Raw genomic sequence first — 227,417 nt, 5'->3', positions numbered from 1 at the left:
CACCAGCATGAGCCCGCCCACATTAAACAGGTGAAATACCAGCTGAAAATTACTTTGGTAGTTATTCGCCAGTAACTGCACAGGTTGCCTTAAATTCCACACAATCAAAAACAGCAGGGCCACTGCAATCAGGCCCCCACCCAGTCCGTAGGCTCCACCCATATATAAAAACGGACGGCGGATAAAGCTGTGCGTGGCGCCTATCAGTCGGCTGACCTCAATTTCGGCCTCGTGCGTGAGCACCTGCATGCGTACGGTATTGCTGATTACCGTAATCATGGCAATGCCTAGCAGGCTGGCAAAGATGATGGCAATGCGTTTGCCGAGTACCAGCATGGAATGCAGGCGCTCTATCCAGACGCTGTCGATGACCAGTTCTTCGACCTCGCCACGTTTTTGCAGTAACGCCTGCACCGGTTTGACTGAGGCTGGCTGGGTATCGGTCAATGTAATGAACAAGGCATCCGGCAGCGGGTTTTGCGGCAAGTCTGCCAGCAGGTCTTTTTGTACGAACTGTGCGCTCAGCTGTTTAATGGCTTCCTCTTTCGGTACGTAACGTACTTCTTTAACCTGTGGCAAGGCTTCGACGTCATTAATCAGGCGCTGGATCAGGTTGGCGTTCACGGACGGCTTGAGGAAAGCGCTGATTTGCGCACCCTGTTTAATTGAACGGGACATATCCTGCAAGTTATCTAGCGCGACAAAGAGCAGACCGGGCAGAGTGACAGTGATGCCAATCACCATACAGATGGTGAGCGTATTCAGCCAGTGCGACTTCAGGCGTTGCAAGACCAGGTCTATGGCCAGTGCGTGTTGGTTGAGCCAGTTTTTCATGCAGCTATTCTCCTCAATCTGGCTGTCATAACATGGCCGTTTGTGCCGGCATGGCGCTGATGGTTTGCTGGTCGATATGCAAAGTGCGATAGGCAATGGTGCTGACCTGGGCGACATCATGCATGGCAATGACGACTGTCACGCCGACATCATTAAACGCTTTGAGTAGCTGCATGATTTCCAGTGACGCAGCCTGGTCCAGGCCAGCCGTCGGTTCGTCAGCAATCACAATCGAAGGACGGCTGACCACGGCACGTGCAATCGCCAATCTCTGTTGTTCGCCACCAGATAAAGTGATCGGCATGGCTTTTTCTTTATTGAGTAGACCTACTTTATCCAATGCAGCACGCACGCGGCGCGCGGCCTCTTCACCAGTAATGCCCTGTATGCTCAGCGGTAACGCCACATTTTCAAAGCTGTTACGGTCATACAGCAGTTTGTGGTCCTGGAATACCAAGCCAAAACGGCGGCGTAGATAGGGCACAGCATTAGGGTGTAGCTGGCTGATGTCTTGTTCGTTGATCAGGATATGACCACTGGATGGCGGCTCTATGCCGGCCATGAGTTTGAGCAGGGTACTTTTACCTGCCCCCGAATGGCCGGTGACCAGTACAAAATCGCCTTTGTCTATATGAAAGCTGACCTGGCGGAATAAATGCGCGCTATTGGGATAGCGCATGCTGACATTTTTAAAAGTGATCATCGTTTAGCGAGAGCCATGCTAGTCGTCAATTAAAGCATCAACAAAATCATTGGCGTTAAATGGACGTAAATCGTCTATGGTTTCACCTACCCCAACAAAACGTACCGGCGTTTTGCTTGCAGATTGTTGGCTCAGGTGGGCAATCGCGGCGATGACGCCACCTTTGGCCGTGCCATCCAGTTTGGTAAGTGCCAATCCGGTGACGCCCAGGGCTTCATGAAAGGCCTTGAGCTGGTTGACGGCGTTCTGGCCCGTGTTGGCATCCAGTACAAGCAGGATTTCATGCGGTGCTCCTGGCAAGGCCTTGTCAATCACGCGTTGTACTTTCTTGATTTCATCCATCAAGTGTAACTGCGTAGGCAGGCGGCCAGCGGTATCTGCAATCACCACATCAATTTTCCTGGCAATGGCTGAGTTCACGGCATCGTAAATCACGGCGGCAGGATCACCGCTTTCAGAGGCAATCACATGCACATCGTTACGCTCGCCCCAGACTTGTAACTGTTCACGGGCGGCCGCACGGAAAGTATCACCTGCGGCAATCAGCACACTATGGCCTTGTGCCTGCAGGTATTTTGCCAGTTTGCCTATGGTGGTGGTTTTGCCTGCACCATTCACGCCCACCATCATCATCACATATGGATGATGTGGGCTGACATCCAACGGTGATTCGAGTGGGCTCAGCAGTTCCAGCAAGGTGTCTTTGAGGGCCTGTTTGAGCGCGATGGTGTCTTGCAAATCCTGCTTTTTGACACGGTTACGCAATTGTTCGAGTAGATACTGGGTGGCATTTACACCAACATCTGAAGTAAGCAAGATGGTTTCCAGCTCTTCATAAATCTCTTCATTAATTTTCCCGCCCCCAAACAAGGCGCTCAGTTGCCCGCCCAATTGTTGGCGGGTTTTGGACAAGCCATTTTTAAGGCGTTGCGTCCAGCTCAGGCTGGCAGACTCTGCGGGGGCTGGTGTGACGGGATCTGACTTTTTAGCAAAAGGATTAAACATGGCGGCTGAAAACTCGGTAATATGGTTATTTTAAGCCGAATCGACGATTCCCGCCACGGCAAGCTTTTGCTTACAGTGCGCGGACGCCGTCCATTCAAGCAATCGCGAACTTAGTCATTGATGCATCAGTCACATACAAGGTTTCAAATCCCAACTCTTTAATTGATCTCAGAGAGATAATGTATCCCATGAAAAAAACGGTTTCCCTGGCTGGATTGCTCACGCTTTACATGAGCACGCATGCGGTGCTGGCGCAGGCTGACATTGAACAAAAAACGTTAAAAAATGGCCTGAAGGTCATTGTGCAGGAAGATCACCGTGCACCTGTGGTCGTTTCCCAGGTCTGGTATCGTGCCGGTTCGCTGGATGAAGTGAATGGTAAAACAGGCGTTGCACACGTCCTTGAACATATGATGTTCAAAGGCACCAAGAAGGTCCCCGCTGGCATGTTCTCACGGCAGATTGCTGCTGCAGGTGGCAAGGAAAATGCCTTCACAAGCAAAGACTACACATGCTATTTCCAGCAACTGGAAAAATCCAGGTTGCCGTTGTCTTTTAAACTGGAGGCTGACCGCATGGCCAACTTACAGATTACAGATGCCGAGTTTGCCAAGGAAATTGAGGTGGTCAAAGAAGAGCGGCGCTGGCGCACGGAAGACAAACCGCAATCGCGCGTCAATGAACAGTTTGAATCCTCGGTATATCGTGCACACCCCTATGGCCGCCCTGTAGTGGGATTTATGAATGACCTCGAAAACATGACCGCAGAGGATGCGCGTGAATGGTACCGAACCTGGTACGCCCCCAACAATGCCACCGTGGTTGTGGTAGGTGACGTCAAAGCACAAGACGTCTTTGCCCTGGCCGAAAAAACCTTTGGTCAGTTGAAAGCCAAGCCCTTGCCCGCGCGTAAACCGCAAGTTGAGCCAGCACAAATTGGTGAACGCCGCGCCATCGTCAAGGCGCCTGCCAAGTTGCCTTATTTTGTCATGGGCTTTCATACGCCAGCATTGAAAAATGGAGAGGCTTATAGTGAGCAGGACTGGGAGCCTTATGCGCTGGAAGTCTTATCGAGCATCCTCAGTGGCAATGATGCTTCTCGCCTGAACCAGAAACTAGTGCGTGAGCAGGCGATTGCCCTCGAAATTGATACAGGCTATGACAGCACCAACCGTGGACAGGCTTCCACCTTTGAAGTGGCGGCCTCTCCGAGTGAAGGTGTTTCGCAAGAGGATCTGGTCAAAGCGATCTGGACCCAGATTGAAGACGTTAAAAACAAAGGCGTGACTGCTGCCGAATTACATAGAGTGAAAGCAGCGGTGATTGCGGCCGATGTGTATAAACGTGATTCGATGTTTTATCAGGGCATGCAGATCGGTCAATTGGAAACCATGCGTTACCCGTTGTCCCTGTTGCAGAATAACGCCGCCAGGGTGCAGGCTGTGACCTCTGAGCAAGTGCAGGCCGTGGCGAAGAAGTACTTGGTGCCGGACCAGATGACCTTGGTCAGCCTGGATCCGCAACCGATAGACCCCAACCAGAAACCGGCTGGCCGTCCGCATCAACACTGATATTGTTTTTGCAGTTATCACTATTTGCTGTCATCTGACAGGCAGGTGAATCAAGGAATCACATGAACGTATTTGTATTAGTTAGAACAGTTTTGCTGACACTGGCCTTGCAAGTGTATGCCATCAGCGTGTTTGCTGCGCTCAATATCCAGCATTGGACCACAGCAGAAGGCAGTGAAGTCTATTTCGTAGAAAACCATTCACTGCCCATGATGGATGTCAGTATCAACTTCCGCGCCGGTAGCGCTTATGACACGCTGGCAACCAGTGGTACTGCGGCGGTGACGCATCACTTGATGACGATGGGCGCAGGTGGCCTGGACGAGGAAACCCTCACCAACCGATTTGCCGATATTGGTGCTGTGCTGGGAGGCAGTTTTGATGCTGACCGGGCCAGCTTTAAATTACGCACATTAACCAGTGAACAACAGGCCGCCCTGGATAGTTTTATGCTGGTATTGCACAAGCCTGATTTTCCACAAAGTGTGCTGGCACGCGAACAGGCACGTATTATTGCTGCTCTGCAAGAGGCTGAAACCGAACCGGACAGCATTGCCCAAAAGGCCTTTATGCAGTCTGTGTATGGCATGCATCCGTATAGCATGGACCAGAATGGTGAAATCTCCACCGTGCAATCACTCACCGTGGGCCAGTTGCAACAGTTTTACCAGACGCATTACACGGCAAAGTCAGCCGTGATTGCCTTAATGGGGGATTTGACCACAGACCAGGCCAAACAGATTGCCGAGCGATTGAGCGCAGGCTTGCCGCAAGGGCCTGCAGTCGCGGCTATTCCACCGGTCACAGAACTAAAGGCGTCCAGTGTCAAGAAATTTCCCCATCCTGCCATGCAAGCACATATTTTGCTGGGTCAGCCAGGCAATATGCGCGGTGATCCCGATTTCTTCCCCTTGTATGTAGGCAATTATATTCTGGGCGGTGGTGGTTTTGTGTCGCGCCTGACTGAAGAGGTTCGCGAGAAACGCGGCCTGGCTTATAGCGTATACAGTTACTTTATGCCGATGAGCCAGTTAGGCCCGTTTCAGATTGGCTTGCAAACCAAGAAAGAACAGGCGGATGAGGCACTGAAGCTGGTCATGGAAACAGTGCAGTCATTTGTCGAAAAAGGCGTCACCGAGAAAGAGCTGGCGGCTGCCAAGGATAACCTGATAGGTGGTTTCCCGCTGCGTATAGACAGCAACAGCAAAATTCTTGAGTACCTGAATATGATTGGCTTTTACAAGCTGCCTTTGGACTACCTGGATAATTTTAACCAGCATGTAGGACAGGTGACTGTCTCACAGATCAATGATGCATTTAAGCGGCGCATACACCCTGACCGTTTTGCCACCGTGATTGTGGGTGCAGAGTAATAGCAATGAAATAAAAGCCGACAAAATGTCGGCTTTTATTTGGCAGTTGTGTTAATTTTAAGCCAAGGGTGAGATGCGTTTTTTGCGTGCCAGCAGGTAGTATAAAAACGCACCCAACAGGTTAAGGAAGAAAATCACCAGGAACCAGACCAGTTTGTCTTCGCTTTGGTTAGCCAGGCAATCAACCAGCATCCAAACCCAAAATAATCCTAGTGCCAGTGCAATCAGGCTACCCAGTATGCCAAACCCAAATAAAAATTCCATGCTGTTTTCCTTTCTTAAATCGCCCTGAATCATAGCACGATACGATGGGACATATTGTCATGCCGCTATGGCTCTCGCGTCTAAGCCATTTATAATCATGCTTTGTCATCGCAATTGGATTGAACGCCATTCATGAATCAAGTTCGCCTCAATGCCGGCATTTGGCGTAGCCGGGTACTCAAGTTTCCAGATGCAGAAGGCTTGCGTCCGACGGCTGACCGGGTCCGCCAGACGCTGTTCAACTGGCTAGGGCAGGATATGACCGGCAAGATATGCCTGGATTTGTTTGCCGGTACTGGGGCGCTGGGGTTTGAGGCCTTGTCACGCAATGCCAGGCAAGTGACTATGCTGGAACTGGCCAAAGCGCCTTTCCAGGCATTATTGCAAAATCAGCGTCTGCTGGGGGCAGCGCAAGCTGATATCCGCCAGGCTGATGCCTTGCAGTTCCTGGCACAAAACAGGCAGCGTTATGATGTGATTTTCTGCGACCCGCCTTACCATAAACAATGGCTGGATAAATTGCTGCCACTGCTGTCGGCTCACTTGGCAGAAGATGGTGTGCTGTATGTGGAAGCGGAATATGCGTTAAAATCTGATCCGGACTGGCAAGTGGTCAAGTCCGGCAAGGCAGGGCAGGTGTTCTATCATCTGTTGCGGCCAGAGCAAGCAAACATAACAGCGCAAGCAATGATAGACACACCTTAAAAAATATCGGGGTAAAGGTGCATGAGTAAAGTCAGAATCGCAGTGTATCCGGGCACGTTTGACCCGATCACCATGGGGCATGAGGATATTGTGCGCAGGGCCGCCAACCTCTTTGACGAGGTGATTGTGGCGGTCGCCGGAAGTACCAGTAAGCAAACCTTGTTCAGCCTGCAAGAGCGCGTGGCATTGGCGGAGTCGGTATTTGATGGCGATAATATCCGTGTCGTTGGTTTTGACGGACTGCTCATGCAGTTTGTGCAGGCACAAGGCGCGCAGATGGTGATTCGTGGCCTGCGAGCAGCGAGCGATTTTGAGTATGAGTTCCAGCTGGCAGGCATGAATCGCAAACTGTATCCCAAGCTGGAAACCCTGTTTATGACACCGGCTGAGGAGTTTATGTTTATTTCTTCCAGCCTGGTGCGTGAAGTCGCACGCCTGGGTGGTGATGTGAACCAGTTTGTCTCGCCAGGCGTCGAAGCTGCGATCAAGCAAAAACTGGCAGCGGCTTAGGCGGTTGCAATCCTGTAGAATATCCACATTTAAGAGTCATGGCTTTATTTATTACCGACGAATGTATTAACTGCGACGTGTGCGAACCCGTTTGCCCTAATGAGGCGATTTCGCAAGGCGCAGAAATTTATGAAATCAATCCGGAGTTGTGTACGGAGTGCGTCGGCCATTACGATAAACCACAGTGCCAGCAGGTGTGCCCGATCAGCTGCATTCCGCTCGACCCGGAGCGGCGCGAAACACAAGCGGAACTCATGGAAAAATATCAGCGGATCACTGCAAACAAGTAATTAAAACAATCATTAAAAAATAATTCAGATCATCAAGGAGTGAATAATGCGAGTGTTACATACCATGTTGCGCGTAGGAGATTTGCAACGATCGATTGACTTTTATACCGGTGTGCTTGGCATGAAACTCATCCGTACCCAGGATTACCCGGATGGCGAATTTACGCTGGCCTTCGTTGGTTATGGCAATGAGTATGACAATACCGTGTTGGAACTGACTTATAACTACGGCAAAACCGCTTATGACATGGGCACGGCCTATGGCCACATGGCGATAGAGGTGGATGATGCCTATAAGGCTTGTGAACTGGTGAAAGCCAAAGGAGGTAAAGTGGTGCGCGAAGCGGGACCGATGAAGCATGGCACCATTGTCATCGCATTTATTGAAGACCCTGATGGTTATAAAATCGAGTTTATCCAGAAGGGGACTATCGAGTACCCGGTGAATGTCTAACGCCAGCCATTTGTTGCAAGCGGTCACACTGGCGCAAGCTGGTGATTGGGATGCTGCCCACAACATCGCCCAGGATTATAGTGATACCACGGCGAACTGGATTCATGCCGTGCTGCACAAAATTGAAGGCGATACCTGGAACAGTCAGTACTGGTATGCCCGGACAGGTGGTCACCAGTATGAAGATTATGGTGCGGACGTCACTGTTGAACTGGCGGCCATTCAGCAGCAGCTGATCGCGGCAGATGCCAGATAACACGAAGCAACGACTATTTCTGCTCCTCGTCAGAATGACGGCTAGAGATAAAAATCCCCCATAGCGATTGAATAAAGAGTCCGATCACGGTACCGGTAAAAAACAGCAGCAGGCAGGCAATGCTGCATATCAGCAGCAGGAAAGCATCCTGCTGCCACACATGCGCTGACAACGACTGCCAGACTGTGAGGACTTGCTGTAGCCAATGATCAAGGTTAATGAGAATCATCCGCTTATTATGCCTGAGTAAAGGCATTCTGAGTCAGACTGTGCCATTCACGATTTCTACTGTCAGAAGTCATGTCGAATTTCCAAAATAATCATTTGAATTAAGTCACCCTAAATGCGTCTAGCATGAGAGGAATGCAGTTTTCTTCACGCACACGCCAGTATGTTGCAAGCTGGGCCAAATCAGTGCAGTGAGTGCACCGCTATCGATATGAGTGACCGATTGCTTTTCTCAACATCATGATTTTAAAGTAAAAAAATCCTGCTTAAAGATGGCCTGCTTGTTGCTAGAGTAAGGCTGAGCTTGAGGAGAGGCATCATGATAAAAAAACTGGCTGCCAGCGCGATGGTTTCAGCAGAGGCGCAACTGGCCGAAAATATACAGTTATTGGGTGCACTGCTGGATAAAGCAGTCTTGGATGTGGAAGGCGAAGAGGTCGCACAAAAAATTGCCGCTATCCGCCAGGCGGCGTTGCGTTTTCACCAGACGCATGATCAGCAGGCTTCTTTGGATCTCGAACAATTACTGGCCAATCTGAGTCTGGAGCATACGGTGCGTGTCGTGCGGGCACTGGCTTATTTCAAGCATCTGGCCAACTTGGCCGAAGATTTATATGGTCAGCAATTGGGGCATTGCCAGCAGAATACCCCGGCGCCCGGCATGCTGTCGTATACCCTGGCGAAAATCAAGACGGCTTTTATCCCAGCCGAAACGATTAAAGCGTTGTTAGAAAGTGCACTGATCTCGCCCGTGCTGACAGCACATCCTACCGAGGTGCAACGCAAAAGTGTGCTGGATATTGAGCGCCAGATTGCCGAACTGCTGGCCGAAAGGTCACATCTGGTGTCCGAGCGTCAATTGGCGCGCAACACCTTGTTACTGCAAGGGGCAGTCTCGGCACTATGGCAAACACGCATGATGCGTTATTCCAAGCTCAGTGTGCAAAACGAGATTGAAAATTCGCTGACTTATTATGAATCGACTTTCCTCAATGTCATCCCAGAGATATTGCAGGACATCGAGCGCGACCTGTCTGACCTGTTGCCGGATGTGACGCTACCGGGCTTTTTGCGCATGGGTAGCTGGATAGGTGGCGACCGCGATGGTAACCCGTTTGTGAACGGCACGACATTGCGGGACAGCGTGCGTTTGCAGGCCACTACTTTGTTCAGGTTTTATTTGCAGGAACTGGCAGCCCTTAAACGCGAACTGGCGGTGTCTACCCGTGTGGTCGGCGTCAGCGAGGCTGTATTGCAGATGGCCAGGACCTCGCGTGACCAATCGCAACATCGGCTAGACGAACCTTATCGCCTGGCGCTCAATGGCATCTATGACCGTGTGCTGGTCACGGCAGATCAGTTGTTGCCGGGAGAGGGCTGGGTGGTGGATGAAAGTATCGCTGCCGACCCTTATGAAAGCGCACATGACCTGCTGGAGCCATTGGAAATTATCGCTGCGTCTTTACGCGAACATCAGGGCGAATCCCTGATTTACCCGCGGCTGGGCAAGCTGATCAAGGCCATCCATAGCTTTGGTTTCCATCTGGCAACAGTGGATATCCGCCAATCATCGGATGTGCATGAAGCGGTCATCACTGAGTTATTGCATAAAGCTGGCCATGATTTTGATTATGCCGGGTTTAATGAGGACGAAAAAATCGGCGTCTTGCTCGAGGAACTCAAACAGCCGCGCCTGCTGTTTTCGCCATTCCAGCAATACTCTGAGCTGGTGCATAAGGAAATCGGCGTGCTGGTTGCAGTACGTGAAATGCGTGAGCGCTTTGGTGAGCATGCCGTGCGGCAATATATTATTTCGCATACCGAAACGCTGTCTGACCTGCTTGAAGTCGCCTTGTTACAACGCGAGGCCGGGCTGCTGCGCGGCGTGTGGGGTTCAGCCAATGTACAGGTAGATTTGCATATCGTGCCGTTGTTTGAAACCATTGCTGACTTACGTTACGCGCCCATGATTATGGGTAAATGGCTGAGCCTGCTGGGCATCCGTCATATCATCCGTTACCAGGGCAGTGAGCAGGAAATCATGCTGGGCTATTCCGACAGCAACAAGGATGGCGGATTCCTGACCTCGAACTGGGAGTTGTATAAGGCAGAAATTTCGCTTGTCGAATTATTCAATCAGGCCAACGTGAAGTTGCGCCTGTTTCATGGCCGCGGCGGCACGGTGGGTCGGGGAGGGGGGCCTACTTACCAGGCTGTGATGGCGCAACCCAAGGGAACAGTCGATGGGCAGATACGCCTGACCGAACAAGGTGAGATCATTTCTACAAGGTATGCTGACCCCGTGGTGGGCCGCCAGCATCTGGAAACACTGATTGCAGCGACGCTGGACGCCACCCTGTTTCCGTCTGACCAGTTGGAATCCTCCAAACGGCGAGCCTTCGAAAGTGTGATGGAAACATTATCAACCACGGCAATGACCAGCTACCGCAGCCTGGTATATGAAACGCCAGGGTTTGCCGAATACTTTTTTAATACTACCCCGATAGACGAAATTGCTGGCTTGAACCTGGGCAGCCGCCCGGCTGCGCGTAAATCCACGCGGCGCATTGAGGACTTGCGAGCGATTCCCTGGGGATTTTCCTGGGGACAATGCCGCTTGTTATTGCCGGGCTGGTATGGGCTGGGTAGTGCAATACAGCATTTTTTGCAGCAGGATCCTGCTTTGAAAGACGTGCGCCTGGCGATGCTGCATGACATGCAGGCACACTGGCCGCTGTTCAATACGCTGATCAATAATGTGGACATGGTGCTGGCCAAGACTGACCTGATCGTGGCGCGACACTATGCACATTTGCTGGAAGACCGCGAGCTGCGTGAAGAGATTTTCAGCCGCATAGAACATGAGCACAAATTGACCACGGATGCCATTAACCTGTTATTGGGCACCACGCAGCGTTTGGCCACCCAACCCGTGATTGCAAAATCCATCCGCGACCGGCTGCCTTACCTCGATCCTTTAAATCATTTGCAAGTAGAAATGATTCAACGATATCGCAAGGGCGAAACGGATGAAAAACTGAAATGGGCTATCCCGTTAACCATTAATGGCATTGCGACCAGTTTGCGTAACACCGGTTAATGCGTATGCCTTTCTATTAAGGCTCATTAAAAAAGGACAAGCCGCGCTTGTCCTTTTTTTATTCACAGAGCAAAATTAGTGTCTGTGTTTGCTTTCCCAGGCGTCGATTTGTTTTTCGGCTTCATCTTTAGTGATGCCATAGCGCTCCTGGATTTTACCGGCAACCTGGTCTCGTTTGCCTTCGATCACATCCAGATCATCGTTGGTTAACTTGCCCCATTGCTCCTGGACTTTTCCTTTGAGTTGTTTCCAGTTACCTTCGAAGATGTCTTTATTCATGTCGAGTTCTCCTCAATTGATTTAAGTAATCAGGTCACTGACCTTGTGTTGCATCATAAAGAGAAATGGCGGGGGATTCAGTCGGCCATTGGACTAACTTTGGGTCAGATTAGGCTGACAACCAGGAATTGTTGAAGTGATTTACCCAGGTCCGGTTCCGCATTCATATTAAAAGCTGTTAAGATTCCGGCATGAAAAATACTCTTTCTGCGTTGGCTAAATCGCTGGTGCAACGTTTACCGTATGAATGCTGGATAGGCTGGCGCTATACACGCGCTAAGCGCAACAACCATTTTATTTCGTTTATTTCACTGACCAGCATGGTAGGCATTGCGCTGGGTGTGATGGCATTGATTGTCGTCCTCTCGGTCATGAATGGTTTTCAGGATGAGTTGCGTAAACGTATTCTGGGCGTGGCCTCACATATCGAAGTGCGCAGTTTTGATATGGGGCTTGCTGACTGGCAAGGCTTGCAACAGCAGATTGAGTCGATTCCATCCAAGGCAGTTTCCAGCCCGATTGAAGGAGTGGCACCATACATCATGGCGCAAGGCATGTTGACGCATGACCAAGCTGTACAAGGCGTGCTGATCCGGGGGGTATTACCTGGTGAGGAGGGCAAGGTCTCTGAGCTTTCCAGCCAGATGAAACTGGGCCAGCTGAAGGATTTGCAGTCCGGGCAGTTCAATATCGTGCTGGGATCAGACCTGGCTATGGCACTCGGCGTGCACCTTGGCGAGAAAGTCGTACTCATGGCTCCGCAAGGGCAAGTGACCCCCGCCGGACTGGTGCCGCGCATCAAGCAATTTACCGTGGCGGGTATTTTCCAGGTTGGCATGTATGAATACGATGCCGGGCTGGCACTGATCCATCTCGATGATGCCGCCAAACTCTATCGCCTGGGTAACCAGGTGTCCGGTCTACGGCTGAAACTGGCAGACCTGTTTATGGCGGACCGCGTGAGCCGTGAGTTGATAGAGGCATTAGGGCCTAACTATTACATTACCGACTGGACCCAGCAACATGCCAATTTCTTTAAGGCAATTCAGCTTGAAAAACGCGTGATGTTTATTATCCTGGCGCTGATTGTAGCCGTGGCGGCTTTCAATATTGTGTCTACGCTGGTGATGGCGGTGACGGACAAGCGTGCGGATATTGCCATTTTACGCACCATGGGCGCGACGCCGCAGGCGATCCGCAAAATGTTTGTGGTACAGGGCGCCATGATAGGCATCATAGGCACCGTTTCCGGCGCGGTGTTAGGTGTGATCCTGGCTTTGAACATAGAAACCGTGGTGCCGTGGATAGAGCGCACCTTTAATGTACAGTTTTTATCCAAAGATGTTTATTACATCAGCGATTTACCTTCCAAACTCATGTGGTCAGATGTGACGGCGATTGTGGGTTTGTCTATTTTATTAAGCTTGGTGGCTACTTTGTACCCAAGTGCACGCGCAGCCAGCATGAATCCCGCGGAGGCCTTGCGTTATGAGTGATTGGATATTGCAATGCCAGGGCCTGGCAAAAACCTATGAGGGTTTGGATACCTCGGTGTTAACAGCTGTAGATTTGCAGTTGGCGGCGGGCGAGCATGTGGCGATTGTCGGGGCTTCTGGCAGTGGGAAAAGTACTTTACTCCACTTGCTGGGGGGGCTGGATGCGCCTACCCGAGGCGAAGTGCAGTGGCTGGGTAAACCACTGGCTAGCATGTCTGAGCGGGACAAGAGTGCGATGCGCAACCAGTATTTGGGTTTTGTTTACCAGTTTCACCATTTGCTGCCCGAGTTTAGCGCACTGGAAAATGTGGCCATGCCTTTATTGATACGCCGTATGCCTCGTAGTGAAGCGCTGGCGCAAGCTGAACATTATTTGTCGCAAGTAGGCCTGTCGCATCGACTGGAGCATACGCCGGGTGAACTCTCTGGCGGCGAACGGCAACGCGCAGCCTTGGCACGAGCTTTGGTGACCCAGCCACGCTGTGTGCTGGCAGACGAGCCTACCGGTAACTTGGACCGGCAAACGGCAGAGCAGGTGTTTGAGCTGTTGTTGAATATTCAGTCCCAGCATGCCACGGCATTGGTGGTGGTCACGCATGACTTGTCACTGGCTGCTCGCATGCATAGACAGTATCACTTAAAAGATGGCAGCTTGCAGGCCATAGAGTCCACCACAACGCAGGGGCAACTCGCCGGTTAAATAATCTATGCTGCCGGGCGCCACAGTCGGATTACTGTTTGGGGTTTGGCTGTTTCAGCAACAACCACGTCTATGGTCACTGACAATTTGGGCAGCCTGGTTTGCTGCCCTGGCGCTGCTTGGCTTGTTGAGACACATCGGCACCATAGCTGGTTTTTCTTTATCTCACCGCTACCACGCCCTGTTACGCAAGGCTTGGATAATCGTGTTGATTGCGGCCTTGGGGTTTGCCTGGGCGCAGGCCAGAGCCTGGTGGCGGTTGCAAGAAGCTTTGCCCGCCGCTTGTGAGCAGCAGGTGATTTCTGTACAAGGCGTGATCGTCAGTGTGCCTGAGCGCGATGCGCGCGGACAGCATGTGGATTTCGCGATTGAGCGCAGTTTTAATCCAGTGTGTCCGATCCCTGCGAGAGTGCGGCTTCATCTTTATGAGCAGGCTTATCATGGAAAACACTCTCAAGATAAAGCAGTTCAAGGTGAGTCTGAAGCAAAGTCTTCAGCGCAGCCACGATTGCAGGCTGGAGAGCGCTGGCAATTTAGTGTCAAACTTAAGCGACCGCACGCGACACGTAATCCACACGGGTTCGATTATGCGGCCTGGTGCCTGGCGAATAAGATCGGGGCAAGTGGCTCTATTGTCAGCAAAGCCCCCATGCAAAGAATAAGCTCACTGGCCTGGCAGCCGGCCGCACTCATTGCACACTGGCGATCTCAGGTGGGTGAGCGTATTCAACATGTATTGGGCACCACGCCATCCAGCGCAGTACTGCGCGCATTAGTTATCGGTGATGACAGCCAGATTGCGCCTCCAGACTGGCAGTTGTTTGTAGATACCGGCATCAACCACCTGGTCTCGATATCTGGCTTGCACATCACTATGCTGGCTTCATTGGGCTATTTATGTACAGGCTGGCTATGGCGTCTGCGACCACGTCTGGCTTTATATTTGCCCTCCACCCTGGCTGCCAGTGCAGGTGGGGCAATGGTTGCAATTGCCTACTCTGCATTGGCTGGTTTTTCCATTCCCACCCAGCGTACGCTTTATATGTTGCTGACGGTCTTGGCGATGTTGAGTCTCAAGCAGCGTTTCCCATTTTCATGGATACTGAGTGTTGCCATGTGGATAGTCTTACTGCTTGATCCCTGGGCGGTACTGGCCCCAGGCTTCTGGTTGTCATTTGGGGCCGTGGCGATCCTGGCATTTGCCATGGGTGGCCGTTTGCAGGCAGCCCCTGGATGGCAAAATGCCATGCATACCCAATGGGCAGTGACCCTGGCTTTTGTGCCAGTGGTCATCATGTTTTTCAATCAATTGTCATTGGTTTCACCGTTGGCAAATGCATTGGCGATTCCCATGGTCAGCCTGGCAGTGGTGCCCTTGGCCATTGCGGGTGCCTTGTTGCCTGTTGACTTACTGTTACAGCTGGCGGCGGGAATATGGGAAGCCTGTGCACATGCCTTGCAGTGGTTGCGTCAATGGCCATGGGCTGTCAGCTATTTGGCAACGCCACCTCTATGGGCATGGTTGATTGCCTTGCTGGGAACACTGGTATGGCTGATGCCCCGCGGCTGGCCGTTGCGTTGGGCTGGTTTGCTGTTGTGGCTGCCATTGTGTGTATCCAGGTTGCCCGACTTGCAACCGGGGCAGATGCGGGTGACCGTCATTGATGTTGGGCAGGGTTTAAGTGTACTGGTGCAAACAGCGCAACATGCCATGTTGTATGATGCTGGGCCTGTATACCATGAACAAAGCGATGCCGGCCAGCGTATTGTCTTGCCTTATTTGCGGCATTTGGGGTTAAAGAAGCTGGATATTGTCGTGATCTCCCATGATGATAATGATCATGTCGGGGGTATGGCCTCAGTGCTGGCTGGCGTGACTACCGGCAAGATACTGAGTTCATTAACAGCGGAGGCTAAATTTTTTGGGCAATTACAGTCTTTACCGAATGCAGCTGCCGTTCGGCGCCAGGCCTGTCAGGCTGGCCAAGTGTGGGGATGGGACGGCGTGACTTTTCGCGTCATTTACCCAGGCCAGTCATTACCGGCAGGCATCAAGGATAATGACAAAAGCTGTGTGATTCAGATCGTATCGGCTCATGGCAGCCTGTTGCTGACTGGCGATATCGAGCAGCTTGCTGAGCAGGCCTTGCTGGCATCTTCAGTTGCCGGCCTGGCCTCGGATGTGATGACTATGCCGCATCACGGCAGTAAAACCTCATCCAGTCTGGCATTTGTCCAAGCCGTGCAACCTGACATCGCGATTGCAACGGTGGGTTACCTGAACCGATTTGGCCATCCCAAGCCAGCAGTGATGGCGCGTTACGAAGCGCTGGGCAGCGAGGTGTTGCGTTCGGACAAGGATGGTGCCGTCCTGCTGGATTATACGCAGGGCCAGCGACCACATGTTGCTCGCTGGCGGGCGATTGAGCCACATTATTGGGAGCAGTAAACAATGGCAATTGTAACCTGACGGATACCGCGCAAAACTTGCCCTAAGGGCTGGTTAACGCTAAAGTAGCGGAAGTTTAAAAAACAACTGGAGTATTTGCTGTGTGGGAAATTATTTTAGCGGCCGGCTGGCCTATCTGGCCTCTGATTATTGCCTCCGTGATTTCTTTGGCGATTATTGTTGAACGGTTCTGGGCATTGAGAGCCTCAGTGGTGACGCCTGAGCAACTGCTGCCAGAAGTGCAAAACTGGTTAAAGCAAGGCGGTGTGACCCGTGAAACCTTGAGTCGTCTTGAGGCGCATTCTTTACTGGGTAAGGTATTTGCCAGTGCCCTGACTAACATGAACAACTCTCGTGAGGTGACCAAGGAGGCGATTGAAGAAACCGGCCGTGCCGTGGCACACAAACTGGAGCAATATCTGCCTACATTGGGTACGATTGCAACTGTTTCACCGTTGTTGGGTTTGCTGGGTACCGTGATCGGTATGGTGGAACTGTTTGGTTCTTTCACCAACAGTGGCCATGATGTTGCGCAATTTGCCCGCGGCATCTCGGTGGCCCTCTACAACACGGCGGCTGGTATTGTGGTTGCAGTGCCCTCAATGATTGCCTACCGTTATTTCAAAAGTAAGGTGGACGGTTTTCTGGTAGACATGGAGCAACAAGCCATCAAGCTGGTAGAAATCATTCACGGCGACCGCGGATAAGTAATCATTATTTGCGACAGGATATAAAGGCAGTCTCATGAATTTTAAACGTGGTAGCCACGACGAGGAACTGGAAATCAACTTTATCCCGTTGATTGACGTGTTGCTGGTGATTATTATTTTTCTTATCGTCAGTGCGACTTTTTCACGGACCAGCGAGTTGCAGATCAATCTGCCGACTGCAGATGCCAATGCGCCACAAGAAAAACCGCTGACGATTACAGTAGAGGTGGACGCCAGTGGCCGTTACCTTGTTAACGGTAAAGAGGCGAATGGGGCGGTGGTTGCTGATTTGTCAGCGGCACTGACACAAGCCGGTGCAGAAGGCCCAACTGGCAAGGAGCCAACCATTATTATCAATGCCGATGCCAAAGCCACACACCAATCGGTCGTCAATATCATGGAAGCTGCACGCATGGCGAATTACACACATATCACTTTTGCAACGCAGGTGAATTCCCGCTAATGCATTGTTTAAAATCAGGCTGCATTGAGCCTTACCAAGCCCGCCACATTTGGCGGGCTGTTTGTTTCAGTTGGGCCGAGGAAGCCAATGGCGCGAAAAAACAATTCTGACACTCTCATTACCACCGCTCCCAAGCTGTTGTATAAGCGGCTATTTGCTTATGCTTGGCAGTATAAGTTGCACTTTGCACTTTCCATTTTTGCAACAGCTGTCCTTTCATTCAGTAATACGGCTTTTCTCGCACTCATCAAGAAGGTCACTGATGAAGGGTTTGTACAACAGTCCGCTCAACAGGTTTATATCCTGCCCTTGATGTTATTTGGGCTGATGACTCTGCGTGCAATGGCTGGTTTTTTCTCAAGTTACAGTCTTCGCATTGTGGCTCGACGGGTGGTTGAAACCATGCGCAAGCAGGTGTTTGCAAAGCTGATGATGTTACCTGTTAGCTTTTTTGATGCTAACTCCAATGGCTATTTAGTTTCAAAAATGACTTATGATATTGAGCGCTTATCGAATGTTGTCACTCGCTCTGCCCTCAATGTATTGCGTGATGTGTTGACGGTGATTGGCTTGATAGCCTACATGCTTTATCTTGATTGGCGATTGACGCTGGTGTTTGCTGCCGTCACACCATTAATGGGCATGTATTTGGGGCGAACAACCCCCAAGTTGCGTGCAAATGCCAAAAAAGTACAGCAAGCCGTTGGTGAGATTACCAAAACGGCAGAAGAGGCGATTGCCGCGCAGCGTATCGTCAAGATTTTCGGTGCGCAAAACTTTGAGAATCAACGCTTTGGTGAGGTTGTCTCCCGCAATAGGCAGCTTGAGTTAAGAACTGCCAGAATCTCCGGCTTGAACAGTTTTGTGATTGAAGTGTTATCTGCGATTGCATTGGGTCTGGTGGTTTTCTATGCACTGGGCCAGTTCACGGTGGGGGAGTTTGCAGCATTTGTGGGCGCCTTGATGATGCTGATCGCGCCTGTGAAACATATCACTGCGGCCAATGAAGACCTGCAGACAGGGTTAGCGGCCGCCCAAAGTGTATTTGATGTGCTGGATATGCAAAACGAAGATAACCGTGGCAGTTATCGTAGCGACAGGGTTCAGGGAAATCTTCGTTTCGAAAATGTCACTGTTCGTTATCCTCAAGCAAAAAAAGATGCATTGTCTTCACTGAGCTTCGAAATTAAAGCGGGTGAGAAAGTGGCATTGGTCGGCCGTTCAGGCAGCGGTAAAACGACGCTGGTAAATCTGCTACCACGCTTTTATGAGTCGCAACACGGTGCAGTCATATTAGATGGTATTGATGTTAAAAATTACGATCTCGAGAACTTGAGGTCACAATTTGCGTTGGTCAGCCAGGATATCGTGTTGTTCAACGATACCATTTTCAACAATATTGCCTATGGTGCCTTGCGGGAGGCCAGTGAGTTGGAGGTCATTGAGGCTGCCAAGGCGGCGAATGCCTGGGAGTTTATCCAGCAAATGCCACAAGGATTGCAAAGTGAGATTGGTGACCGCGGTGTGCGCTTGTCTGGCGGTCAGCGCCAGCGTATTGCCATTGCACGCGCCATTTTGAAAAATGCACCTGTGTTGTTACTCGATGAGGCCACCTCTGCGCTGGATAGTGAATCAGAATTGCATGTACAAATGGCACTGGACCGCCTCATGCGGGATCGCACAACCATTGTGATTGCACACCGGTTGAGTACGGTTGAAAACGCCGATAGGATTTTTGTCATGGACCACGGCAAGATCATAGAAACTGGCTCGCACCAGGCACTGCTGGCTGAGAATGGTTATTACAGCCGGCTGTATCATAAACAGTTTCAAGATGACTGATGTTGCGGCGATGGTTTGAACGACAGTGGCAAACAACAGGCTGGGCACAAAGCCTATTATTCCCTTTGTCCTGGTTGTTTGCCTTGCTGGCAGCAGTGAGACGCTGGAGCTACAAGGCTGGCCTGCTTTCGAGCCAGGCCTTGCCAGTGTCCGTGATTGTTGTGGGTAACCTTTCCGTAGGTGGTGTTGGTAAAACCCCACTGGTCATTTACCTGGCTCAGCAATTAAAAGCAGTAGGCTACACTCCTGGTATTTTAAGTAGAGGCTACGGAGGAAAATATACCGGAGAAGTCATGCCAGATAGTCGGCCAGAATTGTTTGGCGACGAACCGGTATTAATCGCCAGGCGCAGTGGCTGCCCTGTTTGGGTAGATGCTTCAAGGGTGGCAGGCGGGTCAGCGTTAATAAAGGTGTATCCTGAGGTCAATGTATTGATTTGCGACGATGGTCTGCAACATTATGCTTTGCAGCGTGATATCGAAATCGCTGTCGTACAACGACCATTAGGGCTGGGTAATGGCAGGTTGTTACCTGCCGGACCATTACGTGAGCCAATTGGCCGCTTACAGCAGGTGGATATCGTGGTGGAAAGCGGTCAGTTACCGGTAGCGCCATCGCATACTGTGAGTTACCAGCTCAATTTGCGCCCGGATACCTGGACCTCTGTGACTGACTTTAAGAGTGAAACATCTACTGAAGTATTGCGTGGTCAACCTTTGGTGGCCATGGCAGGCATAGGGCATCCACAGCGGTTTTTCGACGTATTGGAGGGCATGGGCTTGCAGGTAGAGCAACGGCCACAGGCCGACCATTATGCTTACACGCAGGCTGATTTTGCTTCACTGCATGGAAAAACCATACTGATGACTGAGAAAGATGCCGTAAAATGTCAGCATCTTCGATTAGACAACGCCTGGTTTTTGCGTGTGAGCGCTGAGCTTCAGTCCGTGGGCCATGATACGCCCCTGATAGCACATGTCACAGGCTTGTTGCAACAACGCAAAGGAAGTTAACATGAATCCTAAATTACTGGAAATTCTGGTGTGTCCGGTGACCAAAGGGCCGCTGGTATACGATAAGCAAAAGCAGGAACTGGTATCAAAAGCCGCACGCCTGGCTTATCCGGTACGGGACGGTATCCCTGTCATGCTGGAAGATGAAGCACGCCGACTTGAAGAACATGAATACAGTGAGTAATGATGTTTAAAGTGGTTGTCCCCGCCCGTTTTGCCAGTACCCGTTTGCCGGGTAAACCGTTACTGGATATTGCCGGCAAACCCATGGTGATCCGCGTGGCTGAACAGGCTGCAAAAAGTCAGGCGAATGAAGTGGTGATTGCAACTGATCATGAAGGTATCATGCAGGCAGCTCAGTCTTATGGTGTTGCTAGTGTCAGGACGCGGACGGACCATGTCTCTGGTACCGATCGTATTGCTGAAGTGGTTGAGAAAATGGCTTGGCCAGATGACATGATCGTGGTGAATGTGCAAGGAGATGAACCGTTAATTGATCCGGTATTGATTAATGACGTTGCACAGACCCTCGCACATGATGCACAAGCGGTCATGTCTACTGCCTGTCATCCCTTGCATGAAAGCGAAACATTCGATAATCCCAATGTGGTCAAGGTAGTTCTGAATGCCAAACACCAGGCAATGTATTTCAGTCGTGCACCCATTCCTTTTCCCCGTGATGCAGAGCATCGCCACGCTATCGCTGCCTACCGTCATATTGGGATTTATGCTTATCGTGTCGGTTTTCTCAAGCAATATGCCAGTTTGCCGGTCACTGAATTAGAAAAGATTGAAAGCCTGGAACAATTAAGGGTGCTATATCACGGTTATCAAATTGCGGTGACAATGACGGCACATGCACCAGCCAGCGGTGTAGATACTGCTGAGGATTTAGACTTGGTGCGGAAAGTGTTTGCCGGATAGAGTTCTCAACAGAAATAAAAAGCCTCGCAAATAGCGAGGCTTTTTATTGCATCTAAACAGATGACTGGTTAGCTGTTTTTCTGGCGACGGAAAGCAATCACGCCCATCAAAGCCAAGCCTGCGAACATCATGCCGTAAGTTTCTGGTTCTGGTACAGGTACAGTAATTGGGCTGATAGTGTAGCTGCCTGTGTAATGACCACCTTCGTTAAGACCCAAAATTCCAGTCAAATTGAATTGCAATGTGTAACTGCCAGCTTCTAAATTAAACACGCTAAATGTATAGCGAGTCAGGTCAAATTGGCTCAGTGGCAGAATAATTGGCGCATATTCAAATGTCGCGTTTGAGTTGCTGATGATAGTAAGGCCTTGGTACAAACCTGAGTTAGTGTCTGCTAGAAATTTAGCGTTTGGGTCAAGTATCCCTGTTAAATCAAAATCAACAGCAGACGTAATTGTGATTTTAGCCGTTCTTGCGGGTGATGTACCAGGTAAGTCGTTGCCGCTAAATGTCGTAGTTGTGGAGGTAGCAAAAGCAGAGCTGCTGGCAAGTAATGAAGCTGCAATCAAAAGTTTTTTCAGCATAATTTTCCCCAATTGGTATTTATTAAAGTGTTAACTCGGGTGCAATTATGGCTATTGTGAGGCATCCGGGAAATGGCCCATTAGGGCTAGTCATTAGGCCCTGAAGATAAAGTAAACAGCTCCCATCATGCACAGGCCTGCCCATAGATAGTCCCATTTCAAGGGTTGGTGCATGTACATCAGGGCGAATGGCACAAACATCACTAAGGTAATAACTTCTTGCAAAATCTTGAGTTGGGCCAGATTGAGCTGTGTAAAACCAATGCGGTTAGCGGGGACCTGCAGGCAATATTCAATCAGGGCAATACCCCAGCTGGCAATAATGGCAATCCATAAGGGTCTGTGATGCAGATCGCGCAGATGACCATACCAGGCAAACAGCATAAACAGGTTGGCTGCGGCTAATAACAGGACGGTTTTAATCAGTGTAAGGGACATGCTGAGGTCATCAAAAAGAAAAACGGGTGGCGCGTCTTCAGCAGCCACCCGGATATATCAAACATTATATTTAAATGGCTGCTTCGCCGGTTTCGCCAGTTCTGATACGAATGACTTGTTCGACAGAGGTCACAAAAATCTTGCCATCACCAATTTTGCCAGTATGTGCTGCTTTAATAATCGCTTCGATTGCACTATCTACCATGTCAGAAGCCAGAATGACTTCAATTTTGATTTTTGGCAGGAAGTCCACCACATATTCTGCTCCACGATATAGCTCGGTGTGGCCTTTTTGACGACCAAACCCTTTGACCTCAGTCACGGTCAGCCCATTCACGCCGATGGCGGACAGCGCTTCACGGACTTCATCCAGTTTAAAGGGTTTAATGACGGCTTCTACTTTTTTCATATACGCTCCGTGGATAAGACTTTGTCTACATTTTACGCAAGCAAGGCTTTTTATTCAAATGTCGCTTTTAAAATGTTAGGTTGCAGGTAATCGGGTAGCGGCGGTCTTTGCCAAACCCGCGCTCAGTGATGCGCACGCCTACTGCTGCCTGCCTGCGCTTGTATTCGTTGCGGTCTATCAGGCGCGTAACGCGCTGGACGTCAGCACGGGAATAGCCAAGTTGGATAATCGCGTCAATGCTGAGATCTTTTTCAACATACGCTTCCATGATTGCGTCCAGGATTTCATAGGCTGGCAGGCTGTCCTGGTCAGTCTGGTTGGCACGTAATTCGGCGCTGGGTGCGCGGGTGATGATTCTTTCCGGGATCACAGGGCTGATTTGGTTACGATAGGCAGCCAGGCGGTAAACCAGTGTTTTAGGGACATCTTTAATCAGCGCAAAACCACCGGCCATATCACCATACAGGGTACTGTAGCCGACAGCAGTTTCTGATTTGTTACCGGTCGTGATGACCAGACTGCCAAACTTGTTACTAATCGCCATCAACAGCATGCCGCGGATGCGTGCCTGCAAGTTTTCTTCGGTGGTATCAAACGATTTGCCAGCAAACTCGCCAGCCAGCGTGTCACAAAAGCCATCAAATAATGGCTTGATCGGCAGGACGCTGTATTCGACATCGATAACGCGAGCCATTTCAGCTGCATCATCGATACTGATGCCGGCTGTAAATTCCGAAGGCATCATGACGGCCTTGACACGCTCTTTGCCCAATGCGTCCACTGCGATTGCCAGTGTCAGTGCTGAATCTATGCCACCAGAAAGGCCTAACACCACGCCGGGAAACTTGTTCTTGTTGACATAGTCCTGCAAGCCCAGTCGCAGGGCTTTATATACGGCAGCCTCGATGGGCAGCGGCGCCGCAATGTCAGCTGGCAGGGGTTGCGTACCTGCTATGTCAAAATAACCCAGCTGCTCTTCAAACATGGGCAGTTCGTGCATCAACTCACCCTGGCTATTCATACTGAATGAAGCACCATCAAATACCAGTTCGTCCTGGCCGCCCACCATATTGGCATACACCATCGCTAACCCGGTTTCCTTGATGCGATCACGCAGCACCTGATAACGCGTCTGCTGTTTATGCATATGGTATGGCGAAGCATTGATGGTTAGCAGTACTTGAGCGTTCGCTTGCAGCGCTTGCAAGGCTGGCCCCGGTTCCCAACTGTCGGCACAAATCAGTATGCCATAACGCACCCCCTGCCATTCAAACATTACAGGTAGGTCACCAGCCTCAAAATAACGCTCTTCATCAAACACACTATAGTTAGGCAGGTGATGTTTGTGGTAGGTTGCTTGGATTCTGCCAGAATGAATCACAGAAGCCGCGTTGTACAGTTTGTTTCCGGCTTTGTGTGGGTGACCTATGATCACAGCCATCGCGGGGGGTAAGTATTGCTCCAGCCATTGCAATGCACGCTGGTTCGCGTCATGAAAGTCCTGCCTGAACAACAGGTCTTCAGGCGGGTAGCCGCACAAGGAGAGCTCAGGAGTGAGCAGCAACTGTGCACCAGACTGATAGGCCTGATTGGCCAGTGATAGGATATGTTCTGCATTTTTCTGCATGGCACCGACCATGCAGTTCATTTGCGCAATTGCAAGTTTCATGGTGTTCTAATATGGTGCCCTAATTAAATGCTGATGAGGCTTAGTACTTTCCGCCAGCCGCCTTGATCAACTCTACCATGGCAGGATTTTGGCCTTTGAGTGCGTATACATACGCGGTTAAGCCATATTGATCACGGGTTTTGACATTGGCCCCATGTTCCAACAGCAGGCCCGCCATTTCCGGGGCGTTGTTGCTGACAGCCATGTGTAGCAACGGCGTGCCCTCACTGTCTTTATGATTGACATCGGCCTTGTGTTCCAACAGAGCTTTGGCGACTTCGACCTGGTTTTTCTCAACCGCCCAGGTGAGCGCCGTCCATTCATGCTCGTCTTCTTCATCCACTTTGGCGCCGTGTTCCACCAGATAGACCGCAGCCGGAGTATGGCCTTCTCTGGCGGCAATCATCAGTGCCGTGGTGCCCAGTTTGTCTTTCAGGTTGGCATCTGCACCATGTGTGAGTATCGTGGTGATGGTAGGCACATCCCCACTTTTTGCGGCGTACATCAGTACCGTTTTACCATCGGAAGAGCGTACATTAGCATCAAACCCACGCGCAATGACCAGACCGACCACTTCGCTGTATCCTGAAGTGGCGGCAAGTCCCAGTGCGCTCCAGCCCGCAGGGTCTCGCACTTTTACGTCTGCGCCTTTTTCGAGCAAGACTTTCACGGCATCAAGATTGTTTTTCTTGGCCGCAAACATCAGTGCAGTCCAGCCGCCCTGATCCTTGGCGTTGATATCAGCTCCGTGTGTCAGTAACTCACGGATGACCTCGGCCTGATTTTTGCGAGCCGCATACATAATCGGGGTGATTTTTTCGGTATCGGTCACGTTAGGGTTGGCACCACTTTTAAGCAATGCGCGGACAGTGGCAATATCGCCTTTGGAAGCGGCAATCAGCAGATAAGAAACGTCGGCACTGGTGTCAAGCGGGGGCACCTCCATCGCTGATTTGTCTATGATCGGACTGTCAGGCGCTGGTTTGCTTTTGTTTTTGCTGGCAGCATGAGCACTCAGGCAAAACCCCATTAACAGCATGCTACCGCACAGCAACAGGCTGAGCCGGTATGTCATCGTCTGGGGAATATGCTTCATGCTATCTCCTGTAAAGGGTTATTTGCCGGCACGTTGAATCGCTGCCAGAACTGCCTTGCCCAGACCTGCTGGGGAGTCAGCGACAACACAACCTGCAGATTCCAGGGCGGCAATTTTGTCTTCTGCTTTCCCCGAGCCACCTGAAATAATTGCGCCTGCATGACCCATGCGTTTGCCTTTCGGTGCGGTCAGGCCTGCAATATAGGCTGCTACAGGTTTGGTCACATGATGCTTGATAAAGTCTGCAGCCGCCTCTTCATCGCTACCACCGATTTCACCCACCATAATAATTGCTTCTGTTTCGGGGTCTTTTTGAAAGAGTTCCAGGCATTCAATAAAGTTCAAGCCTTTGATTGGGTCGCCACCAATCCCCACACAAGTGGTTTGACCTAAACCGAGCGCAGTGGTTTGGTGTACGGCTTCGTAGGTGAGGGTGCCTGAGCGGGATACCACACCCACTTTGCCGCGTTTGTGGATAAAGCCAGGCATGATGCCAATCTTGCATTCATCCGGTGTAATCACGCCTGGGCAATTAGGGCCAATGAGTTTGGTGCCATTGGCGCGCAGGGCCGCTTTCACATTCAGCATATCCAGGGCGGGGATACCCTCGGTAATGCACACGATTAATTCAATGCCTGCGTCAGCAGCTTCCAAAATGGAATCGGCCGCAAACGGTGGTGGGACATAAATCACGCTGGCATTGGCTTGTGTTTCTTTCACCGCTTCACGCATGGTATTAAACACAGGCAGGTTCAGATGCTGTTGCCCGCCTTTGCCAGGGGTCACGCCACCCACCATTTTAGTGCCGTAGGCCAGCGCCTGTTCGGAGTGGAACGTGCCCTGTTTACCGGTAAAGCCCTGGCACAACACTTTGGTATTCTTATCAACTAAAATGGCCATGACTACACACCTTTGCTCACTGCTTTAACCGCTTGCTGGGCAGCGTCAGTCAACCCTTCGGCAGAGATAATATTCAAACCGCTGTCGCGCAACATTTGCTTGCCCAGCTCCACGTTAGTGCCTTCGAGGCGGACCACGACAGGAATCGTCATGCCGACTTCCTTCACTGCAGTAATAATCCCTGTTGCAATGATGTCGCAACGCATGATGCCGCCAAAAATATTGACCAGGATGGCTTTTACATTCTGGTCGGACAGAATAATCTTGAAAGCCTTGGTCACGGTTTCTGCCGTGGCACCGCCACCGACATCCAGAAAGTTGGCCGGCATGCCGCCATGCAGCTTGATCAGGTCCATGGTGGCCATGGCCAAGCCAGCGCCGTTGACCATACAGCCGATATTGCCGTTCAAGGCAATATAATTGAGCCCGCTATGATGCGCCTCGGCTTCCTTGGCATCATCTTGTGACCAGTCACGGATTTCAGCAAACGGTTTCTGGCGGTAGAGCGCGTTATCGTCGACGATCATCTTGCAATCCAGCGCCACCAGTTTACCGTCAGTCGTCACAATCAGCGGGTTGATTTCCAGCAATGACAGGTCATTGTCTTTGAATAATTTGTACAAACCTTTGGCCAGTTTGGTAAACGCAACAATCTGGTCGCCACTTAAGCCCAAGCCAAAAGCCAGATTGCGTGCCTGGTAATCCACCAGGCCATTGAGTGGGTCGCAGATTTCTTGCAGAATCTTTTCCGGTTGTGTTGCCGCAATTTCTTCAATATCCATGCCACCGGCGCTGGAGGCGACCATGACCACACGTTCAAGTGTGCGGTCCACCAGCATGGAGAGATACAGTTCACGTGCAATCGGTAAAGTCTGTTCAACCAATACCTGATGTACCGGCTGACCGTCAGGGGCATTCTGGTAAGTCACCAAATGTTTGCCTAATAAACTGCCAGCGACGGTTTGTGCTTCCAGTGATGACTTGACGACTTTGACGCCACCAGCCTTGCCCCGGCCACCCGCGTGGACCTGTGCCTTGACAACCCAGGCTTCGCCGCCTAATTCCTTGGTGGCAGCGGCCGCAGCTTCTTCAGATTGGACGACCAGACCGGTCGGGGTTGCCAAACCATACTTTTGCAGTAAATGTTTGGCCTGGTATTCGTGCAGATTCATGAAAGTTTTGTGGTTTTAATAGTTAAGCCTCTATTTTCGCGCAAATACCCTGTCAAGGCTAGACGGCAAACAAAAAAACCGCATGTGGATGCGGTTCTTTAAATCATTTAACGCAAGCGCTGATATTTAAATATCTTGCGCCCAGGCATTACCATATACCTTGCCACTGCGTGACAACACCAGCATTTGATACATGCTGACTACCCACATATAGCTGGAGGCCAGGCTATATCCAATCCCACCGATAATCGTGAGCCAGGCAAAATGTGGTGAAAGTTTGGTTAGCCACCATGACATGACGTCGACAATCAGGAAGGCAAACGGGAAGGCGATGGCAATGATCTTGGCAGACTTAGGCACATTGACCGCAAAGCTGAAAATCAGGCCAATGAAGAAAAAGATAAAACTGATGCCAAACAAGTGGATATGAGAAACACGAGTCAGGCCGCTGATGGTGGCGCCTTCATTGACTTCGGCGCGGGATTTCACTTCTTCGTATTTGGTAAAGTTGGGGATACCCGGAATATTGCTATGGCACATCACACAGTGCTGGGCAAATACCTGTTTGTAATGTGATTCCCACTGGTCTTGCGGTGCGCCTAATTGCGCCCATTTGATAATGTCCTGGCGTACTTCCAGTGGCGCTTTGTCGGACATGGAACCATTGAGCTTGCTCGCCAGTTTGGTACCACTGCGGTCGCCATAATAGCTGTAAACGATATCATTGACTGAGAGGCCGAATTTACCGTCTGCCATGCCGTGTGTGAGCATGATTTGCAAACCAGCCATACATAGCCCGACACCGATGACCAGCAGGTAGCCGATAAACAGTGCTTTGAGTGGTAAGGGCAAGTTTGGCAGGTTAAGCCATGGCAGTGTTTGTGAGTCTTGTTTCATACATTCCCCGGGTTTTTTAATTTGCCTGCAAGCATACCATCGCTTAGTGCAATCCAAAAATGGAAATACTCCTTAAAAACAGCCTGTACTCAGCGTTTGGGTGGGCAACTGGTATAATCGCGCTTTTGTTTAATGAACGATTTTTATCATGCGTTTAGTGGTTCAAGGCCCTGCCATCAGCATGGCGCATTTGTCTCATATCCATGGATTGGTTGGCGGACACACCCAATTCATGCAAGTGGCTCAGCATGCCTACTACCTGCCTGTGGCGGAAGGCGACTACATTGATGTAAAAACCTTTTGTGCCAGTCAGCAGATCGATTGCGCCCTGGTGCAAGATGCCCACCGGTTGCAGAAAATGGGCTTGTGTGTGATGGATATGGACTCGACCTTGATTGCCATTGAATGCATAGACGAAATTGCCGACATGATGGGCCTTAAACCACAGGTGGCTGAAATTACCGAAGCTGCCATGCGCGGGGAACTGGATTTTTCGGCCAGCCTGCGCAAACGGGTGGCTTTGCTCCAAGGTTTGCCCGAGACTGCGCTGCAACGCGTGATAGATGAACGTTTGCGCTTTAACCCAGGTGCACAAGCGTGGATAGATGCTTGCAAGCAGCATGGCATCAAAACCATGGTCGTCTCGGGAGGGTTTACCTTTTTTGCCAACCACGTCAAAGACAAGCTGGGGTTGGATTATGCCGTTTCCAATACTCTCGAAATCGTGGATGGCAAACTCACCGGCCAGATAGTGGGTGATATTGTCGATGCCCAGCGTAAAGCCGATGAGCTGATCAAATTGCGTGACCAGTTAGGTCTGGCTGCTGCGCAGACCGTTGCGATTGGGGATGGCGCCAATGACCTCAAAATGATGGCGGTGGCTGCGGTAGGGGTGGCTTATCACGCCAAACCGGTGGTGCAGGAGCAGGCGATGTATGCCCTGAATGTGGTGGGCCTGGATGGGGTGGCGAATCTGCTGACAGTGTAAAGAGACATATCATTGCCTGTGTAGCCATTGCCAAATATTGATGAGGAATTAATAAATATTTGATTTATTTTGGATTTTTTGAAAATAACATTTGCTATTGTGGTGCATAAGGCGCATAGTGCCTACACGCGACGTTCAAGCATTGTTGTTTTCTCTGGTGGTATCTTCTGGTTCTCTCGTTAATCCTGCTTACTTGTTCCTCGCCTTTCAAGGGTTTTTCCCTTTCATTTAAAAAGGATTTAAATATGGCTACAGGTATTGTCAAATGGTTTAACGATGCAAAAGGGTTTGGTTTTATTACCCCGGATCAAGGTGGTGAAGACTTGTTTGCACATTTTTCTGCGATTCAATCCATCGGGTTTAAAAGCCTGGCAGATAATCAGCGCGTTTCTTATGAAGAAACCACAGGACCTAAAGGCAAGCAAGCTTCTGCGATTCAAGTAATTGCTTAGTCAAGCCTGGGCTTCACGCTCAGCCTATAAAGCCCGTTTGCGGGCTTTTTTTATTCATTGATAAGGAATTACATGGCTAAAGAAGAATTGATTGAAATGCAGGGTGCAGTGACTGAAGTGTTGCCAGATGCACGTTACCGTGTGACGCTGGACAATGGGCATCAGTTGACTGCCTACACCGGTGGCAAAATGCGCAAGCATAAAATACGCATTTTGGCGGGCGATAAAATCACCATTGAAATGTCTCCTTACGACATGGGCAAGGGCCGGATTACATTCAGGCATCTGCCGCCAAGAAGACCTGCCTGATGATGTATGGCGCTTTTCTAAGCGTCTCATTTACATTATCCAGATAGAAAAAAAGCCCCTTACGGGGCTTTAAACGTTTATGGCGTTGAGTAATAAGTATTAGTACTCCATTTCTGGCATGGCTGGCGCCTTTTTCTCCTCTTTGGGTAGTTCAGCCACGGTGGCGTCGGTGGTTAAAATCAGACCGGCAATCGAGGCTGCATTTTGCAGGGCAGTGCGGGTCACCTTGGTTGGGTCCACCACACCGGTTTCCACCATATCCACATATTCACCGGTGGCTGCGTTGTAGCCGGTATTACCTGTTGCCTCAAGCACCTTGGCGATGACGACAGAAGGCTCTTCACCTGCATTTTTCACAATCGCGCGTAAGGGCTCTTCTATTGCACGCAACACAATGCGGATACCGGCTTCCTGGTCATCATTATCGCCCTTGAGAGTGCTCATGCGGCTGCGGGCACGCAGCAGAGCCACACCGCCACCTGGAACGATGCCTTCTTCCACCGCAGCCCGTGTGGCGTGTAGAGCATCATCGACACGGTCTTTTTTCTCTTTCATTTCGACTTCGGTCGCGGCGCCGATTTTAATCACCGCCACGCCACCACCCAGTTTGGCCACGCGCTCCTGCAGTTTTTCCTTGTCATAATCAGAGGTGGCTTCCTCTATTTGAGTCCGGATGGACTGCACGCGGGCCTTAATCTTGGCTGCATCACCTGCGCCATCAATAATGATGGTATTCTCTTTTTGCACTTCAACGCGCTTGGCGTGGCCCAAGTGTTCAAGAGTCACTTTTTCCAGTTGCATGCCGGTTTCTTCGGAAACCACAGTGGCCCCGGTCAGGACGGCAATGTCTTCCAGCATGGCTTTGCGGCGGTCACCAAAGCCAGGTGCTTTCACAGCAACCACTTTGAGGATACCGCGCATGCTATTGACCACCAGGGTGGCCAGGGCTTCGCCCTCCACGTCTTCGGCAATGATCAGCAAGGGTTTGTTGGCCTTGGCGACGTTTTCCAGGGTTGGCAACAAGTCACGGATATTGCTGATTTTTTTGTCGTAAAGCAGAATCATGGGCTCATCGAGAGCTGCTACCTGCTTGTCAGGGTTGTTAATAAAGTAGGGGCTGATATAGCCGCGGTCAAACTGCATGCCCTCGACCACTTCGAGTTCATTTTGCAGTGACTTACCTTCTTCCACCGTAATCACGCCTTCTTTACCGACTTTTTCCATGGCATCGGCGATGATCTGGCCAATGGCATGGTCAGAGTTGGCAGAAATCGCACCGACTTGGGCAATTTCTTTATGGGTGGTGATAGCTTTGGACATGGATTTAAGCTCATCCACCAGGGCTGTCACGGCTTTATCAATCCCACGTTTTAGGTCGGTGGGATTCATGCCGGAGGCGACTGACTTCATCCCTTCTTGTACAATCGCCTGAGCCAGCACGGTAGCGGTAGTCGTACCGTCACCGGCCACGTCAGCTGTTTTAGAAGCGACTTGCTTCACCATTTGTGCGCCCATATTCTCCAGCTTGTCCTGCAACTCGATTTCCTTGGCAACGGAGACACCATCTTTGGTAATCACCGGGGCGCCAAAGCTGCGCTCCAGCACGACATTACGGCCTTTGGGCCCCAAGGTAACCTTGACCGCATCGGCCAGGATATTCACGCCTTTTACAATTTTAGTGCGCGCATGATCATGAAATTTCACATCTTTTGCTGCCATCGTTCAATTCTCCTTTCTGTATCAGCAGTGAAGTGATTAAGCGACTTTTTTGAGGTCGGCAGGACTGGGTTCAATCACGCCGAGAATGTCTTCCTCACGCATGACCAGCAGTTCCTCGCCGTTAAGCTTGACCGTTTGACCAGAATACTTGCCAAACAGGATATGGTTGCCCACCTTGACTTCCAGTGGTCGCAGGCTACCGTCCTGCAGCTGTTTGCCACTGCCCACGGCAATGACCTCTCCTTGCTCTGGCTTTTCTGCTGCAGTGTCAGGGATCACAATGCCGGAAGCGGTCGTCCGTTGTTGCTCGACTCGCTTGACAATGACGCGGTCATACAGGGGACGAATATTCATGTTCAATTCTCCTTAGCGATAAGTTCAACAAAACACACCACTGGAGACGTTTGCAGACGCAACTGGCAATCATGCCTCCAGTGGCGAAATAAGTATCAGCAGAACTGCTGATATGGCGAAAGTATGGGCTGTAAAAATAATTTCAAGAGGGAGACGAAATTTTTTTCATCAGGAACTGATTCACTAACTGATTGATTTCAAAGTTGCGGAAATGTTTTTTAACCGTCACCGCATAAAAGTTCTCAAAAATACCCTCTAATTGCGTGAACGATTTGAGTACGCCGTTCTTGAGTTCATCTTTCACCACGACTTCAGGCATCACAGTCAGTGCCATGCTATCTCTGGCTAACAATCGCAGCATCGCCATGTCGTTCGCCTCAGCGACGATATTCGGCTCTAAATGATGCAGGGCGCACAACCCATCAAACGCGGCGCGGATAGGGCTGTCCTGGTTAGGCAGAATCCAGTGGTAATCCGCGTATTTGGCTGAAAAACCGGATTTAATGTCCAGACTGGAGGGACCGATGACACTGATCGGTTGGCGGTCCAGCAAAATGCATTCCCATAACTGGTCGTGGTTGCCTCGCACTTCAATATTGGTGAGGGCCAGATCCAGCTGGTGGTTTGAAAGCGCTTTGAGCAAATTGGTCTGGCCACTGGCGGCAATTTCCAGCTTGATATTGGCATGGTTCAACAGTGGCTCGACAAAACTCTCAATAAAGTTCCTCGACATGGTGGAAAGTACGCCAATGCGTAATGTCTGATGCTCAGCGGCAATGCCCTTTCTGAGCAAGTTCTCCAGTTCTATCCCTTTGGTAAAGATAGAGTCAGCATACGAAAACGCTAAGTTTCCAAACTCGGTCAATATCAATTTGCGTCCCTGCCGCAAAAACAGGCTGCACTCAAGACTCTCCTCCAACTGGCGGATTTGCGAGGAGAGGGCGGACTGAGAAATGTGCAATTTCTCTGCCGCTTTGGTCAAGCTGCCTACCTTGACGATATGCCAAAAATATTTCAGATGGTGATAATTCAGTCTTTCCATATATTAAATAGAACTTAAAGTTAATATTTATATATTTTACCTAATTAATTATCTGCGTCAAAATCCGTGCTACCTGACATTTTAAAGTCATTATTCAGGAAAAAAATCATGATCAAAACCCTTGAAATTGATGGCCGCATCGTGACGGTCTATCCCAAAAAAATTGAGATTAATGGTAATGAGGTGATTGCACCAGGTAAGGTGGTGGTTGAGTTGTTGCCAGCGAATGAAATTTACACGCCATCTCAGGAGTTGAATCGGCAGATAGCCTCTAGCTTGAATGAAAAGGTCGAAGTCTCAGGATGATTATCTCTATTATCTATTTAAATTAAAAATATGTTCTATTTTTTGAAAGTATTATTTATTCAAGAAAGGCTGATTGCATGAATCTTCAGATAGTCATGGCTCTCACTCCCTGTCTGGTGATGCTGGCAACAGCTATGCTCACCATTGCTAGCCCTTGGCAAGATGCACGCGGCTGGCACCGGTTTAACAGAGCCGCCATGATCTCATTGATATTGGTTATATTGGCAATGACCAATGTACTGACCCAGGCTGGGAATATTCCTGCGCAAATTGATACAAACTGGGCGCTCACGGTAACACCTTTGCAGTCAGTATTGGCTATCTTGGTACAGTTCCTCGGCTGGGTCATTGGTGTATTTTCCACCAGATACCTTGAAGGCGAATCTCATCAACGCAGATTTGTAGCGGCACTGAGCCTGGTGCTGGTGAGCGTGCATCTGTTATTGATTGCTGATCATTGGTTGCTATTTGCGGCGGCATGGTCTTCCATTGGCTTATGTATGCGGCATTTACTGTGTTTTTATGAGCAAAGACCATTCGCACTACTGGCATCGCACAAGAAAACCGTGGCCGATATGCTGGCTGATGCAGCATTACTGCTGATGGCCTTATTCGCCTATGTTGAAACTGGCAGCATGCGCATCTCGGTGTTCTTGGAACATGTGTCCAGCCATGGTGACAGTCAACTTGTTGCCTGGTGCGCGTGCTTGTTGGTACTGGTGGTGGTGTTAAAAACAGCACTGTTGCCAGTGCACGGCTGGCTGATCCAAGTCATGGAAGCACCTACTCCTGTCTCTGCCTTGTTGCATGCAGGCGTGGTGAACCTGTCAGGATTTGTGCTGATCCGGTTAGCCCCCTTGATGGAGCATTATGCGCCAGCCAGACATTGCCTCATGAGTATTGGGCTGATCACCTGTATGGTGGCCTCCCTGGTCATGTTAACGCGTGTCAGCATCAAAGTCCGCCTTGCCTGGTCAACCGTGGCGCAAATGGGATTCATGGTGGTTGAATGCGCATTGGGGTTGTACACCTTTGCCGCCCTGCATCTGATCGGGCATTCGATTTATAAAGCTTATGCTTTCCTTTCTGCCGCAGATGTGGTGACCCAGACCCGGTTAAAACATCTGACCGGCAAGCCTAGGTATTACCCCTGGAGTTTTTGGCTGGCACCATGCATTACCTTGGGGATTGTCTTTGCAGCACAGGCCGGATTAGCACATGCCATGTGGCCTGCCTGGTGGAATGTGGTACTGGCGTTGGCCTGGGCGCCCTTGCTCTGGCTACATCAACAGTCCGCTTCATCCGTCTGGACGCAGTGGCAGTCCATCGCATTTGGCAGCCTGGTGACCTTGATGCTGACAGTCGTCAGCCTGCTGTTCCATACCTTGCCCCTGGGGATTCAAGACCATCCGCATGCGACTGATACCCCATGGATGATGGTGGCGATGATTGGCTTGTATAGTGCAACTGCCCTGATTGTGCTGATGCCAGCGAGACTGGGGCGCCTGCACCGCTGGATCTATGCCGGACTTTACCTGGATGAGTTCTATACACGCAATGTGCTGAAATTATGGCCCATCAGTTGGGGCAAAGAGTCACATGCTAACCGTTAACCAGGCAGTTCAATTCCACTCATGATGGAGAAGAAAATGTTTTTTATTGAGGATCAGTTATTCCCACCACGTCGCAAATCGCCTCACCAGCCATTGTCGGAGGCAGTCATCAGTCGCGCCTGCCAGCAGGCTTGCGATAGTATTGCACCTGCGTGGCCGCTGGATCAGTCGATTGCAGTGAATCCGCACTGGCATCGTATACAGATGCCCTTGAGAACAGTGGCTGCTCGTATGGCAGTATTAGGAAAAGTGCAAGTATTCCCCGAGCGGACTTACTTCTTGCAAGCCTGGCAGGCGGGTAGGGTGACGGCCACTGACCTGACGCAGGCCATGACACAACTCAAGCACAACCGATTGACGATTGAAGACTGTGTGGCACATCTGTCTGATCCATTCAATTTACCAGCATTGCCATTGCTGATTGATGTGCTCGACGATGATGCGCAACGTTTTCAGCGCCTGACCTGGCGTGACGCGATCACGCACCAGGTGAGCCAAGCCTGTGCTGCCTATTTTGATCAGGATCAGTCGGACTGGCAACCGCAACGTGAAGGTGGCTTATATCATTTTTGGCGAGAAATGATTGTGCATGATCATGGCATCGCCGTATTGATGGGTTTACCGAATATCCATCAATACCTGGATTATTTACCGTTGACGCGTCAACAGGCAGAACGCTGGGTAGTGGAAGCTTTGGGCCTCAGTGAGGAAGTGCTGGCAGACTATTTCGAGGCAGTCCTGCTCACCGTGAATGGGTGGGCTTCCTGGTGTGCCTATCTGGCATGGCAAGCCAGTCTGCAAGGAAAGTCAGATGAATCATTGCGGGATTTGCTGGCGATCCGCCTGGCCTGGGGGGTGATCTTAATGCAATGCAAGGGGCTGAATGCAACAAACACTGCCATCAAGGTGATCCAGCAGAAATGGCAGCATGCTTCCAACGATATTCAGGAGGCCGAACAGTCGCTTGTGATTGATGAAATCTGGCAGCTTGCCCTGGAGCAGGGATATCAGCGCGTGTTAGCACAACAACTGCAACTGCCTATCCCTGCAACAGAGCCAGCACCTGCGCCGCAGATTCAGGCGGCATTTTGTATTGATGTTCGTAGTGAACCTTTGCGTCGCGCGATCGAATCGTTCTCACCGCATGTGCAGACTTTGGGCGTGGCCGGTTTCTTTGGCTTGCCCATCGCCTACCAGCCTTTGGGCTCGGAGCAACAGCGGCCACAATTGCCGGGATTGTTGGCGCCTCAGCTGCAGGTCAGTGATCAGGTGAAGCCAGCGCCAGCCAAACGAGACTGCGCAGAGCAAACACAGGTAGCGCAATCATTACTGGATGCAGAAGTGAAGGGAAAACGGATCAGAAACTTTACTTTTGGCAATCAGCTCGCCCGCTTAAATCAGTATCCAGGCGCTGCGTTTTCGTTAGTGGAGAGTGCAGGCCCGATGTTCCTCAAGTCGCTCTGGTCACTGGTTCGTCCCAAGCGGCTAGCCAGGGTTTCCATGGATCAGTATGGTTTGCCGCAAAAATATCGCTCGCTGACGCGGCCATTGCTGCAAGCCGTCAGCGTGGCAGAAAAAGCGGAAATCGCAGCACGCGTTCTGGGGAGTTTGGGCCTGATTAATGGCCTCGCACCCATGGTGCTGCTGGTCGGTCACGCGAGCCAAAGCCAAAATAACGCGCATGCCTCCAGCCTTGATTGTGGTGCCTGTTGCGGACAATCCGGTGAGGTCAATACGCGTGCGCTGGCTGCGCTGCTGAATGATAGGGAGGTCAGGGCCCAGCTTGCCAGTATCGGTGTCGATATTCCCGAAGAGACAGCATTTGTGGCTGCCCTGCACAATACCACCACGCAGGAGGTGGAGGCCTTTGACTTGGATATGCTAACCCCCGCCAAACAAAAGCAATGGCAGTTGGCTGCCACTTTGTTCAAGGCCGCTGGTAACCAACTCAGGGCTCAACCTGCACTGCCCACGCAGCCACTGAACTCAGCGATGAATGCAACGGCTTTGTTCCGGGCTTTCCGCCAACGGGCCAATGATGGTGCACAGACGCGTCCAGAGTGGGGCTTGGCGAATAACGCCGCATTCATCATGGCACCGCGGGCGCGCACCAAACATCTCAATCTCATGGGCCGTGCATTTTTACATGAGTATGACGAGCAGCTAGACCAGGATGGGCAACTACTGGAGCAGCTGATGACGGCACCCATGCTGGTCACACACTGGATTAACTGGCAATACCATGCCTCTACATGCGCTCCGGACAAATTTGGAAGTGGCAATAAACTGCTGCACAACGTGGTGGGTGGCCGCATCGGCGTGTTTGAAGGGAACGGTGGTGATCTCAGAATCGGGTTGTCAAAACAGTCTCTCCATGACGGCGAGGACTGGATGCATGAACCGCTGAGGCTCACTGTGGTGGTGGTTGCCAGCCGGTCAAGGATACAGCGCATCATTAAAAAGCATGCGGCTGTCAGTCATCTAGTTAACCACGGCTGGTTGCATTTGTGGTGCGAAGAACACGGACAGTGCTGGCGATATGACCCACAAGGCTGGCAGGCACTTGAGATGGGTTGACCGCAGCAGGCACACTCAATCCAGTCAGCGCATCAGTCACTCGCTACTGAATAGCGGCTCCCTCGTGGCGCAACTCAAGATTGTCGCCATGAGGGAGCATGTTAGTTAGTCAGTTGAAAACAGCTATCAGGTACGGCAGGCAAGCCCTCAAACAATGGTTTCGCAAAGTAATAGCCCTGAAACAGATCAACACCGAAATCTACCAGTACGCCTAACTCGGCACGGGTTTCTACGCCTTCTGAAATCACTTGGATACCCAGTCCCTGACAGACATCCAGAATGCTTTTCACAATCAGTTGCTTGGTTTTGTTCTGGTCGATATCACGAATCAGGTTCATATCCAGCTTGATAATGTCCGGCTGCCATTCTGCGAGTAAATTCAATCCTGAGTAACCTGAGCCAAAATCATCAATGGCGGTGAGAAACTGATGCTTTTTGTATTCGGCAAAAATATTCTTTAAATGGGCATGGTCAGTGATTTTTTCAGCTTCGGTCACTTCAAACATAATTCGTTTTTTATCGAACCCCAGCTCATCACAGACTGCCAGCGTAGACTGGATACAGTTTTCCGGGTTGTAAACCGCATTGGGTAAAAAGTTAATAGAAAGAATTTGCTCAAATTGCAAATTATTGGCCAACCTGATGGCTTTTGAGCGGATGACCTGATCAAAACTGTGAATTCTGGACGAATCAATCTTGTCAAGAATAAACGAAGCTGGTTCATTATTGATGCCTCGCACCAATGTTTCATAGCCCCAGACTGCTTTTTGTGCAAATGCCACAATAGGCTGAAAAGCCATTGAAAAGTCTAAACCTAAATTCTGAGGATTGCACTTTCCACAATTCATAAACTTTCGCTCCAAATATTGTTTTAATAAGTACAACCATACGTCCTGCCATTATAAGGTTTCTTGTATTGCGATAAATCTTTAATAAGCGTTTTATTTAAAGGCTAGTTTAAACAAACAAACATTATTGGTGATTGCTGACTTCAAAATATGTAAATAAGTTCATTAAATATTATCGCAATAATATATTAGTTTGTTATTGAATTGGGGTTGAAAAATATGGTAACGCTCACGCTTACTGGAATAAGCAGATAGTCATGAATGTTAAAACCTTGTGAAATCTATTGATATATCGCTAATGGTGACGGAACAGGGCGATCTCTTTTTTTCATTTAAAGTTGACCATAGCTGCAGTTATCAGCCAGCTAGCGCTAAAGCCTAATATAAATAAAATAATTCACATAAGCAGGGAGCATAAAGCATCTACAATTAGTGACCATGATTACCATGGCGTTAAAGTACATCGCTTAGCCGTTTAAACCAGGTGTTTTTAACCCAAATCGTTGCAGCAATGGATGCCAGAAAAATTGGTCGTTTGAGTTCGAAACACTCGCTACGGTGAAACGGTTCCGGTGGCGCTGACGTCACCCTCCAAGTAGAGGAGCTCGGCTTCGCTGAAGCCAGCCAGTTTGCGTGCCGCCAGATTAAATGGTGGCCTTAATTGGGGTGCGCGATATTGCTGACGTAAACGATCAAAGGTGCTCATAGCCTCCAGTTGGTGACTGTCGCATAGGAATTTGAACCAGCGGTTGCCAATGGCAACGTGACCAATTTCATCGCGCAGGATGATATCCAGGATAGCGGCAGCCTGATGGTCGCCCGCTTGTAACAGTTTTTGCTTGAGGGGCGGGGTGGCGTCCAGGCCTCGGGCCTCCAGTGTGCGTGGCACTAATGCCATGCGCGCCAGCACATCAGATTGAGTTTTTTCAACCATCTCCCACAGACTGTTGTGACCATCGAAATCACCATACTGAAAACCCAGCGTCTGCAAGTGATCATTCAACAATGAAAAATGGTAAGCCTCTTCTTTGGCAACTTGTAGCCAGTCATGGTAGTAGTCTTGCGGCATACCGGCAAAACGCCATACAGCGTCTAATGCCAGGTTGATGGCGTTGAATTCGATATGGGCCAGTGCGTGAATGAGCGCCGCTCGTCCTTCAGGGGTGTGCATGGCCCTGCGTTGCACCAGCCTGGGCGCTACCAGTTTAGGTTTAGCCGGGCGGCCGGGGATGCCCTGCGGCGAGGCTTCCAGCGTGAGCTTGGTATCAACTTCAAGTGTACCTGCCAGGTAGTCATCCCACAATGACGCTACTAGGCTGCATTTTTGCTCCGGGTCACAAATTGTCAGTGCTTTTAGGGCGAGGTTTCTCAGGCAACGTGTCATAGCGCTCGAATTTTACCGTGAATTGGCTCCCTATGTGGTTTCTGGTTGGGTGCTCCAGTCCCGGCTTGACGGTAATTGTCGCATTGTGGTGCTCTGCAATTTCGGCCACAATCGCCAGGCCCAGTCCGCAGCCATTGCCCTGGTTAGGATCCAACCGATAAAAGCGTTCAAAAACATGTTCTTTTTGCTCATTTGGGATGCCCACCCCACTGTCGGTGACTTGTAATAAAAGTTGCTTGCCGTCTTGCCAGAGGCGTATTTGCAACAGCCCGTGCTCGGGTGTGTACTGGATTGCGTTTTCCAGCAGGTTGTTCAGCATTTCAGACAGCATTAAGGCATCACCCAGCACTTGGTCTTGCTGGGTTTCAATCAAGACTTCCAGTTCCAGCTGTTTGTCCGAAGCGGGACCCACCCAGCGTGCGCATTCATCATAAATCAGGCTGGTCAGCGAGACAGGCTTGAATACCAGCTGGCTGCTGGCCGCATCCGTTCTCGCCAGGCTTAACAGGCGTTGAATCAAATGTGATAACCGCGTGGTGCTGCGCAGGATGTAATTCAAAGGTTCTTTCACCGCTTCGGGCGAAGGGCTTCTCAGCGCGAGTTCGGCTTGTGTTTGCAAGCCAGCGATGGGTGTACGTAACTGGTGAGACGCATCTGCGATAAATTGCTGTTGTTGCTGTATCCCTGCTTTCACCCGTGATAGCAGGGCATTCATGGCATGTAGCAATGGTTGTAACTCAAGGGGCGAGACAGTGGTGTCCAGGGGGCTTAGGTCGCGGTGAGAACGTTGGAGCAAAGACTCCCGCAGATCCTGCATAGGTTTGAGAGCGAAATGGATTCCCAATTCAATCACGATGGCCGCCAGGATCATCATCAGTACTTGCGGCAATAGCATTTCTTCTATTATTTCTGCCACCAGGGCATCGCGCTTGCCTGTGGTTTCTGCCATGGTAATCAATATATTCTTTGCATTGACAGCGTTGCTTTCAGGCAGACCGAAGGTGACAGCCCGAATCGTCTCGTTTTTGTAGAAGCTATTGTAATAGACCTGCTGGTTACCGCCAGGTGGCCTGGTGGGTGGAGGCAAATTGGCTTCACCAAAGACCAGCTTGCCGTCGGGGGCGCTGATACGTATGTAAATACGGTCACCCTCGTTATAGCTGAGCAAGTGGCTCGTGACTTCCGGAATCTCGATTTTGACCTCATTGTTGGCATCAATGATGACTTCATCTGCCAGGGCGAGTACGGTGCGTAACAAGGCCTGGTCGTAAGCCTGTGTGGCGTAGAGCAGCGCGCGCGAATAGGACAGGGCAGCAGAGACACCTAGGACCAGCAACATGGTGAGCAACAACCACAGCCTGAGCTGGTTTTTAAGCGAGCGGGGTCCGATGTTGATCATTTACACGCCGTTATGTGCTGCTTCCAGCATGTAACCGAGCCCGCGGACGGTACGGATATGCGCGCCACTGGGTTCAATTTTTTTTCGTAAACGGTGTACATACACTTCAATCGCATTGTCGCCCAGGGTTTCATCCCAATTGCACAGGGATTCCATGATCTGCTCTTTGGCGATGATTTTTCCCATACGCATCATCAAGGTCTCCAGCAGGTTAATTTCACGTGCCGAGAGAGTGATAGGCTGGTCGTTGATGCTGGCCAGTTTATTGGCCACATCCAGTTTCAGGTTGCCGCATTGCAAGGGTAGATTGTTGCCCAGCTTGCTGCGACGGATCAGTGCACGTACACGTGCTTCAAGTTCTTCAAGGTGAAAGGGCTTGGTCAAAAAGTCATCGGCCCCCAGGTCGAGTGCCTGTACCCGGGTCGCGACATCTTCGCGTGCCGTTAATATCAAGACGGCAATCGGGTTGGCCTGTTGCCGCAAGTGTGACAACAGTTGCATGCCATCCATGGTCGGTAGCCCCAGATCCAGGATCACCAGGTCATAGACGTCATCCTGGATGGCCCGCAAAGCCTGTTTGCCATCAGTCACATGATCCACTGCATACTGAGACTGCCCTAAAGCCCGGACCAGTCCATTTGCAATGACCAAATCATCTTCCACTATTAATAGGCGCATCGCTGTTACCTGCTCATTTCAATGCAGCCAGTTTACCTCAATGTCACCCGGTTTTTCGTGTTGTAAGTTTGCTGCAAGAAAGGCGTAAGTTAGCTGTAAGGGTAGGGGTGTATTGTGCAATCGTGGGCAGTGGGCGCACTGTCACATGACAGATGAGCAACAGAGATTGAATGCGCAATCTTTAAGGAGCGATGATGAACAAACAGATCTTGTTATTCATATCGGTATTGATTACTTCAGCCTTGGCAGTTGCGGGGACCAATCCTTCTCCCCACGACCAGTCTGAAATGCAAAAGCATATGAAATTCGCCAGACACGCTGTCGCGCAGCCAGCGGTCAACACCCAAAAGGAGGTTGACAAAAAAACTGCGCAAACCAAGTAACTGTGAAGTTGCCTTAGCATGCTGAATTCCCTGCAGTGTGTTGAGGCAATCAGCGGTTTCGTGTGTATCCTCTCACTTAACCACGCGCAAGCGTGGTTTTTTTTACCTGTCGTTTGAGATGCAATTAACGCAAGTCGATAATATCGAGCTTGCCCGCTTTCATATCTGGTACCAGCAAATGATGGTCATCTTGTGTCAGGGCAATATCGGCTGCAGACTGATAGCCCTCTTTTATCAAGGTGACTTTGTGCTGCGTATCGACACGGAATACTTTGCCATTCTTCCAGTCACTGATATAGATATTGCCATTGGCCTGTTTGACAATGCCGTCTGCACCACCAAACCCACTCGCTATTTCGTCCAGCTGTTCGGTCAACTGGTTGTAGTTGTAAAGCACGCCCGAGGTGAAGTCGACCAATAACAGCTGCTCACCCTTCGCATCCGCCAGCAGGCCATTGGGGGCCAGGATGCGCGCGTCAATATTGCCATCCAGTAACAGGCTTAATGCACGTTGAGGCGTCACTTTGTAAATTGCACCGCCTTTGCCTGTGCCCAAAATATCGCCACTGTCACTGATATAAAGATTGCCATTGGCATCTGCGCTCAAATCATTTAAAAATTGCGGGATTTTGGGAAAGTCAGTGGCTGCCAGAAACACTTCGGCACTAGCAGCTGGCTGATTCAAGGCGATGCGCAATACGCGTGATTTATCGGCAATATACAAATCACTGCCGATGATCACCAAGCCTTTGGGGTCATCGAGGCCCTTGACCAGTACCGCCGTTTTTCCTTGGTCTATCACTCGAATCTGGCCGTCTCCATCCTGGCCAAAACCATTGATTTCGGAGACATAGATTTTGCCATCAGCAGCTTGTACCACAGACTCTGGCGTCAATAAGCCGCTGACTGCGTCCAGTCCATGTGCATGGCTGTAGCCAGCAAAAGTGAGTGACAAGGTCGCCAGAACGCTGGAAAAGAAACGATGGTGCGGATGGCATTTAAACAGCATACACACTCCTAGAAAAAGGCTTTGGGTTGGGAGAGGGTGTCGATGCTATTGCATAAAGCCTGGTAGGTTTGTAGAGGCCCCTGTTCGACAGACTGCTGGAAAACCGGGTTCTTCTGCAATTGCTCGATGACCTGATCAAACGCCTGCTGGTACGATTGATGTGTTGAATGTTCTACATTGAAGGAAAGCCAGCCACGTGATTGCCCATGGCCTTTGACCGTCATCAGGGGTTTACTTAAAGCGCTATCAGCCGCAGGCTGATTGTATACTTTGGCAGTAATTTCGCTGTAATAAATGCCCGTTTGCGGGTTATAAAATATATTCGGTTCAATCACCACCAATGCCTGGCCTTTCGCCTCGGCTTCACAGCTGGAGGTCGCGTAGTTTTTTGACTGGAAGCTACTGATACCTGTTGTTTCAGCCGCTTCTGCACGGTTGTGCCAATAGTTGATATAAGGATGCAGGAATCTTACCGGATGCTGGTAAAAAGCTTCTGGCACCTGTATCACCAGTGAAGGTTGCGCACCTGCCTGGCTCATGCTCATCCAGCCCAGGCAAAGCACGCTGCTGATAGATAATAAAATACGTTTCATTATTTGCTTGCTCCTGAAAAAAATCTCAGTCATTTAAGGTTTTTATTGCGTACTACGTATCCGGTAAATCCAGCCTGTCAGGTCGTCAGAAATGTAAAGCCAGCCATCTGCACCGACAATCACGTCTACTGGACGTCCCCAGGCTTGTTTTCCTTCTAGCCAGCCACTGATCAATGGGACGGCTGCAACAGGCTGTTGGTTCCTGAATTGTACACGCAGCAAGGCGTAACCGCTGGGTTGTTTGCGGTTCCAGGAGCCATGCAGGGCGATGACGGCATCCTGTTGCATGTCTGATGGCAAGCGGCTTGAAGCCAGAAAGGTGATGCCGATAGGCGTACTATGCGCAGGCAAAGTCAGCGCAGGCGCCTGCGCTTGCTGGCAAATATCCGGTTCACCGGTAAAGTTCGGGTCCTGGAAAAGTTGTCCGGGCTGGTCTGGGTGCCCCCAGCAATAGGGCCAGCCATAGTGTTTTCCAGCCTCGATTTTATTTAGGTGTTCCGGCGGCAGGTCATCATGAATGCTGCCATTTTTAACAGCGCTACGGTTATCTGCGCCATTATTAGTGGCAAACATCTCCCCTGTGTCTGGATGCCAGGTAAAGCCTTGACTGTTACGTAATCCGATGGCCCAAATAGCGCTTTGTGCATGGCGGCCAACAGTCAGCAAAGCACCTGCGGGGCGACCGTCTGCACTATAACGCAATAAGGTGCCGCGCACAGGATTATCCTCTACACAGACATTACAGCTAGAACCAACATTGATGAAAATATAACCATCCGGCGAGACTTTGACTGTTTTCAGGCTATGCCCACCACTGGGCAGGTTGCGGATAAACGGTTGTGGCGCTGCCCAGCCCTCTCCCTGCCAGGCCAGTTTAACCACACCGGTTTGTTCGGCCACCAGCAGGTCATCTCCAAGTAATGCCATTCCGTGGGGCGCGTTCAGGCCTTGTGCAATGATCTCTGCCTTGCCTTCCTCGTCAAGGCGCAAAACGCGGCCGGTATCCGACAGGCTCACGAGTAGCCTGCCTTGTCTATCAAGCGCCAGCATGCGAGGAGCGCCCCAGCGGCTGACATCGCTGAAACGCTCAATTCTGAGTCCGGCAGGCACTTCCAGCTTTGCCAGGGCTGTATTGACTTCCTGCGTTTGCGCCATTGCATAATGCAAGCCAATCGCCATAGATAAGCCTGCCAGCCCGATGAATAAAAACCGGGAAACCTTGCTGACGGCAGAGATATGGATGCGCGCCGCGGTCATGTCAATGTGTCCGCCCAGATATTATGTGCCCAAGCCTGTGCATATTCACCTTCCTGCAGCGAGGCTTTAGCAGACACACCGCCGCCTTCAGCCGAGACCATGGATTTTTTGGCCGGATCATAGCGGTATACATTAGCGACATGCATGGCTTGTTGGTCATCGACAAAGCTGTAACAAGTATTGGCAAACACGGGCAACGGGTTAGGGGCGTGACCGGATTGGAGCTCAATGATGGCTGCTGCGCATACTTTCGCATGCGAGGTTGCCATATGGGCAGACTTCGGTAACCCTGCCGAAATGCTGTCCCCGATAATATGCACATCTGATTGCAGGGTGGATGCATAGCTCACAAAATCCACTTCACACCAGCGCTGGTCTACATTATTCAGTCCGGCCACTTGCGCTACTTTGCCCGCCAGCTGTGGTGGGATCACATTGAGAACATCGGCCTTGACTGTTTCAAAGTCGGTTTTGATGGTTTTGCTGCCGGTGTCGAGTTGTAAAATCTCGCTGTTGTTATGGTATTCAATCATGCCCTGATAAGCCCCATTAAAGCTTTGCAGGAATAGTCCTTTTTTCGAGACAATATCGGCGTTCGCATCCAGGATAATCACTTTGCTGCGCGGTTTGTGCTGTTTGAAGTAATGTGCCACTTGGCAGGCACGTTCATAAGGGCCAGGCGGGCAGCGGTAAGCGCCACTGGGGATGGTCATGACAAACACGCCACCATCCGGCATGCTTTCCAGTTGCTGCCGCAATTGCAAGGTTTGCTTACCTGCTTTCCAGGCATGCGGGATATTCTCTACAGGGGAAGGCATCCCGGGAATCTTGCTGTAATTGAAATCAACACCAGGCGCCAGCACCAGCCGGTCATAGCTGAGGCTGCCGCGCGTGAGTTTGACCTGCTTGTTCGCCATGTCGACGGACATCACGCTATCCCGTATCCAATGCAGATCATGCTGCTTGCGCGCGATGTCATAGCTGAAGCTCAACTGGTCCAAGGTGCGGCTGCCACCCAGCACCAGATTGCTTTGCGGGCAGGAGATAAATTGCGGATTCGGTTCAATAAGGGTGACTTTGAGGTTGCCCATACTCCATTCGCGCAGGTATTTAGCTGCGGTGAGGCCGGCAAAGCCTGCACCGACCACCACCACGTGGCCCAAAGGCGGTTTGCCGGCACGTGCAAAAGCTGGCAAACCATAAAAAGCGAGTCCGCCATAAATGACTGAACGTACGAACTGCCTGCGCGTGGGAACAGGCAGTCTGGTAATTTTCTCCATCGCCATTATTGTGCTCCCAGAAATGATTGGTGCGGCAGGGGTTGCGGCGTCTGCCTGGGTTGCTGCGCAAAATAGGCCGCCATTGCAGTGACTTCCTCTGTGGTCAGGCCTTTGGCATGATGATGCATCACGGTAGAGCTGACTGAGCCATCTTTAAAGCCCTGCATGCGCTGGATAAAATATTGCTGATTGAGTGCAGCCAGTGTTGGGGTGCTGCCCAGGCTATTACCATTGGGGCCATGGCACGCAGCGCAAGAGGCTGCCAGGGTGCGGGTGCTGGTCAAGGCAAGCTCTTCTGCCTGTGCCGGGAACGTGGCCAAGGTAAAACAAACCCATACAAGTGTGACAGTGAAACGTTGCATGCTTCCCCCAGATGATTGTTTGAGATGTCACATTATTCTAAACAGATGATGCTGGCGTGCGTGACTATGGTTACATTGATCAGGGTAAATTAAAACAAAAACGGCCATGAATCTCATGACCGTTTTGCATTAACATCCTATTACTCACAAGCGGTTAAAAGCATTTTTCTTCCTGGCAACCATCATTCTTGGTGCCCAGTTGTGTCAGCAAGTCCACCATCTTCTGATTTCCTTCTTCTTTGAAAAAACGCACCAATGACACATCGCCTTTCAGTTTAACGTTCACATCTGCACCTGCAGAAGCCAGGTATTTCATAGTGTCAGTGTCACCAATAAAGGCTGCCATATGGAAAGCGGTATTGTGACTGGCTGGGTGTACGTAGTTCAGGTCAGCGCCTTTGGAAACCAGGTATTTAACCACGTCAATCTTTCCTTTTGAGGCTGCCATTTGCAGCGGCTCCCAGGCAAAGAATTTCTGTTTGACCAGGCTCGGATCGGCCTCGACAAATTTTTTAACCACTTTCACGTTGCCACCGGTAAGGGCCTCGGTAAACTCCATATATTCCTCATCGGACAATGCAAATGCCTGCAAGGCAAATGACAGTGAGAACAAGGCCACTAAAAACTTAACTGATTTCATAATCTCTCCAAACACCTGATTTCATTTTTAAAAATAACAACTTTGTTTTAATGGCGAAACCATAAAATCTATGGTTCCGCTTAACCCACAAACTTGCGTGCGTTACGGAACATGCGCATCCATGGGCCATCTTCTTGCCACCCGTCAGGATGCCAGGAGTGTTGCACCGTCCTGAATACACGTTCCGGATGCGGCATCATGATGCTGAAACGACCGTCTTGCGTCGTAAAACCAGTCAAGCCTTGAGGTGAGCCATTAGGGTTGAACGGATAGACTTCGGTCGCTTGCGCGGCATGATCCACATAACGCACAGTTGCCAGTTGCTGTTGTAGCACACTTGTGACCATGCTGGCATCAGTAAATTCCGTAAAACCTTCACCATGTGCCACCGCAATCGGCATACGGCTACCGGCCATGCCATCAAAGAAGATGGAAGGTGAAGATAAAATCTCAACCAACGCGACACGCGCCTCAAATTGCTCAGACTTGTTGCGCACAAAATGTGGCCAGTGGTCGGCGCCCGGAATAATACTGTGCAGGTTACTCATCATCTGGCAACCATTGCACACCCCCAGGGCGAATGTGTCACTGCGGTTAAAGAAGGCGCTGAATTCATCACGCGCCCGGCTGTTGAACAGGATAGACTTGGCCCAGCCTTCGCCCGCGCCGAGTACGTCACCGTAAGAGAACCCACCGCAGGCGACCAGGCCAGCAAAGTCCTTCAGTGATACGCGGCCGCTGATCACGTCGCTCATATGTACATCTACGCTGTTAAAGCCGGCGCGGTCAAACGCGGCCGCCATTTCGGTCTGGCCGTTGACGCCTTGCTCACGCAAAATCGCCATGTTGGGGCGTTTGCCACTATTGATATACGGCGCAGCAATGTTGTCGTTAAGGTCAAATGTCAGCTTGGCATGTAAACCAGCATCGTCTGCATTGAGCAGTCGGTCGTATTCCTGCTGCGCACAAATCGGGTTGTCACGCAGGCTTTGCATGCGGTAAGTCGTTTCAGACCACATACGGTGCAACTCAATGCGGGAAGCGTTGTACTGCATGTTGCCGTGTGTGATGGCAATATCATGGCCGGCATTGACCTGGCCAATGCGATGGACGCAGGCACCGAGCGCCTGTTCAAGTTGGGCGGTCACTGTGCTTGCATCACCAGTGCGTACTTGTATCACAGCACCCAGTTCTTCGTTAAACAGGATGCTAATCGTGTCGCCTTTCAGGCTCGATAAGTCAGCATTGAAACCGCAATGACCGGCAAAAGCCATCTCTGCCAAGGTCACATACAGGCCGCCATCAGAGCGGTCATGGTAGGCCAGCAGTTTGCCATCGTTGTTAAGTTGCTGGATGGCAGCAAAAAATGCTTTTAGCTGTGCAGGCTGGTCAACGTCAGGCACGACATTGCCCAGCTGTTTATAGACTTGGGCCAGTGCCGACCCGCCCATGCGGTTACGGCCGTTGCCGAGGTCGATCAGGATCAGCTCGGACTCACCCAGATCGGTACGCAGTTGAGGGGTCAATGTTTTGCGCACATCAGGCGTATTGGCAAACGCGGAAATCACCAGTGAGATTGGTGCGGTCACGACTTTGTTTTCACCGTTGTCTTGCCACACCGTTTTCATACTCATGGAGTCCTTGCCGACCGGGATGCTGATGCCCAGGGCCGGGCACAGCTCCATCCCTACCGTTTTCACGGTGGCGTATAAGGCGGCATCTTCACCGGCATGCCCGGCGGGTGCCATCCAGTTGGCGGACAGTTTGAGGTTGACGATGTCGCTAATGGCTGCAGCGGCAATATTGGTGATGGCTTCACCAATCGCCATGCGGCCGGAGGCCGGTGCATCAATCAGCGCCAACGGGGCTTTTTCACCGATAGCGAAGGCTTCACCGATATTGGTTTCAAATCCGGCACAGGTCACGGCCACGTTGCTGACCGGTACCTGCCAGGGGCCGACCATCTGGTCGCGCGCAATCAGGCCTGTCACGCTACGGTCACCAATGGTGATCAGGAAGGTTTTGTCCGCCACGCCAGGCAGGCGCAGGACACGTGCCACGGCCTCGTTCAGGTCGATGTTACTGGTATCAAAGGCTGGCAATACTTTTTGTACTGATTTAACATCACGCAGCATTTTTGGCGGTTTGCCCAGCAGCACTGAGAGTTCCATATCCACCGGTTTGTTGCCAAAGTGCGTGTCTTCCACAGTTAAATGGCGCTCTTCCGTGGTCACGCCAACCACGGCAAATGGACAGCGCTCACGTTCACAAATCGCCTCAAACAATGGCAGCTGGTCTTGCGTGACGGCCAGCACATAACGCTCCTGGGCTTCGTTACTCCATAACTCGCGCGGGCTCATGCCAGGCTCTTCGTTATGCACATCACGCAGCTGGAACACGGCACCGACTTTGGCGTCGTTCACCAGTTCAGGAAAAGCGTTGGAAATACCCCCGGCACCGACGTCATGGATACTCAGGATAGGGTTCTTGTCACCCATTTGCCAGCAGCGGTCGATGACTTCTTGCGCACGGCGTTGCAGCTCCGGGTTGCCACGCTGCACGGAGTCAAAATCCAGGTTTTCAGTGTTGGCACCGGTATCCATACTTGAGGCCGCGCCGCCGCCCAGGCCAATCAGCATGGCAGGGCCGCCAAGCTGAATCAATGCAGAACCTGGAGGAATACTGTTTTTATGACTATGGCTATCGGAAATGTTACCGACACCACCTGCCAGCATGATCGGCTTGTGGTAGCCACGCACTTCTGTTTTACCATCGGCACTGGTGGTTTCCAGTTCAAAGGTGCGGAAATAACCGGCAATATTAGGGCGGCCAAATTCGTTGTTGTAAGCGGCGCCACCCAGTGGGCCGTCTATCATGATCTGCAGCGGGCTGGCGATACGGCCGGGTTTGCCGTAATTGGATTCCCACGGTTGCTTGAAGCCTGGCAGATTAAGGTTGGAAACTGAAAAGCCAGTTAAACCTGCTTTGGGCTTGGAGCCTATACCGGTCGCGCCTTCGTCGCGGATTTCGCCACCGGCGCCCGTCGCGGCACCGGCAAATGGGGAGATCGCCGTCGGGTGGTTATGCGTTTCTACCTTCATCAGGTAGTGCATATTGTCTTCCACAAACTGGTAACTCTGGTTGGCAGTGGGGTAGAAGCGTTTGGTTTTCTGCCCTTGCACAATCGATGAGTTGTCCGAATAGGCCACCACGGTATTGCCTGGGTTGAGTTTGTGCGTGTTGCGGATCATGTTGAACAGTGACAGCTCTTGCTGCACACCATCAATCACCCAGTCGGCATTGAAAATCTTGTGGCGGCAATGCTCAGAGTTGGCCTGGGCAAACATCATCAGCTCGACATCCGTCGGGTTGCGGCCCATTTTGCGGTAGTTTTCCAGCAGGTAATCTACTTCGTCCGGCGACAAGGCCAGGCCCATCTCATTGTTGGCGGTTTCGAGAGCGGCTTTGCCACCGGCCAGGATGTCAATGCTGGATAAAGGTTTTGGGTCAGCATGGTGATACAACTTTTCGGCATCTGCCTGGCTGTAGGTCACAGTCTCAGTCATGCGGTCCTGGATGGCGGCACGCAAAGCCTGTTTTTCGCTGTCTGTCAGTGGCGCGCCATTTTTGGTGGTCACGTAGTAGGCAATGCCGCGCTCAAGGCGTAACAGGCTACCCAGGCCACAATTATGGGCAATGTCAGTCGCGCGTGAGGCCCAGGGGGAAATGGTGCCTATGCGTGGTATGACCAGCAGCAGTTCACCGCTCGGGGATTCAATGTCAGTTTTCGGGCCGTAAGTCAGAATCTGGCGCAGCGTGTCTTGTTCGGCTGGGCTTAGTGCATTTTCGCTAAAGGCAAAATGCACAAATTCGGTATAAATGTGGTCGATATTCGGAGCGCTGGTGGTGAGGACGCTATACAGTTTATCGAGACGGAATTGCGAGAGGGCGGCGCTGCCGCGCAGGCTAAAGAAATGCGCTTGACTGGACATGTGACGGTTGGATTTTTCGATGAAAATTCAAACCGTTATTTTAACAGAAAGCGCGTTTTCTCGCAGGTCTAATCAACAAAAACGGCCACACGCAAGTGGCTATTAAAACTGTCGCCGATAGGACTAGTAACCCAGTGCGCGAACGCTTTGATAGAACAGGAAGCTGACGATCCAGGCCAGGCCCAGTGACCAGCCAAGCGAGAGCCACATAAACCCGCTGCTTTTGCTTTCGGATTTAAGTGTGGCAATGGTGGATAGGCAGGGCGTGTAAATCAGCGTAAACAGCATAAAGCTCATGCCTTGCACCCAATCAATATTGGCTGCAATCTGATGACTCAGAGCATCTCCCTGCAAGCCGTAGATCACCGCCAGTGAGCCGACTACAATTTCTTTGGCCACAAAGCCAAAAATCAGGGCAATCGCTAGCTCGGTATCAATGCCTATCGGGTCCAGCACGGGTGCAAAGAATCTACCTATACTGCCTGCCCATGTGTCCGGGCTTGCCGGGACCGCTGTGGTGGGTAAATGTGTGAGCATCCAGACCATGATCACACCAATGACAATAAATTTGGTGGCACGCGCCAGGAAGTGTTTCACTTCCTGCCAACCACGCATCCAGATTTGTTGCGGCGTCGGAAAGCGGTAGGGCGGGAGTTCCAGCACAAACGGTTCGCGGCTGGAAAATTTGCTTTTAAACAGGATGGCTGTGATAAAAATAGTCGCAAAGCTCACCATGTAGAGTGAGAATAGTACCAGCGCTGCTTGTGAGGGCGGGAATAGGATGGCAATGATAAACAAGAACACCTGCAACCTGGCTGAACACAGCGAAAGTGGAATGGTCAGCATGGTCAGTAGTCGCATGGGACGGCTACGCATGACGCGGGTGCCCATCAGGGCAGGCACGTTGCAGCCGAAGCCCATGAGCATCATGACAAAACCGCGGCCATCCAGCCCCATTTTTGCCATCAGCGTATCCATCAGGAAGGCCGCGCGTGACAGGTAGCCACTGTCTTCCACCATACTCATGACCAGGAAAAACAGCACGATAATCGGTACAAATGCTGCCACGGTACTAAACCCGGTATACAAGCCATCCAGCAACAGGCCGTTTAACCAGGAGGGTAAGCTGGTCAGTACTGGTTCCAGCAATTCGCTGCGCAGGCTATCAAACAGCCAGCCCATGCCTTCTTGTAACGGGGCGCCAACAGTAAAAATAAACTGGAACAACAGGAAAACCGATAACAGGAAGAGCGGCAGGCCCAGCCACGGGTGTAGCAGCACTTTATCCAGGCGGTCGGTCAGGCTGTGATTGAGCTGCAACGGGAAATGCACGGTACGGTCAATAATCTGGTGCATTTCCTGCTCAATGGCATTTTCCATTTCCAGTTTGTGGGCGATGGTTTGCGGCGTCACTAAATTGGGTTGCTGCAATATCGTTTGTGCTGCCAGCTGTAGTGCTTCAGGGCAACCTTGTCCATATTTGGCGCTGATGGTACGCACAGGTATGCCTAATTGCTTGCTCATGGCCTGCGCGTCAATCGTGATGCCGGCGCGCTTGGCTTCATCCTCCATATTCAGCAACAGTAGGGCGGGTAAGCCTAGTGAGCGAATCTGCAATGCCAGTGATAATTGGCGGTCAATCTGCGCGCTGTTAAGGATAATCAGCACCAGGTCGACAGCATGATGGCTCAGGAAATGGCGAACCACGTGCTCGTCATCCGAAAAGCCATGTAGGTCATACAGGCCTGGTAAATCAACCAGCTCGGCAATATGGCCGCCAAGTAATATCTTTGCACTCATCAAGTCGACGGTGATCCCAGGCCAGTTACCGACCCGCGCAGAAGCGCCACTTAAGCGATTGAACAGGGTTGATTTGCCCGTGTTGGGCATACCGAGCAGGGCAACACGTTTCATACAGTGGTGGATTCTTTTTGATGCGGGAGTGGGTGCAAGTGTATGGTTTTAGCATCCTGCAGACGGATGATCACATCTGTTGAGCCTATGCGCACATGCAGTGGGCCATTAAAAGCCGCCTGGCGGATGACTTCCAGTTGCTTGCCGGACCTGAACCCCAGTGCACTCAAGCGTTGTGACAGTGCTTGTTCGGCATGGATGCGATCAATGATGGCCGTCTGGCCAGGTTTGAGTGCGTCTAGATGCATGTAGGCGTTACAAATGAGAATAATTCTTGATTTTATCTTAGATTGATCGGCAAAGAAATATTTCTGTCAGCGATAGATGTGCTTAAACTCGCTCATTGCTTTGGAAGTCAGTGGGTATGAAATAAAAAAGCCAGTTGGAACTGGCTTTTTTATTGCGTTTGAGTAGTGCTTGGATTATTTCTTCTCGAGGCCAGAGACATCGATTTTGGCTTTGTCTTTCAGGCTCAACATGTATTTTTCAAGTTTGCGCTGTTGCAATGTGCGCTCAATGCCTTCTTGTACTTTTTCGTAAGGAGGTGCTTGCAGTGCGCGGGTATCAACCAGTTTGATCACGTGCCAGCCGAATTGAGATTGCACAGGCTCAGGCGTTGTTTCGCCTTTTTTCAGGCCTACCAAAGCTTCAGCAAATGGTTTGACCATGCCAGCCGGAGAGAACCAGCCCAGATCGCCGCCTTTGTCTTTAGAACCTGGGTCCTGAGATTTTTCTTTGGCAATTTTGGCAAAGTCTGTGCCTTTTTTCAGGTCAGCAATAATCGCCTTGGCTTCAGCCTCTGTTTTTACCAGGATATGGCGAGCGTTATATTCTTTGTCGCCCAGTTCTTTTTTATATTGCTCGTAGCCTTCTTTTTTCTCGGCATCGGTCACCGGATTTTTTCTGATAAAGTCGGCCAGGAACGCGTTTACCAGCAACTTGCGGCGGGCCAGTTCTTCGCTGGCGATAAAATCCGGTTGTTTGTCGATGCCGGCTTTTTGCGCTTCCTGGTAAGCCAGTTCAGAACCTACCAGTTCGTTGACCACGGCAGCTTTCATGCCATCGTTGGCTTTCTGGCCGGTGCGTGCTTCGGCATCTTTCAAAATGAAATCTACCCAGGATTTTTTAATCGGCTTGCCGTTCACTGTGGCAACCGCATCGGCATCGGCCGCATACACATGTGGCAATGCGCTAAAGCAAGCAATCGCCAACATTACTTTCAAAAATTTCATGCAATATCCTTATATAACGATTTGAATTGGTGCGATATTAAAAAACAGGATTGTTTCAAATAAATGACTCATCAGTCGATAGGGCCTGAATACTGAGCGCGTGTATGCGATGAGGCATTAAATCTTGCAAACATTGATATACCATGCGATGGCGCATTATCTGTGATTTTCCTGAAAATAGCGAGCTTTTTACCTTGATGGTGAAATGCCCGCCGCCTGTGTTTCCTGCATGCCCACGGTGAAGTTCACTGTCATCCTGAATCTCCAGTTGTTCAGGCGCTAGCGCTTGCAAACGCTGTTCAATTTCTGTGTGAAGCATTTATGGCAAGGTTTTTCTGAACGGTTTGACCAGCACCTGGCCGTATACGCCTGCATGTACAAAAGGATCGTCGTTGGCCCAGTCGGTGGCGGCTTGCAATGAATCAAATTCTGCCACAATCAGACTGCCGCTAAAACCGGCTTCGCCGGGATCTACGCTGTCTATCGCTGGCAAAGGACCGGCTAGCACCAGGCGGCCTTCGCTTTGCAATTGCTGCAAGCGTGCCAAATGTGGCGGACGATGCTCCAAGCGTAGTGACAAGCTGTTGGGCGTGTCCTGTGCGTAAATCATGTAAAGCATAGCGTTTTCTCTTAGTCAGGCAGAAGGGGTATTTTGTTCAATCCAGTGATCTTTTAACATAAACACCTGCGCAATAATAAATAAAAACATCAGGCTGGTGGCGCCAAACAATTTGAAGTTGACCCAGTTTTCTTCACTGAAGTGGAATGCGATATACAGGTTTAAAATGCCCATGCCTACCAGGAAAGTAATCCAGCACAGGTTTAGCCTGTCCCAGATGGCTGATGGCGGCGCCATCAATTTGCCTAACATGCTTTCAATCAGGTTGCGTTTGAAAATATACCGACTGAATAGTAATGCCAGTGCGCCTATCCAGTAAATAGCGGTCGGTTTCCACATGATGTAGGTTTTGTCATGCAGCAATAGCGTAATCCCGCCTAGTACGGTGATGACTGCGCCATTGATCATCAGCATTTTGTCTATTTTGCCGCGTTTGATCCATAGTATCAGCATGAGCACCAATGTACTGATCATGGCGACCGCTGTGGCAGTAAAAATCCCGGCTTTTTTGTAGGCGATAAAAAAGAGGATGACGGGCAATAAATCGGTAATGACTTGCATGACTGGCTTCAGGCGACTGAATTCCTGCTATCTGTAAGGGCACTATTTTGCTATGATTTCTGTCGAAATGTAAAGGTTGCCTATTTTATGGCACCTCCCCTCTAACCAGCGATGTCATCATTATCGATCATGTCAGTCCCCATCGATTTACATTGTCATTCCACCATGTCGGATGGCTTGCTGAGCCCTGAAGACCTTGTCGCGCATGCCGCCAGCAAAGGCGTGCGTGTGCTGGCGCTGACTGACCATGATGAAGTGAGTGGGCTGGCGAGGGCCCATGCAGCCGCCGAGCAGCATGGTATTGCTTTAATCAATGGGGTCGAAATTTCGGTGACCTGGAAAAAACGTACATTGCATGTGGTGGGCTTGCGTGTGGATGTGGAAAACTCGGCGTTACTGATGGCTTTTCAACAGGTGAGGGAAGCGCGTGAGGCGCGTGCCCGTGAAATTGCCGATGGATTGGCAAAAGCTGGCATCTCAGGTGCATACGAAGGCGCAAAAGAAATTGCAGGTAACAGCGTCATGACGCGCAGTCATTTTGCCCAATTCATGGTGAAGCATGGGTATGCCAAAAATATCAAGACCGTGTTCAAGAAATACATGGTGAAAGGTAGGCCTGGCTACGTCAATCACGAGTGGATGAGCCTGGAACATGCACTGACACTAATCCGAGACAGTGGCGGGGTGGCCGTGCTTGCACATCCTGGCCGTTATGACCTGGGATTTGTGAATATGCATTTGTTATTACATGAATTCAGGAACCTGGGCGGTGCGGCAATTGAAGTGGTGACTGGCAGTCACCAGCCGCCGCAATATGAGCAGTTTGCCAAGCTGGCACATCGGTTTGATTTAAAGGCTTCACAAGGGTCTGATTACCACGGGCCAGGACTATCATTTATGGAGATGGGACGTTTGCCAGCTTTGCCTTCAGGTTGCGTGCCTGTTTGGCAGGATTGGCCAGAAGCCAGTCAGTTACAATAGTCGTTATGGCACAGTATTTTATTATTCATGCGGAGAATCCGCAGTTCAGGCTTATCCAGCAAGCAGTACAATTATTGAAGCAGGGAGGCGTGCTGGCCTGTCCCACGGATTCCAGCTATGCACTCGTCTGTCTTATGGAGTTCAAGGACGCGCAAACGCGTATCCGCCGCTTACGCGGGGTAGATGACGAACATCCTTTTACGCTGATTTGCCGTGACCTGGCTGAGATTGGCACTTACGCTAAAGTCAATAATAGTCAGTTCCGCCTACTGAAAGCGTTGACCCCCGGCGCTTATACCTTTTTGCTTGAAGCCAGCCGCGAAGTGCCGCGCCGCTTGCAGCATCCCAAACGCAGCACCATTGGCCTGCGTGTACCCAAGCATATCGTGACGCAAGCTTTGCTGGAGGCGTTAGACTCGTCCATGCTCAGCATGACCTTGCAGTTGCCAGGGGATGAGACACCAATGTCTGTAGGCTGGGAAATCCGCGAAACCCTGGAGCATCAGATTGACGCCGTGATAGACAGTGATATTGTGCATGTCGGGGCAACGACTGTATTGGATTTGACGCAAGACCCTCCTGAGCTTGTGCGTGCAGGTGTCGCACCCTGGCCTTAATGTTTTTTGGAAGTATGCATGGAAGAACTGACTGTTGTACAAAAAATTGCCGCGTATGCCTTGCCTATCCTGTTTGCGATTACAGTGCATGAGGCTGCCCACGGCTATGCTGCCAAATATTTTGGTGACCTGACCGCAGAGCGCATGGGCAGGATTACCCTCAATCCTTTCAAACATATTGATCCGATTGGAACCATTTTGCTCCCCGCCTTGAGCATTATGCTCGGGGGTGTTTTGTTTGGCTGGGCCAAGCCCGTGCCGGTCAATTTTGGCCAGTTACGGCGTCCTAAACAGGATATGTTGTGGGTGGCGCTTGCAGGGCCTGCTTCCAATTTTGTCATGGCCATAGGCTGGGGGTTATTGTTGGCCAGGGTGGGGTTGTTTCCTGAGTCTGCACAAGCGTATCTGTCACAAATGAGCGTGGCTGGTATACAGATTAATTTGGTATTGTTAGTGCTGAATCTGTTTCCATTGCCACCGCTGGATGGTGGACGCATTGCGGTAAGTTTGTTGCCGATGAAAGCCGCGATCAAATTTGCCCAGATCGAACGCTATGGCATGTTTATCCTGATCGCTTTGTTGTTTACCGGCATTCTTGGTATTTTGCTGTCGCCAGTGCTGCGTTTTTTCCAGCAGTTATTGGCGGTCATCATCATGTAATGACCGCTTGAGCAGCAAGTAGCTGCTCATATTTTTAATGCTTGATGACCTCCAGGGTGAGTTTGGTTGGAACATGATCACTATCTGCTTTCACTGTCGCTGGATTCGTGATAGCAACGCGCTCCTGGCTAACACCTGATTCGATAAGCGCTTTTTGAATCGCTGCTGCCCGGTTGTGAGCCAGCGTCTGCAAATCTGCTTCCGATACCTGTATGCTTTTGGTTAGCGTTTCTTGTGCTTGCTCATAAAAACCGGCAGGCGTCTTTTCTAATTTCGAAGCCAGACGCTTCAGCAACCCCTTGTTGGTTAAACGGTCATGCAATGTCTTTATCGCAGACTGCACCTTGGGATTGTTGAGATCAATCGGCCCAGCGGCCTGACCTGCTTCCAGTTTGACGCCAACTTCTTCTGCAACCTGTTTGCGCAAGGTAGTTTCCTGAATGGCGCGGGTGTCTGCTGCCACGTCATAGCCGGGCACAATGCCCAGCTTGAGTTGCTGGCGTTTGCCAAGCGCGTTACTCACAGAGTGTAGTTTTTCCAGCTCGGGTGGCGAAACCGTTGAACTGCCCGGGTCAAAGGTAATCGCTTCGAGTTTTTCACCGCCGCCAAAGAGCTTGCCCAGCGCACTAAAAGGCGCCGTCACAATTTTGGTCACTACATTGGTAAATGCTTTCCATAGGATGCCACCCAGACTGAACTTGGGGTCATCCAAGCTGCCGCTGACGGGTAAATCCAGGTCAATCACACCATCACCGTCTTCGAGGATGGCGATCGCCAAATCGAGAGGCAGGTTGGCGGCATCTTTGCTGTCAACGCGCTCCCCCAAGGTCAGTTTGTTGATAACAAATTTATTTTCACCAGCCAGTTTGCGTTGTTTGATTTTGTATTCCAGATCGACCGATAGCTTGCCGGACTCAATCTTGCGCCCGGCAAATTTGCCAGAGTAGGGCGTTAAGCGGTTCATTTCGAGGTTGGTGAATGCGAGCTTGATGTCTGTGAATTCGGTAGTTTTAAATGGCTGTAGTGAGCCACGGATACGCGCAGCACCGTAGTCATCCACCTTACCATCCATTTCCACCTGAGCAGTCGATGTCGGATTGCTGGAAATGCCGTTGATGACGCCACCCAGGCTGTGAATATTTGTGCCAAATGGTTGCGGCAATGACAAGTCGGCAAATTCCAGTTCGGCATTCTGAATGCGCACACTATCAATCCCGACAGGAAAACTGCCTTCCTGAGTATCGCTGGCAGTGTTTGCCACTGCCGGATGTTTGCCTGCTGCTGGAGGTGTGGCAGTCGTGTTTTGATCTGCAGGTAAGCTGGTGGCTGGCGCTGGACTGCGCATCAGCTTGGTAATGTTTAGGCTGCGGTCCGGGTAAATAATAAATTTGGTTTGGGGTTTGCTCAATGTCAGTGTGCTGATTTGCAATTTATTCGGTGTCAACGAAAGCGCCAGCCCGTCGCCTTGTAGTTTCTCCCAGCGCAAGAAGGGTTGCTGGCTGTCTTCTTCAATAATGGATAATTGGTTGATGCTAAAGCCGCCGTCAAAGTTGGTGGCACCATTAGTGGTTTGCTGTAGTTTGCCCTGTACACTGGCGGCGCCGTTTTCCAGCCGCAGTAAGGCGACTTGCTGGAGATAAGGCGCAAACGGTTTCAGTGATAAATCTGTCAGTGAACATAGCATATCGGTTTTAAATGGGGCCGCAGCCAGCTTGCCTTGCAGATTAAATTGACCGCCTTGCTTAACCTTGAAACCGGCCTTGATCGGCTGCCAGCGAGTCAGGTTCTGACTGAGGTCTGAGAGCTCAATCTTGCCATCCACCACATCCAGTACGACAGGTGTAGGCGTAGACTGATCCTCAATATGCACATCTGCCTGTTGTAAAGCCAAGCGTTTCAGAGCAAATCCCCAGGGTTTTGATGCTGGTGCAGTCGTTTGTGATGACGAAGAGCGTGCCACTGATGTTGTCGCGACATGGCTTGCAGAGCTTAATATGATTTGCCAATTTAATTGTTGGTTAGCTTGTCGGATGACAGCCGTTTTGAGTCCACTGAGCTGAATACTGCCAATCTCTATTTTTTGCTGGTCCAGGGCAAGCTGTCCATGAGCAACTGTCAGTTTTCCCAGTTGTGCGACAGGCTTTTTGTCTGACTGCAGAGTGAATTGTGAAGCATCAAGCTGCATATTTTTCAGTGCCAGCCCTGACTGGTTGTCAACGGCCAGGTTCAGGTTAAGGTCTCCCACGGTGGCCTGCAGGGGGCTGGCGAACTGCTGGTCAGTGTAAGAGAGCTGCCAGTGTGCAAGGCTGATATCGCCAATAGCAAAATGGAAAGGGGTATTGTTATTTTCTGCTTTGGCTACAGGACTTTGGCTACTGGTAGGCGCTTTTGCCTCTGACTCAGCAAATACCTGCTGCCAGTCCAAAGTCCCCCCAGGGTTTTGTGTGGCAGATAACTGCCCATTGTTCAACGCGATATTGGCGATATTGGCCTGGCGTTCTGCCAGGTTGAGGCTGGCATGGCTGATGGCCAGCTCTGGTAACAGGAACAAGGTTTTCTGCGCATGTTGAATCTGCAGCTGACGAAGATTCAAGTCCAGCTTGTCAAAATTAAGTTGCGTTTCTTTGTCTTGTTTAAAAGCAAGTTTAGGCAACTCAAGGTTGCCGCTAGCCATCGACACATCACCCTGTGGCTTTTGCAGTTTAAAATCATCCAGTTGAATACGGATGTTTTCAGTATCGATGGCTAACTGTGTTTGCTGATTCAAAGCTAGGCGTTTGGCGGTGACTTCCAACTGTTTGAGGGCAAGTTTATCGTCTGGCTCCAATGTCCCTTCCAGCGCTTTTACATGCAGGCGGATGTCAGCCAGCAATAGTTTGGGTTGCCGGTTAGGCATGGAGAAATCGTAATTGAATTCACTGGAAAACGTCCCTGCCTGTGCCTGGAATGGCAGGGTGCCGGGATTCACCCATTGCATGATTTTGGCAATTTGCAATGCTTCAATGGCTAATGTGCCTTGTGAGGCGAGAGGGTTGACGCCAACATTCCCTTTCCATTTCAAGGTGCCGCCCTGGTAAGGCAGTTTTGCCGCAATCAGGTAATCGCCGCGGTCTTTGGGTAAGGTCGAGAAACCTTCCAGTGTGAAGTCCAGCGGCTTGAGCGAAGCTTGCAGTGGCTCGCCATGGTGTGCATCCAGGTATTCAATATCGCCCTGGCTGATGGTGATGTTTTCAATGATGACACGCGGCAGGTCCTGGTTTGGCGGTGACGGGTCTTCATTGAGTTTTGCAATCAGGTCGGCCCAGTTGAGTTTTCCTTGCTGGGAGATATGCACATTGACGCGTGGCGCTGTCAGGGCAATATGTTTGAGTTTCCAGGCCCAGCTAAACAGGCCGCTGGCTTCCAGGTCAACAACCAGTTTGTCAAACGCCGCTAGTGGGGCGCCGTTTTTTTCTGTCAAAGACAGCTTTTCGATGGTCGCTGTCAGGCTAAAAGGGTCGAATGTGACCTTTTCCACACTGGCCTGGCTGGCCAGTTGGCTTTGTGCCAACTTAGGCACTAGCCATTTTGCCAATGGGTTGACCGCCAGCCAGGCAAATAAAAAATAAAAGACAATGAGTCCGGCGGTAATCTTGAATGCAACAGATTGGCCTAGGTAAGATAGCGTGCGACGTAGACGATTCAACATAGGCATTAATTTAGCAGAATTTAAATGTTTATACCGTTATTGACGCGACCGATAATACAAATCTTGCTGCAAATGAGGCGTCTACTGGCTTGAAGGTGACATTGCCATCCATTTTCATGTATGCTTAGATTAACACGTTATACAGGATGCTGGTTTCAGCAGTACATATGGCTTCAGAGCCGGATAAGTTGTCTCATAAACCCTCTCTTTTAGAACGATTAAGCCACTTTCTTTTGCGCGAGCCAGAAGATAGGGAGCAACTGGTTGAGTTGCTGCACGGGGCTTACGAAAATCACCTGATGGACGGCGATTCGCTGGCCATGATTGAAGGTGTCCTGCAGGTCAGTGAAATGCAGGTGCGGGATATCATGATTCCGCGCTCACAAATGGATGTCATTGACATTGCTCAGCCGCCCGAAAGTTTTTTGCCGTTTGTGATTGAAACTGCGCATTCGCGTTTTCCTGTCATTGAAGATAATAAAAACGATGTGATCGGCATCTTGCTGGCCAAGGATTTATTGCGTTATTACGCGCATGAAACATTCGAACTGCGTGACATGTTGCGCCCGGCCGTCTTTATCCCCGAGTCCAAACGCCTGAATGTGTTGCTCAAGGAATTCCGCAGCAACCGTAACCATATCGCCATTGTGGTAGATGAATACGGCGGTGTGGCCGGTATGGTCACGATTGAAGATGTGCTTGAGCAAATTGTTGGCGACATCGAAGATGAATACGATGATGACGAAGACGAAAGTAATATTATCCAGCAGGAACCTGGTAAGTACCGCGTCAAGGCATTAACCGAGATTCCAGAGTTTAATGAAGCAATCGGTACTGAATTCAGTGATGAAGAGTTTTCTACCGTAGGCGGTCTGGTCGTTAATCATTTCGGCCATTTACCCAAACGCGGTGAGCATATTCGTATTGATAACCTGAGTGTGACTGTCGTGCATGCAGACAGCCGACGCGTACATGTATTGCTGGTCGAACAGTTGCCGGAAGAGGCGTATCCCATTGAGTCTGTCTAGGCCTGTTAATGCTATTTCAGTTGCCGCTGCTGGGGAGCATTTATTTGTTACGCAAGGCGGAAAGAGTCGCAGGAATAGATTTGGTGTAGCTGGCTACATCACGTAGCGCAGCGAATAAATGACTCCAGCCCGCAGGGTTACCTCTGTCATCAGCGCTCTCCGCGTTGTTCGGCATTTGTTGGGAATAACCAATCTGCGCTTCTCACGCCTTGATAGCACTGAGGACAGAGGCAACATCGACAATTGAAATAGCGTTAACAGGCCCGAGAGATTTCAGGAACCTATCGTCGTTTTAATTGCCACAGTATCAATATAAAAGGAGAGTGATGATGAAAGCACAAACTTGGTTGAACGGGTGGTTGGCAGTCGCGTTATTGTCTGTGAGTGCGATGGCGTTAGCAGATGGCAGTGGTGGAAAGTTTCCTGAGGACGAGCAGGGATTCGTTGATGCGGTTGGCAAGCTTAATCGCTCGCAACTAGTCGCTTTATTAGGAGAGCCTGCACGTGCAGAGGATGTGAAGTTAAAAGACAGTGGACGTGTGGTGGCTTCGATCTGGCATTATCACAATATTAACAAAGACGCGCAGGGCGCTTATTACCAGACAACTGAGCTTGATCTGATTGATGACCAGGTGAGTGTGGTGGTATTCCTGAATAACGATGGGTCTGATAACAGTTCAGGTCAGAGCTATGAGGTGCAACCTAATCCTGCCGATCTTTAATTTCGGTCCAGTGAATTCCGCACTCCTGAATTCTGGACTCATGATATGACAAAGGGCGCCACGGCGCCCTTTATCTTTGAATGGCTTCAAAATTATTTTTTCAGGCTGTCACGGATTTCACGTAACAACACAATATCTTCCGGTGTTGCAGCAGGCGGTGGAGGTGGTTCTGCCTGCTTAAGGGTGTTCATGAACTTGACCATCTGGAAGATAATGAATGCCAGGATGACGAAGTTCAGCACGATGGTGATAAAGTTACCGTAGGCTAGGACTGCTCCCAGTTTTTTGGCTTCAGCTAGGGCCAGGTCAGCTGATTGTCCGTTGAGTGGGACGTATAAGTTGCTGAAATCAAACCCACCAAAAATTTTGCCGACCACCGGCATGATGATGTCGTCGACCATGGAGCCCACAATCTTGCCAAAAGCGCCGCCGATAATGACACCGACTGCCAGGTCCATGACATTGCCTTTTAGCGCAAACTGTTTAAATTCAGACATGACACTCATTACTCGTTCCCTCAATTGTTATCGTTAGCAACATTGCAAAAGTGACTATAGACGTGGATTCACTTACTTGTCAATTATCGGGTCGACGATATGGCAAGTACCGGCTTTAAAAAATGTCTCTGTGATATATTGCTAGCATCATGGTTTTGATGGATCAAACAGTTAATTCATGCAGTTGTTTCATACCTTGCGCGAATTGCGCGCCTTCCTTGACAGCCGCTCAGATCAGCGGGTTGGATTTGTCCCCACCATGGGCAATTTGCACGCCGGGCACTGCCAGTTGGTCACGCTGGCCAAAAGTCATGCCGACTTGGTGGTAGTCAGTATTTTTGTGAACCCGTTGCAATTTGGAGCCAATGAGGATTTTGGCAGTTATCCACGTACATTGTCGTCTGATTGCGAAAAGCTGCAGTCCGTAGGCGCAGAGGTCGTGTTTGCACCAGCCGTAGAGGAAATGTACCCGGATTTTGATGGCAGGGATTTACATCAGCAAATCGTCATCCAGCCGCCACCCCTAGCGGATGACCTATGCGGTGCTAGCCGCCCCGGGCATTTTGCTGGCGTGGCGACGGTGGTGGCCAAGTTATTCAATATGGTCAAGCCACAGGTGGCAGTATTTGGTAAAAAAGATTACCAGCAACTGATGGTGATCCGGGCCTTGGTGCGCCAGCTCAACTTTGACATTGAAATTATCGCCGGAGATACCGTGCGTGAGCCTTCCGGGTTGGCCATGAGTTCCAGGAACGGTTATCTGACGGCTGCAGAAAAAAAACAGGCGTCGCAGTTGCAGCAGCAATTGTTGAGTATGAAAAATGCATTGCTCGCCGGGCGCCGTGATTATGTTGAGCTGTGTGAGCAAGCCAGTTTGCAGTTGAAACAGCAGGGCTGGCAGGTGGATTATGTAGAAATTCGGCGTCAACATGCATTGACCCTGCCGGATGCACAGACACGGGACTGGGTCATCCTGGCGGCGGCCAGGCTGGGTAAGACGCGCCTGATCGACAATTATGAAGTCAGCGTGTGATAAAAAGAGTGCGTGTTTTTTATAAATTTATTTTGCGCTAAGCCATTGATAACTTTATAATTACGACCTTTTCCGCGCGAGCGGGAGTTCGACTGAAGGGACGCAATGCAAAGAACCATGTTGAAATCAAAGCTGCATCGGGTGCGTGTGACGCATAGCGAGCTGCACTATGAAGGCAGCTGTGCGATTGATGAGGCCTTGCTGGAAGCTGCCAATATCCACGAATATGAGCAAATCCAGATTTACAACATCAACAATGGTGAGCGTTTTACGACTTACGCCATCCGTGCCGAGCGTCATTCTGGTGTGATTTCAGTCAATGGTGCGGCTGCACATAAAGCCGATCCGGATGATTTGATTATTATTGCCAGTTATTCGCAATATACCGAAGCCGAACTGTCCAATTACCATCCGCAACTGGTCTACGTGGATGCGCAAAACCGCATTGTTGAACAGAAAAACCATATTCCCGCGCAAGCCGCCTGATTTTGAGTACGCCTATGCAACCTAACATTGATGTGTTGTCTCTCGAGGACATGAAGCTGGCCGTTGTTGACGCGCTGGAAGATATTAAGGCTTTTGATATTACTGTCATGGATGTGCGTCATATGACGGCAGTGACCAGCTACATGGTTGTCGCCAGCGGTAACTCCACTCGCCAATGCAAGGCGATTGCCGATAACGTGCGCGAAAAGCTCAAGCAAAAAGGCGTAGATACACGCGGTGTCGAGGGCGAGAAAGAAGGTGAGTGGGTGCTGGTGGATTTGGGCGACATTGTCGTTCATGTCATGGTGCCAACCACACGCGCCTACTACAATATCGAACAACTGTGGAGCGAGTCTCAGTCTCGCCGTGCGGCCTCTGCTGCTTAAACGACTTTTATCTTTGATGGTAGTGTGCGTGCTGAACGTGCGCACATGTCGCGTAGTCCCCCGGTCTACACTTAGCAGTGTCAATGCTTTCCTCCGCTTTTCTCATGCAATCATTACGCCATGAAACTCAATATTATCTCTGTCGGCCACAAAATGCCGGATTGGGTAGAGTCAGCATGCGCTGAGTATCTGAAGCGCATGCCGCGTGAGCTCGAAACACGCATCATCGAAATCAAACCTGATAAACGTGCCTCCGGCAAGAACAGCGAAGTGGTGCAAGAGGCAGAAGCCAAGCGCATCCTGGAAGTGGCCGGTAAAGATTACCTGGTTGCGCTGGACGAACGCGGTCAGGCCGTGACCACCTTGCAACTGGCGGAAAAGCTCAAAAGCTGGCAAGAGATGGGTTGCGACGTATCATTGGTAATAGGCGGGGCGGATGGCTTGCATGCCCAGCTCAAAGCTCAGGCGCAATGGCTATTCAGCTTGTCTAAATTGACCATGCCGCATGGCATGGTACGCGTCATGCTGGCCGAGCAACTTTACCGCGCCCACACTGTTCTAAGCGGTCATCCTTATCACCGAGAATAAACATGTCCACTGCTTTAGTCTGGTTGCGTCGCGATTTGCGCGATGATGATCATGCTGCGCTTTACCATGCATTGAAACGCCATACGCAAGTCTATGTCGCTTTCGTGTTTGATACCGATATTCTGGATCATCTCGCAGACAAACAGGACCGCAGGGTAGAGTTTATCTGGGAGAGTGTTCGTGAACTCAAACAGTCCCTGCAAGCGCACGGTGCTGACTTGATTGTGCTGCACGGTCGGGCAAAAGTTGAGATCCCGGCGCTGGCGCAAACACTGCAAGTTACCGCAGTGTTTGCCAACAAGGATTACGAGCCAGTCGCTATCGCACGTGATGAAGAGGTTGCCAATACTTTATTGGCAACAAATCGGACGCTACACTTGTTTAAAGACCAGGTCTTGTTTGAGCAGGACGAGGTCATGACGCAAGCGGGAAAACCTTATGGAGTGTTTACCCCTTATAAAAATGCGCACCTGGCCAAGTTAAATGCCTTCTATCTCAAGGCTTATCCAGTTAAAAGATATTTGAATCATCTTGCGCAGATTAATCCAGAGCCTATGCCGACATTGGAGTCACTAGGTTTTCAGCGCACAAACCTTGTAGACTTACGCTTGCCCACTGGTATGTCTGGCGCACAGCAGTTGTTTAAAGATTTTTTGCATCGCATAGACCAATACGACGATGCGCGTAACTATCCTGCCATCAAAGGGGTTTCTTATCTCTCTGTGCATTTGCGTTTTGGCACCATTTCCATCCGGCAATTAGGTGCTGCGGCCTGGCAGTTATCTTTAGCCGGTAGCGAAGGCGCGGCCACCTGGTTAAGCGAGCTGATCTGGCGAGACTTTTATTTCCAGGTATTGTTTCACCGCCCAGATTTACAGCAAGGTAAATCTTACAAACCGGAATATGAATCGCTGCCTTTCCCTAACGATAAACAGTGGTTTGCAGCCTGGTGCGAAGGGCGCACGGGCTTCCCCATTGTGGATGCTGCGATGCGGCAATTGAATCAAACGGGCTACATGCATAATCGCCTGCGTATGGTGGTGGCCAGTTTCCTGGTCAAGGACCTGCTGATCGACTGGCGCTGGGGTGAGCGTTACTTTGCCGAGAAACTGATTGATTTTGACTTTGCAGCCAATAATGGCGGTTGGCAATGGGCAGCCTCGACAGGTTGTGACGCACAACCCTATTTCAGGATATTCAATCCGCAATCGCAATCAGAAAAATTTGATCCGCAAGGTAAATTTATCCGTAAATATTTACCGGAACTTGCAGACCTGGGAGAGCAGCAAATTCATGCGCCATGGGATCCGCGTTTTCATAAAAAAGGCTTGTTCGATAAGTCATCGGCTGTGGATTACCCCATGCCCGTGGTAGATCATGCAGTACAGCGCGAGCTGGCTTTGCGGCTATACAAAAATAATGTGAAGCAAAGATGACATTTGATGTAGAATAAAAACGATTTACTTCGTGTTATGGTTAATTTGGGATAAGGCTATGCTGGTATAGTTTACTGGCCATTTCACAGATATTCCTTCATTTTTTAGAAGAGATATCCGTTAACAGTGATGGCAGGTCTTAACGAATTACACACTGCAAGCAACAACGTTGGGGATACAAATTTTAAGTACGCTTGAGCAGCTTCTGAATATAATGACTAATATGAAAAAATTAAGAGCGATAGTATTGATTGCAGTCCTGTCTGGTGTCTCTGGTTGTGCAACAACCAATAAAGACCCGCTAGAAGGCATTAACCGGGGAATCTATAAATTTAACGACGTGGCTGACCGCTATGCAATGAAGCCTGTCGCAAAAGCCTATAAGGCTGTCGCCCCTACGCCTGTGCGTACAGGCATCAGCAACTTCTTCAGCAACCTCGGCACGTTGACGACCATCGTCAACGACTTGTTGCAGCTGAAGTTTGCCCAAGCTTTTACGGACGCTGGCCGTTTTGTGATCAACTCTACCTTTGGTATCGCTGGATTTATTGATGTTGCCAGTATGGACAATGTCCCCAAGCACCAGGAAGATTTTGGTCAAACCTTGGGTTACTGGGGAGTGGGCTCGGGTGCCTACCTCGTTCTGCCTATCCTCGGGCCAAGCACCGTGCGTGATGCCAGTGGTCTTTTCATCGATACTGTGACGTCAGATCCGATCACTTACCTGCATAATACCGGCCAAATCCGCGCCCACAACCAGGTGCGTGCAGTTCAGTTGCTGGACAGACGTACCCAATTGCTTGATGCGACTGATTTGGTTGATAACGCATCTATTGATCCTTATGCATTTATGCGTGATGCTTATCTGCAGCGTCGTGCCAGCCTGATTCAGGATGGGCTGGTTCCTCAAGAACTGTTGCAAGACGAGTTTGAGCCTGCAGATGAGGAGGATGCGCCCGCTCAATCTGACCTGCAGCCATCCTCAAGCGCTGATGCTGTGTTGTTACAATCGGCTGCGCCTATCGAAGGGGCTAACGAAACGACACAAGTAGTAGAGTCTGCAACTGAAACCGAGTCACTAGCTGCGACCACTGATACAACAATGGCAGTAGAGCCTGCTGCGGAAATCAGTGAGTCAGCCGAGATGACACCTGAAGCTATTGATGAATTGCCGCCATTACTGGAGCAAGCTGATCAGTCAATTGAGGATGCGCCTACGCTTGAGTCCGACGCAGCGGCACTGGTTGCTGGCGTGGATGAGACGTTGATCACGTTAGAAGCCGCGACTCCGGCAGCACAATAGATTACCCATCACAGCAGCAATAAAAAAGGCTTTGCACTGCAAAGCCTTTTTTATTGTGCCATCTTTTTATGATTGATTATTCCCCTGAGGCGACGGTCATGCGGTCCACCAGAATTGAGCCGGTCAGCCTGGAACTATGCGGGATATGGTCTTTACCAATCGCAACAATGCCTTTCAGAATCTCTTTCATATTGCTGGCAATGGTGATTTCTTCGACCGGGTGCATGATTTCTCCATTTTCTACCCAATAGCCTGCCGCGCCCCTGGAGTAATCGCCTGTGACCATATTCATGCCATGTCCAAGCAATTCTGTCACCAGTAAGCCTGTCCCCATGGTTTGCAACAAGTCCACCAGGGAATGGCCTGTAGAGCGGACCAGAATATTATGCGCACCGCCAGCATTTCCTGTGGATTGCATGCCTAACTTGCGTGCGGAGTAACTGCCGAGCAAATAACCCTGCAATACACCGTTTTCAACCAGCGTACGTGGGCGGCAGGCAACACCTTCATTGTCAAAAGGACTGCTGGCTGCGCCTTTGAGTAAAAAAGGATCTTCATCAATCTGCAGCAACGGGCTGGCAATTTGCTGCCCCAGACTATCAAGCAGGAATGAGGACTTGCGGTACAAGTTGCCTCCCGAAATAGCACTGATCAGCGTGCTGATCAACCCGCTAGCCAGTGGTGCTTCGAATATCACCGGATACTGTCCGGTTTTGATCGGGCGGGCGCCCAGGCGCCTGACTGTGCGGGAGCCTGCGATCTGCCCCACTTGTTCCGGGGTATCTAAGTCTAGCGCATCACGCGCGCTGCTATACCAGTAATCTCGTTGCATTAGCCCATTTGCCTCGGCAATGACCGAGCAGCTAATACTGTGGCGTGAGCTGGGGTAGCCGCCAGTAAAACCATGACTGTTGGCATAAGCAAATGCGCCGCTCTGGCTGTAAATGCTGGCACCCTCGCTATTGCTGATGCGAGGGTCTGTCGCCAGGGCCGCTGCTTCACAACGCTTTGCCAGGGACAGTGCCGTATCAACATCGATATGCCACGGATGATGCAGGGATAAATCCGGAAAGTCTTTTGCCATCAACTCAGCATCCGCTAATCCACAGAAAGCGTCTTCCGCCGTGTATTTGGCGATATTGCAAGCAGCTTCAACCGTGTCTTTCAAGGCTTGCGGACTGAGGTCTGAGGTGCTGGCGTAGCCTTTTCTTTGACCGAAATAGACCGTGACCGAACAGCCTTTGTCGCGATTGTATTCAATATTTTCAGTCTCGCCCTGTCGGACAGAAACATTTTGACCAGTGCCAAAACTGATTTCGGTCTCGGCACTGCTGGCACCTGCTTTACGCGTCAATTGAATGATGTCTTGGGCAATTTGTTGAAGTTGATCCTGTTGCATGCTGATGCGCTTGTTTTTTGCTTGGCAGTTAAAGCTGTTATCATACCGTGATTTGGCAGAGATTGCTTTCACCATGACATCTGAAACCTTTGATGATTCCCAACCCAGTAAAACACGCCTCAAGGCGGAGGCAGACGCCGCGCAAGACATTGGCCGTAAACTCGTTGAACTGCCAAAGGACAAGTTAAAAAAGTTGCAGCTTGAGGAAAGTCTTATGGATGCGATCACAGAGGCTAAACGCATTACCTCCAATGGAGCGATTCGTCGTCAAATGCAGTATATTGGGAGACTGATGCGGGAGACTGATTTGGCCCCTATTGTTGAACAGCTGGAAAAATGGGAAGGCAAGCATCAAGAGGAAAATGCCCGTTTCCATCATATGGAGCGGTGGCGTAGTCGATTATTGGAAGAGGCAAAAGCAATTGAGTTGTTCCTTGCCGAGTTTCCTCAAACCAATGTGCAGCAAATGCGGACCTTAATCCGTAATGCGCAGAAGGAACATGCTGCTGGAAAGCCACCTAAAAGTAGCCGTGAGCTATTCAAGATGATACGGGAAATCATGGAAGACAAGCGCGTTGTCGCAGACGCGGGTTTTGACGATGGCGCATTCGAAGACGGAATGTCTGAGTAGGGAGGATATATGCACAACAACATTGATATAGAACTTGATTTAACCGGTTTGGATAGTCCCTTGCCGATGTTGAAAACAAAAGAGTTGCTGGATAGCCTGAGATCAGGGCAGGTGGTACTTGTGAAAACGACGGCAGTGGGTAGTGAGCAGAATATTCGTAATTTGATCAATAATCATCCTGTCACCTTATTGTCGCTACACAAGCAAGATGGCGTATTCAACTTTTTAATTGAAAAAGACGCTGCCCTGTAAACCGGGTAATAGCTCTTAGCGATTAGCCTGCTTAGTGAAGGCTATCTCGCGTCCAGGCGCTTAATCAACTGGCTTCTTGGGCGGCAATAAAAATCTGCCTGGATGGCGATAAAGCGCAGTGAATAATTCCAGCCAAAACGCTTTCCAGTGACGATAGCGTACCTTTCTTGATTTCATCGCGACATAAATGGCCAGGCCAAAACTGGTGATCAGGTTAAGGGTACCGACCAAGGCAATGCCCAGAATGGCTGTGCCAACAATATATTCGCTGACCTGGAAGTCTAGCGCAGGGAGAGAATAGCCGGTGAACGCTGCTACAAAAGTCACATGGCGGATATCTAGCGGTAATCCCAGCATCACGCCTAAACCTGAGGCAAAGCCCAACAGGCAGCCAAAGTAAAAGTTTCCGGCCAATGCTCCCAGGTTATGGCGGATATAGTCAGTAATGCGCCACAAGCGTTCTTTACCCAATAATTTTTGTAGCCATGTCAAATGGCTTAGCCGCTCGGGGATGCGGTTATACGCTGCCAGGTTATCGTGATAACCTGCGATCAGGCCAGAGAGGAATAAACACACTCCGGCCACCGCAGCGTACCAGGCGGTCAGGCTGATTAACGGATTATTGCTATCCAGTAATGCATGCGCTTTTTCTGTCCCGATAAAGTGATGCCCTGTGGCCTCCATGATCAACCAGTCTATCAGTATCGCTACCGGGATCACCACGATCACATTCCCCAATATGGCAATGGTTTGGCTGCTTGTGGTTTGTGCCACGATATTGACCAGGTTGTGTATGTTTTTGCTGTCGTGACCATGATCATCAATGCTAGACGCAATGGTCGCCGCGGTCATGGCGGGCTGCTTGGTTGCCACTGTAAAGTGCAGCAGATGAATGATGACAAAGCCCAGGCCATAATTGAGGCTGAATAAAATAGCCTCGGTGAGTGGCGGTAAATGGTAACTGGCGATGATGATTTTAAACATGGCCATGACCGCGATGATGACACCAGCCCCCATGGCCGACCCCATGAGTCTGTAATATTCGCTACGATGTTGCGCAATATAATGCTCGCCAGTATGGCTGGCGTTTTCAGTAACGCGCAAAGCCAGCAGTTCGGTATTTTGGCGCCAGTAATCCGACAGGTTGTTTTTCTTGCACTCTGCATTCACTAATTGTTTCAACAGGCGTGTAATCGCCTGGCTGACATCATGCTTGAGGATGAGTCCATGCAGGATATCCACCACCAGTTGCATACGCTGGATTTGCTGCAAAATACGTTGCATCAATGCGGTCAGGGAGATGCTAGTCCCCGTTTTTGCATTAGCCTTACGGATTTCATAGGTCAGTTGTTCGCAGCGCTTGAGCACACTGTACAGATGCTGCACATCTTCAGCCTGGATACTCGATAAAGCGAGAAACTTCTGGATCTCGATATTTTGGGTAATGAATGGCGAGGAATTCGACTCCAGGTCTTCGTGTTGCAGAATCAGCTCTGGATCCAGTCCAGAGGCTGATAGCCGGAAAGAGAGCACTTGCAGCGCGTCTTTCAGCTCTTGAATACAGTTTTGCTGCAGTTGCCAGTCGCCACGGCTGATATCCAGCGTCAACATGAAGTCTCGCCAAATCTGGTCTGGCATGCCGGTCACCCAGTCGGCATCGTCATTTTGATGAAAAATCTGGCCGAACACATCCTTCAGATATTTGGGATCAGGCACATCCGGCAGGATTTTATGCGAAAGTCGGCGATAAATTTCAGTAAAAAAGCCCAGGTCTGACTGGATGCCATGATCTGAATAAAGCGAGATCACCGTTTTTTCGTTGAGCAGGCGTAACAAGCTGTTTCGCAACAGCATGGCAAACTGAGGTTGCTGCTGCAATAAGAAACACAATGCTTGCAGAGCATTGCTGGCGCTTTCAATATCGGTCGATTCTTTAGGCCGAATGTTGTCGAATAAAGCGCGTATAAATTCAATATCATTGATATCACCAGCCGCTTCGCGGGCAATCTGGTGATCAAAAATGGGGCGAAACATGTGAAACACTTTCTTTGATACTGGTTAGGGCAAGGATAACATGCGCTGATCGTTCAAAGCTGAGCCTCCAGTTGTACAGGCTCATTTTGTCGTTCCAATTGTAATTGAATCAATTTCCCGCGGTATTTGCGTACCAGGTTAGAGAGTTCGGCGGCATCCTGCACTTTTTCCTGGTTAATGCTTAGTAGCTGGTCACCACGTAGCAGGCCTGCTTTTTCGGCTGCCGAGCCGTGAATGACGGCAATCACTCGTACGCCATCGCTGCTTGCGGGGTGTACTTGTTTGTCATTGCTTTCTGTTGAGGTGGAGCGGGGCACCAGTTTGATCACGTGCACGCCTAATACAGGCGGGGGTAACTTTGCCCAGTAAGTGGCGTAATAGCGATATTTTGTCGGATCGACCGCCATGTCTTTTTCTGTCAGGGCCTTTCCTTTTCTGCTCGCCTCCTTGATCATTTCCATTTTAGAAGCGGCGGTCGTATTCCCAGCTTTTTTGACATAGACGAGGATGCTATCGGCCTTGATGGTGCGTCCATGGCTAATTGCTTGCTCGGCTGGGACAACCTCAGCTTCAAAGCTGCTAATTCCCATGAGGTCATAGCCGTTTTCCAGCATGTTGATATTATCCTCGTCTCTACGGGTGCCGCTGAATATTTGAGGTTCTGGATTTGCCTGCATGGAGTGCAAATTGCCCTGGTTCTGTGCCTGGTAATTACTGGCGTAAGGATTGTCTTCTGCTCGTATCGCACGGCTGGTTAGCAGTGTCGCGGCAATGAGTAAAAGCGTTAGCCATAAAAATGATTTTGCCGGTGGCAGATTTCTACGCAAGCTTGTTGATGTAGCCAGCTGCTCATGGTTGCACAGTGTATTCATTAGGTTTCTCCATGATCGAATAACAGTTTGTAATGTTATGATGTATCGGTACATTAACACAGACCCCATCTACAAGGTTATGCAAGAAGACATTACGCGTATCGGATTAGTTTCGATCAGCGACCGCGCTTCACAAGGCGTTTATGAGGACAAGGGAATTCCTGCGCTCACAGCGTGGTTGGCCCAGGCCCTGGTTTCTCCATATACGGTATCTTCCCGGCTGATTGCAGACGATCAGGCCACTATCTCAAATACGCTCAAGCAATTAGTCGACGAAGAAGGCTGCCACTTAATATTAACGACAGGAGGCACCGGGCCGTCCGTCAGGGATGTCACGCCAGAAGCGACATTGGCTGTGGCGGATCGCGAAATGCCCGGTTTTGGTGAGCAAATGCGGCAAATCAGTCTGCGGTTTGTGCCCACCGCCATTTTATCGCGCCAGGTGGCCGTCATCCGCAAGCAGTGCCTGATTATCAATTTGCCTGGCCAACCTAAATCTATCCAGGAAACGCTGGAAGGTCTCAAAGATAACGACGGTAATACGCTGGTGCCGGGAATCTTTGCAGCAGTACCATATTGCCTGGATCTGCTCGCCACGCCCGATAGCGCGATGCCTTATCTGGAAACGAATGAGGCTCTGGTGAAATCATTTCGGCCCAAGTCAGCCATACGTCAGGCTGCCACACGCTAAATCAGGAATAGCATGTTTTTCAAAAACACTCATAAGCTTGTTTTTCTCGTTTGCTTTGCTCTCTTGACGTATCTCTTACTCATTGAAATGGCGCCCAGTAACAATGGTTCAGTTTACAAGGATAAGCTGCAGCACATTGCTGCTTTTGCCGGCGTGGCTTTTTGGGGACTGCTGGCATTTCAGCGTTATCCTAAGGCGGTCATGCTAGGGCTAGCGGTGTTTGGAGCCCTTATGGAGGTATTGCAAGGAGTGCTGACCACAACTCGGCAGGCAAGTACATACGACTGGCTGGCTGACCTTGTTGGCATTTTATTGGCCTGGATTGTGGTAGTTCTGTGGCAGCACGGGTGGAACAAGCGACGTGGCTGAGTTTGATATTATCGCTAAATACTTTACCCGACCTGCCCAGGCGGATGTAGGCATAGGGGATGATGCTGCCCTGATCCGGGTGCGTGACGGCTATCAGCTGGCCGTGTCTGCGGATATGTCAGTGGCAGGCACGCATTTTTTTTCTGACATAAATCCGTTTGCCATCGGCTGGAAAAGCATGGCCGTAAACATTAGCGATATGGCTGCCATGGGCGCTGAGCCAAAATGGGCCACTTTGTCGATAGCTTTGCCTGAGTTGGATGAATCATGGTTGCGGGACTTTAGCGATGGGTTATTTAAGTGTGCAGAGGCGTTTGGTGTGTCGCTGATTGGCGGAGATACCACGCGGGGGCCACTAACTATCGCGATCAATATCATGGGTGAAGTACCGTTTGGGCAGGCGTTGCAACGCAATGGTGCGCAAGTTGGCGATGATATCTGGGTCAGTGGCGAGTTGGGGTGTGCCGCCTTGTGGCTTCAGTATCGCTTGGGTCAGCTTGTGCTGCATGCAGAAGACGTTGCCATGCTGGCCACGGCTATGCATCATCCTCAACCGCGTGTCGCCTTAGGTCAGGCATTGCGTGGTGTTGCCACCGCAGCACTAGATATTTCGGATGGCTTGCTGGCGGATTTAGGGCATATCTTGAAGGCCTCCAAGGTCGGGGCGATGCTGGATTGGCAAGCGATTTCCCAGCCTGTCTTGCAGTATTCGCAAGTCAGTGAACCGGTCATGCAGCAGGCTGTATTAACGGGAGGTGATGATTATGAACTGTGTTTTACCGCGCCAGCGACGGAGCGGCAGACTGTACTCGCCCTCTCGGCGCAGTTGGGTTTGCCCTTAAGCCGCATCGGGAAAGTTCAGGCTGAACCAGGGCTGCAAGTCTTTGATGCGAATAACCCCATCGTGCTGTCGCAGAAAGGATACGATCATTTTGGCTAGTAGTGTTCAGCACAAAGTGCAACCCAGTTGGCAGCTATTGCTCTCGCACCCCTTGCATTGTATGAGTTTTGGCTTGGGCACTGGCTTGTCACCAAAAGCGCCAGGGACAGCCGGCAGCCTGTTGGGTTTTCCACTTTATTGGCTGTTGATGGATTTGCCAGTGAGTCAACAGTGGCTAGTTCTGGTTGGGTTGTTCTTATTTGGTATCTGGTGTTGCGAGTTTACCGGTCATGCGCTCGGTGTCAGTGACCACGGTGCTATCGTTTGGGATGAAGTGGTCGCCATGGCTGCTGTATTAATCACCGTGCCACTTTCTGTTGTTTGGGGGTTGGCCGCATTTGTCTGTTTCCGTTTGTTTGATATCTGGAAACCTTTTCCCATCAGCTGGGCTGACCGTCATGTCAAAGGTGGATTAGGTGTGATGTTGGATGATGCGCTGGCCGCCGTCATGGCGATACTGGTTTTGCAAGTTGTGCAAAGGATAGTGTGATGCCATCTTTGCTGGAGTTAAGTGCTGATTTGGGGCAGGCGATGCAGGCGCAAGGATGGCAATTAGCGCTTGCGGAGTCTTGTACGGGAGGCATGATTGCAGAATCAGTGACTGCCATTGCGGGCAGCTCTGCCTGGTTTGATCGCGGCTTTGTGACGTACAGCAATGCCGCAAAAATCGATATGCTGGCTGTGCCCGAGAGGCTGATTGCGGAGCATGGGGCTGTGAGTGAACCGGTAGCAAGAGCAATGGCGATGGGCGCCTTGCAACGTAGTCACGCAAATATCAGCGGTGCCGTTACCGGGATTGCTGGGCCAGGAGGCGGCTCAGCACTAAAACCGGTAGGAACAGTATGCTTTGCCTGGGCTATGCGTGGCGTCGAAAATCAGGGCAATCAGATTGTTATCGAAACCCGTCATTTCGAAGGCGACCGCACACAAGTACGGCAACAAGCCGCCAGTCATCTCTTGAAGGGCTTGCTACGGCTGATCAATCAATCAGACTAATAACCTTGCGTTGATGATGCTAGCGCTGGTGATGATGATGGTGCCCGTGGCCGCGACCCCAGTTGCCACCGTGAAAGTGTCGTGGACCATAGTTGTAACCGCCGTAGCCGCCATTTCCGTATGAAAACTGAATAAACCCAGGCGCTGGGGCAGGATAAGCTACGGCAGGCACACCGTAAAAGTTACTTTGTGGGTGGCGGTACACGACGACAGGTGGCGGCGCGTAATAAACGGGTGGTGGTGCATAGTATGCAGGCGGGTAAGGGTTGCCAACAACCACGCCTACAGACCAGTTATCTCCGGCTTGTGCATTGAAAGCAGCCAGGCTACCCAATGCCAATCCTGTTAAATATTTTACGATTTTCATAAATTCTCCTCTCACGGAAAACATAATAATGCTCCCAGATTCCCTTAACGTGTCATCCTGCTCAAGGTTGACACGATTCAGGCCGAATTTTTAAGCCGAAATCACTGGCTTGAATTCATGGCTTCGCCATTTCACTGATGGTCGATTTATGAAATAATTAGAAGTTATGGTTTGGATTATATAGCGTTTGTATAAACAGCGCATTTTTATCGCTAATAAAGAAGGTAATCAGCATGGATGACAACAAAAGCAAAGCGCTCGCCGCCGCACTTTCCCAAATTGAAAAACAGTTCGGTAAAGGCTCCATTATGCGCATGGGCGATGCTGATATCGGCGAAGACCTGCAAGTGGTTTCCACCGGCTCACTGGGCCTGGATATCGCACTGGGGGTGGGTGGCTTGCCACGTGGCCGTATTATCGAAATTTATGGCCCTGAGTCTTCCGGTAAAACCACATTGACCTTGTCCGCGATTGCCGAAATGCAAAAGTTGGGCGGTGTCGCAGCATTTATCGATGCTGAGCATGCTCTGGATCCACAGTACGCGGCCAAGCTGGGCGTGAATGTGCCTGAATTACTGATTTCACAGCCTGACACCGGGGAGCAAGCGTTGGAAATTGCCGATATGCTGGTACGCTCCGGCTCCGTGGATATCGTGGTTGTTGACTCGGTGGCTGCCTTGACCCCACGTGCCGAAATTGAAGGTGAAATGGGTGACAGCCACATGGGCTTGCAGGCACGCCTGATGTCACAGGCATTGCGTAAGCTCACTGGTAACATCAAGCGTACCAATACGCTGGTGATTTTTATCAACCAGATCCGTATGAAGATCGGTGTCATGTTCGGTAATCCTGAAACGACCACTGGCGGTAACGCGCTCAAGTTTTACTCTTCTGTCCGTCTCGATATCCGCCGTACCGGTGCGATTAAAAAAGGCGACGAGGTGATTGGCTCTGAGACCAAGGTGAAGGTCATCAAGAACAAGGTTGCGCCGCCGTTCAAGCAGGCTGAATTCGACATCATGTACGGCGAAGGTATTTCCCGTCTGGGCGAAATCATTGAGTTGGGTACAAATTTGAAACTGGTTGAGAAATCAGGTGCGTGGTACAGCTACAACGGTGAAAAAATCGGCCAGGGTAAAGAAAACGCTAAAGAGTTCCTGCGCGAGAATCCAGCGATTGCGGCAGAAATTGAAGCCAAGATTCGCGACAACTCTAATGTGCTGGCAGATAGCATGACTGCGGCCAGAAGTGAGGACGATTAAGCAGCTTGCGTCAGCCGATTGAAAAGTCGCTGCGCCAGCGTGCGCTGGAGTATCTAAGCAAGCGCGAATATTCTGCAGCCGAACTGGCGCAAAAGCTCAAGGGTTATGCGGACGACGCGGATGATATCCCGGCCTTGATTTCTGATTTCAGGGCTCGTGGCTGGTTAAGTGATGCGCGTTATGCCGAACAAATGGTGCATGCGCGCCAGGCCAAGTTCGGTACAGCGCGGGTGGCGCATGAGTTACGCGAAAAAGGGGTGGACGACACCCTGATCGCCGAAGCAGTTGCTGGTTTGCAGGACAGTGAAGTGGAACGCGCCAGTGAAGTCTGGCGCAAAAAGTTTAAAGCAGCCCCGACAACACGCGAGGAATGGGCAAAACAGGCCCGTTTTTTACAGAGTCGGGGTTTTACGTTTGAAGTAATTAAACAAATTTTGAATAGACACGCAGAAGATGACAGTTAAGTACGGGCAAAAACCTTCCAGCAAACAAATCCGCCAGGCCTTCCTGGATTTCTTTGCTTCCAAAGGTCACCAGGTGGTGGCTTCCAGTTCGCTGGTGCCGCATGGTGACCCGACCTTGCTGTTTACCAACGCAGGGATGAACCAGTTTAAAGATGTATTCCTGGGTTTTGACAAGCGCGCGTATACCCGTGCAGCCACCGCACAAAAATGCGTACGTGCTGGCGGCAAGCATAACGATCTCGAGAATGTGGGCTATACCGCACGTCACCACACCTTTTTCGAGATGCTGGGTAACTTTAGTTTTGGGGATTATTTCAAGCGTGATGCCATCAAGTATGCCTGGGAATTGCTGACCGAAGTCTATGCCTTGCCTAAAGAGCGTTTGATGGTCACCGTCTACGCTGAGGACGACGAAGCCTACGATATCTGGAACAAGGAAGTCGGCGTGCCAGCGGACAAGATTATCCGCATTGGCGATAACAAGGGTGCCAGATATGCGTCTGATAATTTCTGGATGATGGGCGATACCGGTCCTTGTGGTCCCTGTACCGAGATTTTCTATGACCACGGTGCGCATATTCCTGGCGGCCCTCCAGGCTCGCCAGACGAAGATGGCGACCGTTTTATTGAAATCTGGAACAACGTGTTCATGCAGTTTAACCGCGACGAAGCAGGTGTGATGCATCCTTTGCCCAAGCCATCTGTCGATACGGGGATGGGGCTGGAACGCATTTCTGCCGTACTGCAAGGCGTGCATGCCAACTACGAAATCGATTTGTTCCAGGGGCTGATTAAAGCCGCTGCGCGAGAAACGCATACTGACGATCTGGATAGTCCTTCACTCAAGGTACTGGCGGACCATATTCGTGCCTGTTCTTTCCTGATTGCCGATGGCGTGATTCCAGGCAATGAAGGCCGTGGTTACGTGTTACGGCGTATTATCCGCCGTGCGATTCGTCATGGTTATAAATTAGGCTGCCGTGCCGCCTTCTTCCACAAGCTGGTGCCAGACCTGGTCGCTGAAATGGGTGAAGCTTATCCTGAGTTGGCCAATAACCAGGCGCGTGTCGCGGACGTGCTCAAGCAGGAAGAAGACCGCTTTTTTGAAACCATCGAAAACGGCATGCAGATTCTGGAAACTGAATTGGCAACCAAGCCAGCGGTGTTTAATGGCGACCTGGCCTTTAAATTACACGATACCTTTGGCTTTCCACTGGACCTGACCGCAGATATTTGCCGCGAACGCGGAGTGACTGTCGATACGGCCGGATTTGATGCCGCCATGGCACGCCAGAAAGAGCAGGCGCGTGCCGCCGGTAAATTCAAAATGGCGTTGAACCTCGAATATGAGGGTGTTGCGACCACTTTCCACGGCTATGACAAACTGGAAGTCCCAGCCAAAGTACTCGCCTTGTATAAAGATGGCAGTGCCGTGGCCACACTTAACGAAGGTGATCTCGGCGTGGTCGTGTTGGACCATACACCGTTCTATGCCGAATCCGGTGGTCAGATCGGCGATAGCGGGGAGCTCAAGTCTGCCAACGGTATTTTTGCCGTTGAAGATACACAAAAAATCCAGGCCGCGGTATTCGGTCACCACGGTGTGCTGAAAACCGGGACCTTGTATGTGGGTGACGATTTGACAGCCAAAGTCAATCTGCAAGCGCGTGCCAGCACCATGCGCAACCACTCGGCGACGCACCTGATGCACAAAGCCTTGCGTGAAGTGCTGGGTGAGCATGTGCAGCAAAAAGGCAGTTTGGTCGATACCGAAAAAACCCGTTTTGACTTTGTGCATAATGCGCCGATGACGGATGCCGAAATTGCCAAAGTGGAGGCGCTGGTCAATGCCGAAATCCTCGCCAACGTGGCAACCGAGGCTCGCCTGATGGATATCGAGTCCGCACAAAAAACCGGTGCCATGATGCTGTTTGGTGAAAAGTACGGTGACGAAGTACGCGTGCTTGATATTGGCTCCAGCCGCGAATTATGTGGTGGCACCCATGTCAGCCGTACCGGCGATATCGGCCTGTTCAAAATCACTTCTGAAAGTGGCGTGGCTGCGGGAGTGCGCCGCGTAGAAGCTACCACAGGCGAGGGTGCCCTCAGGCTGGTACAGACGCAGCAAACGCTGATTAATCAAGTGGCTGGCGAACTCAAGACGCCCGCACATGAGCTGCCTGGCAAAATCGCACAGGTGATGGACAACGTGAAATCGCTTGAAAAAGAATTGGCACGCCTCAAGTCCAAGCTGGCCTCCTCACAGGGGGATGACCTCGCGACGCAAGCGCAGGACGTCAACGGCGCCAAAGTACTGGCAGCCACCCTCGACGGGGCGGATGCCAATGCCTTGCGTGAAACCATGGATAAGCTCAAAGATAAACTCAAATCTGCAGTCATTGTGCTGGCGAGCGTGGCTGACGGTAAAGTCAGCCTGGCTGCGGGTGTCACTACTGACTTGACTGGCAAGGTCAAAGCAGGCGAGTTGGTCAATCATGTGGCTGGTCAGGTCGGTGGCAAAGGTGGTGGTAAACCGGATATGGCGATGGCAGGTGGTACTGAGCCCGCTAATTTGCCGCAGGCTTTGGCAAGTGTGAAGGCTTGGGTAGAAACAAAACTAAATTAATTTAATTGATTAACAGAGCGAAATAATGGCATTAATCGTACAAAAATATGGTGGTACCTCGGTGGCTAATCCCGAGCGTATCCGTAATGTGGCGCGTCGCGTGGCGCGTTACAAGGCATTGGGCCACCAGGTGGTGGTTGTGGTATCCGCAATGTCTGGTGAAACCAACCGGTTGATCTCACTGGCCAAGGAAATCATGCAAGACCCTGATCCACGTGAGCTGGATGTGATGGTATCAACCGGTGAGCAGGTCACCATCGGCATGACGGCCCTGGCACTGATGGAGCTTGGCATTAAGGCAAAAAGCTATACCGGTACCCAGGTTAAGATCTTGACTGACGATGCTTTTACCAAGGCACGTATTCTGGATATCGACGAACATAACCTGAAAAAAGACCTGGATGATGGCTATGTCTGCGTGGTGGCTGGGTTCCAGGGCGTGGATGCCAATGGCAATATTACGACCTTGGGCCGTGGCGGCTCAGATACTACTGGTGTAGCACTGGCTGCGGCGTTAAAGGCGGATGAATGTCAGATTTATACCGATGTCGATGGCGTTTACACCACCGATCCGCGTGTGGTGCCTGAGGCACGCCGCTTGGATAAAATTACCTTTGAAGAAATGTTGGAACTGGCTTCACAGGGCTCCAAAGTATTGCAAATTCGCTCGGTTGAGTTTGCCGGTAAATACAAAGTCAAATTACGTGTGCTGTCCAGCTTCGAAGAGGAGGGCGACGGTACACTGATCACATTCGAAGAAAATGAGGAAAACATGGAAGAACCAATTATCTCCGGCATCGCCTTTAACCGCGATGAGGCGAAAATTACCGTGACGGGCGTGCCCGACAAACCAGGAATTGCCTATCAGATTTTGGGCCCGGTGGCAGACGCCAATATTGATGTGGATATGATTATCCAGAACGTCGGTGCGGATGGTACGACTGACTTCACCTTTACCGTACATAAAAATGAGATGAACAAAGCCCTGAGCATTCTTAGAGATAAAGTGCAGGGCCATATCCAGGCACGTGAAATCAGCGGCGACGACAAGATTGCCAAAGTCTCTGTGGTTGGGGTGGGTATGCGCTCACATGTAGGGATCGCCAGCCAGATGTTCCGTACGCTGGCCGAAGAAGGGATCAATATTCAAATGATCTCAACCAGCGAAATTAAAATTGCAGTCGTGATCGAAGAGAAGTACATGGAACTGGCTGTACGCGTGTTGCATAAAGCATTCGGCCTCGAAAACGCATAATCGCCAACGGACGAATAAAGAAATAAAACATTCTTCTTTTTTGCGTTGATTTTTGAAGGGTTTTCACGTAGTATGGCGCCCTTCGATGCAGTAGCAATGCTGCAAAGAGAACAGCATGCGCTGTGTTGGTACTATTAAAACTTCATTGTTTTAATAAGGTGAGCTGGCCGAGTGGTCGAAGGCACTTCCCTGCTAAGGAAGCATATGGGCTTAAACCTGTATCGAGGGTTCGAATCCCTCGCTCACCGCCAAAAACCTCGCTTTGCGCGGGTTTTGTTTTTGGTAAACTGGTTGCAGAATATGATTTTGCACCGCCACAAAGCGCAAAATAGTGTATAATGCTGTTTTTGTTGCAAAGCAACAAACCTTGGCGCCCGTAGCTCAGTTGGATAGAGTATTTGGCTACGAACCAAAGGGTCGGGCGTTCGAATCGCTCCGGGCGCGCCAAATTAGTAATGAAATAAACCTCTTAGGCTTAACGGTCTAAGAGGTTTTTTCTTTTGTGGGTGATAGATTTTATTTGATTGATTAACATCCATCGGCATGCCGCCAAATTCAAATTTTGATGGCATTCACAGGTGATTCTGGTCGTCTGATCTATGCTCGCTAGAAAGCATCAAGCTGACTTTTTGACATGGCAAATGCAGTAATAAGTTGCATTCAATCAATGTTCACTGCAAATAAAAAATCCCGCTTCCGCGGGATTCTGTTTTCAGAGGCGTCAATTACAGCGCAATCACGCCGCCAATGGAACCGAGCACGGAGCCCACGACTGGGCCAACCACTGGTAAGCCGGTCAGGAAATTACCAACAGCGCCAACAATCGTTTTGGTGCCTGTCAATACGCCGGATAAGAGGCCCGATACGCCACCTAGTAAGGATCCTACAGTGCCGGAAACATCGACTACTGCGCCACCTGAAACAGCTTCAATTTCAATTCGGTTCAATTCTTGAATAGCCATTACTAATCTCCTAAAACGTTTTTAAAAGTAAATTCCTACTCGCTCGTAGGGACGAATTATCCGAAGATAATCGGTTAGGTTTTCTTTGAAAAGAAAGATAAAGAAAAACCAAACAATGTAAATGTAAACTTATTTTAACTAAAAAACAACCCTAAATAAAAATGATTTGACCATGTTGCCGATGGCAAACAATGGTTGGCGTGGCGGGAGAATAGACAGATATGGTATGCTCTAGTTTTAATCAATGCATGGTATTTCAGTGTCTCTCAATGCTTGTTTGTCGCGTATTGCCAGTGATATGCAGCAGGTGGATGATGTCATCCGCCAGTCTTTATCTTCACAAGTTCCGCTGATAAATCAGATCTCAGAATATATCATTCATAGTGGGGGCAAACGTTTGCGGCCTGCATTGGTGTTGATGGCCGGAGACCTTGCGGGCGGGGTGACTGCAGCACATCATCAGCTGGCAGCGATTATCGAGTTTATCCATACTGCAACGCTATTACACGACGATGTTGTTGATGCTTCCGAGTTGCGCCGCGGAAAGTCCACGGCAAATCATGTGTATGGCAATCCGGCAAGCGTGTTGGTCGGCGACTTCTTATATTCCCGAGCCTTCCAGATGATGGTCAAGTTGCAGAAGATGCGTATCATGGACATCCTGGCTGATGCCACCAATGTGATCTCTGAAGGCGAAGTGCTGCAACTACTGAATGTGCGCAATATTGGCGTCAGTGAGCAGGATTACCTGCAGGTGATTCACTTTAAAACAGCCAAGTTATTTGAAGCTGCGACCCGCTTAGGTGCCGTTCAATGCCAGTCAAATACCGCGCAGGAGCAAGGCTTGGCCAATTATGGCATGCATTTGGGCACTGCTTTCCAGCTCGTCGATGATGTGCTGGATTTAACAGGTGAGAGTGAAAAAATTGGCAAGACGCTAGGCAATGACCTGGCAGAAGGTAAAGTGACTTTGCCTATGCTTTATGCGATACAGCAGGCCCCTGCTGCACAGGCTGATCTGGTCAAGCAAGCCTTGCTGGAAGGGCAGGTCGCGCAGTTGGATAAAGTGCTCGAAATCCTGCACGCTGTGAAAGCTTTTGATTATGTGCGTGGTGTTGCAGAGAAGGAAGCGAGACTGGCCTGTGAGGCTTTGTCAGTGTTTACAGAATCACCTGCAAAACAGGCGATGCTGGATCTTGCTCACTTTTCCGTCAGTCGTCAGCAATAATCTGGCCGCCTGCCATTTGCAGGCAGGCTGTATTGTGTCAGTTTAGTTCAGTGCGATAGGCTCACCGCTAATATGGTAGTAGCTGAGTCGCGCACAATCATTGGTCGCATGCGTTAATGCGCCATCAAAGAGGGACTTTCCGTCTACATCTACCACCGCGTAGCCATTGTGATAAAGCGTGACTTCAGCCTGCATGTCGTCTTCAACCCGGGTTGCTTTCTGCAGACCACGGGTGTGTGATGAGCGCATGGCAAAGCTGATGCAGTTTTCCTCTTCCTCTTCACTGTAGACTTCCCAGTGCGATTGCCCGGTCAGTTTGGTCAGCCATCCTGGTAAGTCGACCTCTACACGGCAAATCACAGGCTCATCCCAGGCAGGATGCTCAACCTGGTTCAACTCGACTTCAGTCGGTGGCGTAAATTTGATTTGATCAGACATAGGCAACTTCCTTCACTTAATAAAATGGATGCGAAGTCACTCGGCTGGAGTGCTATTCCCATCTTACACATAAATGGCGGCATACAAGCGGTTTTCAAGACGGAAAAAGCAGCTTTTAAACAGGTTTTGCCGTCTTTTAGCCTTGCTTACTTGCATTAACGATGAGATCATGCAGCAACCTTAACTTTGTTATCGGTATCATGTCAGAAATCCTTGAGCCTGTTTTAAGCTTATTACGTACGCAGCCGCATTTCTTGCAAGCGGTGTGTTTAATGCTCGGTTTAGTGGTTGGCAGCTTCCTCAATGTGGTGATACATCGCCTGCCAAAAATGATGGAGCGCGAGTGGCAGGCCAGCTGTCTGGACTTGCAGGGGCAAGCCGCACCTGAACTACCAAAATATAACCTCGTTGTACCGCGTTCTGCCTGCCCACATTGTGGACACCAGCTTACCGCCCTGGAAAATATTCCTGTCATCAGTTACCTGTTTTTGCGTGGCCGCTGCAAGGCCTGCAAAGCGCCGATTTCTGCCCGTTACCCACTGGTCGAGTTGCTGACTGGCTTATTGTCCCTGGCGGTGGGTGTGCAATATGGCTTTAGCATGTTGACCGTATTTGCTTTGGTGTTTGTATTTGCGCTGGTTGCATTGACCTTTATCGATTTTGATACGCAATTATTGCCCGATGATATTACCTTGCCCTTGTTGTGGCTGGGGTTGCTGCTCAATATCAAATATGGTTTCACAGATTTAACTTCAGCCGTGATTGGTGCGATGGCAGGTTACCTGGTGTTATGGGCTGTCTACTGGTTGTTCAAGCTGATCACTGGTAAAGAGGGCATGGGCTATGGCGACTTTAAGCTCCTGGCTGCGATTGGCGCCTGGTTTGGCTGGCAGTTATTACCTGCGGTCATCTTGTTAAGTTCTGTCGTTGGCAGTGTGATTGGCATAGGCCTGATTCTGCTCAAAGGCAAAACTCGCCAAACTGCTATTCCATTCGGCCCGTTTCTGGCCCTAGGTGGTATTGCTGCCTTATTTTACGGTCAGTCACTGGCCTCTTATTATCTGATGCCATGAGTAAAGTAGTCGCCGTGACTGGCGGTATAGGCAGCGGTAAAACCGAGGTCTGCAAATATTTTTCAATCTTAGGTGTGCCCGTGGTCGACCTGGACCAGATTGCACATGAAATGAGCGCGCCTGATAGCGCTGCCATGCAGGCAGTGCGTGCGGCTTTTGGTGATGAAATGTTTGAGGCTGATGGTTGCTTGAATCGTGCCAGATTGCGAGAACTGGTATTTTCTGAGCCCGATGCACTAGATCAACTAAACCAGATCATGCACCCCGCGATCCGTGCTGAAGCCATGCACCGGATTGAACAGCATTCTGCGCATCCTTATGTGGTCTTAGCGATCCCATTACTTGTTGAAAGCCGTGACGATTGGCAAATCGTAGACCATGTGCTGGTTATCGATTGTGATGAGCACACACAGCTGACACGTGTGATGCAACGCAGCCAGTTATCTGAAGTGATAGCGCAAGCCATGATTGCTGCACAAAGCAGCCGTGAAGAGCGTTTATCGATTGCCGACTCGGTCATTGTCAATGACCAAACATTGGATCATTTGCAGGAAAAAGTGCTAGAGTTTCATAAAAACTTCTCTAAAACTTGCCAGTGAATGAAAAGGGTTTCATAATCAGGCTTTTATTGCATACTTTTCAAGTATCAGCTGACAGAAAAGGCTGCCGTGTCGAGCTACGAGTTTCCATTTAACGAGCGCATCAGAACTTATCTCCGCCTGGAAGATTTGTTCGTCAAAATGCTGCACCACATTGAGATTGGCCATGAAATCAGCCACCATGTGGCGCTGATTTCCATGCTGCAAATCCTTGACCTGATTGATCGGGGCGATTTAAAAGTTGATTTGTTGCAAGAGCTGGAAAGGCACAAGGTGCAACTCTCCTTCTTGCAAAATAACCCCAATATTGATCAGCTTGCCTTGGCAACAACCTTGTCCAGTTTGGACCGCTGTGCGACTGCATTACGTTCAGATCATCAAAAACTGGGGCAATCATTGCGCGATAACGACTGGTTGATGAGCGTCAAGCAACGGACCAGTATCCCTGGTGGCGTATGCGAATTCGACTTGCCCTCCTATCGTCACTGGCTCTACCTAGGTGAAGAGCGTCGCAAGAATGACTTTGATCACTGGCTGGCCAAACTCATGCCCATGTACGAGGCTATCCGCCTGATTCTGCAATTATTGCGTGGGAGTGGCCAGGTGCTCTCGCTGGTGGCCCACAATGGGGCTTACCAACAGCAATTATCTGGTCACAAACCGGCACAATTATTGCGTATTGTGATAGACCACGACGAATGTTTCCCTGAAGTCAGTGCGAATAAATATGCCATCAATATCCGCTTCCAGAAGCTGGACTTCGTGCAAAGACCCAAGGGCTGCGAGCAGGATATCTCGTTCAAGATGATTATCTGTAACTTTACCGGGGCAGGCCATAATTGACACAGCAAACCGTCAAAGCGCGCAAGGTCGCTTGCCCGTCATGTGGTGAAACGACGGAGTATTCGCCTGCCAACCCTTTCCGGCCCTTTTGTAGTGAGCGCTGCAAATTGGTTGATCTCGGCGATTGGGCCACAGAAAAATTTCGTATCCCCGATAGCACACCACCTGATTTATACGAACCAGAATAACTGGCTGCCAGGATGATTACCATGCATAAAACTGCTTTTCTCTTCCGTATCGTTACCAGTATTTGCCTGGCTAGCTGGCTAGGTGTCGCCCACGCAGAAGTGAAAATGACCGATGCCTGGGTGCGTGCTTCTACCCCCGGGCAGTCTGTAGGGGCGGCTTACGTGACCTTATCCAGCCCGCAGGATGTCACCTTGGTATACGTCGAAACAGAGCGCGCTGGCAGTGTGGAAATGCATAGCATGACCATGGAAAATGGCATTATGAAAATGCGCAGCATGGAAGAGTTGCCTGTGCCTGTGGGCAAACCAGTGAAGTTGGCACCAGGCGGCCTGCATTTAATGTTATTCGAATTGCCAACACCATTTAAAACAGGTGAGCAAGTCAAATTCAGGCTATGTTTCAAGGACAAACAAGGCAAGATCACTGAACAGTTTGTTGCCATGCCAGTGAAAACTGCACCATAAATTGACTATCCGCGACTTTTCACAAAAGTCGCGATATACAAATTCTCTACTTCACTTCTCGCCCAAGGTGTTTTTCGCAAAAACTTCAGGCTAGACTTCACTGATGGATCCTTCTTGAAGCAATTGATACTCACCTTTTGCGCAAGTTTGTCCCAGCCATAGTATTCAACCAGTTGCTCGACAATTTTTTCAAGGGTGATGCCATGTAGTGGATTATTAGTTTGGGTCATGGGACTACTTTGAGTAATTAATGCCGACACTCATCATATGCCACTGCGTCATGCTTGAGCGTGATGATTACGCATTTGAAAGGCATTAGGTTAGCAGGAAACTGTCCTTTTGAATTAATATAGTTCGCAAAAGCCACGACCGCTTTTGCCTTTTGTTGGCGGGCTGGCAGCCTAATAGTTTGCACAGGCGTCCCGGGTGGTACTTCGACATGAGCAATTTCAATGACAGAAGAATGCTCACTCATCAATGCAGCTTTTTAGCAAACCATTCTGGAGATGTTTTAGGTAACCAAGCTGCTAAATTCTCATCATAAACAAATACGATATCTACCGGAGTGGCCGTGCTGTTATTTGCGTCATTGGTAGTCTGTAAGGCTATCTGTAATGTATGCCTCCATGGTAACTGGGTGCAGGCACACAATCCAACCCAACAATAATTAAAAAACACTGGCAATAGAGTCGCTGCATTGACGAGTTCACGTTGAAAAGCCGGTGGACTTGTAGTGTATTAGGCTTCACTGGAGCGCAATCAGTATGTATGCAGTCATTTTATCGGTTTCGATCGTCTTTCTTCGCTTGTACTAGCTCAGCTAAAATTTCATTTCTGCTTATCTGATAATTTTGAGAAGCATGGAATATTCGAGCTTAATTCAGGATTTCTGTATTTTTAGAGGCGTTGCCAGCATTCTTGTCTCTCATTATGAGTGTTGCCAAGTCGCACGTTGCATGGCGATGCCACGGGCACCACAGGATTGCGCCTGCGGTAAATGTTCCAAACGCATACCACCTAGTGCATACACCGGAATTTCCAACCCATTCAGTAATTCACCAAACTTCACCCAGCCTAATCCGGTCACTTTCGGGTGACTTTTTGTTTGCATCACGGGAGAGAGCAGAGCGAAGTCAAATTGTAGCTCTTGGGCTTTTTGGAGTTGGGCTAGATCGTGACAAGAAGCGCCTACCAGTAAATGATCTGGCTTTTCTATGAGTGCCATCAGGCGCTGGCTATTTAAATGCACACCTTGGTAGCCGAGTTGTAATGCTTGTTCGGGGCTGTCATTAAGCAGGCAGCGGCAGTTATAAGACGCGCATAGCTGTAAGACCTCCTCGCTAAATTTCGCGAGTGCTGAGCCACCAAGCTGTGGTTCACGGATTTGCAGTAGTTGCAGGCCTTTGTCGAGTTGCTGCTTTAACGCTTGTAGGAAGGCGTGTTCACCCATCTCTTGCATATTGCTGATGGCATACACAGGCGGCAGGCTGAGTGCTTGCATAATAGGTGCATTGGCGGGTAGCACCGGGCTAACATTGAGTTGACGTGGATGCTGCCAGGCAAATTGCTGGCCTTCACGTGCCTGCAATTCACCTTGCCATGCGTGGACAAAGAAGAAGTGCAGCAGTACGGTTTTGGCCTCAGCATCATGTGTGGCTGGGTAGTCGTAGCGGCGTTTGATCCACGGCTGGATTTGCGTGGGCGTGATGCCGAGCTCTTCTTGTGCTTCGCGGATCAATGCGTGTTCTGGTGTTTCGCCAGCTTCTATTTTGCCGCCGGGAAACTCCCACCAGCCTGCCCAGCCTTTGCCATTGGGGCGGCTGGCGAGCAGGTATTCACCATTGGGTTGCATGAGGATCGCAACCGCGACTTGAACGAGTTTGGTCATAGGTATCAGGACTTCAGTTGCAGTTGGCCTGCGTAGTCTTTGGCGAACTGGTAAGCAACGCGGCCACTGCGAGCGCCACGCGTGTGGTAAAACTGCAGGGCGGCGTGGCGGGCTGCATCATCCATGCTAATACCAAACGTATCCAGCCAGTGCTCGGCGATGCTTAGATATTCGTCCTGGTCAAAACTGTAAAACGATAACCACAGGCCAAAACGTTCGGCGAGTGCAGTCTTTTCATCAATGGTGTCGTTGGGACGAATCTCGCCTTTGTCGACAATCGGCTGGTTGTCTGCCATGTATTCCGGCATCAGGTTTTTACGGTTGGAGGTGGCATAGACCAGCAAATTGGGCGATGCGTGCTCAATTGAGCCATCAAGTATTACCTTAAGCGCCTTGTAGCCCATGTCATTGGCTTCAAACGTGAGGTCATCGCAAAAAATAATGAATTTTTCCGGCCGCTGGCGGATGAGTTGCGTGATTTGCGGCAAATCGGTCAAATCCTGTTTTTCGATTTCAATCAGGCGTAAACCTTCTTTGGCATAGGCATTGAGCACGGCTTTGACAAGTGAGGATTTGCCAGTGCCGCGTGCGCCTGTCAGCAAGACGTGGTTGGCTGGCAGACCCTGTAAAAACTGGCGCGTATTACGCACGACCTCGTTTTTTTGCCGGTCTATAAAGCGGATATCTTCGAGCAATATGTGGTGAGGGTGTTCAACCGCCTGTAACTGCCCCTGGTTGCCGTGCTTGACCCAGCGCCAGGCGACAGCTTGCCAATTGGGCTCAGCCGGTGGAGCAGGCAATAAGGTTTCAAGACGCGTGATCAGTTGTTCGGCGCGTTGCAGCAGGTGTTCGATGGCATTCATGCGGAGTTGTCAGGTGAGAAATCAAACGATGGGCTATTGTACACAATGCGGTAACAGGCTGTCAGTGTCGCATCGTCAGGTGGTTTGTGTTAACTTGTCGGCCTTGGTTTTAATAAATGCCGCGATAAGAAATATGCAACCACGCAAGATTATATTGGCTTCACGTAGCCCGCGACGGGTAGAGCTATTGGCGCAGTTAAGCGTGCAATGTGACATCCTGCCCGCTGATATTGACGAATCCTGTTTGCTTGGAGAGGATCCTGCGCGATATGTACAACGGCTGGCCACTGCCAAAGCCATGGCGATTGCCGAAGCGCATGCCGCTAAAGGCTTGCCTATTCTTGCTGCAGATACCACAGTGGCCCTGGGGCAAGACATTCTGGGCAAGCCTGCCGATGCCAAAGAGGCTCTAGAGATGCTTTCCCGCTTGAGTGGCAGCGTGCACCTGGTGCATACGGCAGTGGCGGTCTATCAGGGGAGAGAAGTGCGTTGCCTGTTGAATACTACCGAGGTTGAAATGATGCAGGTGCCATTGGCTGCTTTGCAAGACTACATTGCCTCGGGCGAACCTATGGATAAAGCCGGTGCCTATGGCATACAGGGGCGTGCCGGAGCTTGGATTGTACGTATACACGGCAGTTACAGCGGCGTGATGGGTTTGCCGCTGCACGAGACGGCGCAGTTACTGCACGCATGGTAAACTTTGCATAAAAGAGAATGATAGAGATCGGGTAAAGCATGTCATTGGCGCAGGAAGTATTGATTAACGTCACGCCGCAGGAGACGCGCGTGGCGATTCTGGAGCAAGGCATTGTCCAGGAGCTACACATAGAACGGGCCTCATCACTGGGTATTGTGGGTAATATTTACCGTGGCACCGTTGTTCGTGTGTTACCGGGCATGCAATCGGCCTTTGTTGAGATAGGCTTGCAACGCGCCGCTTTTCTGCATGCGGCCGATATCATGGAATGTCATGCGGAAGAAGGCGATATCAAGAAAGAGCGCCCGATCCAGGAAGTGTTGCATGAAGGGCAGTCCATCATTGTGCAAGTGATTAAAGAAGCGATTGGCACCAAAGGCGCACGCCTGACCACGGAAATCAGTATTGCAGGGCGTTTTTTAGTTTACCTGCCTTACCAGAAACATATTGGCGTCTCCCAGCGCATTGATATCGAAGAAGAGCGCGAATTCTTGCGCAACCGGCTATTGGGTCTGCTGCCAGAAGATCGTGAAGGGGGCTACATTATCCGTACCATGTCGGAAAATGCGACCGATCAAGAGTTGCTGGCCGATATTGAATACTTACGCAAAGTGTGGAGCAAGATCCAGGCTGAAAGTACAAAAGTCGGTGAACGATCACTGATTTTTTATGACTTGAGCCTGCCGCGCCGGATTCTGCGCGATGTGGTGTGTACTGAAACCACCAGTATCCGCGTCGACTCTCGCGAGATGTTTGAACGCCTGAAAGAGTTTGCCGAGCTCTACGTTTCACACGCAGTAAAACCGCTGATGCATTACAAGGGCGAGCGGGCGCTGTTTGAGTTTTACGATATTGAAAATGAAATTGAAAAAGCCCTGGCACGTAAAGTTGAGCTCAAGTCTGGCGGCTACCTGATTTTTGACCAGACCGAAGCATTGACCACGGTGGACGTGAATACTGGTAGTTTTGTCAGCGGCAAAAACCTGTCTGATACCATTTTCAAAACGAATCTGGAAGCGGCACAGGCGATTGCAAGGCAACTGCGGTTACGTAATTTAGGCGGCATCATCATTATCGATTTTATCGATATGGATGAAGATGCACAGCGAGAAGCAGTGCTAGAAGAGTTACGCAAGGCAGTGACGCTGGATAGGGCGCGTATCAATGTGAATGGTTTTTCGGCATTGGGCCTGGTGGAGCTGACACGCAAGCGTACGCGTGAGAGCCTGGCACATTTGCTATGCGAGTCTTGCCAGGTATGCCAGGGTCGTGGCGAGCTGAAAACGGCGCAAACCATTTGCTATGAAATCATGCGGGAGTTGTTGCGCGAGTCCAAACAGTTCAGGAATGCCAATGAATTCAAGATATTGGCATCTCCTGAAGTGATTAATATGCTTGGCGACGAAGAGTCACAAAGCCTCGCAAACCTGTCAGACTTTATTAAAAAGCCAGTGTCGTTACACCCCGATACCCAGTACGGGCGTGAAGAATTTGATATTGTCTGGATTTAGTGTTGCGGTATAGGGCGATCCAGAATCGCCCTATGTGAACGCATGGCTAGAGAATGCTTACCGCCAGGCCCGGCAATACAATGCGGCTGATCATCTGCAACAAAAGCAGTGCTACCAGCGCCGAAAAATCAAAGCCTTGAATCGCGGGTAATACGCGGCGCAAAGGATCAAGAATGGGCGAGGATAACTGGTTCAGCACACCATAAATCGGACTGTAAGGATTGACCCAGCTTAATATCGCCATCAGCAAGATCGCATAAAAAAATACATCTACCATCTGCCCCAGTACCCCAAACACGGCTTGCCATACCCAAAACACAGGTGAAACGGGCGCACCTGCCAACAATGTTAACAGCGCAAATAAAACAATCTGCATCAGTAATGCCAGCAATAGCGTAGAGAGGTCCCATTGCCTGACCGGCCGGATGATTTTGCGTGCTGGTTTCACCATAAAATCAGTCAGTGCCATGGTCATCTGCCCCAGCGGATTCTGAAATGAAGTGCGTGTCCATTGCATTAAAAAACGCAGTACCAGCAGAAATGTGAGAATGCCAAAGGCGGCATTGAGTAAAAAGGTGGTCATATTGTGCAGCATTATGCTTGGGCTCCCAGTTGATCGCCGAGTTCTTTGGCGCGACGTGCAGCCTGCTCGGCTGCATGTCGCATCATGCCATGAATATCATGCTGGCGCATACTGATCAAGCCTTGCTCGGTAGTGCCACCCTTGGAGGTCACTTGCTCACGCAAGGTCGCGACGGGGGTTGCACTGCCTGCTGCCAACAAGCTGGCACCTTTAAAGGTGGCCAAGCTGAGTTTGAGTGACTGTTCTTCAGTCAGGCCTAAACTTACGCCAGCAGCCGTCAGCGCCTCTATCATCAAAAACACATAGGCCGGGCCGCTACCAGAAATGGCGGTCACGGCATCGAGTTGCGCTTCATTATCCAGCCAGACCACATCTCCAGCCGCTTGCAACAGCATATCTGCCAGTTCGCGTTGTGCCGGGGATACGGCCGAAAGGGCATAGGCGCCGGTGATGCCAGCCTGGATTTGCGCTGGTGTGTTTGGCATGGTACGAATGATGGTGGCGTAACCATTTAACCAGCGGCTCAAGTCTGCCGTGCGTATGCCGGCGGCCACTGAAATCACCAGTTGGGATTGCAAAAATGGCGCCAGCGCTTGTGCCACGCTATGTAATTGCTGCGGTTTGACGGCCAGTACAATCACATCGACAGCCAGCGAGCCTGCAGTCAGGCTGGCACTGGTATGGACACCTAGCGTGCCTTGTAAATGCTCGTGTTTGGCCGTATCCGGGTCAATGACGGTGATATTGTGCATGGCAAATGCGCGTTGTTGCAGGCCTATCATCAAGGCCTGTGCCATATTGCCGCCGCCAATAAAGGCGATACGAGTGGCTGAAAGTGAGTACATGTAATTAGTTTCCTTCTGTCACTGAATCTGGTTGAGGTTTAGGGGGACGTACGCCAAAAATGGCAGCGCCGACGCGAACCAGGGTCGCGCCTTCGGCAATCGCGGCGGTAAAATCTCCGCTCATGCCCATGGATAAAGTATCCAGTTGCAGGCCATGATGATTCAACTGCTCAAACAAGGCGCGCACCTGCCGAAATTGGTCACGCTGCTGCTCAAAGTCATTACAAGGGGCAGGAATCGCCATCAAGCCACGCAGCTGCAGGTGCGGCAACTGTTTGATATTTAAGGCGAGTTCTAGCAGCTCCTGCCCACTGGCACCACTTTTGCTTGCTTCTTCGCTAATGTTTACTTGCAGGCAAATGTTTAATGGCGCCAGTTCTGGCGGGCGTGCATCTGACAGGCGCTGAGCAATTTTAAGGCGGTCTACCGAGTGTACCCAGTCAAAATGACGGGCAATTGGCTGTGTTTTATTGCTTTGAATCGGTCCGATAAAGTGCCATGCTATTGCACAGTCCTGTAATTGCGCCTGTTTTGTCAGTGCCTCTTGCAGGTAGTTTTCGCCAAAAATTGTTTGGCCAGCCTCAAACGCAGTACGGATGGCTTGTGCCGATTGTGCTTTGCTGACTGCGCAAAGTGTGACTGATTGCGCAGCATGAAAACGTGCCCGCGCGTCAGCAATTTGCTGGCCGATGGAAATAAGGTTGTCAGAAATAGCGGTCATGGTGGCTAAATAAAGCGGGTTTTTAAGCGCTCAGAATACAAAAAACGAAGCAACATTATATAAATAATCACTGGAGTCGATTGTGGATATTTCAGATTTATTGGCATTTTCAGTTAAAAATAAAGCCTCGGACTTGCACTTGTCTTCTGGCCTGCCGCCGATGATTCGCGTACATGGCGATGTGCGTAAAATCAATTTACCTGCCATGGAGCATGCTGAAGTACACCGCATGCTGTATGACATCATGAACGACAGCCAGCGCAAGGTGTATGAAGAAACGCTGGAATGCGACTTTTCGTTTGAGATTCCAGACCTGGCGCGTTTCCGGGTCAACGCGTTTAACCAGCAACGCGGTGCCGGTGCGGTATTCCGTACCATTCCTAGCAAGGTGCTGACGCTGGATGAGTTAAATGCGCCCAAGGTGTTCAAGGACATAGCAGATACGCCACGCGGGATTGTGCTCGTTACAGGTCCGACTGGTTCTGGTAAGTCCACCACATTGGCGGCGATGATTGATTACATCAATGAAACGCAGATGTCGCACGTGCTTACCGTGGAAGACCCGATCGAATTTGTACATACCTCCAAAAAATCCCTGATTAACCAGCGTGAAGTCGGGCCGCATACGCAGTCCTTTGAAAATGCCTTGCGTTCCGCCTTGCGTGAAGACCCGGACGTGATCCTGGTGGGTGAGATGCGTGACCTGGAAACCATCCGCCTGGCACTGACTGCGGCTGAAACCGGCCATCTGGTGTTTGGTACCTTACATACCAGTTCCGCCGCCAAAACCATAGACCGGGTGGTTGACGTGTTCCCGGCCGCTGAGAAAGAAATGGTGCGTTCCATGTTGTCTGAATCCCTGCGTGCGGTGATTTCACAAACGCTCTGTAAAACCAAGGATGAGCAAGGTCGTGTCGCGGCGCACGAAATCATGATGGGCACGCCGGCTATTCGTAACCTCATCCGCGAGAACAAGATTGCCCAGATGTATTCTGCGATTCAGACCGGTCAGAGCATGGGCATGCAAACCCTGGACCAAAACCTGCAAGACCTGGTTAAACGCAATGTGATCAGTGCTGCTGAAGCACGCACGAAGGCCGCCAACCGTGACGCTATCATCGGCTAACAATATGGAGAGTACGCAAACGGTGGGCGATCACGCTCAGACGGAGAAATTCGTCAACGACTTGCTCAAGCTTATGATCACGCGCAAGGCGTCAGACTTGTTCATTACGGCTGGTTTTCCACCTGCGATGAAGATAGACGGCAAGCTGACCCCCGTCTCATCGCAAACGCTGAACACCCAGCAAACCGCAGAAATCGCGCGTACCGTCATGAATGACAAGCAGGCGCAAGAGTTCAAGGAGACGCTGGAGTGTAATTTTGCTATCAGCATGCCTTCTGTCGGCCGATTCCGCGTCAATGCTTTCATCCAGCGTAGCGCCGTTGGGCTGGTATTCCGGGTGATTAATACCAATATTCCCAAATTTGATGATTTGAAGTTACCTCCCATCCTCAAGGATGTGGTCATGGCCAAACGCGGGTTGATCATTTTTGTGGGCGGTACCGGTTCCGGTAAATCGACCTCCATGGCTGCAATGCTGGGGCACCGTAACGAAAGCAGTTACGGCCACATTATTACGATTGAAGACCCGGTCGAATTTATTCATGGTCACAAAAACTGCATAGTGACGCAACGTGAAGTGGGGGTGGATACCGAGAGCTGGCATGCTGCGCTCAAGAACACATTGCGTCAGGCGCCGGATGTGATCATGATCGGTGAGATTCGCGACCGTGAAACCATGGATTACGCGATTGCCTTCTCTGAGACTGGACACTTGTGCCTGGCAACCCTGCATGCCAACAGCACCAACCAGGCACTGGACAGGATTATCAACTTTTTCCCTGAGGAGCGCCGCCAGCAGTTACTGATGGACTTGTCCTTGAACCTGCGTTGTATCGCTTCACAACGTCTTATTCCCAAACTGGATAGCAGTGGCCGCGTGGCTGCCGTAGAGGTGTTGCTGCATTCACCGCTGATCTCAGACCTGATTTACAAGGGAGATGTCCATGCCATCAAGGAAATTATGGCCAAATCCCGTGAGCTGGGCATGCAAACCTTTGACCAGGCCCTGTTTGATTTATTTGAGTCTGGGCAGATCAGTTATGACGATGCCTTGCGTAACGCAGACTCGGTCAATGATTTGCGGCTCAAGTTTAAATTGAACAGCAAACTCATGAACCCTGAAAACCAGGAACGCGGGCAGATTTCTAATCTGGATATCCTGTAAGCCAGGCAGTTGTCCAAGAAAAACGCCTGCGATGAGATGTCGCAGGCGTTTTGTTTTGGCAACTCATTAAGCCAGTAGCAAAGTTTCCTGCTGGAATACCAGATTGCCTTGTGTGAGCGTAGCGGTGACCTTGCCAGTGACGGCATGATTCACAAAAGGCGTATTCTTGCCCTGGCTCATCAATGCGCGACCATCGACACGCCACTCCATTTCCGGGTCGTAAACGACCACATCGGCAGTCGCTCCAACTTGCAAATTGCCGGCGCCAATGCCAAGAATTTCTGCAGGAATCTGAGTGATTTTCGCCAAGGCCTGGCTAGGTGCCAATTTGGCTTGTGCTGCCCATTTCAATGCCAAGGGTAATAGTAATTCAAGCGCAGAAGCACCAGGGTGAGACTCAGCAAAAGGCAGGGCTTTGGCGTCATCATCGACCGGCGTATGGTCAGAGCAAATGGCGTCCAGGGTGCCATCAAGCAGGCCGGCACGTAAAGCATCGCGGTCTCGTTGGGTGCGTACTGGCGGTTTCAGGTGCACCATGCTGTCAAAGAAGCCGATATCCATATCGGTGAGGTGCAAATGCTGGATACTCACATCCGCGGTGATTTGCATACCTGATTGTTTGGCCTGGCGTATGAGCTCCACCGATTCTGCGGTAGAGACCCTGGCGATATGCAGCTTGGCACCTGTGGCCTGGGCAATGCGCAGCATGGTTTGCAAGGCAATACTTTCTGCCGCAGAAGGAATGCCTTTTAAACCCAGCCGTGATGCCACTTCGCCATCATGTGCGACCCCATTTTTTGCCAGGTAAGGATCTTCAGCCCTCATAAACAATGTGTAACCAAAGGTGGCTGCATATTCAAACGCGCGCCATAACACCTGTGTGTCAACAATGGCTGTATCCGCCTGGGAGAAGCCGACGCAGCCTGCAGCAGTCAGGGCATACATTTCCGTGAGCAGCTGGCCTTGCAACTGGCGAGTGACCGCACCCAGCGGATACACATGCGCCAGAGCCTGTGATTTGGCGCGGTGCTTGAGCATTTCAACCAGGCCAGGTTCATCGAGTACGGGGTCCGTGTCCGGCGGACAGGCCAGGCTGGTCACGCCGCCAGCCATGGCAGCACGCAGTTCACTGAGCAACGTGGCTTTGTATTCACTGCCAGGTTCACGCAGGCGAGCACATAAATCGACCAGGCCAGGCAAGACCCATTTGCCAGAGGCATCAAGCGTCTGGTCAGCCTTGAATCCTGCGGGCGCATCGCCAAGTGCCACAATCTTGCCGCCACTGATATACAGGTCTTTGACCTGATCCAGTTGCTGGCTGGCATCCATCAGGCGGCCCTGTTTGATTACGATATTCATGCGGCGTTGCCTCCCCCAAGAATTGCCATCACCGCCATGCGGACTGCGATACCATAAGTCACTTGCGGCAGGATGACTGATTGTTTGCCATCTGCCACCGCCGAATCAATTTCCACGCCACGGTTCATGGGGCCCGGATGCATGACAATGGCATCCGGCCTCGCCAGCGCCAGCCGCTCCGGAGTCAAACCGAAGGTCTGGAAGAATTCCTGCGAGCTCGGCAGCAGGGCGCCAGACATGCGCTCGTTTTGCAGGCGCAGCATCATGACCACATCCACATCTTTCAGGCCTTGTTCCATATTGTGGAAGACTTGCACGCCTAGCTTTTCGACATCTGAAGGCAGCAAGGTGCGTGGTGCAATCACGCGGATTTCAGGCACACCCAAAGTCGTCAACGCATGGATTTCGCTACGGGCTACCCGGGAATGCAGCACATCGCCGACAATTGCCACGCGCAGGTTGTGCATTTCGGGCTTGTATTTGCGGATGGTAAAGACATCAAGCAGTCCCTGAGTTGGATGTGCATGACGGCCATCGCCTGCGTTAATCACGCTGATATGCGGGGGCACATGTTGCGCAATAAAATGCGCAGCGCCACTTTGCTGGTGGCGCACCACAAACATGTCGGCATGCATCGCGATGAGGTTGTTCACCGTATCCAGGATGGTCTCGCCCTTGGACTGCGATGAGGTGCTGACATTGAGGTTAAGCACATCTGCCGATAATCGCTTGGCGGCAATTTCAAAAGTAGTCCGCGTGCGGGTGCTATTCTCAAAGAAAATGTTACAGACTGTTTTTCCGCGCAGTAACGGTACTTTTTTGACTTCACGCTCGGCCACGCCGACAAAATTTTCGGCAGTGTCGAGAATGTCTGTCAGAATGCGCTTGGGCAATCCTTCAATACTGAGCAGGTGTTGCAGTTGGCCCTGTGCGTTGAGTTGCGGGTTATACATTGGCGTCATCTCCACTATTCGAAGACGGATTGACAGACGGGTCGGATTCCGAGATGCTGAGACTCAGTCGTCCCAGGGTATTTATTGTCAGTTCAAATGCTTGATGGGCCTGTAATGGCAGTTCTGCACCCACCATATCAGGCCGTATAGGTAACTCAGCGCCGCCACGGTTGATCAGCGCCGCCAGTTTGACCGAGGCAGGGCGTCCGTAATCAAACAATTCATTCATGACGGCACGTGTCGTACGGCCAGTATAAAAAATGTCATCAATGAGGATGATATGTTTGCCATTGACATCGAACGGGATATGGGCCGGTTGGGCGGCTGTTTTAAGCCCGCGTTTTGCATAGTCATCGCGGTACATGGCCGCGTCCATTTTGCCATGGACAATGTCATGTCCAAGCTCTGCCTGCAAGCGCTGGAGCAGTTTCTCCATTAGCCATACGCCACCAGTATAAATGCCAACCAGAGCAGTGCTGTCCTCTATTTGTGGCTTAAGTTGGGCGTATAAACGATCCAGTAATTGTTCGGGGTCTGGTAGTCTCATGAGAGTGTTGTGCTATGCACGTCCGTGATAAGCATTAAAATAGGATTGTAATATAGTTTGTGCGGCAACCTGATCCAGAAGCGCCTTTTGCGCGCGGCCTCTCACACCCGCCTCGCGTAATGATTGGGAGGCCTCAGCTGAAGAGAGGCGCTCGTCCACCATCATGACGGGCAAGTTAAACCGGCCTTCCAGACGCTGGGCAAATTTTTGGGCAAGTGCAGTCATGGCATGCGTCTCGCCGTCCAGAGACATTGGTAAACCAACAATCAGCAGCGCAGGTTGCCATTCATTCAGTAGTGCTTCGATTTGCGCAAATTTTGCAGCATTTTCCTCTGTCTCTATGGTGAGTAGTGGATGCGCCAGTTTGAGCAGCGTGTCGCCGACAGCCACACCTATGCGTTTTTCACCGAAATCGAAACCAAGCACTGTGCCAGTGACATCCGGATAGCGGCGTTGGGTAATCGGTAAATGGCTTTGGTTGAGGGGCTGTTTGCCGGGCTTTGCCGCATCAGGCATGACCAGCCACCTCAGACAGGGTAGCGAAGTCCACGCCCAGTTGTTGCATGGCCCAGGTGAGCTTGTCGTCATTGGGCAGCTTGAAAATCAGTTTGTGCAATTGCTGGTCATCCGCCAGTGGCAAGGTCAGCCAGGTATTGGCCTGAATTTCTTCTTCCAGTTGACCCGCTGACCAACCGGTATAGCCAAGTGCGATAAACATGTCCTGTGGTGCTTCGTCGCGTGCGGCGGCTTCCAGGATATCTTTGGAAGAAGTCATGGCAAGACCCTCAGACAGGTCTAGTGTGGTATTGAATTCGGTTGCCGGGGTATGTAAGACGAAACCGCGCTCTACCTGGACGGGGCCGCCAAAATGGACCTGTCTCTCCTGCTGCTGCGGCACATGACACTCCATATCCAATTGTTCAAACAGGTCGCCAACATTCAGTTGCAGGGGATGATTAAGTATCATGCCCATGGCCCCATCCTGGTCATGATTGCAGACCAGGATCACGCTTTTGCTGAAGTAAGGGTCTTCCATGGCAGGCATGGCAATGAGAATCTGGCCAGTCAGGTTTAGCCGTATCTCTTCGGTATTCAAGCTTAACTGTTCACTCATCACGCGCTGACTTCTTCTGCACTCAAATAACCGGTAATTTCCAGGCCAAATCCATCCATGCTGGGCATTTTGCGCGGGGCAGCCATCAGGCGCATCTTTTTCACGCCTAGGTCGAGCAGGATCTGGGAGCCGATACCATAGTTACGCAGTTCCTGGTTGAGCACCATCTTCTGGTCTGCACGCAGGATGCGGTCGGTCAGCGCCAAGCCATCTTCGTCATGGTTGATCAGCACCATCACACCGCAGGGTGCAGAGCTGATCACGCGCATGGCATGCAACAGGTTCCAGCTGTGTGACTCATGGCTTTTATCTAGCAGGTCTATCATGGAAAGCGGCTCGTGGACACGCACCAGTACTTCATTATTGGCTTGCAGGTCGCCTTTGACCAATACCAGGTGGGTTTCCTGCGCGATATTGTCGCGGTAGGCGATTAAACGCATTGGGCCATACACAGTTTCAATATTGCGCTCGGCGCTACGTTCAATCAGTGTTTCATGCGCAGCACGGTAATGGATCAGGTCAGCAATAGTGCCGATTTTGATATCGTGCTCAGCGGCCACCTGCATCAGGTCAGGCAGGCGCGCCATTTCGCCATCGTCTTTCAAGATTTCGCAAATCACGCTGGCTGGTTCACAACCAGCGAGCTGCGCGAGGTCACAGCCCGCTTCGGTATGCCCGGCGCGTACGAGCACGCCGCCATTCATGGCAGATAGCGGAAAAATATGGCCAGGACTGACGATGCTGTTGGCATTAGCCTGTTTGGCAATCGCAGCGCGTATGGTGGTGGCACGGTCAGCAGCAGAAATGCCGGTCGTGACGCCCTCGGCTGCTTCAATGGATACGGTGAAATTAGTCCCAAGACGGGTGCCATTTTTTTGTACCATGGGAGGTAAGTTCAATTGTCGGCAGCGTTGTTCGGTCAGGGTCAGGCAAATCAGGCCACGGCCATATTTGGCCATGAAATTGATATGTTCTGCGGTGACGAATTCTGCGGCAATGACAAAATCACCTTCATTTTCCCTGTGCTCGTCATCCACCAGAATCACCATTTTACCGGCACGGATATCGGCGACAATTGCTTCGATAGGGCTAATTTGCGCCGACATTACTCTTGCTCCCAGGCTTGCATGCGCTCGACATAACGCGCAATCAGGTCTATTTCGAGGTTAACGGGGTCACCGGTTTTGGCGAACTGCATCATGGTGTGTTGCATGGTGTGAGGGATCAGGTTAATGCCGACTTCGTCCTGTACAATTTCGTTTACGGTCAGACTGATGCCGTTGACGCAGAGCGAGCCTTTTTTCGCAACATACTTGCTAATCGCGTGCGGCAGCTGAACCTTCAATAACCAGCATTCACCCTCTTCTTGCAGGGTAGTGATGGTGCCAATCCCATCGACATGCCCTGTCACCAGGTGGCCACCCAGCCTGTCAGAAAGGCGCAAGGCTTTTTCGAGGTTGACAGGACCAGGTTGGTGCAAACCAGTCGTCACGTCCAGCGTGGCTTTGGATACCATGACCTGAAAGCTATGTGAGTTGAAGTCAGTTACCGTGAGGCAAACCCCATTGACGGCAATACTGTCACCCAATTGAACATCTTCCATTCCTAACTCGGCGGCTTCAATGCGTAAAGCGCAATCTTCACCATGAGGAATGACTTCGGCAATCCTGCCGACGGTTTGAATAATCCCAGTAAACATGGTGTGATTTTATCAGTGCTGCATGCTAAAGTAATCACATTCCCTCAACATTTTTCAATCGTAGTGGTCGGGAGATTATTGTGCGCCTAGATGATTTGGAAGAAAGCCAGCATGTCGAAGACAGCCGCGGCAGCGGTTTGATCGGTGGCCGCAGTATTGGCATCGGGACGATTGCGATAGCGCTGGTCGCCATGTATTTAGGCGTGGACCCTAACCTGGTGCTCAATATTGCACATCAGGCCCAGTCTCCTGAACGCTCCCAAGCGGCACCAGCAAATAATAATGATCCCAACGTAAAGTTCGTTTCGCGTGTGTTGTGGAGCACCGAGCAAGTGTGGCAAAGCCTGTTTTCAGCCGCGGGGAGGCAGTACGCACCACCCCACCTGGAGATTTTTGGAGGGGCCACCCAAACGGCGTGTGGGCAAGGCCAGGCAGCCATGGGGCCGTTTTATTGTCCGGCCGACCAAAAGGTCTATATCGATTTAAGTTTTTACCAGGAGCTGCAAGAAAGGTTTAAAGCACCTGGTGATTTTGCCCAGGCGTATGTGATTGCACATGAAGTCGGGCATCACGTACAAAACTTGCTCGGTACGTCCGAAAAAGTGCAGCAGGCCAGGCAACAGGCGCCTTCTGAGGCAGCTTCTAATGCCTATTCTGTGCGTTTGGAGCTGCAGGCGGATTGTTATGCTGGTGTGTGGGCGCATCATGCCGACCAGGAGTTCCGTATCCTAGAAGACGGCGATATTGAAGAGGCTTTGCGTGCTGCCACCGCAATTGGTGATGATGCCCTGCAAAAACAGGCGCAAGGCTATGTTGTTCCCGACAGTTTTACGCATGGTAGTTCCGAGCAGCGCGTGCGCTGGTTCAAACGAGGGTTGCAGTCAGGCCAGGTGAATGATTGCAATACATTTAAATGATTTGCGTAATAAGTGGCTACGCGGGCAAATTGCCGCGTTGCGCGGTACTCTTCACCTCGCCGTCTTCCGTGTACTGTTTCGGTGATTGTGCTCCGTGCGCCTTGCACTTTATCCCGCTCGCTCACTTATTCGGTGTATTTTTAAAATCAGTTTAAGCAGTAGATTTCAGGCATGACAGAAGAAAAAGCAATAGCACACTCAAATGACGACCAGCATCTGGTTGAAACAACCGTCTCCAGTGAAATCATGGCACAGGGCAAAATGCTCACCGTGCGCTACGATGAAGCCCGCTTGCCCAATGGCGTGATCAGTGGGCGTGAATATGTGACGCACCCTGGCGCCGTTGTTGTGATTGCGCTCACGCAAACCGGTGGCGTAGTGCTCGAGCGGCAGTTTCGCTATCCTCTCAAGCAAGTATTTATTGAATTGCCCGCAGGCAAGATAGACGCTGGTGAGCCCGTATTGACGACAGGCCAGCGGGAGTTGCTCGAAGAGACCGGTTATACAGCGCAGGATTGGGTCAAGTTAGGCATACAACATCCCTGTATTGGCTATTCTAACGAGGTGATCCATATCTATCTGGCAACGGGCTTGTCACTTGGCGAACATGCCAGAGATATTGATGAAGCGATGGATGTCTTTGTCTGGCCGTTTGAGCGGGTGATGCAGGCCATAGACGCTGGCGACATTACCGATAGCAAAACCATGTCAGCCATGTTGCTTGCCGAGCGCTATTTGCGTAAACATCCCTTGCCAGGCGTGCAGGTTTAAATATGCGGATATTGCAAGTGGGGTGTGGTGGTTTAGGGTCCTTGATTGCACAGGCGACGCTTGCACAAGGCCATGAACTAACGATTGCCAGGCGTTCGCATAAAGCGGTGCCACCAGGTGCCCAGGTACTTTATCTGGATGTTGTTGCCGGAGAGGGCCTGTCTACCTTGCATACGATAAAAGCCGATATTCTGCTCTATTGTCTGGCACCAGTAGAAGGGCAAAGTTACCAGCAAACCTATGTGGAGGGCCTGCGCCATGTGTTGGCCCATGTTTCACTGAGTCAACTAAAACACGTATTCTTTATTTCCAGCACTGGGGTCTATGGCGAGCAACAGGGGGAATGGATAGATGACGACACGCCAGCTATCCCTGCCGACGCTGAGGGACGAGTGATACTGGAGGCGGAGCGTTTGCTGGATGAGCTGGATTGCGGCCATACTGCACTGCGGGTGTCCGGCATTTACGGGTCCAAGCGATTATATCTGTTGCGACTGTTGCAGAATCCGGCACGCTGGCCAACAAAAACGCACTGGACCAACCGTATCCATGAGTTGGATGTTGCGGCCGCAGTCGTGCATTTATATCAATATTTGGCGGATGGTAAATCATTGCCAAGCCATTGCATATTGACCGATGGACTGCCCGCAGCGCAACACGAAGTATTACAATGGTTAGCAGCGCAACAGAATTTGCCAGCACCGGAAACGCCGCCATTACAGCCGCAATCCGGTAAACGTATCCGTAATGGATTTTTACAGCAAACAGGATTCAAATTGCAGTTTGCAGACTATCGGTCAGGCTATGCCTCGATTTTATCCAGTCTAAAGTAGTGGATCACAGTATGAAAAAAAACGGCAAGTGGCAGGCAGCAGTAAGCACCTTAATGATGACTGGCTTGATGATCGTTGGCCTCATGAGCCATGCCGATGAGGTTGAGGGTTTTCAGTCTTGGCTGGGGATTGTGCGTCAGGAAGCCATCGACCTGCAGATTGCGCCTGAGGCCGTCGATGTGACCTTGAGACAAGCTATTTATCTGCCGCGCGTGATCGAGCTGGATCGCAAACAACCCGAATTTGTGACCAGCTTTTCTGCTTACGTCAATCGTCGCATCAACCCGCGCGTGGTCGCAAAAGGGAAGCAGATGATACAGGATTACCAAGGGGTGCTGTATGTGGTTGAGGAGTTGTACCAGATCCCCAGGGAGGTGCTGGTGGCTTTTTGGGGGCTGGAAACCAATTTTGGCGGTTTTATGGGAGATATCCCACTCGCTTCTGCCTTGGCGACGTTGTCATATGAAGGGCGGCGTGCAGAATTTTTCAAGCGTGAACTATTCAACTTGATGCGTGTGGTCGAGCGCGATCAGCGCTATGATAGTCCGGTAGTGGGCTCGTGGGCGGGGGCGACTGGACATATGCAGTTTATGCCGACGACCTTGCTTAAATATGGTGTAGATGCGGATGCAGATGGCAAAATTGATATCTGGAGTTCTTATCCTGACATTTTTAGCTCTGCGGCCAATTATCTGGTACAAGCCGGATGGCAGCCAGGCAAGCCTGTGAGTTTTCAAGTGTCTTTGCCAGCTGGTTTTGATTACAGCCAGGCGCAGTGGCAGCATAACAAGCCAGTCAGCGAATGGGTGAAAGTCGGAGTGGCTGGCGTGCCTGATAGTGCCTTGAACCTGCCGCAGTCAGCCATCTTGCTGCCCCAGGGCTATGACGGTCCGGCTTATATGGTATTCCCCAACTTTGATGTGATTATGCAGTGGAACCGCTCAGTCAATTATGCACTGGCGGTGGGTTTGCTGAGCCAGCAATTACGCCAGGATACCTATACCTTGCTGATGCCGCCCGAACCGCCCGCACTCAGTTACCAGCAAATGTGGAGTTTGCAGGAAGCACTCAATGCCAGGGGGTTTGATTGCGGCACCCCGGACGGATTTCCTGGTGCCAAGACACAGGCCGCTATCCGGCGCTATCAGGCCAGCAAGGGATTGCCGCAAGACGGCTATGCTGGCGCAGACATCTATAGTCGCCTGACTGCTCAGGCGCAGTCTGCACAGTAATCGCTAGCGGGTTTTAAACCAGCCTGTGACGCTGACGCGTGGCAGGTTCGCTGGCCGCACCTCATGCCAGAATCTGGCCGCTAAAAACAATACCAGCCTGCCGCCTACCGGGGCAATGTCCAGGTGGCTTTCGGTCGAGGCTGGTTTTTCGTGATGCTCATCCAGATATAAACGTAGTTCGCCGCCGGCATCTTCTGGCCAGTGATCGTTCAGGTAAATAATCGAAGTCAGTGTTCGGGTGCCAGGCGCTGGCTGTTCCCCGTGCTGGCGAAACTGGTCAATATGGGTGGCGTAGCCGGCAGAGCCAGCCGGATAAATGGCAAAATGGGTTTCAAATTGATCAAGTCCCATCATCAAATGCCTGTTTGCGGCTTGTTGAACCTCTTGTAATAACCTCAGGTATTGCTGGATGGCGGGATGCGGGTCATCGTTTTCCAGCCAGGCGATCTGGTCGCCGCGTAAATTGGGGTTGGTAATGGCTGATCGGCTGGTGCCTGCCTGGTGCATCTGGCCTTGTTGTTGTCGTTCCAGGGCAATGGCGCGCAAAGCAAGCGTTAATTCAGCAGGTAAAAATTCATCTATGACGCAATATGCTTGCGTTGCCAGGGTATCTATCATGGCATCAAGCATGTCGTCGGGGCGTGAAATGGCAGAGAGGCTGGTCATGCGTATATTATAAGCGGGATACCATTGCCTAACCGCAGGCTTTCGGATAGAATGCGCAACCTTATTGATATGCAGCAAATGCGGTCAATACAATAGTCGCGTAGCTCAGCTGGTTAGAGCACCACCTTGACATGGTGGGGGTCGATGGTTCGAGTCCATTCGCGACTACCACTTAAATTTAAATAAAAGCCGTTATAATTAACGGCTTTTATTATTTGTGCCGTTTGAAAGGCACGTGATTGATCATTTTGACGGATTAGGCATGCCAAATATTCGATTACCCGATGGGTCTGTAAGACAGTTTGAACAAGCCGTGACAGTGGCAGATGTAGCCGCCAATATTGGTACGGGATTGGCAAAAGCTGCCTTGGCTGGCAAGGTCACCCACCCCGGGCAAGAGGCTAAACTGGTCGATACCAGCTATTTGATCGAGCAGGATGTCGACCTCGCCATCATTACTGATAAAAACGATGAAGGCCTGGAGGTGATCCGTCACTCCACGGCGCACTTGCTGGCGTATGCCGTAAAAGAGTTGTTCCCGGATGCGCAAGTGACGATTGGTCCGGTCATTGAAAACGGTTTTTACTATGACTTCAGCTACAAGCGCCCGTTTACGCCTGATGACCTGATAGCCATTGAAAAGAAAATGGCCGAGTTAGCGAAAAAAGACGAAAAGGTCGAGCGCAGGGTGCTGCCGCGCGATGAGGCTGTCGCTTATTTCAAAAGCATTAACGAGCATTACAAAGCAGAGATCATTGCCAGTATCCCCAGCAATGAAGATGTATCGTTGTATTCCGAAGGCGGCTTTACCGACTTGTGCCGCGGACCGCATGTGCCGAATACCGGCAAGCTGAAGGCCTTTAAGTTAATGAAATTGGCTGGTGCTTACTGGCGTGGCGACAGCAATAACGAAATGCTGCAACGCGTGTATGGCACCGCTTGGCGTAATAAGGATGAGCTAGAAGCTTATCTGCACATGCTGGAAGAGGCGGAAAAGCGCGACCACCGTAAACTGGGCAAGCAGTTGGATTTCTTCCATATGCAAGACGATGCGCCTGGCATGGTGTTCTGGCACCCTAAAGGCTGGAGCATCTGGCAAGAGGTTGAGCAGTACATGCGCAACAAGTTTAAAGAATACGGTTACGACGAAGTACGTACGCCAACGGTGATGGACAAGACGCTGTGGGAAAAGTCAGGCCACTGGCAGAACTACCATGACAATATGTTCACTACCAAATCGGAAAACCGCGATTACGCCGTCAAGCCGATGAACTGCCCTGGCCATATCCAGATTTTTAATAGCACCCTGCATAGCTACCGCGATCTGCCGTTACGACTGGCTGAATTTGGTTCCTGTCACCGTAATGAGCCTTCTGGTTCCCTGCATGGCCTGATGCGCGTGCGTGGTTTTACCCAGGATGATGCGCATATTTTCTGCACCGAAAACCAGGTCGAAGCCGAAGTGGCGGATTTCATCAAGATGCTGTATTCGGTCTACCAGGATTTTGGCTTTAACGATGTGCTGGTGAAATTGTCTACCCGCCCCGAAAAACGCGTCGGTAGCGATGACGTATGGGATAAAGCCGAAGCAGCACTGGCAGCGGCGCTGGACCTGAATGGCCTGAAATATGATTTGCAGCCAGGCGAGGGCGCATTTTACGGCCCTAAAATTGAATTCACACTCAAAGATTCGCTCGGCCGTTTGTGGCAATGCGGCACCATACAGCTGGATTTCAACCTGCCTGTGCGCCTGGGTGCTGAATATGTGGATGAAGATAACACCCGCAAACATCCGGTCATGCTGCACCGCGCGATTGTCGGTTCCATGGAGCGTTTCCTGGGGATTTTGATCGAAAACTTTGCGGGTGCGATGCCAACCTGGCTGGCGCCGGTACAGGTCATGGTGCTCAATATTTCTGATAACCAGGCCGATTATGTACGCCAAGTAATTGAAAACTTGAAGAAAAATGGCATTCGATGCGATTTTGACTTGAGAAATGAGAAGATTACCTATAAAATACGCGAACATAGTTTGCAGAAGTTGCCATACCTGATTGTGGTCGGCGACAAGGAAATGCAAAATGGTCAAGTGGCCGTACGTACCAGAAAAGGCGAAGATCTGGGTGTGATGTCAGTAGATGCGTTTGTTGCGCAGATACAGCAAGATATCCAAAACCGGGTCTAATTTCTGGTATTCGTGCGGCTTTGTTTATTGTTAGGGGATTGTTATAGCTCAGGATAAAGATACACGCATCAATGGCGACATTACAGCGCCGCAAGTGCGTTTGATTGGTGTAGATGGCGAACCGTTAGGCGTGATGAGCCTTAAAGAGGCCTTTGCCAAAGCGGAAGAAGCTGATATTGATATTGTTGAAATTGCGCCAAATGCTGCACCGCCTGTGTGCCGTTTGATGGATTATGGCAAATTCAAATACGCCGAGAGCAAGCGTCTGCACGAGCAAAAACTGAAACAAAAACAGGTGCAAATTAAAGAGGTCAAATTCAGACCCGGCACCGATGACGGCGATTACAATATTAAATTACGCAACATCATCCGTTTTTTGGGTGATGGCGATAAAGCAAAAATTACCTTGCGTTTTCGTGGTCGCGAAATTACGCATCAGGAATTTGGTTTGGCTTTGTTAAAACGCCTGGAGGCAGATTTAACAGAGCATGCATTGGTGGAGCAATATCCAAAAATGGAAGGCCGCCAAATGGTGATGGTGTTGGCACCAGCTAAGAAAGTAGTGCCTGTTGCCAAAAAAGGTGAAAAAGCAGCACCGAGCGAAGAATAAAGTTTTAGTAATAAAAATTTTTTGGAGTAATACGGCTAAATTGGCTGCCTAGTTACTCTCTATTTAACCTCTAAGGAGAAAAAAATGCCAAAGATGAAGACAAAGAGCAGCGCGAAAAAGCGCTTCAAGTTCTTGGGTAACGGTAAAGTGAAGCGTACACACTCTCACTTGCGCCACATCCTGACCAAGAAAACCACCAAGCAAAAACGTAAACTGCGCGGTACTGCAATTATTTCTGCGACCGACGTGAAACGCGTTCGCGCAATGATGCCAACACAATAAGGAGACCGACATGCCTAGAGTAAAACGTGGTGTCATCGCACGCGCAAAACACAAAAAAGTTTTAAATGCTGCTAAAGGTTACCGTGGTCGTCGTAAGAACGTTTACCGCGTTGCCAAACAGGCGGTCATGAAAGCCGGTCAATACGCATACCGTGACCGTCGTCAGAAAAAACGTCAATTCCGCGCCCTGTGGATTGCCCGTATTAATGCGGCAGCCCGTGAAGCTGGCTTGACATACAGCCGTTTCATGAACGGCCTGAAAAAATCTGCCGTTGAAGTTGACCGTAAAGTACTGGCTGATCTGGCCGTGTTCGACAAAGCTGCTTTTGCCAAATTTGTAGAATTGGCTAAAACAGGTTTAAGCGCCTAATCAGACCTACCAAAAAAAGAGGCTGCGGCCTCTTTTTTTATTTTAATGTGACTTAAAACATAAAGAATTTCACGATGGCTGACCTCAATCACCTAATTGCAGAAGCAGAACTAGACTTTGCTGCTTGCCATGACATCCCGGCACTAGAAAACGCAAAGGCCAAATACCTAGGGAAATCTGGCGCACTCACCGACGCCTTGAAGGGGCTTGGCAAACTGACTGCCGAGGAACGTCCAGCCGCAGGTGCAGCCATTAATGTCGTTAAGCAAGCCGTAGAGAATGCCTTGAATGGCCGCCGTGACAGTATCCTGGCAGCAGCCCAGGCGAAGCAACTAGCCAGTGAAACCATCGATGTGACTTTACCGGCGCGTGCGCAATCCGCTGGTGGCTTACATCCGGTGACGTTGACACTGCGTCGGGTTGAAGAGTTATTCCATTCGATTGGTTTCAGTGTGGCTGATGGCCCGGAAATCGAAACAGACTTTTATAACTTTACTGCACTGAATATCCCGGATAACCATCCGGCGCGTGCCATGCATGATACGTTTTACGTGGATAGTGGCCAAGACAGCATGGAGTACGTATTGCGTACGCATACCTCTCCAGTGCAAGTGCATTACATGGAAAACAACACACCACCTTTGAAGATTATTGCGCCAGGCCGCGTTTACCGGGTGGACTCCGATGCGACACACTCGCCGATGTTCCACCAGGTGGAAGGGTTGTGGGTAGATGAGCAGATCAGCTTTGCCAACCTCAAAGGCGTGGTGCAGGACTTTTTGCAGAAGTTTTTTGAGCGTGATGACCTCACGGTGCGATTCCGTCCTTCTTTCTTTCCGTTTACCGAGCCTTCAGCCGAAATGGATATGAGTTGGAATGGTGGCTGGCTGGAGATTGGTGGCTGTGGCATGGTCCACCCGGAGGTGCTCAAGCATGTGAATATCGACAGCAACAAATATCGCGGCTTTGCGTTTGGGCTGGGTGTGGAACGCCTGGCCATGCTGCGTTATGGCGTTAACGATTTGCGCCATTTCTTTAATAATGATCTGCGCTTCTTGCAGCAGTTTATTAAGTAATTCTAGATCACTCTTAAAACCTGATTAGATAGGTACAGACAAGATATGCAGTTCTCAGAACAATGGTTACGTTCCATGGTGAATCCGGCGCTGGATACCGCGCAACTTGGTCACGCATTGACCATGGCAGGCCTGGAGGTGGAGGAATTAACACCGGTCGCCCCAGCCTTTCAACGCATTGTGGTTGCTGAAATTGTGGAAGCTGCCAGACATCCTGACGCAGACCGTTTGCAAGTCTGTAAGGTGAATGTTGGTGGTGAAGTGCTGCAAATTGTCTGTGGCGCGCCCAATGCGCGTGCTGGCCTCAAAGCGCCATGTGCCTTGGTGGGTGCAGAACTGCCTGGGATTAACATCAAACAAGCCAAAGTTCGTGGCGTAGAGTCTTTTGGCATGATGTGTTCTGCCAAAGAATTGGGTATCGCCACTGAAGCCAACGGTATTCTGGAATTGCCAGTCGATGCGCCCGTCGGTCAGGATATCCGAGAGTACCTGGACTTAAACGACTACACTTATACCTTAAAACTCACGCCTAACCGGGCCGATTGCTTGAGTATTTTAGGCATTGCCAGGGATGTGGTGGCCATGACAGGGACACCGATCACGACGCCAGCAATTCAGTCTGCTGCCATCACTAGCCAGCAGGTTAAAACAGTGGAATTGCAAGCCAAAGATGCTTGCCCAGCCTATTATGGCCGCGCCATTGAAGGTGTCAATGCGCAGGCAAAGACCCCAGACTGGATGGTGCGCAGGCTAGAGCGTAGCGGTATCCGCAGCATCAGTGCATTAGTCGATATTACCAATTATGTGTTGCTGGAATTGGGCCAGCCTATGCATGCGTTTGATTTAAACCTGTTGCAGGGCGATATTCAGGTGCGTTTTGCCCAGGCGGGTGAACAGTTGGCTTTGCTTAACGATACTGAAGTCACGCTTAAAGCCGATGATCTGGTGATCGCTGACGATAATGGTCCGGTTGCTTTGGCCGGTGTAATGGGCGGAAGGCCGACTTCTGTCACGGATGCGACACAGGCCATTTTCCTTGAAAGTGCCTTTTTCACGCCAGATGTGATGGCTGGAAAAGCACGCCGTTTAGGATTGAGCACGGATTCTTCCTACCGTTTTGAACGTGGTGTGGATTTCGGCAATACTTTAAATGCATTGGAGCGTGCCACAGCCCTTGTATTAGAGATTTGTGGCGGGCAGGCAGGCACAGTAACAGCCTTGACCGCACAATTGCCTGCTCGCAAGCAGGTAACTTTGCGTCACAGCTATCTGTTATCCATCCTTGGAATAGAGATCAGCCTGGCGCAAGTGGGCCAGTTACTGACGCAACTCGGCTTTGCCTATACCGAAACCGATGGCGTATTCGAGGTGAGTGCGCCTACTTTCCGTTTTGATATTGCGCGTGAAGAAGACCTGATTGAAGAGGTTGCCCGCCTGCATGGTTATGAGCATATCCCTGCACTGACTCCTGTTGCCCCACAAAGCATGCTGCTTGCGCCAGAGGCCACACGCAGCAAGCATTGGTTGCGTGATGTGATGGTTAACCAGGGTTATCAGGAAGTGGTGACTTATAGTTTTGTTGATGCCTGCTGGGAGCGCGACTTGTATGGTAACGGCCAGCCAATCACCTTGAAAAACCCCATTGCCAGCAATCTGAGCGTTATGCGCTCTGGCTTGTGGGGTGGTTTGCTGGATGCGTTGGATTACAACCTCAAGCGTCAACAATCGCGTGCCATGCTGTTTGAGTTGGGCGCACGTTTTGAAAAAGGCACACAAGGTTTTGTTGAAACGTTGACCTTATCTGGCCTGGTTTATGGCAGCGTACAGCCCGAGCAATGGGCAGCAGAAACCCGCGTCTTTGATTTTTATGATGCCAAAGCCCATGTTGAGGCTTTGTTCGCGCAGCCTGTACGCTTTGTTGTCGAACAGCATCCTGCATTGCATCCAGGCCAGTCTGCCCGCATTTATCTGGGAGATAAGGCAATTGGCTGGCTGGGCAAGCTACATCCGCAATGGCAGCAGCAGTATGGTCTCACCAGTGCCTGCTACTTGTTCGAGTTGGATGCAGATGCCGCATTGGCTACTCAGGTACCTGCCTATGCAGAGGTCAGTAAGTTCTTGCCGGTACGCCGAGATTTAGCCGTCATCGTTGATCAAAATACCTCGGCACAAACCATGATTGATGCCATTATTTCTGAGCAAATTCCGCAGTTGCAAATGGTGAAATTGTTCGATGTTTATCATGGTAAGGGTGTGCCAGAAAACAAAAAAAGCCTTGCATTTCTTGTACTTATGCAAGATACTTGCAAGACCATGGTCGATGAGGAAGTCGATACCATCGTGGCACGAATCCTCAACAACTGGTCATCCAATTTTGCTGCATCACTCAGGTAATCGTTTGGGTAAAACCAAGGATAACAGTTGATACAACACAAGCGTCATCTCGCATAATAAGAAGGTTCAGGGGATCGTTAATGACACTCACAAAAGCTGACTTGGCCGATTTGTTGTTTGAACAAGTCGGGCTAAACAAGCGTGAAGCCAAGGACATGGTAGAAGCGTTTTTTGAAGAAGTCCGTAATGCACTGGAACAAGGCGATAGCGTTAAACTGTCTGGTTTTGGTAATTTTGAATTGCGTACTAAATCCGAACGTCCTGGCCGTAACCCGAAAACTGGCGAAGAAATCCCGATCTCTGCACGTCGTGTAGTGACTTTTCACGCCAGTCAGAAATTAAAATTGCGCGTAGAAGAGCACTACGCCGAACAACCTTTGCAAGCACAAGCCTGATCTGATTCGACGACATGCTAGACACGCAAAAAGTCACCTTGCCGCCTATCCCTGCCAAACGCTATTTCACGATTGGTGAAGTCAGCGAGTTGTGTGGGGTTAAGCCGCACGTATTGCGTTATTGGGAGCAGGAGTTTACTCAACTCAAACCCGTCAAGCGTCGTGGCAATCGCCGCTACTATCAACATCATGAAGTACTGCTTATCCGCAAAATTCGTGAACTGCTCTATGAGCAAGGATTTACCATTAGCGGTGCGCGCAACCGCCTGGATGGTGTGGATGAAAAGGCAGAAAAACCACGCACTACCCAAGAAGTTGCTTCAACACCTCGTTCAAATGCGCCATCTCTCATGCCTGAAGAGATCCAATACCCGGCCGTGGATGTGGTAGCCCTCAGAGAACAAATTCAACAGGTCCTGCAACTGCTCAAAGTACCCACCTAAGCAGATCGCAAGCCATTAAAACCGCATATTCTGCTTAGCGAATATGCGGTTTTGCTTTATAATGCAGCCTTCTTTTCGAGTGGGTTCCTGCTCGAGTCAAACGTCGGGGCGTAGCGCAGCCTGGTAGCGCACTTGCATGGGGTGCAAGGGGTCGTGTGTTCGAATCACACCGTCCCGACCAAATTCTTTCCAAAGCCATCCAATACAATCCATAAATAGCCTTTAAATAACGTTTTAAAGCCATTTGTGTGTCTATAGCTATAATCTAGTCTATCGAAATCCACGGTTAAGTTGGGGTAACTTCGGGGTAAAACAACTTACGCAGTGGAAGTTATCCCCAAATAACGCTGTCATTTAAAACCTTCAGCAATTCACAATTAACTGCTAAGACAGACAAGCTTTATGATGAAAAAAAGCTTGTTTAAACTTATTAGGATAAGCGGACGCGATTATTTACGTTTTCGCTGTTCCAAGAATTTATCACCGGCTATATGATTTGCCTCATACATTTCATCCAGCCTTTTATTCAAAGCATCACACTTGTCTTTTAATTTTTCGGCTTCCTCTAAACCATCATTTAAATGCGCCATTAAATAATCATGTTTTTCGGATTTCTGATGTGGCGTTAAGCGCTTATCCTTTGAAGCGGCATCCATTTCTGCTATTCGGTTTAATCTTGCATTTGATTTCGCTGAATATTTAGCACAGATAATTTCTTGCTCAGCCTCTGTTTTTTTTATTTCTGCTTTAGAAAACGGCAGTGCTTTTTCATAAGTATTCGTTGTGGTGATTGATTGCTTGACACATGATACTGTTAGTAAAGCAGCCAGAAAAATGATTACTCTTATCAAAATGTACCTCAGCGTCTACTCTCTTATTTGCAATATGGATTGTGGAGTAATTGGCTTAAAAATCAAAGCGGTGTTTAGGTGACGTATGCGTGAGTCTAAGGTGCGTGACACATGACCTTGTAATGATAGTACGTGATGTATTCAAAAAACCAGTTAATCATTTTCCGGTTTGTAGGTTCGTTTATCTTTTTGCGCACGCTCGTTAACACGTATTGCTAACAGGCATCCGGCTGCGATGATCACTGCTGTGATAGGCTCATAACCAGGATTGATCAATGTCCAGATAAGGGAACCTAAGAGTACCGCCGCCAACAATAATTTGAGAGCTACCATTGAGTCTCCTTACCTGATTAAGATTGAAGTTAAAAACGCTATACTTGTATATCGATCCATAAAATACATCAAAGTTTCGAGTTATTTTTTTCGACTATTCATTCGAGAGGGTAAAAGTATCTTGTGGACTGCTTGCTTTATATAATGAAGACTTTAATGTTTAATCTACAGGGAATCATATGAAGAAAATAATCGTGGCAATTACTGTGCTTGGTCTTTTGTTACCTGGATGTGTCGTTGTGCGCGACCATTGTCCGCCTGGACAGGCTAAGAAAGGGAATTGCTGATTTCCCCAACGAGCATCTGCTGTTCGTGAGAGGTGAATGCCTCAATAAGGAGGCCACTTGGGCTTATACTCCGGTCGCCTAAGTGTAACGGCTGTTAAACGCTGGCGTCAGGAACGATGCTGGCAGCTTGTTGTTGTGGAATGACCGTGGTATGTCTGGCCAGCGCATCGCTGAGCGGCAGGGGTCTATTCAGATAGAATCCTTGAGCATACGCCACCCCCATTTCCTTGAGGCAGTCCAAGGTAGCTTCATCTTCCACGTATTCGGCGATGGTCTGGATTCCCATCGATTGGGCGACGCTCTGTATGGCTTTTGCCATGGCTAGGTCAACCTTGCTGCTGGTGATGTCTTTCACGTAAGCACCATCCATTTTCAGGAAATTGACGGGCAGGTGTTTCAAATAGCTGAATGAAGACATGCCACTGCCAAAGTCATCCAGCATGAATCGTGTGCCCCATTTCTGTAACTCAAGAATGAGTTTGATGGTGTTGTCGATATTAATGATGGCGGACGTTTCGGTGACCTCAAAGCATACGTGGGTTGGCGGAATGTCATAGGTTTCAAAACAGTTCTGAATATAGGGCAACAACTGCGCATCGCCGAGTGACATGCCTGAGAGGTTGATGCTGACAATAAACGGCTTGAGGCTGGATTGTGTTTTAAACAGGGGTTGTAATGCCATAAATGCATGCTGGATCACCCAGCGGTCAATCTTGGTCATCAGGTGATAGCGCTCCGCCGAGGGTAGAAATTCGGCAGGAGGGATAATGCCGCCATGTTCATCCCGTTTGCGGATCAGGATTTCATAGAAATGTGGTAGCTCTTTGCTCTGTAGTGGAAAGATCCCCTGGCAGTACAGCACGAAATCGTTGTGTTCTATGGCCTCGTTGATGCGCACTACCCATTCCATTTCCACATGGCGCTTGAGTAGTACATCATCTTCGGGGTGAAACAGGTGAATCTGGTTACGGCCATTATCTTTTGCCACATAACAGGCGGCATCGGCATGGCGTGTAATCTGGCCGACATCTTTCAAATCAGCGGTAATCTCGACGATCCCTATGCTGATGCCAGTCTGGAACAGACGGCCTTCGTGCATAAAGCGGAAGGTTTCCACCATTTGTCGTAACTGTGCCGCTATTTCAATGGCTTTTTCAACCTGGCAGTAGCTCAGTAACAGGCCAAATTCATCGCCGCCCAGCCGTGCGAAAGTATCTTCGGCACGGATGCGTTGGCTCAGGATCATACTGATCTGGCGCAGCATTTCATCGCCAGCCAGATGGCCGCAGGTATCATTGATGACGCGGAACTGGTCAAGGTCCATGTAGCAGAATACATGGTTGGCCCTGTGCAGCTTTACGTCTTGCAAGGCTTGCTGCAGCCGTCGTTCGAGCTCCTGGCGGTTAACTAGTCCGGTGAGAGCGTCATGGCGGGCCTGATAGCGCAGTTGCGCTTGCGCATCCTGAATACGGTGCCGCATATCGGCTTCCACATGCTGCATTTCCCTCGAAATTTGGTTAATGGTGCTTTGCAGGGATTTGATTTCCGGTAAAGTATTTTTGCCGTGGCTGACTTGCTGGCTGCCTATCATAAAGCGTTTCAGGGCAGCGGTCATGTCACGGATAGGTTGACTAATTGATCGGCTCACCCAGCTGACAAGAATAGAGCACAGCATCAACGCCAGCGTGATGTAGCCAACATTTTTAATGAAGGCGTCGCGATGATCTTCTATCAGGGCGGCTTTATCGATAGCAACAAAGACATAACCCAGCAAATTGTGGGCAGGCTCGGTAGAAAAGACTTTCACCATGGTGATGTCATGCGTGTTTTGCTGCATGACGACAGTATCCTGTTGCGGCAGAGCTTCCTGCATACTGAATGAGGTGCCCAGGTGGGCAATCGGGCGATTATTGGCATCGGCAATCATCAGGGACAAATACGGTTCACGATTGAGCTGGCTCGCTTTGAGCAGCCGCTCTATATATTTCGGGCCCTGCAACTCGGTCTGGTTATGGATGACCGCAGAAAGGAATTTTGCGGTGGTCAGGGCATGCTGGTTCAGCTTGTCTTCTTCGCGTTGCAGCTGTTCTTTAAAATCAAACAGCAGCAAAATACAGGATAACGCAAACACGGGTCCGATCACTAACAGCAGTAATCTGGACTGGATACTTAAATTTTGGAAAAAAGGCATGGATTCCAAGTAATCTAATCAAATTGAATCAGCAGGCGCGTATACCGCCAGGCAGAATAGCCATTGAATCAGATTCATGACATCCCCCCTAATTTCGTGTATAAGACCCATTGATTATAACCATCACAACCTGGCTAGCCTGTTATTTTTCAAGCGGCCAGATGCTCAGTTTTTTCGTGAACCTAGTGTATTTGTTTTCGCATGATACAGCAAATTTATATCACAGATTATCTGTCGGATGCCGCCGCGCGGCCCGCTGACATGATCCACTCTCTCGTAGAGCAGTGTCCCATTTTTTTAAGGGCACAGTGGCAAGTCAACTCGTTGTCTCCGCTGAAGTCATTGTGGCAGTGTCTGGGTGCCAGCGGGGATGCGACATCGGCGGTATTGTGTGCCAGGATGCCATTGCCAGTTGCGCCCCCGGCATTCTGCCTGTTACCTGTGCATCTGGGCTTGCGCCGTGATACCTTCAGCCTGCAATCGGTCGTTCCGCTTGCTGCAGATGTGTATGCCGTGTTGACTGAACGGTTAAAAAAACACTTCTTGGAGGAGTTTACTATTCACGAGGATCCGAGCCAGCGCTATTGGTGGGTGGTGCCCGTGCGTGAAATAAATGCGCAGATGCAATGGCCGCAGGATTGCCTTTACCAGCAGGCCATGCAGTGGCAACCGCAAGGGCCAGATGCTTCTGTGATAAGGCAATGGACCAATGAAATACAAATGCTGTTGCATGAGGCCGCGTATTCCCCGGCTGTGACCAATTGGCCGGAAACATTAAATAGCTTATGGTTTGCCAGTGTGGGCCACATTCCAGCCTGGCCAGCCATGCAACTGACTGTGAGTGGGCAAGGGGATATCTTTTCAGGCTTGCAAGCCAGTCGACTGGCTGCGGCACAATTCATCCCAATGTCAACCATGTTTGCTGATCAACAAATGACTGACGGAATCTGGGTAGCTGACCAATGGCAAACGGTCAACTGGGCAGAGGTGTCTCGTGCTTTGCAAACAGGACGGATATCAGCGTTGCGTGTGGTGATCCCATTTGCAGAGCGCAGCATTGAAATAAGTTATAAAAAACAATTTCGCTGGCAGTTCTGGCGAAAGCCCTACACATTGGAAACGTTATTACAGCAACTCGAAACAACATTGGCTGCGGCAAGGTAAATGGGTTTGGAGAGGTCTAACTAGAGCATCAGATGAGAGTCCAACAGAGAGTATATTCAAACAGTGGTGTTGAAGCGTTGCAGGCACAGGGATTACCCAATTTGCTGGCAAGGTTACTGGCGGCCAGGTCTGTAAGTGCCGAGGACTGGTCATTGCAAGAGATGCCGCACTTGCTGAAGCCAGACGCGCTCACCGGCGCCACCCGCATGGCGCAATTGCTGGCAGACGCAATTACACAGCAAAAACGCATTCTCATTATTGGCGATTATGATGCCGATGGCGCGACGGCAACCAGCGTTGCCATGCGTGGGTTAGATATGATGGGCGCACGGGTCGATTTTCTGGTCCCCAACCGCTTTGAATATGGCTACGGCCTCACACCGGAAATCGTGGCGCTTGCGGCGACACAACAGCCAGAGGTGATTTTGACTGTAGATAACGGGATTGCCAGTATTGATGGTGTGGCAGCAGCAAAAGCACTAGGCATGCAGGTATTGATTACCGATCACCATTTGCCGGGTGAACAAACGCCCGCCGCAGATTGCATCGTCAACCCTAACCAGCGTGGCTGTGATTTTCCGAGCAAGCACCTGGCTGGCGTGGGGGTCATGTTTTATGTGCTGATCGCTCTGCGTGCCGAGCTCAAGCAACGCGGTATGTTGGCAGAAGATGAGGTGCATTTGGGCAGTTTGCTTGATCTGGTGGCCTTGGGGACGGTGGCAGACCTGGTCAGGCTGGATGCCAATAACCGTATTCTGGTCAGGCAGGGACTCAAACGTATCAGGCAGGGCATGGCTTGTCCTGGTATTCTGGCCATCCTTAAACTCGCTGGGCGTGACCCGGCACAGGTCAATGCGCAGGATTTGGGGTTTTACGTGGGGCCACGCCTCAATGCGGCTGGTCGACTGGATGATATGACCATAGGTATACGCTGCCTGCTCGCAGAAACACCACTAGAAGCCATGCAGTATGCCCAGCAATTGCATGTGTTGAATGCCGAACGCAAGCAGATCGAAGCAGAAATGCAGTGGGATGCCATGGCTGACCTGACACACGATTTTACGGACTCTCAATATACGATTAGCGTTTTTCAGCCAGACTGGCACCAAGGCGTGATTGGTATCCTGGCTTCGCGCATCAAGGAGCGTTTTCACCGGCCAGTGATTGCTTTCGCCGATGCAGGGGATGGGCTCATCAAAGGCTCTGGCCGCTCCATTGCCGGTTTACATCTACGCGATGCACTGGACCTCGTCACCAAGCAGCAGCCTGATCTGATTGTTAAATTTGGAGGCCATGCCATGGCTGCGGGACTCAGTATTCGCGCAGTGGATTTTGCGCGTTTCCAGCACACTTTTGAGCAAGTGGTACAAAGCCTGATAGATGCTGAAACCTTGCAGGAAATTCTTGAGACCGATGGTAGCCTCGAGGTGCATGAAATGACCATGCAGACAGCGGAGTTGCTGACGCAGCAGGTATGGGGCCAAGGCTTTCCACAGCCAGTATTCTATGACCGCTTTCAGGTGTTGCAGCAACGCATACTGGGTGAAAAGCATTTGAAGCTGCGCCTGCAAAAACATAACCAACAGTTTGATGCCATTTATTTTCAGCATGCCGAGTTGCTGCCAGAACAGATAGAAATTGCGTATGCCTTACAAGTCAATGAGTTTAATGGCAACCGCAATTTGCAATTGCAAGTGATGCATGCGGTGACGGCCTGACAGGCTTGAGCCTTCATCTGCTCGCGCTAAATCAGCCGCAATGTATTTAGCTTTAGAGAGTATGCCCTAAATACGGTAAAATACAGCCTTCATTCAAGAGGTTAAGCATGGCTCGCCCATTTAAATCCCCAAAAACTGTTTCCGGGACCCGTCCCCCCAAAGTGCAAACGCCGGTAGCAGAGACTGCTGAAGGTGTGGACGCGCCTTCAGCGCCACGCTCGGGGCAACGGCTGCACAAATTGTTGGCGATGGCTGGGTTTGGCTCACGTCGCGAGATGGAAACATTAATCGAAATGGGGCGTATCACTATTAATGGCCAGGTGGCTCAGGTAGGGGCGGTGGTTGATGAGCATGATATCGTGCGTCTTGATAGCCGTATCCTGCATCTACCATTTGAAGCAGAACTGCCGCAAGTGCTGTTGTATCACAAGCCTGAGGGTGAGATGGTGACGCAGGATGACCCGGAAGGGCGTGCCACCGTCTTTGACAAGCTGCCGCGGATCAAGCAGGGGAAATGGATCGCCATTGGCCGTCTGGATATGAATACCAGTGGCTTGCTGATCTTTACCAATTCTGGCGAGCTGGCTAACCGTTTCATGCACCCACGCTACGAGGTGGAACGTGAATATGCGGTGCGTATTTTGGGTGAACTGACGCCAGAGCAGATGTCACAATTAACCCATGGCATAGAACTTGAAGATGGCCCGGCTAATTTTGAAAGCATTTACGCCAATGGCGGAGAAGGTGCTAACAAGTGGTACCAGGTAGTGATCAAGGAAGGACGTAACCGTGAGGTGCGGCGCCTGTTCGAGGCTTTTCATTTGCCGGTGAGCCGCCTCATGCGCGTGCGGTTTGGCCCGATTGCGCTGCCGCCACGTCTTAAGCGTGGCACTATGCTTAAACTTGAGCAGAAGCAAGTAGTTGCTTTGCTGGAATGGGCAGGCTTGCCTGTGCCACGCAAGCCACTCAAGCAAATGAGCCCGCATGACCGTGACCGTGCAACCCGCGTGTTTACTCCCAAAGTACGCAAACAGCGTCGTAGCTTACTGGAGGCGGCAAATGCCCCGGCTAACAGTAGCGAGCGTCCGGCACGTGCACCCACTGGTAATCGCCGTATTCGCCAGGATTCTGATCTAAAACAGGCCTCGCTGCAGAATGCACGTATCAATAGCGGCGCCAATAAACGCAGTGACCGTAATCGGGGCCGCGGTTAAGCTGCTGGTGAAAATAAAAAAGCACTTCTGATTGAAGTGCTTTTTTATGACTGGCATTACCGTGTTTTTTCAGCTTGCTGGGTTATTGAACCTGCAAACCAGCCTCTATTAAATCCTCTTTGGTCAGCATAAACACAAACTGGTCGCCGGCACTGGTGTCCAGCCAGGTGAATGGCAAGTCAGGATACGCTTCATGCAACGCATCCCGGTTATGGCCAATTTCCACGACCAGTATGCCACCATCATTTAAATATTCAGCCGCCTGCGTCAGTAAAGTATGCGTGTGGTCCAGTCCGGCAACACCACTGCCTAACGCCAATTGGGGTTCTTTGCGATACTCTTCTGGCAGTTCAGCCATGCTAGGCGCATCCACATAAGGCGGATTGCTGATAATGACATCATATTTACGACCCTTGAGTGCGGTAAACATGTCGGATTGTACGGCTTGCACCTGATGTTCCAAGCCGTAACGACCAATGTTGATATTGCATACTTCAATCGCATCTGGAGAAATATCGACAACGTCAATATGTGCATTGGGGAATGCCTCCGCCAGTAAAACACCCAGGCAGCCAGAACCGGTACAAATATCGGCTGCCGATTCGACCATTTCAGGGAACTCCACCCAGGGCTGTAAACCGTCTTCCAGTAATTCTGCAATAAACGAGCGCGGCACGATCACGCGCTCATCAACATAGAATTTGAATCCGCGTAACCAGGCTTCATTCACAAGGTAAGCCGTTGGCGTATGCTCGGTGACGCGCTTTTCAATGAGTGTTCCCAAATGCTGGCACTCCTCTGAGGTTAAACGCGCATCAAGGAAGTTATTCAGAGTGTCATGCGGCAAATGCAGCGCGCTCATAATCAGCCACACAGCTTCGTCGTAGCTGTTATCGGTGCCATGACCATAAAAAATATCGGAATTTTCAAAACGGCTCACGGCATAGCGCAGCCAGTCACGGATAGTTTGTAAATTGGTCGTCATATTATTTCAGCAACAATAGCTCCATGGTGCGTTTGTAAGTTTCCTTGAGCGGCTCAATGTCGGCCACGGCCACGCATTCATTCAGTTTGTGTATCGTTGCATTCAGCGGCCCGAACTCAATCACTTCCTTGCAGATGTCAGCAATGAAGCGGCCATCTGAGGTGCCACCGGTCGTGGAGAGCTCTGGACTGACGCCGTAGCTATGCTCTATGGCCTGGCTGATGGCTGCGACCAGCTCACCGCGAGGCGTGATGTAAGACTGGTTGTGTTCCCATTCCAGCGTGTAATCAAAGCCATGGCTATCCAGGATGGCATGGACGCGCGAACGCAGGCTTTGCTCCGAGCTACCTTGACCCTCCACCTCCGGGCAATAACGGAAGTTGAACAGGATTTCGACTTCACCGGGGACCACATTGGTTGCCCCGGTGCCGCCATTCATGTTGGAAATTTGCCATGAGGTGGGGGGGAAATACTCGTTACCGTGGTCCCACACGGTTTCCACCATGTCCTTAATGGCAGGTGCGGCCAGGTGAATCGGGTTTTTGACCAGGTGCGGATACGCAATGTGGCCCTGGATGCCTTTGACCGTGAGCTTGCCAGACAATGAACCACGCCGGCCATTTTTGATCATGTCGCCAACGACTTTATTGCTCGTGGGCTCACCGACGATGCAGTAATCAAAAGTCTCGCCGCGGGCCTGCAGGGCTTCCACCACTTTGACAGTCCCTTCAATCGCGATGCCCTCTTCGTCTGATGTGATCAGCAGGCCAATCGAACCTGGGTGATTTGGGTTTTCAGCAATAAATTCTTCGATGCTGGTAACAAAGGCAGCCAATGACGTTTTCATGTCGGCTGCACCGCGTGCATACAGCATGCCATCCTTAATCGTTGGCTCAAATGGCGGTGTGTGCCATTGGTCGAGGGGACCAGTGGGCACCACGTCAGTGTGCCCGGCGAACACAATCAGCGGACCTGTGGTGCCGCGACGGGCATAAAAGTTGTCTACCTGGCCAAAGCGCATGCGTTCAATCTTGAAACCCAGGGGTTCAAGACGTGCAATCATGGCTTCCTGGCAGCCAGCATCTTCCGGGGTCAGTGAGCGACGTTTGAGCAGGTCAATGGCAAGATCCAGTGTTTTTGACATAAGCTTATTCTTTGGCAAACAGTTGGGCATACTCGGTTTCATTAAAGCCAAGAGCAATGATTTTATCGTTCTTGACCATAACAGGCCGCTTGATGACAGAGGTTTTTTCTTGCATCAAGACTTGGGCTGAACTGGCATCCACAACGGTGTTTTTCTCTGTATCACTCAGGTTGCGCCAGGTCATGCCACTGCGGTTGACCAGCTTTTCCCAAGGATACTGCTGCAACCACGATTGCGCGGTAGCCGTGTCCAGCCCTAGTTTCTTAAAGTCGTGGAATTCATAGGCAATCGCGTGCTCTTCCAGCCAGTCACGGGCCTTTTTGACAGTGTTGCAATTGGGGATGCCGTACAGTTTCATGGTGCGCTATCGGGTAAAAAGTTTATTTTACCAGCCGATGAGCAGGGTGTTGCAACTTAATTGATGTGCTTGCCGAGTTTAGAACAGGCTTTGCGTGGTGGATTTGAGTTGAAGTTCGCTGAATACATCAAACAGGAATTTCTGTTCAACCGGTTTGGAAAACAGGAAGCCCTGCATCTGGTCGCAACCAATGCTGACCAGGGCAAGGCGCTGGTCTTCATCTTCAACGCCCTCAGCGACCACATTCAAATCCAGCGCATGTGCCAGTTTAACAATGGCTTCTACGATTGAAAGCGCAGTGCGCGAAGACGCCACTCCTTTAGTGAGGGTGCGGTCCAATTTGACTTCACTAATTTCCAGGTCCTGCAAATGCGTCAGGCTAAATGGATGCAGCCCAAAGTCATCCAGGGAGATTTTAAGGCCCTGTTTTTTGAAATGGCGCAGGGTTTCTTTAAATTGCGCCTGATGATGGATCGCATTGGTTTCCGATACTTCCAGAATGAGGTTGCGCGCTTCCACTTCATGGGATTCCAGAATCGACTGTATCAGTGAACCGAGCTGCTTATTGCGGAATTGCTGGTTGGACATATTGACTGAAATGCTCAGGTCAATGCCGCGGTCACGCGCCAGCCGGATAGTGCTGCATGCCTGCGAAATGACCCAGGCGTTGATTTCTTCGATCATGCCAAAGCGTTCTGAGGCTTCAATAAAACTATTAGGCGAAAGCAGGCCACGTGTAGGATGCTGCCAGCGCAATAGCGCCTCAGCACCATGTACCAAGCGGGTCAATGAGTCGACTTTGGGTTGGAATAGCAACCTGAATTCCTGTTCGGTAATCGCTTTTTTGAGCTCCACCCGCGTTTGTTGCATGACATCTGACGCCTGCTCAATTTCGGCATCAAAGAAGCGGTACTGGTTTTTGCCATTTTCCTTGGCCTTATACATGGCGGCATCAGCATTCAACTTGAGTTTTTGCAGGTTGCCGTCTTGTGGATACATGGAAACGCCAATAGAGCAGGAAATTTCAATGACATGATCTTCTATGATAAAAACTTCACGCAAGGCATCGATAATGCGCTGAATTACCGTCACTACACTTTGGTGGTTTTCGATTTCGCTGAGTACAGCAATAAACTCATCGCCGCCTGCCCGTGCCACATAATCACAATTACGGATGGCATTGCTGATGCGCTTGGAGACTTCTATCAGTAACAGGTCACCAATATGATGACCAAACTGGTCGTTGACGGGCTTGAAATGATCCAGATCGATATATGCAAGCGCCAGGGACTCGCCATTCCGGTCACAACGCTTGGCGCTGATGATCAGGTGCTGGTTCAAAGCGTCGCGGTTAGGCAGATGTGTCAGTGGGTCGTAAGCCAGGAACCGCTTGTTAACCGTCTGTGTGTTGCGGAAGGTCAGCTTGCTTTGCGTGAGGTCGACATTGCGCTCATAAAAGATGACCAGGATGAATGAGGTGATAAACAGCAATACAGGGACTAATACCAGCAGGAGCATCAGATAGTTTTGCGTTTGGTCGCTGGGTTGGCCGATCAGCATGTTGTTATGCACAATGCTGAGGTTTATTGCGGTGTGGGATGCCAGGAAGCCCAGCGCAATTTCCACTGAAAATATCCATTTCAAGCGCTGTAATGCTTTTCCTTCATAGCTTTTCAGCCAGAGGGTGGTGACGATAGCCAGTGCCGATGTCAGGCAGGCCAGGAAAAGCGCGAATAATGCGGTCCAGGTGTCGATACGGATATTGATCGCCCCGGCGCTCAGCTGGAAAAAATAGGAAAGCAGATAACCGCTCACGCCCGCTGCCAATGAGGCATAGAGCAGGTCTCGCAAGGGCAGTTTTTTCTGGTTGACTGTTTTGAGTAGTGATAGGGAAAGCAGGTAGGCGCACAACAGGCTGCCTATCAAATCTACCGGGTGCTGTGTGATTTTTGGAATATTGTCAGAAGCGAACTGGTAGCCGGCATGCAGCAGGAAAATACCGGCCGCAGTCATTGCGGAATATTTTTTTAGCAGTGCATCATGGTTCCTGTTTGCCGCGATACGCAGCTGATCAACCAGCTTAAATGCAAAAAAACATCCGATGACACTGGATGTGAATAGCAGCAGAATAAGCATGTTTGTTGGGATCATAGTTGCACGGTCATTGTGATTATTAGTGGTGTGACTCTACTGCGTTTTGTTTCTTGCCTGCTATTTCTCCATACTTGATACGATTACCACAAAAGCGGATGATGAGAATCACTCTTATATCGACCCGATATGCCCATAACTTGAGCGGTGATAAGAGAGCGATTCCCAGTGCGAGTGTTTACACCTTACACACCACGCAATAATTCGTTGATACCGACTTTGCCCAGTGTCTTGGCATCCACTTTTTTCACGATCACAGCGCAGTACAAGCTGTATTTGCCATCGCTGGAAGGCAGGTTGCCTGATACCACGACTGAGCCGGCAGGCACGCGACCAAAGTGTACTTCACCGGTTTCACGGTCATAAATCTTGGTCGACTGGCCAATATAGACACCCATAGAAATCACGCAGTTATCTTCTACCACTACACCTTCAACCACTTCGGAACGTGCACCGATAAAGCAGTTGTCACCAATAATCGTTGGGCCAGCCTGTACTGGCTCCAATACGCCACCAATGCCTACGCCACCAGATAAGTGTACATTTTTACCAATCTGCGCACAGGAACCCACAGTCGCCCAGGTGTCCACCATGGTGCCTTCACCTACATAAGCACCGATGTTGACATAGGAAGGCATCAACACTGCGTTTTTGGCAATGAAAGAGCCTTTGCGGACAATGGCGTTAGGCACGACGCGGAAACCACCGGCTTTAAAGTCTTCTTCAGTGTAGTTGGCAAATTTTGGATCGACTTTGTCAAAATAACGAGTTACGCCGTCATCCATCAGGTAGTTGTCTTTGAGTCGGAAAGACAGCAGAACGGCTTTCTTGATCCATTGATGGGTTTCCCATTGCTGGGTGTCGCCAATCCGGGATGCGACGCGCAATTTGCCAGCATCCAGATCATCCAGTACTGAAGCCACGGTGGCTTTGATATCTGCTGGTGCATTGGCCGGGTTGATGTTGGCGCGGTCTTCAAAAGCCGCTTCAATAATGCTTTGACGTGGATCCATGATGTTCTCTAATTGATTCGGTTAAATAACAGTGAAACCCGAAATTTTAACCTAATTTCGATGGATCAGGGGCTATAGATAGTGATGACCCCTGGTAAGCATGGGTTATTTGTTTTTTGCGGCCAAGTAAAGTGGCATGACTTTGGGTGTCAGTGCTTGCAGATCCTTGATGCGGTTCTCGCTGGAGGGGTGGGTGCTCAAGAACTCGGGCGGTGCATCCTTGCTGGCTGCCATCATTTTTTTCCATAGGCTGACAGCGGCCTCGGGGTTGTAGCCTGCTCGTGCGGCCAGTTCAAGGCCCATGCGATCCGCTTCGCGTTCCTGTTCCCTGCCATTTGGTAAAGCAAACAGTAGCTGACTACCCATGTTTGCACCTTGTGCAGCCATATTGCCTGCGGTACCACCAACAAAAGCTGCGAGTGCTTGCAAACCAAACTGCTGTACATAGGCTTGTGACATGCGTTCGCGGCCATGTTCGCGCAACGCGTGGGAAATTTCGTGGCCAATCACTGCAGCCAGTTCGTCGTCTGTCGCATTGAGTTTATCCGCCAGTCCAGAAAACACCATGATTTTGCCACCTGGCATGCAATAGGCATTCAATTGCTCATTTTTCTCTACATTGACTTCCCACTTCCATTTGGTCGCATCTGGGCGGAATACGCCAACTTGCGCAATCAGCCGGTTAGAAATAGTGGTGACGCGATTCAAAAGTGCTTTATCTGCGTTTAGCGTACTTTTCTTTTGGGCGTCCTGGAGCGTTTGTGTATAAGATTGCGCCGACATCTTGTCTACCGTGGCCGATGGCAGTAGCAAGAGCTGGCTACGTTGCACACCAGAAACGCTATTGTTGGTTGTACTGGCACAGGCGGTCAGTAATGCGCATGCGGCAGCCACAGAGATGAGTTTGATATTGAACATACGGTTTCCTTTCTGCTCACTGGCTTGAGCTAAATCGCACCTATATTTTTGCATTAGATTTTGACCTGTGAACCCAGTTCCACCACCCGGTTGGGCGGCAGATTGAATTGGTTGGTAATGGTTTCCGCTGTGCGGAACAAGCCAATAAAAATCTTCTTGCGCCAGAAGGCCATGCCTGGTTTATCTGAGGCAATCAGGATTTCCTTGCCGATAAAGAAGGACGTATCCATGGTATCCAGGCTGAGGCCAAAGGATTCTGTGAGTGCCAGATCTCTGGGCAGGTCAGGTTCATCCATATAGCCATAACGTATGGTGACGCGATAAAAGCCATATGGCAACGCTTCCACTGATACACGCTCCTCCCGGCTGGTGTAGGGGTAGTCCTCAAAACGCACCGTCAGGATGATCATTTTTTCATGCAGTACTTTGTTATGCTTCAGATTGTGCAGCAAGGCATGCGGGACGCCATCCGGGTTTGGGGTCATGAAAACGCCGACGCCATTGACGCGGGCGGGGGGGTGCGCGCCTATCGCCTGAATAAAAGGGATGAGTTCCATGGATTCTGACTTGAGGGTGCCATACAGCAATCTGCGGCCCGTTTTCCAGGTGCGCATCAGCGTAAAAATAATCAGACCTATGAGTAAAGGCACCCAGCCACCGTCCGGAATCTTGAGGATGTTGGCAGAGAAGAAAGACAGGTCGATCACCAGGAAGATGCTAATCAGGCTGGCGGTTTTAAGTTTGCTCCAGCCCCACAAATGATGGAAAACGACGGCGGCGAGCAAGGTGGTGATCACCATATCGCCAGTCACGGCGATACCGTAAGCGGCCGCCAGATCACCAGAGCTGCCAAAAATGAGGACCAGGCCCATGACGGCAACCATCAGGCCCCAGTTCACACGGGGCATGTACACCTGGCCTTCGGTTTTTTCTGAAGTATGCGCCACGTGCATACGAGGAATAAAGCCCAATTGCAAAGCCTGGCGTGACACAGAAAATGCGCCAGTAATCACCGCTTGCGAGGCAATCACGGTCGCCAGTGTGGCCAGGATAATGAGGGGGAACAAAGCCCAGTCGGGTGCTAAATGGTAAAACGGGTTTTGAATCGCTTCAGGTTCGGCCAAGATCAACGCGCCCTGACCAAAATAATTGCAAATCAAGGCCGGGAGTACAAACAGGAACCAGGCCAGGCGGATCGGTTTTCGACCAAAATGGCCCATGTCGGCGTAGAGTGCCTCAGCTCCTGTGACCGCTAAAACAACTGCGCCCAGGGCAATAAAGGCAATCTTTGGTTGGGTATAAAAAAACAGGAAGGCGTAGGCGGGACTTAAGGCTTTGAGAATCTCCGGATGGTGGCTGATATTGATTGCACCCAAGATGCCCAGTACGGCAAACCAGGTCAACATAATCGGACCAAAGAATGCGCCGACAACGGCGGTCCCCTTGCTTTGCGCCCAGAACAAGACGAACAGCACGCAGAGTGTAATGGGGACGATCCAGCTATCCAGTTGTGGTGCGGCTACTTCCAGCCCTTCCACCGCGGATAAAACAGAAATGGCCGGGGTAATCATGCCGTCTGCGTAAAACATACAAGCACCGATAATGCCGAGCATCATGATGCGCTTGCGCTGTTCAGGGTCACCGCCCGCATAACGGCTGGCCAGTGATAGCAAAGCCATGATGCCGCCTTCGCCACGGTTGTCTGCGCGCATGATAAATGCAACATATTTAAAGGAGACTATCAGTAGCAAAGCCCAGGTGATCAGGGACAAAATGCCATAGACATTGTCTTGTGTCAGTAACAGTGGGTGATGGCCCACAGCAAACACTTCCTTCATCGTATACAAGGGGCTGGTGCCAATATCCCCGAAAACAACACCAAGCGCGGCGAGGGCCATGGTATGGAGCGCCGCCTGATTTTTTGTATGGTCCATTGTGTGAACAGCTGAAGACAAACGATTATTATCGGTCAATTTTAAAGCTTCACCAAAAACTTTGACAGAAATAACAGGTTTTGACAGAAATACTCCACCTTGAACATGTCTTTATGGGAGATATGCGACAAGTCTGTGCATCGCAAAACAATTTCTGGAGGGTTATTTCTTGCTGATAGGAGATTGGGTCACTACGACTGCGGCCTGCCCATGGTGCAATGTCAATTGTAAGTTTTCGCCAGCGGTCAATTGAGTAGCATCAGTCACGGCATGGCCGTTTTGTTGTTGTACGATGGCGTAACCGCGTGCCAGCACCTGGTGAGGATTCAGTTGTTGCAGGCTGGTGGCGCAGTGCTCTAGTTTGCGACGGTGCGTTTGCAGATATCGCTGCATAGACAATTGCAGGCGATGCTGCCATTGCTGTAGCGCCTGTTTTTGCTGTTGCAACTGTTGGGCAGGCGACACCAGGCGGCGCGACAGATAATCCAGTGTTTGCGCATGCTGTCGTAACAGCGATTGCATGGCGCGCATCAGGCGTAATCGGGATTGTTCCACTTGCTGGCGTAGTTGTGATTGGTCAGGGCAGGCCAGTTCAGCCGCCGCCGTCGGTGTGGCTGCACGCAAGTCTGCCACAAAGTCTGCAATGGTGAAGTCAGTTTCGTGACCCACGCCGCTAATGGTTGGCAGGCGGCAGGCAGCGATCGCTTGCGCAACAACTTCTTCATTAAATGACCACAAATCTTCAATACTGCCCCCACCACGGCAAATCAGCAGCGTATCGACTTCCAGCCGCTGGTCAGCCAAGTGTATTGCTTGTGCAATCAGTTCGGCCGAGCCTTTGCCCTGGACGGGCGTTGGGTAAATGATGACTTTCATACCGGGGTAGCGGCGGCGTATGGCCGTCAATACATCGCGCAAGGCAGCCGCATCGGGTGAAGTCACTACGCCTATGCGTTGTGGATTGGCGGGGATGTTTTTTTTTCGCGATACATCAAACAGGCCTTGCGCTTGCAGGCGTTGTTTCAGTTGCTCAAACGCTTCGTACAAGCTGCCCAGGCCAGCCGGTTGCAGAAACTCTATGGCGAGTTGAAAGTCGCCACGTGCTTCATACAGCGTCACCGTTGCCCGCGCTTCAATCCGGTCACCTTCCCGAGGTGTCGCGCCTACCAGGCTGTTACGGCCCTTAAACATCACGCAGCGAACCTGTGCCCGCTCGTCCTTGAGTGAAAAATACCAGTGGCCACTGGCCGCACGCGTGAAATTGGAGATTTCACCACTGATCCAGAACAGAGGGAAGCTGGTTTCCAGCAGCTCTTTCGTCAGCCGCATCAGGTCGCTGACACTCAAGATTTGTTTTGGGGACGTCGATAACAAGCTAGTCATAGCCATGCATTATCCAACAGCGTAAGCCTGTTTGGCTATGTTTTTGAGGTACATCACAGGCAGCTATCTTTTAAAACAATGAGATATGATGGATTTTTACGTTTCTGAACATTTTTACTTGTTATAAGGGCACTTTAGCGGTGCCTGTGAGTCCTTCAATAAAAGGGATAAATATATCTATTACCATGCCTAATAGGCGCAATGCTTTTATGGTGACATTCATGCCATTACAAAAACATCTGTCTGCTATGCCCGGCGTTTTCTTGTGCTTGTGGTGCATCGTACTCGCATCAAACCTGGCACATGCTGAAAACGAGGTCGCCGAGCCACCCCTGGCTGAGGTTGAAGTCCAGAGTGCGCCTGTTCCTGAGAGCACAGAACCGGTTGTACATTACAGCCGTAAGCAATCATCAATCCGCAATGATGCCTATAAACAGTTCATCAAACTGCAGGTCAGTCTGGCGGCTGGTACCAAAAATGCACTTGGGTTTAATAGCTATGAGCAAGCGCATGCGCATTATTGTGCGCTCGCAGGCGAGTCTCATGATCCTGACGCACAATTTGCCATGGGCTGGTTTTACAGCATGGGCAAAGGTGTAGAGGTAAATCATGATATTGCGGCCCGTTTTTTCAGCCTGGCTGCGATACAAGGGCACCGAGATGCCATGGAATGGCTGGATAAGGAACCTGGTAGTCCCGAATTAGCAAAGCTGCCTGCCTGTATGCAAAAACAGGAACATTCTGTTTCCCAGGTATTGTTCCGCAAGCGTGGTCAGGTGTACCAACTCGTGAAGAAGCATGCGCCGGTTTATGGGGTGGACGTTGATTTTGCCATGGCCGTGATCGCGGTGGAGTCAGGCTTTAATGTTAAAGCCACCTCTCGCAAGAAGGCACAGGGATTGATGCAGTTAATGCCTGAGACGCAAGCCCGGTTTCATGTCAAAGATGCTTATGACCCCGAGCAAAACATCAAAGGTGGGTTGTCATACTTGCGCTGGTTGATTGCTTATTTCAAAGGCGATGTCGAGCTGGTGGCCGCCGCCTATAACGCGGGCGAAAATGCGGTCCTCAAGTATCGCGGTATCCCACCTTACCCGGAAACCCATGATTATGTGAAACGGATTGCTCGTTATTACAAGAAAAAACATCATGAAGTGAAACAGAAGTCTGCCATGCAGCAGGCAGATATCACACCAGCTTCTTCATAAGCATGCTTTAAATCAGGGAACGTTAGTCGCTCTGGCAGCATCATATGCGCGTTATCTATTACAATCAGTGCTTCTTAAACGTGCAGGAGGGTGCAATGTGTCAGTGGTTTAAAGGTCGTGGTGGCTATTTGCTGGGATTTCTGGCCAGTTTCGGTATTGTCGCACTGGCTTTATTCATACAGGTACAAAACCAGCTGGAACCTTGTCCTCTATGTATCTCGCAGCGTATTATTTTCATGAGCCTAGGTGTGGTTTTCTTGCTGCACGCGTTCGTTTCTCCTAAGTCATGGCTGCATGCCGGATTGGCGCTGGTAGAAGTATTCACGGCGTTGGGCGGTGCTGGCGTGGCCATTCGCCATTGGTGGTTACAGGCACATAAAGAAGACATCATTGCCGATTGTGGCGTCGGGTTTGATTATATGTTTGAAAACTTCCCGCTTAAAAAAGCATTGACACTGGTGTTTCGCGGCACAGGTGACTGCGCTGCCATAGACTGGACTTTCCTCGGGCTGACCTTGCCGCAACTCGGTTTGATCAGTTTTACGCTGTTTGGCTTGTATGCCATCTTCCTATTCCGCGCACGGCGTTGCAGTCGCTAACTCATGAGCCATGTGCAGCTGGTTTCAGTTAGTCGCGCATGGCAGATTGTTTTGTAATGGCGTCATGCCACTCTTGAAATTGCGTTTCGCATAGTTGTTCTGCTTGTTGCGACAATGTTTCTTTGGGCGTATGAGCTGCGCGCAATTTCGCTGTCTCACGTTTCAGGCAGCCCATGTATTTGGCCTTGGCATAAATCTCTTCAGTTTGCATGCTGGCGATGGCCTGGTCCGCCTGGTTGAGAGATTCGCATAACGGAGCGGATTGCGCGTGTGCACTCCATGCCATGTTGGAGTTTTTCTGCATGTGAATGACCTTGGCAATATCCTGCCCTCGCTTGTGAATCCAATTTTCCAGAATCTCGTTACCACAGGTTTCACTTTGGCAGCGCATGACGCTTTTGAGTAGCCAGGCGGCCTGCTTGGTCATGCGATCTTCTGAAATGCCACAGTTATGAATCACATCATGTGAACGCGAAAAATACAGTTTGTAATTGGCGCGCCAGCTAGGGTAGCTGGCGCAAGCGACCTTGCGCAAAGGGTTTGTGGCTGCGCAGTTGTCTGGTTGTAATGTTTGCAGGCGCTCAAGGGCGTGATTGCCTGCACGGCGGCAAGCCAGGGAAATGGCTTGTCCATAAGCCTGAGTCACGCCCCAGAAAGAAAGCCGTGACTGCGCAAACTCAGGATGATGAACCAGTGACTGGTCGTTCTTCCAATCCAAGAGTTCAACTGTCTGGATAGACTTATGAAACACGGATTCACGTTCGACTTCCATTGAGAACTCGCTGCAGGAGGCTTGTACAAAACGCGTGGTTACAGTGTCGTCATGATCGTCGGCGCGTAATTTGAAGAAAATCATGTCGTCGAGTTGACCTATTTGCAAGGAGTCTAGGTCGACAGAGATCGTCAGAAATTTTTCGCGCCCTGGTACGGTTTGCCATTGTTCGGCATACAGGGCAGGACCAAAAATGCATGGCAGGCAGGTGAAAACAAAGACAACAACAGCACTTCTAAACATTATTACTACAACAAAAATAAAAAAGTCACAGCAAGGTACCGAATTGTAGATGTTTAGTCCAGAGTTCCAGCGTACACATTGTTACGCCCAGCCTGTTTGGCTTGATACAATGCCTGGTCTGCGCGTTGCAGAAGTTGCGAGAGGGTGTCACCTGCATGCAACACGGCAACGCCGGCACTGATGCTAATGCTGCCCACGCCTGGAATATGCATGGCGTTGATCTGATGACGCACCTTTTCTGCCAGTTGTGTCGCCTGTTTGAGGGTGGTGCGGGGAGCATAAATGATCAGTTCATCGCCGCCCCAACGGACGGTAATATCTGAAATTCGGCTATTTTTCTTGATGCAGGTCGCCACGGATTGGATCACTACATCACCCAATACATGGCCATGCGTGTCATTGATCTTTTTAAAGTGGTCGATGTCTATCAAAATAAGTGCGTCAGTAATTTTTCTGCGGTTAGTGACAGGCGTATGTTCGGCAAACACGGTTTCAAAGTGGTGGCGATTACTGAGGCCAGTCAAGTGATCAGTGCTGGAGAGTTTTTTCAGATTCTCTTTTTCAAACTCCAATGCTGTATTGGCCACGGCCAGTTGGTCGGTCCGCTGTTTTACCAACGCTTCTAGATCAACATTGAGCGCTTTTAAATGGTTGGTTTGCGATTCACGCAAGCATTCATAATTGCGGATAATGAAAAACTGTGCCAGCAGGTAAAAGCCCAGGCTCAGGATATCCAGGTTGTTATACTCGGAAGGGAATATTTGAATCATGTGGTTTCCGGCGACCAATGCCAGCAGGATAGCTAACATGTAGTAACCAGTCACGCGGCCTTTGAGGTAAAAAGCAGCCGCTAAAATCAACAGTAACAAGGCGCTACGTGAGTGACTGTCCGTTGCGAGGAAAAACACCGTCAAGAATTGGACAAAGCATAACCACAAGGCAATGCTGGAAATGAGTTCTATGTTTTTTTTATAGCGGTGCAATATCCACAGCAATGCAAAAGCGATACAACCAAACACGAGGTCTATGGCGCCGAGGAATGGTTGCTGGTTCCAGCGGAAGAAACCCATGGTGATCGAGACGATGCCGGCAAAGGTGAATACATTGTTGAGGAAAATGACTTTATAACGGACGTTGTCGGCCTCTGCGAGCTCTGGAAAGAGTCTGAGCGGACGCACCATGACGACAAGCAGTTTGCCAATCCATTTTTTCAACATCCGGTTTCCTCGGTAATTATTATTTTTGTGATGGGGGTAGTTTATGTAAAATTGGTACTTCACCAGCTAACTCACGAACAACACTGGAATTTTACATATATTAAGCGGCTGCGTGTATGACTTTTAATCAATTCATTCGGTGTATTCTCAGAATATTTTGGGTACAAGGCCTGGCTCTGTGCGAAAACAACAAACATCAAAACTGTTATGAAACCATTTAAAACTTTGGATGACTTTGTCGGCAATACGCCACTGGTCGCTTTGCAACGCCTGAATCCTAATCCCAGCAATACCATATTGCTCAAGCTGGAAGGTAACAATCCGGCGGGATCAGTCAAGGATAGACCAGCCTACAGCATGATCCTGCGCGCCGAACAGCGGGGGCAGATCAAGCCTGGTGACACCCTGATTGAGGCAACCAGTGGTAATACCGGCATTGCACTAGCCATGGTGGCGGCTATGCGCGGCTATAAAATGGTCCTGGTCATGCCGGAAAACCAGTCCGTTGAGCGCAGGCAAAGTATGAGAGCTTATGGGGCAGAACTGGTGCTCACACCCAAAGACGGCAGTATGGAGTTGGCGCGGGATGTTGCACTCAAGTTGCAGGCTGAAGGTGAAGGCATCGTGCTGGACCAGTTTGGTAATTCGGACAATCCACTGGCGCACTATGAAGGGACCGGACCTGAAATCTGGCGTGATACTGAAGGTAAGGTCACGCATTTTGTTTCCAGTATGGGTACAACGGGTACGATTATGGGGACCTCACGTTTTCTCAAGGAACAAAATCCGCAAATCCAGATTATTGGCGTACAGCCGGAAGAGGGCGCGCAGATTCCTGGTATCCGTAAATGGCCAGAGGAGTATCTGCCAACCATCTATGATCCCAAGCGTGTAGACGAATTACGTTATGTCAGCCAAAAACATGCCGAGGACACCACGCGCAAGCTGGCAGCGAAGGAAGGTATTTTTGCCGGCATCTCTAGTGGCGGTGCTTTATACACGGCGCTGCAACTGTCCAAAGAAGTGAATAATGCCGTGATTGTGAGCATCGTTTGCGACCGTGGTGATCGTTACTTGTCTACCGGAGTGTTTCCAGGCTGATGCGCATCTGGCCGCTGATGTTGCTGGTCTGGTCATTGCCACTCAGTGCGATGACCGAGATCAGCCTGAGTGCAGACAGTATTTCCAGTGACATCTTCCAGCTTGATAAGCCACATGCTGTCGTCAATTTGAATGTGAAGCATGTACAGGTGCATGCAGACCGTTTGCAGTTCGGAGATGCCAGCAGCCCTGCCAGCGAACATACCCCCAGTATAGACAAACCCACTATACGGCTTGATCTAGGCGCGCGTCCGACCCTGCTGGTGACCTCTGACCAGTTGCAAATGCAACCTTACCAAGTGCGCCAACCCAGAGTGTTTCTTGACTTGCGGCCGCAAACCGGCCAGCCGGTGTTGGCTTTTTATGCTGAGGTAAAAGCGCTACAGGATGAAGTGTGGGGCACCTTTCACCTGAACTGCCAGGTCCCTGGGCAGCCAACTGTCCAAACCTGGCGATGCGAAGACGGTCTCTATCAGGATGCGCGTTCACACGTGCCGTTTAATGTGCTGGTCACGCCCACCTGGAAGGATCAGGATAAGCAAGGCCTTGCAACCAGGGGTGTTGATCTTGAACTGTCAGTTCGGGAGGCAAAGTTCAGTGATGCGGCCGGCTTGCATGCTGGGGAAAAGTTGACAGGCAAGGTCAATATTTCTGCGCATGAGCAGGCAGGTGGCTGGCGCTGGCAAGGGGTGTTCCAGTGGCAACAGGGCGAGTTGTTCTGGCAACCGTTTTATTTTGCCGACGGCAACAAACGGTTTGAAATCCGCGGTTTCTACCGCCAGCCCTATGTTGATATCGAACAATCTACGCTCGAACTGCAAGGTGTCGGTACCTTGCAGAGCCAGAGCCGCCTCAACCTTGTCAGCAAAGAGTTCGAGTTTTTAAAAGTCGCAGCGCATGATGTGGATTTCAATGGTGTGTACCAGGCTTTTATCCAGCCTTTGATTCCCAACTCGGCCTTTGGACATTTAAAAGTTTCTGGCAAAGCAGACTGGTCGTTTGAAGCCAGAGGTTTGCAGCCGCTTAAATTTCATCTCAATATTACTGATGCCAGCGTAGAAGAGCAGGCCGGCAAGTTTGGTTTTGCGCATTTTAATGCGGATATTCCCTGGGACTATGATCATCCCCGGCAAATTACCGTGGGTTACCGTTCCGGGCATGTTCTGAAAGTCCCTCTTGGTGAAACCCGCTGGCAAGCCGAAGTGAACCGTTATTCGATCACTTCCCCCAGTATGCGGCTACCGATTCTGGATGGTGCGTTGGATTTTCAGGATATTTCAGCCGCTTGGATCAATCAAAGTATGGTCTGGCACGTAAAAATGGCGATGCAGCCTATCAGCATGTCCAGCTTTAGCCAGGCGGTGGGCTGGCCGACCATGCGAGGGCAGATCACCGGGAGCATCCCGTTGGTGACTTATGCCAACCGCGAGTTGCGTATGGATGGGGAGATGCAGTTCAGGTTATTTAATGGCATGGTGGGAATGTCTGGCCTGGACATTGATGATCCTTTGGGTGCGGTGCCCAGGTTACATGCCAATTTCACTATGCGTGAGATCGACCTTGGCGAAATCACGCGCACGTTTAATTTTGGCTCAATCACGGGCAAACTGGAAGGCGATATCAAGGACTTGCGCCTGCAAAACTGGAAACCAGTTTATATGAATGCGTTTGTCCGTACTGCAGACGGGCCGTTTGAGAAAAAAATCTCGCAGCGTGCGGTCGAAAACATTACTGCCCTGGGCGGTGAAGGCACAGCAGCTGCCTTGCAACGTACATTCCTGCGTTTTTTTAAACAATTCGGCTATGAAAAAATCGGCCTGAGTTGTGAGTTGCGCGGGGACATTTGCAAAATGGGAGGGGTTGACCAGTTGCCAGAAGGATTCGTGATTGTCAAAGGCAAAGGTGCGCCCTCAGTGAACGTGAATGGTTATACGCAATACGTTAGCTGGAAAGATGTATTGGCACGCATGCAACGCGTGACAGATAGCAATAGTAAAGTCATCATTGATTAAGCTTTGATCAAGCAGCATCGTTTGCTGCAAAGGAGTGTTAGTGGAGCGGATTGTGATAAATAGACATGTATCCCTGCAATGGCTGCGCACAGGCAGCCTGTTATTGGCAACAGCAGGCTTGAGCGCCTGCGTCACCATTAATATTTACTTTCCGGCCGCTGCGGCAGAAAAAGCTGCAAATAAAGTCATTGACGAAATCTGGCAGACACCTGCCGGGCAACCTCCCTCCTCGACGTCGCCTGCAGTCCCACCCGCTAACCCGGTGATGCCATCCGCAACACCGGTGACCCCTTCAGTGAATCTGGAGCCTGCCCCATGATGCCCTTGAAATCATTTCGCACAAGTTTACTTTCATTGCAACTATTTTTGTGTCATGGCGCTCACATCTTAAAGCAGGGACTGCTGGGCATTAGCTTAAGCCTGCTGTTTGCGGTTAGCGCTCAAGCTGCGGCTGACCTGGACGTGAATACGCCGGCGGTTGCCGCAGTGAAAGCCAGTATGCAAAACCGTCATCTGCAGTTGTTGCCACATTATCAGTCCGGGGCAGTGGGTTTGACTGCAGAAGGGTTTGTGGCAGTCAAAGATGCCGGTTTGGTGCCATTGTCCCAACGTAGTGCGTTAGCGGCACTGGTCAAAGAAGAAAACATGGACCGTGTTGAGCTTTACCACGGCATTGCTGCCGCAAATGGTCACCCGGAATGGGAAGGTGAAATACAGCGCACGTTTGCCCTGCGCTGGATAGATAAGGCGCAATCAGGCTGGTTTGTGCAGCGCGATGGGCAATGGACACGCAAATAGGCAGGCAAAACAAGGGCTTGGCAGCAACTGCTTAAATGAACACATAAATATTCCGACAAGGGCGCAGCGACGAGTGCTCGCGGCAATTCAATAAACAGTGCAATAAAAGCCTGTCATTTAAGTTTCAGGCATGTTCATTGCATACAGTTTAAGTGCATGTCCCGATGAAAGGAGTCTGTTGTGCCAACTAATCTTTTCGTTCTCCCTAGACTGGGTGAAAGCATTCATCAACAGGATTTAGGGATTTACTATATCCTCAACCACCATACTGGTCGTGTACGTTCTTTGATACAACTGGTTCGTGAAAACGTACATTGGTATCTCATGCAATTGCAACCGATTGCTGATGGTCTGGATTACCGCTGGTCGGTATTGTCGCGTGAAGAGGACTGCGCGCTCAAATCAGCCACTGACAAACAAATCGCTCATTATTTTTCAAAGCCGGAATATGCTGAACCGTACGGTGCCTGGCAAGTGATGCGGAATGCCAATTTCGGCTTTGCCAAGTTCACACCTATGGAGTCCCCGAATGAGGTCAGTTATGCGATTCTGACATTTGATGGGGAAGAAATGCAGACACCGATCCGGTTGCATAAAGCACCTGCAGAATGGCTGGATGAAGACTCTGAAACAGATATTCTGCAATTGGAATTTGCTTAGTTTTTATTAGGGCCTGTTAACGCTATTTTAGTTGCCGCTGCTGGAGAGCATTTACTCGTTACGCAAGGCGGAAAGAGTCGCAGGAATAGATTTGGCGTAGCTGGCGACATAAGTGATAGACAACATAGCGAAGCGAATCAATGACTCCAGCCCGCTGGGTTGGCTCTGTCATCAGCGCTCTCCGCGTTGTTCGGCGCTTGTTGGGAATCACCAAACTGCGCTTCTCACGCCTTGATAGCACTGATGACAGAGGCAACATCGACAATTGAAATAGCGTTAACAGGCCCTAAAGTAGCAGCTGCCACGTAACGTGATAGCTGCTCTCTTGACTTAACTTCGTTAAGCGGTTGTGCTCACAACATTGCCCGCCGTGCCACGATGCTGCATACCTGTGGACAAAGCTTGCAGAAAACCACTCAGGCTTGTGCTGCCGCCGTTACCACCCAGCGCACTAACGAGTGATTGGAAGCTGCTTTCCAAGTTACTGGTGTTGCTCTCCAAAGAAGTATCTGACGTCGTACTGTCACTGCTAGTTAAAGATGAAATAAGGCTTTGTAGTTTGGCTTCCATACCATGTCCGCCATAAGGTTGGGGCGGTGGCATGCCTTGTGTGGTGCTTGATTCTAACGTACTAGATTCGTCAGTACTGTCTTCACTGTTGGTGGTCTCTGTTGTCCCTTGCGACTGCAAGGCACTAATGAGGTTTTGCAAGAAACTATTTAAGGCACTGGCGGCATCTGTGTTGCCATCGTTATTATCTGTCGTTTCGTTACCGTCTGTGCTGGTGGGACTACTGGTGCTATTTGTGCCCCATTGCCCGAAAATGGATTCCAAACCGCCTTCGATGCCAGCGCTTTTAAGTGCGGAATCAATGGCTCCTAGCAAACCACCGCCATCCTTGCCATGACCTTCGCCGTCAGGTGGTGGCGGTGGAGGTTGCATGCCATTGCGCTGGCCTACCTGTGACAATGATTGAATATTGTTATTACTACTGATTGAACTGATTGATGTCATGATGAGTGCTCCGTAAAGTTTTTAAATGTTCAGGGCTGCTGCGATTGCACCCTGGCAATACAACGTGTTGACTGAACATCCCTTAGCTTAAGACGGGATGACCTTTTTTTAAGGCATGAAAAAACACAAAAAACCTTTATAAATCAGTATCTTAAATGTATATTTTGATACAAATGTCTGTGAATTGTATCCGTTGATACAAAGCGTGTTCTTTTTATACAAAATCATCACACAAACTGCGTATCTGGTATAAGTTGTGGGGCTGTGTTATTTTAAAAAACCATTTTTTATACAGGTTTGACCATGCTAAGTTTGGTGTTTGATATTGAAACGATTCCGGATGTGGACGGCATTCGCCAGTTGCATGATCTTCCTGCCAGCCTAAGCGATACGGATGTCGCGAATATCGCTTTTCACCAGCGCCGTCAGCACAATAGCACTGATTTCCTGCCACACCATTTGCAGCGGATATGCGCAATTTCTTGCGCCTTGCGCGAGGGTAACCAGTTCCGCGTGTGGACGCTCGGTGATGAGCAATCGAGTGAGGCCGAGATTATCCAGCGCTTTTTTGATGGCATTGAAAAATACACACCTAACTTGGTGAGCTGGAACGGCGGCGGCTTTGATCTGCCTGTGTTGCACTACCGCGCCATGGTGCATGGGATTGCTGCACCACGCTACTGGGATTTAGGTGAGGACGACAAAGACTTCAAATGGAACAACTACATCAGCCGCTACCATATGCGTCATCTGGATTTGATGGATGTGCTGGCCATGTACAGTGGCCGTGCCAATGCGCAGCTCGATGAAATAGCCCAGCTATGCGGGTTTCCTGGAAAACTTGGTATGGATGGCAGCAAGGTATGGCAAGCCTATTTGGATGGTGAAATCAAGGCAATACGCGATTATTGTGAAACCGATGTCGCCAACACGCATCTGGTGTATCTACGTTTTTTGAAAATGCGAGGTCACTTGAATGAAGCCAGTTATGCGTCAGAAATTCAGTTGGTACGAGAGACTTTGACTGGCTACAGTGGCGAGCACTGGCAGCAATTTATGGCCGCCTGGTCTTGAAATCAACAATTCGTAGGATTGACCGCCGATAAATGCAAATATACGCCGATAAAAACTGAGTTTTTATTGATCGGCTTTAATCCGCGTTTATCGGCGGTAAAATTTTTTTAAGGTGTTTCAGTGGCAGAGGCTTCAGGTGCTGCTGCATCTTCTACCCCAGGCTCTACGGTGTCTTCATCAATCTTGTTTCTCCAGTTGAGGATCACGCGGTGATGCTTTTTCGCGTCATGCGCAAAACGATAACGCTGCTCACTGCCCAGGTAGCTGGCTGTCACCTGATATTTGCCACTGGGTAAATTCAATAAGAGTCTTGGTGCAGCATGCTCCAGTGCAAAAACGGGTTGGTTTTTGCTGTCACTGATGCTGATATTGATGTCATCAATCACGCGGCCTACTTTGCCTTCTGAAAACAAAAAATAAAGGTTAAATTGTTTTTTAAAGGATTCCATGGCCTCAACCTCTTCCGAGCCTATGCCCCCGGTCACGTAGTCCACCCCATGTGCATCTCGCTGGATGGTAATTTCATCGGCAACGCTGGTGGTAGATGAAAAAATTGCCAGCATCAGTGTGGTGGTCAAGGTCCATTGTTTAAGCATCACATTCTCCTTATTTTTGATTAGGGTTCTTGAGGGATTGTATGCCCAAATCAGGTAAAATAACAGGTTATGAGAAACAACCGTCAAAGATCCTCCAACCTGTCGCCAGCCGCCAAGGCGGCGCAGATTCCAAGAACCGCCAACATTGAATCCCTGGACCAGGAAGGTCGTGGAGTCGCCCATGTTGATGGCAAAGTCATTTTCATTGAGGGCGCATTGCCTTTTGAAGAAGTCAGGTTTGTCTCACATCACGTCAAGGCAACCTATGAGCTTGCCACCACGGTAGAAGTGGTCAAAGCCTCCAGCCAGCGTGTGACACCAGGCTGTGCCTATTTTGGCACCTGTGGTGGCTGTGCCATGCAGCATTTGGAGTTTTCGGCCCAGGTTGCCGCCAAGCAGCGCATGCTAGAAAATGATTTCTGGCATATCGGCCGAGTACGTCCGGAAAAAATCCTGCCACCGATACAAGGTACACCCTGGCATTACCGCCATAAAGCGCGACTTCGCGTGAGGTATGTCGAGAAAAAAGGTGGCGTACTGGTCGGGTTTAATGAAAAAGGCAGCAGTTTTGTGACCTTTATGGATAGCTGTGAAGTGTTGACGCAGCCGGTCTCTGACCTCATCCTGCCATTGAAGCAACTCATCGGGCAATTATCCATCAAGCAATCCCTGCCTCAGATTGAGCTGGCCGTGGGAGAAGATGCCACGGTGTTGGTTTTCCGCATTCTGGAGGCGCTCAGCGAGGCTGATGTTGCCTTGATGAAAACGTTTGAAGACACGTATGGCGCCCAGGTGTGGACGCAAACCAAGGGCCCGGATACAGTTAAACCGTTGTTCGAGCATGGCGACAAGTTACATTACAGCCTGCCGGAATACAATCTTGAGTATCCGTTTAGTCCGACAGAGTTTACCCAAGTGAACCCAGCCATTAACCGGGTCATGATCCGCCGTGCCATGCAGTTGTTGCAGCCGCAAGCAGGTGAACGCATCGCCGATTTTTTCTGTGGCCTGGGCAACTTTACGCTGCCGATTGCGCGCAGTGGTGCCAGCGTCTACGGGGTTGAAGGGTCGCAGGCACTGGTGAAACGCGCGATAGAGAATGCCGGTTTAAATGGCATTGAAAATGTCGAGTTTGCTGAATCTGACCTGTTTGATATGACAGCTGAGTCATTGCAGTCATTGGGTGCTTTTGACAAATGGCTGGTGGACCCACCCCGCGATGGCGCCATTGAACTGATCAAAGCCTTGCCTGATGCAGGCGATACTGTGGCCAGCCATGCGCCCTGGCGGATTGTGTATGTCTCATGTAACCCGTCTACGCTGTCACGCGATGCTGCTATCCTGACGCAGGTGAAAGGGTATCGTTTGCTAGCGGCTGGTGTCATGAATATGTTCCCGCACACGGCCCATGTAGAATCGATTGCGATTTTCGAGAAGGCATAACGTGGTAACCAATCTATTGCGCCGCTGGTTGCCGTGGCTGTTGTTGATATGCGCAATGGCGGGATGCCAGCCAGACGGATCGTCACGTTCGCTGATTTTTGCTGTCGCGCAAGCCCCGGTGAATCTGGATCCGCGCTTTGCCACCGATGCGGCTTCAGAGCGGATTAACCGGCTCATTTACCAGCGGTTGGTGGAGTTCGACGCGAGTTCGCATGAGGTGCCAGGGTTGGCGACATGGCAAATGCTGGATGCCCTGCATTACCGTTTTCAGCTTACCCAGTCAGCCGTGTTTCATGACGGCAAATCCCTAACCGCAGCCGATGTAAAGGCGACTTATGAGAGCCTGCTGCAATTAAAAAACTCCCCACATACCGCTGAATTCAGGCATATCGAACACATCTCCACCCCTGATGCAAAAACCATAGACTTTGCCCTCAGCCATCCTGACCCGCATTTTGCGGCGCGCCTGATGGTGGGTATCTTGCCTGCCCATTTGATTGCGAACGGACATGACTTCGGGCATCAGCCTGTTGGCAGTGGTCCGTTCAAGCTGGATCATTGGCAGGCTGAGTTACAGCTCAAACGCCTCAGTGATGGGCTGACAGTCCGTTTTGAAGAGGTCAAAGACCCCAACGTTCGCGTACTCAAGCTAAAACGTGGGGAGGCCGATTTAATTCAGGGCGACTTGCCACCCGAGCTGGTGAAGTATTTGCAAAAACAGTCCAATGTGACTGTCAACACCGGGATAGGCGCAAACTATTCCTATCTGGGCCTGAATGTGCAAGCCGACTTTTTACGCGATGTCCGTGTCAGGCGCGCCATTGCACACGCCATTGATACGCGGGCGATTATCGACAAGGTCATGGTCAGCCATAGCCGACAGGCGAATGCCATTTTGCCGCCTGAGCATTATGCCGGCAATGCGGCCTTGGAGCCTTATGCTTACCAGCCAGCCTTAGCCAGGCAGTTGCTGCAGTCCGCTGGGGTCAAGCTGCCTTTGACGCTGATTTATAAAACCAGTACCGATCCGCAGCGAGTGCGCCTGGCGACTATTTTGCAGGCGCAAATGCAAGAGGCGGGCATAGACCTGCAAATCAAAAGCCTGGACTGGGGGACTTTTTTTGCAGATGTGCAAAAAGGCAATTTCCAAATATATGGCCTGACCTGGGTAGGCATTAAAACGCCTGAAATTTACAGCAAGGTCTTTGCTTCCAGCAGCTTGCCACCACAGGGATTCAACCGTGGCCGCTACCAGGATCCAGTGCTGGACCAATTGCTGAGAAAAGAAGACTGGCCAGCGGTGACCAGCCGCCTGCACAGTGAATTGCCAGTGATCCCGTTGTGGTATGAAGGCCAGTTTGCGGCTTACCGCAATACGATTGTCAGTTACCGGCCCATGCCGGATGGTAATTGGGATGGGCTGACGAAGGTGGTGTTTAACCCAGCTGCAAACTAAGCCCCCTATCTGGTGAGAGGCTGGTAGCAGATAGACTAGGGGGTCACGCCAAACCAGCGGCCGATCAGTGCCGTGGCTGCCAAGGCAAGGGCGCCCCAGAACACCACGCGGCTAACACTTTTCCATACCCTGGCACCGCCGGTGCGGGCAGAGACCATGCCTAATAATCCCAAAAAAGGCAATGTGCTCAGCGTAAGCCAGGTTTGTGCCTGGCTATGCGGTGCCAGCCAGGCGGTCATGAGCGGCAACAGCGCGCCACTGCTAAAGGCGAGTGCAGAGGCCAGCGCTGCCTGGAATGGCTGGGCTTGATTGTTGTCATGCAAGCCCAGTTCGTCACGCGCATGTGCAGCCAGTGAATCATGTTGCGACAATGCCTGCGCCACTTGCCTGGCCAGATCGGGGGATAAACCGCGCTGGATATAAATGCCAGTCAGTTCACGCAGTTCACTTTCAGGGTTTTCCTTCAGTTCTGCGGCCTCACGTGCGAGGTCTGCTTGTTCTATGTCTGTTTGTGAACTGACCGAGACATATTCGCCTGCCGCCATCGAGAGGGCCCCTGCCACCAACCCTGCGATGCCAGTCATCAATAAGGTTTCATGATTTGTCCCTGCGGCAGCCACACCCATCAGCAGGCTGGCGGTAGAAATAATGCCATCGTTGGCGCCTAACACGGTGGCACGCAACCAGCCGCTGCGTTGTAAAAAGTGTAATTCTTGATGTGCCATGCTGCGCCCTGATTCAAGTGATGAGAGTCGGTGATGATTTTAATGGAATTTATGTGCGCAGCGCTTGGGTTGCATCAAATCACATGCGACAAGGTGCAAATCGCTTAGAATAATGGCTATGCATATTGAAATTTCTATCCCCCAACAAACCCTGACCCTGTTTGACGACAATGGCGGACAAGTGGCGCGCTATGCCGTATCGACGGCTGCGAATGGGGTGGGCTGTGTCAAAAACAGTGGCTGCACGCCGCTGGGCACGCATATCATCCGTGCCAAAATCGGTGATGGTGCCGCTGAGAACACGGTCTTTGTCGGCAGGCGGCCAACAGGGGAAATTTTCACACCAGCAATAAAGTTGCAATTCCCTGAGCGCGACTGGATTTTAACTCGTATTCTGTGGCTGAGCGGCACCGAGCCAGGTAAAAACCGCCTGGGCAATGTGGATACCATGCAGCGGTATATTTATATTCATGGTACGCCGGATGAAACCGAACTGGGTGTCCCCGGCTCGCATGGCTGCGTGCGCATGCGTAACGCTGACCTGGTTGAGTTATTTGACCGCGTTCCCGTAGGCACCACCGTCAATATCAGCGAGACGGATGATTAAGCGCTTTGCGACATTGTTGCCCGTAGTCTTTGGGGTCCTGTGCCTGACCTTTGCCTTGCTGCATTTGGTGCCGGGCGATCCGGTCGATGTCATGCTCGGCGAATCTGCCAGTGCCGCTGACCGCACCGCCCTCAAGGCGCAACTTGGCCTCGATCAACCTTTGCTGGTGCAGTTCGGCCAATATGTCATGCATTTGCTGCAAGGGGATTTTGGTGCCTCCATTCACACACAAACTCCTATCTCGCAATTATTGTGGCAAGCCTATCCGGCAACCCTGTTACTGGCGATCGTGGCATTGGCAATCGGCCTGTCGATAGGCGTGCCATTGGGCATCTGGTCTGCACTCAAGGCCGGACACTGGCAGGATGTGTTGATTACCATGTTGAGTATCCGCCTCGCCGCCATGCCTGCGTTCTGGTTGGGGCCGGTACTAATGTTGGTGTTCGCGGTGTGGTTGGGCTGGTTCCCTGTGAGCGGCATGACCAGCCATGTAGCAATTGTGCTGCCAGCCTTAACCCTGGGCCTGGGCTTAAGCGCTATTTTGACACGCATGACGCGTACCAGCTTGCTTGAGGTGCTGAATGAAGATTACATCCGTACTGCACGGGCCAAAGGTTTGAGTGAGCGTCAAGTCTTGCTTAAGCACGCCTTACGGGCCGCTTTGTTGCCTTTAGTGACCATCGTTGGTTTGCAGATGGGCAGCTTGCTGGCAGGCGCCGTGATTACCGAAACCATTTTCAGCTGGAACGGCATCGGCCGCCTGCTGGTAGACAGTATAGAAAAACGTGATTACCCGGTGACGCAAGCCTGCGTGCTGGTGGTGGCGTTCAGTTATGTATTGATTAATCAGGCGACAGACATGGTTTATCGCTGGCTGGACCCACGCACGAGGGCGGCGTAATGAAAACGTTTTCATTGCTCACCCTAGGGTTTTGGCTGCTGGTCGTGATTATGGGCCATGCTGTGGGTTTGAATCCCAACCAGATTGACCTCAATGCCATTTTGCAATGGCCCAGTTCTCAGCACTGGCTGGGCACGGATGATTTGGGTCGCGATATATTGGCACGTGTGATTCGTGGCGTGGAGGTATCTTTCCTGGTCACCGTGGTGGTGACTGCCGTGACCATGAGCATAGGCTTGAGTATTGGCCTTGTCGCGGGTTATAAAGGCGGCAAACTGGATGCGGCCCTGATGCAACTGACCAATATTTTCCTGGCCTTTCCTGGGATGTTGCTGGCAATTGCATTTGCAGCCGTGCTGGGGGCAGGGATCAACAACCTGATTCTGGCGCTGTGCCTGACCGGCTGGGTCACATACGCCAGATTGACGCGTGGGCAATCATTGGCCTTGCGCCAGCGCTTGCATGTCCTGGCGGCAGAATCCCTGGGCGCCAGCAGCTTAAGGGTCATGCTGCTGCATATACTGCCATTGCTGGTTTCGATTTTGCTGGTGGAGGCGGCTTACAGCATGGCCAGCGTCATGATTGCCGAGGCCTCGCTGTCGTTTCTTGGCCTGGGTATACAAGCCCCCAATGCGTCTTGGGGGGCTATGTTGCGTGATGCCGTGCGTTTTATGCTGGTGGCGCCTCATTATGTACTCACTGTGGGCGTATGCATGATGAGTCTGATTCTCGCCATTAACCTGGGTGGGGATGTATTGCGTGACAAACTGGATGTGCGTAGCGAAAGACAGGCATGAGAAAACAGTATCGTTACTATGACCTGATTATGGCGGCATTTGCCGTGGTACTGGTGTGCTCCAATCTGATCGGGCCTGGCAAAATTACCGAAGTCCATGCACCTTTGCTGGGTGCACTCACGTTTGGTGCAGGCATCATGTTTTTCCCGATCAGTTTTATTTTTGGCGACATCCTGACCGAAGTCTATGGTTATGCCGCTTCCCGGCGCGTGATCTGGGTAGGTTTTATCTGCCTCGCGTTCGCCAGCCTGATGGCTTGGGTCATCGTCGCTTTGCCACCCGCGCCAGACTGGCATGACCAGGCGGCTTACCAATCCGTATTTGGTTCTACCGCGCGTATCGCCATCGCGTCACTGATATCTTTTGCGGCAGGGGAGTTTGTCAATTCGTTCGTGCTGGCCAAAATGAAGGTTCTGACACAAGGGCGCTGGTTGTGGAGCCGCACCATAGGCTCGACCATTTTTGGTGAGGCGGTGGATACCATTTTATTTTTTCCGCTGGCGTTTTACGGTTCAGGCGAGTTCCCCGATGCCATGATGCCGCAAATCGTACTGGCGCAATTTACAGCCAAGGTCTTGGTAGAGGTCGCTTTCACGCCCGTTACCTACAAAATCGTCGCGTTTCTTAAGCGCGCCGAAAATGAAGACTACTACGATACAAAAACAGACTTTAACCCGTTTACACTGGAAACCAATCGATGACTGACAACATTATTCGCTGGAGCCATGCCGGCGAAACTTACCAGGCAGATTGGCTCAGCAGCATACAACCTAATCCGCCCAAATGGTTTGAAGTGATAGGTGACCAAACCAATGCTGATACGGCTTACCGCCTGGCCTCAGAAGGCTGCGGCATGATTTATCAGGGTGACTTCCAGAATGCGCGCCAGTTGCTACAAGCGCTGGCGAGGCGTATAGATAAAAAGCCGCTCAAGGCCGCACCAACCTTGCTCGAAACCTTTCACCTGCACCGCGCGCGCCAAGTCCAGCGCGCCAATATCCTCAATAAAATCATCCTGCATATTGAAAACGGCCGCAGTGCCATGAAGCGAGCGCCTAAAGTGAGTGAGGCGCTGGGCAATGCTCTGGATGGAGATGTGCCTGCGTCATTGCTGATCCCGCTGCAAATGCTGCAAGGGATGGTGGGCGCAAATGAATGGCGCAAAAAAGGGGTGGTAGTCCCTGTACTTGGGCAAACCATCCATCCTTACTATGGCGTGTATTCTCCCGTGCGAGGTGAATATCTGGACTTGATTTTACAGGCACCCTTACAGGCAAAAACCGCGATGGATATTGGCACGGGGACGGGCGTGATTGCGGCCTTGCTGGCGAAGCGGGGTGTGCCCAATATCATCGCCACGGATAACCAGCCCCGCGCACTAGCTTCTGCACAAGATAACCTGCAACGCCTGGGCTTCGCGAATAAGGTCAAAGTGGTCGAGGCAGACTTATTTCCATCCGCAGCAACGGCAGATTTGATTGTTTGCAATCCCCCCTGGCTACCCGCCAAAGCCAATGCGCCAATTGAGCACGCGGTGTACGATCCTGACAGCCGCATGCTGAAAGCCTTTTTAACGGGCGTCAAAGCGCACCTGAATCCGAACGGCGAAGCCTGGCTGATCATGTCTGACTTGGCTGAGCAGATTGGCTTGCGTAAACCGGGCGAACTGGCAGGCTGGATTGCTGACGCCGGGCTTGAAATTGTGCAGCGGCTGGATACACAGCCCAGGCATGGCAAGGCGCGCGATGAGCAGGATCCGCTATTTGCAGCGAGATCAAAGGAAGCAACCAGCCTTTATCGTTTAAAATCACGTTAATTCAGTTTTAAGGAAGCCCCTATGTCTTTAGGTCCCGTCATGCTGGATGTGGTTGGCAAAGAGCTTACTGCCGACGACATCCGCCGTTTGCAACATCCGCTGGTGGGCGGGGTGATTCTGTTTGCGCGTAACTTTGAGAGTTGCGAACAGCTTAAGGCACTCACGGCAAGCATCCATGCCGTGCGCCAGCCACCTTTGCTGATTGCGGTGGATCACGAAGGTGGCCGTGTGCAGCGCTTTCGCGAAGGCTTTACCAAAATCCCGCCCATGCGCGAGTTTGGGTATCTTTGGGACCAGAATCCACGCAAGGCAAAAGAGCTGGCGGTAGAAGCGGGTTATGTGCTGGCCGCCGAATTGCGCGCACACGGTGTGGATTTCAGTTTTACGCCGGTGCTGGACATGGATTATGGTGACAGCCTGGTGATTGGTGACCGTGCGTTTCACCGGGACCCGCAGGCGATTAACGAGCTGGCCTTCAGCCTGATGCAAGGCTTGAAAAAAGCTGGCATGGCAGCGGTCGGTAAGCATTTTCCTGGCCATGGTTTTGTGGTGGCCGATTCGCATGTCAGTATCCCGGTCGATGAGCGCGAGTTTGACCAGATTGCACAAAACGATATGCAGCCGTTTGTGCGCATGATAGATGAAGGTTTGCATGCCGTGATGCCTGCACACGTGATTTATCCTAAAGTAGATGACAAGCCAGCTGGATTTTCACCGTGCTGGCTGCAAAAGGTATTGCGCGAGCGCCTCGGCTTTAACGGTGTGATTTTCAGTGATGACCTGAGTATGGAAGGTGCAACCGTGGCAGGGGATGTGACTGCGCGTTCGCTGGCAGCACTGAATGCTGGGTGTGATATGGTCTTGCTGTGCAATCGCCCAGATCTGGCCGATGAGCTCTTAGCAAACCTAGACTGGAAAATTTCCGCACAAACTATTGCGCGCCTGGCGCGCATGCATGGAGGCCACCACCCACTGGATATGGTTGGTTTGCGCGAATCGGCCTATTATGTGGATGCGGTGAAACGCGTCGCCATGGTCGGGCAAAAAGAGTCGGATTTATTTGCCTGAGTGGGTGGCAATACAGTAAGCTTGGCTATCAAACGTTAGTGCGTATTCATTGGTATTGACTATGAAATGGATTATTTTAGGGCTGTTCTTGTCTTCAGTCAGTTATGTGCATTTTCGCGGCAAGGTTCGGCACCGTTTTTACCGACAGGTATTCGATCATTCCGGCATTGTGTCGCCGTTTAATGTATTTCTGTATCTGTTTTCAAAAGCGCCCACCACGCCCTATTTGCAAGTCAGTGAATTTCCGGAGTTGAAATTAATCACGGACCGCTGGCAAGAGATTCGTGAAGAAGCCTTATATGTGCGTGAGCAGGAGCGCATTGCCGCTGCACAAACCAATAACGATGCCGGTTTTAACTCGTTTTTTAAAACCGGATGGAAGCGTTTTTACCTCAAATGGTATGACGCGCACCATCCTTCTGCCACTATTTATTGCCCCAAAACAGTCGCATTGCTGCAAAGTATCCCCAGCGTGAAAGCTGCCATGTTTGCAGAGTTACCGCCTGGTGCGCATTTGCGCCCCCACCGTGACCCGTACGCTGGTTCATTGCGTTTTCATCTGGGGTTGGCGACGCCTAACAATGACCAGTGCTTTATCCGTGTGGATGGCGAAGACTACAGCTGGCGTGATGGGCAAGCAGTGATGTTTGACGAAACCTATATTCACGAAGCCTATAACAAGACCGACGAAACGCGTGTCATCCTGTTCTGCGATATCGAGCGCCCCATGCGCTACAAGTGGGCGCAGGCGGTGAACCGCTTTTTAGCCAATACCATTGTGACTGCAGCAAGCTCACCAAATGAAGCAGGGGACCAGACCGGGTTGATTAACCGCTTGTTCCACTATGCATGGGTGATTGGGCAATACCGCCGCCGTTTTAAAAAGTGGAACAAAACCGTGTATCAAATCACGCGTATTGCCCTAATTGTATTGGCCTGTTATGCCATCTGGAAGTTGTAATTGTGGATAATGTTCACGCAAATTTCATGTTTAAACCTTGAAACTTTGTGCATTTGCCATTATCTTAACCCTAAGCAGTTATAACGTTTTATCGTAGAGAGGAAGAAACACTATGTCAGATATGCAAGTTTTAGGTCGTGAGGGTAATGTATCCGCGGCACAGAATCGTGTGCTGCGTAACACTTATGCCTTGCTCGGCTTGAGCATGGTGCCGACAGTGATTGGTGCCTATGTTGGCATGCAAATGAACTTTGGCTGGATGGCAGCGCATCCTTTCATGTTTTTTATTGGCTTCATGGCCGTGATGTTTGGTATGTTCAAGTTGATTTCCATTAACCAGAACAGTGGTGTGGGTGTATGGTTGTTGTTAGCCATGACCTTTGTTTTTGGTGTCATGTTAGGCCCGATTCTGCAATTTGCGCTGCACTTACGTAATGGTGCAGAGATTGTTGGTTTGGCTGCAGCTGGCACTGGTATCACCTTTTTAACATTGGCTGGTATCGGTTCATCCCCTGCACGCGACTTCAGCGGCTTGGGTAAATTCTTGATGGTAGGCTTAATTCTGGCAATTGTTGCTGGTCTTGCCAATTTATACTTCCAGATCCCAGCTTTATCACTGGCAATCTCTGGAATATCAGTCCTTATCTTCTCAGCCTACATTCTTTATGACGTCAACCAGATTGTCCGTGGTGGTCAAACCAACTACGTGATGGCAACCCTCAGCCTGTATCTGGATGTTTACAACCTGTTTGTTAATCTGTTGAATATCCTGCTTGCTTTGCTAGGTAATCGCGACTAATTTATTGGTCACCAGCATTGTAAAACCCGCCAATTCATATGGCGGGTTTTTTTATCGTTACTTCTATTTATTCAACTTTTATTACCATTTTCGTGACCCATATCATGGGCAAGTGACAAACCATCCCATACTGTCAAGGTTGCGCCTTACGCTGTCATACCGACATAAGTCGGTATCTATTTTTAAACATTTAAGAGCTATTTACAAGATATTAACGTCACTGAATACCGGCCTTCGCCGGTATGACGGGAGGTAAGGCAGTGCCGCCAGAGTCTTTAAAAGAGTTTAGAGGTGCCGCTTGTCTGAATTGGCTCTTTGAAGTGCCCTTATAAGTGATATCCATTTTGATTAGTGTATGGCAATGGTCAGAAGGGCATATTTTTTGCAATGGAAAGAGTGAGCATAAAAGAAACTATTTTATGGGTGTAAACAACCATAAAATTATTTTTTTGGTGGCTGTATTGAACCGATCAATTAAGGGTGGCGCAGTGAAAACAAATACAATTTTTCTAATCGGCATGGGTTTGATGGTGAGCGCTTGTACTCCGAAGTACTCTGAAGTGCCTACAGCTAAGAATTTTGAAAATACGGACCAACATGTATTGCAAGCCGCAAAACATTGGGACTTGATTAACAATGAAGTCAGTAAACAATTGCTGGATCGTTTGGCGGGTAAAGTCGGCAAGGAGGAGGTCATTTTTATCAGCGATCCTCATTCCATTTACTCAAAGAGTCTTCACCAAGATGTGGTAAGCAGTTTGGTCGCTGCTGGATATACAGTTTTAAAACATGAATCTGGTAAAAGTAAATCAAAAAGTCCGCAAGTGCCACCCGCACATCAAGTATTAATAGAATTAAATCCAACCGTTATTAAATTTTCTCAGGGTCGAAAACAACCGCATGATATCGGTTACCCATCAGCGATCGCAACTGGCTTATGGACATTAAAGGGGTTGGGGGCCACTGCTTATGGCGGAGCAACAGCAGGTATTTATGCTTATGATGTGTATGATTGGTTCTCAAGCCATCAATTTTCAGGAGGCACCCCGCAAACAGAAATTGTAATTGATGTCACGGTTTCCAGGCAGAATCGCTATGTAGCAATCATTAAAGACATGTATTACATTGTTGATAGCGATACCAGCCTTTATCAAGCTATAGAAAATGAAGAGCCACTGATTCATCAGTATCAAGTTGTAGGAGCCGGTAAATGAGATATGCTTTGGTTTTAATGTTGTTCTTGAGTGGATGTGTTACACACAAGGATTATTCTAAAGGTTATCTAGGCAGTACCGAATTCATCAAGAAAAATCAGGTGGCTGTTGACCAACTGGCCGGCCAGCTTGGGCAGGGTAAGGTACAAAAAGATTATCCTGTGCTGGTGGCCAGTGTCGTCAGTATGAACCAGTTAAACCGTACTTCCACTTTTGGCAGGTTGTTATCAGAGCAGGTCTCGGCCAGATTCTCGCAGCTCCAGTATCAGGTAGTTGAACCCAAACTCAGGGGTGACTTGATGATACGCGAGGATGGTGAGTTTTTAATGACGCGCGAGCTTAAGGAAATTGCCAAGTCAGTCAGCGCTCAGGCTGTGGTCGTTGGTACCTATGTGGAGACATCTCAGGATATTTTCGTCAATTTGAAGGTAGTGCAACCTGAGACCAATCATGTATTGGCAGCCGCCAGTTATGCGATCCCGATGGCTAAAGATGTTACCGGCATGTTGAAAAACTAATGATAAATATCTCTAATATTCAATCCTGTAAATAATCTTATTCTTTGGCAAACAAAGATGGAGAGGGCGCAGCACAAAGAGACTTTAAAAATATTCTTATTTTGTTATCCGGCCAGTTCCACCAGCCAAGCGATTGAAGTTGGATAATAGTAGCTTCATCGAATCTGTATTTGATCAACTTTGCTGGATTGCCACCGATGATCGCATAAGGTGGGACATCTTTTGTCACCATTGAGTTGGCCGCGATCACCGCACCATTACCTATTGTGACTCCCGACATAATGGTGCTGCCAAATCCAATCCAGACATCATGACCAATAATCACATCACCATCCGATACAGGGTGACCCGTAATAGTTGCTGCTTCAGGCCACTCCTCCTTAAACAGGATATTAAATGGATAAGTAGTCACCCAGTCAGTGCGGTGATTTCCTCCAAGAAAAATTGTGACATCTCCCGCGATTGAACAGAAGTTTCCAATAGAAAGTTTTGTTGCTTCTCCGAAATGCAAAATGGTAGGATTTCCATAAGTGTGGCGACCTACAGTTGCAATTGGACAGTTTTGCAATGAATAGCGCATGATTTCAGTTCATTTCTTAGGCGAGTTGGGTTTCTCTGCAACAATACGCATATCACGGGGTTCACGGAGTTTATATTGCGCTGGTTCTTGTCTTGCATTCACCAGCCCTGCTTGTTGCATCAATGCTGCTAGACTGTCAGGTGTATAGCCCCATCGATGGACCATATAAGGGTCTTGCCATCTTGGGTCACCGTAAAATACCCACATGCTGCGTTGACCTTCTGGGCCGCCAAAAGCTGCCGCGTCAGGATTTTTGAGAAACTCTTCACAGGCCGACTTGAGGTTAGGACATTCGAGTACCATGCGTCCGCCTGGTTTTAGTACTCTTGTCCACTCCTTAAGGATATCAAGCACTTCCCATCGCCAGAAATGTTCAATGACATGTACCGATAAAATTTCGTCCACCGATTGATCTTCAAACGGAGTTAATTTATGCAGATCACATAGTACATCTGGATTTTTGCCTGCTCTGCTCTCCACCACATCTACATTGATATACCCCGGTAAAATTTTATCACCGCATCCCAAATTGAGTTTCTTTAATGGTTGGGTGTTTGGAGCAGTTGCAGTGAGCGATTTTTCATTAGAAATCACACGTTGCCATAATTGACCTATTGCCGCGGGGCTGAAGTATGATGCAATATCTTTCTGTCCTTGCTGAATGCGTTGAATCACTTCACCAGGATGGCTTAAGCACCATTCAATCCCTTTTATCAAGTCTTCACCCACCCAGGCACTATCTGCAAAGGGAAGGTAGGCAGGTAACTTTCCAGCGACCACCATTCTTCCAGCCTGCATAGACTCTAGTAGTCTGTTTGCACTTTTTGCAGATTTTGCATGATGCTCTAATGTCGGGATAACTACCAAGTCACAAACTTCCAGAGCTGTACTTGTGGCTTCAACACTCCAGGGTGTGTAGCTCACTTCAAGGTGTGACGGAATCCATTTCGACAGGCTTTCTAATCCAGACTCAAGCGTCGTCAAGACGTTGAGGGTGAGGGGCTGATGTTTCGCAAACTCTGCCAAATCAGGCAAAAATTTAATTAACGTATCCAGATTCACCTGGTGCCCAAACCAGAGAAGCTTAATCACTGAATTAGGGGTAAATTGTGCTTTACGTTTATCTGTATTAATTGGATCTGCAATGACTTCATCTGCACCGCGGCCAACTCCAGCGAGCGCTTGGTGCAACATGTCAGTAGCACAAACTACTTTGTCAGCTATGTGTAGTAAGGTGCGCTGTAACTGACCACGTGTCGGATGAGACAAGTGATTGTCACAAAAATCGACAATTACTTGTGCGCCGCGATTTTTGGCATCTTCGGCCAGTTTGATGGCATGCTCAGTAAATACCTTGGATATGATCACGGTGTCCCCCTCGACCGGGGTTTTACCATGCCATCCACCTACATTACGTGACACATGCTCGTTTAAAATTTCACTTTTCCAACCATGGTCACTTAATGCCTGCATGGGTGAAATGACCCGATACCTAGTGCTAGCCAAGTCTGAACTGAGCCCGGCCACTGTATTCTGGATATGACCTGCCGTCACCCACACAATCTTAGGTTCAGAATGTAAGTAGGTACTGTGTTTGGCCTGTAACTCAGGAGTCGTCTCACATGCACCATATTTTGCAAGCAGGTCGGCACGAAGTGATGTCAGTGCGGGTTCCCAGTGGTTTGCCAGGTCTTCTCTGTAGATAGTTGCATCTGTGAACCATGCTGATCGGGCACCTTGGTAACCCCAACGCCAGTCACCACTTGGACACTGCACAAGAACTCTTGAGTTTAATCCAAGACTTGCTCTTAAATGCATATTAGTATTTGAAACGCCTACATTCTCATTGATTAAGGAGAGCAGGGCGAGTAAATCCTCAATATCATCTGTGATAGAGGCAACATCAATTACCTTGGTATCTAGGTGGTTTTCAAACGATTGAATTGCTTGTTTTGTGACATTTCTCTGTAATGATAGAAACTGAGCATTGATACCACGAAGTGCGCGTGCAAACATTTCTGGATTGATTTGTTTTGCCAGCTTACTAAATGCTTCGGCCATTCCACCGGCACTTGCTCCTGCCTGCCAGTTAATACCAATAAAAGGGCCATCTCCTTGTGATTTGAGCCAGTCACGCCATTTTTCTACAAGGTCCAGACGTGGAGTTAATTTAAGTGGCGGTGCAATATCTGGCGCATCCAAATACTGAACGGCGAGTGGGAGTTCATTCACCCAGAAAGTAAGATCAAAGATATTCGGGTCAGGTAGAGGTTCGTCGTCAGGAATCACCGTATGTACGTAATTCATGCGTCTCAAGACGGGTGCCAGCTTTTTTCCGGCCCAATAAGTGACTTCTACGCCAGCAGATGTCAGCCACGGCAAATAACGTAAAAACGTGAGTTCGTCTCCCAATCCCATATCACGTTTGATCAATACTTTTAAGCCAGATAGATTACCTTTCAACCAGGGGCATACAAACCCAGAGACTCTATCCTTGGTCCTTGCCTCTTGTCTGGCAGAATAGGCTCTAAAGCCAGATTTCGTATCACCAACTTTTAGTTTTGCCATTCCCATATAAGCCATCACATCAAGACTATAAGGAGACGCGGTCAGGCAATCCTCATAGTCTCGCACTGCTTCCGGAATACGGTTTTGCTGCAGTCTTAACACTGCTCTAGCTGCGATTAAAGCAGCCTTTGGGGTGACAAAACTTTCTCGCAGAGCTTGATCAAGTACTTGTTCAGCTTTAGCGAATTGCTTTTGTGCGACGAATACCCTCACCAGGTTTGCCAGCAGACGGCCATTCTCAGGCGCCAGACTGACCGCTCGTTCCAATAAACCGGCAGCCAGCTCACTTTTCAGATCACGATGAGCCGCCCATCCAAGCAGATGAAGAGCATCCGGCTGGTCTGGATATTGTTGCAAGACTTCCTGAGCAACACGTATTGCCTCACTCACCAGACCTTGATTGATCGCACTCCAACCAGGTGCGAGCAACTCACTAATCTGTGCATGATTTATGTTTTCAGACAATACTGATTGATTTGTTTCATGAGCGTGATGAATCGGCTCGCTATTCACTATCAAATTGCACTCAGGCGTTATCTTATGCGGCAGATGCTCGCACAAAGCCTTATTCAAGGTTTTTAAAGCATCGCCCCATTCATGATTGGCTGATTGCCTTAACACGTTCGCATTCGGATACCAGGGACTATTCCCTTCGGCAAGCCATCGCCAGTCTTGCCAAGGTCTGTTTAACAATACCAACATGTCTTTTTTTAGCGATTGCCTCAGGTGCACATTCGTATTTGGTACAGTGACATATAAATCAACGACAGTTAGCAATGCCAGCATGTCCTGAAGCTGGTCGTTCAAGTGCGCGTAATTCAAAAATGGTCTGCTAAGCGCATGTTCAAAGGCCTGAATCTCATCTGCTTCAGGCACACGCTGGATGCATACCACGGTACATTTTTTATCTGCAAGCACCTGACCTAGTGCGGCAGGATCAATATGCTTGTCATACTTATGAAAACCCTGTCTGTGTTTTTTGCCTCTTGCGCCTGCCCTCCAAGTCACGGCGACATAAGGCCCGGGACCAAACTGGGCAAGTCTGGACATGATCTTTTCTACCCGTTGTGGGTCTGCGGTCAATGGCAAAGCATCAAGGTAGGCTGGGGCACCACGCTGCATGGCTGCCAAGGGCAAGTCACCCATGTTCAACCAGAAGCCGTCATAAGGAATAGCGATATTTTCTTTCACACTCTCAAACAATCCGCTGTTCTTCAGCAACGGTTTTGTTTTTTTATCTGCCTGAATATGTAGACGAAATCCTTGGTGTTTTAAATGCACCGCATATCGCAGATAAAACATGGTGTCGCCGGGGCCTTGCTCATTTTTTAACCAGATATCACCCGGTTGCATAAATTGTAATGATGGACAGCGACTGCCTGCGGGCAGATTCTCTGGTCTTGCCGTGAATAACTGTAAGCCAGAATATATCTGTTGATTGATCAACTGGCAGAATGCTGCTGTTGTCTCCCATGCCATTTGATGGGGAGCGAGGGTTACCGCCTGCATGGCTGTTTTTTCTGCTTGTGCAAATTGTTCCAGTGCGACCTCAATTGCAGCTTTTAACCCCAGCAAAGCTGGAGACTCACCAAATTGTAACAACGCGTCTGAAATCGGTTTAAGTGCTTCCTGCGGATGTCCCGCGCTTAAAAGTGCTTCTGCCATATCACGCAACCGACGTTCTGTCGCACCGCCATTCAAAGCCTTCTGTAGTAATGGCAGCGCCAGATCCGGTCGTTGATCTCTACAGGCAATTACTCCCAACAGGTGAGCAACCTCTGGTGAGTCAGGGGCGATGATTGAAGCTTTTTTGGCATGTGTCATCGCTTGCGCTACATCTTGTTTGAAAATGGCTTTCCACGAGTTTGCCACTTCATTTTCAAATACCTGCTGAGTGGATGTCATGGTTTGATTCCTTTATGAAATACGCTGAATATGCATGAGTAATTGTTCAGTCGCGATCATGATGGCCCCGGCGGATAACGCAACGCCATAAGGCATCGCAATTGCGCCCTCCGACCTTAAGTCCCAATTCATCTCTTTAAAACCTGAGAGATACATAGACCTGGCCATGAATTTCATGTTGTACCAAAGATGAGAGAGGCCGCCGTGATGCCATGCCAATGTGAGCGCCCAGACACCACCCACCATTGCGCCCAGCAGAATTGCCAGAATCACGCCTTTGAATCCCAGAAATAATCCAAACACCATGACCAGCTTGACGTCACCAGCGCCCACCTGTTTGAGTTTATAGGGCATGTAAAAAAACAAGCCTGCTGTTAAGGTGCCAAGCAAGCTGTATAAAAAACCTTTAAGTACGATATTAAAGGGCAAGAAGAAAAGCATGCTGACATACACACACATGGCGTATGTCGTGGCCCAGAATAGGTATCGGTTTGGAATCCGGCGGAATCGGTAATCATGCACTGCTACCAATGCCGACAAGATGATCAATCCTGTAAGTAGTGCAACAATAAAGAATTCGAATGACATGATGGACTCTATATAAAAATGCCGCCAACGGTAAACCGCTGGCGGCATGGGTTGTATTAAGTATCCTAAGATATAAAATACTTAGTCACCGAGGATATTGGCTTCGCTACCCAAAGTGGTCTTCATGTTGCCTGAGGCCAAGATGTCATCTGTACTAAATACGGCACCGTCGTCAGAACCACTCAATTGAACGAGGCCGTCGCTCTCCAGGCGAACAATCTGGTTAGTACCATTTTCACCCGTTTCGCCACCTGGCAAGTGGTTAGCCATCCAGCTGTACAGGTCGGCAGTTTTGTCACCCAGTTGAACCACTGCAATGTAAGACACGGCTGCAACAGCACCCAGTGTTACACCATATTCAACCATGGACTGGCCTTCTTCGTCCTGCAGGAAGTTTTTTACATTTTCAATCATTTTTCTCTCCAAAAGATAACCACCCATTAACAATTAAAGTCTCCAGGTCCCTGTGCGGGTGTTGCCACAATTACCTGTTTTTGTAATAGGGGAGGATGGCAACATCCCGACACACGGTTATCAATTTTTGAATAACGCTCACCCCGACGTGTGTGCCAGCTATACAGCAATTGATGTGCCAGCTGATGAAAAAGTAAAATATTTTTTTGAAATTATTTTATATTTCAATGGCTTATTGGAAACCTGCTTCCAGGTCGTGTTTTTTTATTCACTTGAATAAATCAATATTGACTGGTTATTAATAACCAAGATGGTGGTTGTGCTTGGCTGAAAATTAGCACGCTACTTCTGACTTTCAACGACTCAAGTTTGAGTAAATGTTGACGATATTTCATTTAAATCACGCTCGTTGATTTTTATTGAATGTTGAAAGGAAATAATAAAATGACTGTCATTGAACATGCTATTTTGTCTTCAGGGCTGGTGGGGTTGGGTTTATGGTTTGCCTCTGTCTTGGGAGAGGTTTTTCAGGAAATGATGCACTTGCCATTCTTTCATTAGTATTCGTATTTAGCCGCTCCTTTATTTTCAAATGGCTGCTATCAACCACCAGTGGTGATTGATAGCAGCCATTTTGTTTTTTATAAGCTCTATTTGAATGGGTGTCTTTTTGAAAAAAGATAATAATAATCAATGGCTTATTTATTTTGTTCGTGAAAAATTCATGGGCATGGAAATTGCTCACTTCCTCGCGAGGGTTTTTTAATACGAAAATAATATAAATAATGTTCACTAGGATCATAGTTTTTATGTGCCTGGGGGTGTGGCCGCATCTTTTGCAGGCAGCCCCTCTTAGCGTCATTTCTATTTCCAAGGGTTTTTCCAAGCCTTTGAAGCTATCGGAGCCAGCCGAGACGATTGCAATTGGTGATCCAGGCGTTATTGGCGTGAATACATTAAAGCCTGAACTGCTGATGATCAATGGTCAGGATACCGGCGCGACTTCATTAACGGTGTTCAATAAGTCTGGCAGCATCGATGAGTATCGTATTCAGGTGGTCAATGATATTTTCCAGCTCAGGAGCATGATTGCTAACTTGGAAAAAAAGGTGACTGTCGAGGATCTGAACGGCATTATTGTCCTAAAAGGCACTGTATCTACACCGACGGCGCTTTCCAGAGTGTTAACAATTGCTGACCGGTTTGTGACCGGTAATGCTCTTCCCCCAAGTTTTTCAGTCATCAGCGACCATGGCGGCGTATTGTCAGGCAACTTGAATGAAAGCCAAACTGGCAACAACGAGGAAATTGTGGGAGTTTCTCCAGATCCTAGAATTGCGGTGCCTCAGATCAATGTGGGCGGCACTGGTCAGGGTGCTGGTAATGCAGGCGGAGGTGGTGGCAACGGCCAAAATGGCGCCAGTAGTGCTAACGGCAATATCGCGAGAGCGCTTACTCAACCTTTAATGCCTATTAAGGGCAACCTTGCGCAAAATCTCTCGCGCGGAGAGGTGATCGTTGTGGGGAATGGCAAGGTCATGAGCATGATAAAGGTAGCCAAACAACCCAAGGTTGAGATTCAGATGCAAATCATTGGCATAGACCGTAATAAAACGGATTCTTATGGTATTGATTGGCGGTTGGATACCCAAAGCGGAGGTAAAACAGTGACTGTGGGTAGCGTGTTGGGAGATGTCTCTCCCTCAGGCGGTTCCAGCCCTGATCAATTGGCCAACGATGGGTTCGATCCAGGTAACTCATCCATTTTTGCGTTTGTGAATAATCCCGGCAAATATGCTTTGTCAGCATTCATGCGCTTTCTACAACAAAAAGGCGCGGCCAAGACACTTTCCAATCCCCTGGTCACAGCAGTGAGTGGTGAGTCGGCTAGTTTTCTGGTGGGTGGTAATATTCCGATTCCAGTCCAGACCCAGACTGTTAATCAAGTCACCGCCACTACTGCGACAAACGTCCGTTTTATTCAGTTTGGACTCAAACTTATTGTGAGGCCGACCGTGCTTGAAAACGGCAAGATATCGATTGTACTAGATCAGTCCATTTCCGAGCCAGACTACTCCCAAGCTATTACCTTGCTAGGTGCCAGAATCCCGGGATTTAATCAGCGCTCGGTGAGTACCTTAACGGAATCTGCAAGTGGTGAAACTTGGGCAGTAGCAGGTTTGTTGTCTGAAGAAAGCACCAAAAGTGCCTCTCAGGTTCCGTGGCTATCCAATGTTCCGGTCCTCGGTTGGTTATTTAAAAATACAAATGATGCCAAATCCAGAAACGAGCTGATGATATTGGTCAATGCCAGGGTTATCGAGGGGGAGAATCAAACCAAAACCAGCTTTGAGGAAGAAGGGGATCTTGCCCCTTCAGGGCAGCCATCAGATGAGTCTAGCGATTCTTCATTGCCTGAAGAAAGTGCGGAGTCATCTGAAGTAATGGCGCCATCAAGAAGTAAACCAGTAGCCAGGCCGCAAGCAAACCCATTGACCAAGCCTACGAAAAAACGGCAAACGCTTGATTTGCCGAAGGTACAACCGCCGCCTGTCATCCGTGACGACAATATAAGTGGCTCAGATCAGGTGCCCATGGTCGCTCCTGCTAAAGCAACTGATACGACTTTGCCTGCTGTGATTACACCAAATCATTCAGGACAGTCAGTGATCACCCTTTATCAACCGGTGACTCCATCCAAGCGTATTGAAGGAAGGGTAATTTTTTACCAGGAGTTTGAAAATGTGGCTGCAAAAAATCAACATCTCAATCTTGTTGCAAGTAGCCAAGAAACCCTTCCCATACAGTCAGCTAACGTGGTGAGTCACGAGGCGCCAGAAAGTAAACCTCTAGTGGCTTCCCATTCCGCCCAAGAGCGTTTGCAACTGAATACTATGAATGATTTAAATAAAGCCGTTTTCTTAGGTAAAGACCCTGCAAACTCCCGTTTGGCCGCCTCAGCATCACTGCTGCCATTTTCACCCGGTGCTGTAGAAATTTTGTCCAAGCAGCCAGACGGACGTGAATGATGATGGATTTCGAAATGCACCTTATGAATCATTTAAAAGCTTTCTATAAACGTACTAAACTCATCATGTTGATTGCCATGTGCAACTTAATGCTTGACTTAACTGGCTGTGTATCACGCTTCGCGATGCCATCCACACCCTCGGCACCGACTCCTGAAAATGTTGATGTAGAAGGTGAGCATCAGGGCCAAATTCAATCTTCAAAACAGTGGCAACTAGTGGCCGAAGATATGGTGACGCAACTGATTGCCACCATTCAAGAAAAAAAGCTGGATAAAAAACCTATTTATATTCATTTACAAACCAGACAGACTCCCTTCACAACGGCCTTCAATGATTTTCTGATTACTGCCCTTGTACAAAAAGGTATTAAAGTCAGTACGCAAAAGCCAGGTAGTTATATTTACAACTACAAAATACAAATGATTGAGTACAACTCTTTAAGAACTACTCTGACCAGTGATAAATACAAATTTACCAGTCTGGCCGCGGGTTTGGTAGTCATTAGGAATATCGGCGATATTCTTGGGGTGGACGGTTCATTATTGGCAACTGGTGCTGCATTAGATGTGGGAGATTTTAACTTAGCGCCCAACATGGAAATCATCATGACATCTTCCATTGTGGATAAAGGAGTTTTTATCAGTAGAACAACCGATATTTACTATGCCAATCGAATAGACAAGCACTTGTATCTACCAGCATCGAGAAATAAATCATCGGATGCTTTTAATGATCCTTTTTATCAGATGAATTAATCGTGTAAGTCGGTAGTGACATGACTAAAAAAACAAAGTTATTAGTGGGTAGTTTGTTTGTGTTGGTGATTTTTTTCGTCGCCACCTTTTTAAAGAACTGGGGGACTGCAGTTTCTGAAACCATGCTTGAGAAGCATAAGCCCGAGGTGGAAGCGCTCGTAAAAAATCCTAAGCTTGCTAAAGCAAAGTGCCCGGCCATTCAGGCCAGGTTAAAAAAGCATATTCCAGACCTCATTCTAAGCCAGGATAAAACACAGGTTCCACTGGCGCATAAATTGATTGCAGATTGCGCTTTTGCAGCTGAAACCTTCGAAGAGGCGATTGAGCATTATAAAAAACTCTCAGAGTTTGAACCTAACTCTGCTATTTGGCATGCGCAGATCGCACAGTCTTATTACAAGCTCGGTAAGTCTGGAGATAGGCAGGCATTTGGTGATGCTTTGTCTCCAAGTATTTTAGCTACCCAGTTAGCGCCACAAGATTTCAAGGTCCGCAGACTCAATGCACGTGTTCTGGCGGCTCTTGGCTTAAAGAATCGTGCAATTGCAGCCTATGCTGAAGCGATCCGAATTGCACCATACCACCTGATAGATCCCACAAAAAAGGAGCTTCAATCCGTAATGGATCAAAAAGAGGTGTCAGTCAGCATCAGTCACGCCAGAACTGGGGAATAATGCTATGCGTATACTGATCATCAGTGCTCATCAAGCTTTTAGGCAGCAAGTGCAAGCAGCATGCCTAAGATTTGGCAATGCTGCGGTGAGCTTGAGAACGGCAGAAACAATGGGCCAGGGCATTGAACTGGCATTGCAGTTTGAAGCGCAATTGGTCTTCTTGGATCTGACACGAAATCATGAGGCTGGCATGCTGACGCTTGAGCAGTTAGCCAATGTCAGAAATCGGTTGGTTGCTGTCAGTGCCGATAAAATGGGTGCTGATTTAATGGCAAGAGCTATTCGCACTGGTGCAGGTGAGGTGCTTCTCCAACCCGTCATGGACGAAGAGGTTTTTGCCATCATTGAAAAAGCGATGCATATGCAAAGCGAGCAGGCGATCATTCAGCCCGCTCGCACAGGTAAATCTGTTATGTGTTTTTCAAGCAAAGGCGGTGTCGGCAAAACCTCTCTATCATGCAATATCGCAATTGGTCTTGCCAAACTCTACGGTGAAGCCAGTGTCGCTTTGATTGATGCAAACATCCAGGCACCGAATGTTGCGCCCATGCTTGATTTGAGGCCACAAAGATGGTTGAAGGATGCAGTTGCCGAGTATAAACGTCTTGATAATCAGTTGTTATCCGATTTTATGACACTTCACGAGCAGAGTGGCGTGCATGTGTTAGCACACAATACCAATGATCCACTTGGTGTGGATTACACAGAAGATCAGCTTACAAAGATATTACTTGTCTCCAAGGGCGCATTCAAATGGACAGTTGTTGATACCTTTCCATTACTCTCCAGCCTTAATTTATCCTTGATGGATTTGTGTGATGAGATTGTTCTTGTGACAGAGGCTGTTGTGCCTTCACTGAGGAGTGCCAAACATAATCTGGATATTTTGCAGCAAGCTGGCTACGGGGAAAAACGTATCAGAGTTGTTTTGAATCGCTACACTGATTTTCAAGGCAATATTACACCAGACCTTTGTGCAGAGGCACTTGCTTGGCCTATTGATAGCATTATTCCTTATGATGTACATGCCACGATTGCCACAAATACAGGGCGTGCTTATTCCCAAATGTATCCAGATCGGCGTATCACTGCAGCAGTGAACCAACTGGTGGCAAAAATTGCTGGCTCCGAAATGGAGCCTGAGGTGAGTGAAACGGTGTTTGAAAGATATGCTCGTCAATTTAAAAACTGGATGGATATTTAAATGTCTGAAGAGCAAGTCAATAATTTAAGAACTGAGCTCAGGAAACAAGAGACCAATCAATATAACTTGTTATCTGAACGTTTGGTCGCGCTTGGGCAAACAACTCTGGAGTCAAATTTACTGACGACCAAACAACCGCAAAATAGTCAGGCTTCTTCATATGCAGAAATTCGTCACAGATTACATAAGTCTTTGATTGAAATGCTCAATCCGCAGGCAGTCAGTGTGGCGACGCTGGAACAGATTGAAGTGGCTGTGAAAGAGTATGTCAATAATGCTTTAGCCCAAGAAGCCATGCCGCTCACCAGAATTGAACGTAGCCGTCTGGTCGAGGACTTGATTTACGAGGTAATGGGATTGGGCCCTCTTTCACCCCTGATGACTGACCGGACGATTTCAGACATCCTTGTAAATGGAGCACACCAGATCTATGTTGAAAAACATGGATTATTAGAGTTGACGGATATCCACTTTCATGACGATGATCATCTGATGTTAACCATCGAAAGGATACTTTCGAGAGTGGGCAGACGTGTAGACGAATCTTCGCCTATGGCTGACGCCAGGTTAGCAGATGGTAGCCGCGTCAATGTGATCATTCCACCGCTAGCGCTACGAGGTCCCACGATGTCGATTCGACGTTTTATGCGAAATATCCTCGATGTGAATGAGCTTGTGGCGGGTGGGGCACTCACTTTTGAGGCTGCGGAATTCTTAAAATTCGCTGTTCAAGCTCAGCTTAATATTGTCGTGTCAGGTGGAACGGGCTCAGGTAAGACAACAATGCTCAACTGTTTGTCGCAGCATATTGGTGAAGGCGAGCGCATTGTGAGTATTGAAGATACGGCTGAATTGCAACTGAATCAAAAGCATGTGGTTCAACTAGAAGCAAGACCTGCAAACACAGAGGGCATGGGCTCCGTTACAATTCGGGATTTAGTCAAGAACTCGCTTCGCATGCGTCCTGACAGAATAATTGTGGGCGAGGTCAGAGGTGCAGAGGCACTTGATATGTTGCAGGCAATGAATACTGGCCATGATGGTTCATTGGCTACTCTACATTCGAATAGTCCACGCGACACCCTTGCCAGACTGGAGACCATGATGTTGATGGCTGAGCTTGATTTGCCCCAGCGTGTTCTGCGTGAGCAGATTGCGTCTGCCGTGCATTTGATCGTACACGTGAACCGCTATTCGGATGGTACCCGCCGAGTATCGAATATTACTGAAATTACGGGAATGGAGGAGGGAACAGTGCTTATGCAAGATATTTTTGTCACCAAGAGAGAGGGTGATGAAATGGTGATGCGCTCAAGTGGGATTATTCCAAATCTTTTGAAGCTGATGCATGAGCGAGGTATAGATGTGAGCCATGATCTTTTCTGATCATTCAAGTTGACAGTATCGCAACTTTAGACGCCGTGCCAATGATATTTTTCATCATCATTCTTTTGATCCTACTTGTATATCTGGTCTACGATATCCAGCAGGAAGGTCGTCGCCAGAAAGTTTTTGAAAGGCTGACTTTTGGATTTGATAGCGATGAGCCTGATCAGGTGTCGCTCTGGGAAGGCGCTGCCAATCTGTTGCAAGTGACTGCTATTCGACAACTGTTACTGCGTAGCCTATTTACACGGACGCTGGATATTATTATCAAAAGAGCAGGTTTTCGTTTCGGTCTCCTGGAAGGAGTATCTATCCTTGCGATTGTTTCTTTCATCACAGCATTAGCTACATTTATGACCACTCAAAATTTAGGGGCTAGTGTTGCAGTTATTTTTTTGGCGCCTTTGACGATATTCATGGTCTGGAGATTGTTGGCAGAGCGACAGCAAAAAAAAATGGATTTGCAATTGCCGGGATTGATTAACAGTATGTTAACGACAATGCGTGCAGGGGGCACTCCAATTCAGGCTTTACATGCCACGTCAAAAAACGCAGAAAACCCTATCCGGGACTCGATTGCACAAGTGCTGAATCAGTTGCAACTAGGACAGTCGCCAATTGCGGTATGGAAAGACTGGTCTGATTTCTGGGACACTAAAAGTTGTCGATTGCTATCAACTGGCATCAGAGTCAAATGGGAGTCTGGTGGCCAAATGGCATCCGTTTTGGAACACATCCTGGAGTCGATAGAGTTTAGAAGAAAGATTGAGCAGCGGATCAATACGCTCACAACCCAGGCAAAGTTAGGCTCCATCGTGCTAAGTCTGATTCCACCACTCTTAGTGTTTTTGCAATATAAAGTCAGACCGGACTTGGTCGTTGAGATGGTTAATGATCCGATAGGCGAAAAGATTTACATCTATGCGGGTGGCCTCACCTTAATTGGTTTTTTGTGGCTTAGAAAATTAGCCAAAATCAAAATGGAATAAAAAATGTCGATTATCTTCATCATTTTTTTAGTGGCACTGCTTTTTGTCTTTGCAAACTGGATGAGAGTATCTATCTGGCGATCTAATGTCAGAGATCGTCTCAGCTTTGGATTTGATGAGCAGAAAAATGCAACTCCAGAAATCAATTTATCGGCTGGCGATTATGGTCTGGTGGGTTCCGATAAACTGCTCTATTTTTTAACTCACTTTTTAAGTACACCTTTAGGTTACTTTGCCTTATTTGGCTTTGGCGCAGGCCTAGGGTTGCTCATTAAATATCTATTTGGACTGGCGAAGTTTAGTACGCCGATGATAGGGTTGTTGCTAGGTGTTTTAGTGACGATGCTGATCACTTGGTTTATCAAACGCAGTAAAAGGCTTAGAAGTCAAAGAATTCGCTTTGAATTACCCAACGCACTTCAAAGTATTGTAGCTGTGATGGAAAGTGGATTGGCCTTTGAGTCTGCATTGCAACATGTTGTCAGAGAGTCCAATCCAAAGCATCCTTTATATTTTGATTTAGCGGTCATGATGGACGCCATGCAACAAGGTAGAAGGCGAAATGAAGCACTTAAACTATGGAGCGCCAGAGCGAATGAGCGCTCAGTGACAGATGTGGTTGCCGCCATGATACAAGCCGATCAGACGGGCGCTGCATTGGGTGGCGTTTTAAGACACCATGCAACCACTCAACTGAAAGAAATTGAGTCCGAGCTTCTAAAAAAAGCTGAGCGCATTCCCATCTATATGATGTTTCCCATGATGCTTTGCATTCTTCCTCCTATACTCATGGTGGCAGTGGGCCCCAGTGCAATCAGAATCATCAGGATGTTCCAAGTAATTATGTCCAGAGCTTGATATGAAAGTGATGATCCTACATTCCCAACGCACTATTGTTAGCACTTTGAATGTTGCAGATGGTTATTTCTCTCGTTTACGCGGGCTGATGTTCAGAAAAGCGCTTAATTCAGGTGAAGGATTGCTGATCAAGCCTTGTAAGCAGATTCATACACATTTTATGAGATTCCCAATTGATGCAATCTTTATGGATCACAAAAATGTTGTGATCCATATTGAACATGGTTTACGCCCCTGGAAAATAACAGCGTTTTATAAGCAGGCATTATCTGTTCTAGAGGTTAATCAAGGATGTGCTGTTGACATTAATCTGGGCGACGCTCTTGAAATTGTAAAATGATGATTGGGTTATTGATAAACCGTTGCTTGATTTGATGGCATTAAAATAACATTCGGCACATCACGCTGAGTAGAGTCTGAATAGCGTTCGTTTTTAATGACGCCGTTGCCATTGGATGGATTATAGTTTTCATTTCCTTCCGCATAGAGGCGTGAATCTGGTCTGGAATTACGGCGTACAGTACCTGTAATAATTGTGATTTTGTCTGGATCAGGTTCAGGTTTTGGCAGGCGAGTGGTGATTTTGACTTCGCTTTCTTTGGTTAAACGGCTCTCATCGAGAGATGGCCTGAATACTGCACGCATCGTTGCCCCTGCACTCACCATCAGGATGGTGACATGTGCATCTTGGGGTGCCATTTCCAAGACAACCGTTTCGCGATCCCTGCCTCTGTCGGGGACTTTTAATACCACGGCATTTTCTGCTACAAGACTTGCCGTTGTGGCCCCTAGTACTGGTGGGGTACCGCTTTTGTTTCTTGGTTGCCTAGCTTTGGCATTCATATCTCCAGGACTTATGCCACCACCCTCTATAGACACGGGGCTACTTTCAACTTTTGTTTGATAAGCACTTTTTGCATCCGCTGAACTGGATTGATTTCCAGAAGTACCTATCGCAAGCAAATCAATATGATCCCCGACTTTTAACGTGCCTATCGTTCCAGGCAGCACTGACGCATCCAGCACAACGACACGCTTGCCAGGTTTGGTCACTGCAGAATAACCACCCCTTACGTTAGGCTCTGAGATATTGTTATCAGAAAAATACGTAGCTGCTGCGATAGGCTCTGTTGCATAGCGGCCAATAAGGAAATCTTGACGCAAGATGGCATCTTCAGGAATGGCCTCTGGTAGTCTGTAAGAGAGCCTGATATGACCTGGTGAAATTCGCTCCCCCAGTTTAATATCCCTGTTGGCAAGTGGTATGGCTACGCGACCAACAGGGATTTGGTTTTCGGGAGTTTCTGAGGATTTTTTTCCACCTAACAATATATAACCAATCATGCCAATCAATATCAAAACAATTAACACGATCAAGATCATTCTGGGATTACCTACTCGTTTGCTTTGCTGAGCCATTTTTTTTCGTTCATTCAATTAATTTAGTTACAGGCGCTGATCTGGTTAGTTGCAACATCTACTTCATAGCACCCTCTAAAGTCTTTATGACGCTTGACCGTCGGAATGCCATTCGCACCCAAAGACCCTATCTCTGAATCAATAGTGCCATTCAGCTGATTACTACCGGCGACGCCAACATTGTTGGGATTGTAAAAAAGTTTTAATGCATTTTCCAAATCGCCATCGGCTACATTCAACTCTTGCAAGCCAAAAGTTAAAAAGCCTTCGAATATTTTACGGTAGCGGGTGTGTATTCTTACTTTTGAGTGAAGTGTTTGACAGTTAATATCATTGATTACTGACTCCTCATGGTTGGAAGATACGTTGCAATCAATCTGCATAGCTGGCCTGAAACCGTTTAGTAAATCATCATTAACATTGTTAACGGTATATTTAAATAGGTCTTGTGTGCCGCTTCCATCACTACCCTTATTCCACCTGTAATAACCTGATGGTCCAACACTGCCAATATACAAATCTTCATTCGGCTGATTCGGACAGTCGTCATCAGACGTGCACATTTTACCGGGTGGGATCAAGTTTCCATTCAAATCATTTTTGTACATTCCGTACATGGCTTGGTTTAGTTTTGGTAATCCCGGAACAAAGAGAGGATCATCGGGCTTGCCATATCCACCAACAAGTATGCTCAACTTGCTTTGATTGTTGCGGGCACTATCTGTACCTTGGCAGGAGCTGACGTCAATTGGTAAGGGGTTAAATAAGTAAAGAACATTACCTGTTTCATAAATCTGGCGATTATTATCTACATCTGTATATTCACGGTAAACGTAACGTTCGTCCAGGTCACCGTCACCATCAAGATCAATAATTGGCAAACCATCATCATAAGAGCCATCGGAGTTGCAGAGTGGCTGACTGAAACTTGGCGATGCATGATCGCCAATCACAATTTTAGCTTGGCTAAGAGGTTGGCTCGAATCTAATGGAAGTTTCGAGAGTTTGATATGAGAGATCAATAATAGTACCTTGAATTTGTCTTGACCCTCACTTTGGTTAGCTGGGGTAACTAAATTAAGTTCGTCTTCAGATATTGTACAAACGTCGTCATCGGGTGCATTATCGTTCCAATTACTTTCCGTGCCGGTACCTGTGTAGTTTGGACAGGATTGGACAATATATTTGGTTAAAATTTGGTCTTTCAAATCATTAAGATCACTAATTTGATCATCCATGTATCTTATGAAATTTTCATAGATACCAGTTTCTTCTGTGTCTGGAGCACAACTTTCAAGGGGATCGTTCTCAGGAATTTTCCTACAATTGAATCCTGACAAACTAATCAAATATTGCTTCTCCGCATTTAATATATTCAATCTCCGCTGATTCACCTCGGCATATTCACTGATTCCCGTTTTTGCTGCATCAGTATTTTTATAACTTGCTAGGGCGGCCATACCGAGTTCCGCACCGCCAATAAATAGTATTGAGAGCACAATAAACAAAATGGCGTATTCCACCATGGCCTGGCCACACTGGAATTGCATTTGTTTGCTGAAAGATAGGTGCTGGTTCAAGGCATTCACAGGGTTAATCAAGGGGCAGGTGTCTTACATGCAAACAGCTTGGTTTCAGGCAGCGTTGTTGATTTCTTCGCGTTGGGAGACATGTAATGCACGTTGTTTTGCATCAAACCAGGCTTGCGCGTGTTCACAGTCTTTATATTCATTAAAGTAAGGTCCGCCAAGGGTGAAATGGATCAGAGCGGCACCGGAGTTTGGTTCGCTATAGCCTACAAGGTGGTTCCAGCGGGCAGGAATTTCACCGATCAGGTCATCGGTTGCCAGCCATTTGAACTGATGTAGCTCCAAGCCAGTGGCGGTATTCACATAATCTGGTGTGAGTGCATGGCATTTGGCGTTGTTAAACATCATCACGCTTGACCAGTTTTTTTTCTGGTACTTGGTTTGAACGGTATTTAAAAACTTGATATCTTCTTTGGGTTGATGATCATGTTTGACGCACATCACGGCGTAGCGGTCATCACGCATGTTCCACAAGTTGACGATATCTTCAGTCATCAACATGTCGCAATCCATGAAGATACTCCAGCCGTCATAAGCTGAAAGATAAGGCGTTAAAAATCTCGAAAAAGAAAATTCGGTGGATTGCAATGGATTACGCTCGCGCTTATAAATAGATTTAAGCTGGGAGAGCATGATGGGGGTGATGCTGACAGGTTGGGAGGCATGCTCATGAATACTATGTGATAACACGCTGAATGCACCGACTTCTTTAGGGTCGTAACCTATAAATACATTAATCATTGCTCACTCCGAAACCATTATTTATTTTAGTGAGTAACCAATGCAATATTTGTGCCCGTATTTGCATCACGTCTAGTCCGCATATTCTGGGATTAAGCCGTCTTTTGAATATATTTTAAGTGGTTTATTTGAGCCTATTGGCTGAATTCAGCCATTTTTGATTGGGGATGGTTGATGTTTTTCATTCCGTGCCAAGAGTCTGAGCCTGCCACATGCTGCGACTCGGAGTGAGTCTAGTGTCTTTGATATTACGCACAGAAACGCCGCTGTATACCGTTTGCAACGGTATGACGTTACTAGGAAATATTGCTGATTTTATCTAGCCAGAGGTTAGGGATTTAGAAGTTCTTTTTGATCTGAAAAACTGGCTCAATAATTCGCCGCATTCAGCAGCTAACAAGCCGTAACTTACTTCACAGTGATGGTTGAGCTTTTGTTCTGTCATTAAATCGACCACGCTGCCGCAACAGCCGGTTTTAGGATCCCTGGCACCGTATACGAGCCTGGCAATGCGGGCGTGCTGTATCGCACCGCTACACATGGCGCAGGGCTCCAGGGTGACGTAAAGTGTGCAACCTACTAGGCGGTAATTGCCCAAATGTTGTGCCGCTTCGCGCATTGCCTGGATTTCGGCATGTGCTGTTGGGTCGCTTAAGCGAATAGGCGCATTGCGGCCTTTGCCTATGACCACACCATCTTTCACCACGACTGCACCCACAGGCACTTCACCCAAGCTTGCCGCTTCCTGAGCCAGCGCGATCGCCATGCGCATAAAATCTTCGTCTTGCATGTGTCTTATCTGCTGCTGTTTTTATCTGCGAGGCGTATCAGGATATAGACCAGTCCCATGATAAAAGCACCTGCCAGCCAGATGCCGATTTCTTCATAGGTGGGCGTGGCGTCCTGCACGGGCAGTACGATGAGTTTGCGCAAGAACATGACCAGTACCACTTCGACAAAGGTTTCTACTAGTAGCTTGTGACCTCGCAAATAGCGGATTTCGGCAGAAATGAGGGCCGAAATGGACCATAGCAACATGAGTGTGCCCAAGGCGCGCAAAAAGCCATGTACGAGGTTGTGTGCGTAAGCAGCTTCCTTGACGTCAAGAAAAAATAGCCAGGTAAACATCAGCACGGATGTGGCGAGGGCGAGGCCGATAATAATGTGGGCGAAGCCGTTGAGCCAGAGCATGGCCTTGATGGCAATGCGGTTGAGGGGTTCGAATTCTTCGGGCAATTGTTCTTGTGACATGATCAAGGACACCTCTAAAAATTCAAATTCCGTTGCGATACTGCGTTGCTCATCAAAAATCTCTCCTGACATATTAAATATATGCGACATCCATATGGTTTAAGCAGGCAATGCGTGAATGCATGCTCGCAAACTTTTTAATCGCGCCTTGTCTGGCGTAGCAATTTGAATTTTAGAGCCGCCCTCAATCCATTTCATGATGCATGGCGGATGATAAATCATTTATTGAGCAATTGCTCCAGTGTCAGTGCAGAGAATTCTTTTAACAGCCATTGCATGGCTTTGCCCATTTCAGCGGGCCGTTGCTGCCGCCATGCGATAAAGGTGGGAGCCACCGGTTTAGGTTCGGACACTTGTTTCACTAACAATTGTCCACGCGCAGCTGCGCTCTGGGCCAAGGGTCTAGGCAGATAACCAATCGCCACGCCAGAAATTTGCGCCTGTAATTTGGTTTGCATATCAGGCACGGTGAGAATATCTTGGCCAGACAGAATACCGGATGTGCGCGGTGGCAAGTTGCGGGAGCTATCCGCTGCGGCCACGGCACGGTGCTGCACAATATCACTGGCGCTTAACGGTTCTGCTAATGCTGCCAACGGATGGTGGGGCGCAACGGCAAACACGAATTCCAGCTGCCCCAACAAGTGAGTTGCAAAGCCGCTGCCCGGCGGAGCGTCCCCAGGTGCGCCTATGGAAATATCTGCCCGGCCAGATTGCAGGGCATCCCAGCTGCCGCCATACACTTCACGCAATAATTTCACCCGCGTGCCAAACCCTTGCTGGTAAAAGTCCTGCAAAATTTGCAGCACAGGTTGAAAATCGAACAAGTCGCTGACAGCAATCGCGATATCGGTTTCCACCCCGGTGGCAATGCGCTGCACCCGTTTTTCAAGCGTATGCGCGGCATCCAGCAGATAGCGTCCTTCTTTGAGCAGTTCTGCTCCGGCTTCGGTTAACGTGGCGCGATGCCCGCTGCGGTCAAACAGTTCCAGTCCTAAATCTTCTTCTAATCGGCGTATGGTGTAGGTGAGTGCAGAAGGGACCCGGTAAAGCGATTCTGCAGCAGCGGCAAAGCTGCCTTTGCGGTCAATGGCGTCAATCACTTCCAGGGCTTCGAGGCTGAGTTTAATGGGCATGAGGCTTTAATCAAAAAAACTGAACAAGAGATGCAAAATGTTTTGCTATCAAAAGATTAAGTGTTTTTTTATCATACATTTAAACTTTCAAATGGAGTGAATAAATGTTGAATGTTCGCCCTTCAAATACACGCGGTTACGCCAATCATGGATGGCTGGAGAGCTTTCATAGCTTTTCATTTGCCAGCTACTACGATCCCGAAAATATGGGGTATTCAGTATTGCGCGTAATCAACGACGACAAGGTTGCGCCTGCCACTGGCTTTGGCATGCATGGCCACCAGGATATGGAAATTATTACCTATATGCTGGCCGGCGAGTTGCGCCATACTGACAGCATGGGGCACAGTGAGGTGATTCGTGCCGGGGATGTGCAACGCATGACGGCGGGTACTGGTGTGCGTCATAGTGAAATGAATGCCTCTGATGAAACGACGGCACATTTGCTGCAAATCTGGATAGAGCCTGACCGTTTGGGTTTGCCCCCTGGCTATGAGGATAAAACCATCCCTTTGGCAGACAAGCACAATCGCTGGGCGCTGATTGCTTCGCCTGATGCGCGCTTGGGATCATTAAAAGTACATCAGGATGTGTCATTGTATGCCACCGTGCTGGATGCAAATGTCTCTTTGCCTGTTGCTGTGGAGGAGGGGCGTTGTGCGTATGTGCATATTGCCCGTGGGACAGTTGAGATTAACAACCAGCAATTGCAGGCAGGGGATGCATTTAAGCTGGACAACGCAGATCAGTTAGACATGCTGGCTTTAGGTGATAGTGAAGTGTTGTGGTTCGATTTGCCCCAAGACAACGAATGATCTTTGAAATGATTAATAAGGAGCTAAAAAAATGACTCAGGTTTCAATTGTTTACCATAGTGGCTACGGACATACCGCCGAGCAGGCCAAGGCAGTCGCACGGGGTGCGCAGAAAGTGGCAGGCGTTACGGTGAATCTGCTGACGGTTGATGAAGCACAGCAACAATGGGATCTACTGAAGGCCAGTGATGCCATTGTGTTTGGCAGTCCTACCTACATGGGCTCAGCGTCTGCACAATTTAAAGCCTTTATGGACGCCAGCTCCAAGGCGTGGTACACGCGTGACTGGCAAAACAAGATTGCTGCAGGGTTTACCACTTCTGCCAGCCAGAGTGGTGATAAGTTAAATACTCTTATCCAGTTAACCGTGTTTGCGGCACAGCATGGCATGATTTGGGTAGGTCAGGATTTATTGCCAGGGAACAATCATAGTAAAGGCTCAGTCAACGACTTAAACCGTCTGGGTGGTTTTTTAGGTGCCATGGCACAGGCCAACTCGGATCAAGGTCCTGATGTCGCACCACTTCAGAGTGACTTGCTGACCGCGGAACATTTGGGCGAGCGCGTAGCCACCATTACACAACGGTTTTCTAAATCCGCATAATTAACGAATAACAATCGAAGGAGTTTGACTTGAAAAAAATCATTTTAGCGCTTGGTTTGCTGGCTGCAACACAGGCCTGGGCAGCGACTGATACCTACAACATTGATGCGACACACAGTTTTGCCAATTTCAGCATCCGCCATGTGGTCTCCAAAACTTCCGGTACCTTTAACGATGTCACTGGTGTGATTACGCTAGATCCTGCCAACCTCAATACGGCCACGGTACGTGCTGCAATTAACGTCAGCAGCGTGAATACCGGTTTTGGCAAACGTGATGAGCACATTAAGGCGGATAAATACCTGGACGTAGGCAAATACACGCAGATTCTGTTTGAAAGCACCAAGATTACTGCCAGCAATCAGACCCAGGCAGTGATGCAAGGCAAGCTGACCATGCATGGTGTGACCAAGCTGGTCGATATCCCGGTGAAAGTGCTGGGGTACGGTGCAGACCCTTGGGGTGGCCAGCGCGCAGGTTTTGAAGGTCATTTAACCTTGAAAGCTTCAGATTATGGCTTTGGTTGGGCCACTGGTGCGGGTGCGCCTGTGGGTGACGATATTGAAATCACCTTGCTGATTGAAGGCGTCAAAGCCAAATAGTTGTGAGACTGTTCAAAATAGTTTTTCGATTCTAAATAAGTGCGCCAGAAACGGGATGAGCATTTGAATGCTCCATCCCGCTTCTTTTTTACGCACTTAATCAAACAAATGGAGATGAATATGGCATTGGATTTGTTTTCCCCAGTGAATCTGGGAAGCCTTGCATTGCAAAATCGTGTGGTGATGGCGCCTTTGACGCGTAACCGAGCAGGTGAGGGTGGTGTGCCGCAGGCAATGAATGTGACCTATTACGAGCAGCGCGCAACAGCCGGGTTGATTATTACCGAAGCAACGCCGATTTCACCCATGGCGCATGGTTATCCGGCGTTGCCAGGCATTTATACCGATGCGCAAGTCGCTGGCTGGAAGAAGGTCACCGATGCCGTGCAAGCCAAGGGCGGCAAAATTGTGATCCAGTTATGGCATGTGGGTCGTATCTCGCATCCTAGCTTGTTGCCTAACCAGGCCACGCCCGTTGCGCCTTCTGCAATCAAACCTGCTGGCCAGGCGTTTACTTACCAGGGGCTGCAGGATTACGTCACCCCACGTGCGCTGGATGCTTCCGAGTTGCCAGGCATAGTGCAAGACTATGTGCATGCCACCCGGTGCGCCATCGCCGCCGGATTTGACGGTGTGGAGGTGCACGCAGCTAATGGCTATCTGCTGGATCAATTCCTGCGTGATGGTACTAACCAGCGCCAGGACCAGTATGGCGGCTCGGTAGAAAACCGCAGCCGTTTATTGCATGAAGTAGTCAAGGCAGTGGTGGATACCATAGGGGCAGATAAGGTGGGCGTACGTTTATCGCCCGTGAATCCATTCAACGACATGCGTGACAGCCAGGCACAGCAGACATTTAATTACGTTGCGCAGTCACTCAATGCATTTAACCTGGCTTATCTGCATGTGGTCGAAGGGGGTATCCATGGTGGTGGCGAGTCCGAGCCTTTTGATTTTGGGGCTTTACGCAAGCTGTTTAACCATGGCTACATTGCAAATCTGAGTTACGACAAGGATCGCGGGAATGCAGCCATCGCCAGTGGTCATGCCGATGCGATTGCTTATGGCGTCCCATTTATTGCTAATCCTGACCTGGTGGCTCGCTTTGCCAAAAATGCGCCACTCAATACAGCCGACTCGTCCACATTCTATGGCGGTACCGAGCATGGTTATACGGATTACCCATTCCTCACGGCTTAACTAAACGGCCGAAGGGTTGTTCAACGATATTCCGCTGTTGCACTTGCCGCTCACAGTATGCGGGCGTAAAATTCGCGCAACGCGAATTTAAGCGAGCCTAAGCGCCGCACACTGTGAGTTAATTGCTGCATGTCCCGTTCTGATACAACCCTTCCTTCCCCACACAAAATTGTGGTTGCCAACTGGAAAATGCATGGCAATCTTGCCCGTAACCACACGCTTGTTGATGGCTATCTGCAAGGCTTGAAATCATTGTCCCAAGCCGATGTCGTTATCTGTGTGCCTTATCCTTATCTGGCGCAAATACAGTCTTTGTTGTCTGAGACTCACGTCGCCTGGGGTGCGCAGAATCTTGCCAAGTACGAGGAAGGTGCTTATACCGGTGAGGTGAGCGCGGGGATGTTGTGCGATTTTGGGGCGCAATATGTGATTATCGGCCACTCCGAGCGAAGTACTGCTTATTGCGAGTCGGATGAAAATATTGCCGAAAAATTCATGATGGCCAAGCGGCATGGGTTAACGCCAATTCTGTGTGTTGGAGAGACCTTGCTTGAACGCGAGGCTGGTGTCATGGAGCGTGTTGTCGGTAAACAACTGGAAACCATTATTCGTCTGTTTGGCGGAGAGGCCTTCGCAAATAGCATCGTTTCATATGAGCCGATTTGGGCAATTGGAACCGGCCTTGCAGCTTCAGCAGAGCAGGCGGTGGCTATGCACCAGTTTATCCGTGACACCGTATCAGCCGCAGATAAGAGCGCCGCGGACACGCTAAAAATCCTCTACGGGGGCAGCGTAAACCCGCAAAATGCGGTACAATTATTAAATCAGCAGGAAATTGATGGCGCGCTGGTCGGCCGTTGCTCCCTCAATGCGGAGCAATTTATAAAAATCTGTCAGGCCGTCCCTGAAAATAGCGTCGTCTAGATAGCGAAAGAGCCAAAAGCCAGATCGTTATTTATTTATCGGATTAAAGGAAATATGGAAAACGTCATTCTCGTCATTCATGTGTTGGCAGCCGCTGCCGTGATTGGCTTGGTCTTATTGCAGCATGGTAAAGGCGCCGACATGGGCGCGGCCTTTGGTAGTGGTGCCTCCGGTAGTTTGTTTGGGGTGTCAGGGTCTTCAAACCTGCTCAGCAAGCTGACATCGATTTTTATTACAGTGTTTTTTGCAACCAGCTTAACGTTGGCTTTTATGTCCAGCCATAAGGCGGGTTCTGGCAGCGTGGTTAAATCCGCGGTGACACAACAGGCTCCGGCCAAAGGTGAGGCGGCAGAAACTGCCAAGCCGGTTGAAAATACACCCAAAGATATTCCTAATTAAGTACAAGCCGTCGTGGTGGAATTGGTAGACACGCTATCTTGAGGGGGTAGTGACGAAAGTCGTGCGAGTTCGAGTCTCGCCGACGGCACCAGTTCATGTTTTTATTGGCATGGCTGGCAGGGAATTGATAGTTTGGGAATTTTCAAGGTGACTGTTGGGTCAGTGCATTGAACAATTTGTTAACATGATCGATTAAGGCAAATCAGTGTTAGAAAACTATTTCCCGATTCTGATGTTTATCCTGGTGGGCCTGGGTGTTGGCTTGGGGCCGCTGGTCGCTGGTAAAATTCTTTCTCCGCACAAACCTGATGCGGAAAAAAACTCTCCTTATGAGTGCGGCTTTGAGGCGTTTGAGGATGCGCGTATGAAATTTGACGTGCGCTATTACCTGGTCGCCATTCTGTTTATCCTGTTTGATCTCGAAATTGCGTTTCTTTTCCCATGGGCCGTAGTCATCCAGGAAATTGGGTCTGCTGGCTTCTGGGCAATGATGGTCTTTTTATTCGTATTGGTGGTCGGCTTCATCTTTGAATGGATGAAGGGCGCCCTTGAATGGGATTGATGCAAAATGAGCATTGAAGGCGTATTAGAAAAAGGCTTCGTCACCACCACGCTGGATACGGTGATTAATTACACCCGTACCGGCTCCTTGTGGCCAATGACATTTGGTCTGGCTTGCTGTGCAGTTGAAATGATGCATGCTGGCGCTTCTCGTTATGATCTGGACCGGTTTGGTATTGTGTTTCGCCCGAGTCCGCGTCAGTCTGACGTAATGATTGTGGCGGGTACGTTAGTGAATAAAATGGCTCCCGCGCTGCGCAAGGTGTATGACCAGATGGCAGAACCGCGCTGGGTAATTTCCATGGGAAGCTGTGCTAACGGCGGTGGCTATTACCATTATTCTTATGCGGTAGTGCGTGGTTGTGACCGTATTGTGCCGGTTGATGTCTATGTGCCTGGTTGTCCGCCAACTGCGGAAGCCTTGCTGTACGGCATTATCCAGTTGCAAAAGAAAATCAAGCGTACTAACACGATCGCCCGAACCTGAGGCGCATAAGAAGCCAGATTCCCGGATCACAGAATATACTAAGCCCAAGAAATTAAACTATGTCCGCAAAACTCGAACATCTGTCCGCACAGCTCAAGTTGGCCTTGGGTGATGGTGTGGCCAAGCTGGAGCAAAAGCTGGGTGAGATCACAGTAGAAGTGCATGTGAAACACCTGCTGGCCGTGGCTGAAAAACTGAAAACACATGCCGAACTCAAGTTTGAGCAGCTCATTGATCTGTGTGGCGTGGATTATTCCGATTACGGGGATGGCCGCTGGGAAGGCCAGCGTTTTGCGGTAGTGCTGCATATGTTGTCTGTGAGTTTGAATCAGCGCGTACGTATCCGTGCTTTTGCCGCTGATGATGACTTCCCTGTATTCCCTACTCTGGTGGATATCTGGCCTGTCGCCAATTGGTTTGAACGTGAAGCGTTTGACCTGTATGGCATCATGTTTGAAAACCATCCGGACTTACGCCGCCTGCTGACGGATTATGGTTTTGTCGGTCATCCTTTCCGTAAAGACTTCCCCATGATCGGTAACGTAGAAATGCGCTATGACCCGGTGCAACAGCGCGTGATTTACCAGCCTGTCTCGGTTGAATTCCGTAATAACGTACCGCGCGTGATTCGCGACGAGGGTGCTCACCATGGCTGAGATTAAGAACTACACAATGAACTTCGGCCCTCAGCACCCTGCGGCGCACGGTGTGCTACGCCTGGTGCTGGAGTTGGATGGTGAAGTGATCCAGCGCGCTGACCCGCATATTGGCTTGTTGCACAGGGCCACGGAAAAGCTAGCTGAAAACCGCACTTATCTGCAAAGCGTGCCGTATATGGACCGCCTGGACTATGTGTCCATGATGGCCAATGAACATGCGTATGTGATGGCGATTGAAAAGATGCTGGGCATAGATGTGCCCGTGCGTGCCCAATATATCCGTGTCATGTTCGACGAAATCACCCGTATTCTCAACCACTTGCTGTGGCTGGGGGCGCATGCGTTGGACGTGGGCGCGATGACTGTGTTCCTGTACGCTTTCCGCGAGCGTGAAGATTTGTTTGATGTGTACGAAGCGGTTTCGGGCGCGCGTATGCATGCTGCCTATTACCGTCCAGGTGGCGTCTATCGTGACCTGCCGGAAAAAATGCCACAGCACGAAACCACTAAGTTCCGCAGTGCTGACGAAATCAAGAAGCTTAATGAAAACCGCCAGGGTTCCATGCTGGACTTCATTGAAGACTTCACCAACCGTTTCCCGACTTATGTTGATGAATATGAAACCCTGCTGACAGATAACCGTATCTGGAAACAGCGTACTGTGGGAATTGGCGTGGTTACTCCAGAGCGTGCCCTGGCTTTGGGCATGACGGGTGCTATGTTGCGCGGCTCCGGTATTGCCTGGGATTTACGCAAAAAACAGCCATACGAAGTCTACGACAAAATGGACTTTGATATTCCGATTGGCGTCAATGGCGACTGTTATGACCGTTACCTGGTGCGCGTGGAAGAGATGCGCCAGTCCAACCGCATCATCAAGCAATGTATAGATTGGTTGCGCAAGAATCCTGGCCCGGTCATCACTGATGACAACAAGATTGCACCGCCTAACCGCGAAGGCATGAAAACCAATATGGAAGACTTGATCCACCACTTCAAGTTATTTACTGAAGGTTTTCATGTGCCTGCAGGTGAAGCCTACGCTGCAGTAGAACATCCCAAAGGTGAGTTTGGTATTTACATGGTGTCAGATGGTGCCAATAAACCATACCGTCTGAAAATCCGTGCGCCGGGCTTTGCTCATTTGGCCGCATTGGATGAAATGACCAGAGGTCACATGATTGCTGACCTGGTTGCGATTATTGGTACACAAGATATTGTGTTCGGCGAAATCGACAGGTAAGCAGAACGCATACACGGAATGAAGCGGTAGCACGGATCGAAAAGACAAGGTACAAGCATGCTCAGTGCAGAATCCATTGAAAAGATTGAATACGAACTGTCCAAATACCCTGCAGACAGACGTCAGGCGGCGGTGATGTCCGCGTTGCGGATTGTACAAATGGAACGCGGCTGGTTATCCAAAGAAAGCATTTCTGAAGTAGCCAAATATTTGCGCATTCCAGAAATTGCGGCGCTGGAAGTCGCGACCTTTTATAACATGTACGATCTGGAACCCGTTGGCCAGTACAAGATTACGATCTGTACCAATATTTCCTGCATGCTGCGCGGTTCTGACGAAATAGTGGAACATCTGCAACACAAATTGGGTGTTGGTTTTAACGAAGTGACTCCCGATGGTAAATTTTGCCTCAAAGAAGGTGAGTGCATGGGTTGTTGCGGCGGGGCACCTTTGTTGCATGTGAATAATAGTGAAATGCATGAATTTCTGACCACTGAAAAGGTGGATGCCCTGATTAACGAGCTTAACAAGGGCTAAGGAACTGGACATGGTAAAGACTTCAAATTCGACTGTGAACGGTAGACCGGTGGTTAAAACCGATTTGGCTGGTCAGACCTTGGTGACCCTGCGCACGCTGACGGAAGAAAATCCTGCTGCATTGGCGACCTATGAAAAACTGGGTGGTTATGCACAGCTCAAGCGCTTGGTGACTGAAAAAATTAAAGCCCCTGACATTATCAGCCAGGTAAAACTCTCCAATTTGCGTGGCCGCGGTGGGGCTGGCTTTCCGACAGGCCTCAAATGGAGTTTTATGCCGCGTTATTACGATGGCACTAAGTACCTGGTATGTAATACTGATGAAGGCGAGCCAGGCACATTTAAAGACCGCGATATTATCCGTTACAACCCGCACCAGTTGATCGAAGGCATGGCGATTGCCGCCTACACCTTGGGTGCACGCGTGGGTTATAACTATATTCACGGCGAAATCTGGCAAGATTATGAAATTTTTGAGGCTGCGCTGGCTGAAGCACGTGAAGCCGGGTACCTCGGTGAAAATCTGTTTGGCACCGAATTCAGCTTTGACCTCTATGCTGTCCATGGTTACGGTGCTTATATCTGCGGCGAAGAAACTGCGCTCATTGAGTCTATCGAAGGCAAAAAAGGACAGCCCCGCTTCAAACCACCATTCCCCGCCAGTTATGGCGTCTTTGGCAAACCAACCAATGTGAACAACACTGAAAGCTATGCGTCTATCCCATGGATCATGCAGCATGGCGGCCAGGCGTTTGCTGATCTCGGTGTGCCTAACTCCGGTGGCAGTAAGTTGTTCTCGGTATCTGGTCATGTCGAAAAACCAGGCAACTACGAAATCAAAATGGGCACGCCATTTAAAGAACTGCTGGAAATGGCAGGTGGCGTCTGGAAAGGACGCAAGCTAAAGGCTGTCATTCCTGGAGGTCCCTCCACAGCAGTCATGCCCGCAAGTGCCATTGAAAATGCCACGATGGACTATGATGGCCTGAGCAAAGCGGGTTCCAGCCTGGGTGCAGGCTCCATGATTGTCATGGACGAAACCACCTGTATGGTGAAAACGCTCAAGCGTTTGAGCTATTTCTTCTATGAAGAAAGCTGTGGTCAATGTACGCCTTGCCGTGAGGGGACCGGTTGGGTATATCGCATCATTGAGCGTATTGTTGACGGCAAAGGCAAGATGGAAGACCTGGATCTACTGACTGACTTAAGCAACAACATTTCTGGCCGCACGATTTGTGCCCTTGGTGATGCTGCAGCCACTCCGGTATTGAGTTTTATCAAGCACTTCCGTCCGGAATTTGAATACTACATCCAGCATGGCAAATCCATGGTAGATGGTAAATAAACGGTTTTAAGCTTAACGGTAATCACATGCTAAACATCGAAATTGACGGCAAACCACTAGAAGTCGAACATGGCAGCACCATTATTGATGCTGCGGATGCCGCTGGGATCGCCATCCCGCGCTTTTGCTACCACAAAAAACTATCGGTGGCCGCCAACTGTCGCATGTGCCTGGTACAGGTAGAAAAATTTAATAAACCGCTGCCTGCTTGTGCAACGCCGGTGGCGGATGGCATGAAGATTTACACACGTAGTAAGTCAGCGGTCGAAGCCCAGCAGAGTGTGATGGAATTTCTGCTGATTAACCATCCGCTGGATTGCCCGATTTGCGATCAGGGAGGTGAATGTGACTTGCAGGATATCGCGGTAGCTTACGGCGCCTCCGGCTCACGCTACACGGAAGAAAAACGCGTGGTATTCAACAAAAATATCGGCCCGTTGGTAAGTACCGATATGACACGTTGCATCCAGTGTACGCGTTGTGTGCGCTTCCTCAAGGAAGTGGGCGGCATGCAGGAGCTGGGCCTGGTGAACCGTGGCGAGCATGCCGAGATTACGGCCTATGTAGACCAATCTGTAAACTCCGAACTGAGTGGTAACATTATTGATTTGTGCCCGGTCGGTGCTTTGACCAGTAAACCATTCCGCTACTCCGCCCGTAGCTGGGAGCTGGTACGTCGTCCTTCCATTGCCCCGCATGATGGCCTGGGTTCGCATATTGAAGTGCATGTCAAAGACAACAAGGTCATGCGTGTGCTGCCGCGTGAAAAAGAGTCAATTAACGAATGCTGGCTCTCTGACCGCGACCGTTTTTCCTATGAAGGTCTGAATAGTCCTGACCGATTGAAAGTGCCCATGATCAAGCACAACGGCCAATGGCAGGAGACAGACTGGAAAACTGCACTCGAATTTGCCGCTGGCCAGCTGAAAGACATCACCAAGGAGTCTGGTGGTGATGCGCTGGGTGTGCTGGTTTCGCCCAATAGCACCATGGAAGAGGGCTACCTCATCAAACAGCTGGCAGAAGGCCTGGGCTGTGGCAATGTGGATTACCGTTTGCGCCAGACGGATTTCCGCCTGGACGGCAAACGCACAGGCACCCCATGGATGGGATGCAATATCCAGGAAATCGAAGAGCTGGACCGTATCCTGCTGATTGGTTCCAATATCCGCAATGAGCATCCTTTGCTGGCACAACGTATCCGCAAGGCCGTCTCTAATGGTGCTGAGTTGTGCATCGTCAGCCCGCTGGATAACGATCCATTGATGGATATTGCGCACAAAGTGATTGTGCGTCCTAATGATATGGTCAATGTTCTGGGCCAGATTCTCAAGGCCATGTCCGGCTTGCAAAAACTGTCTTTGTGCTTGCCACCGACATTGAACAAATTGCTCGAAGAAATTAAAGTACGTCCAAACACACAGAAAATTGCCGAGTGCCTGGCTGGTATCAGTGAAGATTTGATCCTGATTGCACCCAAGGTGGGTATTTTCCTAGGCAATATGGCCTTGAGCGACCCGCGTTTTACTGAAATGTACAGCATGGCTGAAGCCATAGGAGGCATTACTGGTGCCAAGGGTGGAATTTTGCCGCCAGCGGCAAACAGTACCGGCATGCACCTCATGGGCGTCATGCCTTCAGCCACCGGCATGCATGCACGCGCCATGCTGGAGGTGCCACGCAAGGCCTATCTGTTACTGAATATAGAGCCTGAACTGGACTGCCAGCATGCAGCCCTGGCCAGTGCAGCCATGGCGAAAGCCGAGTGTGTGATTGCGTTGACTGCGTATAAATCCCCAGCACTTGAAAATGCAGATATCCTGTTGCCAATTACGCCTTTTACTGAAACATCAGGCACGTTCATGAGTATGGAAGGTCGTGTACAAAGCTTCCAGGCGGTGACACGTCCGCTGGGAGAAGCGCGGCCAGGCTGGAAGGTACTGCGCGTACTGGCCAATACCCTGGGCTTGAGCGGCTTTGATTTCAACAGCTCAGAAGAAGTGAAAAATGCCATCTTCAATGGCGAGAAGCCTTCTGCCGTGGTGTGGCGTAGCTTGAACAATAACCTGAAAGAACTGGTAGAAATTCAGGTCAATATCAAGAAAGAGGGCCTGCAGCGCATAGGCGAGGTGCCGCAATACGAATTTGACCCAATTGTGCGGCGTTCCGCACCATTGCAAAAAACCAAGTACAACATCCGTCCGATGGCGCGCATGCGGGCCGAGCAATTGGCAGAATTGGGCTTGCAGGATGGCGATATCGTCGTGGCTCGCCAGGACAAGGGCAGTGCTGTACTCAAAGTACGATTGGATAACCATGTGGCCAAAGGTTGCGTACGCGTGGCTGCGGCGCATCCACTGACTGCCGGCCTGGGTGATCTGATGGGCGATATCACTATTGAAAAAGCCACCGCCGAGCAAGTGGCAATTTACGAAAAACAACTGACCGAGATGGCATAACATGCAATTCTTTGCTGAATTATTTGGTTCTTACTGGACAGACGTGCAGCTGGTGTTATGGACGCTCGTTAAAATTGTAGCGATCGTGCTGCCGTTGATGATTTGCGTAGCTTACCTGACTTATGCCGAGCGTAAGGTGATCGGCTATATGCAGGTACGTATTGGCCCTAACCGTGTGGGGTATTTTGGTCTATTACAACCTTTAGCCGATGGTTTAAAGCTGCTATTCAAAGAAATTATCCTGCCCACCGCTTCCAACAAAGCCTTGTTTTTTATTGGGCCTATCCTGGCGATTGCACCTGCATTTGCGGCCTGGGCTGTGATTCCTTTTGATGCCACCCTGGTGTTGGCGAATGTGGATGCCGGACTGTTATACATTCTGGCCATGACATCAGTCGCTGTCTATGGTGTGATTATTGCCGGTTGGGCCTCTAATTCCAAATACGCCTTCCTCGGTTCATTGCGTTCTGCTGCGCAGATTGTCTCTTATGAAATTGCCATGGGTTTTACCCTGGTTGGTGTGCTGATGTGTGCCAACTCGCTCAACCTGGGTAAGATTGTCATGGGGCAGGAGGGTGGTTTCTGGCACTGGTATTTCCTGCCATTGTTCCCGCTGTTTGTAGTGTATTTCATCAGTGCCGTGGCTGAAACCAACCGCGCTCCGTTTGACGTGGCCGAAGGTGAGTCCGAGATTGTGGCGGGTTTCCATGTGGAATATTCCGGCATGGCTTTTGCCGTGTTCTTCCTGGCCGAGTACGCTAACATGATGCTGGTTTCCATGCTGGCAGCGTTGATGTTCCTCGGTGGCTGGTTATCACCTGTACCTTTCCTGCCGGACAGCATCTTGTGGCTGCTGGCAAAAGTCGCATTCCTGCTGTTCCTGTTCCTGTGGTTCCGCGCGACCTTTCCGCGTTACCGTTATGACCAGATCATGCGTCTGGGCTGGAAAGTATTTATTCCAATCACACTGGTGTGGATTATCGTGGTTGGGGGAATGATGCAAACCCAGTGGGCGTATTTGTTCCACTAACGTGATCCGCCAGTGGGTAATGCACAGACAAGGATTTTGGAAACCTTACCATGTTGAATTCGATTAAAAATACATTGGGCAGTTTGATGTTATGGGAAATGCTGAAAGGCATGGCCCTGACCGGACGCTATTTCTTTGCTAAAAAAATCACTATTCAGTACCCGGAAGAGCGTACGCCACAATCCAACCGTTTCCGTGGGTTGCATGCACTGCGCCGCTATCCCAATGGTGAAGAGCGTTGTATTGCCTGCAAACTGTGCGAAGCGGTCTGCCCGGCACTGGCGATTACCATTGAATCCGAGCAACGTGATGATGGTACGCGCCGTACCACGCGCTACGATATTGACCTGACCAAGTGTATTTTTTGTGGCTTCTGTGAAGAGTCCTGCCCGGTAGACAGCATTGTGGAAACCCGTATTTTTGATTATCACGGCGAACAGCGGGGCGACCTGGTTTATACCAAGAAAATGTTGCTGGAAATTGGTGACAAGTACGAGGCGCAAATTGCAGCAGACCGCGCCCAAGACAAAGTTTACAGATAAACCTACAGATAAAAATAAGTGTATCGATAAGGGCAAACAGGAAGAATCATGGTATTTACCGATATTGTTTTTTATGTGCTGGCTGCGATATTGCTGTTCTCCGGCATCCGCGTGATTACAACACGCAACCCGGTGCATGCAGCATTGTTCCTGGTGCTTGCTTTTTTTACCGCCGCAGGTATCTGGCTGTTACTCGAAGCCGAATTCCTGGCCATTGCGCTAATCCTGGTGTATGTGGGCGCGGTCATGGTGCTGTTCCTGTTTGTGGTGATGATGCTGGATATCAACCTGGACAAATTACGCGAAGGCTTCTGGGAGTACCTGCCCATGGCTGGCCTGATCGGCCTGTTGATGGTAGTTGAAATGACCATGGTCTTGGCCGAGAAAAACCTGCATCCTACCCAGGCTGTTGAACTGCCTGCCAATTACAGCAACACCGCAGCGTTGGGTAAAGTGTTGTATACAGACTACCTGTTACCCTTTGAGCTGGCGGCAGTGGTATTGCTGGTCGCGATGATTGCGGCAATCGTGCTGACCCTGCGCGAGCGCAAGGATAATAAATCCATGAACCCGGCCGAGCAGGTGAAAGTCAAGCGTAACGACCGTCTGCGCATCGTGTCCATGCCTGCCGAAGTAGAAGCTCCGGCACAGACTGCAGAGGAGAAAAAGTAATCATGGTTGGTTTGTCTCACTACCTGATACTGGGCGCACTGATGTTTGCCATTAGCGTGATCGGTATCTTCCTCAACCGTAAAAACGTGATCATTCTGTTGATGGCCATCGAGCTGATGTTATTAGCGGTGAACCTCAATTTTGTGGCTTTTTCGCATTACCTGAATGATATTGGCGGCCAGGTGTTTGTGTTTTTTATCCTAACTGTGGCAGCGGCAGAATCTGCGATTGGCCTGGCGATTCTGGTGGTGCTGTTCCGTAACCTGCATACCATCAACGTCGACGATCTGGATCAGTTAAAAGGTTAAGCGTGATGACAATAAAACAAATCCTGATATTGATTCCATCGCTGCCATTAATCGCAGCGGCCATCGTGGGTATTTTCCGTAATTATTTGCCGCGCTGGGCCGGCCATGTGGTCACAATTGCTGGCGTCGGCGCTGCTTTTGTCTTGTCTGCTTATATTTTCAACCAGACACTGAGCGGTTTTACGCTTAATGAAGCTGTCTATACCTGGCTGAATTCCGGTGACGTGCATTTTGAGGTGGGTTTCCTCATCGACAACCTCAGTGCCATGATGATGGTGGTGGTGACGTTTGTTTCACTCATGGTGCATATCTACACCATAGGCTATATGGCAGAAGACCCCGGTTACAGCCGTTTCTTCAGTTATATTTCACTGTTCACGTTCTCCATGCTGATGCTGGTCATGAGTAACAACTTCATGCAGCTGTTCTTTGGCTGGGAGGCCGTGGGCCTGGTGTCTTACCTGTTGATTGGTTTCTGGTTCACGCGCCCAACGGCGATTTATGCCAACCTCAAGGCATTCCTGGTGAACCGGGTAGGGGATTTTGGTTTCCTGTTGGGCATTGGCATGGTGCTGTATTACTTTGGCAGCCTGGATTACGCCACGGTGTTCCAGCGCGCCCCCGAATTTGCCAATACCGAAGTCAATCTACTCGGTGCCTGCAACTGGTCGCTGATGACTGTGACATGCCTGCTGCTGTTTGTGGGTGCCATGGGTAAATCGGCACAAGTCCCGCTGCACGTCTGGCTGCCAGACTCAATGGAAGGCCCTACACCGATTTCTGCGCTGATCCACGCGGCGACCATGGTGACCGCCGGTATCTTTATGGTGGCACGCATGTCACCTTTATATGAATTGTCTACCACGGCCTTGTCGACCGTGATGGTGATTGGTGCGATCACTGCGCTGTTCATGGGCTTCCTGGGCATTATCCAGAACGATATCAAACGCGTGGTGGCTTATTCCACCTTATCACAACTGGGTTATATGACCGTTGCACTGGGCGCCTCTGCTTATTCGGTGGCGATTTTCCATCTGATGACCCATGCGTTCTTTAAGGCGTTGTTATTCCTGGGTGCCGGTTCTGTGATTATGGGCATGCACCATGACCAGGATATCCGCAACATGGGTAACCTCAAGAAATACCAGCCCGTCACCTGGATCACCTCTTTGATCGGTTCTCTGGCGTTGATCGGTACGCCTTTCTTTGCCGGGTTCTACTCCAAAGACAGCATCATCGAAGCGGTTGAGTTGTCGCATATTCCTGGTAGCGGCTTTGCTTATTTTGCCGTGATTGTCGGTGTGTTTGTCACTGCCTTCTATTCATTCCGCTTGTATTTCCTGGTGTTCCATGGAGAAGAAAAATGGCGCCATGCCAAACATGATGACCATGCACATGTCGCACATGCAGACGAACACCATGACGACGCGCATCATGATGATCATGCACACGACGAAGAGCATCATCATGGCCTGGGGCCAAATGACAATCCACATGAGCCAGGCTGGGTCGTTACCTTGCCATTGGCGTTGCTGGCGATCCCCTCACTGGTGATTGGGTACATTGCACTGGAACCCATGCTGTACGGCGATTTCTTCAAGAATGTGATTTTTGTGAATCCTGAAGCGCATCCTGCCATGGAGCACCTCGCCCATCACTACCACGAGTTTATGCATAGCCCGGCAGGCATGGCGATACATGGCTTCACCAGCCTGCCATTTTTCCTGGCGGCCTCAGGCGTGCTATTGTCTTGGTTCTTCTATATGAAGCGTCCGGATATTCCTGCTGCGATCAAGGCACGGTTTATCGTGATCTACAATATCCTTGAAAACAAATACGGCTTTGACAGCTTTAACGAAAAGTTTTTTGCCGGTGGATCACGCTGCCTGGGTAGCCTGTTATGGAAGTTTGGCGATATCACGCTGATTGATGGCGCGATGGTGAATGGCACCGCCAATACCATGGGCAAGATTGCGGCCAAAATACGCAACCTGCAATCCGGTTTAATTTATCACTACGCCTTTGCCATGATTATTGGCGTATTCCTACTCATGACTTTCTTTATCAAAATTAACTAATGATGCAAGCCGACCTCACAAGTATTTCCTGGTTAAGTCTGGCCGTCTGGCTACCGGTGCTTTCCGGCGTGCTGGTATTGTTGCTGGGGGGTGACCATAAGGCCACATTGACGCGCTGGCTGGCATTGACTGGCAGCCTGGTCAGTTTTCTGGTGACGGTGCCGCTGTACACCTTGTTTGATGTGCAGGATGGATTCTTCCAGTTTGAAGAACTATTGCCCTGGGTGCCCGCATTCAATATGCATTACCACCTGGGCATTGATGGATTTTCGATGCCCCTGGTGCTATTGACCAGTTTTACAACTGTGATTGTGGTGCTGGCTGGCTGGGAAGTGATCACCAACCACATTGCGCAATATATGGCGGCCTTCCTGATCATGAGCGGCATCATGATAGGTGTATTTACAGCACTGGATGCGATTCTCTACTACGTGTTCTGGGAAGCCATGCTGATCCCGATGTTCCTGGTGATTGGTATCTGGGGCGGGCCAAATCGAGTTTACGCCACGATCAAGTTTTTCTTGTATACCTTGCTCGGTTCCCTGTTAATGCTGGTGGCATTCATTTACCTGTATCACCAGACCGGCAGTTTTGAGCTGGCTGACTACTACTTGTTGCCATTGAGTCTGCAAGCACAGATTTATATTTTTATTGCCTTCTTTATGGCGTTTGCCGTGAAGATCCCGATGTGGCCGGTACATACCTGGTTGCCGGATGCACACGTGGAAGCGCCCACTGGGGGGTCCGTGGTGCTGGCAGCGATTGCGTTGAAGCTAGGTGGTTACAGCTTCCTGCGTTTCGCCATGCCGATTGCACCCGATGCTGCGCATTACTTTAGTACCGCCATGATTGTGCTGTCATTGATCGCGGTGGTCTATATTGCGCTGGTTGCCCTGGTGCAAAAAGACATGAAGAAGCTGATTGCTTATTCCTCGATTTCGCACATGGGCTTTGTCACACTTGGTTTCTTCATGTTTGGCCAGCTGGCACTGGAAGGCGCCATGGTGCAGATGATTTCGCATGGCTTTATTTCTTCTGCCATGTTCCTCAGTGTAGGTGTGTTGTATGACCGCGTGCATAGTCGTGAAATCTCGGCCTATGGCGGGGTGGTTAACAAAATGCCAGTTTTCGCGGCATTTGCCGTGCTGTTTGCCATGGCCAACAGTGGCTTGCCAGGGACCTCAGGCTTTGTCGGTGAGTTTATGGTGATCCTGGCTGCAGTCAAATTCAACTTCTGGGTAGCGTTCTTCGCGGCGACAACCCTGATTTTTGGGGCGGCATATACTTTATGGATGACCAAGCGTGTGTTTTTTGGCAACGTGACCAACCATCATGTGTCAGAACTCAGTGACCTCAATAAACGTGAATTCCTGATCCTGAGCATTCTGGCGGTGCTGGTCATCGGTTTTGGCGTTTACCCGCAAGCATTGACTGAGGTCATGCAGGCCACCAGTGCAGAATTCCTGAAACATATGGCGATTTCTAAATTGCCCGTCACAGGCTATTAAGGCAGGATTTTAAAAAATGGATAATATGCAATTCGATTTGCTCGCCCTGTTGCCGGAACTGGTTGTCCTTGGGATGGCTATGTTTATTTTGTTGCTGGATTTGTTTATCCTGCCTCAGAACCGTTCCATGATTTACGGCCTGAGCCAGTTCACGCTATTTGCGTCAGCTTTCTTTACCTTTAAAACCCATACCCCCGCAGTTGGCTTTGCCTTCTCGCATATGTTTATCGACGATACCTTGTCAGATGTGATCAAGCTGATGATGTATTTGAGCACATCGCTGATCCTGGTCTATACGCGTAAATACCTGCAAGACCGCAACCTCTACCGTGGCGAGTTCTATGCCATGGTGTTGTTTGGTTTGCTCGGGATGATGATTATGGTGTCAGGACACAATCTGCTGACCATTTACATCGGGCTGGAACTGTTGTCGCTTTGTTTGTACTCCCTGGTGGCATTCGACCGCGATAATCCTAAAGCATCTGAATCTGCCATGAAGTATTTTGTGTTAGGCGCACTGGCATCTGGCATGCTCTTATATGGTATGAGCATGCTCTATGGCATGACCGGTAGCCTGGATGTCAGTGATATTGCCAACAATATCATGCAGCAAAACAAGAGCCCGGTCCTGATTATGGGCCTCGTCTTCGTGGTGGCAGGCATTGCTTTCAAATTCGGTGCGGTGCCTTTTCAGATGTGGGTGCCGGATGTTTACCAAGGGTCACCCACACCGATGACCTTGCTGATTGGTTCCGTGCCCAAGCTGGCTGCATATGCCATGACGGTACGTTTGCTTGTGCAAGGCTTGCATCCATTGGCGCTGGACTGGCAAGACATGCTAGTGCTGATGGCCGTGCTGTCGATTATTATCGGTAACTTTAGTGCCATTGTACAAACCAACCTCAAGCGCATGCTGGCTTATTCAACCATCTCGAATGTGGGCTTCATCATGTTTGGCATGATGAGCGCGAATGCGAACGGCTTTGCTTCCAGCTTCTTCTATATTGCCGCCTATGTGCTCATGTCTATTTCAGGCTTTGGCATTATTCTGCTGTTAAGCCGTAAGGGATTTGAGGCGGATGAAATCAATGACCTGAAAGGCTTGAACCAGCGCCATCCATGGTATGCCTTCCTGATGCTGATTGTGATGTTCAGTATGGCTGGGATTCCGCCAACGGTAGGCTTCTATGCCAAGTTTACCGTGCTACAAGCGGCCTGGCAGGCTGGCTTTACCTGGCAAGTGGTATTGGCAGTGTTGATGGCGACCATAGGCGCGTTTTACTACCTCAATATTGTCCGCAAGATGTATTTTGATGAAGCTGTGGATCATGCGCCGCTGACCGCCCCGCTCGACATGCGTTTGGTGCTCAGTGTACAGACACTGGCTTTGCTGGGCCTTGGCTTGTTCCCTGAAATCCTGCTCAGTGTTTGTGGCCATAGCCTGCTGATCAGTTTGCAGTAAGTTATCATGGCGACAAAATTATTGTTTCTGTTGATTATGCTGTTTATGGCAAATCTGGGTTGGGTCTCAGACAAATGGCTGGGCCTCGTTGGCTCAGTCAGCCAGTTATGGCAGCGCTTTGTTGCATTGTTGCCGGCCTATTTCATTACGCTTGGCATCGCTTATCTGGTAGAGCGATTCGTCATGGGCCAGGTTTGGCCGCAAGGCTGGGAGTACTACAGCATTACATTGTGCGTCTTCCTGGTACTCTCGTTCCCCGGCTTTGTTTACCGTGTGCTATGGAAGTAAGCACACGTCATATTAACTTCATCAATCCTTCACGATAGTTTCAAGCATCTCAGCCACACTATGCTTACCCAAAGAGCATAGTCGGGGTAAGTCCCGGAAAGGATCTGCGATGCTGAAACTACAACAAACACTGGGATGGGTGCAGTCGGTAGATAACCGGCTGTGTGTCAAAGTCAGTCATACTGGGCAATATCGCCTGATTCGCCATTTTTTCCGCGCCATTTCGCGCATGGGTGATGGCATGTTCTGGTACCTGCTAATGCTCGTCATTGCAATCACGCAAGGGCAGCACGGACTCTATGTCTGCCTGCATATGCTGACGGCAGGTCTCACGGGTACCTTGGTCTACAAATGGCTTAAACATCGCACCAGTCGGCCAAGGCCTTTCCAGGTCCGCCAGGATGTGCTATTGAGCGGCACGCCTCTGGACTATTTTAGCTTCCCCTCAGGTCACACTTTGCATGCCGTGGCATTCGGCATGGTGGCTTTACATTATTACCCGCAATTATTTCCTATCGTGTATCCCTTTGTAGTGCTGGTAGGTGTCTCGCGTGTGGTGTTGGGATTACATTATCCCAGTGATGTGCTCGCCGGTGCAGCTGTCGGTTATTTTATCGTCATGTTGTACTCGCCGCTATTTTAGAATCAGATTCCAAATTTTAAACGGATGCCGTTTTTGCATCCGTTTTTCATTTTGGTTAACGCTAGTGAGCCTCGACCAGTTTTGCGACAAGATGCATGACAATAGGCCTGACGATCAATACACAGCAAAACGCCACGGGCATAGCCAGTGAATATGCATGCAACACATGCAGAATATAACCGGCCTGCACACCACTGTTGGCGGCAACAATCACCATGGACATTAAAAACGCCATGATGCCCGCCATAAAAAAGGCAAATACGTAAGGCGTAAATTTTTTTGGGATTTTACGAAAACTGTTTTTTGTTTGATTCATCATGCTCTCCAATCAATGCTTGAACTATAAAGCGATACAAAACCTGACAGTAGTCTCTTGAATATTGAATCACTATAAAGATAAACTATCGAATAAATCATTATTTTCGATAGTTAATGGATACTCTGAGAAGCATAGAAAGTTTTGTCAAAGCCGTCCAGGCAGGCAGTATTGCAGCCGGCGCTAGGCTGCAAGGGATTACTGCCGCAGCAGCCAGCCAGAACATCCAGCGACTGGAGAGATCGCTAGGCACACGTTTGTTGATGAGAACAACCCGTAAACTGGCCATGACCGAAAGTGGTGAGCTTTATTATGCGGAAGTGCAACCTATCATAGAGGCGCTGGCCAAGGCACAATCTGTGATTACCGAGTTTCAAGGTCAGCCGCAGGGCCGCTTGCGGATAGGGTCATCGGTGGCCTTTGGCCGCCATGTGCTTATGTCACTGATTCCTGCATTTACACGCACCTACCCAAAAGTTTCCATTGAGTTGGTGCTGTCTGATCATAGCCTGGATCATGTGACGGAAGATATCGATATCAGCATTCGCTTTAAGCAACAATTGGAACCCGGCCTGGTAGCCAGAAAAATTGCGACCGTCCCTGTGTTGTTTTGTGCGGCGCCAGCCTATCTTCAGCAAAAAGGCATTCCACAAACACCAGAAGCCTTGTCAGGGCATGACTGCCTGCTGTTCCGCATCCCAGTGAATGGCCGTTTGCTCAGCTGGACATTTAACCGTAATGGCATGCTGTATGAGCCTGAAATCGAGCCTAGTATCATCTGTAATGATATTGACTCTTTACACCGGCTGGCCCTTGAAGGGGCGGGGATTGCGCGATTGGCTGCATTTGTTGCCAATGAAGATATCTTAAAAGGATCGTTAGTCCCGCTGTTCCGGCCTTCTGCAGCATATCCCGATATGATGGCCGCCGAGAGTCTGCCACTGGAGTTTTACGCATGCTTTCGCGACAAGCACGCAATCACCAATAAGGTCAGGGTATTTATGGATTATCTTGTGCGCGAGATACCTGCCTCATGGTCATCATTATGATGACTCCCGGCCTGTTATCGTTCTTTGATTTTCGCCGGATGATTAAATACTTGTTGCCAATATTCAATATTACGTGCATAGTACAACCTCACGACGTTCAAGTAGTGTTGTTGTTCTCCGGTTCTATCTTTTGGTTCTATCGTTACTTCTCGCCATCTTGATCCTCGTTTTTATGGGTTTTTGCCCGATTTTTTATTTTTATTCAAGGATTTATTATGGTGACAGGTTCTGTTAAATGGTTTAACGATTCTAAAGGTTTTGGTTTTATTACTCCGGATAACGGCGGCGAAGATTTGTTCGCACATTTTTCTGCAATTCAATCTGCAGGCTTCAAAACATTGAAAGAAAATCAGCGCGTAAGCTTTGAAGTAGCTACTGGTCCTAAAGGCAAGCAAGCTGCAAACATTCAAATTATTGAATAATTCAATGATTGTCCGCAGGGTTGCTTTTGAGCAACCTAACGGAAAAAGCCCGGCCAATCCGGGCTTTTTTATTGTTAAAAAGGATGCTGAATGGCAAAAGAAGAATTAATTGAAATGCAAGGTGCGGTGACTGAGATTCTGCCAGATGCGCGTTATCGCGTGAAACTGGATAATGGTCATGAATTGATTGCATATACCGGCGGCAAGATGCGTAAACACAAGATCCGTATCCTGGCCGGGGACAAAATCACCATTGAAATGTCGCCTTATGATATGGATAAAGGCCGCATTATTTTCCGTCACCTGGAGCCACGCAAGCCGTTCTGATGGTGCAGCGATGATTCGCTGACACTTATCCAATCTGGCCGATGGTTTGTCACTGCGTTTGCAAGGCTTCAGGGTTATTCAACACTGTGATTCATCCAGTGTTAAGAAAGCTTCAATATGGCCCCCTGAGCAGACGCGATAGGCTAGCTTGTATTTCCGCTCCCCGCTTCAGCTCCAGTGTGGCTTTGACCCGCAAGTGCCAGGCATCGCTATCTCTCAATAAGCAGGACAGGTTTCTCCAGCAGCATTGCCGCATAAGGTAATCACGCTGTCCGGTGTTAACGGTAATTCATTCCCCGATATATATTAAGCGCCACTGAACACTCTATGATGAAACAACATTTTGGAATGCACCGCCATGGTTCGGCAGGGCGGTGCTTTAGGCATTTTCTTTGATCAGCCACTCCGTCAAGCGCAGTAAAGCAGGCGCTAAAAGCAGAATGCTGATCAGGACGATAGGCCAGGCGATGCTGATACTAGTCAACCATTTCTCTAAAAAATGAGCTGCTGGCACATGATTTAGAAGCAAAATAGATAAGGTGACAATGTTGACTGTAACCAGCGACATCAGCATGGCGAACACTAGCTTACGTTTAAGTGCCACCCGTTTGTTTGGGCTATTTACCATGGCAAGGTTTGGTCTTCGTGGAAATAACCGCCTGTCGGGCCTTGTTCATCCAACGTGGCCAGTCTGACCGAAGTTTTCCAGCTATCGCTGATTTCCATTGGTGCATGCGGCCCACCCAGTTCGGTTTTTACCCAGCCAGGGTGTGCTGAATTGACTTTAATATTGCTGTCTTTCAAGGCATGCGCCAAATGGATGGTGAACATATTCAAAGCACTTTTTGATGCATTGTAGGCTAGGCCTTTGGCGACTTCGATCGGCGAGTTAGGTGTGCTGTGCAGGGTTTGTGACCCCAAGATGCTGGACAGGTTGACGATACGGCCTGCGGGAGAACGCTGTAGCAATGGCAGTAATGCCTGAGTCAGGGCAATGACGGCAAAGAAGTTGGCGTCAAAGGTAGTTTTGAGTGTGTCTTGATCTACCGTCAGGCTGTTATTTTGCCCGATGAGTTCTTCTTTCAGAATGCCTGCGTTATTGACCAAGATATCCAGCTTGCCGTACCGGGATTCCAGCGTCTGGGCGACTTTTTGTGCCGCGTCAGCTAGGCTTGCATCGTACAGCACATAATCTGCATCGGCCCCCAGAGCCTTCAATTCTGCCACTGCCTTTTCACCTTTGAGCTGGTCACGTACCCCAATCACTACCTTTATTCCCTGTTCTGCCAGTTTTTTGGCAGTTTCGAAACCAATCCCGCGGTTACCTCCTGTGATCAATGCAATGTGTTGTTGTAGGGCACTCATATATAACTCCTTTAATGATTAATTTAATTAAATACCAATTGGTAAATAAATAATAAAGCAGCATTAGCAAGCTTGTCAATATATATTTACCAAATGGTATTTAAATTGCAGTGAGCGGAAAGAGTAATGATGACAACAGATCATCTTTGTAAAACGTGGACGGTCCATCGCCTTCGATCATGAAGTTACCTGAACAGGATATCTTGAGACAGGCTGCTTTTACGCTGTTTGACTGCTTGCAGTTGCTGGTAACATGGAGACACGAGCGCCGTTAAACGAGCGATCAGTAAAAGGATTCGTTACCAACCAGGGTCATGATGATGGCAACGCTTCAGGCCGTACTTGTGCAGGCAGCCACAAATCCAAAAGAGTGATGTGCAATCGTGGCTACTCAGTTTATTGCGCAGGCTTACACTACTGGCAAACTCTGATAATTAAAGCGCCGTAGAATAAATAGTAAAGAAGGCACTGCCACCCCATGATGAGTGGCAGTGTTTGTATTAGAGGGCGTTACGCACCAGTGTCACGGCTGCGAGTTTTGCACGTGCGGCGGCGCCGGTGTTGGGGGTGAGGCGCTCAACCAAAGCGGCACCTTCAAACAGGATGGTCAGTTGCTGGCCCAATGCTTCAGGATCTTTGGCCCCGGCATGGCGGGCAATGTCGCATAAATAGCGTTGCAATTCAGCAGAGAGTACCGCTGAGTATTGATTGATAGGATGTTCAGCCTCAGGAAACTCGACGGCTGCGATATGAAACGGCAGGCCACGAAATTCTGGCTGGCTGATCCATTGCTCCATCAATTCGCAAAGCAGCAGCAGCAACTCTTGTGACTCGGCCTTTTTGGAGGCTAGCTGGGCATTTAACCAGGCATAAAATTTGTCAGACTTGTCACGCAGGTAAGCTGTGATGAGTTGGTTCTTGCTTGGGAAATGCTTGTATAGCGTTGCTTTCGCGACGCCAGCTTCAAGAATGATGGTATCTACGCCCGAGGCCTGTATCCCTCTGCTGTCAAACAGGCTACTCGCTATGTTCAGTATTTTGTCTCGCATGTTCATTGCTTATCCTTTTATCCCGACTTTCAGTGATCCCGATTTCAGGGTTCCCGATCTTTTAGTATGTACTTCGCGCTTATTCTCTAGGGATACGATCCCGCCCTTGTGGCCGCATCAGTTCTTGCGGGTAAAGGCAGCTAACATAGCCTAGCGCTTGCCGTAACGGTTCCACCTGGTCTGTATCGACCTTGCCTTCTGTCACAAACATGATAAAGGCACGGCGCTGTACTTCTGGCAACATGGCTGCCTGCGGCAGCTGGCAGCTGCCATTTTGCATTTTCTGGTAGGCCAGGTTGAGCAGACTCAGTGTGACCGGATCAGCGGTACCCACATTCTGGCTGAGCGGGCTCTCCAAAGGCTCAGCTTCCAACGGTTTTTGCTTCACTGGGGCAAAAGTCATCCACATCACACACAAACTCACTAGCAGGCCAAATGACAGTGAGCGGTAAAAAACAGTCGGCGCCAGCTGGCTATGCACGGACTGGTCAAACAGTTGCCAGGCCTGACTGCTGCCTGTTTGCGACTGTACCTGTATGGCACCTACCGCCAGGAAAAACCATTGATCCAGCAGGGCAGGGTGCAACTTGGCCATGGACCGTTGTTGCGCAGTTTCCAGCATCTGGCGAATGGTGGAAATATCCTGCACATCAAGGACTCCGTTCCCACTTTGCCGAATCCTGAGCATATTCCAGCCCAGCAATTCATCGCTCAGCATGTAAAAAGGCGCATGCTTACCCCATTGTTTAAACCCCAGCTTCCATAAGCCATGCGTGGCATATGCCTTGCACAGGCGGCCGTATCGTTGTCTGGTCTGATTCACGATCGTTAATAGATTCACGCCAATAACCCCTAAAATCCTCTTGCTTTTTTTTCAATGGCTGCAGTAGACTAGAAAGAAGTGAACAGACCTGTCTGCATATTATCGTGGCTTCACGCAAAATGCAATCAGTGGATGTCACACTGTTTTCCAAAAGCTACTTTGGCATCATAGCTCCGGCTGAATTTGTAAACAAGGGATCACCATGACATCTGTCTCCATTGCAACACAACTGGCGGACTGGCGCGCTCATGCGCTCACGCTTGAAAATGAAGTGAAAAAGGTCGTTGTTGGCCAGGACAAGGCCATACGCGCCATCAATATTGCTATTTTCGCCCGCGGCCATGTGCTGCTTGAAGGTGGCGTGGGCGTGGGTAAAACCACCTTGTTGCAATCTATTGCCCGGGGCCTGGGTGGCGCGTATGAGCGTATCGAAGGCACGGTAGACTTAATGCCTAACGACTTGATTTACCATACTTTCCTCGGTGAGGATGGTCGTCCGAAAGTGGATGAGGGACCTTTGCTTAGGGCGGGTGAACAGCTCTCGGTCTTCTTCTTTAACGAGATTAACCGCGCACGGCCACAAGTGCATGCGCTGATGTTACGCGTGATGGCAGAGCGTCATGTACATGCCTTCAAAAAAGAATACCGTTTGCCACATATGCTGGTATTTGCTGACCGTAACCAGGTCGAAAAAAATGAAACCTTTGAAATCCCATCTGCCGCCCGTGACCGGTTTATGATGGAAATCCCGATTGAGATTCCTGATGACAGGAATCTGCGCAAGGCGCTCATGTTTGATGTGAAGTTCCAGCATGCCGAACGCCTGACACAGCAGGTCCAGAGTGGCGTACTGGCTTACGACCAGCTCAATGCGTTCTCCGATGTGTTGCAAAACCACATCAGTGCCAGTGATGTGCTGGAAGATTATGCCCTTGATTTATGGCAGGCCACACAATCCCCGGCGGCATTTGGTATCCAGCTCGACAGCGTGGATGTCAATCGCCTGATACACACCGGTGCCAGCCCGCGCGGCATGGGCATGTTGCTCAAGGCAGCGCGCGTCCATGCCTGGCTGATGGAGCGAGACAGCTTGTACCCTGAAGATATTCATGCCGTGTTTCACGAGATCATCGCGCACCGCCTGGTGTTGAATCCCATGTTTGAGAGCCGTCGTACAGAGTTGTCACGTGAACTGACCAACCAGATCCTGGCGACAGTCAGCGTGCCGTCCAAGGCAAAAGCAGCATGATTCCGGCCAGCGCACAGCCATTTTTCTACCAGGTCCCGTGGCGATCCGGTAGCGTGCATGCGGGCGAACATTTGGGGTTGCAGCGTGGTCCGGGCGATGAATTCAGCAAGCATGTGTCGCTGGTGGATTACCCGGATGCCAGGCGCCTGGATTTGCGCCAGACGTTACGTGACCCCTATGAGCAGGTGCAGGTACGTGTGTTCAAGCAAGAAGCCTCAACGCCGCTGTATGCCGTTTGTGATTTATCCAGCTCCATGCAGTTTCAGGGGCAGGCCAGCAAGCTCGAGACCGTGCAGGCCGTTGCAGCTTCGATTGCCTGCTCTGCGCATGAAAACAGCGACCTCTTTGGCATGGTGAGCTATGACCATGCCGTGATTCCGCACTTGAGCCAGGCACCTGGGCATCATGCGCATCAGTCATTTGACACCATTGCCCAGCTGGCCGCATTTCATAACACGTGCAAGGATGGTCAGGGCATAGTAGAAGCCACCGGATGGTTGGGGCAGCAAAAAGGCCTGGTGTTCTGGATATCGGATTTTCATTTGCCACTGAGTTTAATCGAGCGTGGCCTCAACGGCATGTCGAATCACCAGGTGATCCCGGTGGTGTTATGGGATCCGCAGGAGTATCAGCGCTTGCCACGCTTCGGGTTTGGCAATTTGCAAGATCCGGAAACCGGCCTGCAAAGAACTATTTTTTTCCGCCAGGCGATCCGTAGCCAGTTTGCTGAGCAGTTTGAACAGCGCAAACAGGCACTGGATCAATTGTTTGCACGCTTTGATATCCGGCCTTTGTATGTCACCGGCCATTTTGAGGCTGGCTTGCTGTCGGATTATTTTGAACAACTTATTCACTAGCGTCCCGTAGTGAAACCGAAAGTATCGTGATGAAACAGATTTTTTTAGGGTGGTTGGCCATTTGCCTGGTTGCAATGCCAGCATTCGCCGAGACGCAGGTTACAAAAACGCAGCCAGTAGGGGTCAAGGTATTGAGTGTGCAGAACCCAACTACTTATGCGGGTATACAGCTGGGTGATGTATTGCAGCGCACAGTCAGGCTCTCAGTCTCTGAGCAGGACCAGCTCAACGAAAATGAGTTGCCTTTGAAGGGTTTGCAACGGCACGGCGTAGAGCTCAGGCAGGTTCAGGTCAGTAACGAGTCACAGGCTGGCGAAAAGAGGTATACATTGGTATTTGAATACCAGGTGTTTGCCAGCAGCGGCAAACCGGTGCAATTGCAATTGCCTGCCGAGCGTATTGTTTTTAATAGTGGGGCGGTCGCCGAAATACCCGCGTGGCGTTTCTGGCTGATGTCGCAATTGCCGGATCGTTTGCAGCCAGCCCAACCTACCGTGATTGCGCAATACCACCCCCTGTTGAAGAAAACTGACATGATACAGCGCTGGCTGGCAGTGAGCCTGTTGCTGGCAGTGGTGGGTGCCCTGATTCTGCTTTATCGCAATGCTGATTGGGGTTGGTTACCAATGATGAATGGCGATTTTGCACGCGCTTATCGCCGACTCAAGCGTTTGCCAGCCACATCAGGTGGACACAAACAGGCAGCGTTGATCATGCAGCAGGCGTTTAACGATTGCTTTGGACAACAAATGCTGGCCAGCCATGTGCCAGCGTTTGTGGCACAACAGCCGGTTTTCCAACCATTGGAATCGCAAATAAAAACCTTTTTTGTGCAGGCAAATGCAGTGTTGTATGGCGGCCAGTTACCGACTGCTGAATATTTGCAGCAATACAAGACACTCGCACGCCAGTTACGTGACTGTGAACGGAGGGTGTGATGCATTGGTTACACCCCTGGTTTTTGCTGTTACTCCCCGTGGCAGCCGTTCCTTTCCTGTTGAAAAGCCGGCATGCGCAAGCCTATTCTTGGCTGGAGATGGTGCCTGACGATCCATTTTCTGAGCGTATCCATGTACTGGTAAAAGCCGCGACGGCCTTATTGCTATTGTGCCTGGTACTGGCGCTGGCTAGCCCGCAAGGCGATAGCCATGAGGAGCAGAAAGTTGGTAAGGGCGCACAAAGCGTGTTTGTGATTGATCGCAGTGTCAGTATGGATCATCCGTTTGCCGGGCAAGCCACAGGCGGCCATGCAGCAGAAATCAAGTCAGCTGCGGCAAGGCGATTGATTACTGCATTTATTGATTCGCGCCCAGATGACATGATGGGCGTGGTTGGTTTCACCAACTCAGCCTTATATGGCATGAAAATCACGACTAATCGAGAGGGTATCCATGCCGCCATCCAGGCGGCAACTGGACCCGCATTGAACCAGACCAATATTGGCGCGGGCATTACTAACGCTGTCACCTTGTTTGAAAACATTCCAAGTACCGGATCGCGGGCGATTGTATTGTTGTCGGATGGCGCCGGTAAATTAAGCCCACGAGTCAAATACCAAATCCGCAAACAGCTGGTGGGTAAAAAACTGAATTTGTACTGGATTGTGCTGCGTGAGCCGGATGACATCAGTATTTTTACCGGCAATGAATATGACGATGACCACTTGCCTGAAGCGATTGCGCTGGATCGATTTTTTCAATCTCTCAATATTAAGTACAAGGCATTTGAAGCAGATAATGCGACTGCACTGGAGTCTGCGTTGCGCGAAATTGATGCCAAGGAAAAGAATGTGATCCAGTATGGCGTCATCATTCCTGGTCACGACTACGCCAATGACCTGATCATCGTCGCTTTGTTGCTAGGGTTGGGCCTGATATTAATTAAACAGATAAAGGTGTACTAATGACAGTTTATCGAAAACATGCCAATTGGTTTTGGGGCAGTATGACATTCATCGGGATTGTCGGGACGCTCTATTTTGGTTGGCAGCTGTATATGCTGCGTGACTTAAATCAGCAGATTCGCACCGGTCAAGTCATCAAGGAGGGCGCGGAACCCTACTTGCAGAAGTTTACGGCCGCTTATGATCAGGGCCAGCATGGCGATTTCAAGCATGCGGTGCAAACTTATGGTCAGGCGCTGGAGTTGGCCCCGCCCGCTGCAGAGTTGCCGCATATCCATTTCAATATTGGCAATAACCTGTTTTTGTCTGGCCTGGTGCGTACGATTAATGAAGATGGCACCTTCCAGGATGAAGCAAGGTATGCCTTTACCCAGGCCAAAATTTCCTATGAGCAAGCATTGCGTTTGCAGCCTGATGACAAGGCCGCTAAATTCAACCTGGCCTTGCTGCATTCGGTGATGGCACGCGGTATGCAGGCCGCCAGCAAAGATCAGTCGCATATGGAACTCAGTAACTTGCCGATAGGATTGCCATAATGAAGTGGATGACATGGTTAAAGCAACACTACGAACCGGTGTGCTATGGGCTTGCCTTGGTCCTGCTGTTGTTGGCGCTGGTGAAACCTGAAATCCAGCTCAGGCAACAGGTGCAGCATTATTTGCTGATTGCCGATATTTCACAGAGCATGAATGCTGAAGATGAAACTCTGAACCAGAAAGCGGTCAGCCGTTTAGCCTACAGCCAGCATTTGATGAAACAACTAGTACACAAATCGCCTTGCGGCACCTATTTCAGTCTCGGGATTTTTGCCTCGGATAATATCGCCATGCTGCAAACGCCGCTGGAAGTCTGCAAAAACCTGGATGTGATCAGTGATGGCATCGATCACCTGGAATGGCGCATGGCGTGGAAGGGAAATAGCCGCCTGAGTTTTGCCGTGCATGCAGCCACGCATGTGTACGATGCGCTTAACCAGCCAGCACAGATGCTGTTTTTTACCGATGGTGACGAAGCGCCTCGCGTGAATGTCACTATCAAGCAGGACCTAAGTGGCGTGCAGATTGGTGAGTTTTTCACCTTTATTGGTGTTGGCGGCCCACAAAAAATAGCGATTCCGCGCTATAACTCAGCGAATAAACCTGTGGGGTATTGGCCGGTCAGCGACAATAACAATGCAGGTGCGGTTGGCGTGACTTATGCAGATCCTAGCCAGGACGAACCTGACCCACCTGTCGCCTACGCCGAATATGATCGTATGTTATCGCAATTAGAGGAAGACTACCTGAAGTCGTTGGCAGACGAATTTAAGGGTAGTTACCTAAAAGGAGCTGACACCGAAGCGTTTTACCGCACGTTGTCAGACAAACCGCGCACGGCGAGTTTTGTCACAGACTATCCGTTGCGAGCTATCTATCTGGTGGCGGCCTTGTTGTTGATCCTGGCGACCTATGTGCCGGATATCCGTTTCCGCCGTATGGCAGAAGAAGCTTAAATTCCTAGGTGCTGGTTAATCACAGATTCTACTTAATCAAAAGGGACCAAGGTTAAACACGTAATCTCTGAGGGGGCGCCGAAGCGGAGAGGTGGTCCCCAGTAACCCGTGCCACGGCTAACATAAATCCACAGGTCTTGCAGTTTATGCAAGCCAGCCACATAGGGTTGCTGCAAGGGCACAAAGTATTTCCATGGCCAGAACTGGCCGCCGTGGGTATGGCCTGACAGCTGCAAGTCGAACCCGGCAGACTGGGCCGCTTCTGCACTGCGTGGCTGGTGTGCCAGCAGGATTTTGGGCGCATCACTCGGGGCGCCTGCAATGGCAGCGCTGGGGTCGCTGAGGTGATCAGCGTAGAAACTGCCCGCACTGTAATCTGTCACGCCTGCCACCACCAAGGTGGCACCATCATGTGTAAGTTGTACATGCTCATTCAATAGTACCCGCACACCTAGGCGATCCAGTTCGCGTATCCAGTCGAGTGCGCCCGAATAATACTCATGATTGCCAGTGACAAAAAAACTGCCGTGGCGTGCATTGAGCTCGGCGAGTGGCAGGGTATGTTGTGACAGTTCGTGTACACGGCCATCGACCAAGTCTCCGGTAATGGCAACCAGGTCAGCTTCCAGAGAGTTTACCTGCTGCACTATCCGCGACAGGTATCCTTGCTTAATAGTAGGTCCGACGTGAATATCGCTGATTTGCACAATACGGAATCCATGCAGACTTTGAGGCAGATTGTGTAGCGGAACCGTCACGTTGACCACTTTTGCCAGTTTACGAGCTTGAACAAAGCCGGCCACCGTAATCAGCAATGTTGCTGCGAGCACTAGCAAGGCACTATTCTTTTCCAACGCTGAGAAATCGATGGCCATGAGCTGCATGGCATGCATACCAGCCGCCACCAGCAGTAATACATCACGCAAAAGCGTAAAGACCAGTAGCGATGAAAAGAGTCCCATCACGGTCATCGCAATCCAGCTAACCGTATCCCTTAGCCACGCGTTGCGGAAGCCTCGAGCGAGCAAGGCGACGGGCTGTAGGAGCGCAGATAAGGCCAACAAACTCCATCCTGACCAGTATACAGCTTGTGGCCATGGCATATGGTTGAGCAGGCGGGCACCAATGTAATAATGTAGAAGGCTCACCAGAGAAGTGCTGATGATTAAGAAGCGAAGAGGCCGCATATGGTTTTTATCCAGGGGGATGGCATTTTGCCAGGCGATGTCCGTTAGATGGAGACGATACCCATAGATTCAAGTTTGATCGCGCTGAGTGAGGCATAGCAGGCCTTTCTAGTGAGGTATAAAACTTGGCAACCCCAAGCGCTCATGCGTAAAAAACTAACAGTCTGGCTGGTTAAACCATTGGTGCTGATACTGTTCAAATGCACTGATGGCGCGCGTCGGCCGCAGACGCGCATCTTGCAGGCATTTACGCCGCCAGTCGTCCAGTTGCTCCATGCCCAGGTTGATATGTTCGGCATGCAGGGACGGGAAACTGCCATTGATCAGCTGGGGCAAGTCTTGCAGCGCCAAGGTGACCTGGTCGCGGTAATAAGCCAATTTGTGTTCAAACTCGTTATCCAGCCTGCGGTAGCGGTGAAGCAGGTATTGCGGGATGCGTGACAGGCGCAAGGCCTGATCGGCACCGGCCAGTCTTGAAACCGCTTGGTGCACAATATTGGCATCACATTGCCAGGCGGGCGACAAGGTCTCGACAATGGTTTTACGGTGTATGCGCAACAGCTTGCCAGGCGAAGGCATTCCAGGCTGGTGCAGATACGCATCCATGGCCCATTCGGCAGCAGCATGTGTGAGCACACTGTGATGTTGCCATTTGGCTTCAAACGTGGGCACAAAATGCTGGTGCGCAACAACATCTGTCAGCAAGTGTATGTTGTAGCCTATGCCTAAGGCCAATTGGCGTTCATTCTTGGTCTGTAATAGCTGCTGGCCCATGCCCCAGCCGTGACTATGGTTAAACGTGCGCGAGACGACGGCAAGATCGGGTAGGCAGGCGCCAGTCATGACCAGTGCGGGGTAGCGCTGCATGACGCTGAGCCAGGGCAATGGCAAGAGCGGTAACGCTTGCAGCCACTGATGTGTGTACGCAACATGCGAATAGAGTCCCCAGGCATGTGCCTCACTGGGTAGTGCTAGCAGCAATAACAGTATGATCATCAGTGTGCGAAGTGGCATGCACGCACTTTGCAATTGTTAAATGACAGTCACATGAAGGCTGTATGACGTTGATGTGAAAGCTTTTTTCGTCACAAAAGCATCACGGAAGCTTGTTAAGCTATGTCAGTATTGTTAACACGGAACCCGGCATTACGGAACATGGCATGAAAATTTTGATGATTTCAGATGTGTACTTCCCCCGCGTCAATGGTGTTTCAACCAGCATCCGCACCTTTGCAGAAAGCTTGCGTGAACAGGGGCATGTTGTACATTTGATTGCTCCTCTATATCCTGCGCAAGAAGGCCAGCCACTGACCGCTGATGAAAGCTGGATCACGCGCATAGATGCACGCAAGATAGTGTTTGATCCCGAAGACTATTTGATGAAATGGTCTGCCTTGATGGCATATGTAGAGAGTCTGCATCCAGGTGATTATGACCTGGTACATATCCACACCCCTTTTATTGCCCATTACGCCGGACTTAAAATCGCCAAACGGTTGCAGGTGCCTGCCGTGGAAACCTACCACACGTTTTTTGAAGATTACATGCATCACTATTTGCCCTGGGTGCCACGCAAATGGGCGGTGCGTATTGCACAAACCGTTTCTCGCAAACAATGCCAGCAGGTGGATACCGTGGTGTCGCCATCGGCCCAAATGCGGGATGTCTTACAACAATATGGCGTGACAACGCCTATTACAGTGATTCCAACCGGGCTGGATACTTCACGTTTTGTGCCTGGGGATGGCGCGGCTTTCCGCGAAAAATATGGTATTCCGGCACAGCGTCCTTTGTTATTGTTTGTGGGGCGCGTGGCGCATGAAAAAAATATCCAGTTCCTGCTGGAAATGTTGTCGCTGGTGATCCAGGATCATCCTGAAGTGCTGCTGGTGATTACAGGAGAAGGCCCGGCCGAAGCCATGCTCAAGAAAATGGCACGTGATAACGGCTTGCAATCACATGTCATGTTCCTCGGTTACTTGGATCGTGCCGTGGGCCTCAATGCGGCTTATCAGGCCGCCGACATTTTTGTTTTTGCATCTAAGAGCGAAACACAAGGATTGGTATTGCTTGAGGCCATGGCGCAAGCAACACCGGTGGTGGCAATTGCCGAGCTCGGAACCGCCTCCATTTTACGCCAGGAGCAGGGCGCACTCATCGCGCAGGATAATGAAATCCATTTTGCCGAACAAGTGCAAACCTTGCTGATAGACCATCAATTGCGTGAGCGGATAGGTAAACAGGGCAAACGCTATGTTGAGCAAGTCTGGTCCAGCGATGCGCAGGCAAACAAGCTACTGGCTTGCTACGAACGTTTGATGTTAACCCATCTGCCTATGGCCGCCTCTGCCGCTGCCTGAAGCGCTGTTTCATTAAAATCTTGAATTTTTATCAGGAGGCTTGACGCTTCCATTTTGGCCAGTCAACATGGGCGTAGACTTGCGCTCATGCAAGCGATGATATTCAGGAGAATCAAAACATGTTTATTCCAGACACCTGCTGCACGCTGGTTCCTTATTTTGAAGTCCCAGCCGAGAACCTGGCCGCATTTAAGGCCTTAGGTGCCAAGTTTTTAGAGAAAACCCGCAATGAGCCCGACTGTATGCATTATGCTTTTTCGTTCAGCGGCAATATTGCGCATTGCCGTGAAGGTTATGCCAGTGCAGAAGGCATCCTGAAGCATCTGGAAAATGTGGCTGAACCACTCGGTGAGGCATTGAAATTGGCCAAGCTGATCCGCTTGGAAATACACGCCCCAGCGGCTGAAGTGGAAAAGCTCAAAGCTCCTTTGGCCGATTTGAATCCCCAGTTTTTTGTATTGGAGGCGGGAATACGCCGGCAGTAGTCATTTTTGAATCTTGAAATAAAAAAACGCCACAAACAGTGGCGTTTTTTATTCTCAGTAGCAGGCATTAACCAAACTTGCCAGTAATGTAGTCTTCAGTCTCTTTACGGCCAGGGTTCGTGAAAATCTTGTCAGTATCATCGTACTCAATCAATTCCCCCAGGTACATATACGCGGTGTAATCAGAGACCCGTGCGGCTTGTTGCATGTTGTGGGTGACCACTAAAATTGTAAGCTTGCTGCGCAGTTCCACCATCAGTTCTTCAATATTTGCGGTGGCAATCGGATCCAGCGCAGAGGTTGGTTCATCAAACAGCATGATTTCTGGGTCGGTTGCCAGTGCGCGGGCAATACACAACCGTTGTTGCTGGCCGCCAGAGAGGTTAAATGCCAGGTCGTGCAGACGATCTTTGACTTCGCTCCATAAAGCCGCGCCTTTAAGCGCTTCTTCAACCTTGTCATCCATGATGCGTTTGTTGTTTTCACCGCGCACGCGTAAACCGTAAGCCACGTTTTCATAGATGGACTTTGGAAACGGGTTAGGTTTCTGGAACACCATGCTGATGCGCATACGTACTTCAATCGGGTCTACGCCAGCATCCAGCACATTGGTGTTGTCTGGATGCATCACAATTTGGCCCTGGTATTTGTTGCCTGGGTACAGGTCATGCATACGGTTGAAGCAGCGCAAGAAAGTAGATTTTCCGCAGCCAGAAGGGCCGATCAGAGCCGTGATCTTGTTTTCATACAAGGGCATGGAAATGCCTTTGAGGGCACGGGCGCCGTTGCTGTAGAAGAAGTTTAAATCGCGAGCTTCGGCTTTTATTGCAGTTGTGACAGTGGCCATGGAGTTTCCTAAATCTTGTGTGGCATTACCATTTAATATTTTTACGAATTTTGTAGCGTAACCAGATCGCTGTGCCGTTCATTAACAGCGTAACGATGATAATGAGGGCGCCGGTGGCCGCCGCATTGACATGAAAGGCATGGTCAGGGCGGGACAACCAGTTAAACATCTGGATTGGCATCACGGTAAACCCGGATGACAACCATTCAAAGTTGAGGAAAGGTGGCTCAGTTGTAATCGGGCTGGGTGGCAAAAAGGCGATAAACGTCAATGCGCCGATGGTAATGATAGGTGCTGTTTCCCCCAGTGCGCGTGCCATACCAATAATAATACCGGTCAAAATGCCACCGTAAGAGTATTTGAACACGTGGTCATAGACCACTTGCCATTTGGTTGCGCCAACGCCATAAGCGGCTTCGCGAATAGAGACCGGAATGGAGCGGATAGCTTCGCGGGTCGACACAATCACAATCGGCAGAATGAGCAGACCTAAGGTTAAACCTGCAGTCAGTATGCTCTGGCCGAAATCCAGCATATACACGAACAAGCCTAACGCCAGCAAACCATAAATAATCGAAGGTACGCCAGCCAGGTTGGAGACGTTGATTTCAATCAGGTCAGTAAACCAGTTTTTTGGGGCATATTCTTCAAGGTACAACCCTGCAGCAACGCCAACAGGCACCGCAGTCAGGAAGGTCACCACCATCACAAGCAAAGAGCCTACCCAGGCTGACAGCAACCCGGCACGGCCTGCGCGGCGCGAAGGGAATTCAGTCAGAAAATCGATATTGAATTTTGGGTAACCGTCTGCAATCAGTTGCCAAAACAGCAACATCAGCGTGACCAGGCCAAACATCAGGCACAGCAGGCCTATCGCCGCAAACAGTGTGTCATTGCGCTTGTGGCGTTTGATCATGGCACGTACGTCGGCCAGGTTTTCGAGGACAGAAGCTTTATGTTCCATGTGTGTTGTTTCCAATGACCGGTAGTCAAGCTACCGGCAGTGTAGGGTGGTTATATGTCAGTATTGAGACAAATCGACAGCTTTGATCAGTCTTTAGTAGCTTTCACGGTATTTTTTACGGACCCAGTGGCCAATAATATTGAATGACAACGTCATCGCCATTAATACCAGGCCTGCGGCAAAAATACTTTGGTAACCGATGCTACCGTGAGGCAAGTCACCCATCGCTACTTGGACAATGTATGCAGTGATGGTGGCTGCGCTTTCCAACGGATTAAAGGTCAGGTTGGGTTGCTGGCCAGCAGCAATCGCCACCACCATGGTTTCACCTACGGCACGTGAAATCGCCAGGATATACGCAGCGACAATCCCTGAAACAGCGGCCGGAGTCACCACTTTAATCGCCGTTTGAAAGCGGGTAGCGCCCATAGCGTAAGAACCTTCGCGCATGCTCATGGGCACAGCACGCATGGCATCTTCTGACATGGAGGCGATGTATGGAATAATCATGATGCCCATCACAATGCCCGCACCAAGCATATTGAAGCTAGGCAACTCAGGATAGATGGATTGCAGCAAAGGGGTGACAAAAAACAATGCGAAATAACCAAAGACCACCGTTGGCACACCCACCAGCAATTCCAGGATAGGTTTGATGGTTTCACGTGTTTTGTGTGACGCAAATTCCGAGAGAAAGATCGCTGCAATGGTCCCAATGGGGACAGCTACTGCCAGCGCAATCGCAGAGGTGGTTAAGGTGCCAGAAACCAGCGGCATGATGCCGTAATGCGCCTCCTCAAACAAGGGTGTCCATTGCGTATCTGTGAAAAACTCCACGACAGAAACCGTTTTGAAAAAGCTCAGCGATTCATATAACAATACGCCGACAATCGCAAAAGTGGTCGCCACGGCCACCAAGGCTGCTAACATCAGTATCAGTTCAATCATCCGTTCTTTCACATTCCGACGAATATTTTTCGCCAGTCTGGGGCTGATGGTCAGTTGCACAGGTGCTTGCATTGCTTGGGTCGCCATAGTGTTTATTTGTCAGGGAGGAATTTTAACGGATTATCCGCGGTTCAGGCCGAATCACCACTAAAAAAGGGGCATCGCTGCCCCTTTTTCAAGATTACTTGATTCGGGACAACAAGTCGGTGATCTTGATGCCGACTTCTGAGGTACCGTTGAAGCCTGTGCCCGGTTTCATGGCTTTGAAATGCTCTTTCACTGCTGTGTAATCCGCTTTTGGCAGTGGCACGTATTTCACTTCCTTAACCAGTTCTGGCGCGTTTTCCAGGTAGTAATTCACAAACGCTTTCACTTCTGGTCTGAAAGCAGCCGCTGTTGCGTTGACGTAAATGAACAGAGGGCGGGAGAGCGGTTGATAGGTACCATCCATCACCGTCGCTTCGGATGGCAGCACTGGTTTTGCACCTTCTTTAGCAACGATAGGGACCGCTTTCAGCTTGTCTGTGTTTTCCAGGTAGTATGCCAGGCCGAAGTAAGCCAAGCCACCTGTGTTGCCTGATACACCTTGTACCAGTACGTTATCATCTTCTGAAGGGGTGTAGTCTGTACGGCTGGCCTTGGCTTTGCCGTTTACCGCTTCGGTAAAGTAGTCAAAGGTACCAGAGGCAGTCCCTGGACCATACAGGTTCAATGGTTTATCTGGATAAGTGGCATTCACTTCTTTCCAGTTCTTCACTTTTGAGCCTGGCTCCCAGATTTTTTTCAATTCGGCGACGGTAATTTGTTTTACCCAGTCATTTTTACCGTTCACGACAACAGTCAAGGCATCGTAAGCGATAGGCAGTTCAATGAACTGTACGCCGCCTTCTTTACATGCATCCATTTCTTTCTGAGAGATAGGGCGGGAAGCATCTGAAATGTCCGTTTCGCCGCGGCAGAATTTTTTAAAGCCGCCGCCAGTCCCGGATTCACCAACAGTCACTTTCACGCCTTTGGCACGTTGAAACTCTTCTGCCACAGCTTCGGTAATGGGGTAAACCGTACTGGAGCCATCGATTTTGATGATTTTGTCCGCAGCCGCTGCGGTATGCGCAAAGGTGAATGCCTGAGCGATCAGGGCGGCCATCAAAGTGTTGCGGAACAAACTGGTTTTCATCTATACACTCCTGTGTTTGGTGTTGACTGTTGTGATGCACGAAATCATAAAAACTTAATATGACAGAAATGTGACAAAAAGGAAAAAAGGCGCATGTAGCGCCTCTTTTAATATTACTTCTGCCTTACAAAACGCTTTCACCAATATGGTAGGCAATCGCCGCCATGATCGCTGCGCAGGGAATGGTCAGTACCCAGGCCCAGACAATACGTGAAGCCAGGCCCCAGCGCACAGCGGTCATGCGGCGTGACAAGCCCACGCCAACAATGGCGCCTGTAATAGTATGTGTGGTCGAGACCGGAATACCCAGGCTGGTGGCGAGGAACAAGGCAATAGAACCTGAAGTCTGTGCCGAAAAGCCACCTGTGGGACGAATTTTGGTAATACCCATACCCATGGTGCGCACAATGCGCCAGCCACCAAACAGGGTGCCAAGGCCCATGGCCAACTGGCAGGAGATGACCACCCAGAATGGGACATGGAAATCGCCTTGCAGGTAACCATTGGCAAATAATAATACAGTGATGATTCCCATGGTTTTTTGCGCATCGTTGGCGCCATGGCCCAGGCTGAATAAGGAAGAGGAAATAAACTGCAGTTTGTTAAACCGACTCTCAATTTTATACGGTGAGGATTTCTGGAAAGCCCACATAATGCCGATGGATAGTAGTAGTGCCAGCATCATGCCAAATAAAGGTGAGAGGATAATCGCAATCCCGGTGCTGATCAGTTTTGCGCCTAAAATGACCCCTTTTGTGCCTGAATGTGCCATGCCTGCACCAATCAGCCCGCCGATCAATGCATGTGAGGAAGAGGAGGGAATGCCGAACCACCAGGTGATGACGTTCCAGGCAATCGCGCCAAAAAGAGCACCAAACACAACTGTGTTGTTGACGATATTAGGATCAATAATGCCTTTGCCGACGGTGTCGGCCACATGCAGGCCAAAAAACAGAAAAGCGACAAAGTTGAAGAAAGCGGCCCAGATCACAGCGGCCTGCGGGGTTAACAGACGGGTCGAAACCATGAGCGCAATCGAGTTAGCGGCATCGTGGAACCCATTCATAAAGTCGAAAATCAAGGCGACGATGACCAGCACAGCCATAACGATTATCACATGATCCATCACGAGTCCTTAGATGCGTTCCAATACCACGCCATGAATTACGTCGGCTACGTCTTCACAGCTATCAACGGCCTCCTCAAACAAGTCATACAATTGTTTGGAGCGGATCAATGTGCGCGCATCATGGTCTTCTTCAAACAATCTGTGCATGCCAGAACGCATAATATGGTCGGCTTCCCCTTCAATCGTGCTGATTTCTTCACAGGTGCGCAAAATACGCTCTGCATTTTTCATGTCAGACAGCATGTTTACTGCGTCTTTTACTTTTTCGGCAGCACGTAACAGGATTTGAGCCAGTGCGACCATTTCAGGGGTGAATTTTGAGTGACCATAAATCTCGGCACTTTGTGGAATCGCTTCCATATAGTCGATGATGTCGTCGAGTGCCATGGCCAGTTCACGGATCTCGCGGCGGTCAAATGGGGTAATAAAGGTTTTGTGCAGGGAGAGCAGGATTTCCTTGGTGTACTCGTCTGCTTCGGATTCAATTTTGCGGATTTCTGCAAAATGCTTCTGAAAATCGGCCTGGTCTACAACGGCTGCCATTAGGGCCAGCACTTTGGAACCACGTACAGCACAATCTGCCAAACGGTTAAACAGCACGAAATAGTTGTCATTTCTGGGGCTGATTGCAGCCATGATGCGGCCAAAAGTGGCATTCGCCATTGAGAACTCCCTAATCGCTTCAAAGTTTTGTGACGGCAATTTTACTATTTTGTGACATGTTTTGTGACAAAAATATGAATTCTTTACTTGGACTGCCCTCGAATGTGGTTCTAAATCCCTTCTCCAGCTGCGGTATAATGCTGGCTTTTACATATTTAAATTCACTAAGATGGAAGCTGAACACCTCAATAGTATTGCCAATGCATTAAGCGACCTGACCCAACGCCACCAAGCGCTTCGGGGGTATCTTTGACTACGAGAACAAGCAACAACGCCTAGCCGAAGTTAACGGCCTGCTTGAGGATCCCAAAGTCTGGGATAACGCAGAAAAAGCGCAAAATCTGGGCAAGGAAAAACGCATGCTAGAAAGCGTCGTCATGACGCTCGATGATGTGTACCAGTCATTGTCCGATAGCCGTGAATTATTTGACATGGCGCGAGAGGAAAATGACGATGACACATTGTTGAGTGTAGAAGCTGACGCCCAAAAGATAGAGAAAATTGTTGCCGAGATGGAGTTCAAGCGCATGTTCTCGCAGCCGATGGACGCCAACAATTGCTTTATTGAGTTTCAGTCTGGCAGTGGTGGCACTGAAGCACAGGACTGGGCTGGTATGTTACTGCGTATGTACTTGCGATACGTGGAGCGTAAAGGTTTCAAAGTCGAGGTGCTAGAGGAGTCTGAAGGCGATATTGCCGGGATTAAAGGCGCATCGATTAAAGTGACTGGTGATTATGCCTTCGGCACCTTGCGTACCGAAAGCGGCGTGCATCGCCTGGTACGCAAATCTCCATTTGATGCCAACTCCAAGCGTCATACCAGTTTTGCTAGTGTGCAGATCTTCCCTGAAGTGGATGATTCCATTGAAATTGAAATCAATCCGGCGGATTTGCGTATCGATACCTACCGCGCCAGTGGTGCCGGTGGCCAGCATATTAACAAAACTGATTCTGCGGTGCGTATCACCCACTTGCCGACGGGTGTCGTCGTACAGTGCCAGAATGACCGTTCGCAACATCGCAACAAAGAAGAAGCGATGAACATGCTGAAAGGCGCTTTGTACAACCTGGAACTCAGCAAACGCAACGAAGAAAAGCAGGCTCTGGAAGATGCCAAAACCGATATCGGTTGGGGACACCAGATTCGTAGCTATGTGCTGGATCAAGGCAGGATCAAGGACTTGCGTACGAACGTGGAAATTGGCAATACCCAGGGTGTGCTTGATGGTGACCTAGACCCGTTTATTATGGAAAGCCTGAAACAGGGGTTGTAATGTTTCTATGAAAGTTTTGAGCCCGCCTTCTTGGCGGGTTTTTTATTGTTTTAACGCGATACAAAGTGTTACTGAGCGATACACCATTTGCCTATTGAGGTGCCTAGAATAGCCTAACATCACATGGTGAAGGCAAGGCGGAATAGATGGCAAGTATTATTTGCAGGGTGAGTGCGCAGTTTACTCAGAATGTTTTTTTACGACTGGATGCGCATCAGCGTGGCTATTTGGATCAGCCCATGCTAGAGCGAGCCTTGGTCGGGCTGGGTCAGCAAGAGGTCAGGCAGCTTTTGTTCACCTTGGATCAGGATGGTGACGAGCGCATCTCTCCTTATGAGCTTAATCTCGCCATTCTGGATTGGTTGAGTGAGGCTAACATGATGCCAATGCCTACCGCATTTACCAGTCTGATTGTCCTGTATGGTTTGGAGAGTGATGAGCCTATTCTGAAAAAGACTTCGAATGCTCGCCGACATACAGCCAGCGATCATTTATACGCACAAACTGGCTATGCTCGGTAAGCCGTGATTTTTTCTGTTTGCCGCTCTGGTAAGTGGCAACAAACACGACTTCTGCATGCGTGTCATCCACAACTTGATGTGACACTACCTCTAATTTGAGCCACGTAATGCCATTCAAATCTTCCATGCTCAAGCTGGCAGGGCGGGTATCAGTATGCCAGGTTTGCAGAATATAGTCGGGTAGTTTTAATGCGTACGCACTGTATCGTGAGCGCATCAGGCGCTCTGCATCCGGAGCAGCTTCTCCTGAATGTAAAGGCTGGCAACATTCAGTGTACGCTTTGCCACTATGGCATGGGCAAGGTTTTTTCATAATGTATCCTTAAAAAAGCGCTTCAATCGGGACCTGATGCCATTGCTGACCAAGGGCCTCACACCTCAAAATAACTCTGTCTGTGCAGGAGGTGGGGCGGCCAGCAACATATCGACATCAATCTCGAAAATACCTAGCTTGCCCGCACAAGGTATCAACGGTAAGGGGTGCGCCTCAGCAAACAAGAAGCCGTAATACTCTGCATGCACACCGCCAAAGTGCGCCCGTTGTTCGCGGCTCAGGCTCGTCGGCAGCTCTCCAGGTTTACAACATAACACCAGATTGGCAATCCCCATGACACCGCCATATTCCAGTTTATCCCGGTCTGGAATAGGGATATCAGTATGCGATTTGATGTACTGGTAATACTCCTCATAGAGGCCTTTGCTGGCATGAATCAGGATAGGACCGCGATATTGTGTGCCCCAACTGCGGTCATCTACCTGTAAATAGCCGTTGGCAATCAGCCATGCAAACGGTTGCTTGAGGGAGAGTGCCTTGAGCACGCCTGATGGCGTAAATGCTGACATGATTGATCTGGTAAAAGAGGCTGAACATTCAAGTCCAGGCCCTCAATCATATGGTTAGGCGATCTCGCGGGTTTCCATAAACTGGATATCCGGGTAACGCTCTTGTGCCATTTGCAGGTTAACGCGGTTAGGCGCCAGGTAGACGTAATCATCTGCGCTATCCAGGCCGACGTTAAAACCATATTTATCTGCAATGGCCTTCAAGTCAGCATCCGAGCCCTTGAGCCAGCGCGCGGTGTAACAGTCGTAAGGCTCAAACACCATGTCGACGCCATACTCATGCTCCAGGCGGTGTGCCACCACATCAAACTGCAGCATACCGACGGCACCCAGAATCAGGTCGTTTGAAAGTAGTGGACGGAACAATTGTGCCGCACCTTCTTCGGACAATTGCTTGAGGCCGATTTGCAATTGCTTCATTTTCATCGGATTCTTGATGCGTGCACGGCGGAAAAATTCCGGTGCAAAAGAAGGGATGCCGATAAATTTAAGTGCTTCGTTTTCGGTAAAGGTATCGCCCAGCTTGATGGTGCCGTGGTTGGGGATGCCGATAATGTCGCCAGAGTAGGCTTCATCCATGATGGTGCGGTCTTGCGCCATGAAGGTGATGGCGTTGTTGACGTTGAGCATCTTGCCCGTGGCGACTTGCTTGATTTTCATGCCGCGTTCAAAACGCCCCGAGCACACGCGCAAAAAGGCAATGCGGTCACGGTGCTTGGGGTCCATGTTAGCCTGGATCTTGAACACAAAGCCGGCAAACTTTTCTTCGTTTGCGGCAACCACGCGTGTCGCGGTATTGCGCGATTGCGGTGGTGGGGATAGATCAACCACGGCATCCAGCAAGGATTGCACACCAAAGTTGTTCACGGCAGAGCCGAAAAATACAGGCGTTTGCTTGCCGCTTAAATAGCGTTCTTTATTAAATTCGTTAGAGGCGCCACGTACCAGTTCGATATCTACGCGCAATTCTTCAGCCTGGTAGCCTATCAATTCGTCCAGGCGCGGATTGTCTATCCCCTGGATGGTTTCAGAAGTGCCTTTCTCGGCACGTGGGTCAAAGAACAAAATACTATCCGTCACCAGGTTATACACGCCACGGAAGGTCTTGCCCATACCGATAGGCCAGGTCATGGGCGCGCATTCCATGCCGAGCGTAGTTTCGATTTCGTCCAGCAACTCAATCGGCGCACGGCTTTCGCGGTCCAGTTTGTTGATAAAAGTGATGATGGGTGTGTCACGCATGCGGCACACGTTAAGCAGTTTGATGGTTTGCGCTTCCACGCCATTGACTGAGTCAATCACCATCACGGCAGAGTCGACCGCGGTCAGGGTGCGGTAGGTGTCTTCAGAGAAGTCATCGTGGCCGGGAGTGTCGAGCAGGTTGACCATATGCTCACGATACGGAAACTGCATAACCGAGGAGGTCACTGAAATACCACGTTGCTTTTCCAGTTCCATCCAGTCTGAGGTGGCGTGGCGGGCCGCTTTACGGCCTCGTACTTCACCGGCGACCTGGATCGCGCCACCAAACCACAACAGCTTTTCGGTCAGCGTGGTTTTACCCGCATCCGGGTGCGAAATAATGGCAAAGGTACGGCGGCGTTCGACTTCTTGCTGCAAACTGGACATGAAAAAATAGCGCTTTGGAAAAAAGCGCTATTTTAACCTAATCAAAGACTTGGCCGGATTATTTTCGCATCAGGAAAATAGCAACCGCTGCGAAAATAATCAGAATGATTAAACCTTCCATGATTGGTAGAGGGTTAATTGACGGCTTGTTTCAATTGGTCAAGAATGGCCGGATTGTCCAAGGTGGAGATGTCAGAAGTGATTTCCTCACCCTTCGCCAGGCTGCGCAACAAACGACGCATGATCTTGCCTGAACGGGTTTTTGGCAAGTTGTCCCCAAAGCGGATTTCGTCCGGTTTGGCAATTGGGCCGATTTCTTTGCCTACCCAGTCACGCAATTCAGCCACAATCTTTTTGGCTTCATCACCCTCCGGCCGTTTGCCTTTGAGTACTACATAAGCCACCACAGACTCGCCTTTTATCGGATGCGGTTTGCCGACCACAGCAGACTCTGCCACCAGGTGATTCGCCACCAGCGCCGACTCGATTTCCATGGTGCCCAGACGGTGACCAGAGACATTCAGTACATCGTCGATACGACCCATGATGGTGAAGTTGCCGGTATCGGCATCACGCACGGCGCCATCGCCCGCCAGATACAGGTTGCCGCCTAACTCCGCAGGGAAATAGCTGGCTTTGTAACGCTCAGGATCGTTGTAAATAGTACGAATCATGGAGGGCCAGGGTTTTTTAATGACCAGCAGGCCGCCACTGCCCCATGGAATATCTTTACCGGTTTCATCGACGACATCGATATCAATGCCGGGGAAGGGTAGGGTACAGGATCCCGGTACCAGTGGCGTCGCGCCAGGTAGTGGCGTAATCACGTGGCCACCGGTTTCAGTCTGCCAGAAGGTGTCCACAATCGGGCAGCGGTTGCCGCCTACCTGTTCGTAGTACCACATCCAGGCTTCCGGGTTGATGGGTTCGCCTACGGTGCCCAGCAGGCGCAAGCTGGACAAATCGAAGTGGTTGGGATGTGTGGTGAAATCGGTCTCACCGGCTTTGATCAGGGAGCGAATCGCCGTTGGCGCGGTATAGAACACGCTGACCTTATGGCGCTGTATCATCTCCCAGAAACGGCCAGCGTTAGGGAAGGTTGGGATCCCTTCAAACACGATTTGTGTCGCCCCCATAGCCAAGGGGCCGTAGGTGACATAGCTATGGCCAGTGATCCAACCCACGTCGGCCGTACACCAGTAAATATCCTCCGGTTTGATATCGAAGGTCCAGCGCATGGTGTTCATCGCATGCAACAGATAGCCTGCCGAGCTGTGTTGTACACCTTTGGGTTTACCGGTGGAGCCAGAGGTGTAGAGCAGGAATAATGGATGCTCGGCATCGACCATGACTGGTTCGCAGGTATCTGGTTTACCGGCAATCAGGTCATGCCACCAGATACATTTGTTGTCCCAGCTGACATCCTGTCCCGTTTTTTTGAACACCACGATATTGCGGATGCTGTCACAGCCACCCATGGCAATGCCTTCATCTACCGCTTGTTTCAGTGGCAAGGTTTTGCCGCCACGGTATTGGCCATCAGAAGTGATGACAGCGACCGCTCCTGCATCAATAATGCGCTCATTCAGGCTTTTTGCCGAAAAGCCACCAAACACCACAGAATGGATAATGCCCAGGCGTGCACAGGCTTGCATGGCGACGATGGCTTCAATACCCATAGGCAGGTAAATAATCACCCGGTCACCTTTGACAAGGTTCAGGGATTTCAAGCCATTGGCAAACTGGCAAACCTGATGGTACAACTCTTTGTAAGTGACATTTTTGACATCACCATTGTCAGCTTCAAAAATAATGGCAGTTTTGTTAGGGATGGTTTGCAGGTGCTTGTCCAGGCAGTTAGCCGAAACGTTCAGCTCGCCATCTTCAAACCATTTATAAAAGGGCGCATTATCCTGATTCAGCGTCTTAGTGAATGGCTTGTGCCAAATCAACAATTCGCGTGCCAGTTTGGCCCAGAATCCTTCGTAATCCTGCAAAGCTTCTGTATGCAGGCGCTGATATTCCTCCATGCTGCCGACCGCTGCCTGGCTCGAGAAAGCTTTGCCTGGTGCAAATACGCGGTGTTCATGAAGTACAGATTCGATAGACATAGCGTCCCCCAAAAATCAGTGTCAAAAAATGAAAGTGTGGTTGAACCTCAGGTATTATTATTCTGGTTCTGATTAACGAACTCTCCGAGCACACATTCCATCACAAGAGCAGAAATCTCATGCAACAGCTTGCCCAAATTCTAACAGAAAAGCAGGTCGCGTCTACAGAAGCGGCTTATTTACTGCATGCGGCAGCCTGCAGCCCTTTTTTTGCCAGATTCGTTACGAAACATACAGATTTTATAACTGATTTGTTAGATAACTTATATAAGACATATAAGACTAAAGATGTTAACGCTCTGTTTGTATTTGAAAAAAATATTGAAGAAACGGTTTTTTTACAACATCTCAGGCTGTTAAGGCAGCGTTTGATGGCGCATATGATCTTGCGCGATCTCAATGGGCTGGCTGATTTTGCCGAAGTGGCGGAAATCACCAGTGCCCTCGCAGAATCGGCGATTGCAGCGGCGGTCGATTTTTATCATGAACGCCTGGTGGCAACCTACGGTGTACCGTGCGACGCCAGGGGCCAGTCCCAGCAACTAATCGTGGTGGGTATGGGTAAGCTGGGCGGGCGTGAGCTCAATGTTTCGTCAGATATTGACCTCATTTTTGCTTACGAAAATGAAGGTGTCACTGATGGCGAGAAGTCCATCAGTAACCAGGATTTTTTTACGCGCCTGGGTAAAAAGCTTATTGCTGCACTTGATGAGGCAACGGCAGATGGTTTTGTATTCAGGGTGGATATGCGGTTGCGGCCCTTCGGTTCGGAAGGGGCGCTGGTTTGCAATCTGGATGCACTTGAAGACTATTACCAGAATTATGGCCGCGAGTGGGAACGTTACGCCTGGATCAAAGGGCGTGTGGTGTATGGGCCGGACGCAGCTTTAAGCAAGGTGATGAGGCCATTTGTATTTCGTAAGTATCTGGATTTCAATGCCTATGCCTCCATGCGTGACCTGAAGGTACAGATTCAACGCGATGTCGTCCAGCGCCGCTTATCCAACAACATCAAACTGGGCCGTGGCGGCATCCGTGAAGTGGAGTTTATCGCGCAGGTATTTCAGTTGATCCGCGGTGGCCAGGTACCTGATTTGCAGATCAAACCGACCCTGGCTGTCTTGGATTGCCTGGCAGCCCGCGGCATGTTGCCAGCGCCGGATGTGGCAGCGTTGAAGGAGAGTTATATCTACTTGCGTAACCTCGAACATCGCTTGATGTATATCGATGACCAGCAGACTCAGGATTTACCCGACT

236 protein-coding genes and 5 tRNA genes (2 of these 241 cut by a window edge) are annotated in these 227,417 nt (G+C 49.9%); 141 read left to right on the top strand and 100 right to left on the bottom strand.

Features of this window, described 5'->3' with window-relative positions; all coding sequences use genetic code 11:
- The 3 genes in view from ftsX to ftsY are tightly spaced (at most 25 nt apart) and all read right to left on the bottom strand, a layout consistent with a single transcriptional unit that may run on beyond the window.
- Positions 1-834: the 5' portion of a permease-like cell division protein FtsX gene (gene ftsX, locus F463_RS0104725; RefSeq protein WP_018985905.1), read on the bottom strand. The gene continues 57 nt to the left of window position 1, outside the view; 834 of the gene's 891 nt are visible here — the first part of the coding sequence; it begins with the start codon at positions 832-834; its stop codon lies beyond the left edge, outside the window.
- 25 nt (positions 835-859) lie between these two features.
- Positions 860-1,537: a cell division ATP-binding protein FtsE gene (ftsE, locus tag F463_RS0104720; RefSeq protein WP_018985904.1), complete on the bottom strand. Its 678-nt coding sequence runs from the start codon at positions 1,535-1,537 to the stop codon at positions 860-862.
- Positions 1,538-1,555: 18 nt separating this feature from the next.
- On the bottom strand, positions 1,556-2,542 hold the full coding sequence (gene ftsY / locus F463_RS0104715; RefSeq protein WP_018985903.1) for a signal recognition particle-docking protein FtsY: 987 nt from the start codon (positions 2,540-2,542) through the stop codon (positions 1,556-1,558).
- Positions 2,543-2,730: 188 nt separating this feature from the next.
- Between ftsY and F463_RS0104710 the strand changes: the two genes are divergently transcribed.
- Both F463_RS0104710 and F463_RS0104705 read left to right on the top strand, forming a co-directional pair.
- Positions 2,731-4,113: a M16 family metallopeptidase gene (locus F463_RS0104710; protein WP_026295305.1), complete on the top strand. Its 1,383-nt coding sequence runs from the start codon at positions 2,731-2,733 to the stop codon at positions 4,111-4,113.
- 62 nt (positions 4,114-4,175) lie between these two features.
- Entirely contained in the window at positions 4,176-5,486 is a 1,311-nt protein-coding gene (locus F463_RS0104705; RefSeq protein ID WP_018985901.1) for a M16 family metallopeptidase, read from the top strand.
- 57 nt (positions 5,487-5,543) lie between these two features.
- Here F463_RS0104705 and F463_RS0104700 read toward each other — a convergent pair whose 3' ends face one another.
- The gene (locus F463_RS0104700; RefSeq protein WP_018985900.1) at positions 5,544-5,750 is read right to left on the bottom strand and encodes a PLDc N-terminal domain-containing protein; all 207 of its coding nucleotides are present in this window, start codon (positions 5,748-5,750) and stop codon (positions 5,544-5,546) included.
- A gap of 132 nt (positions 5,751-5,882) precedes the next feature.
- Between F463_RS0104700 and rsmD the strand changes: the two genes are divergently transcribed.
- From rsmD to F463_RS0104675, 5 genes are read left to right on the top strand one after another with little or no spacing between them, the layout of a single operon-like run.
- Positions 5,883-6,455: a 16S rRNA (guanine(966)-N(2))-methyltransferase RsmD gene (rsmD, locus tag F463_RS0104695; protein WP_018985899.1), complete on the top strand. Its 573-nt coding sequence runs from the start codon at positions 5,883-5,885 to the stop codon at positions 6,453-6,455.
- A 21-nt stretch (positions 6,456-6,476) separates the two neighbouring features.
- Positions 6,477-6,965, top strand: coding sequence for a pantetheine-phosphate adenylyltransferase (gene coaD / locus F463_RS0104690; protein ID WP_018985898.1), 489 nt, complete (start codon positions 6,477-6,479; stop codon positions 6,963-6,965).
- A gap of 38 nt (positions 6,966-7,003) precedes the next feature.
- Positions 7,004-7,255: a YfhL family 4Fe-4S dicluster ferredoxin gene (locus tag F463_RS0104685; RefSeq protein WP_018985897.1), complete on the top strand. Its 252-nt coding sequence runs from the start codon at positions 7,004-7,006 to the stop codon at positions 7,253-7,255.
- A 46-nt stretch (positions 7,256-7,301) separates the two neighbouring features.
- Positions 7,302-7,709 (top strand): lactoylglutathione lyase, encoded by a 408-nt coding sequence (gene gloA, locus F463_RS0104680; protein WP_018985896.1) that lies wholly within the window; start codon positions 7,302-7,304, stop codon positions 7,707-7,709.
- Positions 7,702-7,965, top strand: a complete 264-nt coding sequence (locus tag F463_RS0104675; RefSeq protein ID WP_018985895.1) for a hypothetical protein — start codon at positions 7,702-7,704, stop codon at positions 7,963-7,965. The genes gloA and F463_RS0104675 overlap by 8 nt, the downstream gene beginning before the upstream one ends.
- Positions 7,966-7,978: 13 nt before the next feature.
- Here the strand turns inward: F463_RS0104675 and F463_RS0104670 are convergent, their stop codons facing one another.
- Positions 7,979-8,194 (bottom strand): hypothetical protein, encoded by a 216-nt coding sequence (locus F463_RS0104670; RefSeq protein ID WP_018985894.1) that lies wholly within the window; start codon positions 8,192-8,194, stop codon positions 7,979-7,981.
- A 318-nt stretch (positions 8,195-8,512) separates the two neighbouring features.
- Between F463_RS0104670 and ppc the strand changes: the two genes are divergently transcribed.
- Entirely contained in the window at positions 8,513-11,293 is a 2,781-nt protein-coding gene (gene ppc / locus F463_RS0104665; RefSeq protein ID WP_018985893.1) for a phosphoenolpyruvate carboxylase, read from the top strand.
- A 75-nt stretch (positions 11,294-11,368) separates the two neighbouring features.
- Here ppc and F463_RS0104660 read toward each other — a convergent pair whose 3' ends face one another.
- Positions 11,369-11,572: a CsbD family protein gene (locus tag F463_RS0104660; protein WP_018985892.1), complete on the bottom strand. Its 204-nt coding sequence runs from the start codon at positions 11,570-11,572 to the stop codon at positions 11,369-11,371.
- A gap of 191 nt (positions 11,573-11,763) precedes the next feature.
- On the opposite strand from F463_RS0104660, the gene F463_RS0104655 reads away from it, so the two are divergent.
- The 9 genes from F463_RS0104655 to kdsB all read left to right on the top strand — a co-directional run bounded on the left by F463_RS0104655 (position 11,764) and on the right by kdsB (position 21,169).
- Positions 11,764-13,068, top strand: a complete 1,305-nt coding sequence (locus tag F463_RS0104655) for a lipoprotein-releasing ABC transporter permease subunit (RefSeq protein WP_018985891.1) — start codon at positions 11,764-11,766, stop codon at positions 13,066-13,068.
- The gene (lolD, locus tag F463_RS0104650) at positions 13,061-13,768 is read left to right on the top strand and encodes a lipoprotein-releasing ABC transporter ATP-binding protein LolD (RefSeq protein ID WP_018985890.1); all 708 of its coding nucleotides are present in this window, start codon (positions 13,061-13,063) and stop codon (positions 13,766-13,768) included. The genes F463_RS0104655 and lolD overlap by 8 nt, the downstream gene beginning before the upstream one ends.
- Positions 13,769-13,775: 7 nt before the next feature.
- The gene (locus F463_RS0104645; protein ID WP_018985889.1) at positions 13,776-16,217 is read left to right on the top strand and encodes a DNA internalization-related competence protein ComEC/Rec2; all 2,442 of its coding nucleotides are present in this window, start codon (positions 13,776-13,778) and stop codon (positions 16,215-16,217) included.
- A 101-nt stretch (positions 16,218-16,318) separates the two neighbouring features.
- Positions 16,319-16,924: a MotA/TolQ/ExbB proton channel family protein gene (locus tag F463_RS0104640; protein ID WP_018985888.1), complete on the top strand. Its 606-nt coding sequence runs from the start codon at positions 16,319-16,321 to the stop codon at positions 16,922-16,924.
- A 37-nt stretch (positions 16,925-16,961) separates the two neighbouring features.
- On the top strand, positions 16,962-17,390 hold the full coding sequence (locus F463_RS0104635; protein WP_018985887.1) for an ExbD/TolR family protein: 429 nt from the start codon (positions 16,962-16,964) through the stop codon (positions 17,388-17,390).
- A gap of 87 nt (positions 17,391-17,477) precedes the next feature.
- Positions 17,478-19,232, top strand: a complete 1,755-nt coding sequence (gene msbA / locus F463_RS0104630) for a lipid A export permease/ATP-binding protein MsbA (protein ID WP_018985886.1) — start codon at positions 17,478-17,480, stop codon at positions 19,230-19,232.
- Positions 19,232-20,245, top strand: a complete 1,014-nt coding sequence (gene lpxK, locus F463_RS0104625) for a tetraacyldisaccharide 4'-kinase (RefSeq protein WP_018985885.1) — start codon at positions 19,232-19,234, stop codon at positions 20,243-20,245. Before msbA ends, lpxK begins: the two co-directional genes overlap by 1 nt.
- Position 20,246: 1 nt before the next feature.
- Positions 20,247-20,429 (top strand): Trm112 family protein, encoded by a 183-nt coding sequence (locus tag F463_RS0104620; protein ID WP_018985884.1) that lies wholly within the window; start codon positions 20,247-20,249, stop codon positions 20,427-20,429.
- Complete coding sequence (kdsB, locus tag F463_RS0104615; protein WP_018985883.1) at positions 20,429-21,169, top strand: 3-deoxy-manno-octulosonate cytidylyltransferase; 741 nt, start codon at positions 20,429-20,431, stop codon at positions 21,167-21,169. The genes F463_RS0104620 and kdsB overlap by 1 nt, the downstream gene beginning before the upstream one ends.
- Before the next feature lie 68 nt (positions 21,170-21,237).
- On the opposite strand, the gene F463_RS0104610 is transcribed toward kdsB, so the two are convergent.
- From F463_RS0104610 to F463_RS0104575, 8 genes are all read right to left on the bottom strand, one after another.
- Positions 21,238-21,753: an FxDxF family PEP-CTERM protein gene (locus tag F463_RS0104610; protein ID WP_018985882.1), complete on the bottom strand. Its 516-nt coding sequence runs from the start codon at positions 21,751-21,753 to the stop codon at positions 21,238-21,240.
- Between the two features lie 93 nt (positions 21,754-21,846).
- Positions 21,847-22,191, bottom strand: a complete 345-nt coding sequence (locus F463_RS0104605) for a DMT family protein (protein ID WP_026295303.1) — start codon at positions 22,189-22,191, stop codon at positions 21,847-21,849.
- Positions 22,192-22,261: 70 nt separating this feature from the next.
- Positions 22,262-22,600 carry a P-II family nitrogen regulator gene (locus tag F463_RS0104600; RefSeq protein WP_018985880.1) on the bottom strand — a complete coding sequence of 113 codons (339 nt, stop codon included), beginning with the start codon at positions 22,598-22,600 and terminating at the stop codon, positions 22,262-22,264.
- A 67-nt stretch (positions 22,601-22,667) separates the two neighbouring features.
- On the bottom strand, positions 22,668-24,269 hold the full coding sequence (locus F463_RS0104595) for an NAD+ synthase (protein ID WP_018985879.1): 1,602 nt from the start codon (positions 24,267-24,269) through the stop codon (positions 22,668-22,670).
- Between the two features lie 40 nt (positions 24,270-24,309).
- Positions 24,310-25,365, bottom strand: a complete 1,056-nt coding sequence (locus F463_RS0104590; protein WP_018985878.1) for an ankyrin repeat domain-containing protein — start codon at positions 25,363-25,365, stop codon at positions 24,310-24,312.
- 18 nt (positions 25,366-25,383) lie between these two features.
- Positions 25,384-26,265: a succinate--CoA ligase subunit alpha gene (gene sucD / locus F463_RS0104585; protein WP_018985877.1), complete on the bottom strand. Its 882-nt coding sequence runs from the start codon at positions 26,263-26,265 to the stop codon at positions 25,384-25,386.
- A 2-nt stretch (positions 26,266-26,267) separates the two neighbouring features.
- Complete coding sequence (gene sucC / locus F463_RS0104580; protein ID WP_018985876.1) at positions 26,268-27,437, bottom strand: ADP-forming succinate--CoA ligase subunit beta; 1,170 nt, start codon at positions 27,435-27,437, stop codon at positions 26,268-26,270.
- 126 nt (positions 27,438-27,563) lie between these two features.
- Positions 27,564-28,334 carry a hypothetical protein gene (locus tag F463_RS0104575; protein ID WP_018985875.1) on the bottom strand — a complete coding sequence of 257 codons (771 nt, stop codon included), beginning with the start codon at positions 28,332-28,334 and terminating at the stop codon, positions 27,564-27,566.
- A 148-nt stretch (positions 28,335-28,482) separates the two neighbouring features.
- Here F463_RS0104575 and serB point away from each other — a divergent pair, with 148 nt between their 5' ends.
- The 3 genes from serB (at position 28,483) to infA (F463_RS0104560) (ending at position 30,083) form a co-directional block, all read left to right on the top strand.
- Complete coding sequence (serB, locus tag F463_RS0104570) at positions 28,483-29,322, top strand: phosphoserine phosphatase SerB (RefSeq protein WP_018985874.1); 840 nt, start codon at positions 28,483-28,485, stop codon at positions 29,320-29,322.
- A 245-nt stretch (positions 29,323-29,567) separates the two neighbouring features.
- Positions 29,568-29,774 (top strand): cold-shock protein, encoded by a 207-nt coding sequence (locus F463_RS0104565; protein WP_018985873.1) that lies wholly within the window; start codon positions 29,568-29,570, stop codon positions 29,772-29,774.
- A 72-nt stretch (positions 29,775-29,846) separates the two neighbouring features.
- Positions 29,847-30,083 (top strand): translation initiation factor IF-1, encoded by a 237-nt coding sequence (gene infA, locus F463_RS0104560; RefSeq protein ID WP_018985872.1) that lies wholly within the window; start codon positions 29,847-29,849, stop codon positions 30,081-30,083.
- A 99-nt stretch (positions 30,084-30,182) separates the two neighbouring features.
- Here the strand turns inward: infA (F463_RS0104560) and groL are convergent, their stop codons facing one another.
- From groL to F463_RS0104545, 3 genes are all read right to left on the bottom strand, one after another.
- The gene (gene groL, locus F463_RS0104555; RefSeq protein ID WP_018985871.1) at positions 30,183-31,802 is read right to left on the bottom strand and encodes a chaperonin GroEL; all 1,620 of its coding nucleotides are present in this window, start codon (positions 31,800-31,802) and stop codon (positions 30,183-30,185) included.
- Positions 31,803-31,838: 36 nt separating this feature from the next.
- A complete protein-coding gene (locus F463_RS0104550) occupies positions 31,839-32,156 on the bottom strand; it encodes a co-chaperone GroES (protein WP_018985870.1) in 318 nt (105 codons plus the stop codon).
- Between the two features lie 142 nt (positions 32,157-32,298).
- Complete coding sequence (locus tag F463_RS0104545) at positions 32,299-33,198, bottom strand: LysR family transcriptional regulator (protein ID WP_018985869.1); 900 nt, start codon at positions 33,196-33,198, stop codon at positions 32,299-32,301.
- Positions 33,199-33,306: 108 nt separating this feature from the next.
- On the opposite strand from F463_RS0104545, the gene F463_RS0104540 reads away from it, so the two are divergent.
- The 3 genes from F463_RS0104540 (at position 33,307) to F463_RS14085 (ending at position 37,694) form a co-directional block, all read left to right on the top strand.
- Positions 33,307-33,504 (top strand): hypothetical protein, encoded by a 198-nt coding sequence (locus F463_RS0104540; protein ID WP_018985868.1) that lies wholly within the window; start codon positions 33,307-33,309, stop codon positions 33,502-33,504.
- Positions 33,505-33,581: 77 nt separating this feature from the next.
- Complete coding sequence (locus F463_RS0104535; RefSeq protein WP_154650013.1) at positions 33,582-35,117, top strand: NADH-quinone oxidoreductase subunit L; 1,536 nt, start codon at positions 33,582-33,584, stop codon at positions 35,115-35,117.
- Between the two features lie 36 nt (positions 35,118-35,153).
- The gene (locus tag F463_RS14085; protein ID WP_018985866.1) at positions 35,154-37,694 is read left to right on the top strand and encodes a YbcC family protein; all 2,541 of its coding nucleotides are present in this window, start codon (positions 35,154-35,156) and stop codon (positions 37,692-37,694) included.
- A 101-nt stretch (positions 37,695-37,795) separates the two neighbouring features.
- On the opposite strand, the gene F463_RS0104525 is transcribed toward F463_RS14085, so the two are convergent.
- The 4 genes from F463_RS0104525 to F463_RS0104510 form a co-directional block, all read right to left on the bottom strand.
- Positions 37,796-38,494 (bottom strand): EAL domain-containing protein, encoded by a 699-nt coding sequence (locus F463_RS0104525; protein WP_018985865.1) that lies wholly within the window; start codon positions 38,492-38,494, stop codon positions 37,796-37,798.
- Between the two features lie 601 nt (positions 38,495-39,095).
- On the bottom strand, positions 39,096-39,926 hold the full coding sequence (locus tag F463_RS0104520; RefSeq protein WP_026295299.1) for a ferritin-like domain-containing protein: 831 nt from the start codon (positions 39,924-39,926) through the stop codon (positions 39,096-39,098).
- Positions 39,877-41,325 (bottom strand): sensor histidine kinase, encoded by a 1,449-nt coding sequence (locus tag F463_RS0104515; RefSeq protein WP_018985863.1) that lies wholly within the window; start codon positions 41,323-41,325, stop codon positions 39,877-39,879. Before F463_RS0104515 ends, F463_RS0104520 begins: the two co-directional genes overlap by 50 nt.
- The gene (locus F463_RS0104510; RefSeq protein WP_018985862.1) at positions 41,326-42,003 is read right to left on the bottom strand and encodes a response regulator; all 678 of its coding nucleotides are present in this window, start codon (positions 42,001-42,003) and stop codon (positions 41,326-41,328) included.
- A 191-nt stretch (positions 42,004-42,194) separates the two neighbouring features.
- Here F463_RS0104510 and F463_RS0104505 point away from each other — a divergent pair, with 191 nt between their 5' ends.
- Positions 42,195-42,386, top strand: coding sequence for a hypothetical protein (locus F463_RS0104505; RefSeq protein WP_231587255.1), 192 nt, complete (start codon positions 42,195-42,197; stop codon positions 42,384-42,386).
- A gap of 124 nt (positions 42,387-42,510) precedes the next feature.
- On the opposite strand, the gene F463_RS0104500 is transcribed toward F463_RS0104505, so the two are convergent.
- From F463_RS0104500 to F463_RS0104440, 13 genes are all read right to left on the bottom strand, one after another.
- The gene (locus F463_RS0104500) at positions 42,511-43,395 is read right to left on the bottom strand and encodes an SMP-30/gluconolactonase/LRE family protein (protein WP_018985860.1); all 885 of its coding nucleotides are present in this window, start codon (positions 43,393-43,395) and stop codon (positions 42,511-42,513) included.
- A gap of 8 nt (positions 43,396-43,403) precedes the next feature.
- Positions 43,404-43,988 (bottom strand): hypothetical protein, encoded by a 585-nt coding sequence (locus F463_RS0104495; protein WP_018985859.1) that lies wholly within the window; start codon positions 43,986-43,988, stop codon positions 43,404-43,406.
- A 42-nt stretch (positions 43,989-44,030) separates the two neighbouring features.
- Complete coding sequence (locus F463_RS0104490; RefSeq protein ID WP_018985858.1) at positions 44,031-45,245, bottom strand: PQQ-dependent sugar dehydrogenase; 1,215 nt, start codon at positions 45,243-45,245, stop codon at positions 44,031-44,033.
- Entirely contained in the window at positions 45,242-46,531 is a 1,290-nt protein-coding gene (locus F463_RS0104485) for an NAD(P)/FAD-dependent oxidoreductase (RefSeq protein WP_018985857.1), read from the bottom strand. Before F463_RS0104485 ends, F463_RS0104490 begins: the two co-directional genes overlap by 4 nt.
- Complete coding sequence (locus F463_RS0104480) at positions 46,531-46,887, bottom strand: c-type cytochrome (RefSeq protein WP_018985856.1); 357 nt, start codon at positions 46,885-46,887, stop codon at positions 46,531-46,533. The genes F463_RS0104485 and F463_RS0104480 overlap by 1 nt, the downstream gene beginning before the upstream one ends.
- 154 nt (positions 46,888-47,041) lie before the next feature.
- Positions 47,042-47,527, bottom strand: coding sequence for an ankyrin repeat domain-containing protein (locus F463_RS0104475; protein ID WP_018985855.1), 486 nt, complete (start codon positions 47,525-47,527; stop codon positions 47,042-47,044).
- 80 nt (positions 47,528-47,607) lie between these two features.
- Positions 47,608-51,519, bottom strand: a complete 3,912-nt coding sequence (gene purL, locus F463_RS0104470) for a phosphoribosylformylglycinamidine synthase (RefSeq protein WP_018985854.1) — start codon at positions 51,517-51,519, stop codon at positions 47,608-47,610.
- Positions 51,520-51,642: 123 nt separating this feature from the next.
- On the bottom strand, positions 51,643-53,433 hold the full coding sequence (gene feoB / locus F463_RS0104465; protein ID WP_018985853.1) for a ferrous iron transport protein B: 1,791 nt from the start codon (positions 53,431-53,433) through the stop codon (positions 51,643-51,645).
- Positions 53,430-53,681 (bottom strand): FeoA family protein, encoded by a 252-nt coding sequence (locus F463_RS0104460; protein ID WP_018985852.1) that lies wholly within the window; start codon positions 53,679-53,681, stop codon positions 53,430-53,432. The genes feoB and F463_RS0104460 overlap by 4 nt, the downstream gene beginning before the upstream one ends.
- A gap of 174 nt (positions 53,682-53,855) precedes the next feature.
- On the bottom strand, positions 53,856-54,665 hold the full coding sequence (locus tag F463_RS0104455) for a peptidylprolyl isomerase (protein WP_018985851.1): 810 nt from the start codon (positions 54,663-54,665) through the stop codon (positions 53,856-53,858).
- A 55-nt stretch (positions 54,666-54,720) separates the two neighbouring features.
- Positions 54,721-54,984, bottom strand: a complete 264-nt coding sequence (locus tag F463_RS0104450; RefSeq protein WP_018985850.1) for a BolA family protein — start codon at positions 54,982-54,984, stop codon at positions 54,721-54,723.
- Positions 54,985-55,284 carry a YciI family protein gene (locus F463_RS0104445; RefSeq protein ID WP_018985849.1) on the bottom strand — a complete coding sequence of 100 codons (300 nt, stop codon included), beginning with the start codon at positions 55,282-55,284 and terminating at the stop codon, positions 54,985-54,987. It lies immediately after the preceding gene.
- A gap of 15 nt (positions 55,285-55,299) precedes the next feature.
- Entirely contained in the window at positions 55,300-55,845 is a 546-nt protein-coding gene (locus F463_RS0104440; protein WP_018985848.1) for a septation protein A, read from the bottom strand.
- 129 nt (positions 55,846-55,974) lie between these two features.
- On the opposite strand from F463_RS0104440, the gene F463_RS0104435 reads away from it, so the two are divergent.
- The 3 genes from F463_RS0104435 to F463_RS0104425 are packed head-to-tail and all read left to right on the top strand — an operon-like array spanning position 55,975 to position 58,103.
- Positions 55,975-56,826 (top strand): PHP domain-containing protein, encoded by an 852-nt coding sequence (locus F463_RS0104435; protein WP_026295297.1) that lies wholly within the window; start codon positions 55,975-55,977, stop codon positions 56,824-56,826.
- A 5-nt stretch (positions 56,827-56,831) separates the two neighbouring features.
- Complete coding sequence (locus F463_RS0104430) at positions 56,832-57,443, top strand: L-threonylcarbamoyladenylate synthase (protein WP_018985846.1); 612 nt, start codon at positions 56,832-56,834, stop codon at positions 57,441-57,443.
- Between the two features lie 18 nt (positions 57,444-57,461).
- Positions 57,462-58,103 carry a site-2 protease family protein gene (locus F463_RS0104425; RefSeq protein WP_018985845.1) on the top strand — a complete coding sequence of 214 codons (642 nt, stop codon included), beginning with the start codon at positions 57,462-57,464 and terminating at the stop codon, positions 58,101-58,103.
- 34 nt (positions 58,104-58,137) lie between these two features.
- Here the strand turns inward: F463_RS0104425 and F463_RS0104420 are convergent, their stop codons facing one another.
- Positions 58,138-61,791, bottom strand: coding sequence for a DUF748 domain-containing protein (locus tag F463_RS0104420; protein WP_018985844.1), 3,654 nt, complete (start codon positions 61,789-61,791; stop codon positions 58,138-58,140).
- Positions 61,792-61,958: 167 nt separating this feature from the next.
- On the opposite strand from F463_RS0104420, the gene F463_RS0104415 reads away from it, so the two are divergent.
- Positions 61,959-62,819, top strand: a complete 861-nt coding sequence (locus F463_RS0104415) for a CorC family transporter (RefSeq protein ID WP_026295296.1) — start codon at positions 61,959-61,961, stop codon at positions 62,817-62,819.
- Positions 62,820-63,145: 326 nt separating this feature from the next.
- On the top strand, positions 63,146-63,541 hold the full coding sequence (locus F463_RS0104410; RefSeq protein WP_245545129.1) for a hypothetical protein: 396 nt from the start codon (positions 63,146-63,148) through the stop codon (positions 63,539-63,541).
- A 92-nt stretch (positions 63,542-63,633) separates the two neighbouring features.
- Here F463_RS0104410 and mscL read toward each other — a convergent pair whose 3' ends face one another.
- Positions 63,634-64,047, bottom strand: coding sequence for a large conductance mechanosensitive channel protein MscL (gene mscL, locus F463_RS0104405; RefSeq protein WP_018985841.1), 414 nt, complete (start codon positions 64,045-64,047; stop codon positions 63,634-63,636).
- 169 nt (positions 64,048-64,216) lie between these two features.
- Here mscL and panC point away from each other — a divergent pair, with 169 nt between their 5' ends.
- The 6 genes from panC (at position 64,217) to F463_RS0104375 (ending at position 69,270) form a co-directional block, all read left to right on the top strand.
- Positions 64,217-65,071, top strand: a complete 855-nt coding sequence (panC, locus tag F463_RS0104400) for a pantoate--beta-alanine ligase (protein WP_018985840.1) — start codon at positions 64,217-64,219, stop codon at positions 65,069-65,071.
- A gap of 105 nt (positions 65,072-65,176) precedes the next feature.
- Positions 65,177-65,557, top strand: coding sequence for an aspartate 1-decarboxylase (gene panD / locus F463_RS0104395; RefSeq protein ID WP_026295295.1), 381 nt, complete (start codon positions 65,177-65,179; stop codon positions 65,555-65,557).
- A gap of 14 nt (positions 65,558-65,571) precedes the next feature.
- On the top strand, positions 65,572-65,943 hold the full coding sequence (rsfS, locus tag F463_RS0104390) for a ribosome silencing factor (protein ID WP_018985838.1): 372 nt from the start codon (positions 65,572-65,574) through the stop codon (positions 65,941-65,943).
- 120 nt (positions 65,944-66,063) lie between these two features.
- On the top strand, positions 66,064-66,531 hold the full coding sequence (gene rlmH / locus F463_RS0104385; protein WP_018985837.1) for a 23S rRNA (pseudouridine(1915)-N(3))-methyltransferase RlmH: 468 nt from the start codon (positions 66,064-66,066) through the stop codon (positions 66,529-66,531).
- A gap of 2 nt (positions 66,532-66,533) precedes the next feature.
- Positions 66,534-67,967, top strand: a complete 1,434-nt coding sequence (locus F463_RS0104380; protein ID WP_018985836.1) for a cryptochrome/photolyase family protein — start codon at positions 66,534-66,536, stop codon at positions 67,965-67,967.
- Between the two features lie 223 nt (positions 67,968-68,190).
- A complete protein-coding gene (locus F463_RS0104375; protein ID WP_018985835.1) occupies positions 68,191-69,270 on the top strand; it encodes an MlaA family lipoprotein in 1,080 nt (359 codons plus the stop codon).
- Between the two features lie 76 nt (positions 69,271-69,346).
- Here F463_RS0104375 and pmbA read toward each other — a convergent pair whose 3' ends face one another.
- A complete protein-coding gene (gene pmbA / locus F463_RS0104370) occupies positions 69,347-70,669 on the bottom strand; it encodes a metalloprotease PmbA (RefSeq protein ID WP_018985834.1) in 1,323 nt (440 codons plus the stop codon).
- Positions 70,670-70,742: 73 nt separating this feature from the next.
- Here pmbA and yjgA point away from each other — a divergent pair, with 73 nt between their 5' ends.
- A complete protein-coding gene (gene yjgA / locus F463_RS14080; protein WP_051082044.1) occupies positions 70,743-71,300 on the top strand; it encodes a ribosome biogenesis factor YjgA in 558 nt (185 codons plus the stop codon).
- A 9-nt stretch (positions 71,301-71,309) separates the two neighbouring features.
- Entirely contained in the window at positions 71,310-71,552 is a 243-nt protein-coding gene (locus F463_RS0104360) for a sulfurtransferase TusA family protein (protein WP_018985832.1), read from the top strand.
- A gap of 60 nt (positions 71,553-71,612) precedes the next feature.
- Here the strand turns inward: F463_RS0104360 and F463_RS0104355 are convergent, their stop codons facing one another.
- Entirely contained in the window at positions 71,613-73,586 is a 1,974-nt protein-coding gene (locus tag F463_RS0104355; protein ID WP_018985831.1) for a site-specific recombinase, read from the bottom strand.
- Positions 73,587-73,639: 53 nt separating this feature from the next.
- Positions 73,640-74,458, bottom strand: a complete 819-nt coding sequence (locus F463_RS0104350; protein ID WP_018985830.1) for a PDZ domain-containing protein — start codon at positions 74,456-74,458, stop codon at positions 73,640-73,642.
- Positions 74,459-74,537: 79 nt separating this feature from the next.
- Here F463_RS0104350 and mog point away from each other — a divergent pair, with 79 nt between their 5' ends.
- The 5 genes from mog (at position 74,538) to F463_RS0104325 (ending at position 77,454) form a co-directional block, all read left to right on the top strand.
- Positions 74,538-75,149 (top strand): molybdopterin adenylyltransferase, encoded by a 612-nt coding sequence (gene mog / locus F463_RS0104345; RefSeq protein WP_026295293.1) that lies wholly within the window; start codon positions 74,538-74,540, stop codon positions 75,147-75,149.
- A gap of 12 nt (positions 75,150-75,161) precedes the next feature.
- Positions 75,162-75,518, top strand: a complete 357-nt coding sequence (locus tag F463_RS0104340) for a VanZ family protein (protein WP_018985828.1) — start codon at positions 75,162-75,164, stop codon at positions 75,516-75,518.
- Positions 75,511-76,458, top strand: a complete 948-nt coding sequence (gene thiL / locus F463_RS0104335; protein ID WP_018985827.1) for a thiamine-phosphate kinase — start codon at positions 75,511-75,513, stop codon at positions 76,456-76,458. The genes F463_RS0104340 and thiL overlap by 8 nt, the downstream gene beginning before the upstream one ends.
- A gap of 61 nt (positions 76,459-76,519) precedes the next feature.
- Positions 76,520-76,948 carry a phosphatidylglycerophosphatase A family protein gene (locus tag F463_RS0104330; protein WP_018985826.1) on the top strand — a complete coding sequence of 143 codons (429 nt, stop codon included), beginning with the start codon at positions 76,520-76,522 and terminating at the stop codon, positions 76,946-76,948.
- Complete coding sequence (locus F463_RS0104325; protein ID WP_018985825.1) at positions 76,948-77,454, top strand: CinA family protein; 507 nt, start codon at positions 76,948-76,950, stop codon at positions 77,452-77,454. The genes F463_RS0104330 and F463_RS0104325 overlap by 1 nt, the downstream gene beginning before the upstream one ends.
- 19 nt (positions 77,455-77,473) lie before the next feature.
- Here the strand turns inward: F463_RS0104325 and F463_RS0104320 are convergent, their stop codons facing one another.
- A complete protein-coding gene (locus F463_RS0104320; RefSeq protein ID WP_018985824.1) occupies positions 77,474-77,821 on the bottom strand; it encodes a hypothetical protein in 348 nt (115 codons plus the stop codon).
- A gap of 233 nt (positions 77,822-78,054) precedes the next feature.
- Here F463_RS0104320 and recA point away from each other — a divergent pair, with 233 nt between their 5' ends.
- The 6 genes from recA (at position 78,055) to F463_RS0104290 (ending at position 83,875) form a co-directional block, all read left to right on the top strand.
- Positions 78,055-79,083 (top strand): recombinase RecA, encoded by a 1,029-nt coding sequence (recA, locus tag F463_RS0104315; RefSeq protein ID WP_018985823.1) that lies wholly within the window; start codon positions 78,055-78,057, stop codon positions 79,081-79,083.
- Positions 79,084-79,088: 5 nt separating this feature from the next.
- On the top strand, positions 79,089-79,547 hold the full coding sequence (gene recX, locus F463_RS0104310; protein ID WP_018985822.1) for a recombination regulator RecX: 459 nt from the start codon (positions 79,089-79,091) through the stop codon (positions 79,545-79,547).
- Entirely contained in the window at positions 79,537-82,173 is a 2,637-nt protein-coding gene (gene alaS / locus F463_RS0104305; RefSeq protein ID WP_018985821.1) for an alanine--tRNA ligase, read from the top strand. Before recX ends, alaS begins: the two co-directional genes overlap by 11 nt.
- A 25-nt stretch (positions 82,174-82,198) precedes the next feature.
- Positions 82,199-83,428: an aspartate kinase gene (locus F463_RS0104300; RefSeq protein ID WP_018985820.1), complete on the top strand. Its 1,230-nt coding sequence runs from the start codon at positions 82,199-82,201 to the stop codon at positions 83,426-83,428.
- 157 nt (positions 83,429-83,585) lie between these two features.
- A tRNA-Ser gene (locus F463_RS0104295) sits at positions 83,586-83,679 on the top strand.
- A 119-nt stretch (positions 83,680-83,798) separates the two neighbouring features.
- Positions 83,799-83,875: transfer RNA gene (locus F463_RS0104290), tRNA-Arg, on the top strand.
- Positions 83,876-84,153: 278 nt separating this feature from the next.
- Here F463_RS0104290 and F463_RS0104285 read toward each other — a convergent pair.
- Positions 84,154-84,390, bottom strand: a complete 237-nt coding sequence (locus tag F463_RS0104285) for a hypothetical protein (RefSeq protein ID WP_018985819.1) — start codon at positions 84,388-84,390, stop codon at positions 84,154-84,156.
- A 244-nt stretch (positions 84,391-84,634) separates the two neighbouring features.
- Here F463_RS0104285 and F463_RS0104280 point away from each other — a divergent pair, with 244 nt between their 5' ends.
- Entirely contained in the window at positions 84,635-85,618 is a 984-nt protein-coding gene (locus F463_RS0104280) for a polyprenyl synthetase family protein (RefSeq protein ID WP_018985818.1), read from the top strand.
- A 42-nt stretch (positions 85,619-85,660) separates the two neighbouring features.
- Here F463_RS0104280 and F463_RS0104275 read toward each other — a convergent pair whose 3' ends face one another.
- Positions 85,661-86,056 (bottom strand): hypothetical protein, encoded by a 396-nt coding sequence (locus F463_RS0104275; protein ID WP_018985817.1) that lies wholly within the window; start codon positions 86,054-86,056, stop codon positions 85,661-85,663.
- Between the two features lie 200 nt (positions 86,057-86,256).
- Between F463_RS0104275 and F463_RS0104265 the strand changes: the two genes are divergently transcribed.
- The 5 genes from F463_RS0104265 to F463_RS0104250 all read left to right on the top strand — a co-directional run bounded on the left by F463_RS0104265 (position 86,257) and on the right by F463_RS0104250 (position 89,224).
- Positions 86,257-87,129 (top strand): prepilin peptidase, encoded by an 873-nt coding sequence (locus tag F463_RS0104265; protein ID WP_026295290.1) that lies wholly within the window; start codon positions 86,257-86,259, stop codon positions 87,127-87,129.
- Positions 87,126-87,728, top strand: a complete 603-nt coding sequence (coaE, locus tag F463_RS0104260) for a dephospho-CoA kinase (RefSeq protein WP_018985814.1) — start codon at positions 87,126-87,128, stop codon at positions 87,726-87,728. The genes F463_RS0104265 and coaE overlap by 4 nt, the downstream gene beginning before the upstream one ends.
- Before the next feature lie 69 nt (positions 87,729-87,797).
- The gene (gene zapD, locus F463_RS0104255) at positions 87,798-88,571 is read left to right on the top strand and encodes a cell division protein ZapD (RefSeq protein ID WP_018985813.1); all 774 of its coding nucleotides are present in this window, start codon (positions 87,798-87,800) and stop codon (positions 88,569-88,571) included.
- Positions 88,568-88,759 (top strand): DNA gyrase inhibitor YacG, encoded by a 192-nt coding sequence (locus tag F463_RS14740; RefSeq protein ID WP_081620783.1) that lies wholly within the window; start codon positions 88,568-88,570, stop codon positions 88,757-88,759. Before zapD ends, F463_RS14740 begins: the two co-directional genes overlap by 4 nt.
- 21 nt (positions 88,760-88,780) lie before the next feature.
- A complete protein-coding gene (locus F463_RS0104250; RefSeq protein ID WP_026295289.1) occupies positions 88,781-89,224 on the top strand; it encodes a copper chaperone PCu(A)C in 444 nt (147 codons plus the stop codon).
- A gap of 5 nt (positions 89,225-89,229) precedes the next feature.
- On the opposite strand, the gene F463_RS0104245 is transcribed toward F463_RS0104250, so the two are convergent.
- From F463_RS0104245 to F463_RS0104230, 3 genes are all read right to left on the bottom strand, one after another.
- A complete protein-coding gene (locus tag F463_RS0104245; RefSeq protein WP_018985811.1) occupies positions 89,230-89,454 on the bottom strand; it encodes a VF530 family protein in 225 nt (74 codons plus the stop codon).
- A 698-nt stretch (positions 89,455-90,152) separates the two neighbouring features.
- Positions 90,153-91,112 carry a Nudix family hydrolase gene (locus F463_RS0104235; RefSeq protein ID WP_018985809.1) on the bottom strand — a complete coding sequence of 320 codons (960 nt, stop codon included), beginning with the start codon at positions 91,110-91,112 and terminating at the stop codon, positions 90,153-90,155.
- Between the two features lie 5 nt (positions 91,113-91,117).
- On the bottom strand, positions 91,118-91,975 hold the full coding sequence (locus tag F463_RS0104230) for an ATP-binding protein (protein ID WP_018985808.1): 858 nt from the start codon (positions 91,973-91,975) through the stop codon (positions 91,118-91,120).
- 133 nt (positions 91,976-92,108) lie between these two features.
- Here F463_RS0104230 and F463_RS0104225 point away from each other — a divergent pair, with 133 nt between their 5' ends.
- On the top strand, positions 92,109-92,675 hold the full coding sequence (locus F463_RS0104225) for a Maf family protein (protein WP_018985807.1): 567 nt from the start codon (positions 92,109-92,111) through the stop codon (positions 92,673-92,675).
- A 44-nt stretch (positions 92,676-92,719) separates the two neighbouring features.
- Positions 92,720-94,186 carry a ribonuclease G gene (gene rng / locus F463_RS0104220; RefSeq protein WP_026295288.1) on the top strand — a complete coding sequence of 489 codons (1,467 nt, stop codon included), beginning with the start codon at positions 92,720-92,722 and terminating at the stop codon, positions 94,184-94,186.
- A 46-nt stretch (positions 94,187-94,232) separates the two neighbouring features.
- On the opposite strand, the gene F463_RS0104215 is transcribed toward rng, so the two are convergent.
- Genes F463_RS0104215 through F463_RS0104205 form a run of 3 tightly spaced genes read right to left on the bottom strand, consistent with a single transcriptional unit; the run spans position 94,233 to position 96,335 of the window.
- Positions 94,233-94,769: a YggT family protein gene (locus tag F463_RS0104215; RefSeq protein ID WP_245545128.1), complete on the bottom strand. Its 537-nt coding sequence runs from the start codon at positions 94,767-94,769 to the stop codon at positions 94,233-94,235.
- Between the two features lie 11 nt (positions 94,770-94,780).
- Positions 94,781-95,614 carry a pyrroline-5-carboxylate reductase gene (gene proC / locus F463_RS0104210; protein WP_018985804.1) on the bottom strand — a complete coding sequence of 278 codons (834 nt, stop codon included), beginning with the start codon at positions 95,612-95,614 and terminating at the stop codon, positions 94,781-94,783.
- A 4-nt stretch (positions 95,615-95,618) separates the two neighbouring features.
- Complete coding sequence (locus F463_RS0104205) at positions 95,619-96,335, bottom strand: YggS family pyridoxal phosphate-dependent enzyme (RefSeq protein WP_018985803.1); 717 nt, start codon at positions 96,333-96,335, stop codon at positions 95,619-95,621.
- 82 nt (positions 96,336-96,417) lie between these two features.
- Between F463_RS0104205 and F463_RS0104200 the strand changes: the two genes are divergently transcribed.
- Positions 96,418-97,461, top strand: coding sequence for a type IV pilus twitching motility protein PilT (locus tag F463_RS0104200; protein ID WP_018985802.1), 1,044 nt, complete (start codon positions 96,418-96,420; stop codon positions 97,459-97,461).
- A 4-nt stretch (positions 97,462-97,465) separates the two neighbouring features.
- Positions 97,466-98,626: a PilT/PilU family type 4a pilus ATPase gene (locus F463_RS0104195; RefSeq protein WP_018985801.1), complete on the top strand. Its 1,161-nt coding sequence runs from the start codon at positions 97,466-97,468 to the stop codon at positions 98,624-98,626.
- 66 nt (positions 98,627-98,692) lie between these two features.
- Here F463_RS0104195 and F463_RS0104190 read toward each other — a convergent pair whose 3' ends face one another.
- Genes F463_RS0104190 through F463_RS0104160 form a run of 7 tightly spaced genes read right to left on the bottom strand, consistent with a single transcriptional unit; the run spans position 98,693 to position 104,298 of the window.
- Positions 98,693-99,985, bottom strand: coding sequence for a dihydroorotase (locus tag F463_RS0104190; protein WP_018985800.1), 1,293 nt, complete (start codon positions 99,983-99,985; stop codon positions 98,693-98,695).
- A complete protein-coding gene (locus tag F463_RS0104185; protein ID WP_018985799.1) occupies positions 99,982-100,938 on the bottom strand; it encodes an aspartate carbamoyltransferase catalytic subunit in 957 nt (318 codons plus the stop codon). Before F463_RS0104185 ends, F463_RS0104190 begins: the two co-directional genes overlap by 4 nt.
- Positions 100,931-101,485, bottom strand: a complete 555-nt coding sequence (pyrR, locus tag F463_RS0104180; RefSeq protein WP_018985798.1) for a bifunctional pyr operon transcriptional regulator/uracil phosphoribosyltransferase PyrR — start codon at positions 101,483-101,485, stop codon at positions 100,931-100,933. Before pyrR ends, F463_RS0104185 begins: the two co-directional genes overlap by 8 nt.
- A gap of 12 nt (positions 101,486-101,497) precedes the next feature.
- Positions 101,498-102,001 carry a Holliday junction resolvase RuvX gene (gene ruvX / locus F463_RS0104175; RefSeq protein WP_018985797.1) on the bottom strand — a complete coding sequence of 168 codons (504 nt, stop codon included), beginning with the start codon at positions 101,999-102,001 and terminating at the stop codon, positions 101,498-101,500.
- The gene (locus F463_RS0104170) at positions 101,994-102,599 is read right to left on the bottom strand and encodes a YqgE/AlgH family protein (protein ID WP_018985796.1); all 606 of its coding nucleotides are present in this window, start codon (positions 102,597-102,599) and stop codon (positions 101,994-101,996) included. The genes ruvX and F463_RS0104170 overlap by 8 nt, the downstream gene beginning before the upstream one ends.
- Positions 102,599-103,705, bottom strand: a complete 1,107-nt coding sequence (gene ribBA / locus F463_RS0104165) for a bifunctional 3,4-dihydroxy-2-butanone-4-phosphate synthase/GTP cyclohydrolase II (RefSeq protein ID WP_018985795.1) — start codon at positions 103,703-103,705, stop codon at positions 102,599-102,601. Before ribBA ends, F463_RS0104170 begins: the two co-directional genes overlap by 1 nt.
- Entirely contained in the window at positions 103,705-104,298 is a 594-nt protein-coding gene (locus tag F463_RS0104160; protein ID WP_018985794.1) for a riboflavin synthase, read from the bottom strand. The genes ribBA and F463_RS0104160 overlap by 1 nt, the downstream gene beginning before the upstream one ends.
- 80 nt (positions 104,299-104,378) lie before the next feature.
- Between F463_RS0104160 and ypfJ the strand changes: the two genes are divergently transcribed.
- The 4 genes from ypfJ to F463_RS0104140 all read left to right on the top strand — a co-directional run bounded on the left by ypfJ (position 104,379) and on the right by F463_RS0104140 (position 108,051).
- On the top strand, positions 104,379-105,215 hold the full coding sequence (ypfJ, locus tag F463_RS0104155; RefSeq protein WP_018985793.1) for a KPN_02809 family neutral zinc metallopeptidase: 837 nt from the start codon (positions 104,379-104,381) through the stop codon (positions 105,213-105,215).
- A 171-nt stretch (positions 105,216-105,386) separates the two neighbouring features.
- The gene (locus tag F463_RS0104150; RefSeq protein ID WP_018985792.1) at positions 105,387-105,986 is read left to right on the top strand and encodes an NUDIX domain-containing protein; all 600 of its coding nucleotides are present in this window, start codon (positions 105,387-105,389) and stop codon (positions 105,984-105,986) included.
- Between the two features lie 2 nt (positions 105,987-105,988).
- A complete protein-coding gene (locus tag F463_RS0104145; protein ID WP_018985791.1) occupies positions 105,989-106,819 on the top strand; it encodes a Rossmann-fold NAD(P)-binding domain-containing protein in 831 nt (276 codons plus the stop codon).
- Between the two features lie 11 nt (positions 106,820-106,830).
- Complete coding sequence (locus F463_RS0104140) at positions 106,831-108,051, top strand: lytic murein transglycosylase (RefSeq protein WP_018985790.1); 1,221 nt, start codon at positions 106,831-106,833, stop codon at positions 108,049-108,051.
- A gap of 3 nt (positions 108,052-108,054) precedes the next feature.
- Here the strand turns inward: F463_RS0104140 and F463_RS0104135 are convergent, their stop codons facing one another.
- Positions 108,055-108,717, bottom strand: a complete 663-nt coding sequence (locus F463_RS0104135; protein WP_018985789.1) for a 2OG-Fe(II) oxygenase — start codon at positions 108,715-108,717, stop codon at positions 108,055-108,057.
- 94 nt (positions 108,718-108,811) lie between these two features.
- Between F463_RS0104135 and F463_RS0104130 the strand changes: the two genes are divergently transcribed.
- The 10 genes from F463_RS0104130 to F463_RS0104085 all read left to right on the top strand — a co-directional run bounded on the left by F463_RS0104130 (position 108,812) and on the right by F463_RS0104085 (position 116,653).
- Positions 108,812-108,888 (top strand) — tRNA-Val (locus F463_RS0104130).
- 91 nt (positions 108,889-108,979) lie between these two features.
- Positions 108,980-110,902: a threonine--tRNA ligase gene (thrS, locus tag F463_RS0104125; RefSeq protein WP_018985788.1), complete on the top strand. Its 1,923-nt coding sequence runs from the start codon at positions 108,980-108,982 to the stop codon at positions 110,900-110,902.
- A 37-nt stretch (positions 110,903-110,939) separates the two neighbouring features.
- Entirely contained in the window at positions 110,940-111,512 is a 573-nt protein-coding gene (gene infC / locus F463_RS0104120; protein WP_081620782.1) for a translation initiation factor IF-3, read from the top strand.
- Between the two features lie 84 nt (positions 111,513-111,596).
- The gene (gene rpmI / locus F463_RS0104115; RefSeq protein WP_018985786.1) at positions 111,597-111,794 is read left to right on the top strand and encodes a 50S ribosomal protein L35; all 198 of its coding nucleotides are present in this window, start codon (positions 111,597-111,599) and stop codon (positions 111,792-111,794) included.
- 10 nt (positions 111,795-111,804) lie between these two features.
- A complete protein-coding gene (rplT, locus tag F463_RS0104110; protein WP_018985785.1) occupies positions 111,805-112,164 on the top strand; it encodes a 50S ribosomal protein L20 in 360 nt (119 codons plus the stop codon).
- A gap of 74 nt (positions 112,165-112,238) precedes the next feature.
- A complete protein-coding gene (gene pheS / locus F463_RS0104105; RefSeq protein WP_018985784.1) occupies positions 112,239-113,240 on the top strand; it encodes a phenylalanine--tRNA ligase subunit alpha in 1,002 nt (333 codons plus the stop codon).
- Between the two features lie 45 nt (positions 113,241-113,285).
- Entirely contained in the window at positions 113,286-115,634 is a 2,349-nt protein-coding gene (gene pheT / locus F463_RS0104100) for a phenylalanine--tRNA ligase subunit beta (protein WP_018985783.1), read from the top strand.
- 80 nt (positions 115,635-115,714) lie between these two features.
- The gene (locus tag F463_RS0104095) at positions 115,715-116,029 is read left to right on the top strand and encodes an integration host factor subunit alpha (protein ID WP_018985782.1); all 315 of its coding nucleotides are present in this window, start codon (positions 115,715-115,717) and stop codon (positions 116,027-116,029) included.
- A 14-nt stretch (positions 116,030-116,043) separates the two neighbouring features.
- The gene (locus tag F463_RS0104090) at positions 116,044-116,472 is read left to right on the top strand and encodes a MerR family transcriptional regulator (protein WP_018985781.1); all 429 of its coding nucleotides are present in this window, start codon (positions 116,044-116,046) and stop codon (positions 116,470-116,472) included.
- Between the two features lie 104 nt (positions 116,473-116,576).
- Positions 116,577-116,653 (top strand) — tRNA-Pro (locus F463_RS0104085).
- A 268-nt stretch (positions 116,654-116,921) separates the two neighbouring features.
- Here the strand turns inward: F463_RS0104085 and F463_RS14945 are convergent.
- The 3 genes from F463_RS14945 to F463_RS0104070 form a co-directional block, all read right to left on the bottom strand.
- A complete protein-coding gene (locus F463_RS14945) occupies positions 116,922-117,323 on the bottom strand; it encodes a hypothetical protein (protein WP_154650012.1) in 402 nt (133 codons plus the stop codon).
- A 153-nt stretch (positions 117,324-117,476) separates the two neighbouring features.
- The gene (locus F463_RS0104075) at positions 117,477-117,656 is read right to left on the bottom strand and encodes a hypothetical protein (protein ID WP_018985779.1); all 180 of its coding nucleotides are present in this window, start codon (positions 117,654-117,656) and stop codon (positions 117,477-117,479) included.
- A 381-nt stretch (positions 117,657-118,037) separates the two neighbouring features.
- The gene (locus tag F463_RS0104070) at positions 118,038-120,134 is read right to left on the bottom strand and encodes a putative bifunctional diguanylate cyclase/phosphodiesterase (protein WP_018985778.1); all 2,097 of its coding nucleotides are present in this window, start codon (positions 120,132-120,134) and stop codon (positions 118,038-118,040) included.
- Between the two features lie 201 nt (positions 120,135-120,335).
- Between F463_RS0104070 and F463_RS0104065 the strand changes: the two genes are divergently transcribed.
- The 3 genes from F463_RS0104065 to rluB all read left to right on the top strand — a co-directional run bounded on the left by F463_RS0104065 (position 120,336) and on the right by rluB (position 124,230).
- Positions 120,336-121,298 (top strand): hypothetical protein, encoded by a 963-nt coding sequence (locus F463_RS0104065; protein WP_018985777.1) that lies wholly within the window; start codon positions 120,336-120,338, stop codon positions 121,296-121,298.
- Positions 121,299-121,330: 32 nt separating this feature from the next.
- Positions 121,331-123,016: a single-stranded-DNA-specific exonuclease RecJ gene (recJ, locus tag F463_RS0104060; RefSeq protein ID WP_018985776.1), complete on the top strand. Its 1,686-nt coding sequence runs from the start codon at positions 121,331-121,333 to the stop codon at positions 123,014-123,016.
- A gap of 107 nt (positions 123,017-123,123) precedes the next feature.
- Complete coding sequence (rluB, locus tag F463_RS0104055) at positions 123,124-124,230, top strand: 23S rRNA pseudouridine(2605) synthase RluB (protein WP_018985775.1); 1,107 nt, start codon at positions 123,124-123,126, stop codon at positions 124,228-124,230.
- A gap of 82 nt (positions 124,231-124,312) precedes the next feature.
- On the opposite strand, the gene prmB is transcribed toward rluB, so the two are convergent.
- The 8 genes from prmB to xseA form a co-directional block, all read right to left on the bottom strand.
- Positions 124,313-125,215 (bottom strand): 50S ribosomal protein L3 N(5)-glutamine methyltransferase, encoded by a 903-nt coding sequence (gene prmB, locus F463_RS0104050; RefSeq protein ID WP_018985774.1) that lies wholly within the window; start codon positions 125,213-125,215, stop codon positions 124,313-124,315.
- A gap of 1 nt (position 125,216) precedes the next feature.
- Entirely contained in the window at positions 125,217-126,359 is a 1,143-nt protein-coding gene (gene dapE / locus F463_RS0104045) for a succinyl-diaminopimelate desuccinylase (RefSeq protein WP_018985773.1), read from the bottom strand.
- A gap of 4 nt (positions 126,360-126,363) precedes the next feature.
- Positions 126,364-126,717: an ArsC family reductase gene (locus F463_RS0104040; RefSeq protein ID WP_018985772.1), complete on the bottom strand. Its 354-nt coding sequence runs from the start codon at positions 126,715-126,717 to the stop codon at positions 126,364-126,366.
- 78 nt (positions 126,718-126,795) lie between these two features.
- Positions 126,796-128,730: a putative bifunctional diguanylate cyclase/phosphodiesterase gene (locus tag F463_RS0104035; protein WP_245545126.1), complete on the bottom strand. Its 1,935-nt coding sequence runs from the start codon at positions 128,728-128,730 to the stop codon at positions 126,796-126,798.
- Positions 128,731-129,053: 323 nt separating this feature from the next.
- On the bottom strand, positions 129,054-129,881 hold the full coding sequence (gene dapD, locus F463_RS0104030) for a 2,3,4,5-tetrahydropyridine-2,6-dicarboxylate N-succinyltransferase (RefSeq protein ID WP_018985770.1): 828 nt from the start codon (positions 129,879-129,881) through the stop codon (positions 129,054-129,056).
- A gap of 105 nt (positions 129,882-129,986) precedes the next feature.
- Positions 129,987-130,799 carry a M48 family metallopeptidase gene (locus F463_RS0104025; protein WP_018985769.1) on the bottom strand — a complete coding sequence of 271 codons (813 nt, stop codon included), beginning with the start codon at positions 130,797-130,799 and terminating at the stop codon, positions 129,987-129,989.
- Positions 130,800-130,852: 53 nt separating this feature from the next.
- On the bottom strand, positions 130,853-132,733 hold the full coding sequence (locus F463_RS0104020) for a potassium transporter Kup (protein ID WP_018985768.1): 1,881 nt from the start codon (positions 132,731-132,733) through the stop codon (positions 130,853-130,855).
- A gap of 162 nt (positions 132,734-132,895) precedes the next feature.
- On the bottom strand, positions 132,896-134,116 hold the full coding sequence (gene xseA / locus F463_RS0104015; RefSeq protein ID WP_018985767.1) for an exodeoxyribonuclease VII large subunit: 1,221 nt from the start codon (positions 134,114-134,116) through the stop codon (positions 132,896-132,898).
- Positions 134,117-134,337: 221 nt separating this feature from the next.
- On the opposite strand from xseA, the gene F463_RS0104010 reads away from it, so the two are divergent.
- Together F463_RS0104010 and F463_RS0104005 are read left to right on the top strand one after the other, a co-directional pair.
- Positions 134,338-135,324 (top strand): transglycosylase SLT domain-containing protein, encoded by a 987-nt coding sequence (locus tag F463_RS0104010; protein ID WP_088177808.1) that lies wholly within the window; start codon positions 134,338-134,340, stop codon positions 135,322-135,324.
- Positions 135,325-135,419: 95 nt separating this feature from the next.
- Positions 135,420-135,923, top strand: a complete 504-nt coding sequence (locus F463_RS0104005; RefSeq protein ID WP_018985765.1) for a disulfide bond formation protein B — start codon at positions 135,420-135,422, stop codon at positions 135,921-135,923.
- Between the two features lie 28 nt (positions 135,924-135,951).
- Here F463_RS0104005 and F463_RS0104000 read toward each other — a convergent pair whose 3' ends face one another.
- Positions 135,952-136,938, bottom strand: coding sequence for a hypothetical protein (locus F463_RS0104000; RefSeq protein WP_018985764.1), 987 nt, complete (start codon positions 136,936-136,938; stop codon positions 135,952-135,954).
- Between the two features lie 53 nt (positions 136,939-136,991).
- Complete coding sequence (locus tag F463_RS0103995) at positions 136,992-138,155, bottom strand: GGDEF domain-containing protein (protein ID WP_018985763.1); 1,164 nt, start codon at positions 138,153-138,155, stop codon at positions 136,992-136,994.
- 207 nt (positions 138,156-138,362) lie between these two features.
- On the opposite strand from F463_RS0103995, the gene cysM reads away from it, so the two are divergent.
- The 5 genes from cysM to F463_RS0103970 all read left to right on the top strand — a co-directional run bounded on the left by cysM (position 138,363) and on the right by F463_RS0103970 (position 142,726).
- A complete protein-coding gene (gene cysM, locus F463_RS0103990) occupies positions 138,363-139,256 on the top strand; it encodes a cysteine synthase CysM (RefSeq protein ID WP_018985762.1) in 894 nt (297 codons plus the stop codon).
- Positions 139,256-141,268: a translocation/assembly module TamB domain-containing protein gene (locus F463_RS0103985; protein ID WP_018985761.1), complete on the top strand. Its 2,013-nt coding sequence runs from the start codon at positions 139,256-139,258 to the stop codon at positions 141,266-141,268. The genes cysM and F463_RS0103985 overlap by 1 nt, the downstream gene beginning before the upstream one ends.
- A 52-nt stretch (positions 141,269-141,320) precedes the next feature.
- Positions 141,321-141,587, top strand: coding sequence for a hypothetical protein (locus F463_RS0103980; RefSeq protein ID WP_425411188.1), 267 nt, complete (start codon positions 141,321-141,323; stop codon positions 141,585-141,587).
- Positions 141,584-142,066 (top strand): YdbL family probable chaperone protein, encoded by a 483-nt coding sequence (locus tag F463_RS0103975; protein WP_018985759.1) that lies wholly within the window; start codon positions 141,584-141,586, stop codon positions 142,064-142,066. The genes F463_RS0103980 and F463_RS0103975 overlap by 4 nt, the downstream gene beginning before the upstream one ends.
- A gap of 180 nt (positions 142,067-142,246) precedes the next feature.
- Positions 142,247-142,726, top strand: coding sequence for a hypothetical protein (locus tag F463_RS0103970; protein WP_018985758.1), 480 nt, complete (start codon positions 142,247-142,249; stop codon positions 142,724-142,726).
- A 339-nt stretch (positions 142,727-143,065) separates the two neighbouring features.
- Here F463_RS0103970 and F463_RS0103965 read toward each other — a convergent pair whose 3' ends face one another.
- Positions 143,066-143,740, bottom strand: coding sequence for a hypothetical protein (locus F463_RS0103965; RefSeq protein WP_018985757.1), 675 nt, complete (start codon positions 143,738-143,740; stop codon positions 143,066-143,068).
- A gap of 303 nt (positions 143,741-144,043) precedes the next feature.
- On the opposite strand from F463_RS0103965, the gene F463_RS0103960 reads away from it, so the two are divergent.
- A complete protein-coding gene (locus tag F463_RS0103960; RefSeq protein WP_018985756.1) occupies positions 144,044-144,814 on the top strand; it encodes a 3'-5' exonuclease in 771 nt (256 codons plus the stop codon).
- Positions 144,815-144,921: 107 nt separating this feature from the next.
- Here F463_RS0103960 and F463_RS0103955 read toward each other — a convergent pair whose 3' ends face one another.
- Positions 144,922-145,410 (bottom strand): hypothetical protein, encoded by a 489-nt coding sequence (locus F463_RS0103955; RefSeq protein WP_018985755.1) that lies wholly within the window; start codon positions 145,408-145,410, stop codon positions 144,922-144,924.
- 69 nt (positions 145,411-145,479) lie between these two features.
- Between F463_RS0103955 and rlmD the strand changes: the two genes are divergently transcribed.
- Both rlmD and F463_RS0103945 read left to right on the top strand, forming a co-directional pair.
- Entirely contained in the window at positions 145,480-146,853 is a 1,374-nt protein-coding gene (gene rlmD / locus F463_RS0103950) for a 23S rRNA (uracil(1939)-C(5))-methyltransferase RlmD (RefSeq protein ID WP_018985754.1), read from the top strand.
- A gap of 55 nt (positions 146,854-146,908) precedes the next feature.
- Positions 146,909-148,309, top strand: a complete 1,401-nt coding sequence (locus F463_RS0103945) for an ABC transporter substrate-binding protein (protein WP_051082041.1) — start codon at positions 146,909-146,911, stop codon at positions 148,307-148,309.
- A 35-nt stretch (positions 148,310-148,344) separates the two neighbouring features.
- Here the strand turns inward: F463_RS0103945 and F463_RS0103940 are convergent, their stop codons facing one another.
- Positions 148,345-149,034 (bottom strand): VIT1/CCC1 transporter family protein, encoded by a 690-nt coding sequence (locus tag F463_RS0103940; protein ID WP_018985752.1) that lies wholly within the window; start codon positions 149,032-149,034, stop codon positions 148,345-148,347.
- Between the two features lie 118 nt (positions 149,035-149,152).
- On the opposite strand from F463_RS0103940, the gene F463_RS0103935 reads away from it, so the two are divergent.
- From F463_RS0103935 to F463_RS0103890, 10 genes are all read left to right on the top strand, one after another.
- Positions 149,153-149,641, top strand: coding sequence for a L,D-transpeptidase (locus tag F463_RS0103935; RefSeq protein WP_026295280.1), 489 nt, complete (start codon positions 149,153-149,155; stop codon positions 149,639-149,641).
- Complete coding sequence (gene nikB, locus F463_RS0103930) at positions 149,634-150,542, top strand: nickel ABC transporter permease (protein WP_018985750.1); 909 nt, start codon at positions 149,634-149,636, stop codon at positions 150,540-150,542. Before F463_RS0103935 ends, nikB begins: the two co-directional genes overlap by 8 nt.
- On the top strand, positions 150,542-151,339 hold the full coding sequence (locus F463_RS0103925; RefSeq protein WP_018985749.1) for an ABC transporter permease: 798 nt from the start codon (positions 150,542-150,544) through the stop codon (positions 151,337-151,339). Before nikB ends, F463_RS0103925 begins: the two co-directional genes overlap by 1 nt.
- Entirely contained in the window at positions 151,336-152,040 is a 705-nt protein-coding gene (locus tag F463_RS0103920) for a queuosine precursor transporter (protein ID WP_018985748.1), read from the top strand. Before F463_RS0103925 ends, F463_RS0103920 begins: the two co-directional genes overlap by 4 nt.
- Positions 152,037-153,155, top strand: coding sequence for a methyltransferase (locus tag F463_RS0103915; protein WP_018985747.1), 1,119 nt, complete (start codon positions 152,037-152,039; stop codon positions 153,153-153,155). The genes F463_RS0103920 and F463_RS0103915 overlap by 4 nt, the downstream gene beginning before the upstream one ends.
- Positions 153,156-153,176: 21 nt before the next feature.
- Complete coding sequence (gene nagZ / locus F463_RS0103910) at positions 153,177-154,223, top strand: beta-N-acetylhexosaminidase (RefSeq protein ID WP_018985746.1); 1,047 nt, start codon at positions 153,177-153,179, stop codon at positions 154,221-154,223.
- Positions 154,224-154,284: 61 nt separating this feature from the next.
- On the top strand, positions 154,285-155,184 hold the full coding sequence (lpxO, locus tag F463_RS0103905) for a lipid A hydroxylase LpxO (RefSeq protein WP_018985745.1): 900 nt from the start codon (positions 154,285-154,287) through the stop codon (positions 155,182-155,184).
- A gap of 112 nt (positions 155,185-155,296) precedes the next feature.
- Positions 155,297-155,983, top strand: a complete 687-nt coding sequence (locus F463_RS0103900) for a Bax inhibitor-1 family protein (RefSeq protein ID WP_018985744.1) — start codon at positions 155,297-155,299, stop codon at positions 155,981-155,983.
- Between the two features lie 344 nt (positions 155,984-156,327).
- On the top strand, positions 156,328-157,197 hold the full coding sequence (locus F463_RS0103895) for a hypothetical protein (protein WP_154650011.1): 870 nt from the start codon (positions 156,328-156,330) through the stop codon (positions 157,195-157,197).
- A complete protein-coding gene (locus F463_RS0103890; RefSeq protein WP_018985742.1) occupies positions 157,194-157,715 on the top strand; it encodes a FlgO family outer membrane protein in 522 nt (173 codons plus the stop codon). The genes F463_RS0103895 and F463_RS0103890 overlap by 4 nt, the downstream gene beginning before the upstream one ends.
- Positions 157,716-157,752: 37 nt before the next feature.
- On the opposite strand, the gene F463_RS0103885 is transcribed toward F463_RS0103890, so the two are convergent.
- The 4 genes from F463_RS0103885 to F463_RS14065 all read right to left on the bottom strand — a co-directional run bounded on the left by F463_RS0103885 (position 157,753) and on the right by F463_RS14065 (position 163,770).
- Positions 157,753-158,295 carry a CatB-related O-acetyltransferase gene (locus tag F463_RS0103885; protein WP_018985741.1) on the bottom strand — a complete coding sequence of 181 codons (543 nt, stop codon included), beginning with the start codon at positions 158,293-158,295 and terminating at the stop codon, positions 157,753-157,755.
- A 9-nt stretch (positions 158,296-158,304) separates the two neighbouring features.
- Entirely contained in the window at positions 158,305-162,768 is a 4,464-nt protein-coding gene (locus tag F463_RS14735) for a tetratricopeptide repeat protein (RefSeq protein ID WP_018985740.1), read from the bottom strand.
- A gap of 12 nt (positions 162,769-162,780) precedes the next feature.
- On the bottom strand, positions 162,781-163,356 hold the full coding sequence (locus F463_RS14070) for an A24 family peptidase (protein ID WP_018985739.1): 576 nt from the start codon (positions 163,354-163,356) through the stop codon (positions 162,781-162,783).
- 81 nt (positions 163,357-163,437) lie between these two features.
- Positions 163,438-163,770, bottom strand: a complete 333-nt coding sequence (locus F463_RS14065) for a Flp family type IVb pilin (protein ID WP_018985738.1) — start codon at positions 163,768-163,770, stop codon at positions 163,438-163,440.
- A gap of 61 nt (positions 163,771-163,831) precedes the next feature.
- Here F463_RS14065 and F463_RS15070 point away from each other — a divergent pair, with 61 nt between their 5' ends.
- Entirely contained in the window at positions 163,832-164,050 is a 219-nt protein-coding gene (locus tag F463_RS15070; RefSeq protein ID WP_211209178.1) for a hypothetical protein, read from the top strand.
- 183 nt (positions 164,051-164,233) lie between these two features.
- On the opposite strand, the gene F463_RS15065 is transcribed toward F463_RS15070, so the two are convergent.
- The gene (locus F463_RS15065; protein WP_211209191.1) at positions 164,234-164,752 is read right to left on the bottom strand and encodes a hypothetical protein; all 519 of its coding nucleotides are present in this window, start codon (positions 164,750-164,752) and stop codon (positions 164,234-164,236) included.
- Here F463_RS15065 and F463_RS0103855 point away from each other — a divergent pair.
- Genes F463_RS0103855 through F463_RS0103820 form a run of 8 tightly spaced genes read left to right on the top strand, consistent with a single transcriptional unit; the run spans position 164,661 to position 173,008 of the window.
- A complete protein-coding gene (locus F463_RS0103855) occupies positions 164,661-166,799 on the top strand; it encodes a type II and III secretion system protein family protein (RefSeq protein ID WP_211209177.1) in 2,139 nt (712 codons plus the stop codon). The two genes, F463_RS15065 and F463_RS0103855, sit on opposite strands and share 92 nt — an antisense overlap.
- On the top strand, positions 166,796-167,557 hold the full coding sequence (locus F463_RS0103850; protein WP_018985734.1) for a hypothetical protein: 762 nt from the start codon (positions 166,796-166,798) through the stop codon (positions 167,555-167,557). The genes F463_RS0103855 and F463_RS0103850 overlap by 4 nt, the downstream gene beginning before the upstream one ends.
- Positions 167,558-167,577: 20 nt before the next feature.
- Positions 167,578-168,231 (top strand): hypothetical protein, encoded by a 654-nt coding sequence (locus tag F463_RS0103845; protein ID WP_018985733.1) that lies wholly within the window; start codon positions 167,578-167,580, stop codon positions 168,229-168,231.
- 4 nt (positions 168,232-168,235) lie between these two features.
- Positions 168,236-169,435, top strand: a complete 1,200-nt coding sequence (locus tag F463_RS0103840; protein ID WP_018985732.1) for a CpaE/TadZ family protein — start codon at positions 168,236-168,238, stop codon at positions 169,433-169,435.
- Positions 169,436-170,821, top strand: a complete 1,386-nt coding sequence (locus F463_RS0103835) for a TadA family conjugal transfer-associated ATPase (RefSeq protein ID WP_018985731.1) — start codon at positions 169,436-169,438, stop codon at positions 170,819-170,821.
- 41 nt (positions 170,822-170,862) lie between these two features.
- Positions 170,863-171,810: a type II secretion system F family protein gene (locus F463_RS0103830; RefSeq protein ID WP_018985730.1), complete on the top strand. Its 948-nt coding sequence runs from the start codon at positions 170,863-170,865 to the stop codon at positions 171,808-171,810.
- A 3-nt stretch (positions 171,811-171,813) separates the two neighbouring features.
- Entirely contained in the window at positions 171,814-172,668 is an 855-nt protein-coding gene (locus F463_RS0103825) for a type II secretion system F family protein (RefSeq protein WP_018985729.1), read from the top strand.
- A 1-nt stretch (position 172,669) separates the two neighbouring features.
- On the top strand, positions 172,670-173,008 hold the full coding sequence (locus F463_RS0103820) for a DUF192 domain-containing protein (RefSeq protein WP_018985728.1): 339 nt from the start codon (positions 172,670-172,672) through the stop codon (positions 173,006-173,008).
- Between the two features lie 8 nt (positions 173,009-173,016).
- Here F463_RS0103820 and F463_RS0103815 read toward each other — a convergent pair whose 3' ends face one another.
- The 6 genes from F463_RS0103815 to F463_RS0103790 all read right to left on the bottom strand — a co-directional run bounded on the left by F463_RS0103815 (position 173,017) and on the right by F463_RS0103790 (position 178,804).
- Complete coding sequence (locus tag F463_RS0103815; RefSeq protein ID WP_026295277.1) at positions 173,017-174,087, bottom strand: SAF domain-containing protein; 1,071 nt, start codon at positions 174,085-174,087, stop codon at positions 173,017-173,019.
- Positions 174,088-174,110: 23 nt separating this feature from the next.
- A complete protein-coding gene (locus tag F463_RS0103810; protein WP_154650009.1) occupies positions 174,111-175,688 on the bottom strand; it encodes a TadE/TadG family type IV pilus assembly protein in 1,578 nt (525 codons plus the stop codon).
- Positions 175,689-175,721: 33 nt separating this feature from the next.
- Entirely contained in the window at positions 175,722-176,417 is a 696-nt protein-coding gene (locus tag F463_RS0103805) for a glycosyltransferase (protein WP_018985725.1), read from the bottom strand.
- A gap of 319 nt (positions 176,418-176,736) precedes the next feature.
- Positions 176,737-177,207 carry a tRNA adenosine(34) deaminase TadA gene (gene tadA, locus F463_RS0103800; protein ID WP_018985724.1) on the bottom strand — a complete coding sequence of 157 codons (471 nt, stop codon included), beginning with the start codon at positions 177,205-177,207 and terminating at the stop codon, positions 176,737-176,739.
- A 5-nt stretch (positions 177,208-177,212) separates the two neighbouring features.
- Positions 177,213-177,668: a phosphate-starvation-inducible PsiE family protein gene (locus F463_RS0103795; protein ID WP_026295276.1), complete on the bottom strand. Its 456-nt coding sequence runs from the start codon at positions 177,666-177,668 to the stop codon at positions 177,213-177,215.
- A 218-nt stretch (positions 177,669-177,886) separates the two neighbouring features.
- Positions 177,887-178,804 carry a LysR family transcriptional regulator gene (locus F463_RS0103790; RefSeq protein ID WP_018985722.1) on the bottom strand — a complete coding sequence of 306 codons (918 nt, stop codon included), beginning with the start codon at positions 178,802-178,804 and terminating at the stop codon, positions 177,887-177,889.
- Positions 178,805-178,908: 104 nt separating this feature from the next.
- Between F463_RS0103790 and F463_RS0103785 the strand changes: the two genes are divergently transcribed.
- From F463_RS0103785 to F463_RS0103675, 23 genes are all read left to right on the top strand, one after another.
- On the top strand, positions 178,909-179,619 hold the full coding sequence (locus tag F463_RS0103785; protein ID WP_018985721.1) for a pirin family protein: 711 nt from the start codon (positions 178,909-178,911) through the stop codon (positions 179,617-179,619).
- 31 nt (positions 179,620-179,650) lie between these two features.
- Positions 179,651-180,223 carry a flavodoxin family protein gene (locus F463_RS0103780; protein ID WP_018985720.1) on the top strand — a complete coding sequence of 191 codons (573 nt, stop codon included), beginning with the start codon at positions 179,651-179,653 and terminating at the stop codon, positions 180,221-180,223.
- Between the two features lie 29 nt (positions 180,224-180,252).
- Positions 180,253-180,825 (top strand): YceI family protein, encoded by a 573-nt coding sequence (locus F463_RS0103775; RefSeq protein WP_018985719.1) that lies wholly within the window; start codon positions 180,253-180,255, stop codon positions 180,823-180,825.
- 120 nt (positions 180,826-180,945) lie between these two features.
- Positions 180,946-182,025: an alkene reductase gene (locus F463_RS0103770; protein WP_018985718.1), complete on the top strand. Its 1,080-nt coding sequence runs from the start codon at positions 180,946-180,948 to the stop codon at positions 182,023-182,025.
- 129 nt (positions 182,026-182,154) lie between these two features.
- Positions 182,155-182,949, top strand: coding sequence for a triose-phosphate isomerase (tpiA, locus tag F463_RS0103765; RefSeq protein ID WP_018985717.1), 795 nt, complete (start codon positions 182,155-182,157; stop codon positions 182,947-182,949).
- Between the two features lie 54 nt (positions 182,950-183,003).
- Entirely contained in the window at positions 183,004-183,348 is a 345-nt protein-coding gene (gene secG, locus F463_RS0103760; protein WP_018985716.1) for a preprotein translocase subunit SecG, read from the top strand.
- Between the two features lie 6 nt (positions 183,349-183,354).
- A tRNA-Leu gene (locus F463_RS0103755) sits at positions 183,355-183,439 on the top strand.
- Between the two features lie 141 nt (positions 183,440-183,580).
- Positions 183,581-183,910: an NADH-quinone oxidoreductase subunit A gene (locus F463_RS14890; protein ID WP_018985715.1), complete on the top strand. Its 330-nt coding sequence runs from the start codon at positions 183,581-183,583 to the stop codon at positions 183,908-183,910.
- A gap of 6 nt (positions 183,911-183,916) precedes the next feature.
- The gene (locus F463_RS14885; protein ID WP_018985714.1) at positions 183,917-184,396 is read left to right on the top strand and encodes a NuoB/complex I 20 kDa subunit family protein; all 480 of its coding nucleotides are present in this window, start codon (positions 183,917-183,919) and stop codon (positions 184,394-184,396) included.
- A gap of 59 nt (positions 184,397-184,455) precedes the next feature.
- Positions 184,456-185,052, top strand: coding sequence for an NADH-quinone oxidoreductase subunit C (locus F463_RS0103740; protein ID WP_018985713.1), 597 nt, complete (start codon positions 184,456-184,458; stop codon positions 185,050-185,052).
- On the top strand, positions 185,045-186,298 hold the full coding sequence (locus tag F463_RS0103735; RefSeq protein WP_026295273.1) for an NADH-quinone oxidoreductase subunit D: 1,254 nt from the start codon (positions 185,045-185,047) through the stop codon (positions 186,296-186,298). Before F463_RS0103740 ends, F463_RS0103735 begins: the two co-directional genes overlap by 8 nt.
- Before the next feature lie 57 nt (positions 186,299-186,355).
- Positions 186,356-186,835 carry an NADH-quinone oxidoreductase subunit NuoE gene (gene nuoE / locus F463_RS0103730; RefSeq protein WP_018985711.1) on the top strand — a complete coding sequence of 160 codons (480 nt, stop codon included), beginning with the start codon at positions 186,356-186,358 and terminating at the stop codon, positions 186,833-186,835.
- 10 nt (positions 186,836-186,845) lie between these two features.
- Positions 186,846-188,180 (top strand): NADH-quinone oxidoreductase subunit NuoF, encoded by a 1,335-nt coding sequence (gene nuoF / locus F463_RS0103725; protein WP_018985710.1) that lies wholly within the window; start codon positions 186,846-186,848, stop codon positions 188,178-188,180.
- Between the two features lie 26 nt (positions 188,181-188,206).
- Positions 188,207-190,639: an NADH-quinone oxidoreductase subunit NuoG gene (gene nuoG / locus F463_RS0103720; RefSeq protein WP_018985709.1), complete on the top strand. Its 2,433-nt coding sequence runs from the start codon at positions 188,207-188,209 to the stop codon at positions 190,637-190,639.
- A gap of 1 nt (position 190,640) precedes the next feature.
- Positions 190,641-191,669 (top strand): NADH-quinone oxidoreductase subunit NuoH, encoded by a 1,029-nt coding sequence (gene nuoH, locus F463_RS0103715; protein WP_018985708.1) that lies wholly within the window; start codon positions 190,641-190,643, stop codon positions 191,667-191,669.
- 50 nt (positions 191,670-191,719) lie between these two features.
- Positions 191,720-192,211: an NADH-quinone oxidoreductase subunit NuoI gene (gene nuoI / locus F463_RS0103710; protein WP_018985707.1), complete on the top strand. Its 492-nt coding sequence runs from the start codon at positions 191,720-191,722 to the stop codon at positions 192,209-192,211.
- Positions 192,212-192,259: 48 nt separating this feature from the next.
- Positions 192,260-192,883 (top strand): NADH-quinone oxidoreductase subunit J, encoded by a 624-nt coding sequence (locus tag F463_RS0103705; protein ID WP_018985706.1) that lies wholly within the window; start codon positions 192,260-192,262, stop codon positions 192,881-192,883.
- A 2-nt stretch (positions 192,884-192,885) separates the two neighbouring features.
- The gene (gene nuoK / locus F463_RS0103700) at positions 192,886-193,191 is read left to right on the top strand and encodes an NADH-quinone oxidoreductase subunit NuoK (RefSeq protein ID WP_018985705.1); all 306 of its coding nucleotides are present in this window, start codon (positions 192,886-192,888) and stop codon (positions 193,189-193,191) included.
- A 5-nt stretch (positions 193,192-193,196) separates the two neighbouring features.
- Positions 193,197-195,269 carry an NADH-quinone oxidoreductase subunit L gene (gene nuoL / locus F463_RS0103695; protein WP_018985704.1) on the top strand — a complete coding sequence of 691 codons (2,073 nt, stop codon included), beginning with the start codon at positions 193,197-193,199 and terminating at the stop codon, positions 195,267-195,269.
- The gene (locus F463_RS0103690; protein ID WP_018985703.1) at positions 195,269-196,777 is read left to right on the top strand and encodes an NADH-quinone oxidoreductase subunit M; all 1,509 of its coding nucleotides are present in this window, start codon (positions 195,269-195,271) and stop codon (positions 196,775-196,777) included. The genes nuoL and F463_RS0103690 overlap by 1 nt, the downstream gene beginning before the upstream one ends.
- 16 nt (positions 196,778-196,793) lie before the next feature.
- On the top strand, positions 196,794-198,239 hold the full coding sequence (nuoN, locus tag F463_RS0103685; protein WP_018985702.1) for an NADH-quinone oxidoreductase subunit NuoN: 1,446 nt from the start codon (positions 196,794-196,796) through the stop codon (positions 198,237-198,239).
- 6 nt (positions 198,240-198,245) lie between these two features.
- Positions 198,246-198,527, top strand: coding sequence for a DUF2818 family protein (locus F463_RS0103680; protein WP_018985701.1), 282 nt, complete (start codon positions 198,246-198,248; stop codon positions 198,525-198,527).
- Between the two features lie 109 nt (positions 198,528-198,636).
- Positions 198,637-199,170, top strand: a complete 534-nt coding sequence (locus F463_RS0103675) for a phosphatase PAP2 family protein (protein WP_018985700.1) — start codon at positions 198,637-198,639, stop codon at positions 199,168-199,170.
- Positions 199,171-199,231: 61 nt separating this feature from the next.
- Here F463_RS0103675 and F463_RS0103670 read toward each other — a convergent pair whose 3' ends face one another.
- A complete protein-coding gene (locus F463_RS0103670; protein WP_018985699.1) occupies positions 199,232-199,486 on the bottom strand; it encodes a DUF2798 domain-containing protein in 255 nt (84 codons plus the stop codon).
- Between the two features lie 116 nt (positions 199,487-199,602).
- Here F463_RS0103670 and F463_RS0103665 point away from each other — a divergent pair, with 116 nt between their 5' ends.
- The 3 genes from F463_RS0103665 (at position 199,603) to infA (F463_RS0103650) (ending at position 201,284) form a co-directional block, all read left to right on the top strand.
- Positions 199,603-200,535 (top strand): LysR family transcriptional regulator, encoded by a 933-nt coding sequence (locus F463_RS0103665; RefSeq protein ID WP_018985698.1) that lies wholly within the window; start codon positions 199,603-199,605, stop codon positions 200,533-200,535.
- 215 nt (positions 200,536-200,750) lie between these two features.
- A complete protein-coding gene (locus tag F463_RS0103660; RefSeq protein WP_018985697.1) occupies positions 200,751-200,957 on the top strand; it encodes a cold-shock protein in 207 nt (68 codons plus the stop codon).
- Positions 200,958-201,047: 90 nt separating this feature from the next.
- Positions 201,048-201,284: a translation initiation factor IF-1 gene (gene infA / locus F463_RS0103650; RefSeq protein ID WP_018985695.1), complete on the top strand. Its 237-nt coding sequence runs from the start codon at positions 201,048-201,050 to the stop codon at positions 201,282-201,284.
- A gap of 379 nt (positions 201,285-201,663) precedes the next feature.
- Here the strand turns inward: infA (F463_RS0103650) and F463_RS0103645 are convergent, their stop codons facing one another.
- The 4 genes from F463_RS0103645 to F463_RS0103630 all read right to left on the bottom strand — a co-directional run bounded on the left by F463_RS0103645 (position 201,664) and on the right by F463_RS0103630 (position 204,539).
- A complete protein-coding gene (locus F463_RS0103645; protein WP_018985694.1) occupies positions 201,664-201,912 on the bottom strand; it encodes a DUF2798 domain-containing protein in 249 nt (82 codons plus the stop codon).
- Entirely contained in the window at positions 201,906-202,649 is a 744-nt protein-coding gene (locus F463_RS0103640; protein ID WP_018985693.1) for an SDR family oxidoreductase, read from the bottom strand. Before F463_RS0103640 ends, F463_RS0103645 begins: the two co-directional genes overlap by 7 nt.
- A 500-nt stretch (positions 202,650-203,149) precedes the next feature.
- Positions 203,150-203,704, bottom strand: coding sequence for a TetR/AcrR family transcriptional regulator (locus tag F463_RS0103635; protein ID WP_018985692.1), 555 nt, complete (start codon positions 203,702-203,704; stop codon positions 203,150-203,152).
- A 73-nt stretch (positions 203,705-203,777) separates the two neighbouring features.
- Positions 203,778-204,539 carry a hypothetical protein gene (locus tag F463_RS0103630; RefSeq protein ID WP_018985691.1) on the bottom strand — a complete coding sequence of 254 codons (762 nt, stop codon included), beginning with the start codon at positions 204,537-204,539 and terminating at the stop codon, positions 203,778-203,780.
- 184 nt (positions 204,540-204,723) lie between these two features.
- Here F463_RS0103630 and F463_RS0103625 point away from each other — a divergent pair, with 184 nt between their 5' ends.
- The 6 genes from F463_RS0103625 to F463_RS0103600 are packed head-to-tail and all read left to right on the top strand — an operon-like array spanning position 204,724 to position 210,022.
- Positions 204,724-205,770 carry an AAA family ATPase gene (locus F463_RS0103625; RefSeq protein WP_018985690.1) on the top strand — a complete coding sequence of 349 codons (1,047 nt, stop codon included), beginning with the start codon at positions 204,724-204,726 and terminating at the stop codon, positions 205,768-205,770.
- Positions 205,767-206,627, top strand: coding sequence for a DUF58 domain-containing protein (locus F463_RS0103620; protein ID WP_018985689.1), 861 nt, complete (start codon positions 205,767-205,769; stop codon positions 206,625-206,627). Before F463_RS0103625 ends, F463_RS0103620 begins: the two co-directional genes overlap by 4 nt.
- 29 nt (positions 206,628-206,656) lie before the next feature.
- A complete protein-coding gene (locus F463_RS0103615) occupies positions 206,657-207,565 on the top strand; it encodes a hypothetical protein (protein WP_018985688.1) in 909 nt (302 codons plus the stop codon).
- Positions 207,565-208,530 carry a vWA domain-containing protein gene (locus F463_RS0103610; RefSeq protein ID WP_018985687.1) on the top strand — a complete coding sequence of 322 codons (966 nt, stop codon included), beginning with the start codon at positions 207,565-207,567 and terminating at the stop codon, positions 208,528-208,530. The genes F463_RS0103615 and F463_RS0103610 overlap by 1 nt, the downstream gene beginning before the upstream one ends.
- Positions 208,530-209,066, top strand: coding sequence for a hypothetical protein (locus F463_RS0103605; protein WP_018985686.1), 537 nt, complete (start codon positions 208,530-208,532; stop codon positions 209,064-209,066). Before F463_RS0103610 ends, F463_RS0103605 begins: the two co-directional genes overlap by 1 nt.
- Complete coding sequence (locus F463_RS0103600; RefSeq protein WP_018985685.1) at positions 209,066-210,022, top strand: vWA domain-containing protein; 957 nt, start codon at positions 209,066-209,068, stop codon at positions 210,020-210,022. The genes F463_RS0103605 and F463_RS0103600 overlap by 1 nt, the downstream gene beginning before the upstream one ends.
- Positions 210,023-210,054: 32 nt before the next feature.
- Here the strand turns inward: F463_RS0103600 and F463_RS0103595 are convergent, their stop codons facing one another.
- Positions 210,055-211,170 carry a metallophosphoesterase gene (locus tag F463_RS0103595; RefSeq protein ID WP_245545122.1) on the bottom strand — a complete coding sequence of 372 codons (1,116 nt, stop codon included), beginning with the start codon at positions 211,168-211,170 and terminating at the stop codon, positions 210,055-210,057.
- Positions 211,171-211,365: 195 nt separating this feature from the next.
- Positions 211,366-212,223: a zinc dependent phospholipase C family protein gene (locus F463_RS0103590; RefSeq protein ID WP_018985683.1), complete on the bottom strand. Its 858-nt coding sequence runs from the start codon at positions 212,221-212,223 to the stop codon at positions 211,366-211,368.
- A gap of 146 nt (positions 212,224-212,369) precedes the next feature.
- Here F463_RS0103590 and F463_RS0103585 point away from each other — a divergent pair, with 146 nt between their 5' ends.
- Positions 212,370-213,569, top strand: coding sequence for a glycosyltransferase (locus F463_RS0103585; protein WP_018985682.1), 1,200 nt, complete (start codon positions 212,370-212,372; stop codon positions 213,567-213,569).
- Positions 213,570-213,688: 119 nt separating this feature from the next.
- On the top strand, positions 213,689-214,054 hold the full coding sequence (locus F463_RS0103580; protein ID WP_018985681.1) for a putative quinol monooxygenase: 366 nt from the start codon (positions 213,689-213,691) through the stop codon (positions 214,052-214,054).
- Positions 214,055-214,121: 67 nt separating this feature from the next.
- Here the strand turns inward: F463_RS0103580 and pstB are convergent, their stop codons facing one another.
- The 6 genes from pstB to F463_RS0103550 all read right to left on the bottom strand — a co-directional run bounded on the left by pstB (position 214,122) and on the right by F463_RS0103550 (position 219,782).
- Positions 214,122-214,901, bottom strand: a complete 780-nt coding sequence (pstB, locus tag F463_RS0103575) for a phosphate ABC transporter ATP-binding protein PstB (protein ID WP_018985680.1) — start codon at positions 214,899-214,901, stop codon at positions 214,122-214,124.
- A 25-nt stretch (positions 214,902-214,926) separates the two neighbouring features.
- Positions 214,927-215,865: a phosphate ABC transporter permease PstA gene (gene pstA, locus F463_RS0103570; protein ID WP_018985679.1), complete on the bottom strand. Its 939-nt coding sequence runs from the start codon at positions 215,863-215,865 to the stop codon at positions 214,927-214,929.
- A gap of 93 nt (positions 215,866-215,958) precedes the next feature.
- Entirely contained in the window at positions 215,959-216,885 is a 927-nt protein-coding gene (gene pstC / locus F463_RS0103565; protein ID WP_018985678.1) for a phosphate ABC transporter permease subunit PstC, read from the bottom strand.
- A 109-nt stretch (positions 216,886-216,994) separates the two neighbouring features.
- Positions 216,995-217,990: a PstS family phosphate ABC transporter substrate-binding protein gene (locus tag F463_RS0103560; protein WP_018985677.1), complete on the bottom strand. Its 996-nt coding sequence runs from the start codon at positions 217,988-217,990 to the stop codon at positions 216,995-216,997.
- Between the two features lie 124 nt (positions 217,991-218,114).
- A complete protein-coding gene (locus F463_RS0103555) occupies positions 218,115-219,116 on the bottom strand; it encodes an inorganic phosphate transporter (RefSeq protein WP_018985676.1) in 1,002 nt (333 codons plus the stop codon).
- Between the two features lie 9 nt (positions 219,117-219,125).
- Entirely contained in the window at positions 219,126-219,782 is a 657-nt protein-coding gene (locus F463_RS0103550) for a DUF47 domain-containing protein (protein WP_018985675.1), read from the bottom strand.
- A gap of 169 nt (positions 219,783-219,951) precedes the next feature.
- On the opposite strand from F463_RS0103550, the gene prfB reads away from it, so the two are divergent.
- Both prfB and F463_RS14935 read left to right on the top strand, forming a co-directional pair.
- Positions 219,952-221,056 (top strand): peptide chain release factor 2 gene (gene prfB, locus F463_RS0103545; RefSeq protein ID WP_124551913.1). Its coding sequence is split into 2 segments (ribosomal slippage): positions 219,952-220,032 and positions 220,034-221,056, totalling 1,104 coding nucleotides; the frame shifts between segments, so codons are not numbered across the junction.
- 146 nt (positions 221,057-221,202) lie between these two features.
- A complete protein-coding gene (locus F463_RS14935) occupies positions 221,203-221,577 on the top strand; it encodes an EF-hand domain-containing protein (protein WP_124551912.1) in 375 nt (124 codons plus the stop codon).
- On the opposite strand, the gene F463_RS0103535 is transcribed toward F463_RS14935, so the two are convergent.
- The 4 genes from F463_RS0103535 to acs all read right to left on the bottom strand — a co-directional run bounded on the left by F463_RS0103535 (position 221,498) and on the right by acs (position 226,160).
- Entirely contained in the window at positions 221,498-221,890 is a 393-nt protein-coding gene (locus F463_RS0103535) for a YchJ family protein (protein ID WP_018985672.1), read from the bottom strand. The two genes, F463_RS14935 and F463_RS0103535, sit on opposite strands and share 80 nt — an antisense overlap.
- A 65-nt stretch (positions 221,891-221,955) precedes the next feature.
- A complete protein-coding gene (locus F463_RS0103530; protein ID WP_018985671.1) occupies positions 221,956-222,420 on the bottom strand; it encodes an ASCH domain-containing protein in 465 nt (154 codons plus the stop codon).
- Positions 222,421-222,474: 54 nt separating this feature from the next.
- Complete coding sequence (locus F463_RS0103525; RefSeq protein WP_018985670.1) at positions 222,475-224,049, bottom strand: peptide chain release factor 3; 1,575 nt, start codon at positions 224,047-224,049, stop codon at positions 222,475-222,477.
- Between the two features lie 134 nt (positions 224,050-224,183).
- Positions 224,184-226,160 carry an acetate--CoA ligase gene (gene acs / locus F463_RS0103520; protein WP_018985669.1) on the bottom strand — a complete coding sequence of 659 codons (1,977 nt, stop codon included), beginning with the start codon at positions 226,158-226,160 and terminating at the stop codon, positions 224,184-224,186.
- Positions 226,161-226,231: 71 nt separating this feature from the next.
- On the opposite strand from acs, the gene glnE reads away from it, so the two are divergent.
- Positions 226,232-227,417, top strand: the start of a protein-coding gene (gene glnE / locus F463_RS0103515) for a bifunctional [glutamate--ammonia ligase]-adenylyl-L-tyrosine phosphorylase/[glutamate--ammonia-ligase] adenylyltransferase (RefSeq protein WP_281163709.1). It continues 1,583 nt past the right edge of the window; only the first 1,186 of its 2,769 coding nucleotides appear in the window; its start codon is at positions 226,232-226,234; its stop codon lies beyond the right edge, outside the window.

This window comes from Methylophilus methylotrophus DSM 46235 = ATCC 53528, assembly GCF_000378225.1.
Lineage (GTDB): Bacteria > Pseudomonadota > Gammaproteobacteria > Burkholderiales > Methylophilaceae > Methylophilus > Methylophilus methylotrophus.
Note: the sequence above shows the minus strand (reverse complement) of the source record. Positions and strands in the feature narration are given on the sequence as shown.

What these genes read in the sequence shown, in the direction of transcription:
- ftsE (WP_018985904.1), bottom strand. Translation starts at nt 1,537, where the DNA reads ATGATCACTTTTAAAAATGTCAGCATGCGCTATCCCAATAGCGCGCAT.
- ftsY (WP_018985903.1), bottom strand. Translation starts at nt 2,542, where the DNA reads ATGTTTAATCCTTTTGCTAAAAAGTCAGATCCCGTCACACCAGCCCCC.
- F463_RS0104710 (WP_026295305.1), top strand. Translation starts at nt 2,731, where the DNA reads ATGAAAAAAACGGTTTCCCTGGCTGGATTGCTCACGCTTTACATGAGC.
- F463_RS0104705 (WP_018985901.1), top strand. Translation starts at nt 4,176, where the DNA reads ATGAACGTATTTGTATTAGTTAGAACAGTTTTGCTGACACTGGCCTTG.
- F463_RS0104700 (WP_018985900.1), bottom strand. Translation starts at nt 5,750, where the DNA reads ATGGAATTTTTATTTGGGTTTGGCATACTGGGTAGCCTGATTGCACTG.
- rsmD (WP_018985899.1), top strand. Translation starts at nt 5,883, where the DNA reads ATGAATCAAGTTCGCCTCAATGCCGGCATTTGGCGTAGCCGGGTACTC.
- coaD (WP_018985898.1), top strand. Translation starts at nt 6,477, where the DNA reads ATGAGTAAAGTCAGAATCGCAGTGTATCCGGGCACGTTTGACCCGATC.
- F463_RS0104685 (WP_018985897.1), top strand. Translation starts at nt 7,004, where the DNA reads ATGGCTTTATTTATTACCGACGAATGTATTAACTGCGACGTGTGCGAA.
- gloA (WP_018985896.1), top strand. Translation starts at nt 7,302, where the DNA reads ATGCGAGTGTTACATACCATGTTGCGCGTAGGAGATTTGCAACGATCG.
- F463_RS0104675 (WP_018985895.1), top strand. Translation starts at nt 7,702, where the DNA reads ATGTCTAACGCCAGCCATTTGTTGCAAGCGGTCACACTGGCGCAAGCT.
- F463_RS0104670 (WP_018985894.1), bottom strand. Translation starts at nt 8,194, where the DNA reads ATGATTCTCATTAACCTTGATCATTGGCTACAGCAAGTCCTCACAGTC.
- ppc (WP_018985893.1), top strand. Translation starts at nt 8,513, where the DNA reads ATGATAAAAAAACTGGCTGCCAGCGCGATGGTTTCAGCAGAGGCGCAA.
- F463_RS0104660 (WP_018985892.1), bottom strand. Translation starts at nt 11,572, where the DNA reads ATGAATAAAGACATCTTCGAAGGTAACTGGAAACAACTCAAAGGAAAA.
- F463_RS0104655 (WP_018985891.1), top strand. Translation starts at nt 11,764, where the DNA reads ATGAAAAATACTCTTTCTGCGTTGGCTAAATCGCTGGTGCAACGTTTA.
- lolD (WP_018985890.1), top strand. Translation starts at nt 13,061, where the DNA reads ATGAGTGATTGGATATTGCAATGCCAGGGCCTGGCAAAAACCTATGAG.
- F463_RS0104645 (WP_018985889.1), top strand. Translation starts at nt 13,776, where the DNA reads ATGCTGCCGGGCGCCACAGTCGGATTACTGTTTGGGGTTTGGCTGTTT.
- F463_RS0104635 (WP_018985887.1), top strand. Translation starts at nt 16,962, where the DNA reads ATGAATTTTAAACGTGGTAGCCACGACGAGGAACTGGAAATCAACTTT.
- msbA (WP_018985886.1), top strand. Translation starts at nt 17,478, where the DNA reads ATGGCGCGAAAAAACAATTCTGACACTCTCATTACCACCGCTCCCAAG.
- lpxK (WP_018985885.1), top strand. Translation starts at nt 19,232, where the DNA reads ATGTTGCGGCGATGGTTTGAACGACAGTGGCAAACAACAGGCTGGGCA.
- F463_RS0104620 (WP_018985884.1), top strand. Translation starts at nt 20,247, where the DNA reads ATGAATCCTAAATTACTGGAAATTCTGGTGTGTCCGGTGACCAAAGGG.
- kdsB (WP_018985883.1), top strand. Translation starts at nt 20,429, where the DNA reads ATGATGTTTAAAGTGGTTGTCCCCGCCCGTTTTGCCAGTACCCGTTTG.
- F463_RS0104610 (WP_018985882.1), bottom strand. Translation starts at nt 21,753, where the DNA reads ATGCTGAAAAAACTTTTGATTGCAGCTTCATTACTTGCCAGCAGCTCT.
- F463_RS0104605 (WP_026295303.1), bottom strand. Translation starts at nt 22,191, where the DNA reads ATGTCCCTTACACTGATTAAAACCGTCCTGTTATTAGCCGCAGCCAAC.
- F463_RS0104600 (WP_018985880.1), bottom strand. Translation starts at nt 22,600, where the DNA reads ATGAAAAAAGTAGAAGCCGTCATTAAACCCTTTAAACTGGATGAAGTC.
- F463_RS0104595 (WP_018985879.1), bottom strand. Translation starts at nt 24,269, where the DNA reads ATGAAACTTGCAATTGCGCAAATGAACTGCATGGTCGGTGCCATGCAG.
- F463_RS0104590 (WP_018985878.1), bottom strand. Translation starts at nt 25,365, where the DNA reads ATGAAGCATATTCCCCAGACGATGACATACCGGCTCAGCCTGTTGCTG.
- sucD (WP_018985877.1), bottom strand. Translation starts at nt 26,265, where the DNA reads ATGGCCATTTTAGTTGATAAGAATACCAAAGTGTTGTGCCAGGGCTTT.
- sucC (WP_018985876.1), bottom strand. Translation starts at nt 27,437, where the DNA reads ATGAATCTGCACGAATACCAGGCCAAACATTTACTGCAAAAGTATGGT.
- F463_RS0104575 (WP_018985875.1), bottom strand. Translation starts at nt 28,334, where the DNA reads ATGAAACAAGACTCACAAACACTGCCATGGCTTAACCTGCCAAACTTG.
- serB (WP_018985874.1), top strand. Translation starts at nt 28,483, where the DNA reads ATGCGTTTAGTGGTTCAAGGCCCTGCCATCAGCATGGCGCATTTGTCT.
- F463_RS0104565 (WP_018985873.1), top strand. Translation starts at nt 29,568, where the DNA reads ATGGCTACAGGTATTGTCAAATGGTTTAACGATGCAAAAGGGTTTGGT.
- infA (WP_018985872.1), top strand. Translation starts at nt 29,847, where the DNA reads ATGGCTAAAGAAGAATTGATTGAAATGCAGGGTGCAGTGACTGAAGTG.
- groL (WP_018985871.1), bottom strand. Translation starts at nt 31,802, where the DNA reads ATGGCAGCAAAAGATGTGAAATTTCATGATCATGCGCGCACTAAAATT.
- F463_RS0104550 (WP_018985870.1), bottom strand. Translation starts at nt 32,156, where the DNA reads ATGAATATTCGTCCCCTGTATGACCGCGTCATTGTCAAGCGAGTCGAG.
- F463_RS0104545 (WP_018985869.1), bottom strand. Translation starts at nt 33,198, where the DNA reads ATGGAAAGACTGAATTATCACCATCTGAAATATTTTTGGCATATCGTC.
- F463_RS0104540 (WP_018985868.1), top strand. Translation starts at nt 33,307, where the DNA reads ATGATCAAAACCCTTGAAATTGATGGCCGCATCGTGACGGTCTATCCC.
- F463_RS0104535 (WP_154650013.1), top strand. Translation starts at nt 33,582, where the DNA reads ATGAATCTTCAGATAGTCATGGCTCTCACTCCCTGTCTGGTGATGCTG.
- F463_RS14085 (WP_018985866.1), top strand. Translation starts at nt 35,154, where the DNA reads ATGTTTTTTATTGAGGATCAGTTATTCCCACCACGTCGCAAATCGCCT.
- F463_RS0104525 (WP_018985865.1), bottom strand. Translation starts at nt 38,494, where the DNA reads ATGGCTTTTCAGCCTATTGTGGCATTTGCACAAAAAGCAGTCTGGGGC.
- F463_RS0104520 (WP_026295299.1), bottom strand. Translation starts at nt 39,926, where the DNA reads ATGACACGTTGCCTGAGAAACCTCGCCCTAAAAGCACTGACAATTTGT.
- F463_RS0104515 (WP_018985863.1), bottom strand. Translation starts at nt 41,325, where the DNA reads ATGATCAACATCGGACCCCGCTCGCTTAAAAACCAGCTCAGGCTGTGG.
- F463_RS0104510 (WP_018985862.1), bottom strand. Translation starts at nt 42,003, where the DNA reads ATGCGCCTATTAATAGTGGAAGATGATTTGGTCATTGCAAATGGACTG.
- F463_RS0104505 (WP_231587255.1), top strand. Translation starts at nt 42,195, where the DNA reads ATGATGAACAAACAGATCTTGTTATTCATATCGGTATTGATTACTTCA.
- F463_RS0104500 (WP_018985860.1), bottom strand. Translation starts at nt 43,395, where the DNA reads ATGCTGTTTAAATGCCATCCGCACCATCGTTTCTTTTCCAGCGTTCTG.
- F463_RS0104495 (WP_018985859.1), bottom strand. Translation starts at nt 43,988, where the DNA reads ATGAAACGTATTTTATTATCTATCAGCAGCGTGCTTTGCCTGGGCTGG.
- F463_RS0104490 (WP_018985858.1), bottom strand. Translation starts at nt 45,245, where the DNA reads ATGACCGCGGCGCGCATCCATATCTCTGCCGTCAGCAAGGTTTCCCGG.
- F463_RS0104485 (WP_018985857.1), bottom strand. Translation starts at nt 46,531, where the DNA reads ATGGCGATGGAGAAAATTACCAGACTGCCTGTTCCCACGCGCAGGCAG.
- F463_RS0104480 (WP_018985856.1), bottom strand. Translation starts at nt 46,887, where the DNA reads ATGCAACGTTTCACTGTCACACTTGTATGGGTTTGTTTTACCTTGGCC.
- F463_RS0104475 (WP_018985855.1), bottom strand. Translation starts at nt 47,527, where the DNA reads ATGAAATCAGTTAAGTTTTTAGTGGCCTTGTTCTCACTGTCATTTGCC.
- purL (WP_018985854.1), bottom strand. Translation starts at nt 51,519, where the DNA reads ATGTCCAGTCAAGCGCATTTCTTTAGCCTGCGCGGCAGCGCCGCCCTC.
- feoB (WP_018985853.1), bottom strand. Translation starts at nt 53,433, where the DNA reads ATGAAACGTGTTGCCCTGCTCGGTATGCCCAACACGGGCAAATCAACC.
- F463_RS0104460 (WP_018985852.1), bottom strand. Translation starts at nt 53,681, where the DNA reads ATGCATCTAGACGCACTCAAACCTGGCCAGACGGCCATCATTGATCGC.
- F463_RS0104455 (WP_018985851.1), bottom strand. Translation starts at nt 54,665, where the DNA reads ATGAAATTTTTGAAAGTAATGTTGGCGATTGCTTGCTTTAGCGCATTG.
- F463_RS0104450 (WP_018985850.1), bottom strand. Translation starts at nt 54,984, where the DNA reads ATGCTTCACACAGAAATTGAACAGCGTTTGCAAGCGCTAGCGCCTGAA.
- F463_RS0104445 (WP_018985849.1), bottom strand. Translation starts at nt 55,284, where the DNA reads ATGCTTTACATGATTTACGCACAGGACACGCCCAACAGCTTGTCACTA.
- F463_RS0104440 (WP_018985848.1), bottom strand. Translation starts at nt 55,845, where the DNA reads ATGCAAGTCATTACCGATTTATTGCCCGTCATCCTCTTTTTTATCGCC.
- F463_RS0104435 (WP_026295297.1), top strand. Translation starts at nt 55,975, where the DNA reads ATGTCAGTCCCCATCGATTTACATTGTCATTCCACCATGTCGGATGGC.
- F463_RS0104430 (WP_018985846.1), top strand. Translation starts at nt 56,832, where the DNA reads ATGGCACAGTATTTTATTATTCATGCGGAGAATCCGCAGTTCAGGCTT.
- F463_RS0104425 (WP_018985845.1), top strand. Translation starts at nt 57,462, where the DNA reads ATGGAAGAACTGACTGTTGTACAAAAAATTGCCGCGTATGCCTTGCCT.
- F463_RS0104420 (WP_018985844.1), bottom strand. Translation starts at nt 61,791, where the DNA reads ATGTTGAATCGTCTACGTCGCACGCTATCTTACCTAGGCCAATCTGTT.
- F463_RS0104415 (WP_026295296.1), top strand. Translation starts at nt 61,959, where the DNA reads ATGGCTTCAGAGCCGGATAAGTTGTCTCATAAACCCTCTCTTTTAGAA.
- F463_RS0104410 (WP_245545129.1), top strand. Translation starts at nt 63,146, where the DNA reads ATGATGAAAGCACAAACTTGGTTGAACGGGTGGTTGGCAGTCGCGTTA.
- mscL (WP_018985841.1), bottom strand. Translation starts at nt 64,047, where the DNA reads ATGAGTGTCATGTCTGAATTTAAACAGTTTGCGCTAAAAGGCAATGTC.
- panC (WP_018985840.1), top strand. Translation starts at nt 64,217, where the DNA reads ATGCAGTTGTTTCATACCTTGCGCGAATTGCGCGCCTTCCTTGACAGC.
- panD (WP_026295295.1), top strand. Translation starts at nt 65,177, where the DNA reads ATGCAAAGAACCATGTTGAAATCAAAGCTGCATCGGGTGCGTGTGACG.
- rsfS (WP_018985838.1), top strand. Translation starts at nt 65,572, where the DNA reads ATGCAACCTAACATTGATGTGTTGTCTCTCGAGGACATGAAGCTGGCC.
- rlmH (WP_018985837.1), top strand. Translation starts at nt 66,064, where the DNA reads ATGAAACTCAATATTATCTCTGTCGGCCACAAAATGCCGGATTGGGTA.
- F463_RS0104380 (WP_018985836.1), top strand. Translation starts at nt 66,534, where the DNA reads ATGTCCACTGCTTTAGTCTGGTTGCGTCGCGATTTGCGCGATGATGAT.
- F463_RS0104375 (WP_018985835.1), top strand. Translation starts at nt 68,191, where the DNA reads ATGAAAAAATTAAGAGCGATAGTATTGATTGCAGTCCTGTCTGGTGTC.
- pmbA (WP_018985834.1), bottom strand. Translation starts at nt 70,669, where the DNA reads ATGCAACAGGATCAACTTCAACAAATTGCCCAAGACATCATTCAATTG.
- yjgA (WP_051082044.1), top strand. Translation starts at nt 70,743, where the DNA reads ATGACATCTGAAACCTTTGATGATTCCCAACCCAGTAAAACACGCCTC.
- F463_RS0104360 (WP_018985832.1), top strand. Translation starts at nt 71,310, where the DNA reads ATGCACAACAACATTGATATAGAACTTGATTTAACCGGTTTGGATAGT.
- F463_RS0104355 (WP_018985831.1), bottom strand. Translation starts at nt 73,586, where the DNA reads ATGTTTCGCCCCATTTTTGATCACCAGATTGCCCGCGAAGCGGCTGGT.
- F463_RS0104350 (WP_018985830.1), bottom strand. Translation starts at nt 74,458, where the DNA reads ATGAATACACTGTGCAACCATGAGCAGCTGGCTACATCAACAAGCTTG.
- mog (WP_026295293.1), top strand. Translation starts at nt 74,538, where the DNA reads ATGCAAGAAGACATTACGCGTATCGGATTAGTTTCGATCAGCGACCGC.
- F463_RS0104340 (WP_018985828.1), top strand. Translation starts at nt 75,162, where the DNA reads ATGTTTTTCAAAAACACTCATAAGCTTGTTTTTCTCGTTTGCTTTGCT.
- F463_RS0104330 (WP_018985826.1), top strand. Translation starts at nt 76,520, where the DNA reads ATGAGTTTTGGCTTGGGCACTGGCTTGTCACCAAAAGCGCCAGGGACA.
- F463_RS0104325 (WP_018985825.1), top strand. Translation starts at nt 76,948, where the DNA reads ATGCCATCTTTGCTGGAGTTAAGTGCTGATTTGGGGCAGGCGATGCAG.
- F463_RS0104320 (WP_018985824.1), bottom strand. Translation starts at nt 77,821, where the DNA reads ATGAAAATCGTAAAATATTTAACAGGATTGGCATTGGGTAGCCTGGCT.
- recA (WP_018985823.1), top strand. Translation starts at nt 78,055, where the DNA reads ATGGATGACAACAAAAGCAAAGCGCTCGCCGCCGCACTTTCCCAAATT.
- alaS (WP_018985821.1), top strand. Translation starts at nt 79,537, where the DNA reads ATGACAGTTAAGTACGGGCAAAAACCTTCCAGCAAACAAATCCGCCAG.
- F463_RS0104300 (WP_018985820.1), top strand. Translation starts at nt 82,199, where the DNA reads ATGGCATTAATCGTACAAAAATATGGTGGTACCTCGGTGGCTAATCCC.
- F463_RS0104285 (WP_018985819.1), bottom strand. Translation starts at nt 84,390, where the DNA reads ATGGCTATTCAAGAATTGAACCGAATTGAAATTGAAGCTGTTTCAGGT.
- F463_RS0104280 (WP_018985818.1), top strand. Translation starts at nt 84,635, where the DNA reads ATGCATGGTATTTCAGTGTCTCTCAATGCTTGTTTGTCGCGTATTGCC.
- F463_RS0104275 (WP_018985817.1), bottom strand. Translation starts at nt 86,056, where the DNA reads ATGTCTGATCAAATCAAATTTACGCCACCGACTGAAGTCGAGTTGAAC.
- F463_RS0104265 (WP_026295290.1), top strand. Translation starts at nt 86,257, where the DNA reads ATGTCAGAAATCCTTGAGCCTGTTTTAAGCTTATTACGTACGCAGCCG.
- coaE (WP_018985814.1), top strand. Translation starts at nt 87,126, where the DNA reads ATGAGTAAAGTAGTCGCCGTGACTGGCGGTATAGGCAGCGGTAAAACC.
- F463_RS0104250 (WP_026295289.1), top strand. Translation starts at nt 88,781, where the DNA reads ATGCATAAAACTGCTTTTCTCTTCCGTATCGTTACCAGTATTTGCCTG.
- F463_RS0104245 (WP_018985811.1), bottom strand. Translation starts at nt 89,454, where the DNA reads ATGACCCAAACTAATAATCCACTACATGGCATCACCCTTGAAAAAATT.
- F463_RS0104235 (WP_018985809.1), bottom strand. Translation starts at nt 91,112, where the DNA reads ATGACCAAACTCGTTCAAGTCGCGGTTGCGATCCTCATGCAACCCAAT.
- F463_RS0104230 (WP_018985808.1), bottom strand. Translation starts at nt 91,975, where the DNA reads ATGAATGCCATCGAACACCTGCTGCAACGCGCCGAACAACTGATCACG.
- F463_RS0104225 (WP_018985807.1), top strand. Translation starts at nt 92,109, where the DNA reads ATGCAACCACGCAAGATTATATTGGCTTCACGTAGCCCGCGACGGGTA.
- F463_RS0104215 (WP_245545128.1), bottom strand. Translation starts at nt 94,769, where the DNA reads ATGACCACCTTTTTACTCAATGCCGCCTTTGGCATTCTCACATTTCTG.
- proC (WP_018985804.1), bottom strand. Translation starts at nt 95,614, where the DNA reads ATGTACTCACTTTCAGCCACTCGTATCGCCTTTATTGGCGGCGGCAAT.
- F463_RS0104205 (WP_018985803.1), bottom strand. Translation starts at nt 96,335, where the DNA reads ATGACCGCTATTTCTGACAACCTTATTTCCATCGGCCAGCAAATTGCT.
- F463_RS0104195 (WP_018985801.1), top strand. Translation starts at nt 97,466, where the DNA reads ATGGAGAGTACGCAAACGGTGGGCGATCACGCTCAGACGGAGAAATTC.
- F463_RS0104190 (WP_018985800.1), bottom strand. Translation starts at nt 99,985, where the DNA reads ATGAATATCGTAATCAAACAGGGCCGCCTGATGGATGCCAGCCAGCAA.
- F463_RS0104185 (WP_018985799.1), bottom strand. Translation starts at nt 100,938, where the DNA reads ATGTATAACCCGCAACTCAACGCACAGGGCCAACTGCAACACCTGCTC.
- pyrR (WP_018985798.1), bottom strand. Translation starts at nt 101,485, where the DNA reads ATGAGACTACCAGACCCCGAACAATTACTGGATCGTTTATACGCCCAA.
- ruvX (WP_018985797.1), bottom strand. Translation starts at nt 102,001, where the DNA reads ATGCCTGATGCGGCAAAGCCCGGCAAACAGCCCCTCAACCAAAGCCAT.
- F463_RS0104170 (WP_018985796.1), bottom strand. Translation starts at nt 102,599, where the DNA reads ATGAGTGAACAGTTAAGCTTGAATACCGAAGAGATACGGCTAAACCTG.
- ribBA (WP_018985795.1), bottom strand. Translation starts at nt 103,705, where the DNA reads ATGTCGGCGCAAATTAGCCCTATCGAAGCAATTGTCGCCGATATCCGT.
- F463_RS0104160 (WP_018985794.1), bottom strand. Translation starts at nt 104,298, where the DNA reads ATGTTTACTGGGATTATTCAAACCGTCGGCAGGATTGCCGAAGTCATT.
- F463_RS0104150 (WP_018985792.1), top strand. Translation starts at nt 105,387, where the DNA reads ATGACAGAAGAAAAAGCAATAGCACACTCAAATGACGACCAGCATCTG.
- F463_RS0104145 (WP_018985791.1), top strand. Translation starts at nt 105,989, where the DNA reads ATGCGGATATTGCAAGTGGGGTGTGGTGGTTTAGGGTCCTTGATTGCA.
- F463_RS0104140 (WP_018985790.1), top strand. Translation starts at nt 106,831, where the DNA reads ATGAAAAAAAACGGCAAGTGGCAGGCAGCAGTAAGCACCTTAATGATG.
- F463_RS0104135 (WP_018985789.1), bottom strand. Translation starts at nt 108,717, where the DNA reads ATGACCAGCCTCTCTGCCATTTCACGCCCCGACGACATGCTTGATGCC.
- thrS (WP_018985788.1), top strand. Translation starts at nt 108,980, where the DNA reads ATGCCAAATATTCGATTACCCGATGGGTCTGTAAGACAGTTTGAACAA.
- rpmI (WP_018985786.1), top strand. Translation starts at nt 111,597, where the DNA reads ATGCCAAAGATGAAGACAAAGAGCAGCGCGAAAAAGCGCTTCAAGTTC.
- rplT (WP_018985785.1), top strand. Translation starts at nt 111,805, where the DNA reads ATGCCTAGAGTAAAACGTGGTGTCATCGCACGCGCAAAACACAAAAAA.
- pheS (WP_018985784.1), top strand. Translation starts at nt 112,239, where the DNA reads ATGGCTGACCTCAATCACCTAATTGCAGAAGCAGAACTAGACTTTGCT.
- pheT (WP_018985783.1), top strand. Translation starts at nt 113,286, where the DNA reads ATGCAGTTCTCAGAACAATGGTTACGTTCCATGGTGAATCCGGCGCTG.
- F463_RS0104095 (WP_018985782.1), top strand. Translation starts at nt 115,715, where the DNA reads ATGACACTCACAAAAGCTGACTTGGCCGATTTGTTGTTTGAACAAGTC.
- F463_RS0104090 (WP_018985781.1), top strand. Translation starts at nt 116,044, where the DNA reads ATGCTAGACACGCAAAAAGTCACCTTGCCGCCTATCCCTGCCAAACGC.
- F463_RS0104075 (WP_018985779.1), bottom strand. Translation starts at nt 117,656, where the DNA reads ATGGTAGCTCTCAAATTATTGTTGGCGGCGGTACTCTTAGGTTCCCTT.
- F463_RS0104070 (WP_018985778.1), bottom strand. Translation starts at nt 120,134, where the DNA reads ATGCCTTTTTTCCAAAATTTAAGTATCCAGTCCAGATTACTGCTGTTA.
- F463_RS0104065 (WP_018985777.1), top strand. Translation starts at nt 120,336, where the DNA reads ATGATACAGCAAATTTATATCACAGATTATCTGTCGGATGCCGCCGCG.
- recJ (WP_018985776.1), top strand. Translation starts at nt 121,331, where the DNA reads ATGAGAGTCCAACAGAGAGTATATTCAAACAGTGGTGTTGAAGCGTTG.
- rluB (WP_018985775.1), top strand. Translation starts at nt 123,124, where the DNA reads ATGGCTCGCCCATTTAAATCCCCAAAAACTGTTTCCGGGACCCGTCCC.
- prmB (WP_018985774.1), bottom strand. Translation starts at nt 125,215, where the DNA reads ATGACGACCAATTTACAAACTATCCGTGACTGGCTGCGCTATGCCGTG.
- dapE (WP_018985773.1), bottom strand. Translation starts at nt 126,359, where the DNA reads ATGTCAAAAACACTGGATCTTGCCATTGACCTGCTCAAACGTCGCTCA.
- F463_RS0104040 (WP_018985772.1), bottom strand. Translation starts at nt 126,717, where the DNA reads ATGAAACTGTACGGCATCCCCAATTGCAACACTGTCAAAAAGGCCCGT.
- F463_RS0104035 (WP_245545126.1), bottom strand. Translation starts at nt 128,730, where the DNA reads ATGACTGCGGCCGGTATTTTCCTGCTGCATGCCGGCTACCAGTTCGCT.
- dapD (WP_018985770.1), bottom strand. Translation starts at nt 129,881, where the DNA reads ATGGATCCACGTCAAAGCATTATTGAAGCGGCTTTTGAAGACCGCGCC.
- F463_RS0104025 (WP_018985769.1), bottom strand. Translation starts at nt 130,799, where the DNA reads ATGTTCAATATCAAACTCATCTCTGTGGCTGCCGCATGCGCATTACTG.
- F463_RS0104020 (WP_018985768.1), bottom strand. Translation starts at nt 132,733, where the DNA reads ATGGACCATACAAAAAATCAGGCGGCGCTCCATACCATGGCCCTCGCC.
- xseA (WP_018985767.1), bottom strand. Translation starts at nt 134,116, where the DNA reads ATGACTAGCTTGTTATCGACGTCCCCAAAACAAATCTTGAGTGTCAGC.
- F463_RS0104010 (WP_088177808.1), top strand. Translation starts at nt 134,338, where the DNA reads ATGCCATTACAAAAACATCTGTCTGCTATGCCCGGCGTTTTCTTGTGC.
- F463_RS0104005 (WP_018985765.1), top strand. Translation starts at nt 135,420, where the DNA reads ATGTGTCAGTGGTTTAAAGGTCGTGGTGGCTATTTGCTGGGATTTCTG.
- F463_RS0104000 (WP_018985764.1), bottom strand. Translation starts at nt 136,938, where the DNA reads ATGTTTAGAAGTGCTGTTGTTGTCTTTGTTTTCACCTGCCTGCCATGC.
- F463_RS0103995 (WP_018985763.1), bottom strand. Translation starts at nt 138,155, where the DNA reads ATGTTGAAAAAATGGATTGGCAAACTGCTTGTCGTCATGGTGCGTCCG.
- cysM (WP_018985762.1), top strand. Translation starts at nt 138,363, where the DNA reads ATGAAACCATTTAAAACTTTGGATGACTTTGTCGGCAATACGCCACTG.
- F463_RS0103985 (WP_018985761.1), top strand. Translation starts at nt 139,256, where the DNA reads ATGCGCATCTGGCCGCTGATGTTGCTGGTCTGGTCATTGCCACTCAGT.
- F463_RS0103975 (WP_018985759.1), top strand. Translation starts at nt 141,584, where the DNA reads ATGATGCCCTTGAAATCATTTCGCACAAGTTTACTTTCATTGCAACTA.
- F463_RS0103965 (WP_018985757.1), bottom strand. Translation starts at nt 143,740, where the DNA reads ATGACATCAATCAGTTCAATCAGTAGTAATAACAATATTCAATCATTG.
- F463_RS0103960 (WP_018985756.1), top strand. Translation starts at nt 144,044, where the DNA reads ATGCTAAGTTTGGTGTTTGATATTGAAACGATTCCGGATGTGGACGGC.
- F463_RS0103955 (WP_018985755.1), bottom strand. Translation starts at nt 145,410, where the DNA reads ATGCTTAAACAATGGACCTTGACCACCACACTGATGCTGGCAATTTTT.
- rlmD (WP_018985754.1), top strand. Translation starts at nt 145,480, where the DNA reads ATGAGAAACAACCGTCAAAGATCCTCCAACCTGTCGCCAGCCGCCAAG.
- F463_RS0103945 (WP_051082041.1), top strand. Translation starts at nt 146,909, where the DNA reads ATGGCGGGATGCCAGCCAGACGGATCGTCACGTTCGCTGATTTTTGCT.
- F463_RS0103940 (WP_018985752.1), bottom strand. Translation starts at nt 149,034, where the DNA reads ATGGCACATCAAGAATTACACTTTTTACAACGCAGCGGCTGGTTGCGT.
- F463_RS0103935 (WP_026295280.1), top strand. Translation starts at nt 149,153, where the DNA reads ATGCATATTGAAATTTCTATCCCCCAACAAACCCTGACCCTGTTTGAC.
- nikB (WP_018985750.1), top strand. Translation starts at nt 149,634, where the DNA reads ATGATTAAGCGCTTTGCGACATTGTTGCCCGTAGTCTTTGGGGTCCTG.
- F463_RS0103925 (WP_018985749.1), top strand. Translation starts at nt 150,542, where the DNA reads ATGAAAACGTTTTCATTGCTCACCCTAGGGTTTTGGCTGCTGGTCGTG.
- F463_RS0103920 (WP_018985748.1), top strand. Translation starts at nt 151,336, where the DNA reads ATGAGAAAACAGTATCGTTACTATGACCTGATTATGGCGGCATTTGCC.
- F463_RS0103915 (WP_018985747.1), top strand. Translation starts at nt 152,037, where the DNA reads ATGACTGACAACATTATTCGCTGGAGCCATGCCGGCGAAACTTACCAG.
- nagZ (WP_018985746.1), top strand. Translation starts at nt 153,177, where the DNA reads ATGTCTTTAGGTCCCGTCATGCTGGATGTGGTTGGCAAAGAGCTTACT.
- lpxO (WP_018985745.1), top strand. Translation starts at nt 154,285, where the DNA reads ATGAAATGGATTATTTTAGGGCTGTTCTTGTCTTCAGTCAGTTATGTG.
- F463_RS0103900 (WP_018985744.1), top strand. Translation starts at nt 155,297, where the DNA reads ATGTCAGATATGCAAGTTTTAGGTCGTGAGGGTAATGTATCCGCGGCA.
- F463_RS0103890 (WP_018985742.1), top strand. Translation starts at nt 157,194, where the DNA reads ATGAGATATGCTTTGGTTTTAATGTTGTTCTTGAGTGGATGTGTTACA.
- F463_RS0103885 (WP_018985741.1), bottom strand. Translation starts at nt 158,295, where the DNA reads ATGCGCTATTCATTGCAAAACTGTCCAATTGCAACTGTAGGTCGCCAC.
- F463_RS14735 (WP_018985740.1), bottom strand. Translation starts at nt 162,768, where the DNA reads ATGACATCCACTCAGCAGGTATTTGAAAATGAAGTGGCAAACTCGTGG.
- F463_RS14070 (WP_018985739.1), bottom strand. Translation starts at nt 163,356, where the DNA reads ATGTCATTCGAATTCTTTATTGTTGCACTACTTACAGGATTGATCATC.
- F463_RS14065 (WP_018985738.1), bottom strand. Translation starts at nt 163,770, where the DNA reads ATGATTGAAAATGTAAAAAACTTCCTGCAGGACGAAGAAGGCCAGTCC.
- F463_RS0103850 (WP_018985734.1), top strand. Translation starts at nt 166,796, where the DNA reads ATGATGATGGATTTCGAAATGCACCTTATGAATCATTTAAAAGCTTTC.
- F463_RS0103845 (WP_018985733.1), top strand. Translation starts at nt 167,578, where the DNA reads ATGACTAAAAAAACAAAGTTATTAGTGGGTAGTTTGTTTGTGTTGGTG.
- F463_RS0103840 (WP_018985732.1), top strand. Translation starts at nt 168,236, where the DNA reads ATGCGTATACTGATCATCAGTGCTCATCAAGCTTTTAGGCAGCAAGTG.
- F463_RS0103835 (WP_018985731.1), top strand. Translation starts at nt 169,436, where the DNA reads ATGTCTGAAGAGCAAGTCAATAATTTAAGAACTGAGCTCAGGAAACAA.
- F463_RS0103830 (WP_018985730.1), top strand. Translation starts at nt 170,863, where the DNA reads ATGATATTTTTCATCATCATTCTTTTGATCCTACTTGTATATCTGGTC.
- F463_RS0103825 (WP_018985729.1), top strand. Translation starts at nt 171,814, where the DNA reads ATGTCGATTATCTTCATCATTTTTTTAGTGGCACTGCTTTTTGTCTTT.
- F463_RS0103820 (WP_018985728.1), top strand. Translation starts at nt 172,670, where the DNA reads ATGAAAGTGATGATCCTACATTCCCAACGCACTATTGTTAGCACTTTG.
- F463_RS0103815 (WP_026295277.1), bottom strand. Translation starts at nt 174,087, where the DNA reads ATGGCTCAGCAAAGCAAACGAGTAGGTAATCCCAGAATGATCTTGATC.
- F463_RS0103805 (WP_018985725.1), bottom strand. Translation starts at nt 176,417, where the DNA reads ATGATTAATGTATTTATAGGTTACGACCCTAAAGAAGTCGGTGCATTC.
- tadA (WP_018985724.1), bottom strand. Translation starts at nt 177,207, where the DNA reads ATGCAAGACGAAGATTTTATGCGCATGGCGATCGCGCTGGCTCAGGAA.
- F463_RS0103795 (WP_026295276.1), bottom strand. Translation starts at nt 177,668, where the DNA reads ATGTCACAAGAACAATTGCCCGAAGAATTCGAACCCCTCAACCGCATT.
- F463_RS0103790 (WP_018985722.1), bottom strand. Translation starts at nt 178,804, where the DNA reads ATGCCCATTAAACTCAGCCTCGAAGCCCTGGAAGTGATTGACGCCATT.
- F463_RS0103785 (WP_018985721.1), top strand. Translation starts at nt 178,909, where the DNA reads ATGTTGAATGTTCGCCCTTCAAATACACGCGGTTACGCCAATCATGGA.
- F463_RS0103780 (WP_018985720.1), top strand. Translation starts at nt 179,651, where the DNA reads ATGACTCAGGTTTCAATTGTTTACCATAGTGGCTACGGACATACCGCC.
- F463_RS0103770 (WP_018985718.1), top strand. Translation starts at nt 180,946, where the DNA reads ATGGCATTGGATTTGTTTTCCCCAGTGAATCTGGGAAGCCTTGCATTG.
- tpiA (WP_018985717.1), top strand. Translation starts at nt 182,155, where the DNA reads ATGTCCCGTTCTGATACAACCCTTCCTTCCCCACACAAAATTGTGGTT.
- secG (WP_018985716.1), top strand. Translation starts at nt 183,004, where the DNA reads ATGGAAAACGTCATTCTCGTCATTCATGTGTTGGCAGCCGCTGCCGTG.
- F463_RS14890 (WP_018985715.1), top strand. Translation starts at nt 183,581, where the DNA reads ATGTTTATCCTGGTGGGCCTGGGTGTTGGCTTGGGGCCGCTGGTCGCT.
- F463_RS14885 (WP_018985714.1), top strand. Translation starts at nt 183,917, where the DNA reads ATGAGCATTGAAGGCGTATTAGAAAAAGGCTTCGTCACCACCACGCTG.
- F463_RS0103740 (WP_018985713.1), top strand. Translation starts at nt 184,456, where the DNA reads ATGTCCGCAAAACTCGAACATCTGTCCGCACAGCTCAAGTTGGCCTTG.
- F463_RS0103735 (WP_026295273.1), top strand. Translation starts at nt 185,045, where the DNA reads ATGGCTGAGATTAAGAACTACACAATGAACTTCGGCCCTCAGCACCCT.
- nuoE (WP_018985711.1), top strand. Translation starts at nt 186,356, where the DNA reads ATGCTCAGTGCAGAATCCATTGAAAAGATTGAATACGAACTGTCCAAA.
- nuoF (WP_018985710.1), top strand. Translation starts at nt 186,846, where the DNA reads ATGGTAAAGACTTCAAATTCGACTGTGAACGGTAGACCGGTGGTTAAA.
- nuoG (WP_018985709.1), top strand. Translation starts at nt 188,207, where the DNA reads ATGCTAAACATCGAAATTGACGGCAAACCACTAGAAGTCGAACATGGC.
- nuoH (WP_018985708.1), top strand. Translation starts at nt 190,641, where the DNA reads ATGCAATTCTTTGCTGAATTATTTGGTTCTTACTGGACAGACGTGCAG.
- nuoI (WP_018985707.1), top strand. Translation starts at nt 191,720, where the DNA reads ATGTTGAATTCGATTAAAAATACATTGGGCAGTTTGATGTTATGGGAA.
- F463_RS0103705 (WP_018985706.1), top strand. Translation starts at nt 192,260, where the DNA reads ATGGTATTTACCGATATTGTTTTTTATGTGCTGGCTGCGATATTGCTG.
- nuoK (WP_018985705.1), top strand. Translation starts at nt 192,886, where the DNA reads ATGGTTGGTTTGTCTCACTACCTGATACTGGGCGCACTGATGTTTGCC.
- nuoL (WP_018985704.1), top strand. Translation starts at nt 193,197, where the DNA reads ATGACAATAAAACAAATCCTGATATTGATTCCATCGCTGCCATTAATC.
- F463_RS0103690 (WP_018985703.1), top strand. Translation starts at nt 195,269, where the DNA reads ATGATGCAAGCCGACCTCACAAGTATTTCCTGGTTAAGTCTGGCCGTC.
- nuoN (WP_018985702.1), top strand. Translation starts at nt 196,794, where the DNA reads ATGGATAATATGCAATTCGATTTGCTCGCCCTGTTGCCGGAACTGGTT.
- F463_RS0103680 (WP_018985701.1), top strand. Translation starts at nt 198,246, where the DNA reads ATGGCGACAAAATTATTGTTTCTGTTGATTATGCTGTTTATGGCAAAT.
- F463_RS0103675 (WP_018985700.1), top strand. Translation starts at nt 198,637, where the DNA reads ATGCTGAAACTACAACAAACACTGGGATGGGTGCAGTCGGTAGATAAC.
- F463_RS0103670 (WP_018985699.1), bottom strand. Translation starts at nt 199,486, where the DNA reads ATGAATCAAACAAAAAACAGTTTTCGTAAAATCCCAAAAAAATTTACG.
- F463_RS0103665 (WP_018985698.1), top strand. Translation starts at nt 199,603, where the DNA reads ATGGATACTCTGAGAAGCATAGAAAGTTTTGTCAAAGCCGTCCAGGCA.
- F463_RS0103660 (WP_018985697.1), top strand. Translation starts at nt 200,751, where the DNA reads ATGGTGACAGGTTCTGTTAAATGGTTTAACGATTCTAAAGGTTTTGGT.
- infA (WP_018985695.1), top strand. Translation starts at nt 201,048, where the DNA reads ATGGCAAAAGAAGAATTAATTGAAATGCAAGGTGCGGTGACTGAGATT.
- F463_RS0103645 (WP_018985694.1), bottom strand. Translation starts at nt 201,912, where the DNA reads ATGGTAAATAGCCCAAACAAACGGGTGGCACTTAAACGTAAGCTAGTG.
- F463_RS0103640 (WP_018985693.1), bottom strand. Translation starts at nt 202,649, where the DNA reads ATGAGTGCCCTACAACAACACATTGCATTGATCACAGGAGGTAACCGC.
- F463_RS0103635 (WP_018985692.1), bottom strand. Translation starts at nt 203,704, where the DNA reads ATGAACATGCGAGACAAAATACTGAACATAGCGAGTAGCCTGTTTGAC.
- F463_RS0103625 (WP_018985690.1), top strand. Translation starts at nt 204,724, where the DNA reads ATGACATCTGTCTCCATTGCAACACAACTGGCGGACTGGCGCGCTCAT.
- F463_RS0103620 (WP_018985689.1), top strand. Translation starts at nt 205,767, where the DNA reads ATGATTCCGGCCAGCGCACAGCCATTTTTCTACCAGGTCCCGTGGCGA.
- F463_RS0103615 (WP_018985688.1), top strand. Translation starts at nt 206,657, where the DNA reads ATGAAACAGATTTTTTTAGGGTGGTTGGCCATTTGCCTGGTTGCAATG.
- F463_RS0103610 (WP_018985687.1), top strand. Translation starts at nt 207,565, where the DNA reads ATGCATTGGTTACACCCCTGGTTTTTGCTGTTACTCCCCGTGGCAGCC.
- F463_RS0103605 (WP_018985686.1), top strand. Translation starts at nt 208,530, where the DNA reads ATGACAGTTTATCGAAAACATGCCAATTGGTTTTGGGGCAGTATGACA.
- F463_RS0103600 (WP_018985685.1), top strand. Translation starts at nt 209,066, where the DNA reads ATGAAGTGGATGACATGGTTAAAGCAACACTACGAACCGGTGTGCTAT.
- F463_RS0103590 (WP_018985683.1), bottom strand. Translation starts at nt 212,223, where the DNA reads ATGCCACTTCGCACACTGATGATCATACTGTTATTGCTGCTAGCACTA.
- F463_RS0103585 (WP_018985682.1), top strand. Translation starts at nt 212,370, where the DNA reads ATGAAAATTTTGATGATTTCAGATGTGTACTTCCCCCGCGTCAATGGT.
- F463_RS0103580 (WP_018985681.1), top strand. Translation starts at nt 213,689, where the DNA reads ATGTTTATTCCAGACACCTGCTGCACGCTGGTTCCTTATTTTGAAGTC.
- pstB (WP_018985680.1), bottom strand. Translation starts at nt 214,901, where the DNA reads ATGGCCACTGTCACAACTGCAATAAAAGCCGAAGCTCGCGATTTAAAC.
- pstA (WP_018985679.1), bottom strand. Translation starts at nt 215,865, where the DNA reads ATGGAACATAAAGCTTCTGTCCTCGAAAACCTGGCCGACGTACGTGCC.
- pstC (WP_018985678.1), bottom strand. Translation starts at nt 216,885, where the DNA reads ATGCAAGCACCTGTGCAACTGACCATCAGCCCCAGACTGGCGAAAAAT.
- F463_RS0103560 (WP_018985677.1), bottom strand. Translation starts at nt 217,990, where the DNA reads ATGAAAACCAGTTTGTTCCGCAACACTTTGATGGCCGCCCTGATCGCT.
- F463_RS0103555 (WP_018985676.1), bottom strand. Translation starts at nt 219,116, where the DNA reads ATGGATCATGTGATAATCGTTATGGCTGTGCTGGTCATCGTCGCCTTG.
- F463_RS0103550 (WP_018985675.1), bottom strand. Translation starts at nt 219,782, where the DNA reads ATGGCGAATGCCACTTTTGGCCGCATCATGGCTGCAATCAGCCCCAGA.
- F463_RS14935 (WP_124551912.1), top strand. Translation starts at nt 221,203, where the DNA reads ATGGCAAGTATTATTTGCAGGGTGAGTGCGCAGTTTACTCAGAATGTT.
- F463_RS0103535 (WP_018985672.1), bottom strand. Translation starts at nt 221,890, where the DNA reads ATGAAAAAACCTTGCCCATGCCATAGTGGCAAAGCGTACACTGAATGT.
- F463_RS0103530 (WP_018985671.1), bottom strand. Translation starts at nt 222,420, where the DNA reads ATGTCAGCATTTACGCCATCAGGCGTGCTCAAGGCACTCTCCCTCAAG.
- F463_RS0103525 (WP_018985670.1), bottom strand. Translation starts at nt 224,049, where the DNA reads ATGTCCAGTTTGCAGCAAGAAGTCGAACGCCGCCGTACCTTTGCCATT.
- acs (WP_018985669.1), bottom strand. Translation starts at nt 226,160, where the DNA reads ATGTCTATCGAATCTGTACTTCATGAACACCGCGTATTTGCACCAGGC.